Below are 223,997 nucleotides of genomic sequence, written 5' to 3' on the forward strand. Positions count from 1 at the left end.
AAGCCGCCGAGCAGAGCGACCGGCACGCAGCCCTGGTCCACTTCGTCACACAGGTCAGGGCTGACGAGGTCGATGTACTGCGGCAGGCACTCGCCGCCGTGGATCCCGCGGTGCGCCTGGTATCCAGGCGCACCGCGTAATCGCTAGAAATCGTCGGGCACACCCGGAGCGATGGGCCAGCCGAAGGCGACAGCGGCGCAGTGCACCGAACCCGGGGTGAGCTCACGAACGGATCCTGCATTCGCCAGCGCCTGCAGGCCAACCCCGCCGAGGTATACGGCGCCGAGATCACGTACCGACATGGCGATATCCGCCGGCGCCGTGGTGCTTTCGCATTCGGCGCCATCAGGTCCGCCACGTAGCTGCCACCGGCCGGTGTTCCACGGACAGAACTCATCGGCGATGTCCAGCACCACGTCGACCGGAGCGGCGTAGCGGCGCAAACCCAGGGCCCGAGGCAGATCCACCAGGCGTACGTAGATGCCGTCCCTGACCTGGCAGGCGAGCGCGCGCCGGTCGGCCACCAGGCCGAGGAGCGGCTCATCGACTGCGGCACCGTCGTATGCGACGGTCCTGATCAGATCCATATCCAGGAGATGGCGCCAAATCTCCGTGTACGCATGGGGATTGGTGGCCACCACTTCTTGGATCCGGATCTCGCTGTCGGGCTGCCCGCGGTCGCTCCAGTTGACCTTGGGCCGGTAGATGGCGAATCCGCTGGCGGTACCGTCGGCCTCGTGGTGCAGGAGGAAGCGAAGCTTGCCGAACTCCTTGCGCCGCACCTCGTTGTCGTGGATCCAGTTGTCCCACCACGGACCCGGCCGCTCCATCAGACCGGGCCGCTGTGCGATCGCTCGCTGGTGAATCTCGGGGCCGCTGGCCAGCAACGTCTCGGCGTCGACGTGCGTCACCGAGCCGTCGCCTCGCTGGACGTCCGCGCGGAATCCCAGTTCACGCACATTGCCGGAGAGCTCCGCGACCGGTACCGCCATGCCGTAACCGAAGCGCCCATAGATGCTGGCCTCAGATGCGTACAGCATGGCCAGCGCCTCGGTTCCGCGGTCTCGGATGTCCTCGAGTTGGTGGCGCATCATGGCGGTGAGCAGGCCGCGGCGTCGATGGCTGGACGACACCGTGACGGCAGTGACGGCAGCCACCGCCGTGGTCGCCCCACCGGGTAGCACCACCTGCTTCCCGAAAGCCCCTGCGGTGGACACCCAACGGGTGCCGTCGTGGAAACCGAACATGCGGTCGTACTCGGTGAAGGCGCGCATCAGGTCGATCTCGTCCTGCTGCGGATCCTGCAAGAACACGCCGTACGACGTAGCCATGAACGCATCGAAATCATCGCTGTCGCTGACACAGCGCAGCGTCAAATCAGTCATGTACCAACGGATATCACGGCGCCCCCGCTGAAGTCATCTGATTATTCGGGGCGGACGAAAAGCCAACACCAGCAATGGTTTCGGTCATGCGGCCGGAGCAGATAGCCTGTCGCCGAGCGTCATTCGCGTGCGGCACAGTGCACTGTCAGGCGTCGCCGGCACGTAGCCGGTCACAGCCGCGGTGAGCGGCCTGGTGATTGCCTGCTCGGCGCGTCTGGCACACACCACGACGACCAGCGGCCACGCCAGTTCGGTCACCGCGGTGAGCCGTTCGGCCAAGCCGAGAAAGACGCCGTGCCTGGCCTCGTAATAGACCCACAGCACGAGGACGCACAGCACCAGCGTCGCGGTCAGAGCACAGCGCGGACGACACACCAGCGGGGTTGCCGCCGCGCTGCTCATACCCAGAATCGGCACCAGCGCCAATGCGATGAGGCCACCCCCGGCCGCCAGCAGATGGGTACTTTCGTTGGCGCTCACCGTGACCGGAAAGGCGGCGACGGCAAGCCCGCAGCACCCGGCAATCGCCAGCGCGATGCGGGCGGACAGTCGCACCACGCGCAGTCCCATCGCGGTCGCGATCTGACAGGCCGCACTCAACACGAACCCAGCCGTCATGATCCCTTGACCACTGCCTCGTCCCGCGAGAACGCTCAACGTTTCCGACAGCGGGTCATAACTCGTCGTCAGGACGGCCCTGGCAAGAATCGCGGCCCCCACCAACACCACTGGCGCCGCCGCGGCAGTCACCAATGTCCACCCGGCCGTCCGGCATCCTTGCTCAATCACCACGAGAACGACTCGGCACTCGGTTGTACCGGCGCCACAGCCCGAGCCATGACACCAAAACGGCTGCGACCACGATGATTTCGGCCACGGCTCCCCACCCGTGCGGATACAGCACGCCCGCGACGTGGTGGTCGATGAAGCCGGCGCGTGGCAACGGTGACAGGCCCGCGCCGTCGCGGGCCCACCGCTCGATCGTGGTCAGCGGGCACTCGACGACACCGGTGAGAATGATGACGGTCCAGCCGACGATGAGCGCGTGCGCCCAGATCGTCACGGGCCACCGCCACGCCAGGAACCCGCCACCGATGAGGTAGCCGAGAAAGGCGAAATGTGCGGCAACCGCCGCTACTGCGATCGCGGAATACGGCATCGTCCCGGCCTCTTCGAACTGGCGTAGCTGCTGGGGCATGGATACCCGAGGTTGGAACCGGCAAACCGCCACAGCGCACCCGCGCAGCTGACCGTGCGCCCGCCGTCAACCGCGTGCGCTACCTACCCGATCGGGTAGGTAGCGACCTGTCCATGCGCACATTGGTCCCGGCGGCGGCACGCCGTAGGCTGGGCGTGTTACCTGGATCACAGGATGAGGGATGGGTCTGGTGAGACTCGATGTGATGGCGCCCGCGCAGATCGCGGCCACGACGGCGGCGACGGCTGTGCCGACGCGGCTGTTGAAGTTCCATGCCCCTGAGATCGTGTTCGGCATCGACTCGATGGCGGAGGCCGCGCACGCCGCCGTCCGCCTGGGCGGGCTGCGGCCCATGCTCGTCACCGACCCCGGCCTGATCGAGGCCGGCTGGGTGGCCGAGCTGGTCGGGCACCTACGTGCCCAGTGCGTCGAGGCACACGTGTGGAGCGCTCTGACCCCGAACCCCAAGGACCACGAGGTGACCGCCGGCCACGAGTTCTACCGGTCGCACGGCTGCGATGTGCTCATCGCGTTGGGCGGCGGCTCGGTGATCGACGCCGCCAAAGGCATCGCGATCCTGGCGGCCAATGGCGGCCACATCCTCGACTACGCCGGCGTCGACAAGGCGACCGCGCCGATTCCGCCCTTGGTGGTGCTGCCGTCCACGTCGGGCACCGGCGCCGACGTCTCTCAGTTCTGCATCGTCACCGACACGACCCACAACACCAAGATCACCATTTTGGGGCGCGCCCTCGTCCCGGACATCACCGTCATCGACCCCCGACTGCTCACCACCATGCCCGAATGGCTCAATGCGGCAACGGGTCTGGATGCGCTGACGCACGGCATCGAGGCTTTCGTGTCGCTCGGGCACAACCAGCTGACCGACCACCACGCACTGCGGTCGGTCGTGATGGTCACCGAAAACCTGGTCACCACTATCGAACGGCCGCAGGACATGCCGGCGCGGGTGCTGATGGCCCAGGCCGCGTTGGAAGCGGGTCTCGCGTTCACCAACGCCATCCTGGGCGCCGCGCACGCCATGAGCCATCAGGTCGGCGGGCTCCTCGACTTGCCGCATGGCGTCATCAACGGCGTGCTGCTCCCCCACGTGGTGCGGTTCAACGCCGAGGCCGACCCGGCCCCCTTCGCCACCATCGCGACCTGCCTCGGGATCGCCGACAAGCGCGCTCCGGAGCTGGAATCGGCACTGGCACTTGCCGATCGACTCCAAGAGCTGGCCCGCCAGGTCGGCGTGCCGCGCGGGCTGGCAGAGCTCGGAGTACGCGACGCCGACGTTCCGGTGTTGGCACACAACGCCCTTCAGGACGCCTGCCTGACCACCAACCCGCGCCCCATCGACGATGCGCAGCTGCGCGCGCTGTTCCGGGCCGCGCTATGACGACCCTGCCCGGCAACCCGGTGGTGCCGCGCCGCGCGGCCGTGCCGGATCTGGACCAGCTCACGGGTGTGCGGTCCGGTAAAGGCACGTTCTATCCCGAGTTCCGGGTGGCCGCGCAACGCACTGAACGGGTGGTCGCAGCGCTCGACGCCATCTCGCGCGCTCTGGTGCAGACCGTCAACGGCCCCGAGAATCTGGTGCGGGCCGTCGCCGAGGCAGCCCGTACCCATCTCGGTGCCGAATGGGTGCTGTTGGCGCTCGCCGACGGCGCCCTGCCGGAGGCGCGGCCACGTCACCTCATCCTCGACGCCGACGGGCACGCATACTCGTTCGAGGGCCTGTCGGGTACCAAACATCCGGTACCGCACCTCCCGGACGCGGTCCTGAACCGGCTCAACGACGTCCTGCGCGGTCAGCTTGCCCAGTTCCGCGTGCCCGTCATCGAAAGCCACCATTCGCACGTGCCGATCGAACTCGACGGCGGGGTCGTCGGGGCGTTCGCGGCGTGGACGCCGCCGCACCGGCTGCTCGACGGTATCGACGAGGCGGTGATGCGCATCCTGGCCAGTCAGACCGCGGTGGCGCTACAGAACTGCGAACTGTTCCAGCGCTCGCAAACGCTGCTGGCCCAATCCGAGGCCCGCAATGCGCAGCTGCTGGCGACGCAACGCGAACTCGGTGCGGCACAACGCCACCAGGTACTGGACTCCGAGCGGCACCGCATCGCACGCGAGCTGCACGACAGCGTCACGCAGACCGTCCTGTCGGCGGGCATGCAGATCGAGGTGTGCCGAAGTGAGGTCGAATCACGCTCGGGTCCAACAGGTCTGGCCGAACGACTGGACACCGCCAAAGCGTTGACCCGATCGGCGATCGACCAATTGAGGTCGGCCATCTACGCGCTCAACCATTCCTCCGACGCTGACCGATCCAGCCTCCCCGAGCTCCTCGAACAGCTTGCCACCGTGCACATGCCGAAAGACCTGCGGGTGACACTGCGGGTCGACGGCGATGTCGCCGAACTACCCAGCGCCGTCGAACGGAGCCTGCTTCGCATCGCCGGTGAGGCCCTGTTCAACACCGCGATGCACGGCCGCGCCTCACGGGCCATCGTGCGCTTGAGCTATCGCGCCACCGGGGTCACCCTGTCGGTGTCCGACGACGGCATCGGTGACCCCGACAAACTCCGGCTCAGGCTCCAGCTGGCCGATGTCGCGGACCTGGACGGGCACCACCGCGGGCTGGCGAACATGCTGGCGCGGTGCCGCGAATACGGCGGCACCTTCACCGTCGGCCGGTCTCGCATCGGCGGCGTGCGGGTTGTCGCCACCATCCCACGGGACCCAGAAGAAGCTCCGCGCGAAGGAGTCGTGCCATGACCGTAGGAACCAGCACCGGGACCATCCGCCTTGCGCTGGTGGACGACCACGCCATCCTCCGCCAGGGCCTGCGGTCATTATTGGAACGCGAGGACGATCTCGTGGTCGTCGGCGAGGCCTCCAGCGAGCCCGAAGCCGTGGCCATGGTCGCGGCGACGCTGCCCGATGTGGTGCTGGTCGACCTCAAACTGTCAGCGGGTTCGGATTTCGAGGGACTGTCCTTGTGCACCAAGCTTTCTGGTGCCCACCCGGACCTCGGCCTGCTCGTGCTGACCACGTTCCTCGATGAGGACCTCGTGGTGCGTGCGGTGCATGCCGGTGCCCGCGGCTACGTGGTCAAGGATGTCGACACCACAGAACTGGTGCGGGCGATCCGGGCCATCTCCGCCGGGCAGAGCGCATTCGACTCGCGCAGCGCGGCCGCGGTGGTCCGCTCACTCAGTGGACGCGGCGATCAACGCGACAAGCTCACCGACCGCGAGATCGAAGTGCTGCGGCTGCTCGCCGCGGGCCTGTCCAACCACAAGATCGGTGAGCAGCTGTACATCTCGGCGACCACCGCCAAGTTCCACGTCAGCAACATCATGCGCAAGCTCGACGTCAGCCGCCGCGCCGAGGCCGTGTACGCGGCCAGTAAACGCGGACTGATCTAGGCCGACGATAAATCGTCGGCCTAGATCAGCTGGGCGGTTTCCGCTATGTGCCGCTAGGCATTCCGGTAGTCGATGACGATGCGGCCGTCGATCTGTCCGTGTTCCATCCGCTCGAAGACATCGTTGATGTCATCGAGGCGCGCGCTGGTGACGGTTGGCTTGATCAGGCCGCGTGCGTAGAAGTCCAGCGCCTCGGCCATGTCTTGCCGCGTTCCGACGATCGACCCCCGGATGGTGAGTCCCTTGAGCACGATGTCGAAGATCGGTGCCGGGAAGTCGCCCGGCGGAAGTCCGTTGAACACGATGGTGCCACCGCGACGGGCGAGGCCAATTGCCTGACCGAACGCCTGCGGGTGCACGGCGGTGACCAGGACACCGTGCACTCCGCCGGTGGCCTGCTGCACCGACTCGACGACGTCGGCGGTACGGGCATTGATGGCGACCTCGGCGCCGAGGCGGGTGGCGAGTGCGAGTTTGGCGTCGTCGACATCGATGGCCACGACACGCAGACCCATCGCGCGGGCGTATTGCACTGCGATATGTCCCAGTCCGCCGATGCCCGAGATCGCCACCCACTGGCCGGGCCGGGTGTCGGTGACCTTGAGACCCTTGTAGACGGTGACGCCGGCGCACAGGATCGGCGCGATCTCCAGCGGGTCCGCGCCGGCCGGGATCCTCGCAGCGTAGTCCGCATTGACCAGCATGTAGGTACCGAAGCTGCCGTTGACGGAATATCCACCGTTGCGCTGACTTTCGCACAGGGTCTCCCAGCCCGTCCGGCAGTATTCGCACCGGCCACACGCCGACCACAGCCAGGCGTTACCGACCTTGTCGCCGACGGCCAGGTCGACCACGCCCTCGCCGAGCGCTACGACCGTGCCGTAGCCCTCATGCCCCGGCACGAACGGCGGCTGCGGCTTGACCGGCCAATCACCATGCGCGGCATGCAGATCCGTGTGACAGACGCCGGACGTCTCGAGCTTGACCAGGGCTTCGCCGTAACCCGGTGTCGGCAGTTGCATGTCGTGCACCTGCAGCGGCATGCCGAAGTCGGTGACGACGGCGGCCCGCATGGTGTCGGTGTGTCCCGCCACGGTTTCAGTGGCCAGTGTCTGTGTCATTGATTCGCTCCATTCGTGAGATTTGGTCCAGGAAAATGTCTTTGAGGTTCGCGGTGGCGTAAAGCTGATAGCACACAACGCTATTGCCGGCGACGTGGCCGGCGCATGCCCCGATCGGTCCGAGTACCGGACCCGCCCGGGTGGTTCCGGTACTACCCATTCGGACAGGGCCGTCGGGCGATGACCGCCCGGACCGAGGGAACCGTTGCGCAAAGGCGCCACCCTGGCGTCACTCACCCGCCATGATGAGTGCCGTAACCAGACATTGCGAAGGTGGATCACGTGGCAACGAGCGAACATCCGAAGGGCACAAGCGCGGACACCAAGCCCGAACGCCGCGGCGTCATGCAGTCCCTCACGGCCCTGTGTGTCCGCTACGTCGAACGCCTGATGCCCGACCCGTACCTGTTCGCCGTCATCCTGACTGTTCTGGTCGCCGGGATGGTCGCCCTCCTGGTGCACGGCGCCACCCCCAGCGGCATGCTCAAGGCCTGGTACAGCGGCGTGTGGGGTTCGCAGAACATCTTCACGTTCGCCTTCCAGATGGTGCTGATCCTCGTGACCGGTTACACGCTCGCCGAGGCGCCCGTTCTGAAGCGGGCCATCGTCCACATCGCCGGCAAGCCGAACAACCAGGTGCAGGGCGCGCTGCTGTGTTTCACCGTCAGCGCCGTGCTGTCCCTGCTGAACTGGGGACTGGGACTGGTCTCCGGTGCACTGGTCGCCCGGCAGGTCGCAAAACGCTTCGCCGACGCGCATTTCGGGTACCTGATCGCGGCCGCGTTCATGGGGTTCATCGTCTGGACGCAAGGACTGTCGTCATCGATCGCCCTGGCCAACACCGACAGCAGCAGTCCCATCAACGTGATCCACAAGCTCACCGGCATGACTGTTCCGTTGAGCCAGACCATCTTCCAGCCGTACAGCTGGCTGTCGGCGATCGCGGTGCTGGCACTGCTCGCGCTCGCGGTCTGGCGCATGGCTCCGACGCAGCGTCTGGCGCCCGACCCCGCGGTGTTCGAAGACGAAAACCAGCCGGACAGCGGAGCTGCGACAGGATTGCCGGCTCAGCCGGCGTCCGGCAAGAAGACCTTCGCCGAATGGCTCGAGAACCTCTGGATCCTCAACGTCCTCGTATTCGCCGCCGGCATGGCCTATTTCGTGATGAGCGGGTTCGCCCTGAACATCTCGTCGATGATCATGCTGTTCACGATCACCAGCGCCTTGCTGCACCGCACGCCGATCCGCTTCATCCGCGCGTTCACCGGCGCCGCCAAAGTGTCCGGCCCGCTGCTACTGCAGTACCCGCTGTACGGCGGCCTGGTCGGGCTCCTCGGTTATCAGGCGACAAAGGCGGATAAGCCGCTGCAGACGCTGCTGGCCGAGGCGCTCGTCAACGGCGCGACCGAACACACGCTGCCGTTCCTGACGTTCATCGGCTCATTGATCATCAGTCTGTTCGTCCCGTCGGGCGGCGGGCACTGGGCGGTGCAGGGCCCCATCGCGGTCGACTCGGCGCTGGCCATCGGTCAGCGGTCGCCGGAGTATCTGGGACTGATCTCCATGGCGGTCGCCGTCGGCGAAGGCGTCGCCAACATGATTCAGCCGTTCTGGCTGCTGCCCCTGCTGGTCATCGCAAAACTGAACGTCCGCCAGGTCATGGGCTTCACCGTCGTCGCATTCCTGATCGGTGTGGTGGTGTTGGGCGCCACGACACTCATCGCGCCGTACGTGCTCTGACGGCCAACACGCCGCGCGGGCGGTGAGAAGAATGGGCCGCGCTTTTGGTGCCGGAAACAAAACTTCGACCGATTGGTCCCGGCATCTTCCGCCACCGCGTTGTGATGGATAACAATCGGCACGTGCCGTCCCCGTCCGAGCTGCCGCCGATCCCGGCGGACGCACCGTTGCGGAAGGTGATCGAGGACCGGATCGACGAGATCGCCACGACGCTTCTCCATGAGGCCGTCGAGTCCATCGAATGGCTCACACCCATGCCGATCGAACATTTCGACGGCGAGGTCACGCCGTACATCATCGGCGGGTTTCTGTACGGGCTCGACCTGATCACCGAAGGACGCCGGGTGACCCGTGCCGAGGCGGCGACGTTCGTCCTGCCGGTCGCGGAGCGACATGCCGAGGACGGTATCCCGTTGCCGTTCCTGTTCACCGCGCTGCATGCCGGCATCCGGAAACTGTGGGAGATTGTGCTCGAGTCGGCCTCCGAGGGCGACTCGGAAACGATCGCCGCACTGGGCATGTACCTCGCCGACCTCACCGGGACCATCAGCGTGCTGATGACCGAGGTCTACCAGGACTCCGATTTCGTCCTCCGAGCCACCACGCGCCGGCAGCTGAGCGCCCTGTGCGCCCACCTCGTCGACGGCGAGCCCGGCAGCGACATCATCGCCAAGCAAATCGGTGTCAAGCTCAGCGACCGCTATGACGTGTTGGCGATCCGGGTGGACGGCGACGAACCGCGCACCACCCATGAGACGTTGGCCGCGCGCCGACGGTTACGGCTCGCCAACCAAGTGTTCTACGGGCGCGGCGCCGGCGAAATCCTCAACACGTTCGATGGACACACGGGCGTGATCTTGCTGCCCGCACAGGTCGTGGAACCACGGGACGACACCGTCATGGCCGCACACCTGGGCGCCCTGATCGACGCGCTCAGCGAGCGACTCGAGGTCGCGATCTATGCCGCATACCATCCCGGCGCCACGCTGGCGGCCATTCCGGCCGCGGCTGCGGAGTCCGCCGAAATCACCTGCCTGGCAAGACAACTGAACAGAGAGCCGGGTATCTACCAACTGTCCGATGTCCTTTTCGAGTACCAGTCGACGCGTCCCGGGCCCGCCCGTGACCTGCTCGCGCGGCACATCGCGCCGCTGCGCGACCACCCGGGGTTACTCCAGGCGCTCCGATCGCATCTGCAGCACGGCGCCGACCGGAAGGCCGCGGCGGCAGAGCTTTTCATCCATCCGAACACCCTGACCTACCGCCTACGGCGCATTCAGGAGATCACCGGCTATGACCCCACCGACCCCTACCAGTCCCGATTGCTGGCCGCGGCCATGACCGTCCACACCATCGACCAGGCAGGTGCGCCAGTCGACGACATAGATCCGGGCAATCCCGGCTAGCTCGAGCAGCCTCGGTCATCGAACGCGAGTTTTTCGTATCCCTACGGCACGAGATGTGAATCCAGTGGTGAACTATCAAGAGTTGCTGTCCGACGAAATTCGCAGCGCCGCACGGCAGTTGCGGCATGCGGCCACGCAGAGCACCTGCCCGATCGAGCGCATCCTGTCGTACACCGCGACGATGATCGACTACGTCTACCCGGTAGAGCGGTGCGGACGAGCCTCAGCGCTGGCGGCCGTCTGGCTCGAGCGTTCCGGACGCCACGCCGACCAGAACGATGCGCTCGTCGACGAATTGATCGAGCCGTTGCGTGACGCGATCCGCGTCGGGTGCCGGAGCGGGGAGATGTCGTCACAGTGTCCTGACGACGATGCGCAGTCGATCTTTCATCTGGTCACGGGCATGATCATCACCCAGGCGGCCCTCGGCAGGCGCGCCTCTCCGGAGTACCTCAAGGAGACGACGAGAACCGCGGTTGCGCACGCCCTCAAATTCGCCGCGCCATGAGCACCTAAGCGGACTGCTCCTGCGCCCCGTTCCGGGCGAACGCCGACTCGATGAACTGCGTCACCTCGCGAAGCGCACGGGCCGCTTCCGGGACGATCGAGGCCGCGGCCTGGAAGACGTGGACCTGGTCCCGCCACACCTGCAGTTGGTGCGGCACACCGGCCTTCGTCAGCGCAACGGCCAACTCCTCGGCGTCGGGGTTGAGAAGTTCGGTCGAGCTCACCTGGATCAACGACGGCGGCAGCCCACTCAGATCCGCATCGAGCAGGCGATGTTCGTCGGCTGGCGGGCTGTGCCGCATGACGAATTGATGGAACGCGCGGGCGAAGGCCTTCGAGAACAGCACATCGGTCGATCCTGACGGCGCATCGATCTTGGCCTGCACGTCGAAGTCGGCCAGCGGTGCCATCGAGACGATCGCGCCGGGCATCGGCAGTCCACGCCGGGCCGCGAAGATCGCCGTGATGAACACCAGGTAGGCACCGGCCGAGTCGCCGATGAATGCGATGTTCTCCGGCGCGACACCGCGCCCGAGGGCGAATCGGTAAGCATCGATGCAGTCCTCGATACCGTCGGCGATGGTGTGCTGGGGCAGCTTGCGGTAGTCCACCGCCACGACCTCGCTCTGCAGCGACGCGGCAATCCGCGAAATCATCTGGCGGTGCAGGTGACGGCCACCGACGAGAAAGGCGCCGCCGTGCAGGTACACCACGTAGCGGTCCCCGCGTATCGCCGCCGGCCGGGTTGTCTCGGCGGAACAGCGCGCAAGGCTCACGGGCTTTCTGCTGGTACCCGCGACCGACCGCAGCACTCGACCCACGTGATCGACTGCCCGGTACGGCCAGGGCAGGCCGGGCGCCATCGCCCAGACCGTCAACACCGGTTTGACCGAGGCCTTCAACGCCAGCGCGAGGAGGCGCGACTGGATGCTGCCGCCCTCGAACTCGACGCGACGGGAGTCACCCCGGTCCAGCGGAATCAGAATCTCGGGTGCGGCAACCACGTTGTAGCCCTCCTGTATCAACGAGCCCCGTGCGGTGGCTGCGGCAGCGCCGATGCTGCCCCGTTGTCCGAACCAGTATCGACGCCCGGGTGGCCACCGTCTCTACACCGAGGGCAGAAGTATCAGACCCGGCGTTTGTGACGAGTCACAAACGCCGAGGTAGCTGCGGTCCGCACCACTATCCTTGCGCCCCAGGTGTTCTCGCTGCGGCTCGGCAGCTCATTCGTATTCGACCGGCAGTGCCCCACGTTCGACGGCACTGAGCAGCCCCGCGTGGTCGGCCTCGGTTTGATCGGCGTAACGCCGGGCGAATCCGGCCAGCGCTTCGCTCACGCGGCCGGAATGGCCGAGATAACCGGCGATCATCGAGGCCCCACTGGTTCTGGCATGCCCCTTCGCCAGCAGTTGACCGACCACGCTGGCGTAGCCCGTCAGCATCTTGGCATCCAACTCGTCAAGAGGTATGCGGCCCTTCATGTTTCGCAGCTGTCGCACATAGAACTGGCGGCCGTCCACCGTGGTCCAGCCCAGCAGCGGGTCACTGACCGTCTGCAGACACTGCTGGTATTCGACGACGCGTTGCCCCTGGTGGGCATGTAACGGCGACTCACCATGGACGTAGCGCGCCAGGACGGATCGCCGGGCCTGCTTGAGCTGCAAGAAGATGACGTCCTTGGGCGACGAGCCCTCCAGCAGCGCCACGTAGGCGCGCAACCCGACACTGCCGACCCCGACGACCTTCTGCGCCACGTCCAAGAGCGTGTAGCCACCGACCAGTCGGCGCCAGTACAGCGGCAGGGTCTCGAGATAGTCGTCCATCGCTTTGGTCAGCAGCTTCTCTTCCAGCGCCGGTAGCGGGGTGATCAAGGGCGGTTCATCGACGATCTTTCGCACCCCATCGACCTCATGGGTGAAGCGCGGCAGCGCGCGATCACCGGTACGGCGTCGTGCCCGCTTCGCCGAGCGGGTGACGAGCCGCTCCAGCGGCCCGTCGGCTTCGGTGGTCAGGCGATCGACGCTGAGCCTGTTGAAGGCCCTGACGAGCAGCGGCAGATCAGCGAGCCGCCTGACCTCCTTCTGGTAGGCCGTGACGCACGCTTGCACGGCGTCGCCACAGGCGCTTTCCGAGGCGTCGTTCTCCCGTCCGGCCACCCAGATGCTCGCCACCAACCTCCGCAGGTCCCATTCCCAGCCGCCCGGGTGCGCTTCGTCGAAGTCATTAAGGTCGATGACCAGGTCCCGTTCGGGTGAGGCGTAGAACCCGAAGTTGCCCAGATGCGCGTCGCCGCAGACCACCGGCATGATTCCGGTCGTCGGCAGTCGCGAGACGTCACAGGCCATGACGACCGCGGCGCCGCGCAGGAAGCCATACGGCGACGCCGCCATCCGCCCGACCCTGATCGGGATGAGCCGCTCGATCCGCCCCTCATGACTGGCCTTGATCAGATCGACCGGGTCGGGTCGCCCCGCACCATCCGGCCACCTCGACAATGTCCGCCGCGGCACCTTCTTACGCAACGCCTTCCCCAACGCGTACCGCTCGTCGCGCGTGGCCGGCGTTCGCAGCAACGACCGGTACGTCTCGGTCTCGGTGCCGGTCACGACGGTGTGCCGGTCGGGAATCGTCGTGTCGGCAAGTGGCGGCGGGTCGTTCACCATCGGCGTATACCCGTTGATGCGCAGGTCAAGCATGGCAGGGACTTGCGGAGCCGCCAATTGGGCCTAGTGTCGTCTTGTGCCTCATTTGCGCGCTGCGCGGGCCGGAGAACGGGCCCTGGAACTGGCCCGATTACGCACCCGGCTCCTTGCCGGCCGGCCGGTCACCGCCGAGGATCTCGAGCTGGCCGGGCGGCGGGCGCAGCAGTCTCGGCAGTGGGCGCTGGAAGCTTGCCTGCGGGCAGCTGAACGTCACGAAGCGGCGGCGAGTGCGCATGACCGGGCCGCCCGTGTGCACGAGAACCTTCGTTCCGAAGGTCACGATGCGGCGGCCCATCAGGTGGCCGCCGAGGACCACCGATGCGCGGCGCGCCTGGATCGGGACGCCGCGCTGCAGGATCGCCGCCGGGCTGCCGAACTCGCCGTCGTCGAATTGCCTGCAACGTAGGTGCCGCCGCTCGTGAACACGCCGATCGCGCTGGGAATCATCAACGCGCAGCCCCACGGGACGGCGACCCAGAACGGCCAGAAGTAACCGGCGCCGGTGGCGAGCCAGATGGCGAGGCACAGCAGGTTCACCGCGACCCACGGCATCCACATGATGACGACCCATGCCGGAATCGACTGCTTCCGTTGTTGTTTCGGTTCCCCCCGCGCATCGGATCGCGGTAGGTCCGAAACGATGTCGGCGAGGTCGCCGCGGGTTTCGGCCCGGTAGAGCCGCTGCAGACGGGTGTCGTACTCCGTCAGGGTCAGCCGGCCCTCGGCAACGGCGCGGCTGAGTCGGTGAGAAACCGTTTCGCGGTCGGCATCGCCGACCCGGATGTGCGTGTCGAGCGCGCCGGGCGCGGCACTGCGGTGCGACGGCTCGGGAAACGGGAGGTTCTCATGGTGGTCCACGGTGCAACTCCATTCGCCATAACGGTGTTATGGACATTCATAACACCGTTATGGACTGATGGCAAGGACCTTCCGCGGTGCTTCATCGTGCCGACGCCGACGAGGAAGCAGTCGGACAGGTCGACGCCGGCGGCGTAGTACATGTCGACGCAGCGGCGATAATCGTCAGGCGTCCAGCCCTGCAGAACCGGGACGTAGGGCACATCCCAGTCGGGGCCGGGCCAGAGGTCCTGCAATTCTTGGAAGTTGTCGATGGTGCGGCGCTGGTGTTCACGCACGCTCAGTCCGGTGCGGGCGATCTGTTCGGGCTCGCACATCCAGTCGCCGGGCGAGGCCCATTGGAGGTTGCCGATCTCCTGGTCGTAGCGCCAGACCGCGGCGTTGTAGTCGCGGGCGGTGGTGCGCCATTGCCCGTACATCGATAGTTCGGTGAATCCGCCGGAGTCCAGCGCCCATCCGGTGAGCGCACGCGGGAAGCTCTTGCGGGGTGCCAGGCGGCGGTGGGAGATGAACAGCGGGACGTTGGCTTGGCCGAGCCAGCGCACCTCGCTGGTTCCGAGATAGAAGTACTTCATGGCGGCGGTCCTTCGTTTCTGCGGTGGCTGGGCTGTGGGGTCGGCGCCCGGTGGGGGGTGGGGGGAGCACCCCACCGGGTGGCTTCTCAGGCGGTGGGTTGGAGCGTTTCGCCGGTGACGGTTTCGACGACCAGACCCACCAGGTCACGGGCGGCTGGCGGCGTGACGGCGTTCCCTGCCAGCCGCACCTGCTCGCGCCTGGTGCCGACCATCCGGTAGCCGGTCGGGAAGTCCATCGCGGCGGTGATCTCGCGGGGCTCCAGCATCCGGAAGTAGACATCGTTGATGTCGCGCGCGTACCGTCGACACCATGACCCAGGCACCTGCCTCACCTCCGCTGCACATGCAGCGTGTCGACTTCGACCCCATCCCCACCCTCGGCGAGATCCGCGAGAACGAGGGGGTGCGCACCGTCATCAACGCCTTCGGCATGCCGGTGTACCTGGTGACCCGCCACGACGACATCAAGACGGTGCTCTCCGATCCGGAACGGTTCTCCAACGAGCGCCCGCCAGGGTTCTTCGTCCCCGGGGCACCCGAGATGTCCGAGGAAGAGCAACGCGCAGCCCAGTCCGGCAACCTGCTGGGCCTGGACCCACCCAGGCACACCCGGTTACGCCGCATGCTCACCGGCGAATTCACCGGCCGCCGGATGAAGCGCCTGGAGCCGCGGATCACCGACATCGTGACCCAGCATCTGGACGCCATGGAAAAAGCCGGTCCACCGAGTGATCTCGTGACCGATTTCGCTTTACCCATCCCGTCACTGGTGATCTGCGAGTTGCTGGGCGTGCCGTATGACGACCGCGACGATTTCCAGCACCGCACCAGCCGCCAGCTCGACCTGTCGATCCCGATCGAGGAACGCTTCGAACTCCAGCGCGCCGGGCGTGCTTACATGCACGCACTGGTGGGCGGCGCACGGCGTTCCCCCGGCGACGACATGCTCGGAATGCTGGTGCGCGAGCACGGGTCCGAGCTCACCGATGACGAGCTGGTGGGCATCTGCAACCTGCTACTGGTGGCCGGCCATGAGACAACCTCCAACATGCTCAGCCTCGGCACCTTGGCGTTGCTGCAGCACCCGGATCAGCTGGCCCTGGTGCGTGATGACCCCGATGCGGTGAGTCCGGCGGTGGAGGAGCTGCTGCGCTGGCTGTCGATCGTGCACTCCGGCATCCCCCGCATCACCACCAGCGAGGTGGAGATCGCCGGGGTGCAGATTCCCGCGCACCAGCTGGTGGTCGTCTCGCTACCGTCGGGCAACCGCGATCCGAGTTTCATCGACAATCCGGAGGTGTTCGACGTCCGCCGCGGCGCCATGGGGCATCTGGCGTTCGGCCACGGCGTCCATCACTGCCTGGGCGCACCGCTGGCCCGGATGGAGATGAAGATCGCGTTTCCGGCTCTGTTGCAACGCTTTCCGACCCTGCGCCTCGACGAACCTTTCGACGACGTGGCGTTCCGCTCTTTCCACTTCATCTATGGGCTGCAGTCGCTGCAGGTGGCCTGGTGAGGGTACAGGCCGACCGCGACGTCTGCATCGGCGCCGGGGTCTGTGTGATGAACAGCGAGGCGGTCTTCGACCAGGACGACGACGGCATCGTGGTGCTGCTGGTCGATGACGTGCCCTCGGCCGAGCAGGACAACGCACGGAAAGCCGTGCAGCTCTGCCCCTCCGGAGCGCTGAGCGTCGTCGAGTGAACGAGCGTTGACACTGCACCCACCGCGAAGAAGTGTGAGTAGAGATCGCGCTGGTCGCAGTGTGAACGAGGTCCGCCGGGTCAATCGCCGTCGCGGTGCAGGTCGATCAGCCCGGCCTTGCTCAGCGCGAGCACGCTGACGATCAGCACCCAGACCGGGAACGCGAGCGTCAGCCAGACCGACACGTCACTGGCCACCAACAGCGTCAGCGCCACCACATAGGTGAAGATCACCAGCCCCCGCGACACCAGGCCGGTCTTGAGCCAGATGGTGGCCAGCGACATCATGAACACCGCTGCCATTCGCAGGGCGTAGGTCTTCGACAGCGCGATCAGCAGTCAGCAGCCCACTGCCCAGGAAGACCGAGGCATGCCGCCGCCAGGCCAGCGCCGAGATCGACGTGATCCTGTCCACCATCCAGCGCCACGACCCCGACATCCCACTCCACGCGTACGGCTTGAAGCTTTCGGGCCTCAAGCGCTACGGCCACAGAGTCCTCAGCGCCGACTCAATGGCGTGGAGTTGGGCAGCGCGAATGAGCGAGCCGCTTCCCGGGCACACGCACGCCGCGTGCAACAACTGCCTGCCCTACGCCCTGGCCTGGCGCGAACGCGTCCTGGACATCACGCCCTCCGGACAGATGAGCCTGTTCGACGCCGCCTGAACCACCACCGAATCGGAAGGAACCCTCCCATGACCATCCCGCCTGCGACCGCCGCCAACGCGGCCGATGAACCCGCACGGCACACCCGAGAGAACGACACGAGCAGTGTCAAGCTGGCAGCATTCGTCGCCAAAGGCGACGTACTCGCCGACGGGCGGGTCGTCCGGCGCCGCTGGAGTATGCCAGTCCCGGATGCCACGTACTCGACAGATTTGAGCTTCACCGACGGCACTCACCAGTGGTATGACCACGGCGCGACTGTCACGGTGGTGGACCACATCAACGAGTGGCGCATCCGATAATTGCCGATCCACCACCGTCGCCTCCGCGCCGCGAACCGCTGTCACTCGCACAACTCCGATGACCCCCTGCCGGTGACTCTCACCATGCAAACGCCGACGGGTGCAGAGTCTGACCCTGCACCCGTCGAATGCTTGAAACCCGTTCCCGGTCACCACAACCGTGGCTGACCTCCGAGCATGGCCGCCTCCACTGCGGCCGAGTCCCACCCTGACCGCACCGCCTCCCGCAGCGCCAGCGCACGCTCGCGTCGGGCCCGCAGACCCGCGCCCCGCGCGATCACGCGCGGCCGGCCACCGCCGCGGCCCCGCGCCGCCATCTGTTCCATGTTCTCCTGCTGGGTGCCCGCGGTCACGTGCGCACGCACCCCGGCCGCGATCTCCTCGGCGCCCACCACTCGCACACACAGGGTGACGTCGCATTCGTGCAGTGCCCGCACATCCCCCTGTAGCGGTTGCCCCGCCCGTGCGACCGCCAGCGCATAGCGCGGCGGCCGCACCATCATCACGTGCCGCCAGCCGCCACGCCGCAATGCGAAGCGCCCGTACCCATCTGATCCGATGGCGCCCGTCCATAGCCAGCAGTCCTGTCGCTCCGGACCACGCACCACGTGTGCGAAGAACCGTGCGATCTCACTGCCATGACGTATCGGGTCGACCACCAAGTCGCGGCCCTGTCGCCGCCGACTGGGGGTACTCACGCGACTGCCCGTCAGGCGCTCAGCGCCTCGGTCGCCGGATCATCCACCGCCGCGACCCCCTCACTCATCTGCGCCGCTTCGCTGAGCGACGCCGGGGTATCGGCGCCCCCATTGGGGACCGTCGCCGAATTCTCGGCGTGCGCGTCCTGCGGTGTCTGTTCGCCGGCGTCGTGCTGCTCAGTGTCGGCCAGGCGCAACAGTTCTCGCACCTGCGTCTGCGTCTGACCACTCTGTGCGGCGATGCTGGCGATTGTTTCGCCGTTGGTGCGCATCACCTGTGCTGCCGCGCCGGCCGTCCGCCGAATCGTCGTCGCCTTCTCCTGCGCGCTCTGCCGGATCCGCTCCAGCCGTTCGTTCAACTCACTTTCGATCCGGGCGATCTGTTCCTCGGCCCTGGTCCGCGCCGCCGCCTCATCTTTAGCTGCGGACTGCTCGGCGTGCTCCAGCTTGTCCAGCTCGTCGAGGAACTCCTTGAGCGATTGCACGATCGCGCGCTCCCGCGCCTCCCTCTCAGCATTCGCGCGACGCCGCGCCTCCAAAGCCCGTTGCAGATTCCCTGATTTCGTCGTTGCTTTGCGGGGTGGTGCGCGACGGATTGGGCAGGTACGAGGACAAGTTCTTTTGATCCGACGAAGGGATCGGCAACGACGACCCTGAAGACGAGCCGGTCGGCCGAAGAGCACGCCGATTGCCACTCCCCTTCGCAATCAATGTGCGGCACAATCGGATCGAAAACTGGCCGGCAGTGAGACGGCTCCGACGCGGCACCGGTCCCGCAAAATCGGCGCATATACGTACCCCCGTCCTGACGCGCCGAAACATGTTATTTGCCACACCGACGAACAGGCTGTGTCCTACTAGGTTTGGTGCAGCGGGCAGCAGAAGCGCCGATAGTATTTGGACTGTCGGCTCACGCGTGTGAGCCCCTCGGAGGTGACAATGACAGGCCAGCCAGTCCAGGGAAGCGGCAACCCTGCCGCGGCGAGCTGCGCGGTCGAACAGAGCCAGATCGGCGCGGTCAGCGTGGTCGCGGTATCGGGGACGGTGGACATGCTCACCGCTCCGCAGCTCGAATCCGCACTGAGCCCGGCGGCTGTCGGCACAGCCCAGGCGGTCGTCGTCGACTTGAGCGCCGTCGACTTCCTGGCCTCGGCCGGGATGGGCGTGCTCGTGGCGGCGCACGCCGACCTGGCGCCGGCGGTCAGGCTCGTCATCGTCGCCGACAGCCCCACCACCAGCCGCCCGCTCAAGCTGGTCGGCATCGCCGACCTGATCGAGCTGTTCGCCACGCGAGACGAGGCCCTCGCGGCTGTCACCGCCTAGTGCGGTCGTTGTCAATCGGAAGGTAGGTCGAGCAGGTCGCTATGACGGAGCCGGACCAGTCGAGCAGCGGGGCACGTTTCAGTAAAACGGACGTGGTGGCCATCCCCGAACATGCCGCATCCGTCCGTCAGGAGTTCTCGACCTGGTTGACGGGCCACATCGCAGTGGACCGCGTCAAAGCCAGCGACATCGTGCTCGCCGTCAACGAGGCATTGGCCAACGCCGTCGAGGCCGCGTATGCCGATGCCCCCGCTCCCGGCGTCATGCATGTTCGTGCCGACTTCGACCGCGTGTCAGGGCGGCTGACCGTGACCGTGACCGACGAGGGCACGTGGCGCCCCGCCCCCGCACAGCTCGCGAACTCTGCCCGCGGACGCGGAATTCCGTTGATGCAGGCGCTGACGGATCATGCGTCGATCGAACCGACCGATGCCGGTACGGAGGTGCGCCTGCAATGGGACGTCATCGACGCCGTGCCCGCCGGCGGCGGGTGACCCGCACCTACTGCGGCAGCCGCACCACCTGCACGAAGAACTCGTCGATCTCCCGCACCGCCTTCATGAACTGATCGAGGTCGACCGGCTTGGTCACGTAGGCGTTCGCGTGCAGTTTGTAGCTGCGCAGGATGTCCTCCTCTGCCGAGGACGTGGTCAGGACGACGACCGGGATGTGACACAGATCGGCGTCGGACTTGATCGCCTCCAGCAACTCCCGGCCGTCGTACTTCGGCAGATTCAAGTCGAGCAGGATGAGGTCCGGGGTCGGGGCGTCGGCATGGACACCGCGGCGGTAGAGGAAATCCAGACCTTCTTGACCATCGCGAGCGACATGCAGAGTGTTCTTGATCTTGTTGTCCGCGAACGCTTCACGGGTGATCAGTTCGTCCCCCGGATCGTCCTCGACCAACAGGATGTCGACGACTCGGCCGGCTGACGACGCATTCATGGGTGACTTCCTTCCGGCTGCTCTGACGCGATGACGTTCGGTTCGGTGATCGGGGTGGCCGGCAAGGTGAACACGAACCGCGTGCCATCGGTGTACGACGTGTCGATCCCGATGGTGCCGCCGTGATGTTCGACGATCTTCTTGCACAGTGCCAAGCCGATGCCGGTGCCGCTGTAGGCGTCGCGCCCGTGCAAGCGCTGAAATATGACGAACACCTTGTCCACGAACTCCTCGGCGATCCCGATACCGTTGTCCGTCACCGTGAATACCCAGTTGTCGGCGTTCTCACCCGTTCCCATTGTGCAGTCGATCACGATCCGCGGCGTTTGGCCCTCGCGCCGGAACTTCACCGCGTTACCGATCAGGTTCTGCCACAGCATCGTGAACAAGGTGGGGTCGCCGTCGACGCGCGGCAGGCCGGCGGGCGGCAGCACCACCTCGGCCTCCGACTCGGCGATCGAGGTCGCGAGGTTCTGCATGGCCGACGCGACAGCCTCGCCCAGATCGACCTCGGTGTTCCTGGCGTTCAGCCGGCCGACACGGGAGAAGGTGAGCAGGTCGTTGATCAGCACCTGCATGCGCTTGGCGCCGTCGACCGCGAAGTTGATGTACTCGACGCCGCGCTCGTCGAGCTGATCGCCGTACCGCTTCTCCAGCAGCTGGCAGAACGACGCCACCTTGCGCAGCGGCTCCTGCAGATCGTGCGACGCGACGTAGGCGAACTGTTCGAGTTCGGCGTTGGATCGGCGCAATTCCTCGGCTTGCTCGTCGAGCGCCACGCGGGCGAACTGAGATGCCTCGAGCTCCTCGACGATGCGCTGCCGCATCTCCTCGACATCGACGGCGATCGCGCGAATGTCAGTGGGCCCCTGGGGAACTATGCGCTCATCGAAGTTTCCCTGCGTGATCCGGCGGCATGCTGCGGCGAGTGCGCCCAGCGGGCGGGTGACCGAGCTGCGCACCAGCATGGCCAGCACCACCGCCATGACGACGAAGGCGCCGACCATGGTGGCCAGCACCCGGTCGCGCCATTGGCGTATCGACGCCAGCCGAGCGGTGTCGGCATCGCGCGCCTGTTCCAGGTGCTGGTTCTGGGCATCGAAGAGCGTGCGGAGGTTGTCGAACTCTTTCTTGCCGTCCTCGTTGGTACGGCTGTCGACGACGGCGGGATGTCCTACGACGACACTCGCGATCAACGGCCGCGCATAGGTGGTGCGCCAGGTACCAGCGGCTCGTTCGATGGCATCGAGGTCGGCGATCAGGGCGTCGCGACCTGCCAACAATGTTCTGATTTTCTGTGCCGCAGCGGTTTCAGCGCGTTGTCCGTCCTCATACGGCGCCAGGAACTGGCTGTCGGCGGCGCTCGCATAACCACGGACCGCGGTCTCTTGATCACGCAGTCCGGCCTGTAATCGGTAGGCGGCCACGCGCGCCGGCTGCAGATGCTCGATCAGTTCGCTCGACACCGTGTCGGTCCGGTTCATCAGGAGCGCACCGCCGACGGCACCCGAGAGCACCACCACACCCATCGCGGACAGAACCAGGTTCTGCCAGCCCTGCACCGTCAACTTCATCGAACCGAGCGCTCCACTCGAATGACGGCGATGTCGTCGGTGAGACCGCCGAAGGGCTCGGCCCGGGTTTCCACCTCACTGATCAGCGCCTTGACGAACTCGGTGCCGGGCAGGCGCGCCAGTGAGCGGGCCGCCGCGAGCAGTCCGTCCTCGCCGAGACGTTCACCCCCGTCGCCTGCCGACCCCTCGAAAAGCCCGTCCGTCAACAGCATCAAGCCGTCGCCCGGCCGCAACTGCAACCGGTTGACCGGCCATTCCCTGGCGCCGAGGCCCAGTGCCGGGCCGGCGGTCGGTTCGAGCCAGTCGACGGTGCCCGTCCCGTGCATGAGCAAGCCGGGATGACCTGCCCGCACCACGTCGAACTGCCCCGTATCCGGTGCCAGTGCCACACTCAGCAGGGTCGCGAACGTGCCCCGGCTCGGCCGCTCGGTGGTCAGGATGCGGTCGAGCTGACGCATCCGCTCATTACCGCGCAGGCCGGCGAAAGTCAGTGCGCGCCAACCGATTCGCAGTGCCACGCCCAACGCGGCCTCATCGGGCCCGTGGCCGGCCACGTCACCGATCATGACGTGCACGGTGCGGTCCGGGGTCTGCACGACGTCGTAGAAGTCACCGCCGATCAGCGCATCACGCCGGCTCGGCAGCGACTGTGTGACGATCTCGACGCCGGGATCGTCCGCGAGCAGTGGCGACGGCAGCAGGCCCCGCTCGAGTCGGGCATTCTCCTGGGCGCGCAGTCGACTGGCTTGCAGGTCGACGGCGGTGAACTCGGCACGCTTGCGTTCGATCGCATACAGGACCGCACGGCGCAGCGTCTCCGGATCGACGCGGCCCTTCACCAGGTAGTCCTGCGCACCCGACGCCATGGCAGAAACACCGAAATGCTCGTCGTTCAGACCGGTGAGAACGACGATCGGCAATCCCGGTGCCAGGGCGCTCAAACGGTCGAGAGCGTCGACACCGCCGGCATCGGGCAGGTGCAGGTCCAGCAGCACACAGTCCGGACGGATCGTTTCCAGCGCGGCCGCCGCCTGGGTCAATGTGGACGACCAGTGGAAGTCGATGTCGATCGCAGCATCGGCGATCAGCTCCTCGACCAGTAGGGCATCTCCCCGATCGTCCTCGACCAGCAGCAGCGACAGCGGTCGGTCTCCCGCAGGCCCCGATTTCGGGGTAGTGGAGCGGTTCATCCGCGGCTCCGCCGGCATGGACAAGTGGTCACATCCTTCACCAAGGGGCCACCTACCTCGTGCTGACCATCTCGTTTCACTGGTGCTTACCGTCGCGGACGTTACCAGTTGGTCCACACCGTGCTGGGCCATTGACGCGCAGCACGCCGGCCCGCTACTCCAGCTTCTCCCGAAGCTGCGCCAGGGTTTTCGCCAGCAACCGCGAGACGTGCATCTGGGAGATACCCACCTTGGCGGCGATCTGAGACTGCGTCATCGATTCGAAGAATCGCAGCACCAGCACAGTGCGCTCGCGCTCGGGCAGTTCCTCCAGAAGCGGCCGGAGCGCCTCGCGATACTCGACCTTCTCCAGGCCGGGGTCGACGTCGCCGAGCGTCTCCGCGAGAGACGGGCGCTCGTCACTGCCGCTGCCCGCGGTCCCGTCGATCGAGGTGGTCTTGTACGAACTCCCGGCCATCAGGCCATCGAGGACCTCATCGCGATCGATGCCCAACTCGGTGGCCAGTTCCGACGCGGTGGGTGCGCGCCCGAGGCGTTGCGACATCTCGGCGCTGGCCGTGCCGATCTGCAAGTGCAGCTCTTTCATCCGCCGCGGGACTTTCACCGACCAGCTGTTGTCACGGAAGTGGCGGCGCACCTCCCCCATGATCGTGGGGACCGCGAACGAGGCGAAGTCCGAGCCCATCTCGACGTCGAAACGCTTCACCGCGTTGATGAGGCCGATGCGCGCGACCTGCAGCAGATCATCGCGCGCCTCACCCTTGCCCTCGAAGCGCCGCGCGATGTGGTCGGCCAGCGGCAGGCAGCGCTCGATGATCGCGTCCCGCTGCGCGATGTGGTCAGCTGAGTCCTCGGTTGTTCCCTGGAGCTGACGGAACATCTCGAGAACGTCCGCATACTCCGCCGTCACCGCTGCAGACTCACTCGTCTCGAAGTCAACGAAACACCCAGCACCTGGGTGCCGTCGATAGCCTGCTCGTCAGCGAACGTCGACACCTCGTCGGCCAGCGAGCTGAGCACGTGCCAGCTGAAGCTGTCCGGCTTCACGACAGCGTCGCCGCGATTGTCGTCGGCCACACAAGTCGCCGAAGCACGAATCACCACAGCATCATTCGCCGGATCGACGACGACCCTCAGGCTCGACCCCGGCACCGCGGCCCGGATGAGACCGGTACAGGCTTCATCGACCGCCAGCCGGATATCGGCCATGGCGTCCAGATCGAAATCTTCGAAGGCCGCGACCGCTGCCACCAGCGTCCGCAGGACCGCCAGGCTCTCCGGAGACGCCGCAACGATCAACTCAACAGACCGGTCACTGGACGCCAAGCTGCCCTGCCCCACTGCCTCAACCACGTATTTCCTCCAGCGTCCCTGTGCAGGCCCACTCACGTCGCACTCTGTGTACCCATTGTCCATGGCTGCTCAAACAAACGTGCATCGCCCGCCACCACCCGCTGTCGGCGGGGGCAACACCCGAAGGTGGGCGACGGTGTCAGCACGCCTCGCGGTCTGCGCAGCCGTCCGATTCAACCTGTGCCGCAGCTTGTTTCGCCTATCCTCCGCGAGTCGCGATCGACGGGGTGACCGCATCGGCACGCGGCCGCCTAGTACCAGTAGCGGCGGCCACCGACCGGCCGTGCGGTCGCCCCCAGCAGCCAAAAAACCGCACCCACCACCAGCACGACAACGCCGGCCACCCACAAGGGGTAGATGTTGAAGATCAGCCCAAGAGCAAGCAGTACAGCTCCGACCAGAATCATGGTGCCTCTTTCCGTTGTGGGCAGCGCACACGTCGTCGTGGTGCCTGCCCGTCTGACCTTGCCGGTCAGCGGCAGTCCTTCCGTACCCATGCGCGTCAGCTGCCCAAACATTTCGGCACCCACCCACGGAATGCCCTGTGGGGCACGCACATCCGTGTGGCGCAGATCGCAATACTCGCCGTTTGACGGGCACCAGAGCTGGGAATTCTCGGCAGGCGTGGGGAACGGTTCTCCGTGCGATCATCCGATCCGTGAGCGGAAGGGTAGCCATGAGCGAGGACAAGAACACCGGTCCTGAAGAAGCCGTCCGGGGCGTCGTGGAAGGCGTCAAGGGCAAGGCCAAGGAAGTCATCGGCACCGTCACCGGCCGTGACGACCTGGTCCGCGAAGGCCAGGCCCAGCAGGACAAGGCCGATGCGCAGCGCGACGCCGCGAAGAAGGAAGCCGAGGCGGACGCCGCACGCGCGGGCGCCAAGGCCGCCGAGGCCCGGGAGCGAGCCGAGCAGCAGAACTAGCACGCAGTGCGACACGGCCCAGTCCAGCGGCATGCTGGACTGGGCCGCTCGCGTGTGTGCGCGTTCTTCCGGAAAACCTTTGCGGCGAAGGGCCTTTCGATACCCGGGGTGCGGCGTTGCCCACACGTCCCCGGCCGCACCAGCTGCGTGTTTGCGGCTCGAATGGACTGGGTAACTGTGAAGTCAGCTGACGCACTCGCGTTGCCCGACTCGAAGGAATCAGGGATGACAATCGAACTGATGGCGGCGCCACGAAGTGCGGATGAGACGGCGGTCATTGTCGAGCCCACGCCAGACGAGGCCGCGGCACTCGGCGTAGCGGTTCACCTGCCGGTATTGCTCGTGGGCCTGCGCTGGCTGTTCGACACCGAGCAGCCGGCGGGCGCGGTCCAGTGCCCCGCGGGGGACAGCCTGCCGTCGGTGGGCGGACGCGCTTTCCGGTTCATTCCCGCCGACCGCGACGGCCGGGCTGCGCTGGGCATCGCGGTGACCACCGGCATTGCCGGTGACGCGATCGGCGGCCATGAAGCGGCCGATTTCATCGATCTGCTCGAGGGCATGGGCGAAGAGGTGCTCGCCATCAATTCCGTCGCGGCGGGTGCGTTCTACTTGCTGACCCTGGCACGACCCGCGCATCCGGCCTTGCGGAGCGCCGTCGTTCGTTACCGCGCTCAGCACCGCGCCGACTCAACCGCCTCACCATTCGGACCGGCGCAGCATCCCGCTGACGCCGGCCGCCGCGTGAGTGCATCGGACCTGCAGCGGCAGTTGGCCACCGCGGCCGCCGCGCAGGCCAGCGAGCCACTGCCCAGCGATGTCGGCGGCGTGCAGTGGATGGACCGCTTCGGTTTCCCGACGACCTCCACTGTCGCCGGCACCGAGCTGTCTCTGGCCATGCAGGTCTAGAGACGAGCCGGTCGCTGTCAGCCCCGCGGCAGCCGGACCACCTGAACAAAGAAATCGTCGATCTGGCGTACCGCACTCAAGAACTGCTCGAGATCGACCGGCTTGGTCACGTAGGCGTTCGCATGCAGCTTGTAGCTGCGCAAGATGTCTTCCTGCGCCGACGATGTGGTGAGCACGACGATGGGAATGTCGCACAGTTCGATATCCGACTTGACCTTCTCGAGCAACTGCCGCCCGTCGTACTTGGGCAGATTCAAGTCGAGCAGGATCAGGTCCGGCCGGGGCGCACCCTCGTGGGCACCGCGTCGATAGAGAAAGTCCAGGCCTTCCTCGCCGTCGTGGGCGACATGCAGAACATTCTTGATCTTGTTGTCCGCAAAGGCTTCCCGGGTGATCAACTGGTCGCCCGGATCGTCCTCGATCAACAGAATGTCGATCGGCCTGCTGTCGCGCGGCACGGTCACGTGTACACCTTCCCCACCTATACGTAGATGACGTTCGATCCATGGTCCGGCCGCGCCGGGAATGTGAGTACACGGCGGGTTCGGCGTTCCATCTAACGGCGCCAACCGGCAGTCACCTGCCATTGGCACACATCCCCGACCACAATCAGTTTACATTGTAAACAGGGGAGCTGCCCGCGGGGCTCCGGTCAGCCGCCGGCTCAGGACCGCGGCAAATTCGATTCGAGCCGATCCAACAGCGCTTCGAGCGCTTCTTCGAACTCGGCGTCGCCATAGTCCTCCGACAACAAGGGTTGCAGTCGCTGCAGCTGCGGATAGTCCGAAAGTTTGGCCTTCGGGCGGTCGGCTTCTTCGAGGATCGCCTCGGCGGGACTCAGCTGCGCGCCGCGGGCCGACACCTCCAGCAGGAGCTGCCCGACCAGGAATGTGGTGTACGCCCGATATGCCGCGACTGCGGCGGCATCGTCGAACCCATACGACAGCAGGGTATCGAGGAAGCTCTCCATCCAGCGCATGCTGCGCAGCGGCGGGCGCACCCACGGTGCCTCCGGCGCCTGCGTGGCCACCAGCGGGAAGAGTTCGGGATGCTGCAGCGCGATCTGACGCACCCCGTGCGCAAGCCGGATCAAATAGTCCTGCCAGCCGTCTTCCTGCCGGCGGGCCGCCAACTGCTCGGCGTACAAGCGGTCGACGACGTGGTCGACCACGCCGGTCAGCAGATCTCCCCTGCCGTGTACATAGCGGTACAGGGCCATCGCCTCCACACCGCACGCCGCGCCCAACCGGCGCATGGTGAGCTTCTCCAGCCCATGCTGGTCGATGAACTCGATCGCGGTGTCCAGGATGACCTCGCGGGACAACGACGCGGAGTGGCCATCGCGCGTGCCGTCGGCGGGCGCGGCATCGGAGTCGCCCGCCGCTGGGGAGACTCCAGAGTCATTGGCTCCCGACAACGTGCCTCCCAGTACTGGACGATTCCGGGCCCAACGCTAGTCGCTGCAGGCACCGAAATGACGGAGCGTCACCGCGGGCAGCGTGCTCGGCTTCAGGAAACGGTACGGAACACAGTCAGGGCACGGCCTTCCACCATGACGGTGGCCTCCGCGTCCAGCGGAGTGGCCTCGGCCTCCACGGTGGCCAGACCGCTGGCGGTGTCGAGCACCAGTTGCCATTTCGCACCGAATTGTTGTGGCGGCAGCGTGAATTCGATGGCGTCGTGGTGCGCGTTGAAACACAGGACGAACGAGTCGTCGACGACCCGCTGCCCACGCTCATCCAGGTCCGGTATGCCCTGCCCGTTGAGGTACACCGCGACGGACTTGCCGAAGGCGGTGTTCCAGTCGTCGTCGGTCATCTCCGAGCCACTCGGGGTGAAGAAGGCGACGTCCGGGACGTCCTGCGAGCCCCGGGCGCGCACCGGCCGTCCGGTGAAGAAGCGCCGACGCCGGAAAACCGGGTGCGCGGTGAGGATTGCGGCGACGCCGCCGAGGAACGCGGTCAACACGGTGTCCGCCGATTCCCAGTCGACCCAGGTGATTTCGTTGTCCTGGCAGTAGCCGTTGTTGTTTCCGCCCTGCGTGCGGCCCAGTTCGTCGCCGTGCGAGATCATGGGCACGCCCTGGCTCAGCAGCGTCGTGGCCAGAAAATTGCGCTGCTGGCGTCGACGCAATGCATCGATGTCGGCATCGTCGGTCGGGCCTTCCACACCGCAGTTCCAGGATCGGTTGTTCGATTCGCCATCGGCGTTGTCGTCACCGTTGGCCTCGTTGTGTTTCTCGTTGTAGGACACCAGGTCCCGCAGCGTGAAGCCGTCATGGGCCGTCACGAAATTGATCGAGGCGACCGGCCGGCGCGAGGTGTGCTCGTAGAGGTCCGCCGACCCCGTGAGCCGTGAAGCGAACTCGCCGAGCGTGGACTCCTCACCACGCCAGAAGTCGCGCACGGCGTCGCGGTACTTACCGTTCCATTCCGTCCACTGCGGCGGGAAGTTCCCGACCTGATAGCCCCCGGGCCCGACATCCCACGGTTCGGCGATCAGCTTGACCTGGCTGATGACCGGATCCTGCTGGACCATCTCGAAGAACGTCGAGAGCCGGTCGACGTCGTAGAACTCCCGCGCCAGGGTCGATGCCAGATCGAACCGGAAGCCATCGACATGCATCTCGGTCACCCAGTACCGCAACGAATCCATGATGAGCTGCAGCGCGTGCGGATGACCGGCATTGAGACTGTTTCCCGTGCCCGTGTAGTCCATGTAGAACTTCGGTTCCCCGTCGACCAGCTGGTAGTACGCGGCGTTGTCGATCCCACGGAAAGACAGCGTCGGACCCAGATGGTTGCCTTCCGCGGTGTGGTTGTAGACCACATCGAGAATCACCTCGATATCCGCCTGGTGCAGGTCACGCACCATGGCCTTGAACTCCTGCACCTGCCCTCCGGGCGTCGCCCCTGACGTGTACTTGGGGTCCGGCGCGAAGAACCCGATGGTGTTGTACCCCCAGTAATTCGACAGTCCCTTGTCGATCAGTACGGAGTCGTTGGCGAAGTGGTGCACCGGCATCAGCTCGACAGCCGTGATACCGAAGCTCTTCAGATGCTCGATTATCGCGGGATGCGCGACGCCCGCGTAGGTGCCGCGGTCACGTTCGGGCACATCGGGGTGAAGCTGCGTCAGCCCCTTCACGTGGGTCTCGTAGATCACCGAATCGGCGTACGCGCGCTGCGGCGGCCGGTCGGTCCCCCAGTCGAAGTATGGGTTGATCACCACCGACTTCGGCATGCGGGCGGCGGAGTCATCGTCGTTGCGGCTGTCCTCGTCGCCGAAGTTGTACCCGAAGAGACTTTGGTCCCAACGGAATTCGCCGTCGATCGCCTTGGCGTAGGGATCGATCAGCAGCTTGTTCGGGTTGCAGCGCTGCCCCGCCGCCGGATCGTACGGCCCGTGGACCCGATAGCCGTAGTGCTGTCCGGGTACGACATCGGGGAGGAATCCGTGCCAGATGAATCCGTCGACTTCGGGCAGCACCACCCGCGTTTCCGTGCCGTCGTCGTCGAACAAGCAGAGCTCCACACGCTCTGCGGCCTCACTGAAGAGGGCGAAGTTCGTTCCGACACCGTCATACGTCGCGCCGAGTGGGTACGCCTTGCCCGGCCATACCTCGGTACGGCGGTTGTCCTCCGAGTCGGCGGACCGTGTCATGTGCTCTCCTCGAACGAGAGGGCTTGGGATGGGAGGGATAGCCCGGATCAGCGCCATCCAATCATCGCGACAGTCGGATTGCACGGTTGGTTTGACCGTCCAGCGACATGGGTACCTGTAACCCGCCGGCATTGACGAACACGTCAACGCCCTGAGCGAGGAGCGCAACACATGATCATCTTGGGCATTATCTTGCTTGTTCTGGGATACGCCTTGGCAGTACCGATTCTCGAGACCATCGGTGCGATCCTGGTCGTGATCGGTGCGGTCCTGTGGATCCTGGGCGCCGTCGGGCGGCCGGTCGCGGGACGCAAGGTGTGGTTCTAGCCAGGCCGTAATCAGGCCTGTACACCACGGGCATTGTGGTGACGCGTGCCGGCCCCGACGCCAGGGACCAATCCAGCGGCAACACGAAACACGTTGAGACGGTGGACGATGCCGGCCAACCGGCGCACCACGACATGGTGGCGCAGCCGCACGGCACAGACGACGAACCGATCGCCGCCGCAGAAGCTGTTGCGGCGGAGATGAAAACCGACGCCCGTCCCCACGGGGAACTCGGCCGGCGTTTCGACCGGCACTCGCCCTTCTTCGTGGGGATGACGGCGGCGGCAGGCGTAGCCGTCACGTACGGCGCCGTGCACATGCTGGTCGCCGCGCAGTCGGTGCTGGTGCTGATCGGCGTCGCCTTCTTCCTGGCGTTGGGGCTGGAACCCGCGGTGTCGTGGTTCGTCAACCACCATCTGCCGCGCTGGCTCGCCACCACAACCGTTTTCGTCATCTTTCTCGCGCTGATGGCGGCGTTCGTCGCAGCGGCCATTCCTCCGCTGTCGCAGCAAGCCACCCAGCTGATCCATCAGGCGCCGCACTACATTCAGCAGGCCCAGAGCCACTCGTCCACCATCGGAAAGCTCAACGACCGCTTCCACATTCAACAGCGGATCACCGACACGATGAACGGGTCGGGCGGCTCGATACTCAACGAGATCGTGACCGCCAGCTCGGCGGTGTTCGCCGCGTTGGCGGACATGCTCATCGTCATCGTGCTCACGGTGTACTTCCTGATCGACTTTCCGCGCATCCGCGCAACCCTGTATCGCCTTGTCCCCCAGACCCGTCGACCTCGGGCGATCCTCATCGGCGACGACGTCTTCGCCAAGGTCGGCGCCTACGTACTGGGCAATGTGGCGATATCGGCGATCGCCGCCGTGGCCACCGCGGTGTGGCTGACGGCCTTCGACGTGCCGTACCCGCTGCTGCTCGGCATCTTCGTCGGACTGTTCGATCTGGTTCCGGTCGTGGGCTCGACCATCGCCGGAGTCGTGGTGGCAGCGGTGGCCCTCACCGTCTCCTTGCCCGTATGTCTCTCTACCGCAATATTTTTCGTCGTCTTCAGAGCGCTCGAGGACTACCTGCTGGTTCCCCGCATCATCGGCCATGCCGTCAAAGTGCCCGCACTGGTCACCGTGGTAGCGGTCCTCATCGGCGGCGCGTTGCTCGGCATCGTCGGCGCTTTGGTGGCCATCCCGGTCGCTGCCGCCGTGCAGCTGATCGCGCGCGAGGTGCTGTTCCCGCGCCTCGATGGCACCTGAGCACCGGCCACTCGGCGCTCACACTGCGCGCCCGATGTCCGCCAGGTCACAGCATCGGGGCGTTTGGAGTCGAGGCAGATCGGAAATCCCTCAAACAGGGCGCGGACCAGGGATACCGCACCTGACGCAAATCCATCCATGAGTATTGGAAGGGAAAGACATGACCGACAAGCAGAACACCGGACCCGAAGAAGCCGTGCGTGGCGTGGTGGAAGGTGTGAAGGGCAAGGCGAAGGAAGTCATCGGCACCGTGACCGGCCGCGACGACGTCGTGCGCGAGGGTCAGGCCCAGCAGGACAAGGCCGATGCCCAGCGCGACGCCGCGAAGAAGGAAGCCGAGGCGGACGCCGCACGGGCGGGCGCCAAGAGCGCGGAGCAGCGACAGGAAGCTGAGCAGCGCCGCTGACTCACAGATCGGCCCAGCCGGGGTTCACCCCGGCTGGGCCGATCGCTGTGTACATATTCATGTTCCGCTACAGCCGGGTGGTTTCCCGGTCTCCTGGCTGAACCATCGCGCGACGATTTCCATGGAGCACCGGTTGTACTTGTTCTCCAGCTGGTGGCCCAGCGATCTCTTCGACCGCTCAGACAGCGTCCAGCCGAGCGGGGCTTCGACACCGGGCTGTGCGACGGGATAGAAATCGACGACATTCGGCAACACCCAGTCAGGCCGTGCGGCTGCGGGCGCCGTGTCACCACCGCATCGACCCGGCGGGAAGAACTTCTCGAAATCCAGAGCAGCGGCCTGCCTGGCGTGCTCAGCGATGCCTACTACCCCGGGAATGTGCTTGCCGCCAGTGGATTACGCCGCCTTCCGGTGATCGCGATCATCCTGATCAGTGCCACGGCAACGTCATTGACCGATGACCAGTCCACCTACCACTCTGTCCGATTGAAGGATGCGGCGGCCGGCAACCGGGTGACGATCGATGCGGCGCTCGATCAGTGGGGCCGGCGGCAAACAGAGGTGACGACTGCCCGGCCGGCCGGGTCCGAGCCGATTCCGCTGGTGTTCGTCGCCTCTGCCGGAGGCGGTATCCGGGCTGCCTACTGGACGACGATCGTGCTGAATTGCCTTGTCAAGAACCAGGATAACGCCGGTTGGAAACCGATCGGCATGGACATGAACAACGTCTGCACCCACCGGATGTCGATGGATTCGGTCTTCCTGGCCAGCGGAATTTCGGGCGGAAGTCTCGGCCTTGCGGTGACCAAGGCGTTCAAGGACGCTCCCGCTGTTCCGTGGTCGGAGCCCCTCGGAAAGGACTTCCTCGGGCCGACGGTGGCCGGCGTCGCCTTCCGCGATCTACCCAATGCCTTTGTGCGCCTTCGCGCGACCGGCCAGGACAGCGCGGCCGTATTGGAGAAATCGTGGGAGAAATCGGTTCGCGATGCAAAAGGCGATCTCGAGTCCGGATTCTTGGCCACGGCGTGGTCGACGCCTGATCGACTCGACTTCCCACTCTTGGCGCTCAGCGGCACCTCGGTGACGGACGGCTGCCGGGTGACGGTGTCGGCGCTCAAGTTGGCCGACGCGGACGCCGCCTCGCACGACTGCTTGTCGCTCGATCGCGTGGTGACGCCGATTCAGGGCGCCCACGCTCAACTGCAAACGTTGGCTGCCACAAAGGACGCGTTCGACAGCACGTGCCCGGCGGACGGCTGCCTGCACTTTCTGAAGTGCGGTTTCTTTTGTGAACGGCGGGACCGGCGGGCGTTGTTCGCTCATGATTTCTTCTCCAAATAGTTGAGAACGTGCGTTCTCTACTCGACTCGACTACCATAGGGAACGAACGTTCTCAACGTCAAGGATGGATTCGATGCCCGCGCCGATCAGCGAAGAACAGAAGTCCCGCGACCGCGAGGTGCTGCTGGACGCCGCAGAGGCACTCTTCTACGAGCGTGGCATCCAAGCCGTCGGCATGGACGACATCCGCGCCGCAGCCGGGATCGCGCTGAAGCGCATCTACGGGCTTTTCGCGACCAAGGAGGAACTCGTCGTCGCGGTACTGCAACGTCGCGACCTTCGCTGGCGCGGCAACCTGGCCACGTACGTGGAACAGCACGAGGATCCACGAGAACGGGTTCTGGCGGTCTTCGACTGGCTGGGACAGTGGTTCGCCGAGCCCGATTTCCGCGGCTGCGCCTGGATCAACGCCTACGGCGAACTGGGCGCCACTTCCCCCGCGGTCCTGACCGAGGTGCGCGCACACAAGCGGGCATTCCACGACCAGATCGCCGGGTGGGTCGCCGCCGCCACCGAGGCGCCGGCGGAACCCTTGTGCCTGTTGACCGAAGGCGCGATCGTGACCGCCGCCATCACCGGAGACACCGGCGCAGCGCGGCGTGCCCGGGAGGCGGGCAAGTCCCTCATGGGATGACGGCGGCCGGCCTCAGAACGGTCGGCTGTTCGCCTGCCATTTGGCGGATTCCGGTCGCGGACCGAAGCGCTCGACATAGCGGTCGTGCATCTGCGACTGCTTCTGCCGCAGGACTTCGTCGATCAGGTTGGGGTCGAGGCCGTGCTGGCTCAGACGGTAACGACGCCACACCTTATTGAGGACGAACGCCATCACGAGCGCCCAGAAGTAGATCGGCAGTGTCATTTCCGAGTGCACGTACACCGACGCCGGCAGCAACCACAGCGGCGCCAGTACGAAGACCGGCGGGATGGCGTACCGGATCATGTGCCGACGCACGGCGCCGTCGTCGGTGAGGTCCCGACGAACCCAGTCCCGCAGGTGGTCCGGTAGGCGTCGCCCGTAGGCGTAGGTGATGCGCTGCCAGAACGTCGGACTGTCGGCGGCCATGACGACTCCTTTGACTGATCAGATCGACGAGCACCATGTTCTTCGTACCCTAATAATTAGGACACTATCAATTAGCACGCTATTCCAATACCCGAAGGAGCGTGATGCACGCCGCAGCGGTGCGCGACGACGGCGATCGGATCAGCTCACCATCGAGGTGGGCGCAAAATGTTAGGACCCTAATTGCGTAATAAGCTGAGCAACATGCCCGCTGCCTCGGAAGACGTCGACCCCCTGGCCCTGGAGCGGCAGGTCTGCTTCGCACTGGCCATCACCAACCGTGCGGTACTCGCGATCTACCGGCCGCTGCTGGAACCACTCGGGCTGACGCATCCGCAGTACCTGGTGCTGTTGGCGTTGTGGGACAACGCGAAAGCCAAGCAGGACCCGCTGACCGTCAAGCAGATCGCCGCGCTGCTGCAGATGGATTCGGCCACCGTGTCGCCGATGCTCAAACGCCTCGAGACGCTCGAGCTGATCAGCCGCACGCGCAGCGCCACCGACGAACGCACCACGCACATCACGCTGACGCCGAGGGGCGTCGCGCTACGTCGCCGTGCCCTGAAAATTCCGCCCGCGGTGGTCGAACAACTCGGTGTCGACCTCGACGAGCTGGAACGCCTTCACACAGTGCTGACCAGGATCAACGCCGCCGCTGTTGCCGCGGGCACGCTGAGCACGTAACTTCAGCCGCCGCTCAGTCGAGCAGGGCGCCGATGGCACTCTCCCGCAGCTGGGCCAGTAGCGCGCCGGGGCCCTCGAAGACCTCGGCCATTCCGGCAGCACACAATTCATCGCTGCCCACTCCGCCGGTGAGAAGACCGATGGCGGTCACGCCCGCGCGCGCACATGCTTGCGCGTCCCAGACCGCGTCACCCACAAATACCGCCTGCTCCCGGCCGACACCGGCCTTGTCGAGTGCCACCTTGATGATGTCGGGCTCGGGTTTGGCCGTATCGACGTCGCCGGACATGGTGACCGCCGAGACCACGTCGTCACAGTCGAGGACCCCACGCGTCAGTTCGAGCTCGTCCTCGGGTGCCGAGGTGGCCAGAACCACCTGCAGGCCCAGGTCCGCCACCTTGTGCAGGAGCTCGCGCGCGCCCGGCAACGGCCGCAGCAATCCGGCCGCCTGATGGTAGTAGCGACTGTGCAGTTGCTTGAGGCGCCGGCCGACCGCGTCGGACACATCGGGGCTCAGGTCATGGATCAGTGACGACCCGTCCATGCCGATGCACCGGTGCACGCGCCATGCCTCGACCGGCAGGCCCTCGTCGGCAAACGCGCGCAGCCACGCGTGTACGTGTAGGTAGTTCGAATCGACCAATGTGCCGTCGACGTCGAACAGAACCGCTGAGTGTTGCGCCATACCCACGCGGGTACCCCCGATCGGGGCCACCTACGCCACGTTTCGCCGGATCACCGACCGACCACGAAATGCCTTGGTGGTCGTGCGGTTACGCCTGACTAGTTGAGCCCAGAGGCCTGGGCGGTCGACTGGGCCGGCTTGGCCGCGCCGCCCCCGAGTCGGCCCACCACGTAGTCGGCGGCCTGGTCTGTGAGTCCGCGTGCCGGGTACGCACCGTGGGCACCCTGATCGCCGCCGGTCGGCGAGCACACCGGATCCTCGGGGATGCAGATGTCATCGGTCTTGCCGGCGTAGCGCGGGCCGACGGTGATCGGCGGCGCGCCCGTGTAGATCATCTGCAGGAATCCGCTGGACGGCTTCCCGAACAGGACGACGGCGGCCACGTGGTCGGACGTCGACGCCGGCATCGGCCCGGTCAGGCCCGGCGGCAGCGTGAAGCCCTTCGGCACGGTGTCCTCGGTGATGTACGCGGCAACCGCCGCACCCTGCGAGTAGCCACCGAGCACGACCTTGGTGTTCGGGCACGCGTTCGCCGTGGCCATGACCTTGTTTCGCGCGTCGATCACGCCGTCGGCGGCGGTGGCGAAATCAAGAGACGCCGGATAATTGACCGCGTACGCGTCCACCGACTTCCCCGGCGCCTTGGCACGAAGCGCATCTACGAACGCCTGCCCGACGCCACCGACACCTGCCGGCTCAAAGGTGCCGCGGGCGAACACCACCTGAACGTCCGGGCACGCCTCCGCGGCGGCGCTGCCGGCCCCGGCGATGCCCGCGGCAACGCCCCCACTCGTCAAGAACACTGCCGAAACGGCAGTAACCAACCATCGATCATTTCGGTTCATCTAGACCGCCCCAACTCGACCTGAAACCCGTAACGGGGCAATGGCCCCGCTTCTCCCAATTCCTGTCTACCCCATCCAGCACAGTCGAATCCTCCGCCGGCCAGTGATTCACGCCACGTGACCGAGCTCGCCGCGGCGAAATCGGCTGCCGCGAAGCGGGACTCACTGGATCGGGCGGGCGGAATTTCGTGACCATGGTCTGCTCTCAGCGCACCGGCATCAGACGGACGTCAGGTCGGATTCGCGTGGGACCGGCTTCGGCCAGGGCTGCGGAATCGGGCGCTGACGAACGCGCTGCGGCCACCAGAACCAGCGTCCGAGCAGGCTGGCGATCGACGGTGTCATCAGTGACCGCACCACGAGGGTGTCGAACAGCAGACCCAGGCCGATGGTCGTACCGACCTGACCGATGATGATCAGCTTGCTCACCGACATCGACATCATGGTGAAGGCGAACACCAGGCCCGCCGAGGTCACCACCGATCCGGTGCCCACCATGGCGCGGATGATGCCGGTGTTCAGACCGGCGTGGATCTCCTCCTTGATGCGGGAGACCAGCAGCAGGTTGTAGTCGGCGCCGACGGCCAGCAGCACGATGACCGACATCGGTAGCACCATCCAGTGCAACGGAATACCCACGATGTGCTGCCACAGCAGTACCGACAGGCCGAAGGCCGACGCCAGGCTGAGTACCACGGTGCCGACGATCACCGCCGACGCGACGACCGCACGCGTGAGCACCAACATGATGATGAAGATCAGGATCAGCGCCGCGGCCGCGACGATCATCAGGTCGTAATCGGCACCGATCTGCATGTCGTTGTACATGGCCGCGCTGCCACCGAGATAGATCGAGGAGCCCTCGAGCGGCGTGCCCTTGATCGCGTCGGCCGCAGCGACCTTGAGCGGCTCGATGCGCGAGGTGCCCTCCTGCGTCAACGGGTTGCCCTGGTGAATGATGGTGAACCGCACCGCATGTCCGTCGGGCGACATGAACAGCTTGAGCCCGCGCTGGAAATCTGCAGTCTCAAAGGCTTCCGGCGGAAGGTAGAACGAATCGTCGTTCTTGGCCGCGTCGAACGCTTCGCTCATCGCGGTGCCGGTCTTCTGCATCGCGATGGTCTGGTCCTGCTGGGCCTTCTGCATCTGGTACTGGTTCAGCAGCACCTGCTTCTGATGCTTCATCGACGCGATCTGCTTGGGCATCGTCGCGACCATCTTGGGCATGAGGTCGGCCATGCGCTGCATGTCGGGAACGATGGCCTGGAAGTCATCGGACATCAGGCTGATGCCGTCGATGCTCTCGAAGACCGACCGCATGGACCAGCACACCGGGATATCGAAGCAGTGCGGTTCCCAGTAGAAGTAGTTGCGCATGGGCCGGAAGAAATCGTCGAAGTCCGACAGGTGATCTCGCGTATCACCCATGTCATCCGACGTGGTCTTCATCTTGTCGGCCATGCGCTGCGACACCGCGGCCAGATCTTTCTGGACGCTCATCATCTCGGTCATGGCGTCGATGCTGTTCTGCAGATCGTCGGCCTGCGAGAGCAGATTGTTCAGATTGGTCTGCGTGTAGTCGTTGTTCATGAGCTGCGTGGAGCCGCTCTGTCCGACCGTGTACGGGATCGTCGAGTGCTTGATCGGGTCACCGTCAGGTCGGGTGATGGTCTGCACCTGGGCAATACCGTGCACGTTCTTGAGCGCCTTGGCGATCTTGTCGATCACCAGGAAGTCCGCCGGGTTCCGCAGGTCGTGATCGGACTCGACCATCATCAGATCCGGGTTCATCTTCGCCTGCGAAAAGTGCCGGAACGCAGCGTCATAGCCGACGTTGGCGGGGATGTCCTTCGGCAGGTAGATCCGGTCGTCGTAGATGGTGTGGTAGCCCGGCAGCGCGATCAGGCCGACCAGTGCCGCCACCACGGCGCCGACCAGGATGGCGCCGGGCCAGCGCACCGTCGCGGTGCCGACCCGATGCCAGCCGGCGGTTCTCGTGTTCTTTCGGGGTTCGAGAACGCGCCGGAAGCGGGTTGCGACTGCGATCACTGCGGGCCCCAGGGTCAGCGCCATCGCGACCACCATCACCATGCCGATGGCCAGCGGGAAGCCCATGGTCTGGAAGTACGGCAACCGGGTGAAGTGCAGGCACAAGGTGGCGCCGGCAATGGTCAGGCCCGAGGCCAGCACCACGTGCGCGGTGCCGTGAAACATGGTGTAGTAGGCCGATTCTCGGTCTTCTCCGGCCCGCCGGGCTTCCTGATAACGCCCGATCAGGAAGATGACGTAATCCGTCGCGGCGGCGATCGCCAGCGTCACCAGCAGGTTTGTGGCGAAGGTGGTCAGTCCAAAAACGTTGTGGTAGCCCAGGAATGCCACCAGACCGCGCGCCCCGGAGAGTTCGAGCACCACCATCACCAGCACGAGCAGGGTCGCGATGACGGATCGGTAGACCAAGAGCAGCATGACCGCGATGACGCCGAAGGTGACCAGTTCGATCATCTCCATGCTCTTGTCACCGACGACGTTCTGATCGGTGCTGGTCGCCGCGGGACCGGTCACATAGGCCTTCACCCCTGGCGGAGCGGGGCTTTCGGTGGCGATGTGGCGCACCGCGGCGACCGACTCGTTGGCCAGCGTCTCACCCTGGTCGCCGGCGATGTACACCTGAACGTAGGCGGCCTTGCCGTCGCGGCTCTGGGCACCCTTGGCGGTCAGCGTGTCGCCCCAGAAGTCCTGGACGTGCTGCACGTGGGTGGTATCAGCGCGCAGGTCACTGACCATCTTGTCGTAGAACGCGTGCGCGTCGGCTCCCAGCGGGTTTTCGCCTTCGAGCACGATCATCACCGAACTGCTGGTGGTGTATTCGTCAAACACCTTGCCGACACTTTTGGTGGCGATCATCGAGGGCGCGTCATTCGGGCTCATGGACACCGCGCGCAGCTTGCCGACTTCCTCGAGCTGCGGGACGACGGTGTTCAGCGCGGCGATGACCCCGATCCACGCCAGGATGATCAGCACCGCGAACCGGCGGAGGAACCGCGGTATCCCCTTGTGCCCCTTGGCTTCTACCGCCGGGATGGCGTCGGTCTGGGCCTCGTCGGCCGGCGCGCTCATGCGGCCTTCACAAAGCAGAAGGTTTCGGCGTTCATACCGGTGGCGGTCCTCTCTTCTTTGACCACGTCATCGACACTGACCCGGCAGCTGATGCTGTTGCCGTCGCCCTGGGCCAGGATGTTGGGCTGCACCGAAGGCAGGGTGGTCTGCAGGACCAACGTCCACGGCAACGACACCCCCGCGGCACGCTGCGGCTTGCCTTCGAGGTCCATGTAGTTGATGGTGGCCGTGCTACCCGTCCCGTAGATCTCGTACTTGACGAACTTGGGGTTGAAGTCCTCGGCGTTGTCCGAACTCTTCTCGGTGATCACAACCGGGTTCGAACCGAACACCTGGCGCACATTCGACACGATCACCACGCCGCCGGCGACCGCGACGATCACCAACAGCGGAAGCCATGCCCGTCGAAACACTCTTGTCATCGCTGCCTTCTCCAGAAGTTGTCGACCGCGCGGTCGTCGGGCATGCGGAGGCGCGCCACCGTTGGCGGGCCCCCGGACATCTAGCTAGGTAACCTAACGGAAAAAGTGGATAGAGTCCATCCATTTAAATCTCGTCTTCGTTACAACCAGGCCCAGGCCCGGCGCATTCCCGTCATGCGCACAGAAATGTGGATTTCACCTAAATATGTTGCACAGCAATGTATTCAGCGACAATTACTCAGCTATTGGAGGCGAAATCCCAGACTTGCATGTTGCCGGCGGGGTAGCTCAGGCACACGTCGGTGGCCTTGGCGACCACACCCTTGTTGTTGAAGAACACCTTGGCCCAGTTGCCCCAGTGCGTGGCCACCTGTTCGTAATACACGTTGGTGGCGGTGTCCTCGGAGTACTGCCGGCGGGCTGCCGGGTCCAGCGAGAAGAACCAGTGGATGCGGTCCTCGGCCATCTGCTGGATGTCGACCGGCCGGTTGTTCCGGTCGATCATGTAGCGCTGGTAGTAGACCGGACTGGTGTCACGTACCGCCTGCAGGTACTGCTCGGCATCGCAGGTGGTGTTGATGATCCGGCGCGGGATCGGGTAGTCGTCGGTCGCATCAGCGCCAGCCGGAACCGCCACCGACAGAGAGGTTGCGAGGCCGAGCGTCATGGCGGCCAAGCCGATACGGAGCGATCGCCGCGTCATGCGCGGTCTCCTGCTTGCGACTGATGTGCGGCGTCTTCCAGTACCGAGCGCTTATCAGGGCAATAGAAATCTATTGCGGCACTGAGGAATTGCCAGTTCTGCTGGGTGGCGTTCTGCCGCGACAAATTGGTTGCGACGAACTTGGCCGACTGATAGGCGTCGTGGTCGACGTTGTTGTCCAACCGCTGGCAGGCAATCTTCCCCAGCCAGGCGTTGTAGTCCTTCGGTCCATAAATCCCGTAGGTGTGCAACTGATTGGCGAAGTCCGTATCGGGATCGGCGTGCGCAGGCCCGGAGCCGGAAACCGCCGCGACGATTCCGATAGCGGCGGCGGCCAACGCAGGTACGGCCCGGTGATGTCGTGTCATGCTGCGCGCCCTCCGATCGCGGATCACCACAGTCGTCAGCCGATCGCAGTGCTCGGCATGAAACTATTCCGGTAAGTGGATGGAGTCAATCCACTTACCTGAATCGTGTCCCGGATTACACTGCGGGGGTGATGACCCGCCCGACCACAGATCGACCATTGCGCAAGGACGCCGTGCGCAATCGTCAGCGCGTGATCGACGCGGCTCGCGACCTGTTCGCGACACAGGGCCTGAGCGCAACGCTCAATGACGTGGCGCACCACGGCGGGATCGGCGTCGGCACGGTATATCGCCGATTCCCCACCAAGGACGAGTTGATCGAGGCCATCTTCGAGGACGCGATCGACGAGATCGCCGCATTGGCCGATTCAGGATTGGAATTCGACGACTCCTGGGCGGGATTCACCTGGTTCGTCGAACAGATGGGCCGGCAGACGGCCACCGATCGTGGCCTGCGGGACATCCTCTACGGCAAGGGCGGCGGCGGCAACCGGGTGGATGCGGCACGCACCCGCCTGGTGCCGAAACTCGCGAAACTTGTTGAGCGCGCTCAAAAAGACGGCTATCTGCGACCGGGCATCACCGAAAGCGACATGCCGATCCTGGGGCTGCTGGCCGGCACCGTCAGCGAATTCGCCGGGCACGTCGACGCCGACCTGTGGCGACGGTACGTGGCGATATTCCTCGATGGACTGCGCGCTCGCGATGGACAGGACAAGCTGCCGGTCGAGGCCCTCGACGAGGACCAGGCGGCGATCGCCATGACCACCTCACCACCGGGGTCCTGCTTCGGCAAGCAGTAGCGGCCCACGGCGCAGGAGAGGGCTCGCCCGCTCGCCCGCCTTCGTCTTACCCAGCTGTACTGGCGACAAACACCAATGTCGTTGGCAGCGTTGATAACCCAACGCATCTGTCGGTACGTGAGATGGCTTCAGGCTCGGCTGCCGTCCGTTGCCGCGACAGTTTTTGGTCGTTCCCCCACGGCGTCGATGCTCTTGAGGTTGTATTCGTATGGGGCAGCGTTGCTGTCGTCCAGTGGCTTCTGCGCGATCGAGGTGAGCGGTGCCCGACGGAGTCAGCGGCGAGCCGGCAGCGGCGGCGCACGGCGCCCGGTCGTGGGAGGTCGCCGCGGTGCTGGCCGGCGGCTACGCGCAGACGATCGGTAGGTTCCAGTACTTCCTCGCGGACCAACGGTGGGTGTGGTCCGATGAGGTCGCGCGCATGCACGGCTACGAACCCGGACAGGTTGAACCGCCCCGGGTTTGATGCACACCTTCTTTCGAGGGAAGGTAATTCGCATCATGCCGAAGAAGTACGACGAGGAGTTCAAGGCCCGGGCGGTGCGGTTGGTCGCTGACCATGCCGACGAATACGACACCCGCACGGCCTGCATCACTGCGGTCGCCAAGCGGTTGGGAGTTTCGTACGAATCGCTGCGACGATGGGTCGCCCAGGGCGAGGTCGATGCCGGGGATCGTGCCGGGGTGCCCAGCGATACCGCACGGGAGTTGCGCGAGCTCAAACGCAAGAACAAGGAGCTTGAGGAAACGATCGAAATCCTCAAGGCGGCAACAAGTTTCTTCGCGCGGGAGAGCGACCCGCGACGCCGCTGATCTGTGCGTTCATCGCCGAGCATCGTGCTCGGTTCGGGGTCGCTTCGATCTGCCGCGTGCTGTCCGAGCATGGCTGCCAGATCGCCCCGAGAACCTTCTACGCCTGGCTCACCAGGCCCCCGTCCGCGCGGGCCTTGTGGGACACCGTGATCACGCAGGTGCTGGCCGGCTACTACGAACCTGACCGGGCGGGCCGGCGTAAACCGGAGTCGTTGTACGGCGCGGTCAAGATGTGGGCTCACCTGCAGCGCCAGGGCATCGAAGTGGCCCGTTGCACCGTCGAACGGTTGATGCGGGCCAACGGGTGGCGTGGGGTCACCCGGCGCAAGAGGGTCCGCACCACCATCGCTGACCCGGCGGCCGGGCGGGCACCGGACTTGGTGGACCGCCAGTTCCGCGTACCGGCACCCAACAAACTGCTGGTGGCCGATTTCACCTACGTCCGATTGTCGTCAGGAGTGTTCGTTTACACCGCGTTCGCCATCGACGCGTACGCCGGGCGGATCGTGGGCTGGACCTGCTCGGCCGGCAAGAGCGATGCATTCGTTCGGCGGGCGATCCGCCACGCCGCCGAACTCCGGCGTCGTGAAGGTAATCCGTTGTCCGGCAGAACTATTCACCACTCCGATGCGGGGTCTCAATACACGTCGGTGAAGTTCGGGGAAACCCTCGCACTATCGGGGTTGGTGGCATCGATCGGATCGGTCGGCGACGCCTACGATAACGCTCTGGCCGAAACCACGATCGGGCTCTACAAGCACGAAGCCATCCGCGATGACTCCCCGTTCCGGCATGGCCCGCTGCACCGGCTGACCGACGTGGAACTGCTCACCGCCGACTGGGTGAACTGGTACAACACCGACCGGCTCATGCATCGCCTGGGCCGCATCCCACCCGTCGAGTACGAGGCCGTCTACTACGCTACGAACACAGCCCAATCCGCGGCTGCACACCCATAAACCGGTGTGCATCAAACTCGGGGCGGTTCACGGTGCTTGGCGAAGCCTTCGGGGCCGGGCACGAAGATGTCGACGCCACCGTCGCCTTGACTAGGTCGGACGCGAACGGCGTTGGGGAAGTCGCTGCAGATGAACATGCCAACGACGGCTTCGATGTCGTCGCCTTCATGGCGAGTCCATTCAACTCGCGCCATGGACTACACCCTCTTCCAGACTGCGGGAGCGGCGCCGTCTGTGCCGAGCGCCAACGCCTGAGACTCACTCAACCACCCTGCGGCCGTGTGCTGGCGCCGACACCCCGAACTTCTGATCCCACACTGGAGGCGCGTTGCGGGCGCGGCGGTTCGGCCAGCTGGCACCCCCATCGAATGCCGACGTCCGGAGCTGTAGCAGCTGGGTCCGTCTTCCAAAGAGGCGCTCGATGCTATGGCGCGGTCGGCCTAGTGTCAGCTCATGCCGTCGTCGCGGGCTGCCCGAAGTCCTCAGCGTGTTCAGCCTAAAAAGGAGCCCCGGCAGTCATCATTCATCGGTCGGCGTGGCCTACCGGAGACGGTTGGTTAGCATTGCTGGACATTCTCAAATCCGTGTCACTTGAGACATCGGAGTGACATCGATTTTGAGAATGTGACATCACGTTTGAGAACGGACAACCGCCTGTCCGTTCTCATATAGCTTGTCACATCCCAGGCCGCTGAGCTGGGAAGACCGAGACGTTCTCGTTTGATGTCACGCTCGCTTTTCTCAATTTTGTCACTTTTCGCATCCGCTCCGCCGGCAGCGCTGTCACCGGAAGCGGTTCCGCTGCGCCGGCCTAAACGGCACGCTCGGCGTCGATGTAGACAACCGCCAGGTCCACACATCGCGTTGTCGAAGTTTCGTCACTTTCAAACTCGCGGCGGTTCACTGGATGGCAGATCTGTTCAAGTTCGATGCGTCGTGTGTAGAGGTCACGTCCGAGGACTTGTTCGGCGTTCTTACGTGGCGGTATAGGTGAGGGTCAGACACGTGCAGGTCGGGTGACCTCACGCTATGGCTGGGGCTAGTCCGCGCGGGAGCCTGTCATGGCAGCCCGCCAACGACGGCCGAAGGAAGCAGAAAGATGACCTCACCCGCGACGACGCGAACGGCGCGCCCTGACTCTCTCACCCTCGATGAGGCGCTGGAGCGCGCGCGTTCGATCGGCCAGCAGGTTCTAGCTGAGGCTCCCGATACTGAACGAAAATCTCGTCACTCCGAAGCACTGCACGCGCAGTTCCTCGACGCTGGTTTCTACCATCTCCTGCGCCCGAAAACTTGGGGCGGCTATGAGTTCACTCTCCCTGACTTTCTGAGGGTCATGCGCGAGATTGCGTATGCCGACATGGCGACCGCCTGGTGTCTGACACTTGCTTCCGGACACAATCTGCAAGTCGCCTCTTACTGGAGTGAGAAGGCACAGCGGCAGCTTTTCGCGGGCGATTATTTTGCTGCGCCGATGACGAGCGCACCCTCAGGCACCCTCACCCGGGTCGACGGCGGCTTTCTGGTCGACGGCGTGCACCGATACGCCTCCGGTGTGCCTTACGCGACGCATTTCAGTGGGCACGCCTTCCACGATGACCGACCCGGCGTCGTCTCGAACTTCATCGCTCCGCGCGGCACGTACGAAGTGCTCGATGATTGGGGAGAGCAATTGTCAATACCTGTGGATCGGGGTGTTTCAGGCGACCTCCGTTTCGGTGTGTTGATCGCCGTCTGACGGTGGTGTCGGTGGGGTGATGTCGGTGGGTCGTTCGAGCAGTTTGCCTTTGTGGAAGACCGCTCCGGCGCGGACGAGGGCGACCAGATGTGGGGCGTTGACGGCCCGCCAGCGGGCTTGGGCGGCGTCGATCAGCTTGTAGGCCATGGCCAATCCAGCGGCCCGTGATCCCGGACCCTTGGTGACCTTCGTTCTCAAACGCACTGTGGCGAAGGTGGATTCGATCGGATTCGTGGTACGCAGATGGGTCCAGTGCTCGGCGGGGTAGTGGTAGAACTCCAGCAGGACATCGAGGTCGTCGACGATCTTGGCGACCACTTTCGGGTACTTCGCGCCGAAGGCAACCGCGAAGGCCTTGACCGCGACCTGAGCTTTGTCGATGTCTTCGGCGTTGTAGATGTCCTTGATCGCCGCCAGCGCGGCCGGATGCGCTGACTTCGGCAGCCCGGCCAGGACGTTGGCCTGCTTGTGGAACCAGCAGCGCTGCTCTCGGGTCTTCGGGAATACCTCCCGCACCGCCTTCCAGAACCCGAGCGCGCCATCGCCGACGGCCAGCACTGGGGCGGTCATGCCGCGGCGTTTGCAGTCGCGCAGCAGATCCGCCCACGACTCGCATGACTCCCGATAGCCGTCGGTGATCGCCACGAGTTCTTTGCGGCCGTCAGCGCGCACGCCGAGCATCACCAGCAGGCACAGCTTCTCCTGGTCCAGGCGGACCTTGAGGTGAATGCCGTCGACCCACAGGTAGACGTAGTCGCTGCCGGACAGGTCCCGGGCAGCGAACGTACGGGCTTCGTCTTGCCACTGCGCGGTCAGACGGGTGATCGTGGTGGCCGACAACCCGGCACCCGAGCCGAGGAACTGCTCGAGTGCGGGCCCGAAGTCGCTGGTCGATAGGCCGTGCAGATACAGCAGCGGCAGCACCTCACTCATCTGCGGGGACTTGCGTGCCCAGGCCGGCAAAATCGCCGAGGAAAACCGCTGCCGCTCACCAGAATCGGGGTCGACACGGCGATCGTTGACCCGCGGCGCCTTCACCTGCACGGCACCGGCCGCGGTCAGCACCTCACGCGGCTGGTGATAGCCGTTGCGGACCACCAGTCGGTGACCGTTCTCGTCACGCTGATCAGCGAATGCGGCGACGTACGCGGCGACCTCGGCCTGCAGGGCAGCGGCCAACATCTGCCGGGCTCCGTCGCGGACGATCTCGTCCAACAACGACCGGCCGGCCTCGCCGCCGTTGGCCTCCTCGGCATCGTGAACTACGGTGAGCATGGGCGTACCTTCCCAACCAGCGCGCCAACGCCGGTCTTGATCGAATACCTGATTCCGTGATGATCATCCTCGGGAAGGTGCGCCCACTTTCAGGCCACCTCCTCGGGCCTCATCCACAGGTATTGATCATTGCTCATAACGATTGGGGAGGCACCCTCGGGCTAAGGGGTAGCGGTTCAAACTCGGTGAAGTTCGAGCGCGCCTTCATCCCCGAAGAGTTTGTGCTCGAAGGGGTCAGTCAACTCTCGATCGATCCGGCCACCCAGGCCCCCGGCCGGGCGCTGCACGCTAACCCGATGTATGGGGCGCCGGGTATCGGGTTCTTCTCTCTCGAACTGAATTCGCTCGCCCTCGGCGCGGCCCTCGCTCTGTTTGACGAATACGACGCTCAGATGACGGTGCGCAAGACCGTGAACGCTCCCTTCGTCCTGCGTGTGGACGACACCTTCTTCCAGTGGCGCTACGGACGAGCTCGGGCGAAACTCGATGCCTCGCTCGCGAGTATGGACTTCGCGGGAGCGTTGTTTGACCGCACCATCGCTGACTCGGTGTCAACTCCTTACTCACGAGCGTCGGACGTCCACGTTGCCCTCGTCGCACATGAATCCGCACGACTGCTCTGGGACGCCGTCAGCGATTTTCTCTTCAAGTCGATCGGTTCGAGTGCCGTCGTTCAGGGCACTCGCACTGAACGCATCTGGCGAGACCTCAGTCAATGGTGGGGTCACCTCAACACCCAACTTGCCGATCCCACCGCCGCCATGTACGCCGCGGAACATTTCGCCGGCGCGCGAGCGGAGTCATGATGACGCCCGCTGAGTCCGTGTCCGCACCGAGTGAACTGACGAAACCGGTTGCGCCACATGAGTTCGTGACGGCGATGAATTGTTTCACCTCGGGGGGTGGCCGTCGTGACTTCCCGTGATGACGGGCAGCCGGTCGGGGCCACCGTCGCGGCCATTGCCCCGATCGCTTCTGACCCTGCCACGGTCATGGTGTCGCTGTCGTCGACGTCCCGCACCGCGCTGGCCATCTTGCGTACCCGCACGTTCGCGATCAACATTCTCGATGAGGACGCTGCAGCGGTCGCTGGTCGATTCGCCACCCGCGATGCAGACAGGTTCGCGGGACTCAAGTTCGCTGACGATGTCCTTGGAAACCCGGTCCTGGCGGGCCGCGTCGCGGCACTCAGCTGCCGCATCGTGGACGCGATCCCCGCCGGATCACATTGGGAGTTTCGCGCCAGCGTGGTTGGTGTAGACACCGTCGACGGTAACCCCTTGGCCTACTACCGCGGCAACTTCGCACACCTTCGGACCGAAGCCGACCGTTCGGTTCTCGACACGGTTCGCGCACGGGTCCTCGCGCTCCGCACCGACTCGGCGCACGTACTTGACCCGGACGAACTCGCACGCGATCTCGGCGCATCACGTGGCACGATCCTGCGTGCCCTGTCAGCACTGAAATCGGAAGGACTCACCGAACGGGTCGACGGGGTGCACAGCGTGGCCGCCGTTCCAGACGAGGTGGTCGACGACGCTTATCAAGCGAAACTTGTGATCGAACTCGGCGTGGCCGCCCAGATCATCGGCCGCATCACCGACAACGACGTCGCAACATTGCGTGCCCTTCTGCAGCCGATCCGTCGTGCAGGTCCTGGCGGCTCGGCGGAGAGCATCCCGGACCTAGTCAGCGCTTTGCATGACTGCGCAGAGGTATTCGTCGGGCTTGCGGGGTCCGAGTCACTGCTGCGAGCGTACCGTTCACTTGGGTTGCCGGGCATCGACCGCCGAACGATCACCGCGGCGATCTTCGCCAACATCTCCCCAACGGGTGGCTTTGAAGAGGTGGTCGAGGGACTCGAACGCCGCGACCTCACCGCCGTCATCACCGCCCTGCGTTCGCAGCGGCGCTCCCCCGCCTTCGTGCGTGACGCAACAGCTGAAAGAGCGTTGAGATGACGAAGCTTGCCTTCAGCTACCGTGCGCTGCCCGTCCAGGTCTACTTCGGACGTGAGTCCGCCGCTGACAACGTTCGCCGTGCCGTCGACGACCACCATGCTCGCCGCATCCTGGTCGTCGCCTCGTCGTCACAGACCGCCAATGTCGAGCGTCTGACCGCGCAATTCGGTGACCGCGTAGCTGGTCGATTCGCCGGAGTCGTCGAGCACGTTCCGGCGGCTACAGCCACTGAAGCGGTCGAGGCCGCGACGTATGCACACGCCGACCTCGTCCTCTCCATCGGAGGCGGATCGAGCACGGGTACGGCCAAGGTCATTGCCCTGGAAACGGGTCTTCCTATCGTGGCTGTGCCGACGACGCTCGCTGGATCGGAGATGACTGACACCTGGGGTATCACGACAGATGGACGCAAACAGACCGGACGGCATCCGGCAGTGCTTCCGCGCGCGGTGGTCTACGACCCGGTGCTTCTAACCTCACTTCCGCCGGCCTTGGCAGTCACATCGGCGTTCAACGCCATGGCCCACTGCATCGAGGCCTATTGGGGCACCGCGGCAAACCCGGTCAGTTCGGTACTGGCGAGTGAGGGCGTACGGCACCTCGCCGATGGCCTCCGCGCTCTTCAAAGAGGCGAGCAGGATGCGCTCGACGAACTCCAGTACGGCAGCTTCCTTGCTGGGCTGGTGTTCGCACAGGCGGGCTCGGGTCTCCACCACAAGATCTGCCACGCGCTCGGTGGTGAGTTCGACCTTCCCCACGCGGCGACCCACACAGTCATCCTGCCGGAGGTTCTGCGATTCACCGCACCGAGCGTTCCGCAAGCTGCTGCAGCGATCGCTGAGGCGCTCGGAGCCGTCGATGCGGTGGACGGTCTTGATGCGCTGATCGTTCAGACCAAGGCACCGCGCAGCCTGTGCGACGTCGGCCTGAATCCAGACCAGATCACCACCGCCGTCGAGGCCATAGCCGGGCGCCTCCCGATCGACCACCCGCGGCCAGTCACACGCGCCGGCCTGATGCAGATTCTCGCGGCCGCCTCCGAGCGAAGGGACCCCATGGATGAGTGACAACGCTGAGGTGTCCCCGGTGAATGTGTCGAGGGAGACCGAACTGACCGAGAGGGTGGTCGCCAGCTTCGCAAACAGCCCGAACACTCGTCTCAGAGTGGTCATGTCCTCGCTCGTGCGACACCTACACGGCTTCATCCGCGAAATTCGCCTAAGCCAGACCGAATGGGACACCGCGATCGCTTTCCTGACGCGCACCGGTCACATCACCGATGAGCACCGGCAGGAATTTATCCTCCTGTCCGACGTGCTGGGTGCCTCAATGATGACGGTCGCCGTCAACTCGCCCCCTCACTCGGATGTCAGCGGTCACGTATTTCCCCAGGTTTGAGGGGTTGTCCGTCACGTAATTCCCCACCCTGGCTGTCACGTAATTCCCCACCCTGGGCGGTGTGTCTGCCTGGTGTGGGCCTCGTTTACCGGTTCGCTCTGCATCCATCTGATGGTGGATGGAAGGGCGCTGATGGCGAGGAGAAGTATCGTGATGCTCGATTTGGTCGAGTTGTTCACCCACTGGCACGCGGGCCGTTCGCAGGTCCAGTTATCGGAGTCGCTGGGCATTGACCGCAAGACCGTCCGCAAATATTTGGCTCCGGCGGTCGCGGCGGGTATCGGCCCGGGTACGGAGCCGCTGACCGCGCCACAGTGGTCGGAGCTGATCGGCGGGTGGTTCCCGGAACTGTCCGATCCTGCGGCGCGGGCGCTGACCTGGCCGCTGATCGAACCGCACCGGGACCAGATCAAGACCTGGCTCGATGCCGATGTCACGATCGCCACGATCGCTCAGCGGTTGCGGGACGAGCATGCGGTAGCGGTGTCGGAGTCCTCGGTTCGGCGTTGGATCGCAACACATTTCGCGGAAGAGGTGGCACGAGCGAAGGTGACCGTGCCGCGCGGGCCGGTCGAGCCGGGCAGTGAAGCGCAGATCGACTACGGTCGCCTGGGCATGTGGTTCGATCCCGCGGTGGGCCGCCGGGTGGCGGTGTGGGCGTTCGTGATGGTGTTGGCGTGTTCGCGGCACCTGTTCGTGCGCCCGGTGATCCGGATGGACCAAACCACCTGGTGCGCTTGCCATGTCGCGGCGTTCGAGTTCTTCGGCGGGGTCCCGGCCCGGTTGGTGTGTGACAACCTCAAGACCGGGGTGGACAAACCCGACCTGTATGACCCGAAGATCAACCGCGCCTATGCCGAGCTGGCCACCCACTACGGCACCCTGATCGACCCGGCGCGGGCGTTCAAACCCAAAGACAAACCCCGCGTCGAACGGCCCATGCAATACATCCGGGATTCGTTCTGGCGCGGCCGCCAGTTCGACGGGCTGCCCGCGATGCAAACCGACGCCCAGCGCTGGAGCATCGAGGTGGCCGGGGCGAGGTCGTGTCGGGCACTGGAGGGCGCGCCGCCGTTGCGGGTGTTTGAAGCGATCGAAGCCAGCGCGTTGATCGGGTTGCCGCCCAGAGTATTTGAACTGTCCACCTGGTCGATCGGCACCGTCGGCACCGACGCGCACCTCAAGGTCGGCAAGGCGTTGTACTCGGTGCCGTGGCGGCTGATCGGGCAACGCCTGCATGCCCGCACCGCCGGCGACGTGGTACAGGTCTTTCACGCCGATGCGGTGGTGGCCATCCACGTGCGCCGCCCATCGGGGCGCTCGACCGACTTCGCCCATTACCCGCCGGAGAAGGTCGCGTTCGCGATGAAAACCCCGACCTGGTGCCGGCGCACCGCCGAACTGGTCGGCCCGGCCTGCGTCGCGGTGATCGCCGCGTTCATGGCCGACAACGCCATCCACCATCTGCGCGCCGCGCAAGGAGTGCTCGGGCTGCGCGACAAACACGGCTGCGACCGGTTGGAGGCCGCGTGCGCCCGCGCCATCGCCGTCGGTGACCCGTCCTACCGCACCATCAAAGGCATCCTGGCCGCCGGCACCGAACACGCCGGCGACGAACCGCCCGCCAGCACCGGCGCGGCGGGGGCGTTTCTGCGTGGCCCCGACCAGTTCGGCACCGATACCGGCATCATCGCCTGATCGTCACCAATTCCACACTGCTGCAACATAATCAACCTTCAAAGGAAGCCCACCATGTCTATCTGTGATCCGGCGCTACGCACCGCGCTGCGCACCCTGAAACTGTCCGGCATGCTCGACACCCTCGATGCCCGGCTCGCCCAAACCCGCGACGGCGGCCTCGGCCACCTCGAATTCCTGCAAGCCCTCTGTCAAGACGAGATCGCCCGCCGCGAATCCGCCGCTCTCACACGGCGATTGCGCCGCGCCAAGTTCGAAGAACAGGCCACCTTCGAAGACTTCGACTTCACCGCCAACCCGAAACTGCCCGCCGCGATGCTGCGCGACCTGGCCGCCCTGCGCTGGCTCGACGCCGGCGAATCAGTCATCCTCTACGGCCCCGTCGGCGTCGGCAAAACCCATGTGGCACAAGCACTCGGACATCACGTAGCCCGCCGCGGCGGGGACATCCGCTTCGTCAAATGCGCCCGCATGCTCGCCGACCTTGCCGGCGGACACGCCGACCGCACCATCGGCCAGCGCATGCGCGAGTACACCCGGCCCCTGGTACTGATCGTCGATGACTTCGCGATGCGTGAGCACACCACCACCCAATCCGACGATCTCTACGATCTGGTCTCCGACCGGGCCATCGCTGGCAAACCCCTCATCCTGACCAGCAACCGCGCCCCCAAAGACTGGTACCCGCTGTTCCCCAACCCCGTCGTGGCCGAATCCCTACTCGACCGACTGATCAACACCAGCCACCAAGTCCTCATGGACGGACCCAGCTACCGACCCCGGAAACGACCCGGCCGCACCACCACCTAGACAACGCCCGCCCCGACCGGTAAGACCAACACGAGGCCCACACCTGGGGAATTACGTGACAGCAACCCCTGGGGAATTACGTGACCGACGACACTCGGAGGCAACCGAGTCGACCGTGTTCGGACCGTTCTTCGTTGACGACGCTCCGACGATCATGAACGGTGACGACATCGGGCAGGGGATGGTCGGACGACCCTGCCACTTGCGCGGCACGGTGCGTTCGACCAATGGCGATCTCATTGCAGGCGCTCGCGTCGAAGTGTGGGCCGCCGACGACGACGGCTTCTACGACGTGCAGTACGAGGGTGCCCGGCTCGCCGGCCGCGCCCGGCTACACACCGACCTGGCCGGACATTTCGACTACTGGACAGTGCAACCCGCTGCCTACCCGATCCCGCACGACGGCCCGGTCGGACAGCTTCTCGCGGCGGCTGGACGCTCACCCATGCGCCCGGCTCACATCCACTTCATGGTGAGCGCACCCGGCTACCACACGCTGATCACCCACATATTCGTAGAGGGTGACGAATGGCTCGGTCACGACACCGTATTCGGCGTCAAAGAGTCCCTGATCGTCCCCTTCACCGTTCACGAGCCGGGTACGGGTCCCCGCGGGAAGCTACTGCGCGAGACCTGGAGCTCGACATCCTTCGACATCTCGCTCGCACCTGTATCCGACGACCCGGTCAACTGACCGCCGCCCGAGAAAGCACATCCCATGGCACCGACAACACGCCTGCGCGACCACGCCTGCCTCATCGTGCACGGACCTGACCAAGCCGGGCTCGTCGCTGCAGTCACGGCGCTCATCACCCGCAACAAGGGCAACATCGTCTCACTCGATCAGTACTCATCAGACCCGGAAGGCGGCGACTTCTTCCAGCGGGTGGTATTCCATCGCAGCGATCTGCAAGCAGCGATCGCGGATATCGAATCCGACCTGGCGACCAGCCTCGAACCCTACGGGATGAAGTGGCTGCTGACCGACCAGTCAAGGCCAAAGCGCATGGCAGTTCTCGCATCGAGGTCCGATCACTGCCTGCTCGACCTGCTGTGGCGTCACCGGCGCGGCGAGCTGCCGGTGACGGTTCCGATGGTGATCTCCAATCACACGGATGTGGCCAGCGATGTTCGCTCCTTCGGCATCCCCTTTTTCCATGTGCCCTCACAAGGGCCGGACAAGTCAGAAGCCGAGGCAAGGATCATGGAGTGTTGACCGTCTCTCTGGATGGCTATCACGGGGTGGCCATTCGTCATTGATCTTGCCGATGTGATCGGTGGCGTGGCCCGCCGGCTTGAGCTTGGTGGTGTGCACCATCAGTGTGATGAGGAACTGATGGGTGCGCGGCACCCCGCCGAAGTCTTGGCGGGCTCGCAGGGTGCCGCGCTGTAGTGCACGGAGGCACTGATGGTGACGGTAGAGGCTGATCTGGTCTGCGTCGAGTCCCGGTTGGCAGCTGGCCAGATCAGCTGCCCGGCGTGCTCGCAGGGTGTTCTTGGCGGCTGGGGATTCGCCCGCACTCGCCGTGTCGTCGGTCTGGCCGGTGCGGTTCGGCCGCGGCGGGCGCGGTGCCGGTCGTGTCTGGTGACCCATGTGTTGTTGCCGGTCACGGTGTTGCTGCGTAGGGCTTATGCGGCACAGGTGATTTGGGAGTCTTTGTCGCTGCGCGGCCACGGGCAGGGGTATCGGCAGATCGCTGAGCAGTTGCGGGTTCCGGCGGCCACGGTCCGCGGCTGGCTACGTCGGGCCGGCGGGCGACTTGAGGCGGTTCGGGCGCGGTTCCTCATGGTGGCGGTTCGAGTCGGGATCGATGTGACGATTCCCGACGAGCGGAGCAGTCCCTGGGGTGACGTGGTGGCGGCGGTCAACGCCGCGGCGGCGGCGATCCGGCAGCGGTTCGGACCGGCCGGATTGGTGGGCGCGGTGACGCCTGGCGTGTTCCCTGTGAATGAGTCCAGCGTGTTTTAGAGTCCCGTGGCCCGGTTTCGGGCCGAGAAGGGACGATGAGATACATGGCTGGACGCAAGGGGCATTCCGCGGAGGACATCGTGCGCAAGTTGCGCCGCGCGGACGAGTTGGCTGCCGAGGGCAAGACTGGCGAGGAGATCGCCGCCGAGCTGGGCGTATCGCCGGCGACGTTGTACAACTGGCGCCGCGCCTACGGCGGGATGGACACCGACGCCGCCCGCGAGCTCAAGGAGCTGCGCGAGCAGAACGCCCGCCTCAAGCGGCTGTTGGCCGAGGCTGAGCTGGAGAAGGACGCGTTGCGGGAGGTTGCGAAGGGAAAATTCTGAGCCCAGCTGCCAAGCGCCGCGCCGTGGACATGCTCAAGGACACCTTGAGCATGTCGGAACGGTTGGCGTGCAAGGCCGTTGGGCTGGCCCGCTCCACTTACAGAAACCTGCCGATGGCGCTGACCCCGTCCGATCCGGACGCCGATATGCGGGTTTGGTTGCGCTCGTACGCCACCAAACACCCGTGTCATGGGTTCCGGCGTGCCTGGGCGGCGTTGCGGTACGACGAGCGCCGTGAGGTGAACAAGAAGAAGATCCACCGGCTTTGGCGCGAGGAAGGTCTGCAGGTGAAGGTCACCTCGCCGCGCAAGCGGTCGGGGGTGTCATCGTGCCCACCGGAGGTCATCGCGGATGCGCCGAAGGTGGTGTGGGCCATCGATTTTCAGTTCGACTCCACCGTCGACGGCAAGGCCATCAAGATCGCGTCGATGCTTGACGAGCACACCCGTGAGTCGCTGCTGAACATCGTCGAGCGGTCGATCACCGCGCAGCGACTGGTGGCCGAGTTGGAGAAGGTGTTCGCCGCGGCCGGCGGGCCGCCGATGGTGTTGCGGATGGACAACGGCCCTGAGTTCATTTCGGCTGCGCTGCAACAGTTTTGCGACGGCAAGGTCGGGTTGTCCTACATCCCGCCGGGCACGCCGTGGAACAACGGCTACATCGAATCGTTCAACAACCGACTACGCAAGGAGTGCCTCAACCGCAATCACTGGAACACCCTGATGGAGGCCCGAGTGGTGATCGGGGACTTCAAGGCTGACCACAACCTGCGGCACCGGCACTCGGCGCTGGGCTACCGAACACCCGCCGAGTACGCTGCCGTCTGTACGTGCAGTCACACCCCGATGGCCTGCGAAATCAACTGAATCTGGATCAACAAACCCGAATCTAATTCCGGGTGGACTCAGAATCGGGGACTCGCCATGTCGGGGCTGCCCGTGGTGGGGTTGTCGAACCCGACTCCGCCAGCGAACTCTAGTTCACACACTAATGGCTAGAAAAAGTGATGGTCATGATCGCTACGACAGGGTGCGGATCCCCGCCTTCGGCCGTCCGGTACTCCCGATTGAACTGGTAGTCGATCCGAACCTTTGATGAAGCCTCATAGTGGCGCGTCTTGGACCAGCCCACGTCTTGTGGGTCGCCCGCCTTGCCTTTGAGGATGCAACACGCCCCCACCGACGGAGGCTTGTCCGGCGTCATGGCCAGGTAATCCCACAATTCTTGCGCCTGCTTGATCCCAACGACGTCCGCCAGCCGTGTGTACTTCTCGTAGTACTGCCGGTGCACAAGGACTCGAAATGCTGGTGCGTCGCTTGGCTTGCCGCCCGGACGTTGCGCCGGACGGCTCGGCTGATAGGCACTATTCGCCATGTGGCCGCGGTGCATCGACATAGTCGGTCGGACCGTGATCGGCCACCAGCACGGCTCTGCGCAACGGGTCCTCCAGTTGTCTTGCAGTGACACGCCAGGCATTGAGCATCTCGTCGAGGACGCCGGTGGACTCATCAGACAGGGATGCAATCAACACTTGAGACAGCTCTTCGGCAAACTCGCGTAGATCGTCTGCGTCAAACGGGCGAAGCCATGCGAGTTCCCCGAGGTCCACCACCGATGGTGCGGTTTCGCGTGCGAGCAGTTCTTGCAGTCTCAGCAGCCGGCCAGACCACGCAGCGAGGCTTTCCAATGATTCCACGCGCTGCTCACGCAGCATTACAAAGGGTGTTCCATCGGCGTCTCGGACATGGGCGGCACCCTCTTCTCGCGCAGTACGAAAGAACTCTGTCCGCTTTGTTGCCAGATCGCTGAGTTGGAAGATCGTTGATTTGGACATACTTTCCCACCTCAGGGTCGTGTAAGATCGTGAATACGATCCTACACATGATCTTGCGCAGAAGCTAACAAGATTCTGAGACTTCAGGAGATGCACGTGCCCGAGGATGAGCTTGCACTCGGCGATGACGCCGCGCGGACACTAGACCTGGAGCTCGACCTCGGCGGCGTCGTCCGGGCACTGCGGGGCGCGCTGTCTGAACTGGACATCGAAGACCTCGGGGCGGACCTTCCCCAACGCAAGAACATCCTGACCTTCGTTGCCCAGATCAACGATGCGGGGTTGGACGGCGAGGCTTTCGTTCGATACGGCTGCACACATGACATTGCTGTTCCACTGTCTCTCGCACTCGCCATTGATGTGTGGGAGGACGGCCCGTCGCCCATAGGGAAGCAGTGGATCGATGCCCTCGGGATTGGCAGCACGCTGGCGACTCGGCGCCAGCCGGAAAGAACCACTGCCATCGGAGAACTCACCGCTGCCGCGTTCCACTTCGTCTGCGACTGGGTCTACCACGCGCCGTTTGCAGACATCGTGACGCTCAACGCACCCTCGCGCGCAACTCAACGCGCCATCGCCGAGAACCGCCCTCCTTCAGAGGATCTCACCGCTGACTACAGGTGGATCGCAGATCGCCTCAGCGCGGAGTCTTTAGACGGCTGGGGCCTGCCCTCCCTCGTGCGGGAGTACAAGTGGCTGCGCGGGCACGGCGCAACGCTGCCCTTACCCGAGGGTGTGCGCGCCGAAACTCCGACGACACCCGAGGCTGTGGCGATGGAACTCGCGGATCGGAACGTTCTTCAGGAGCAACCGATGTCCACGCTGGCGCCGATGACTCACCAGGTACAGAACCAGGCCAGAGCCTTCCTTCACGCCCGGCGCCACACGGAAGCTGCCGCCCTGTTCGAGTTCATGTGCGAGCAGGGATGGCTCCCAGAAGCACTGTGCTACAACAACCGCGGCTTCTGCCTAACCCCCGTAGACCCGCGCCGCGGGCTGCGCTTCCTACAGCGCGCGGCGCGGATGGGATTTTCCGACGCGGCCATCAATGTCTACAACCAAATGTGCTGCATGATGGCGCTCGACGATCCGGCCGGGCTGCTCGATACCGCAGAACGCTACTGGTGCGATCAATTCGAGCACACACCGATCGCAGCCCATCTGTGGACCAGGTCCGGCCGCGAATGGGCGCTCATTCGCACACCGGACGCACGCGAGGCGCTGGCAACACTCGCGTTGCAGATCGCGACACGCGAGATGTGGCTCGACAGGGTTCAACGATGGGAAGAGCGGCTCGACAAGCTGCGCCGCGGCGAGTACTTCCGGTGAACCGCGCCCACCGCTGCCTGGCGAGGCGGTTCGCTGATGACGCCCAAACCGCACCAGTGTGATGTTCATCACACTGGTGTCGATATCGCTGAACGAGGCGCCTGAACAGTAGAGGGCCAAAAATTCACGGCCTCGCTCTACAACCAACAGGAGGCTTCCATGTCGGACCGCGACGAAGACGAGACACCCGCAGCTATTTCGGCTCTACCTGCCACCAGGCCTCTCGCCAGCCCGCCCACGCCGACTGTTCCCGGTCCGTTGTCGGCCGCGGCGGCGCGTCTGGCTGCCGCAGCGCTTCAAGCCGGCAACAGTTCTGCGATCAGTGACATCGCAAGGTCCCTGACGACGGCACTTAACCAGCCTGCGCTGACGCCCACGGTCGACTGGCAACGTCAATTCCTGCCCGCCATCGATCACACCACATTCGATGCGCTGCGGCAGTTCAACGGCGGTGCTGCAGTGTCGTCGGTCACGTAATTCCCCAGGGGTTGCTGTCACGTAATTCCCCAGGTGTGGGCCTCGTGTTGGTCTTACCGGTCGGGGCGGGCGTTGTCTAGGTGGTGGTGCGGCCGGGTCGTTTCCGGGGTCGGTAGCTGGGTCCGTCCATGAGGACTTGGTGGCTGGTGTTGATCAGTCGGTCGAGTAGGGATTCGGCCACGACGGGGTTGGGGAACAGCGGGTACCAGTCTTTGGGGGCGCGGTTGCTGGTCAGGATGAGGGGTTTGCCAGCGATGGCCCGGTCGGAGACCAGATCGTAGAGATCGTCGGATTGGGTGGTGGTGTGCTCACGCATCGCGAAGTCATCGACGATCAGTACCAGGGGCCGGGTGTACTCGCGCATGCGCTGGCCGATGGTGCGGTCGGCGTGTCCGCCGGCAAGGTCGGCGAGCATGCGGGCGCATTTGACGAAGCGGATGTCCCCGCCGCGGCGGGCTACGTGATGTCCGAGTGCTTGTGCCACATGGGTTTTGCCGACGCCGACGGGGCCGTAGAGGATGACTGATTCGCCGGCGTCGAGCCAGCGCAGGGCGGCCAGGTCGCGCAGCATCGCGGCGGGCAGTTTCGGGTTGGCGGTGAAGTCGAAGTCTTCGAAGGTGGCCTGTTCTTCGAACTTGGCGCGGCGCAATCGCCGTGTGAGAGCGGCGGATTCGCGGCGGGCGATCTCGTCTTGACAGAGGGCTTGCAGGAATTCGAGGTGGCCGAGGCCGCCGTCGCGGGTTTGGGCGAGCCGGGCATCGAGGGTGTCGAGCATGCCGGACAGTTTCAGGGTGCGCAGCGCGGTGCGTAGCGCCGGATCACAGATAGACATGGTGGGCTTCCTTTGAAGGTTGATTATGTTGCAGCAGTGTGGAATTGGTGACGATCAGGCGATGATGCCGGTATCGGTGCCGAACTGGTCGGGGCCACGCAGAAACGCCCCCGCCGCGCCGGTGCTGGCGGGCGGTTCGTCGCCGGCGTGTTCGGTGCCGGCGGCCAGGATGCCTTTGATGGTGCGGTAGGACGGGTCACCGACGGCGATGGCGCGGGCGCACGCGGCCTCCAACCGGTCGCAGCCGTGTTTGTCGCGCAGCCCGAGCACTCCTTGCGCGGCGCGCAGATGGTGGATGGCGTTGTCGGCCATGAACGCGGCGATCACCGCGACGCAGGCCGGGCCGACCAGTTCGGCGGTGCGCCGGCACCAGGTCGGGGTTTTCATCGCGAACGCGACCTTCTCCGGCGGGTAATGGGCGAAGTCGGTCGAGCGCCCCGATGGGCGGCGCACGTGGATGGCCACCACCGCATCGGCGTGAAAGACCTGTACCACGTCGCCGGCGGTGCGGGCATGCAGGCGTTGCCCGATCAGCCGCCACGGCACCGAGTACAACGCCTTGCCGACCTTGAGGTGCGCGTCGGTGCCGACGGTGCCGATCGACCAGGTGGACAGTTCAAATACTCTGGGCGGCAACCCGATCAACGCGCTGGCTTCGATCGCTTCAAACACCCGCAACGGCGGCGCGCCCTCCAGTGCCCGACACGACCTCGCCCCGGCCACCTCGATGCTCCAGCGCTGGGCGTCGGTTTGCATCGCGGGCAGCCCGTCGAACTGGCGGCCGCGCCAGAACGAATCCCGGATGTATTGCATGGGCCGTTCGACGCGGGGTTTGTCTTTGGGTTTGAACGCCCGCGCCGGGTCGATCAGGGTGCCGTAGTGGGTGGCCAGCTCGGCATAGGCGCGGTTGATCTTCGGGTCATACAGGTCGGGTTTGTCCACCCCGGTCTTGAGGTTGTCACACACCAACCGGGCCGGGACCCCGCCGAAGAACTCGAACGCCGCGACATGGCAAGCGCACCAGGTGGTTTGGTCCATCCGGATCACCGGGCGCACGAACAGGTGCCGCGAACACGCCAACACCATCACGAACGCCCACACCGCCACCCGGCGGCCCACCGCGGGATCGAACCACATGCCCAGGCGACCGTAGTCGATCTGCGCTTCACTGCCCGGCTCGACCGGCCCGCGCGGCACGGTCACCTTCGCTCGTGCCACCTCTTCCGCGAAATGTGTTGCGATCCAACGCCGAACCGAGGACTCCGACACCGCTACCGCATGCTCGTCCCGCAACCGCTGAGCGATCGTGGCGATCGTGACATCGGCATCGAGCCAGGTCTTGATCTGGTCCCGGTGCGGTTCGATCAGCGGCCAGGTCAGCGCCCGCGCCGCAGGATCGGACAGTTCCGGGAACCACCCGCCGATCAGCTCCGACCACTGTGGCGCGGTCAGCGGCTCCGTACCCGGGCCGATACCCGCCGCGACCGCCGGAGCCAAATATTTGCGGACGGTCTTGCGGTCAATGCCCAGCGACTCCGATAACTGGACCTGCGAACGGCCCGCGTGCCAGTGGGTGAACAACTCGACCAAATCGAGCATCACGATACTTCTCCTCGCCATCAGCGCCCTTCCATCCACCATCAGATGGATGCAGAGCGAACCGGTAAACGAGGCCCACACCAGGCAGACACACCGCCCAGGGTGGGGAATTACGTGACAGCCAGGGTGGGGAATTACGTGACGGACAACCCCTCAAACCTGGGGAAATACGTGACCGCTGACAGCAGGCATTGCGGCGCGCACGCACCACCTGCTAGGTCCAACCGCGCCGGCTGCCGGAAGCCTTGGACACAGTGCCGCCGCTCTCCGGGGCATTTCCGGCGCTGATGCTGCTGGAACGTTCACGGACGCCCTCCGCGCGGTCAAGGACATCACAGGCCGAGACCAACAGAATGCGGCGCGCACCTTCGCCCGTGCGGTCGATACATTCCGAAGTCATCAACGCGGCCCAATGAACGAGATTCCCGGCAGCCATCTGGCTCACGTGACCCGCCCGTGGTCGCAGAACATTCTCGGTGCAAGGGGGCTTCGCCCCGACTACAGCCAGCAGGTTCGTGGCCTCGCCGGCGCCGGATCGGGCAGCATTGCCCGCTGGCTTGATACCTCAGTCCCCCGTGTCAATATGAGGGCCTGGTCCCATGTCGTCGACGCCGCCTCAGCTGTCAGCACCATGCGTGATTCCGTGCGCGCCGCTACTCGCGCGATCCTCGACGCCCACGCGAGCATGCACGACACCCTGAGCCTTGCCTCCCGCACCATGTTGGATGCCAGCAGGGCCTACCACGGGATCAACGACCTCATCGCACCGGCGTTGCTGGGCATGCAAGCCACAGTCAACGAAATCCATCGCCTGACGCCAATCATGGGATCGGCGATCGCCATGCAGCACTCGGCGGCCGCGGCGTGGTCTGCCCGCGTCGCCGACCTGATGCAGGGCTGGTCCGTGCTGTCCGGTTTGGGTCACCACTTGGCCGGACGAGCACTCCATCTGGCCATCCGCACTCGCGACGCCCTCATCAACAACACCGATCGCAAGGCAGTACGTCAGGCCGTCATCGACTTCACGCGCTACATCCTCGGGTACACGAAGTGGCCTTCGGAGGCGCGGATAGAGGCGGTCATCTCAGCGCTGCTCGACGACTCCTGGCTGCCTACCTCCGCGACCTCCAGTGCCGCGGTCTACAACCCCCGCGACCAATTGCGAGATCTGACCCGGTATCAGCACGGCTTGTGGTTGCCGCTCACCGAAACCAAGCGCCGCGGTCGGCTGATTGCCTCACTGGAGGAACCCGACCACGTCGAGTCCGGGGGCGACGGTCCGGCCTGTCCGATGGACCGCTTGCAAGCATCCGAGTACACCTCGGAGCGGCAGCTCATCACCAATCCCGTCCTCAAACGGATCATGGATGCGCTGACCCCCATCGAGAGAGAAATCGTGTGGGCCCGGCACCACGACGGCGCCCGCACGTGGGCTGACGCCGCCACGATGTGTGGCCGCCCCGCCAGCGAAGGCGAAACCGTCCGCCGCAAGCTGCTCAAACTCAAGAATGCTGAGCTGCAACGCCGTTCGGCCTGAGCACGCTTCGCGGAGCCACCCTCAACTGTCCACATCCGCAACCGCGGACTGCGGGCCCCTGAAGTAACTCACAACACAAAGGAGAACACCATCATGGCTAGAAGCCGAAGCAGTGTCACCGGACGGTACGTACGCCAATCCACCGCAGCGCGTAACCCGCGGACCACTGTCACCGAAGGTGGCAGTGGACGTAACCACAGTTCCGGTACCCATCACCGCAGCGCGATCACCGGGCGTTACGTCACGCCCGCCACCGCCGCACGCCATCCCCGCACCACTGTCACCGAACGCGGTTAGCGCCGGGCGCGAACACGCCGAGACCGCGGTTGTCTCGGCGTGTTCGTACCCAGAACCGAGTCAGCGTATTGGAGCGGCAGCGGTATGCGTACCTCCCGCTGACAATCATTGTCAAGCAATGGATTTACCGCGTAGCGGACGTGGAAATATTCGCACGGCATACTCGGTTGACGAATCGGCCGCCCCCCATCCAGCTGCGGAGGCCGCACCAGCAGCGTCATCGGGGCTCTCGCCGAGTGCGGTGAGAATTTCTATTGCGAATTGTTCTGCGGCTCCGCGGCTTGGTTGCAAGCTTGCGCCGAAGTAGCTTCCGCTGCTGACCTTTTGGAATTCAACAACGTAGAGTGTAAAAGCGGTCAGCGCTTCGAGTGCCGAGTGGGCCGACCGCGCTGCCTCTGCGAGTAGATCGTTCGTGGCGGTGGCATCCATCGGCCTGTTAGCAACGACGAAATGCCCGCCGTTGCGGCCTGTGCGCGCCTCGACCAGCCCGTCGGCAATCAGCGGTGCGTACACCGCCCTTGCATGCTGGGGGCCTGCAGTCGCACTGAACCATTCCCGGCTTAGTTCATCAAGAGTCGGCAGGCGATCCCCGATCGAGTAGCGCCCACCAATGATGGAGTTTCGGATCTTCGACGTCGCGACGTCGACTTGAGACAGCGGCATAGCGAACACCTCTTCAAGATCAGGGTGAGTAGCCCACCTGAATCGCAGGGCCACTGCCAGATATTATCTGTAAAACATATCGCATAATTTGTGCCAACGCTATACCGCGCCTACGCTCGCTGAGGTCGGGTCTGCGGTTGTCGTCGACGGTGTGCGGGGGCAGATGGGTGCGGATCGTGTCAATGATGAACTGCGCGCGTTCAGACACCGCAGATCCGTAGCCGGCGTCATCGACAGTGCCGGTGGCGATGTGCACTCCCACCTTTAGCTCACGGGTCTGGTAGGTCGCGGTGCCGTCGGGTTCGGTTCCGGCCACCTGTTGGATGTACCTGCCGGTCGGCGGATAGTCGATCACGATGTCCCATTGGCCATGGCGTTCTCGGAACGAAAAGCTGTGCCCATCAACGTCTCCGGTCCAGCATTCGGGGGCGAAACCGCCGTGGCTGTGAATCGCTACCCCCCGTTGTGAGTTCGGCCAGTCCGCGAGGTCGGTGTCCGGGCCGTCTTCTGTGTCCGCGATTTGCTGGCCTCCTAGTGCGTGCCAAAACGCGTCGGAAGCTGCGTGCCATCGTGGTCGGCTCTCGCCGGTGCTCCCCGCCGTCATCCTCAAAATCGTCGCCGTTCACAGTCGCCGCGTGGCATGTCGCGGTCAGCATGTCGCCGGCTTTTCCAGTGACATGTCCGCGAACCGGCTGGCGACGCGATCTCGCCCAGCAGCTATGCCGCAGCACGATATAGGAAATCCGTCCCCCTCCCGAGACAATTCTTGGCGCGGGCCAAACGATTTCTATCAGTTCAAGTAGCACTTCGAGAGGTGGCCCCCTGGCCCCGAGGGCGACCTCTACGGTGTCGGAGCTCCGACTATGACCTCCAGCGGGTGCGTCAGGGCGCATGACGCTGGGCCCGACGTGTGAGCACGGTCATCGCAGGAAAGTAACCCCGGCTGCGAGTCACTGCTGAGCAGGAGAGGCACACCCGCCGGGGAATACCAGATCAGGATACTGGCAGATCGCTTTTGGCGGCGGCGGCAGGTTTTGGCCATTTCGGCCGCAACGGTCATCCGTGGATATTTGGCCACGGCTACCATTCGGGCATGCCGGTTGACCCCTTGGTGACACTGACTCAACTCGCAACCATGGAAACGACGCCGGGGACCGGTCGAGCCTGGCAGCGCAGCGTCGCAGCGTTCGAAGACGAACTGGCTGAAAGGCTTACGGAACGATTCGAGGGAGTGCGGCTCCCGGTCGGTGGTCCCGACGGCGGGGCAGATATTGCGCTCGTAAAAGGTGACGGCGCTGTGCTGGCAGTCGACGTCAAGGCGATTCAGTACGGGGGCGGGTTTTCGAAACTTCTCCGAAATCGGATGCAGGAGCTGCTCGCCACTTCGGTGACGATGCGGCGGGAGTTTCCTTTTAGTGGCGCCCTTCTCGGGATTATCGGCATCGTTAGCCCGCCGAGTAGCAAGTGGAGTGACGCCATAGAGGGCTCGGCCACCACGCCCCTAGGCCGTCTCGTCGGCATGACCCAGCAGATTCTTCTGCGGGATTCAGATGGCGTCGGTTTTGATCATGTCGCGATCGGGTTGGCCGCTGAAGACGGAGAATGGCTCGTACTAGATCCGGAGAACGAGCGGAGAGCCGTCCCGGCATTTTCTGCGGTGATGGACGAAATTGCCGCGGCATCCTCCGGTTTGAGTGAGCGGCAAGGCGATCTTCTGCCACGGCGTAGACGGAGTGGCTCGACCCGAATTCTCCTAGTCGGAGACGAATGGTCATCTTCGCACGGGGGCCTGTCAACGGTTAACCGAGAGCTTGCTGTTGCGCTCGCCGCTCGCGGTGCCGACGTCACTGTCGACGTTCCTGCCGCAAGTTCCGATGACCGAGATGCCGCATCCGGCGTCAACGTCAACCTCGTGAGCCCTTTGCCCGTGCCCGGCCTGACGCCCCGTGAACTTCTTTGCACCCGCCCGGTCACGGTACCCGCAGACTACTACCCCGATGTCGTCATCGGTCACGGCAGAGTCTTGGGCCCGCACGCCGAGGCCCTACGCGGGCAGTTCTACCCGAACGCTAAGCGGGTCCACATCGTTCACACCGATGCAGAGTCACTCGAGGCGGCCAAGGAGACCCCCGGCGGCCCGTCGCGGATGTCGCTGTCCGACGATCGGCGTGAGCTTGAGACCGAGCTGGCAATTACCGCAGATCTTGTGGTCGGAGTGGGGCCTCTGCTGACCGGCGCAATCGAACACTCGATGCGTGGACGCGGCCGACCGATGCCCAAAGTCATTGAGCTGACGCCCGGTTTGCGAGACTGGGGCGAAGTCATCGATCCTGAGGACCCGCCGCAACGTAACCAGGTGCTGGTCCTCGCCCGCGCCGAAGACCCGGTGTCGAAAGGCCTAGACATCGCCGCCCTCGCTGTCGTTGAAGCATCGACGCTGCTCGGTACCTCGCCGAGCGTTCGTCCAACGCTCGTTGTCCGCGGCGTGCCTGCGGGTGAGGAAGCCGACAAAGTGAAGTACTACCTAGTGTCCTGCGCCGTAAATTAGTTGATTAATTGTAGAATTGGCGGGTGGGAACCAGGGGTAGGCCGGTAGTCGAGTTGGTGTTGACCGACGACGAACGTGAGACGTTGCAGCGGTGGGCCCGTCGATCGAAGTCCTCGCAGGCGTTGGCCCAACGTTGTCGGATCGTGTTGGGTTGCGCGGCAGGGAAATCCAACAAGGAAGTCGCCGCTGATGAAGGTGTGTGGCCGCAAACGGTCGGCAAATGGCGTGGACGGTTCCTGGAGGCGCGACTGGAGGGTCTGGCCGATGAGCCGCGTCCTGGTGCGCCGCGCAAGATCACCGACGAGGCGGTCGAGCAGCTGATCGTGGCCACGTTGGAGCGTCAACCCAAAGGCGCCACGCACTGGTCGCGGTCTTCGATGGCGGCTGAGACCGGGTTGTCGAAGTCAACGGTCGGACGGATCTGGAAGTCGTTCGGCCTCAAGCCGCATCAGGTGGACACCTTCAAGATCAGCAACGACCCGCAGTTCGTCGACAAGGTCCGTGACGTCGTGGGGTTGTATCTGGACCCGCCGGAGAAGGCACTGGTGCTCTGCGTCGATGAAAAATCGCAGATCCAGGCCTTGGATCGCAGCGCGCCGGTGCTGCCGATGATGCCCGGCATGCCCGAGCGCCGCACCCATGACTACGTGCGGCACGGAATCACCACCTTGTTCGCCGCCCTGGATGTGGCCACCGGCGAGGTCTACGGCTCGATTCACCGCCGGCACCGCGCGATCGAGTTCAAGAAGTTCTTGACCAAGTTGGACAACACCGTGCCCGCTGACCTGGACGTCCATCTGATCTGCGACAACTACTCGACGCACAAATCGCCGACAGTAACCAAATGGCTTGCCGCCCATCCCCGATTCCACATGCACTTCACCCCGACCTACTCGTCGTGGCTCAACCAGGTCGAGCGGTGGTTCGGGTTACTCACCGACCAGAAACTGCGCCGCGGCGTTCACCGCTCAATTCAGGCCCTCGAGAAGGACATTCGCGAGTGGATCGCAGACTGGAACGACAACCCCCGCCCGTTCAACTGGACCAAGACCGCCGACGAGATCTTCGAACGACTCGGTTCATATCTTCAACGAATTCCCGGCGCAGGACACTAGAAAGCGTTGCACAGCCGGCGGTTCGTTTCGTCTTGCGGCCCTACAGCGACGACGAGAGCAGCATTCGCGCAGACTTGTGGCAGTCTCGGGTGGTTCTCATGCCTTCTCGCCACGAGGGTTTCGGCTTGGCCGCCCTTGAGGCCATCGCTGCAGGTGTCCCGGTGCTGATCAGTGAAGAATCGGGTTTAGCTCGACTACTTGAGCGGGACTTGGGCGAAGAATTCGCCGAAATGATTCTCCCCACTCAGGGTGACGCGAGCCGCGTCGCGGCAACTTGGGGCGCGGCACTCGCAGAGCGGCTGAAGGATCCGACCGCGGCGTTCCGGCGGGCCCACGCTTTGCGCGACCGTCTGTCGGCAATCATCTCCTGGGACAAGGCAGCTGACGCACTGCTGGAAGCCCTCGGCTGACCGGCAGGGTGACCTGGGCCCACCGGTGGTTCAGTCAGTCACACCGCGAATTGCGTAGAGCTATCAGTCAAATTCCAGAAGACCGTACTCGCGGACAAGGGATCGATTGGGCTCTCTCAATATCTCGATATCGTCCTGCAGCGACCCGATCGCACGAGTCTTTTCCACGAGTTGCTGCGCGAGTTCGGCCACCTGGCTTCGAAGCTCGATGACAGCCGGATGGTGGTCCCCTATGTGGGGGCCAAGGGACGGCTCCGCAGCCCCTAGACGCCGCTCTAGCCCGGATTTTGCGTGGTAATTGGTGTGGGTTCGGTGTGATGCCGAGTTGTGTTGTTGGGTAGTGGTTTTCGTGTGGTGGCGTAGAGGTGCTGTCCCGTGTCGCCGGGTGGGGCGGGCTTTCCTGGGGCCTGTGGGTCCTTCATCGTTGATGGGTCCGATGGGGTGGGGTGTTATCCGAAGGCGGTGCGGACGCGGTGCCAGGCGGCGGCGATCGCCGCCGCCCAGCGCCAGGTGGCATCGATGCGTAGCCGCAGTTGGCGGGCGCCGCGGGTGATACGGGCGGCCACGTGCAGGACCCGGTAGCGGAACGTGGTGATCTCGACGCGGGCCAGAGCGCGATCGCTGGCGAACCCGATGAGGCGGGTCCAGGTGACCAGGTCAGCGGCGGCCAGGACGATTTCGAGCCAGGCAGCATTGGCCCAGAAGGAGTGGCAGGGCAGGTTACGCAGCCCGGTGGCTTTGAGTTCGCGGATACGGTCCTCGACGCGGGCGTGCTGGCGGTGCCGTAGTTCCAGACCGGCGACCTGACCGGGTACGACACCCGGTGGTGTGTCGGTGATGAACGCGGTGACCCGCATGCCGTCGGCGTCGGTGAACCGCAACTGCGCGCCGGGGTGGGGGCGTTCTTTACGCAGGATCAGCCGGGTCCCTTCGGGCCAGGAGGCCAGGTTGACCAGGTCGGTGGCTTCAGCGACCCACGCGCCGTCGCGGATCCCGCCGTCGGTGTCGATCGCTGGATACCAGCAATCGCCGAGGTTGAGGGTGTCCACGGCGTCCTGGACGCGGGTATCGACGGGGTACCCGAAGGAGAACCCGGCCCCGGCGGCCCGGCACGCTGCGGCGAATTTGTGGGTGGATCCGGCGGTATCGCAGCGCACCAACACCTTCGGGGCCTCGGGGTTGTCGGGATCGTCGGGGTTGGGCCGCCACGCCGCTGGCAGCGATGCCAAAGCCTGGTGCAGGACGATGATGTGGTCGGAGGCGGTGTTGGAGCCGGCGTTACCGTTGCGCAGCAACCCGGCCAGGGCTTCGCCGCCGGCGATGTCGGGGCGGTCCAGAAACGCCAGCAGCGGGTGCAGCCCGAACGTTTTCTTCCAGGTCGGCGCAGCCCCGGCCTTGTTGTCGGAGTGATCGATCACCAGCGTGGCATCGATGTCGATATGCAGCCAGCCGCCGGTGGTGGGGGCGGCTCCGACAGCCCAGGCCGCTGCCCGCGCCGCGGCTCGGGCTGCGCGCACCCCGGGTAGATGCGCGGCATCGATCCGCTCATCGATCAGCCGCCACATGGTGGTCGTTGAGGCCTTGGCCCCCAGGACGTGCTCCCGGTCACCGCACAGCTGACCGACCGCGTCGATGCAGTCCGCGCCGTCGGCGACCGCGGCCGCCAGATCAGCGAACACCTCCCCAGGCGCATACACCCACGGGCCGCGGTAGGTGTCGGCCAACGCGGCCGTGACCTGCGCCGATAAGCCGGTCCGGTCGGCAAGCTCACGCAGCATGCCCATCCCGGCATGCGACACAACGCCATGGCCGTCGGCGGAAACTTTCACCGGCGATGCCGCCGCGATATTCTTCACCTGCGAAGTGCCTTCCCGTCAGGGTTTTTGAACCGTAGAGAAGTCCAATTATTCCTTGCAGGACAGGCACTTTCGCTTATCTACACACCCCCACAGTCAACATTCCACGAAAAATCCGGGCTAGCACGGTGACTTGGCGTTGCAAACTTTGGTTTTGATGCTTTACGGACGCGAGCTCGGTACGCAGGCTGTCCACCGTGATTCGATCGGCTGGAGTACGCTGCCGACCGATTGCCGCCGAAGACAAGTGAAAGTGGTTGCAGCACAAAATACTAACCAATCGAGACGCTTCGCAGACCTTCCGTTGCAGCAGAAGACTACTTAGCAGACCTTTGCATTTCAAATGTCGAATTCGACATCATTCGACATTTCGTAATGCAATTCGACACGGAGAAATGCAACCTACACCCACTTTCAACATATAGCGCACCCCGGGGCTTGTGGCAAGACCCCCTTTATGGTCCAGAATCGCTGGGCTGCAACGTAACTGCAGCTTGATCGTCTTGAGGGGGACGCATGACAGACACCGACGTGATCATCGTGGGCGCGGGACCGACGGGCCTGACGCTCGCCACGGAACTCTGTCTGACCGGGGGCCTTGCCCCCATGTAGTGGACACGGGATTTGTGGTTACGCGGCTACTGGCAGCGTAGCCGGTGTTAGGGTCCTTTCGTAGGTCGCAGGGCTGGAATAGCGGCACCGGGAGTGCCGTCGTTTGGTGTTGTAGCGAGCCAGCCAGCGGAACACTTCGCGGCGGCAGGTAGCAGCGTCGGGCCAGTGGCTGCGGTCCTGCAGGATCTCGCGTTTGAGGGCGGCGTTGAACGATTCGGCCAGCGCGTTATCGGCACTTGACCCGACGCCACCCATAGACTGGGTGACCTCCAAGTCACGGCAGAGGTTCGCGAAATCCCTTGAGGTGTACTGACTTCCGTGATCTGTGTGGAACACTGCACCGGTCAGGGAGCCGCGCAGCGCCGCAGCGGCTTTGAGGGCATCTTCGACCAGTTCGGTGCGCATGTGCTCGGCGATCGCCCACCCCGCCACCCGTCCGGAGAAGCAGTCGATCACGGTCGCCAGATACAGATTCGAACCGCTTGCCAATGGCAGGTAGGTGATGTCGCCGACGTACTTGACGTTGGGTGCCGCGGCGGTGAAGTCCCGGTTGAGCAGGTCCGGGACTTTCTGTTTGGCCGGATCCGGCGTGGTGGTCTTCACCCGTCGCCGGCGGCGGTAGCCGGCGATCCCGGCACTGCGCATGACCCGGGCCACCCGCTTGTGGTTGACCCGCTCACCGTCGGGTGCACCGTCGTTGAGTTCAGCGGTGATCCGCGGCGCCCCGTAGGTGTTGTCCTCATCGTGCACGGTGCGGATACGCGCGGCCAGCGCCTTGTCAGCGGCCTGGCGGGCGGCGCGTCCGTCGGCAGCGGCCAACCAGGCGTAGAACGATGAACGCGCAACCTCGACGACTGCGCACAGCCACTTCACCTCGAAGGTGTGCAGGTGGTCGGCGACGAACTGGAAGCGGCTCACCAGTTCGTCTCCCCGGCGAAATACTTGGCCGCCGACCGCAGAATGTCACGCTCGGTAGACAACCGAGCCTCCGTGGCGCGTAACGCCTTGTTCTCGGCCCGTAGCCGGGCCAGCTCCTGCTCTGGGGTCTCAACGCCGGGGCTCGGCTGTGCTGCTGCGGTGGGGTTGCGGTGCCTGATCGGCACCCCGGCGGCTTTGCACCACGCTGAGAGCGTCACACCGGAGATGCCGAGTTCGTCGGCGATCTGCGTGATCGTGGCGCCCTCGGTGTCTCGGTACAGCGCTACCGCGTCCCGTTTGAACTCGTCAGGGTAATTTTTCCTTGCCATCGTGGTGGATCATCTCGCTTCCCCCGCCAACCTTGCGGGATTCAGCGTGTCCAACACACGGGGTCAAGTCCCCCGGGGTCAAACCGCTTGTCCTGGAGCGGCTCACCGACATCCGCGAGGTCGCCAAAGCCGGCGGCATCGGCGGCCAGATTCTGAACCTGCTGCGCTACCGGAAACTGGGTGACCTGCTCAACGACGCGGCCGGCGAACCCGTCACCGCCAAACTTCCGTTCGGCGGCATCCACGTCGACCTCACCCAGCTGGACGAATCGCCGATGCAGGTGCAGCGACTCCCCCAGCCCCGGCTCGAAGCGCTCTTGCAGAACTACGCACAAGACCTCGGCGTCGAGGTCCGGCGCGCGGCCACGAGGTCGTCGGCCTGCAGCAGGACGACGACGCCGCACACCTCGACGTTCAGGGTCCGGAGGGCCCCTACCGCATCACCGCGCGCTACGTCGTGGGCTGCGACGGCGTCCGCAGCCGCGTGCGCGACCTGGCCGGCATCGGCTTCCCGGGCATCGTCTATCCCGAGATCCACCGCATGGCCACGGTGACGTGGCCGCCCGAGATCACCCTGCGTGAGGACGGCGACTACGACGTGCCGGGCTACGGCCGTTTACCGTGGGGCTACAGCCAGACCGAAGGCGGCGTCTTCGCCATCGCGTCGTCGGAGCCCGGGTGGCTGGGCCTCTACACCAGCGAGGCTCCGGACCACGATTACGACGATGACGACCCGATGACGCTCGATGAATTCGGTGCCAGTGTCCGTCGCGTACTCGGCGTGGATTTTCCGCTCGGCGAGCCAAAGCGGTTGACCCGCTTCACCTATGCCGCCCGGCACACCGAACGCTACGTGGCGGGACGCGTACTGCTGGCCGGTGACACCGCGCACCAGATTCCGACGGGCGGCGTCGCGGTCTCGGCCGGGATGCTCGACGGGGTGAACCTCGCCTGGAAACTGGCCGCGACGCTGCAGGGCTGGGCACCGCCGGGGCTACTGGAGACCTACCACTCCGAACGGCACCTCGCCGGCGAGCGCCTGTTGTTGCATTCTCAGGCCCAGGTGGCGCTGCGGCGGGGCCACGATCCGGCCGACGAGGCCCTGCGAAAAGTGTTCAGTGAGTTGGTCTCCGATGCGTCGGCACTCGCGCGCGTCGGCGCGATGATCACGGCGTCCGACGTCCGGTACCCGATGCCCGGCGCGCAGCCGCACGCGCTGGCCGGGACGTTCGCAGCGCACCTGCCCGACGACGTCGTGGCAGCCCTGCGCGCGGCGCGCCCCGTCTTCGTCGGGCCGTCCGAACTGTGCGATGTCGCGGCGCCGTGGGCAGACCGCGTCAACGTCATCGTCAGCAGCCAAGCCGAGGCCCTGCTGATCCGCCCGGACGCGCACATCGCGTGGGCCGGCGCCTCGGATGCGGGGCTGCGTGAGGCGCTGACGTATTGGTTCGGCGATCCGCGATGAGTATTCGGGCTCGCAGCGGTCTATCCAATGAACGCAACCTTCAGGAGGCAACATGACCGAGCAGACCGCCCTGCCGCCGGTGGTCGACCAGGACACCTGGCGGGCCGCTCTCGACGACCTGCGCCGCCGCGAGAAAGCCGCGACGCGCGAACTCGACACCATCGCCGCGCAACGGCGCAAGCTGCCGATGGTCGAGCTGCCCGAATACACCTTGATCGGCGAGGACGGTCCGGTCCGCCTGGCCGACATCTTCGACGGCCGGTCACAGCTGATCGTCTACAACCACATGTGGACCAACGGCGCCGAGTGGCAGTGCTCGGGCTGCACCGGTTACACCTCGCAGTTCACGCGTCTGGATTTCCTGTCCAACTACGACGCCCGGTTCGTCATCGTCACCAACGGGCCCATCGAGGAGGCCCTGGCCTACAAGGCCAAAGTGGGGAACAAGATGGACTGGTACTCGTCGTCGGAGAGCAGCTTCGGCTCGGACATGGGCGCCCCGCCCGGCGCGGGTTTCGCCGTCAATGTGTTTCTGCGACATGGCGATACGGTGTACCGCACCTGGCACACCGATGGCCGCGGCTGCGAACAGCTGGGCCACAGTTTCGCGTTGATCGACGTTCTGCCCTACGGCCGCCAGGAGCAGTGGCAGGATTCGCCCGAAGGCTGGCCGCAGTCGCCGACGTACTCCAAATGGACCAGTTCACAGGACATTGCCCGCGCATACGGATCGAACGCAGAGAACGGACAGAACCGATGACCAGTAACTCGACGACCCAGGAACGCTTCGTCGCCACCCGAACCATCGCCGCGCCGCCCGCGGCGGTCTTCTCCGTGCTGGCCAACCCGGCCCGGCACAAGGACACCGAACCGGGCGACTGGGTCCGCGACGCCGTCGACACCGCGCCGATCACCGGTGCCGGCCAGGTCTTCGCGATGAACATGTACCTGGACCAGGCCGGCGGAGACTACGTCACCTACAACCTGGTGACGGAGTTCGAGCCCGACCAGACTGTCGCCTGGTCGACCGGCAGTCTGGACGAATCGGGACAGCACGTCCCGGGCGGTTGGTGGTGGCGCTACGACCTGGCCCCGAACGGTGACGGCACGGACGTCACCCTGACCTACGACTGGGCCGGAACACCGCAGGCCTTCCGTGACCAGATCGGCGGTATGCCGCCGTTCCCGATCGGCTTCATCGAGGAGTCGCTGGCCGCGCTCGACCGGGCGGTGACGAGCTAGCCGGCCCGGGACGCCCTCGAGACACTCCAGCACCCGCCATCAGCGCCAATCCGCCATCAGGCAGGCGGGTGGCGGTGGACAATGTGCCGGTACTCACCAACCGTGAGTAACCATTCGCCGGTGGTGTCCACCGGGAAGGGGGTCCACATGACGGCACCCGGTTGGTATGACGATCCGCACGACCGTAACGCGCTGCGTTACTGGGACGGTCGGCAATGGACGCCACAGCAGCAACGAAAGGCTGCCGCTCCGCCGCCACCTCCGCCGCCGCCACCTCCTCGTCCGCAGCCGAACTACGGTGCGCCTCTCCCGCCACCGGGCCCGGGCGCGCCGCCACCCGGCTACGGCACTCCGACTCCTCCGGTTCCGGCGGGCTACGGTCAACCGCTTCAGTCGCCGGATCAAGCGGGCTTCGGCGGCCAGATGGCAAGTGCGGGTTCACAACCGGCATCGCAAGCCAGCGCCGCCGCCAAGAACTTCGCCGCGAACCTGTCGGTTCCGGGCTGGCTGATCTACGGTGGCTGCCTCGCCGCCGTCATCGGCGTTTTCCTGCCATGGGTGACGGTCAGCGCCAACGTCATCATTCAGGTCTCGGTGAACGTCAGCCCATCCCAGCGTCCCGCATTGATGATCTTCCTGCTGGCCGTCATCGTCGTCACCGCAGGGCTGGCCTGGACGGTGCTGTCGGCGGCCCCCGCGGTACCCGCTGGGCGACTCACCGGACTCGCCGCGAGCGCAGGTGGTCTCATTCTCGGCATCCTGCTCGGCATCTACTGGTACTTCAGCGGCGCCTCGGAAATCAGTGATCAGCTCGGCGGTTCCGGTTCCGACCTGTCGAGCCTGGTGAGTGTGTCGTTGAACTTCGGGTTCATTCTGTACACCGCCGGTGTCGCAGTCGTCATCGCCGGCGTCGTCATGCTCTGGAGAAAGCGCCCTTCTGCATCGCCGCCGATGCAGCCACCGATTCAGTCCTACTAACGCGAAAATTCACCTCGCAGCCATACTGCCGAATCCCGCACGATTTGTACCGTCAGCTATCCCACGTATGCTTGCTCCATCGGCGGTACTTCGTCGTATGGCTGATCAATGCCATGCCGTCGCCGATTCGAAGAAGATTCTGACCGATTCGCGGTCAAGGCAGGAGCGTCGTGATGACGCCGCAAGTACATTGCACAACCCAGACAGAACTCCCATCGCCCAAGCAAATTCCCCGATTGCGGCTGAAGCCGGAGGCTCGCCGCAGCGGATTCGTGGATGGGGCGTGGTGGCCGCACACCAGTAACCTCAGTGCTGAACTACCCGACTTGTTGGCAGCGCTGTCCGTCCGCCTCGGACAGATCGACCGAGTGCTGTACAACGTCGACGACTGGTCGCAGACCCCGTCCAGACTCGCCACCGGCGGGCGACGGATCCATCTCGACGGATACCGGCGCCAGCCCGTCAACACTGTCGAGGTGATCGGCTTCAACCGCGGCAGGATCGTGCTACTGGCGGTACCCGCCACCACCTATCCGGCCGAAGCGCGTTCCGCACTCATGAATGCGGCGAGCCCCAACGACCGGTCGACAGCGGTGAACATCCTGCTGACCGCGCAGCACGCGGACTGATCTGAGCATCGCGGACATCTTTGGCGCGAGAGACGGCGTTATGCCGTTTCACTCCAAGGGTTTTCCCGTAATCCTCTGCCGCCGAGCGGCCGTCAGAATCTCCTCCACCGTGTCCAACATGGCAACGTCGCCGCGGCGCGGCTCAACCGGCAGACCGGCCGCACGTCGCAGCACCATACCGGCCAGAGGACCGTTGGTCGCACTGGGCACGATGAGCAGATTCGCAGTGCCATCACGACCGCCAACGGTGATGATGTGTTGAGGTTTGGTGCGCCAGTCCCGCCAGTTGAGGCTCGGCGGATTGTTGAGTGGCGACCAGTTGAGGCCGACTTCGACAACCTTGCCCAACTGATCATCCAGAGCCGCGACCAAGCCGCCCAGTTCATCGGCGAGTGCTGACGAATACGGCCACCACGCACCGTCGATCCGACGACCGAGGTCGCCTGCCAGGCAGAGCCGGATGGGTCTGCCTTGTTGTCGTCGCTGCTGGAGATATGCCATCAGGTCACCACGAAACGGGGAAGCATGCCGGTGCGCCATCTCATGGAGATTCCTCAATCCGATGCCGCGACCTGCCCGTCCGCCAGAATGGCGAGCGGCATCCACGCGGCTCCGTCCCTAACGCTACGCCGCATTCGTAACTACAGCGCCCATCGACGTGCCGCCGAGCGATCGGGTCCTCAGTCGGTGTACTCCGCAGTTCCGTCTTCGAGCACCAGCCGGGCGTTGCTGCCGTCGGCCCCGGCAGCCTCGGTGCGGAACACCGCGTGTCCGGGCTGGGTGCGCCAGACCGAGGTCGTCAACGTCTCACCGGGGAACACCGGTGAGGTGAAACGCGCGCCGACGGCCTTGATCTTCGAGGCGTCGCCGCCGCCGAGCTCGGCCAGTAGAACGCGGCCGGCGACGCCGTAGGTGCACAGGCCGTGCAGGATCGGCTTCGGGAAACCGGCCAGGGTCTGCGCGAACCACGGGTCACTGTGCAGCGGATTCCGATCGCCGGAAAGCCGGTAGATCAGCGGCTGGTCCTCGGTGGTGGGTAGCGCGACGACGGCGTCGGCCGGGCGATCCGGGATCTCCGGAGCCGCCGCCCGCTCCCCTGGCTGTCCGCCGAAGCCACCCTCACCGCGGATCACCGCGGTCGACCAGGATTCGGCAATCACGTTTCCGCTGTCGTCGGTGGCGGTGCCCTTGAACGTCAAGATGGCGTTCTTGCCCTCACCCTTGTCCTGGATGTCGACCACCTCGGAGCTGACGTTGAATCGGCCCGACGGTGGCAGCGGCGCGTGCAGCCGAATCTGCTGACTGCCGTGCAGCAGCTTGCCGAAATTGAAGCTGCCGACCTCTCCGACGGCGCCCCAGGCCGGGCAGCAGATCACCGCGTAGGTGGGCAGCACCTGCTGGTCGATGCCATGGCTGTTCTCCGTGGTGAACGCCAAATCCTTGGTGCCGCAACCCACTCCGAGTGCGTAGAGCAGGGTGTCGCGTTCGGTCCACTCGAAGGGCTGCGGTGCAGTCTTGGCTCCGATGGCATTGGGGTTGATCGGCATTCGGTGGTTCTCCCTCAGAAGTCGGTGTGACAGATTCGGACCCTAGCCGCTATTGACCTTGGCCCGCGAGAGGTTCACGATGACTCGCATGCGATATGTCGTTACCGGCGGTACCGGGTTTATTGGCCGCCGCGTCGTCAGCCGGATTCTGGCTCTGCACGACGAAGCCGAAGTGTTCGTTCTCGTTCGCCGGGCCTCGTTGGCCCGCTTCGAAGAACTGGCCGCGGAATGGGGTGACCGGGCCAAACCCCTGGTCGGCGACCTCACCTCCGCGGGTCTGGGCCTGGCTGACCTAGCCGATCTGGGTCCGATCGATCACGTGGTGCACTGCGCCGCGATCTATGACATGACCGTCGACGCCGCCACCCAGCAGGCCGCCAATGTCGAAGGCACCCGCGCGGTGATCGAGCTGACGCGTGGTCTCGGTGCGACGTTGCACCACGTGTCGTCGATCGCGGTGGCCGGCAATTACCGGGGGATCTTCACGGAGGACGACTTCGACGTCTCGCAGGAGCTGCCGACGCCGTACCACCAGACCAAGTTCGAAGCTGAGCAACTGGTGCGCGCCACCCCGGGGCTCCGGCACCGGATCTACCGGCCCGCCGTCGTGGTCGGCGACTCCCGTACCGGCGAGATGGACAAGGTCGACGGGCCGTATTACTTCTTCGGGGTGCTGTCGCGACTGGCCGCGCTGCCGAAGTTCACGCCGATGATGGTGCCCGATACCGGCCGCACCAACATCGTGCCGGTGGACTACGTCGTGGACGCGCTGGTGGCACTGATGCATCTCGAGGGGCGAGACGGCCAGGCGTTCCATCTCACGTCTCCGAATCCCATCGGGCTCAAGGACATCTACCGCGGTGTCGCACAGGAAGCGGGGCTCCCGCCACTGCGTGGCACGCTGCCGAAGGCCACGGCGGCGCCGGTGCTCAAGGCCACCGGCCGGGCCAGGGTCCTGCGCAACATGGCGGCCACCCAGTTGGGTATCCCGGGTGAGGTGCTCGACGTCGTCGACCTGGCGCCGTCGTTCGCCTCGGAGAAAACCGTTGCCGCGCTGCAGGGCACCGGCATCGTCCTACCCGAATTCGCTTCGTACGCACCGAAACTCTGGCGGTACTGGGCCGAGCATCTGGATCCCGACCGGGCCCGCCGGGATGATCCGCGCGGTCCGCTGGTCGGCCGCAACGTGATCATCACGGGCGCTTCGAGCGGCATCGGCCGGGCCTCGGCCATCGCCGTCGCCGAGCGCGGCGGGCGAGTGTTCGCCTTGGCCCGCAGCGCCGAGGCGCTCGATGAGCTGGTGGCGGAGATTCGTCAATTCGGCGGCGAGGCCTACGCTTTCACGTGCGATGTGGCTGACGGCGGGTCGGTGGAGCACACCGTCAAGGACATCCTGGGCCAGTTCGATCACGTCGACTATCTGGTGAACAATGCCGGCCGCTCGATCCGTCGTTCGGTGGTCAACTCGACCGACCGCTTCCACGACTATGAGCGCGTCATGGCGGTCAACTACTTTGGCGCGGTCCGGATGACGCTGGCGCTGCTGCCACACTGGCGCGAACGCCGGTTCGGCCACGTGGTCAACGTGTCGAGCGCCGGGGTGCAGGCCAACAGCCCGAAGTACAGCGCCTATCTGCCGAGCAAGGCGGCGCTGGACGCGTTCTCGGAAGTGGTTGGCACCGAGACCCTTTCGGACCACATCACGTTCACCAACATTCACATGCCGTTGGTCGAGACTCCGATGATCGCGCCATCGAAGCGGCTTAATCCCGTGCCGCCGATCACCGCCGAACACGCGGCGGCGATGGTGGTGCGCGGTCTGGTCGAGAAGCCGGCCCGGATCGATACCCCGATGGGCACGCTGGGCGATCTCGGAAACTACTTCACGCCCAAGCTGTCTCGCCGCGTGCTGCACCAGTTGTACCTCGGCTACCCGGATTCGGCGGCGGCCCGCGGTGTCACCGAAACCCCGCCGCCGGTTGATCGTCCGGAACGCCCACGCAACCCGCGCCGGCCTAAACGGCCTCTCGCGGCCGGCAAGGTCCGGGTGCCGCGGCCCGTCAAGACCGCGGTGCGCCTGCTCCCCGGCGTGCACTGGTAGACACCGCGCACAGATAGAAAACGACACCTGGTCCCAGCCATAGGGCTCGGACCAGGTGTCGCGGTAGCGGGGTCAGATCAATTCGTATGCCGGATCGCGGTGCAGCGTCGAGTCGATACCCTCTTCCTCCTCCTCTGCCGAGATACGCAGCCCCATCATCTTCTTGATCACGAGGGCGATCACGAGGGCCACCGTGAACGAGTAGACCAGGACCGCGCCCGCGGCGACGGCCTGCTTGAGCAGCAGGTCTGCGCCGCCGCCATAGAGGAGTCCGTTGACGCCGTTGGGCATTCCCGAACTGGCGAAGAAGCCGATCAGCAAGGTCCCGACGATGCCGCCGACGAGGTGGACGCCGACCACGTCGGTCGAGTCGTCGTAGCCGAACTTGTGCTTGAGGCCGATGGCGAACGGGCAGAGCACCGCCGGGATGAAGCCGACGAAGATGGCGCCGACCGGCGTGACCGCACCACACGCGGGAGTGATGGCGACCAGACCGGTGATCGCGCCGGAGGCGGCGCCGATACCGGTCGCATGACCGTCCTTGAATTTCTCCACCAGGAGCCAGCCCAGCGTGGCGGCGCACGTCGCGACAAATGACGTCACCATGACGATGGCAGCCGGCTTACCTGCGGACAGCGCCGAGCCGCCGTTGAACGCGTACCAGCCGGCCCACAGCAGCCCCGCGCCGAGCAAGGTGAGCGGCACGTTGTGAGGCTTACGTGAAGACCACGTCGCCGACCTGCCGAGCACCAGCGCGACCGCGAGCGCGGCCGCGCCCGCGTTGATGTGGACGGCCGTGCCACCGGCGAAGTCGATGGCATGCAACTTGTTGGCGATCCAGCCGCCCTTGGCGTCACTCGTGACGACCCCGTCGACCGCGAAAACCCAATGGACGACGGGGAAATAGACCAGGACCGCCCACGCCGTTGCGAAGGTCATCCAGGCGGCGAACTTCATCCGGTCCGCCGCGGCGCCCGAGACGATCGCAACGGTCAGGGCCGCGAAGAGCGCCTGAAACAGCGCGAACAAACTGACCGGCAGCGCGTTGATGGTGGTCATCGGGTCCAGGAGGTTCTTCATCCCCGCGAACTCGGTGAAGCTCCCGACGAATCCACCGTAGGAAGTACCGAACGTCATGGAGAAACCGAACACCGTGCTCGTCGGCGATGAGAACGTCGACGCCCTGAGCGCCAACACGGCCATGCACCAAGCGCTCGGCGTCGACGTCGAACTCATCGACACCGATACCTTGCAGAAGCTGTGGCCGATGCTCGAGACCTCCGATGTGGCGCTGGCCTCCTACGAACCACGGGGCGGATTCGCCGACGCGACGCAACTGGCACTGCACTTCGGGCAGGCTGCCCGCGCGGCGGGCGCCCGAATTCGGCAGAACACGCCCGTCGCCCGCGTCGTGACCGCAGGCGACAAGGTCACCGGCGTCATGCTGGACAACGGTGATCTCATCGACGCTGATCTGGTGATCGTGGCCAACGGCTGGTGGTCGGCAAAGTTGTTGGCCGCCATGGGTATCGACTTCCCGATCGAGGCGTACCGGTCGGAGCTGCTGATCGTGGACGCCGGCGAACCGCTGCCCGATCTCCCGGTGATCTCCGACCTGATCAGCCTGCAGTACTGCCGTGTCGAAGGCTCCGGCCAGTTCCTGGTCGGCAACAGCGACCACGCGGACTTCCAGAAGAAGTTCGTCGACCCGGACAATTACTCGAATGTCGCGGCCGAGGCATCGGTCCTGGCCTACGGCGAGAAGGTGATGCACCGGTTCCCCGGCTTCCCTGAGCCGGCGGTGACCCACACCTACGCCGGCGTGTATGACGTTCCGCCGGACTGGAATCCGGTGATCGCCCCGATCGGCGGAGTCGACGGATTGATCCTGGCGGCCGGCTTCGCCGGACATGGATTCAAGATCAGTCCCGCCGTCGGCGAGCTGGTGGCGGACCTGGTCTTCGAGGGCGACAGCACCGACCCCGACATCCCGGCCACGGACTTCCGGCTGGAACGGTTCGCCGAAGGCCAGCCACTCAACAGTCTGCACCCGTACGTCGGTGCGGGCGAGATGCGCTGACCACACTCCATTCCGAATTTGCTTTGCCAGAAGGATTTTCATGACTGACACCGTGACGTCGCTGCTTGCCGAGATCGCCGGCACCGGCGTCGACAACCAGCGCGGCGGCTACACCCGGCCGGTCTATTCGACTGCCGAGCTCGATCTGCGGTCGTGGTTCGTCGCGCACGCGCAACAGCGTGGCCTGGACATCGAGACCGACCGCAACGGCATCATCTGGGCCTGGTCGGGCGGAATCGGTGAGGACGCCGTCGTGACCGGCAGCCATCTGGACTCCGTCCCGGGAGGCGGTGCCTACGACGGACCGCTCGGGGTGGCGTCGGCCTTGGTCGCCTTCGATCTGCTGGCCGCCCGTGGCGTCGGCGGGCGCCGGGCCATCGCGGTGTTCCCCGAAGAGGAGGGCTCCCGGTTCGGGGTCGCGTGCCTGGGCTCACGGCTGCTCACCGGGGCGATCGACCCATACCGGGCCCGGTCACTCACCGACAGCAGCGGCACCACCTTCGCCGAGGCAAGTCGTTGCGCCGGAATCGATCCGGCGCATCTGGGACCCGACCCGGAAACGCTCGGGCGGATCAGGACGTTCGTCGAACTCCACGTCGAGCAGGGCCGCGGGCTGATCGATCTGGGCAGGCCGGTGGCAGTCGCGTCGTCCATCCTCGGCCACGGCCGGTGGCGGCTGTCGTTCACCGGCGAGGGCAACCACGCCGGCACCACGCTCATGACGGACCGCTCCGACCCCATGGTGGCCGCCGCCCGGTTGATCACTGCCGTCCAGGCACAGGCGCGGGCCATCAGCGGCGCTCGTGCCACGGTCGGCAGGATCGTCCCGGTGCCCGGCGGCACCAACGTCATCGCCTCTCGCGTGGACCTCTGGCTCGACGTACGTCATCCCGAAGACGCGGTGACCAAGTACCTGGTGCACGAGATCGCGGAGGCGGCCAACGCGGCGGCCGTCGGCGAAGGATGCGGTGTCACCATGACGGAGGAGTCATTCAGCGCCACAGTCGATTTCGATTCTGAGCTCCGGGACCGCCTGAGCGGTGCACTCGAAGACGCCCCGGTGCTGGGAACCGGCGCCGGCCACGACGCCGGCGTGTTGAAGGACCATGTCAGCACCGCAATGTTGTTCGTGCGCAACCCAACCGGCGTCTCCCACGCCCCGTCCGAAGCCGTGGAGGACGCCGACGCCGAAGCCGGCGCCGTCGCGCTGGCCGACAGCATGCAGCACCTCATCGAGTCACAGTCGGCGCGGACCGATCCCGACGCGCGTCGTCTACTGACAGTGGACGTTGATGCGTTACGGTTGACGGGTGGAGAACGACGAAACGCTACTTCGCAATGCGGGCACCACCCGTAACCGACGGCCCGAGGACAAGGTCGAAGAACTCGAGCTCGAGGTGGCCATCGCGCGCAATGTTCGTCAGCTGCGCCAGAATTCGGGTCTGTCCGTCGGCGAGATGGCGGCCCGCATCGGCATCTCCAAGGCCATGCTCTCCAAGGTCGAGAACGCCCAGACGTCCTGCTCGCTGAGCACTCTCGCGCTGCTCTCCAAGGGTTTCGACGTTCCGGTGACGTACCTGTTCCGCGGCGCCGACACCGAACGGCCGGCGTCGTTCGTCAAAGCCGGCAAGGGCACCCCGATCGTCCGCAGCGGTTCACAGGCCGGCCACGAGTACGAACTACTGGGCGGGTTGCGCGGCGAGCACAAGCGCCTGGAATGTCTGATGGTCACGCTCAACGAGGACAGCGAGGTCTACCCGCTTTTCCAGCATCCCGGGACCGAGTTCATCTACATGCTCGACGGCGTCATGGACTATGGCCATGGTCATTCCGAGTATCGGCTCGAGCCCGGCGACTCCCTGCAGTTCGACGGCGAGGGCGTCCACGGGCCCACCCGGCTGATCCGGTTGCCGATCCGTTTTGTGTCGGTCATCGCATTCCCCGACGGCGCGATCTAGATAACAGGCCCAGAGCCGGCGATCGGAATGCCCGTTCCTCCGCGGCCCCTTAGGGTTGGCGACATGACAGGGGGCCTACTTCCCGCCGGCCGGGCCAGGGTGCAGCCTGTTTTTGCTGACGTCGATACCGGCGTCGACGACGCGATGGCGCTGGTCTACCTGTTGGCCAGTGCCGACGCCGAGTTGGTGGGCATCGCGTCGACCGCGGGCAACGTCCCGGTGGACCAGGTGTGCGTCAACAACCTGGGGTTGCTGCAGCTGTGCGGGGTCGGCCCGATCCCGGTGTCCCGGGGCTCGAGTGTTCCGCTCGTCGCACCGCTGCGCACCGCCGAGGACACCCATGGCCCGCGCGGGCTCGGGTACGCCGAACTGCCCGAGCCGCGCGCCGAGTCAGAGACCGGCGGCGTGCTCACCGAGTACGACGCCGCCGAGGCGTGGATCCAGGCGGCCCGCGAATACCCGGGCGAGCTGATCGGTCTGGTTACCGGTCCGCTGACCAACTTCGCGCTGGCGCTACGCCTGGAACCGTCACTACCCCGGCTGCTACGCCGGTTGGTGATCATGGGCGGCGCCTTCGACTACCGGGGCAACACCACACCGGTCTCCGAGTGGAACATCAGCGTCGACCCCGAGGCCGCGGCCGAGGTGTTCGCGGTCTGGGGCGCGGCGTGGGGTCTGGAGGACGCCGGCCACCTGCCAATCATCCTGGGGATCAACCTGACCGAGAACATTGCGATGACGCCGTCGCTGCTGAGCCGGCTGGCCACCGCGGCAGGTGGACCGTCGTCGCCGATGAGCGTGCTGGACCATCGCGGCACGCGGTCGACGTCGTCCAGCCCGCTGATCCGTGTCCTGGAAGACGCCATGCGGTTCTACTTCGAATTCCATTTCGACCAGGGCGAGGGCTACCTGGCGCACCTGCACGATCCGCTTGCGGCGGCCGTCGCCCTGGACCCGGACATCGTCCGGTACCAGCAGGCGACGGTCGACGTGGAACTGCTGGGCACATTGACGCGCGGCATGACGGTGGCCGACTGGCGCGGACACTGGGGCCGCCACCCCAATGCCCACATCGGCGTCGAGGTCGACCCGGTGGCGTTCTTCGATCGGTTCATCGAGCGCGTCGGGGCCTTCGCGTCCAAGCTGTGACGCCGGCCGGCCGCTCACGACTCCCCGCGAGCTGGGGGCACCTCCCGCTTGCGGGGGAACGCAAAACTGTCGAATTCGTGCGGATAACAACAGTTTTGCGTCTGCTCGCGAGACAGTCAGGACCAGTCGTTGCCGTGGCGATCAGTCGTCGGTGACGGTGATCTTGACGTCGATGTTGCCGCGGGTGGCGTTGGAGTACGGGCAGACCTGGTGGGCCTTGTCGGCCAGTTCCTGCGCGGCGTCGTGGTCCAGGTTGGGCAGGGTGATCTCGAGCTCGACCGCCAGGCCGAACCCACCGTTGTCCAGCTGACCGAGCGAAACCCGTGCTCCCACAGACGAATCGGTGACGTCGGCCTTGGCCTCGCGGGCGACGAGCCGCAGCGCCGAGTGGTAGCAGGCGGCGTAGCCGATGGCGAACAGCTGCTCGGGGTTGGTGCCGTTGCCGCTGCCACCCATCTCCTTCGGGATGGCCAGGTCCAGGTCGAGCTTGCCGTCCGAGGTGCGGCCGTGGCCGTCGCGACCTTCGCCGGTGGCCAGTGGGCTTGACCCTGTTTGGTGGACACAGGGTCAGGCGGCTTGTGCCGTCTGATTGATCCGGTTTTCAAACTCGACGGGGCTGATCATGCCCAGTGCGCTGTGACGCCGGCGGCGGTTGTAGACCCGCTCGATCCAGTCACCGACGGCGAGCCTAGCGGCAGCTTTCGTCGGCCACAACCGCCGGTCGTAAAACTCGACTTTCAGTGTCGCCCATAATGATTCAGTCGCAGCGTTATCCCAGCACACCCCGGTACGGCCCACCGACCGCAGCAGGTTGTTCTCCCGGGCGAACCGAGCCAGCTGCGCCGAGGTGTACTGACAGCCCCGATCGGCATGGAAAATCACCTTCTCCGGCAACGGGCCACGCAACGCGATCGCCATCGTCAACGCCGACTCGACAACATCGGTATGCAGGGTATCGGCGATCGCCCAACCGATCACCCGCCGCGAATGCCCGTCCCGTACCGCCGCCAGATACAACCAGCCTTCCCCAGTCCGCAGATAGGTGATGTCGCTGGTCCACACCGCGTTGAGCACACCGGTATCGAAACGACGTTTGACCAGGTCCGGGATCGCTTCGGCATCCGGGTCCGCCACGGTGGTCGGCGGACCGAAAGTGCGCGGACTGATCCCGAACAAACCTTGGCGGCGCAGTGATGCCGCCACCGTCTTGCACGAGACCACCCAGCCATCCTCCCGTAGATCGGCCAGGATGCGCGGTGCGCCGTTCACCCCGTCGGAGTCGGCATGAAACCCCGCAACTGCGGTGTCGAGGCGCTTACGGCGCTGCTGGGCCGGCGTAGGACCGGCAGCGTCGGCCACACGCCACTTGTAGAACCCCGACCGCGATACCACCAGCAGTCGGCACATCCGCACAATGCTGAAGTTCGCCTTCTCCGCCTCGATGATCCGGTAAGCATCTACCGGTTCTGTTCGGAGGCGAAGAAGGCTGCCGCTTTTTTTAAAAACTCACGGTCCAAACGCAATTCAGCGTTCTCCTTGCGCAGCCGCTCCAACTCGGCGCGCTCATCAACATCAAGCACCCCGCCAGTATCCCCGGCCGACTCGCGGGCCTGGCGCACCCACCGACCCAACAACTGCTCACCCAGATTCATCTCCGCGGCCACATGCGCGATCGGACGTCCCGTCTCGATCACCAGGCGGGCAGCCTGCTCCCGAAACTCCGGGGTGTACTTCTTACGCTTGCCCGCCATACGGACATCCTTCCCGCAGGACCAGCAGTCCCACCAGTTAGGTGTCCACCATCAGGGGTCAAGCCCACCAGGGCTTCAGCGGTGTAGAGCGTCTTCATGTCGATCTCCTTGTGGTGGTTGGTGCACGGTGACGCGGGATGCGTCGGTAAATCACTGCGATGCGGTGAGCGCATCGGTCAATCGGCGGATCGCATCGCGCAGGTCCGCGGCTTCCTGCTCGGTGATGCCACTTCGAGCACCCAGCTGTTGAGGAATGCACTGGGCGTTGGCTTCGAGCTTGCGCCCGGCCGGGGTGAGGCTCACCTCGACCTGACGCTCGTCCTGCTGCGACCGTTCACGACGGATGAATCCGTTGGCCTCCAGCCGTTTCAGTAGCGGTGAGAGGGTCCCCGAATCCAACTGCAGCCGCTCACCCAGCCGCCCGACCGTGGCCCGATCCTCTTCCCACAGGACCAGCAGCACCAGGTACTGCGGGTAGGTGAGGTTCAGCTCGGACAGGATCGGCCGGTAGGCCGCCGTCATCGCCCGCGACGCCGAGTACAAGGCGAAGCAGAGCTGGCGGTCCAAGGTGAGTGCGTCCACGTGCTGAACTGTAGCCAACAATTCAATTGTGCACAATCATTATTTTCGGGCGCACCCTGACGCGCTGTGCCATGCTCGACACATGGACTGGTGCCCTGACCAGGACGCGTTGCGCGGCACGGTCGCGGTGGTTGCCGGCGCCACGCGCGGCGGCGGCCGCGGCATCGCCGCCGGGCTCGGCGAGGCGGGAGCGACGGTCATCTGCACCGGCCGCAGCAGCCGCGACAGCGGCATCGCATCTGACTACGACCGGCCGGAGACCATCGAGGAAACCGCCGAGCTGGTCACGCGCCTCGGCGGTGTCGGCGTCGCCATACCCGTCGACCACCTCGACCCGGATCAGGTCCAGCGCCTGGCCGACCGGCTGCGCGGTGAGTACGGCAGCATCGACGTCCTGGTGAACGACATCTGGGGCGCGGAGAAGCTCAAAGGCGCACCGCCCGAATGGAACACACCCATCTGGGACCACGACCTGGACCGCGGACTGCGCATCATGCGCCTCGGCATCGAGACGCACCTGATCACGTCGCACCACCTGCTGCCGCTGCTCATCGAGAAGCCGGGCGGCCTGCTGGTCGAAGTCACCGACGGCACAACGGAATACAACGCCGACCAGTACCGCATCTCGGTTTTCTACGACCTGGTGAAAGTCGCCGTCAACCGGCTGGCGTTCTCGCAGGGGCACGAACTCGCCGACCACGGCAGCACGGCGGTGGCCATCACCCCGGGCTGGCTCCGCTCGGAAATGATGCTCGACAACTGGGGCGTCACGGCCAACACCTGGCGCGACGCACTGGCGCAGAACCGGCCTGGCGGATTGCCAACCGCGCCAGCGGCCTTCGCATCGTCGGAATCGCCGCGCTACCTCGGCCGAGCCGTGGCGGCTCTCGCCGCCGACTTGGACAAGACCCGGTGGAACCAGCGCTCGGTAACCTCGGCAGATCTGGCCCGCACATACGGATTCACCGACGTCGACGGCAGCAGGCCCGACAGCTGGAATATGTGATTCCGCGTAATCCGCACTCCGGCAGTGCCATCCTTGACCCATGCGTAAACGACGCGACAACGCGCACCGGGTATCCCGCGGGTGCGCCGTGGTCGCGTCGATGTCACTGCTTGCGGCGTGCACTCAGACGGCCGTCAATGACGCGCCACCCACGTCGTCGATCGAAACCACCAAGCTGCCGACGCCGACGCATCAAACGACACATGCGCTGACGACCACGACGACGACCACGGTGGCGGGCTACACCCAGCCATCGAGCACCAGTGGGCCCATTCCCACGTCAACGACATTCACCAGCTCACTGGCGCCGCCGACGTCCATAACGCCGACCGGGCCCAGCATAGCGACTACCGTCCCCACCGGCAGCCTGCCGATCACCACGATCATTCAACAGCCCGCGAATAGATGACGACAACCGACGAACGAACCATGTCGCCACATCTGCAATCGTGGCTGGGCGTGGTTGGTATTGTCGCAGCACCGCTTTCGGCAATCACGGCACTTTTCTACTACTTCGGCCGCGTCTCCACGAACGCACAGATGACGTATCTCGGCTTGTCGCCCGACCTCGTCGGCTTCACGACAAACGACTACGTCGCACAGAGCGCCAACGTGTTGTACTTCGTGGCGTTGTGGTCGCTGGTTGTATGTGCAGCCGTTTTGGCCTTTTGCCTTGGGTTCCGCAGTTTGGTCCGGCGGGGTCGACATCAGGTCGCGCTACGACGGGTGGCGCTGACTGTGCTCATCCTCGGCATCGGTGCGCTTCTGCGCGGGGTCCACGGCGTGTGGTCACCTGCCTCCTACGACAACGATAGGCAGTGGCAGACACCTGCCGCACTCGCCATTGGCGCCGCGCTGTTGCTTCTCGGTGAGTGGCTACGACGCGCGTGCGACGACCCAACGCAATCTGCCCTCCCGCCAACCCGAGTGGGCCAGGCAATCTTCGGTATCAACGCGGTCGTATTGATCCTCGCCATATTCGCAAGCACCAATGCGTTCGCGGCGAAAGCGGGGACAGTTGAAGGGATCAACGCCGTCGCGCGACTGTGGTCGACGAACAGCACCGTCATCCTTGACACCCCGGACCAGCTGGAGCTGCCCAGCGAATTGATCAAGGTACGGACACTCCCCGGCCGGGATGCCCAACAACAGCCAACGTACCGCTACGAGTGTTTTCGGCCGGTTGCGGTTCGAGGCGATCGCTGGGTGCTCATGCCGGCAGGCTGGAAGCGGGAGTTCGGGTTCACGGTGATCGTGACCGCCGATGCGTCACACCGGATCATGCTGCGCAATATCAAGGATACGGGACCTGATATCGGCGACGGGCCGAATGTCCGCGATTACTGGCCGTGCCCGGAATTCGTGAAGACAGTCAAAGGCGACGACATCGTCACTCAGCTCTTGTCCTTCGAGGATGTCAAACGCGTGGCCCAGGTTCCCGCATTCCCTGTGACGAACGAGTATGTGCAACGTCCGCAACGTGATTCGGCGCCCCGTGCCCCGTCGTGCGCCGAAGCGGTGAACCCGACGGCCTACGAGCCCGGCCGCGACAGCGGATTCCTGCGACGGTCCGGCCGTGAGATGGTCGACCCGGCGTCGCAGACCCGAATGGACGAAAGCGTCATCGAATTCGCGACTCCGCGCCAGGCGTCCGCATACTTCGAGCCGATCCGATCGCAATGGGATGCCTGCAAGAAATCAACTATTACCGTTGGCACCCAACGTATTACCGTCGGCGACCTCTCGGAGGACCACCACGTCTGGACCTTGGTGGTCAAGACGTCCAACGAACCCGGTGGACAATGCGCACGAGCTTCCGCGGCGATATCCAACGTCGTCTCGGACGTGGTGGCGTGCGGACCGAAGGCGTCCGAACGGGCGACCGCCGTCGCCACCGCCATCCGCGACCGCTTCCCCAAGGAGTGACCGACTACGGGTGCCGCCATGGGAATGGCGAATCCGAACGCATCCGGAACGACCGGAAGTACTCGAACATGCCGACGAACATCACCGCGGTGAAGATATGCCACAGCGCGTGGCCCTGAAGGACCGACGTGTGACTGTAGAGGCATTCGTAGTAGTGACCATCATGCTGCGCCAGTAGGTTTTTGGTTCCGTCGGTGTACTTGAAGACCAGCGCCAGCAATCCCGTGGCAACGGTGACACCCAGCGCCCACCACATATTCCCCTCCGCCACCGGCTCGATGCCTTTCCGGGTCTTGCGCGCCAACGCAGCCCACACCATCCCGCCGATGATGATCACGACCAATGCGGGAGTGAATACATCGGAATCGAAGACGATGACATCTGTCCGGAGGAACCCTGTCACCAAGCCGATGACGCCTGCGGCGATCATCACTAGCCACGACTGCCACTCGTCGTCCGACCAATTCATGAGCTCGATCAACGCGTACGCGATGATGGCCAGCAGCACGGCGTAGACGCCGACGATGTCCAGCGACTTGCCGAGGCCCGTCAGCGTGCCGTGGAACCAGGCGCTGCAGATGGCCAGGAAGCACAAATAGCAGCCGATGAACCGGCCTGGCATCGACTTGTTGAAGAACAGAATCATCAACCCGGCAGCCAAATAGGCGAAGTTGGACCAGAAGTTGGCGATCTGCAGAAAGAAGGCCGTCTTGTCGACTGCCTCGCACTGCTCGTGGCGATAGCCGTTGACGGCATCTGATGTGACATTCGACCAGGGCGAGTCGGAGGCGATCGAACCGAGCAGGGCAATGCCGGCCACCACAAGAATGCAGCCACCGCAGATGATCAACCAACTCCAGCGCCGCATCAGACTCATTGGTGCTTGCGGCTTTTCACTCATGTGCGCCTCCTCACGCGACAGATCTGATGGCCTTGACCACCGAGGGAATCGAGCCGATCAACAGGATGCTGCCCCAGATGATCGCGATGACCGCGAAGACGATGGCGGCGAGGTCGTCGGTGATGCTCACCAGGATGACCGGCACCAAACCGTGCAGGAAGCTGAGGATCACGCCGCACACCAAGGACGTGAGCAGCATGAGCACCAGGCCCTTGTTCTGCAGAAATCGCTGGTGCGCCAACAACAACAGCACGCAGACGACAATCTTGAGGAACATCAGCAGGCCGTTCAGCATCGAGGCGTCACCCGTGGGAAAGAACCCCCATACCGCGAGATAGGCCAGCGTGCCGAACGGCGGACTCATGAAAAGCGCGATCATCACCAACAATTCGACGAACGCGATGATCGCCATGACGATCGCCCCGAGGATCAACAGAATTGACCCGATGATCGTCACAATGCCCTGCACTCGGCCGTGAATGCGCTCGGGCACGATCAGCGAGACGCCCATCAGACCGAGCGTGTACAGCAGAATCCCGTCGACCAGCGCCAGGTACGGGATGCCCCGGCCGGGTGGCTCGACAACACCTGAGCTACTGGGCATCTCGTCGAGATCCAGTTTCCCGGCCTGCACCAGGAATTCCGCACCGGCGCCGTGCCCACCGGTGATCAACGGTGACCCCAGTTCGATCAACACGATCAGCGCGCAGGCGATCAGCGCGAGGACGAACAGCGGCGTGCGTAGCTTGTCCACGGTGTCACCCGCCGATACGAAGTTTGCAGCTGAGGCAGCTCAGCGAAATCACCGCGCCGTCCTTCCCGACGGCCACGTTGACGTCCTTGCCGGCGGTGAGTTCCTTGCTGACCGTGCGAGGGGGCCCGCCCTTCGGATCCGGCAGCGGTGCCGAGACTTCAACGGAGCCTTGGGTTGCGGCCAGCCGGACGGTCCTGAGCCCGTCACCGCCGGCCGGAACCTTCAGCTTGCAGCCGGCTTGGACGACGAGTACCCCACCGGGCTTCAGGCAGTCCGCGCTGAGGTCGCGGAGCGGGACCTCGCTCTGCCCCGACGCACTCTTCATCAGGCGTCCGAGGAGCCCGCCGGGCGCGGCACTCGCGTCGCCATCTCGTTGCTGCGTACCAACCGCCACGAAGGCGACGAAAAGCACGACGACAGCGATCAATACGGCGATGAAGCCCTTCTTGCCCATGGCGGCACCGCTCAGTGACCGGGTCCAACAGGAACCGTGAAGGGGGGCATGAAGGTGGGCACGATGACGTCGGTGACTCTCAACCAGCACCACTTGGGGGGATTGATGCCCTTACAGACATCGGTCGTGCCACCAGATCCCGTCGACACGTAGAGAATGACCTTGCTCCCCTTGGGGACTGGCCCTTGATTCGGCGCGGTTTTGTAGACGTGATTCGCCGGCTGAGAGCTCGCGCCCTGGTCGAAGCCCGGAACCAGACCCGCTTTCTGAAGCCGGTCCACCGCGTCGTCGACTTTCATACCAACGAGACCCGCCGGTATCGGCACCATGTCGGCGCCAGATGAGACGTTGATGGTGACCGTCGAATCCTTCTTCGCGCTGGCGCCGGCCGCCGGATCCTGGCTGATCACATTGCCGTTCGCCACGGCGTCGCTGGGCTGCTGTGCCGCTTTCGGAACCAGCCCGTTGTCCTTGAGCATCTGCTCGGCCTGTGCCTGGGGTTTGCCGACGACGTCGGGTACCTCCACCCCACTGCGTCGCATCATCAACGCTGTCACCACGCCGATGATGACCAACAGCAGCACCCCGCCGGCGATCAGTGCCCACAACCAGTCCTTGGATTTCGGCTTCTCCGGCGGCGGCTTGATCTCGAAGGCGACCCGGTTGGAGGTGACCGAATCCTCCTCTGGCGCGACATCTGCCGAGTAGACCCGGCCGGCCAGCCAGTGCGATCCGGCGGGTGCCTTCTCGCCGGGCTTCACCGTCGCGGTGAACTGTTTGGAGCCGCCGTGCGGTATCAGCTGCTGGGGCTCGGCGACGGTGAACCACGATGCCTGGGCCTGCTCGCTGCCGACGATGTCGACGGTGGCACGGGTGTCGACCGGGCCGGGGTTGGTGACGGTGAACACCACCTCGGCCTGCCCGTCGGCGAGTTCGACGCGCTCGGTGGCCGGACTGATCTGCCATGCGGTCATCGTGTTGCCTCCGTGAGCTGTAGGTCCGCGGTCATCGCCGCGGGTTTCTCATGGTTGACGATGTGCTGCACCACACCGGCATACGCAGTGGCGTCCGCCGGTATTCGTACAGTGAAATGGAACGGCTGATCGGGCGTCTCGATTATCTCGAAACCGGCTACCCCCGTGGCAATTTCCAGGAACTGGCGGAGGCCGTCACTGGTGCCGCGCAGCTGGGCGAGCGTTGCCGCTTCGGCGATGAGATTGCGCATCTGGGCCGGCGGGATGAGCAGGGTGTCCGTCGCGCCCGGACGGCGCACACCGACAAGGTAATCCAGCGTCACCCACCGGGCGAGAAAGGAGAGGAAGTCTTCCCGGGCGGTGTACGGGGAGAACTGCGCGCCGAAATCCCCGATCAGTTCCTCATCGGGCGCCTGTAGCGCCTCCATGGCGTCGAGCAGGGCGGCCAGGACGGTCCCCTCGAACGCCGCGTCCTGGTACGCCGACGGCAACAATCGCTTAATCGCTGGGCTGCGCATAGCTTCCCACCACGGTGATGTTGTGTTCTCCCGAGCAGAGCAGCCAGGTATCGGGGATGGTCACCTCATCGGTGCTGATCCGATTGGCCGCAGGCGTCCAGCGGCCCGCGACACCGTTGCGGTACACACCTTTTGGGCCTCCCACGATGACGGTGCCCGCCTTGGCATCGGCACTCTGCACCGCTTCGAAGCGGGCGCGCTGCTCGGGCCGCAGTGGCAGCCCACTGCTCGCGTCCGGCGCCAGCCAGGACGGGTTCTGGGCCGCTCCGTCGAGCATCAGCACACCGGCGCTCTGCGTCGCCGCCAGCGCCCGGCTGCCGTCCAGCGCAATGTCCCAGCAGGTGCCACCGGCCCATCCGGCGCTCAGCGTTTCCCACCGCAGATCGGCTTCGAAGAGCCGCGCGCGCAGGCACCCGGTCCCGACACCGCCTTGTTCCGACTCGCCGATGCCGACCCACACCACGGTCGCGGGTCCACTGATCTGCATGGTCAAACAGCGACTGTCGATACCCGGAACGGGACCGACCTGACCGAACGAGCCGGCCCGTCCGCCCTCGACCGAGAGATAGATGCCCTGCTTGGCCTGCGCGGCCACCATCACCGCCCACTTGCCCTGCTCGGAGATGGCGGTCTCGACCGCGTAGAGCGCCCGATCCTGTTCTGCGGGTTCGAAGATCACCAGGTCGGGCGCGGGCGGCTCGGCAAGCAGCTTGAGTTCGTAGAGTCCGCCGTCGGTGGCCAGCAGCAGCGCGGCGACGGTGTCCCGCTCGATCCAGGCGATGTCATTGACCGTAGGGCCGAGCTCTTCGATCATCCGCCAGGTCTCACCGAGATCGTCCGACAGGTACACCCGGGAGCCGCCGGTGTCGGCCCGTCGGGTGGCCAGCGCCAGGGTTCCGGTGCGCTCGACCATGCCCGCGCGCACCGCACGGGGCGCCGGCACGATCGTCATCACTTCCTCTCCCGGGAACCGCCAGATGCTCTCCCAGCCCTTGCCGTCGTTGACCGACCGGAACAGGACTTCGCCCGACCCGCAGTACCACGTGTTGTCCTGGTAGGGGTCCGCCACCGTGCCGCGAATCTGACCGTCGGGGGCCTCGCCGATGACGAACCGCAACTCGTCGACGTAGCGGACACCCGGCTCGGAACCTTCCAGCAGTTGATACACCGTCGATGCCCGCAGAGACTCACCGAACTGCCACCCGGTGGTGTTCTCGGCAGACGCCAAGGGACTGATCACCCGGTTGAGCCGTTCGTGCACCCGGTCTCGCACCGCGGCCGCGTCCTCTTCGGGACGCACCACGATGCGCCCTTCGACCGAAACCTCTTTGTATTTCGCCCAACTGGTGTCGCATGTCGTGCCGATCATGCCGCGGTTGCTCAGGTCGGTGGCGGTGCGCACGCGGGCTTCTTCCACTTCATGCGCCAGCATGGTGGCCAGGCTCAATCTGCCGCCGGGCCGGTCCTGCACCGAAACCTGTGGTACCAGAACCACTTCGATCGAGCCACGCTGCGCAAACGGCCGGACGTCGACGCGGGTGAAGGCACGGGCACGGGCGACCCCGGTGGAACTGATGGTGGCCAGCACTTCGTAGTCCCGCGCTGTCACCGCACGTTTCAGGGAGAAGAACTCGTACGGCCCGCGCTCCAGTGCCGCGCCGACCTCCTCGAGGTCCGAACCGCCTTGTGCCGGCGACACGTTGGTCACGGTGACACCGTTGATACGCGGTTCGATGGCCGTCAGTTGGCCGGCGGCGACGTTGCCGCCGACTCCCCCGCCAGTCCGGTACCACAATCTGATTTCCGCGCCGGCGGCCGGGACGACCGCCCCGGAGACGCTGGGGGCGAAGATGACGGCGCCCGTCGACCGGTCCACGAGGTATGCCCGGTCCTGTGCCCCGACGTCGGCGAAACTGTCGACGGATTCCCAGATCTCGAACTCGTGGCCCCCGTATTCGCGAGCCGCACGCCGCTCGTCGCGGTCACCGACGACCTGAACACCCAAAACCATCGACAGCGGCTCCGTTGTCGCCACGATGGGCGCGTGCGCGGCGGTGAAACGCTGACCGGCGCGGCCCGTTCCGGTGCCCACCAACTCACCGTTGATGATGGTGCAGTGGTGGCCGCGGGCGACCGACGAATCCTGCCCGGCCGGGATCACGACGGCATCAGGGACGACGAAGACCGTCTGCGACAGTGCGCCGGCGCCGGTAGTCACCCGGGTGCCAGGCGGGATGGTGATTGTCGGTTTCTCCGAATCGGTTTCGCGACTGTCCCGCGCGAAGGTCAGTTCCACCCACGCGGCGCTGGGCGGCCGGCGGGAGAGCCCGATCAGGTTGAGGAAGGTCAGGTAGGACTTCTCTGGCAACCGGTTGAGCCGGTAGATCATCACCTCGGTCAGGTGCGCGAAGACCTCGATCAGCGCCATGCCCGGGTCGTTGACGCTCATGTCCGTCCACGCCGGGCAGGCGTTGCGCGCCCGTTCGCGGGCCTCGAGCACCAGGTCGACGAAGGTGCGGTCGTCCAGATTGGGCACGGGGAATGTCACGGCGAACCTCCCCCCAGGTCCAGCGGATACACGAGCGTCTCGGCGCTCAGTGTCGCGCGAATGCGGTAGGTCAGCGTGATGTTGAGCCGGGAGGCGCTCTCGGGGTCCACCTCGGCATCGACATCGATGATGGAAACCCGTGGCTCCCAGCGGTGTACCGCCTGCCTGACATAGTGGATGGCCAGCCCGGCGGTGGTCTGATCGTTGTTGGCGAACAGCAGCCGGTGCAGATACGAGCCGTAGTCGGGGCGCATCAGCCGATCCCCGGGCACCGTCGACAGCAGCAACATCAGGGCCTGCCGGATGGCGCCCGCACCGTCGACCATGGCCACCTGACCGGTCGGCGTGGTCGACAAACCGGTCGGGCCGTAGGCGTCCAGGCCCGCCCCAGTGAAACGAAAAGCGTTGTAATCGGCCGTCATACGTCGGCCCTCACAAACATCTGCTTGGGGTCCTCGACGGTGTAGTGCACCATGCCGGGCGGGGTGCCGTCGGTCAACCCGTCGAGGGTGGCGAGCACCACCGCGTGGCCGTCGATGCGAATCCAGGTGCTGTAGCCGACCGCGACCTTCAGCGTCTTGCCGCATTTCTTGATGGTGGGTCCGCTGTTCGGGCACCAGTCGATATCGCGGCCCTCAGGGTCGTTGTCGACGAGCACGGGAACGTCGATGGTGACCCAATCCTGTTGATTGACATTCTGGATCACGCCCTTGTGATCGCATTTGATAACCGAGTCCAGCGTGATCCACTCCGCCATCACTCCTCCCGCATGAATTCGACGGCTTTGGCCTTGATGGTGATGGTCTTGCCGGGCGCGGTGATGTCCAGATCCGTCTCGGCGTGCAACGTGACCTTGCCCGGCGCCAGGCTCAGCGTGCTGCCACCCCGGTTCGCGACGGTGATCATGTGGGCACCGTCGTCGACGACGATCCGCTGCCCGTCATCGGTGTGCAGCGACCACCGCTTGACCTTGCCGCCGTCCACCCCGGCATCGGGCGGCTTCTCGCCGCCGTACAGCCCGCCGAGCACCACACCCCCGACCGGGCCGTGGGACAGTGCGACCAGCACGGTGTCGCCGACGTCCGGCAGCACCACCAGGCCACGCTTCTTCCCCGCGCCCGCGCACAGCACGGCCAGCCAGCCCACGTCCGGATCGCCGTACGCCGGCAGGCAAACCTGCACGCGCCCAAGTCCTTCCGGATCGGCGACGTCGGTCACCGTGCCAAGGGTGATGGCCGTCGACGGCCGCGCGACCGGCAGCGCTTTCGGTTCGGTGCTCAGCGCGGTGTGGAAACCGGTTGCGTCGACGGTGTGGATCGCCTCGGTGAGCACGTAGCTGCCCGTAAAGTCCGCGGCCACGCCGCTGACCTCGACGCACACCCCGGCCCGCAAGGCGGCGTCACCCGCCGCGGTGCCCCGCAACGTCACCGTCGACGCTGCCCGCACATCGAGTTCGGCCTGCGCCCGCGCTGCGACCTCGGCAGCGGAGGCGCCCTGCTGGTCCAGGAGCATCAGCTTGCCGTCCAGACCGAGAGCGCCCAGGCCGGGCTCGGTCTGGACCACCGCTCCGCCCCGCGGGCTGTCCACCTCTTCGCGAAACAACTTCGCGCTCTGCCGATCCCAACCGAAGGCGGTGAAGCCCTGGGCCGACCGATCCAGGTTCGCCTCGACGGTGGCCTCGAAAAGGGTCCGGCCGAGTTCGAGCGGCACACAGTCATCGCCTCCCCGTAAGGTGCAGAGCCGCAAGTCATCTCCCGTCAGCACCGGGTAGAGACCGGCGCTGGAACAGACTTCGCGGAGCAGCTCGAAATCGGTCTGGCTGTACTGCACGATGCGCTGGAACTCCGGACCGGGTTCGTCAGCCGACACGCTGATGCCGTCCGGACCGCACAACTTCTCGGCCAGCTCGACTGCCGTGACATCCGAAAAGTACCGCAGCTGTTGACGTTTGCGCAGCAGGTGCAGCTTGTCATAGCCGCGGACCCGGATCTGCGTCGCGCCATCGGGACCGTGCACCAACGCGCTCGCGGTGATCTGGCCTTCGAACAACGGTGTCTGGTCGCCCTCCAACCGTGCTGCCAACGCGGCACCGAGCGGGAAGGTGCTCAATTCCATCCCGCTGCCCCGCACCACCGCGTAGGCCAGTTCAGCCTGCGCCGGCAGACCGAGACGCGTTGCGACCCTGGCCGATACGATGCGCGCGGTGAGGTCGGCGGGTACCGGCGACCCGTCCACGGTGACCGCGAGCGCGGCGGTGCTGGTCAGCATCATTGACTCGGACCGCCTTGCGCACCGGCGAGTTCCGTCGGGATGGAAAGCACTTCGCCGGGGTTGATGCGCAGCGGGTTGTCGATGTCGTTGTGCTGGGCCAGGCGGCGCCACAGGAACGGATTGCCCAGCGCGTCGGTGGCCAACAGGTCGAATCGGACCCCGGTGTACTCCGGGTCGGCATTGCCCTCACCGACCGCCTGCACGGCGTCCTGGACGCCGACGGATCCCGATTCCTGCTGCACACCAACGGCATCGGCAGATGCGCGCGCGAGTTCGTCTTCGTAGGACAGTGCCGCCTCGGCCGCGGACTGCGCCACCCGCACCATCTTCATCCGGAGCCACGACCGGCGCGGCCTGCCGTCGACACCGAAGGCGTCGAATCGTTCGGCGAGCGCGGTGATGATGCACGGGATGTTCCAGCTCTTGCACCAGACCAGCCGGACCAGCGGCGGGCGGCAGTTACCCAGTTCCTCGTCCGAGTTCTCGGCCAGCATGCGCAGCTTGTTGGTCAGCGCGCGCACGTCAGTCGGCCGGTTCTGCTCGTCGACAAAGTCGACATCGAAGAGCAGGTCGAGGGTCAGCTCGGTACGGCCGCCGCCTGTGAACTGCAACGGATCATCGGCCAGGCCGGTCCCCGTGAGCTGCCCCGATGCGGTGCCGCGGGCCCGCACCCCGGCCAGCCGCGTCATCGTGACGGACTCGGGGTTCAGCATGCAGTCGATGCGCTCCCCGGTCTTGTCGACCAGGAATGCCACGCGCTCCATCACCAGCCTCGCTGTTCATCGTCCAGGCGCGTGACATCGTGACTGCTGAACGTCGATGATGCCGGCTCCCAGAGCATCTCGTCATCGGGCAGCTCGGGCCACCGGTCGTCATCACGGCGCTCGTCCAGCCAGACCGATGCCGCAGACCTCTCCTCGGGAGCGGGAAACTCCGGTTGCTCACCGGACGTGCGCGCGGCGCGCTCGAACGACGGCCACTGCTGCCGAGTCGGGTTGCCCTGGGGCTCGAACGCCGGCGCGGTCACGAAAGACCCTGGTGTGACCGGCCATTGCGCCGTCAACCGCGGCGGTGATAGCGGCCGTCGCTCGTCACCATCTGAAACAGGCTGGTTACCAACCGTTCTGGGAGGCGAGGTGTCGAAGCCGACGGCCAGCGGCGGTCGGGTCCGGGCCACGGGCGCGCTGGGCTCCGGGTACTCCGCTGGCCGGTGCTCGGCGACCGGTGCAGCCATGCGCACCGTGGGCATCCGTCTGACGGGCCTGCGCCGGATCAGGCGGAGTCGCCGACGCAGTCTCCTGACGATGGCCGTGAATTGTGGTGCCGGCGGCGACGGAGCCGCCGGCAGTGGGGCCGCGAGGTTCGGTGTCGGCTGCCGGCGCGGCGACACGCCGCCGGCGTGAATACCGCCACCGGTCAACAACTCCGGGGCACGCTCACGCACCACGGCGAACCAGTGTTCGTTGCCCGCCGCGGCGGCAGGTAGCGGTTCGAGCGGCGGCTCAAGCACCGGCACGGGTGCTCCCGTTCCGGGCTGGACGGCGTCGGCAAGGTACCGGAACACCCGCGCCAGAAAGCTACGCAGACGACGCGCCGGAGCCATTGTTGGTGACCCTCTGAATGCCCTCGTGTGCGATGACCAACGTCTCGATGGCCAACTCGTGGCTCATGGCGTCGAGCACCGCACCGTGCCACTCGGAGGCCCACGCGTTGGCCAGCGTCCACCGCATGACTTCCCCGGTACCCGCCGGGTCGCGCAAGACGATCTGTACGAGACGCCGGTCGACCTGACCGGATACGGCCAGCATCAGCCAATCCCACAGCTCTGTCGACGACGTGAGTCCGGCCCGGAGCACCACGGGCGAGTACACGGCGCGCCCCGGCACCATCCGGACGACCTGGCTCAGTCCCGCTTCGCGGTACGAGATGCGTTCGATCTTCACACCGAGGCCGCTGACTTCCGTGAAGTGGCCGCTGGCCACCTTGTCGATGATCAATTCGAAGTTGTACGACCGGTGCGGGTCCACCCAGTTGCCCGGTTGTGCTGCTGGTGCGGTCATTTCAGCCACCTACCATTTCGATCTCGGTTCCTCCGCTCCACTGGCTTATCTGGAAGACCACGAACTCGGCCGGCTTGACCGGTGCGACACCGACGAGCGCGGTGACCCGCCCGGCGTTGCGTTCCTCGACCGGGTTGGTCTCCTCGTCGCACTTGACGAAGAACGCTTCTTGCGGGGTCCGGCCGAACAGGGCGCCATCCCGCCACACTCGGGTGAGGAATTCGCTGACCGATGTGCTGATCGACGTCCACAACTTGTATTCGTTCGGTTCGAAGACAATCCACGTCGTGCTTTGCGCGATTGATTCCTTCAGCATGTTGAACAGCCGGCGCACGTTCAGATAGATGAACGGATCGCCCATGGGCGCGACGGTGCGGGCACCCCACACCCGAATTCCTTCGGCACCGAACTTGCGGATGCAATTCACGCCCGCAGGGTTGAGGTTCGCCTGTTCACCCCGGGTCACCAGGTAGGTGAGGTCGAGGGCACCGACGATCGGCTCGTTCGCGGGGGCCTTGTGCACACCGCGGTTGGCATCGACGCGCGCCCACACGCCGGCCATGTGACCACTGGGCGCCGTCGGGACATTCTGTTGGGAGAGCGTGTCGTACGCGACGATCCACGGGAAGTAGACCGCGCCGTAGGTGGACGGCCGCGGCCGCAATCCATTCGCGTCCGGGCCGGCCGCATGCGCGGGCGGCGGAGCGTCTCCTTCGGCTCCGTCCTCGGGTTTGTCGGGCTTGTCCGGTCTGCCGGGGCCGCGCGGCGACCCGAGGGTGCCGACCGTGATGAGACTCCCGATGTCGTCGACGTCGGCGGGCGCATCGAGGATGGCGACCCGGTCCTCCAGCCGCTCGCAATGTCCCAGCAGCGCCTCGTAGCTCTGCACGCCGACGTATCCCGGTGCCGCGACGATCGCGACTTCGTCGACCGCTTCGAGCAATTGCAGTCCACTGCGCCGGGCACCGCCGCCTTCGATGGCCTGGCCTTCGGGATGGTTGACGATGTAGCAGCGTCCGCCGCCGTTGGCGAAGAAGCCCCACACCGCCCGGGACAACGCGGTGCCTTGCGGCCGTGGGACGTTCGCGAAGTTCCGCACGAACTCGGTCCAGCTGTTCACCGCCTTGGCTTCGCCCAGCAGCGCCCCGGCATCGGGAGCTTGGCCGACGAACGCGGCGGTGCTGGTGCCGACCGCCTGGATGGGGCGTGCGCCACTGGGCACTTCCTGCACGTAGACGCCGGGCGCCCCAATTGAACTCGTCATGGTTGGCCTCCTTCTGATGCGGGTTTCGGGATGAGGTTGATGCGCAGTTCTTCGGTGACGATCGGGACCTGCGGGGTGGGCCGGGCGATCACGACGGGCATGTCGAACAGCAGCGCGATCCGCGGCGCGCACCCCAACGCGAGCCAGGTCTCGGGGCTGAGCGGCGTCAGGTCGACAGCCGGGTCACCGGCTTCGGTCGCGGCGACAAGGGCTTTGCCGAGCATGACGGCATTGCCGGTCACCAGATGACGGACTCGAAGGCGCAGCGGCTCCAGCGCGCGGTGGGTCCGCAACTCCCGCTCTGACTGCAGCTCAAGCGGCCAGACGCTCAGCCCGTCATCCGGCGTCTTGGGCGGTGCGATCTGGACCGCATCACCCGATATGTCCTTGAGCCACGCCACCACTTTCGAGGTGGCTGCGGCGAGCGGTCCGTCAGCCTGCCCGTTGGAAGAGGTCATGACGCGGGGCAATCGGGAAGCAGCACTGCACAACTGATGTAGGCCCCGGTCAGATCACTCATGGCGATTCCCCTCGGATCAGTTAGTGCATGTTTGATACGTGATCACTACGCCCACCATCGGCGCACCTACCAAAGACTGCCGCGCCGCTACAAACTGATTCCCAACCGTGCGAGTTTAGAATCGAATGGCGATTCGCTGCGGGTTTTCTGTGAAATGCAACTATTCGTAAACCCCCTCTACATACCACCGCCGCTGCCGATAGCAGAGCAACAGCGCACGGCTCTCCCCGTCGCCCCCGAGCAGCACCTGAGCCCGTGCGGTGCGCCCCTTCCCCCGTTCCGGGTCCCACCAGCGTTCGTCGACCGACCACGGCCCCGCCCACCAGCGCAACACCCCGCGATAACCCGACCCCGTCAGACCCGCGGGATCAGCGGAGAACATGCCGCGGTCCGTCACCCGAACCGAATTACCCTGTACATCAACGAGTTCCACTGGATCATCCAGCAGGACCACCGGGGCCGGCTCCGGCAGCCGTCCCGGCCAGGGCTGCGCCGGATCGCATCGCGGCACCACCTCGTCCCCCAGCGGGGTCAGCGTGATGCGCTCGGCCGGTCCCCGTCCACCACTGAGTACCGGCACCTGCACCGCCTCCGGCCCCAGCAGACCTTGCACCCGGACCAGCGCCCGCCGGGCCCGCATCCGGTCGTCGTCGCCGGAGGATCCCCACAACGGCAACTGCAGCGCCGCAGCCGAGACCACCTCGACCGGATGCAGGCGCAGCACCGTGATGGGCGCGGTGGGCCCGGCCCCGCCCAGCCCCCGCCTGGTCAACCAGCCGTCCAGCTGCCACCGCACCCGGTCCGCGGTGGCGTCCTCGGTCAGCGGCTCGGCACACCGCCAAACCCGTTGCAATTCTTCGCCATTGGCAGTCACCGCATCGATGGCCAGCCGGGTGCACCCCACCCCGGCGGACTCCAGGCTGCGGTGCAACCGGCCCGCCAACGAACGCCCGGCGAACGCCGCCGCGTCCACCCGGTCGATGGGCGGATCGCAGTCCATCACGGCATCGAGGTCCGACGGTGCCTCCGGCCCGGCCGGCCGGCGGGCCGGCTCACCTCGGGCGAACCGGTGCGCGACCACCGCATCGGTCCCGAACCTGGACGCCACGTCGGTCCGGGACAGTGTGGCGAACTGCCCGATGGTCCGAATACCCATGCGCCACAACAAGTCCGACAGTTCTTCCCGGCCCTCACCAGACAGGCTCGGTTCGGTGGCCAACTGCCGGATGGACAATTCGGCGAGAAATTCCGCATCCGCACCTGGCGTGAGGATGCGTCCCGCCCGGGCCGCGAAGACCGCGGTGGGCAACTGGTCGGCGATGCCCACCTGGCATTCGACCCCGGCCGTACCCACCGCGTCGACCAATCGCTCGGCGGCGGTCTGCTCCGACCCGAAATACCGGGCCGCGCCACGCACCGGCAATACCAGCAGCCCCGGCCGCAGGACCTCCGCCCGCGGCACGACCTCGTCGACCGCGGCCGTCACGCCCTCGAAGTGACGGGCGTCGCGCGCCGGATCGGCTGTGACGACGTGCAATTGGGGGCAGCGGGCCTGCGCCTCCCTGCGCCGCAAACCCCTCCGCACCCCTGCCGCTCGGGCCGACGCCGAACAGGCCGCCACCCGGTTCGCCAGAGTGACCGCCACCGGCTCGGTCACCGACAGCCCGGCCGCCACTGCCGCAGCCACCGCGGGCCAGTCCATGCACCAGATGGCCAGTACCCGGGACATCTCAGCCACCCACCGCTCGCAGCGGGCGCATCGAGCGGCCCCGGGCCCGCGTGTCCAACCGCACCCGGCCGATCCGTCCGCACCCGGGCGCCGGGTCCCCGGCACCCGCGCCGACCACCTCGTACCCGCGGACCCTGGCCTCCAACCGGGCCGTCGCCCCGGGCCAGTCGCCGTCGGTGACCAGCAGGGTGCACTCGCGCTGCCGGGCCCGAGATGCCACGACCCGGGCCCGGCCAGCCGGAACAGACTTGCCGCCCAGGCCGAGCAGGACCAGGTCGAGCCCGTCCATGAGCACCGCGGCCACCTCCACCGGGTCCGGTCCCGGATCCGGGATCAGCGCGATGCGTTCCAGGTCGGCTCCCATCTCCACGGCGGCCAGCAGCCCGACCTTGGGCTGACCGACGATGGCCGCATACCCACCGGACGCCGTCACCGCAGCCACCATCCGCAACGGCAACGACCGGGCCCCCGAGAGCACTGCGACGGTGCCACGGGGCAACATGTCAGGCAGCAGCTCAGACTGGAAATCCTCAGGCTCCAGCAAACTTTGGACAACCTTCGGGGCCGGCTCCGGCCGCCCCCGGTCCCGACCCCGCAAACCCGCCGGACCGGACATCTCGGCAATCTTGCGCCGGAGCTGTTCCAGCTGGTCAGCACGGTCAATCCGACCATCCGCCAGGCTGGTCACAGCCGCCACAAAAACACCTCCTGCACCATCAGTCACCGTTTGTATTCGAATATTTGTTCGATATCGTGAGTAAACACCCAGCCACCGACACGGTCAAGCCGCGAGGCGCGTGCCGCCCCATCTGCCGCCGGCGCGTCGAGGCGGTACGCTCGAATCTGGAACCGATCTGAAGTTCCGCCCCCAGAACTCATCACCGGGTCTGGTGGACCACCGCCCGCCGAAGGGACACCGACATGGGCTCACACCGCCTGGTCCACCGCGTCACAGCCGCCGCCGGCGGCACCGCGCTCATCGCGATGATCGGCCTCACCGCCGGCTGCGGCGAGGAGAAGAAAGCCCCCGAGACGCCCTCGTCGACGACCACCACGACCACGACGACCACCACCCACGAGGTGACGCCGACCGAAAAGTCGCTCAGCCCGAACGGCGGCGGCAACCTGTTCACCCCGTCGGTCACCGCTAACCCGGCGCCCACTGCCACCCCGGGTACGCACCGCAACTGACACTCGGCCCCGGTAACTCAAGGGCTCAACAGAATCCGGGTTAGCGCTACCGTTGCTACATGCCACCGACTCGCACACCGTCAAAGCGATGGCTGTCGGCGCTGGTTCTTGCCGTCGCCCTGGCGCTGATCTTCAACCTTCCCGTCCCGGGCAGGTTGATACCAGGGGCAGACCAACCGTCAGGCACCATCGACGGGCCCTTCGCGTCGCTGCTGGCCTCCTCGACGGATCTCGGACTCGCACATCAGCAGCGGGTCCGGCTCACCGCCATGCTCGATGCCAACGATCGGCCCGACGCGCTGATCAATTGGGCTGATGTGCAACGACTTTCGGTCCAGTGGCGCCCCGGCGACAACTGGGCCGTCATCGAAGGCGAACCCGGCCACATGGGCACCGCCTTCGGCGTCGAGGTGCACGACTACCGCAGCCGGCGCGGGCAGGAGTTCTACGCCGCGCCGCAACAACCCCGGGTCCCTACCGAATTGCACGGCACGGTCACCGAATTGGGCCGAATCCTCAGCTACACACCGCATCATGAATCCACCCCGCCGCCCCGGCCGCTGGGTGTGACCGAACGCGGGCTGACCCCGAGCCACCTGCTCAGCGCCTATCACGCCGACAAACTGGCCACGGCCGGCTACACCGGTAAGGGCACCACGGTGGTGGTCTTCGCCTTCAACGGTTACGACCAGGCGGACCTGGACCAGTTCTCCACCACCTTCGGCCTGCCCACATTCACCCCGACCCTGGTCGGCGGAACGCCCGGCGACGAGCGGGGCGAGACCACCATGGACCTCGAGGTCATCCATGCCATCGCACCCGATGCTCGACTGGTCGTCGTCAACGCCCGCCCCACGGTCACCGGCGACGGCGCCTACCTCAAGATCGGCGAGATGTTCGAGCAGACCGACCGGGACTTTCCCGGCGCGGTCTGGAGCCTGTCGATCGGCTGGGGTTGCGACAAGCTAACCACCGCGGCCGACCTCGCACCCGTCCGGGCCGGGTTGGCCACCGCGGAATCCCACGGCACCACGGCCTTTGACGCCAGCGGCGACCTGGCCGGACTCGAATGCAAAGGCGGCGACGACTGGGATTCCCCGCCCGGCCCCAGCGACATCGGCCTGGATTCGGTGGCGTCACTGCCCGAGATGACCAACGTCGGCGGCAGCACCCTGTCCACCGACGCCGACGGTCAATGGCTGGACGAACAGGCGTGGTTCAACGTCCCGCTCTCCCAGGGCACCGGCGGCGGGGTTTCGGCACTGTTCGACCAACCGCGCTGGCAAGCGACGGCAGCGGCCCGGGTCGACCCGAAGCGCAGCGCCGGGAAGCGCATGACGCCGGACATCTCGGCTGTCGCCGACCCCTACACCGGAGTGAAAATCGTTGTGGACAAAGAGGTTGTCGTCGGTGGCGGTACCTCACAGGCCGCTCCGATCTGGGCCGGGCTGACCGCCATCATGAATCAGCACCTCATCGCGAACGGGGGGCGGCTCATCGGCGACCTCAACCCGTTGCTGTACCGCATCGCCACCGGCGCCCCACGCCCGGCGTTCCGCGATGTCACCTTGGGCGGCAACGCGATTGACACCGCAGGCCCCGGTTACGACCTGGTCAGTGGCCTCGGTACCCCGAATCTGGAGAACCTGGTGGCAGACCTGGCGCTGTTGCAGAAAGTGACGCAATGAGCACACAGCTCGAAGACCGGCCGATGATGGAGTGCGAGGTCTGCCAGCTGGATGTCCCAGCCGGCGAGTACTGCGGGCTGTGCGGGGCACCGCTGAGCCAACACAGCCACGACGGGCCGCACTGGTTGCGGGCCCGGTCGTTCAGCGCCGCACCCGGCCAGCATCTGCTCCGGCTGTCGATCACCAGCTCGCTGTTCCCGCACCTTTCCCCGCGGTCGCGCACGTCGTTCATGCTCGGGCTCGTCGCCCTGGTGCTCGCATTGGTCGCCACCGCGATGCTCCGCCTGCCCGGCGCACTGGTCGCGGTCGCCGTCCTCGGGCTGCCCGTCATCTTCGGGATCTATCTGCGGGAATCCGAATTCAACCAGGACGCGCCTCGCGGCAACCTGTGGCTGACGGCCGGCCTCGCTGTCGCCCTCGGCGTCGGCTGGGCACTGCTCACCGGCGCTGCCGCCGCGAGGACCTATGGCATCCCGCTCGGCGCGGGCATCGCGGCAGCCCGCATGCTGCGCACCGGCGTGGGTGTCACGCTCGGTGGACTCCTGCTGATGCAGGTACCCGCGCTGGTGATCCGCCTGGTCCGGCCAGGCCATCGAGAAGCCCTGCACGGCTATGCGATTGGCGCCCATGCCGCCATCTACTTCACGGCGGCGGCGACCCTGACCCGGCTGGCCCCCCAGTTCGGCACGGGCATGGTCAACCGGGACCGCCCGCTCCTGGGCCTGTTGGTCGAGGCCGGGATCCGCGGGCTGGCAACGCCCATCATCGCCGCCACCGTCGGCGGTCTGATCGGTGCGGCGCTGTGGTTCACCCGGCCGCCGAACAAGGCACACCAGCATCGCGGCTATGTCCGGCTGACGCTGACCCTGATCGCGGTGGTCGTCGCGGTGGTCTATGCCCTGCTCGGCCTGATCGACGCGGTGCAGCTGCCCCAGTTGGTCCAGCTGGCAATGTATTTCGCGCTCACCATGATCGCGCTGCTGGCGTTGCGCGTCGGGCTGCACCTGGCACTCCTGCACGAGGCGCACGACGACTACAACATGGACGAGCCGCTGCTGTGTACCCAGTGCGGCCACGTGGTGCCCGACGCGCCGTTCTGCGCGGCCTGCGGTGCCGCCACCCGCGCCTCGTCCCGGGCCGCACGGCACGGCCAGCGCACCGACCGCCCGGCACCCGCCGACAGCATGTCCGTCGGCCTCCTGCCCGGCTATTCGCTGCATGCCCCGGCCTACGCAACAACGCCGACCAGGACCACGAAACGCGTTCAGGTGGCCCTGGTCTTCGCCCTCGCCGCCGTGGTGGTGGCCGCGCTCCTCGTCGGGGTGTCCAGTCTCCTGGAGAAACCGGCCGTGCGGTACGTGTGCCCGCCGGAATGCGGCCATCCGCCCATGGGCCAACCGGTCACCATCAACCCCCGGTTCACCGCACCCGACGGCTCGTTCAGTGTCGCCTACCCGGCGGCCGGATCGGCGTACGACGTCACCAAGGACGACCATGGCGTGCTGGCGAAACTGCTCGCCGGTGACGGCGGGATGCTGCAGTTGTTCAGCCGGCCCGCGACCGGACGCCAGCCGAAAGACATTGCAGCCGAACTGGTCTCGTCGACCTACCCGGACGCCAAGACCGCGTACGAGGTTCCGAACGCCATGGTCGGCTACCAGTCGGGCTACGGCATCGTCGCCGACTGGTATCCGCAGGGCGCGAGCCGCCAATACACCCGGATGCGGCTGCTGGTGCTCGTCGCCGTCAAGAACGACCTGGCCCTCATCGCCGCGGCGTCAGGTCCCTACCACCGGTTCGGCCCGGACTTCGGCTCCGGGAAACCGTCCGCCGTCGGCCTGCAACTGGCCCTGGACATGGGCCAGTACGTCAACAGCTTCGCGTGGCGGGGCGACCCGGCGCGCTAGCTCACTCCCACTCGATGGTGCCCGGCGGCTTGCTGGTGATGTCCAGCACCACGCGGTTGACCTCCGGCACCTCGTTGGTGATCCGGGTCGAAATGCGTTCCAGCACTTCGTAAGGCACGCGGGTCCAGTCGGCGGTCATGGCGTCCTCGCTGGACACCGGACGCAGCACGATCGGATGGCCGTAGGTGCGTCCGTCGCCCTGCACGCCGACCGAGCGCACATCAGCGAGCAGCACCACGGGGCACTGCCAGATGCTCTGGTCCTGACCGGCCGCGGTGAGCTCCTCGCGGGCGATCGAGTCGGCGCGGCGCAGCGTGTCCAAGCGGGGACCCGTCACCTCGCCGACGATCCGGATACCGAGACCGGGACCCGGGAAGGGCTGGCGCCCAACGATTTCCTCGGGCAAGCCCAGCTCGCGGCCGACGGCCCGCACCTCGTCCTTGAACAGCAGCCGCAGCGGCTCGACGAGTTTGAACTTCAGGTCCTCGGGCAGACCGCCGACGTTGTGGTGGCTCTTGATGTTGGCGGTGCCGGTGCCGCCGCCCGATTCGACGACGTCCGGGTACAGCGTGCCCTGCACCAGGTACTCGACCTCGGACTCGCTCGAGCCCAAGGTGTCGCGCACCGCGCCCTCGAAGGCCCGGATGAACTCGCGGCCGATGATCTTGCGCTTGCCCTCGGGATTGGTCACCCCGGACAGTGCGTCGAGGAAGCGGTCGGCCTCGTCGACGGTGACGAGCTTGGCGCCGGTCGCGGCGACGAAGTCGCGCTCGACCTGCTCACGCTCACCCGCGCGCAGCAGGCCGTGGTCGACGAACACACACGTCAGCCGGTCACCGATGGCGCGCTGCACCAGCGCCGCCGCCACCGCAGAGTCGACGCCGCCGGACAGGCCGCAGATGGCCTGGCCGTCACCGATCTGCTCGCGCACCTGCTCGACCAGTTGGTCGGCGATGTTGGCCGCGGTCCAGGTCGCGCCGATGCCGGCGAAGTCGTGCAGGAACCGGCTGAGCACCTGCTGGCCGTGCGGCGAGTGCATCACCTCGGGGTGGTACTGGACGCCGGCCAGCTTGCGGGCCCGGTCCTCGAACGCGGCGACCGGGGCGCCGGGGCTGCTGGCCACGACGTCGAAACCGGCGGGCGCCGCGGTGACGGCGTCACCGTGGCTCATCCACACCGGCTGCGTGGCGGGCAGGCCCGAATGCAGCTCTCCGCCGGCGACTTTCAGCTCGGTCCGGCCGTATTCACTGGTGCCGGTGTGCGCGACGGTGCCGCCGAGCGCCTGGGCCATGGCCTGGAACCCGTAGCAGATGCCGAACACCGGGACGCCGAGATCGAAGATCCCCGCGTCCAGTTGCGGAGCGCCGTCGTCGTAGACGCTGGACGGACCGCCGGACAGCACAATGGCCTGCGGATTCTTGGCCTTGATGTCCTCGACCGTCGCGGTGTGCGGCAGCACCTCGGAGAACACCCGAGCCTCGCGGACCCGGCGGGCGATCAGCTGCGCGTACTGCGCACCGAAGTCGATGACCAGAACGGGCTGTGAAGCTGGTGTTTGCACCCGCCCAGTCTAGTGGTGGGCTGCCGGGGGCTCTGCCAGCCGCTCGGCTGCCGCGCCCACGGCGGCGCGGACGTCGTCGTCGCTCATCTCACCGAGCCCCAGCGCCGGCCGCAGGAATGGCCCGAGCAGTCGCCAGCCCAGTTGCAGCGCGATGATGTTGCCCACCGCGAACCGGGCCTGGTTCGCGTCGGCGTACCGGGGCAGAAATTCGTCGAGCAGCCGCGCCATGTTAGGAAACGTGGTCTGCAACTCCCCGACCGGGTAGCCGTCGAGCGCGGCCCGGGCGATCACCCGGAGCTGCCGGTCCAGCGCCGCATCGATCACCTCGGCCGGCGCATCGGCGTCGATCAACTCCTTGAGGCGTTGTCCCAGATGGTCCAGCACCGCGCCGACCAGCTTCTCCTTGGAGCCGAGGTGCCGGAACACCAGTCCGTGGTTGACGTTCGACTTGGCGGCGATGTCCCGGATCGACGTGGCCGCGGGACCGCGCGCGGCGAACAGCTCCGATGCGGCCTCGAGGACTGCCGCGACGACTTCGTCCCGGCCCACTGGCACACCTGTAGTCATGTGGCTACACTAGCGGCCATGCACTGTAGTCAACTGACTACAGTGCGCGTCTTTCGAAAGGCTTCCGATGAACATCACCAAACTGACCAGCAAGATCGGCGCCGTCATCGACGGCGTGCGACTGGGCGGCGACCTGTCCCCCGAGACCGTCGCCGAGATTCGCGCCGCGCTGCTGGACCACAAGGTCATCTTCTTCCGCGGTCAGAACCACCTCGACGACGCGCAACAGCAGGCGTTCGGGGAACTGATGGGTGATCTCGTCGGCCATCACTCGATGAAGCGCGCCGACGCACCGAAGATCACCCCGATCGACTCCGAGTACGGCAAGGCCAACCGCTGGCACACCGACGTGACGTTCATGCCCGACTACCCCTCGGCGTCGGTGCTACGGGCCGTCACCCTGCCGACCTACGGCGGTTCCACGCTGTGGGCCTCCACCGTGGCGGCCTACGACGGGCTGCCCGCGCCGCTCAAGGCATTGGTGGAGAACCTGCGGGCCGTGCACTCCAACCGGTTCGACTACCTCAAGGACGTCACCGTGGACACGACGCACCTGACCGACGAGCAGAAGGGCTACCAGGCCGAATTCCAGAAGCCCGACTTCCGCACCGAGCACCCCGTGGTGCGGGTCCACCCGGAAACCGGCGAGCGCGCGCTGGTCGCCGGACAGTTCGTCCGCGGCTTCGTCGGGCTGGACAGCTACGAGTCGGCCGCCTTGCTGGAACTGCTGCAGCGCCGAATCACCTTGACGGAGAACACAGTTCGCTGGGACTGGCAGCCCGGCGACGTCGCGATGTGGGACAACCGGGCCACCCAGCACCGCGCCGTCGACGACTACGACGGCCAGCACCGGCTGATGCACCGCGTCACGCTGACCGGCGACGTCCCGGTCGACGTGCACGGAGAACCCAGCCGCGTGATCAGCGCGGCGTAGCGTCAACGAATAAGCGAGCCGAAAAGCGGGAAAGGACACAGCAGGACAATCCCCGACCGAAAGAGCGACCATGCTGGGTCTCCCCAAAGCCGTGCACGCCTGCCTGTTCGACCTCGACGGCGTCCTGACCGACACCGCGAGCGTGCACAAGAAGGCCTGGAAGGCGATGTTCGACGACTATCTGCGGCACCGCGCCGAACGTGACGGCGAACCGTTCGTCGCGTTCGACAGCCACGACGACTACCTGCGGTACGTGGACGGCAAGCCGCGCCAGGACGGCGTCCGCTCGTTTCTACGCAGCCGTGGCATCGACCTCCCCGACGGCAACCCGGACGACCCGCCGGACGCCGAGACCGTCGCCGGCCTGGGCAACCGCAAGAACGAGATGTTCCAAAAGGTGCTGCACGACGACGGTATCGAAGCGTTCAGCGGGTCCCGGCGATACCTGGAGGCCGTCGCCGCCGCCGGGCTCGGCATCGCGGTCGTGTCGTCGAGCGCCAACACCCGTCAGGTACTCGACGTCACCGGGCTGTCCCACTTCGTGCAGCAGCGCGTCGACGGCCTGACGCTGCGGGACGAGCACATCGCGGGCAAACCGGCACCGGACTCATTCCTGCGGGCGGCGCAATTGCTGGGAGTCGAACCGGCGGCGGCCGCCGTCTTCGAAGACGCGTTGGCCGGTGTCGCGGCGGGCCGAAACGGCCACTTCGGATACGTCGTCGGAGTGGACAGGGCCGATCAGGCCGCGCAGCTACGCGACAGCGGCGCGGACGTCGTCGTCAGTGACCTGGCCGAGCTGCTGTAGGCCGACGATGATCACCCAGGAATCATTTCCGGTCGAGCCCTGGCAGGTGCGCGAGTCGCAGCTGGACCTGGACCTGTTGGCGCAGTCGGAGTCGGTGTTCGCGTTGTCCAACGGGCACATCGGCTTTCGCGGCAATCTCGATGAAGGGGAACCGCACGGCCTGCCCGGCACCTATCTCAACTCGTTCTACGAGACCCGGCCATTGCCTTATGCCGAAAGTGGATTCGGCTACCCCCAGGGTGGCGAGACCATCGTCGACGTCACCAACGGCAAGATCATCCGCCTGCTGGTCGACGACGAACCCTTCGACGTCCGGTACGGCGAACTCATCGACCACGAGAGAATTCTGGATCTGCGCGCCGGAACCCTCTCGCGCACAGTGCATTGGCGGTCACCGGCGGGAAAGCAGGTGCGGGTCAAGTCGACTCGGCTGGTCTCACTGGCCCAGCGGAGCGTCGCGGCCATCGAGTACACCGTCGAGGCCATCGATGAATTCGCCCGTGTCACAGTGCAATCGGAGTTGGTCGCCAATGAGGATCAGCCGAAAACCTCATCGGATCCGCGCGTTGCGGCGGCCCTCGCCAATCCGCTGCAGGCGATACACCACGAACACAACCAACACAGCGGGCTGCTGATCCACCAGACCAAGCGCAGTGGCCTGATGATGGCCGCCGCGATGGACCACGAGATCGAGGTTCCGGGCCGTGTCGAGGTGAGCACCGACGCCCGCCCAGATCTGGCGCGCACCACCGTGATCTGCGGGCTGCGACCGGGCCAGCAACTGCGCATCTTGAAGTATCTGGCCTACGGCTGGTCGAGCCTGAGGTCGCGTCCCGCGCTGCGCGACCAGGTCGCCGGCGCGCTGGCCGGCGCGCACTACAGCGGCTGGCAGGGACAGCTGGATCTGCAGCGCGCCTATCTCGACGACTTCTGGGACAGTGCCGACGTCGAGGTCGACGGTGACCCGGACTGCCAGCAGGCCGTGCGGTTCGGGCTGTTCCACGTGCTGCAGGCCAGTGCCCGCGCGGAATGCCGCGGCATCGCCGGCAAGGGGCTGACCGGAACCGGCTACGACGGTCACGCCTTCTGGGACACCGAGGGTTTCGTCCTCCCCGTGCTGACCTACACGAAACCGCATACCGTCGCAGACGCCCTGAGGTGGCGCGCCTCTACACTGGAATTGGCGAAAAGCCGTGCGGCCGAACTGGGTTTGCGGGGCGCGAGCTTCCCGTGGCGCACCATATCCGGACCCGAATGCTCGGCGTACTGGCCGGCCGGCACCGCGGCGTGGCACGTCAACGCCGACATCGCGATGGCGTTCGAGCGCTACCGCAACGCCACCGGTGACCAATCCCTGGAAGTCGACTGCGGCCTGACCGTACTGGTGGAGACGGCGCGATTGTGGATGTCGTTGGGACACCATGACCGCCACGGTGTCTGGCACCTCGACGGCGTCACCGGTCCCGACGAGTACACCGCAATGGTGCGTGACAACGTCTTCACCAATCTGATGGCGGCACACAACCTGCGCGTCGCCGCCGACGCGTGTACGCGGCACCCCGACAACGCCTATGCCATGGGCGTGACCAACGAGGAGACAGCCGCGTGGCGTGATGCCGCGGCCGCTGCGCACATCCCGTACGACGAGGAGCTCGCGGTGCACCCGCAGTGCGAGGGCTTCACCACCTTTGCGGAATGGAAGTTCACGCCCGACACCGCCTATCCCCTGTTTCTGAACCACCCATACGTGCGGCTGTATCCGGCGCAGGTGATCAAGCAGGCCGACCTGGTGCTGGCCATGCAGTGGCAGGGCCACGCCTTCACCGCCCAGCAGAAGGCACACAACGTCGACTACTACGAGCGGCGCACGGTCCGGGACTCGTCGCTGTCGGCGTGCACGCAGGCGGTGATGTGCGCCGAGGTCGGTCACCTCGAACTGGCGCACGACTATGCCTACGAAGCGGCCTTGATCGACCTACGCGATCTGCACCACAACACCCGCGACGGACTGCACATGGCGTCCCTCGCGGGTGCCTGGATCGCTCTGGTCGCCGGTTTCGGTGGTCTACGCGACGACGAAGGCTTCCTCGCACTCGACCCGCAGCTGCCGGACAGTCTGTCCCGGCTCCGATTTCGGTTGCGGTGGCGGGAATTTCGGGTCACCGTCGATGCGACGCACAGCGAGGTGACGTACACCCTGCGCGACGGACCCGACTCCACCCTGGTGATCCGGCACGCCGGCGACGAACTCACGCTGAGTACCCGCGAGCCGACCGTCGTCGACGTCAAGCCGCGGCAGTCGATACTGCCCCCGCCGCCGCAACCACCGGGCCGCGCGCCCACACACCGGCGGTTCAACTCGGCCTGACCCCAGGGATTTGTGCACGATTTTCCGCGCTGACCGCGGAAAATCGTGCACAAATCCCTACTAGACCGGGGTGATCGGCAGCCGGCGCAGCGCGCCCGGGGCGTCGGCCGGGACGACGGGACGGTCCGGTGCGATCGGTTCGATCCGGCGGTAGGGCTCACCCTGGGCCGGCCGCGCGTCGTCCTGTCCCTTGTTCGGCCACAATGACGCCGCGCGCTCGGCCTGCGCCGCGATCGAAAGTGACGGATTCACACCGAGATTCGCCGAGATCGCGGCACCGTCGGTGACGAACAGCGTCGGGTAGTTGTAGACGCGGTGGTAGGGGTCGATGACGCCCGTCTGGGCGCTGTCACCGATCGCCGCGCCGCCCAGGAAGTGGGCCGTCAGCGGGATATTGAACAGCTCGCCCCAGGTGCCGCCGGCGATACCGCCGACCTTCTCGGCCATCCGTCGGGTCGCCTCGTTGCCGACCGGGATCCAGGTCGGGTTGGGCTCGCCGTGGCCCTGCTTGGACGACATGATCCGGATACCACCGGGCCCACGCTTGGTGAACGTGGTGATCGAGTTGTCGAGGTGCTGCATGACCAGTGCGATCACGGTGCGCTCGCTCCACCGCTGCGGGTTGAGCAGGCGGATCAGCTCACGCGGGTCCTCACCGGCCTGGTTGAGGAACTGCTTCCACCGCGGCACGTCGGTGCCCTGCGGGCCGGCGCCGTCCGTCATCAGCGTCTGCAGCATGCCCATGGCGTTGGAGCCCTTGCCGTACCGGACGGGTTCGATGTGGGTGTCCGGGGTCGGGTGGATCGACGACGTGATGGCCACACCGTGCGTCAGGTCCATGTCCGTGGGCACTTCGCGGGTCTGGGCACCCACGATGGACTCGGAGTTGGTGCGGGTCAGCACGCCCAGCTTGTCCGACAGCTTGGTCAGCTTGCCGGTGTCGCGCACCTTGAACAGCAGCTTCTGGGTGTTGTACGTACCGGCCGCGACGATGAGGTACTTGGCCGTGAAAGTCCGCTTGCCGCGGCGCACCCGGCCGTTGGTCCGGCGGGTCGCCACCTCCCACAGCCCGTCGCCGCGCTGCTGGAAGCTGGTGACCGTGGTCAGCGGATGTACTTGCGCCCCAGCCTTTTCCGCCAGGCCGAGGTAGTTCTTCACCAAGGTGTTCTTGGCGCCGTGGCGGCAGCCGGTCATGCACTCACCGCACTCGATGCAGCCGGTGCGCGCCGGGCCGGCCCCGCCGAAGTACGGGTCGGGCACGGTCTTGCCCGGGGTCTTCTCGCCGTCCGGTCCGAAGAACACCCCGACGGGCGTCGCGACGAAGGTGTCGGCGCAGCCCATGTCCTCGGCGACCTCTTTGATGATCTTGTCCGCGTCGGTGAACGTCGGGTTCTTGACCACACCGAGCATGCGCTGCGCCTGCTCGTAGTGCGGCATCAGTTCGGCGCGCCAGTCGGTGATGTTCTTCCACTGCGGATCGTTGAAGAACGGGTCCGGCGGGATGTAGAGGGTGTTGGCGTAGTTCAACGAACCACCGCCGACACCCGCGCCGGCCAGGATCATCACGTTGCGGAGCAGGTGGATCCGCTGGATGCCATACATGCCGAACTTGGGTGCCCACAAGAACTTTCGCAGGTCCCATGAAGTCTTTGCGAAGTCGGCGTCGGAATACCGGGGGCCGGCTTCCAACACTCCAACGCGGTAACCCTTCTCGGTGAGCCGGAGAGCGCTGACGCTGCCTCCGAAACCCGAGCCGATGATCAAGACGTCGTAGTCAGGCTCCATGGCAGAAGTATGGACCTACCGCTCGGTAACCAGCTACCAAGGTAAACCTAACTTGCTACCGCCGGTACTAGGAACCGACGGTGAGGCCGACCTTCTGGAACTCCTTGAGGTCGCAGTACCCAGCCTTGGCCATCGACCGGCGCAGACCACCGACCAGGTTGACCGAACCGAACGGATCGTCGGACGGGCCGTTGAGAACCTGATCGAGCGACGGCCGCTCGCCCAGCGCGACCTGCAGCAGCGCGCCGCGCGGCAGCGACGGGTGCGCCGCGGCGGCCGGCCAGAACCAGCCGTCACCAGGCGCCTCTGCCGCAGCGGCCAACGGGGTGCCCAGCACCACCGCGTCGGCGCCGCACGCGATGGCCTTGGCCAGGTCGCCCGAGGTGTGGATGTCACCGTCGGCCAGCACGTGCACGTAGCGCCCGCCGGTCTCGTCGAGGTATTCGCGCCGCGCGGCGGCGGCGTCGGCGATCGCGGTGGCCATCGGCACGCTGATGCCCAGGACCTCGTCGCTGGTGGTGGCGCCGTAGGTGGAGCCGTAGCCGACGATGACGCCGGCCGCACCGGTACGCATGAGGTGCAGCGCGGTGCGGTGATCCTGCACGCCGCCGGCGACCACCGGCACGTCCAGCTCGGAGATGAAGGTCTTCAGGTTGAGCGGTTCACCGTCCTGCGCCACCCGCTCGGCCGAGATGATGGTGCCCTGGATGACCAGCAGGTCGATCCCGGCCGCGACCAGCGTCGGCGTCAGGGCCTGGGCGTTCTGCGGGCTGACTCGCACCGCGGTGGTGACGCCCGCTTCACGCACGCGCGCGACGGCGGCGCCGAGCAGCTCCGGATCCAGCGGCGCCGCGTGAAGCTGCTGGAGCAGCCGGACCGCCGCCGACGGATCGTCTTCCTTGGCCGCGAGCTCGACCACCTGCGCGAGCTTGTCCTCGACATCGCGGTGCCGGCCGATCAGGCCCTCACCGTTGAGCACACCCAGGCCGCCGAGGCGGCCCATCTCGATGGCGAACTCGGGTGACACCAACGAGTCGGTCGGGTGCGCCAGGACCGGAATCTCGAACCGGTAGGCGTCCAGCTGCCAGGCCGTGGAAACGTCCTGGCTGGAGCGGGTGCGCCGAGACGGCACGATGTTGATGTCGTCGAGTTCGTAGGTACGACGAGCGGTCCGGCCCATGCCGATTTCAACCATGTCACGCATGTGTGTTGACTTCCCTGTCAGATGGCGCGTGTCAGTTAGCGCGACGAATAGTTCGGTGCTTCGACGGTCATCGTGATGTCGTGCGGGTGGCTTTCCTTCAAGCCGGCCGCGGTGATCTGCACGAACTGCGCCTGCTGCAGTTGCTCGATGGTGGCCGAACCGGTGTAGCCCATGGCGGCCCGCAGACCGCCGGTGAGCTGGTGAATGACGGTGGACAGCGGGCCGCGGAACGGCACCCGGCCCTCGATGCCCTCGGGCACCAGCTTGTCCTCGGACAGCACGTCGTCCTGGAAGTAGCGGTCCTTGGAGTAGGACTTGCCCTGCCCACGACCCTGCATGGCGCCGAGCGATCCCATGCCGCGGTAGCTCTTGAACTGCTTGCCGTTGACGAAGATCAGCTCGCCCGGCGACTCGGCGGTACCGGCCAGCAGCGAACCGAGCATGGCCGTCGAGGCACCGGCGGCCAGCGCCTTGGCGATGTCGCCGGAGTACTGCAGACCGCCATCGGCGATGACCGGGACGCCGTAGGGGCGGCACGCGGCGGTCGCCTCGAGGATCGCGGTGATCTGCGGGGCGCCGACACCGGCGATCACGCGGGTGGTGCAGATGGAGCCGGGCCCGACGCCCACCTTGACGGCGTCCGCGCCGGCCTCGCACAACGCGGCGGCGGCGGACCGGGTGGCGACGTTTCCGCCCACGACCTCGATCTTCTCGCCGACGGCCTTCTTGAGGCGGGCCACCATGTCCAGCACACCGCGGTTGTGGGCGTGCGCGGTGTCGACGATCAGCACGTCGACACCCGCGTCGGCCAGCGTCATGGCGCGGGTCCAGGCGTCGTCACCGACACCGACAGCGGCACCGACCAGGAGACGGCCGTCGCTGTCCTTGGTGGCCAGCGGGAACTGCTCGGTCTTGACGAAGTCCTTGACGGTGATCAGCCCGGTCAGCTTGCCGTGGCCGTCGACGATGGGGAGCTTCTCGATCTTGTGCCGGCGCAGCAGTCCCAGCGCGGCCTCGGCCGAGACGCCTTCCTGGGCGGTGATCAACGGCGCCTTGGTCATCACCTCGGCGACGGCCTTGTCCTGGTCGACCTCGAAGCGCATGTCGCGGTTGGTGATGATGCCGACGAGCTGCCCGGCCGTGTCCACGACGGGCAGGCCCGAGATGCGGAACCGGGCGCACATGGCGTCGACCTCGGCCAGCGTGTTGCTCGGCGAGCAGGTGACCGGGTCGGTGACCATGCCGGCCTCGGACCGCTTGACGGTCTCGACCTGCGCGGCCTGCTCGCTGAGCGGCAGGTTGCGGTGCAGCACGCCCATACCGCCGGCGCGGGCCATCGCGATGGCCATCCGCGACTCGGTCACGGTGTCCATGGCCGAGCTGACCAGCGGCACGCGCAGCCGGATGTTGCGCGTCAACTGGCTCGACGTATCGGCGGTGGCCGGGATGATGTCGGACGCCGCGGGCAGCAGGAGGACGTCGTCGAAGGTCAGCCCGAGCATCGCAACCTTGGTCGGATCGTCACCTCCGGTCGGCACCGGAACGGAGATGGGAACGCTGCTTTCAGCGATCGACATGGGTGGGGCCTCCAGGGCAGACACAGTCGTGGAACTAAAAAGCCATCCTATCGGCCCAGACTGTGTGCAATGAACCCCACTATGTGACGGCTCGCCGGGGTAACGGCTGGCGCATCGTCGGGGGTGATAAGTAGGGTGGACCTGTGCGTGACCACCTGCCGCCGGGCTTGCCACCCGACCCGTTCGCCGACGATCCCATGGACCCGTCGGCCGTTCTGGATGCGCTGGAGCCCGGACAACCCCTGGACCCGCAGGAACGCATGGCTGTCGAAGCCGATCTCGCCGATCTGGCAGTGTACGAAACACTGTTGGCGCACAAGGGCATTCGCGGCCTCGTCGTCTGTTGCGACGAATGTCAGCAAGACCATTACCACGACTGGGACATGCTGCGGGCGAACCTGCTGCAGCTGCTGGTCGACGGCACCGTCCGCCCGCACGAGCCGGCCTACGACCCCGAGCCTGATGCCTACGTGACGTGGGACTACTGCCGCGGGTACGCCGATGCGTCGCTCAACGAGGCGACCTCCGAGCACGACGGCTACCGCTGATTTTTTCTGTTGACGTGCCAGATATCACGTCTCGCGGGTTGATCTTGCGCTGAGGGCGAAATCTGGCGAGTAGGCAGCGCCGTGGTTGCAGAGCCAACAGCCGAGTTGCGTTGACCCTGCACACAGGGCCCCAAAAGCCGAGTAGGCACCGCCCTAGTTACAGACTCAACAGCCGAGTTGCGTTGGCCCTGCGCCCAGGGCGCAAAAGGCCGAGTAGGCAGCGCCCTAGTTACAGACTCAACGGCCGAGTTGCATTGACCCTGCACTCAGGGCCCAAAAGGCCGAGTAGGCGGCGCCGTGGTTGCAGAGCCAACAGCCGAGTTGCGCTGACCCTGCACTCACGGCGCCAAAAGCCGCGTAGGCAGGGCCACCATTACAGACTCAACAGCCAAACCGGCTGCCGCATCACGTCAGTGCTGCCCGTGTCCCGATCCCGATCCTGATCCCGAACCCGACGGCGCCTGCGTCGTCGTCACGACTGACCGCTCCCGTGTCGGCTCCGGCTGCGCTTCCTTGGTCGTCGGCGCCGCGGTCGGCTGCACTGCCGGGACTGTCGGGGCCGGTGTGGTCACCGAGGGCACTGTGACAGTCGGGGCGACGGTCGTGACCGTCTGCGCCGGCGCCGGGTTCTGCGTCGACGGCGCGACGGTGGCCGGCTGGGTGGCCGTCGCGGTCGGCGGGTTCGTGACGGCGGGTTCGCTCGACGGCACGGTGATGGACGACGTCCCGGTCGCTGTCGCGGTCGACGGCACCGTGGACGGCGCGGACGTGGCCGTCGACACCGAGGACGACGATGTCGACGTCACGGTCGAGCTGCTCGGCGACGACGAACTCGCCGTCTCGGTCGCAGACGTCGCGCTCGACGAGGTAGGCGAGCCGGACGTGGTCGTCGGCTCCGAGGTCGAGGTCGGCGCACTGGTCGACGTCGTGGACGTGTCGGCCGAGGTGGACGTCGTGGACGACGAGGTGGTCGCCGACGTGCCGGATGACGAGGACGACGACGTCGTCTCGACCGCCGGGACCGGCAACAGGGTCAGCGGAGACGACGGCAGGACCGGCATCGGCTCTCCCGGTGGGGGCAGCGTCGCCGCCGGGTCCTGCTCAACCACCTTGTAGGTCAACGCATTCCACTGCTGGATGAGCTGTTGCTTGTGCTCCGGCGTGTCGACGCTCTGCACGGTCGGGCTGAGCGCCTGCAGCTTCTCCTGCGCCTGCTGCCACTGGCCGTTGTCGATCAGCTGCTGCACCTGTTGCATCTCGGTCTGCGCAGCCAGCATCACCTGGTCGTCACGGCTGGCCTTGTCGGTGCCGAACATCGCGGTGTGCAGGCCGTACAGCGAGGAGTTCGGCCCAGCGGCGTAGATCGCGGTGCCGAAGCCACCGAGGCACAGCAGCGCGGCGGCAACCGAGCCGACGATCGTCAGGGATGTCCGAGATTCCTTGCGGTGCAACCCGTTCTGCAGTGCGGCGACGGCGTCGCGGGCCGTGACGGGCGTCGTCACCGCGGGTTCGCGGATGCTGTCGCGCCAGTCTGCGAGCAGGAACGCCAGCTCGGCTTCCGTGGAATCCGTCGAGTACGCGTGCTGGTCGGCCGCGAGCGCGTCGAAGAATCGGTCGACGCGTCGAATCTCGTTGAGCGAGGGGTCGCCGCCGCCCGGCGACCATTGTCCGGAGTCAGGCATGGCCGCGCTCCGTCGAACCGATCTCGGTCTTCAAGCGCGCCAACGCGCGGTGCTGAGCGACGCGGACCGCGCCGGCGGTGCTGCCGACGGCCTCAGCGGTCTCCTCGGCGCTCATGCCGACGACGACACGCAGGATCAGGATTTCACGCTGTTTCTCGGGCAGCACCGACAGCAGGCGGTTCATCCGGGCCGCCGAGTCGGCGTCGATGGCCATCTGCTCCGGGCCCAGCTCGGTCGAGGGGCGGTCCGGCAGATCGTCGGTGGCTTCAGCCCGGTTGCGGCCGGCGGCACGATGCGCGTCAGCAACCTTGTGAGCGGCAATGCCGTACACGAAAGCCAGGAACGGCCGTCCCTGGTCCTTGTACCGCGGCAGCGCCGTGATCACAGCTAAACACACCTCCTGAGCCACATCGTCTGCGGAAACACCCTGTCGTGCACCGACCCCGAATCGCGCACGGCAGTACCGAACGACGATCGGGCGGATGGTTTCCAACACCTTGCGGAGCGCGTCGCGATTGCCGGCAACTGCATCAGCAACGACAGCATCGAGACCATCTCCCGAAAATGTCATCGTGTGCGCAATCTCCAGCGTTACGGACGAGGCAGTGCCGTGGTTGGTATGTCAGGACAACAGTAATGACTGCTGCAGGCGGTCAGATTCATCCCGCCCATCGCCCGCCGCGGTCGCACACGGTGGCGGCTGCCACGTCGCGGACCTGCGCCATCGCTTCTGGACTGTGTCCGGCGCTCCCGATATCGCTCAACAAGCAGCCCAATGCCCAGGTCAGCGGCACCAACCCGAAATGCTGGGTCCGCTCCAGAGCGGCGTCGGCGACGCGGCGGGACTCGTCGAACCGGCCGGCGCTGCACAGCGCCGCCGAGTACACGACGTCGGTTTTCACGGCGTGGCGTGGCGAGCCGAGGTCACCGACGAGCGCACGGGCACGTTCGGCATGAGCGACCGAGTCCGCGCCACGACCACTGACCATGGCCAACTCGGCGCTCACCCACTCCAGCCGGACCCGCTGGCGCGGCACCCCACTCTTGTCGGTGTCGACCGCGGCGCGCTCGAGCAACCGCTGTGCCACCGCGAACCGGCCGATCCCGAGCGCATCAGCGGCCAGGCCGACGAGGGCGTCGGCGCGTGCCTCGGCGGCGTCGGGCCGGTGGGCGACCAAAGCCCATGCGCGCCCGTCGGCAACCCGGGCCAGGCGATGCCAACCGAGCTGCCGGAGAAACGAGGCGCGGGTGCTCTGCGCCAGCGACAGCAACGGACCGCGACCGCGCCGCGCCACGTCATCGAGATCGGCTGTGGCGGCGGCGTATCGACCCTGACCGCCTGCAGCGACGGCGCGCAGCCACAGTTCGTCGGCCGAGTGCGCCGCCGGTAGTGGCCAGCACGGCAGGTCGTTGCCAAATGCGGCGTCGTGCAGCTGGACTGCTGGCGGGTCGGCAGCGCCCGTCCTGGTACCGGTTGCGGTCATCGAGTCAGCACGGTATCAATGCCGCCGCGCAAGTTGGTCTCCGTCTCTCGCCGTGCGAGTTCGGCAGCTTTCGTTAATAATTAATGCTGGCCGTGTTAACAACTTGTCAACGACTTCCAATTCCGCCACATATCGACAGACATGGCGAACTGGCGCGAACTGCCGAAACAGGTATCACCGGACTATTTCGCCACCACTCGTTTCGTTTCCAAAGCATCGCGCAGATGAACGTGATGTAAATTGTTGACCTGCGCTTATGGGGTTTCGCACAGAGCGTGGCTATTGACGGAATTTGCCGAATCCTTCTACTTTGTGTGCACGAGTTGTCATCGGCGACAAGTTCTCGGGTCATTTGCAGATCAACGCGTATCCACAGATTTCCGAATGGACGCGCGGGGAGGAGTCATTCCCAATGCCACAGCCGCAGCAGCTTCCCGGACCCAACGCCGATATGTGGGATTGGCAGATGCACGGCACTTGCCGGGGCGTCGACTCCGCGGTGTTCTTTCATCCCGATGGCGAGCGCGGTCGCGCTCGGGCGCAACGCGAAATGCGCGCCAAGGAAATGTGCCGGGCCTGCCCGGTGATCACCCAGTGCAGGTCGCATGCCCTGGCCGTCGGCGAGCCCTACGGCATCTGGGGCGGACTCAGCGAAGGTGAGCGCGAACTGTTGCTGAAGCGGGGCATCCGCCGCGCGTCGTAGCCGTCAGTCCGGCTCACCGTACTCATCGAACCAGTAGGCAAGTTTCCCCCGACGGCTCACCGCGCGCAGTCTGCGCTCGGTGGCCTCGCGGGTGGTGCTGGTGCTGACGATCAGCAGTTCATCACCGGCTTCCAGACGAGTGTCGGGCTGGGGCACGAAGGTATTGCCCTTGCGGATGATCAGGGTGATCACGCTCGGATCGGGCAGCCGCAGTTCCAGCACCGTCACGTTGTGCAGCCGTGACTGCGGTAGCACCGTGAGCGTCAGCAGCTCCGCGTCGAGCACGTCGAGAGGCGCCGCTTCCACCTGAATCTCGCGGGTGACATCCCGACGGATCAGCCCCAGCCGGTGCGCGATCGGCTTCAGACTCGGGCCCTGCACGAGCGTGAACACCACCACCAGCACGAACACGATGTTCAGTAGTCGCTGACTGTCCGGCACCCCCGTGACGATCGGGTAGGTCGCCAGCACGATCGGCACGGCACCGCGCAGTCCGGCCCAAGACAGGAATGCCTGCTCCCGCCACGGCACCCGGAAGCCGATCAGCGACAACACCACCGACAGTGGCCGGGCCAACAGCAGCAGAACCAGGCCGATGACGACGGCCGGCACCAGATCGTCACCGAGCTGGCTGGGCGTGACCAGCAGACCGAGCAGGACGAACAGCCCGATCTGGGCCAGCCAACCCAGTCCCTCGGCGAACGACCGGGTGGCGGCGCGGTGCGGTAGACCGGAATTCGCGAGTACCAGGCCGGTCAGGTAGGCCGCGAGGAACCCACTGGCATGCGTGACCCCACACGCCGCGAAGGCCACCGTGCCCAACCCGAACGTGGCCAGCGGATACAGGCCCGAGGCCGGCAACGCGATCCGGCGCAGCGTGACGGCACCGAGGTAGCCGCACAGCAGACCGATCGCCGCGCCGACCGCCAGCTCGTAGGCCAGGTCGACCAGCCCGTGCACCGGATCGAAGGCCAGCGGAACCATGCTGAACATCAGGACGAGGATGACGGCGGGGGCGTCATTGAGACCGGATTCGGCTTCCAGGAGGCCCGCCAGCCGCCGGGGCAGCGGCAGCACCCGCAGCACGGAGAAGACCGCGGCCGCGTCGGTCGACGAGACGATGGCGCCCAGCAGCAGTGCCAGCTGCCAGTCCATTCCCAACAGCAGATGCGCACCGGCCGCCGTGACGGCCGTGCTGACGGCCACGCCGAGGGTGGCCATCACCGCGGCCGGCGCCAAACTCTTGCGGACGTCGCTGAACTTGGTGGTCAGACCACCCTCGATGAGGATGATCGCCAGCGCCGCGGTCCCCAGATCCCGCACCAGGGCGACGTCGTCGAACCGCAGCCCGATGCCGTCTTCGCCGACCAGCACGCCGAGGCCGAGGAACAGCAGCAGACTCGGCAGGCCGACGCGGGTCGCAAGTCGCGTAGCCACGATGCTCGCCAACAGCACCAGCGCCCCGACGAGCAGCACCCGGTTCAGCTGCTCCAGCGTCATCGATCCCCCATTCCGGTGTGCGGCCGAAGCAAATGTATCCATGTATCTGGGAACTCGCTGCGGGCGGCGGTAGGCGACAATGACTGCGTGAGCACCCGGGGCATGCGCGTGGCGATCGCCGGCGCCGGCGCGGTCGGCCGGTCGGTGGCACAGGAACTCGTCGCGAACGGGCACAAGGTGCTCCTGATCGAGCGCGACATCCACAAGTACGAGCCGCACACGGTCCCTGAGGCGGACTGGCTGTGGGCCGATGCCTGCGAGGTGGCCTCGCTCGAGGAATGCGGCGTCGAGATGTGCGACGTCGTGATCGCCGCGACAGGTGATGACAAGGCCAACCTCGCGATGGCGCTATTGGCGAAAACCGAGTTCAGCGTGCCGCGCGTCGTCGCGCGCGTGAACAACGTCGCCAATGAGTGGTTGTTCACCGAGGACTGGGGTGTGGACGTCGCGGTGTCGACGCCGCACGCGATGGCCGCCGGGGTCGAGGGTGCCATCGACGTCGGCCACCTGGTGCGGCTGATGGGATTACGTCAGGGGCATGCCAACCTGACGAAGTTCACGCTGCCACCGGACAGCCCGCTGATCGGGCGCACCATCGGGGAGATGACCCTGCCGCCGAACACGTTGTTGGTGACGGTGCAGCGCGGCAGCAGGATCATCGTGCCCAAATCCGGGGACCGCTTCGAGGACGGCGACGAATTGCTTTTCGTCGCAGACGAATCCGTCGACGGCGATATCCGCGACCTCATCCACGGCGCTTAGAGCGCGTAGCAGTACCTGCTCGTCGGCACTGAGTCGAGGTTGGTGTGGGCGCCGAAGCGCATCACGCTCTCGACCATGAGCGTCATGCGCCGCTGCAGTTCCGCATCGTCTCCCCCGCTGCCGTAGAACGCGTGCACATCCGTCATCGCCGCCATGTGGAACAGTTCCTCGACGACCGCGTCGACCCGCTCGCTGCCGTGCACCGTCCGCAGCACGCGGTTCTGCACATAACCGAACGTGTCCTGGGTGTCGATGGCGACGCTGGTGTGCTGCCCCTGCCAGATCTGGAGCCAGTCGGCCGGATCGAGATCCGCCGGGATGCGCAAGAGGCCGATCTGCGCCAGTGCCGTTGTGCGAACCCCGTTTTCCACGACAGGCGGCACCAGCCGCACCGTCTCTTCGACCTCCCAGCCCGCACTGCGCTCGGCGACCCCGGCCAGCACGCCCGAGATGGCGTCGGGGTCGGTATCGGCAGCGGTCCATACGCTGACCACCGCGGGCACTGGGCCGTCGAAGGTGGTGATGCGCAGCATCGCCGGCGCGACGTCGGCGTCGTCGACGTTGACCTGTAGCCGGGTGGCGCCGGCCGCTCGCAGTTGCTCGTGCAACTGCGGTGCCCGCAGGGTGGTGTCCAGACCGGCGCCCCACAGGGCGTAGATCAGCTTCACGGCGTCAGCCATGCTTGGCGGCCATCGGCTCGGCCTGCATGACACCGCCGGCCTGGAGCCACTCGCCGACGGCCCGCGGTGCGTCGCGCACCGGGTTGTAGACGTCCTCCTCCGAGGAGAACAGGTTGTCGCCGGCGTAGACGAGACGGGTGATGTTGGGGAAGCCGAAGACCTTGCCCGGCTCGGTCGGATGGTCGAGGGCGTTGATGATCTCGGTGACGATCGCGCCGTTCTCCTCGTCGATCGCGACCCAGGTGTGCGGAAATCGCATGTGCGGGAACGGCTTCATGACACCGACGATCCATTCACGGACGGCCTCGCGGCCGTGCATCTCGCCGTACGCATGCTCGATGTAATGGACGTCCTCGGTGAACAGATCAGCGAAGGGGCCCCAGTCCCCCGTGCTCGAACAGACCTCGACGACCTTGGTGTAGTGGTCGAGCGCAGCCATCAGCTCGTCCCGGGTGAATCGTGGCATGTGCAGACCCTCCAAGATGACTAGAATCAATTTCAGTTTTGGGACTCTACCCAACAACTAGAATTCGCTCCAGACCCAAAAAGGAGCTGCCCCGTGGCACGAATCGCCGAACCACGCCCGGCCGCCGAGCCGAGTTCCGCCGTGCAGCAGCAGCGTCGGGACGCGATCCTGCAGGCCACCGCGGCGCTGGCGGCCGAGAAGCCGGCCGACCAGGTGCAGATGAATGAGGTCGCGCGCGCGGCCGGGGTCGCGCTCGGCACGCTGTACCGCTACTTCCCGTCCAAGACGCACTTGTTCGTCGGCCTCATGGCCGACCGGGTCGACCGCATGCAGGACGGCATCCACCGCCGCAAGGCCCCGGCCGGCACCGCGGCCGACCGCGTGTTCGACGTCCTGTCGCGCGCGACCCGTCCGATGCTGCGCCAACCCCACCTGACCGCAGCCATGCTCAATTCGCTGAACACCGCCGACGCGACGGCCGTCGCCGAGGTAGGCCACATCGACCGCCAGGTCCGCAGCATGCTGCTGACCATCTGCGGTGTGGACGATCCAGGGCCACAAGATATTTCGTTGATGCGACTCGTCCAGCACACCTGGCACGGCATCCTGCAGTCCAGCCTCAACGGGCGAATCTCCGCCGACGAGACCGAAGACGAAATTCAGCTGGCGTGCCGGTTGATCCTGGCCCCGCTGTCCGAGGCCGCCCGTTAGCCTTGTCGTCATGACGACACCACAGCCCGAAGGCACCGTCACCGTCGCCGAGAGCGGCGCGGGGACCTACACGCAGGAGATCATCGCCGGCGGGCACCGGTTGATCGCCGACGAACCACGCCCGTTCGGCGACGACGCGGGGCCGTCACCCTACGACCTCCTGCTGTCCGCCCTGGGCGCCTGCACCTCGATGACGGTGCGGATGTACGCCGACAAGAAGGGCTGGCCGCTGGAGCAGGTCCGGGTGTCGTTGCGGCACGCGAAGATTCACGCGAAGGACTGCGCCGACTGCGAAACCGACCACGGCCTGATCGACCACATGGACCGCGAGATCGAATTGATCGGCGACCTCGACGACGAGCAGCGCGAGAAGCTACTGGCCATCGCCGAGCGCTGCCCCGTGCACCGGACGCTGACCTCGTCCGTGCACGTCTCCACGTCGCTGCGGCCGGTCAGCTCGCTGCCTGCGTGATGATTTCGTCGACTTCGGCCGCCCGGACAACCATCTCGGCGTGGGCCTTGTCGAGCGCTTCAGCCTGATCCTCGTCGGCCTTCATCATCCCCTCGATGTCGAAGCCGGCCATGTCCAGCACGCCCATGTCCGCGAACGCCTTCTGCACCTTGGGACCCCACAGCCCAATGTCCTTGACAATCGGCACGATTCGGCTGAACAGATGCGACCGGAACTGGCTCAGCATGGGCGCCGGCTCGACCCAGTCGATACACGCCTGCACGTCGAGGCCCAGCGCCTCGTAGACCTCGTCGCCCCGTAGCCGGTCCCGCATGAGGTAGCAGGCCTCCACGACGAATTCTTCGCGCTCGTTGCGCTCGGCGTCACTGATCTGGGAGTAGTAGTCCTTCAACGAGATTCGGCCGAAGGCGACGTGCCGGGCTTCGTCCTGCATGACGTAGGCCAGCACCTGTTTGGCCAACGAGTTGGGCGCGGCCAGGTCGCGCTGCACCCCGAACGCGGCGAGCGCGAGACCCTCGATGAGCACCTGCATGCCGAGATAGGGCATGTCCCAGCGGGAGTCGCGCAGGGTGTCCTCGAGCAACACGGACAGGTTCTTGTTGACGGGGTAGACGACGCCGACCTTCTCCTGCAGGAACCGCGAGAACGTCTCGACGTGCCGAGCCTCATCCATCGTCTGGGTGGCGGCGTAGAACTTCGCATCCAGATCGGGCACGACCTCGACGATCTTCGCCGCGCACACCATGGCGCCCTGCTCACCGTGCAGGAACTGCGAGAACTGCCAGGCCTGCGAATGCTGGCGCATCTCGGCGCGCCGTTTCTCATCGGCCGATTCCCACATCGGGCTGCCGAACAGCGGATGGAACTCGTCAGGCAGGCCGATGGGGTTCATCGGATCGACGTCCTGCGACCAGTCGATACGCGACTGGGCATCCCACTGCTTGTCCTTGCCCTTCTGATACAGGGACAGCAGGCGGCCGCGGCCGTCGTCGTATTCCCAGGTGAAGCGCGCGTCGCCGCCGCTCGGCACATCCCAGGAATAGGGCGAGGGCACCGTCGTGTACTTGTCCTTGGTAGTCATCAACGGCCGCCTCTCTGCGCGCATATGTCCGGGACGGAAATATGACCTGTATCACAGTGCGCTGCGGACGGCCGAGCCGTCAACCACTCAGCCCAAGTCGTAACTCTCACGCGCGACGCGGATGAAGTGCCCGGTGGCAGTGTCGGTGCAGGTGACCCCGGACAGATCGCTGGTGCAGGTGATCGCACCTTGAGTGAAGGTCTGGCCGTAGTCGAGCGTCTTGAGGTTCGAGGCGGTGAAGTTGCTCGCGCCTTCGTAGCATCCGAGCTTTCCGGGATTGCCCTTGCTGACGTAGAACTGCAGACCGCCAAAGCGGAAATTACAGGCCCGGCCGTAGGGACCCATCGTGGATGCCGGCTGCACCCAGGCATGTTCCCGCACTTCGCAATTCACGCCAGTGCCGTCGGAATAGACATCACACACGATGTTCCCCGAGGGAGTCACGAACTCGTGGTTGGCGGGCACCGGGCCGCCACCGCCACAGGCGTTCGCCACGGCGGCGAGCGGCAATGCTGCGGTGGCCGCGACCGAGAGCGCCGCGATCAGAATGGTCTTCATGGCCACAGCGTGGTGTGCGGGCCTTGGCGGATTCTTGGCGCGCAGGCCGCCACGTCAGTTGGGCGGGCGCTTCTCGATGAACGCCAGCACGCCTTCGAGCGCGCTCGGGTCCATCATGTTGCAGGCCATGGTCGCGCCGGCATCCGCATACGCGGCGTCGATGCCGACTTCGATCTGGCGGTAGAACAGCGACTTGCCCATCGCGACGGCGACGGCGGGCTTGGCGACAATGCTCGCGACCACCGCCTCGACCTCGTCGTCGAGCGCCTCCGGCGCCGCCACCCTGTTGACCAACCCCAACACCTTGGCTTCATCCGCCGAGATGAATTCGCCGGTGACGAGCATCTCGAAGGCGGCCTTCCGCGGGACGTTGCGGGACACTGCGACTCCCGGTGTGGCACAGAACAATCCGACGTTGATGCCGCTGACGGCGAAGCGCGCGTCGTGGCTCGCCACCGCGAGGTCGCACATCGCGACGAGCTGACAGCCGGCGGCGGTCGCCAGCCCATGCACCCGCGCGATCACCGGGACCGGCAACCGCTGGATCGCCATCATCACCGCGGTGCACTGGGCGAACAGTCCCTGGTAGTACTCGAGCGACGGCTCCGCGCGCATTTCTTTTAGGTCGTGGCCGGCGCAGAAAGCCTTGCCGGATGCCCCCAGTACGACGACCCGCACCGTCGCATCGTCGGCGATGGCGGAGAAGGCCTCCCCCAGTTCGGTGAGCATGGCCTCGGAGAGCGCGTTGAAGGCCTGCGGACGGTTCAGCGTCAGTGTGACGACGCCACGGTCGTCGCGGTCACGGCGCAGCAGCGGTTCGCTCATCAGCGGGCGCCCTCCAAGAAGTACGTCGTCATCGGCCCCTTGCCCTTGACCTCGACCACCTGCGGGTCGCTGAATGCGTAGCGGTGCGCGAGCAGCGAGTGCGTGGATGCGGACACCTGGATGCGGTGCGGGCGGCCGCTGGACTCCATGCGGCTCGCCGTGTTCACGGTGTCGCCCCACAGGTCGTAGATGAACTTGCGCTGCCCGATCACGCCCGCGACCACCGGACCCGACGAGATACCTATCCGCATCGAGATCGGACTCGGCCAGCTCGACGACAGGCCGGTGACGGTGCGTTGCATCTCGAGTGCCAACTCGGCCATCGACGCGGCGTGGTCGTCATCGGGGTTGGGCAGGCCGGCAACCGCCATGTAGGCATCACCGACCGTCTTGATCTTCTCGATGCCGCGCCGATCGCAGAGCTCGTCGAAGGCGCGGAACATCGTGTCCAACAGCTGCACCAGCTCCTCAGGAGTCAGCGTCTCGGACAGTGGCGTGAAGCCCACGATGTCGGAGAACAACACGCTGACGCTGGGCGCCGAGTCGGCGATGGTCAATGCGCCGTCTCGGAGCCGGTCCGCGATGGTTGCCGGCAGCACGTTGTAGAGGATTTCCTCGGTCCGGGCCCGCTCCTGTTCGACTTCACGCTGCCGGAGGAAGTCGATACGCCGCAGCCGCTCGAGCGCGTAGGCGATCAGCACGCTGATCGCGGACAGTCCCCCGATTTGGGGCACCATCGTGCCGAGCTCGTCCAGGCTGCCCCGGGCAGCCGGCAGTTCCAGACACACAGCGACGAACACCACGGTGTTGGCCAGCGCGGCGTGCATGCGCAACCGCAGTAGACCGACGGCGCCCAGCAGCGTGACGGTGGCCGAGGTCATCAGGTACTGGGTCGGGAAATCGCCGACGCGGGCCAGCACCGGTACGAGCAGCACCTGGATGACCGTCAGCTGTACGACGGCGGCGACCTGTAGACGGTCCTGAAGCGTCCGACTCCGGCGGATCGCCACGATGCCCAGCAGGAAGATGCCGATGGTAACCGCGCGGACGATCAGGGCGCCCGGGACGAACCCGCGCAGGACCAGGAAGTCCACGGCCGCATACACGACGGTGAACAGGATGCCGACCACTTGCGCGAAGGTCGCCGCCCGCAGCCCGTTCGCGTCGTCGTGCGCCCGGAATTCGCGCTCGGAGTCGGCGTCGTCGAACTCCAGCATCCACTTGCGCATATGAAGCTGGGCATGAGTGTGCTGCACCCAGCACCGCACCGCTTGCGCATCCACAGGCCGAAAATAGCGGAGACCCGCGACGTCGAGGCCGCTATTCGACGATGTCCCCGCGGTATTGCTCGAAAAGCGCCAGGAATTCAGCTCTTTCGGTCTCGGCCACGCCATTCTTGATCAGCGCGGCGTCGGCGTGTTTCATGTTGGCGTCCCATTCGGCATCGGAGATCGCCAGTCCCGCATGGGAGGTCAGCATGTCACGCCCGATGTAATGGCACGGCCCGCCGGTGAGCTCGCACATCTGATCAATGAGCAGCTGCCGGGCCCGCAGGTGGGAATCCGTGCTGCGGCCGGAGCCGAAACGCGCGAATGCCGGGTCGGCACGCAACAGGGCGAACATGTCGTCGATGATCGCCGCGATCACGTCGTAGCCACCCAGCCGCCGATAGAGCGATGGCGTCGTCTCGGTCATCGTGTCCTCCTCGCCGACCAAGCATCTCGCCGGCCGCGAGGGATGTGCGGCGAATCGCAGATATTCCCCGCACAGCATTGTCGGTCGTCACAAAAGACTTGATTCTGCCAACCGTGGATCAAATCCTGCCGATAGGAATGGTAGTGCCGCACTACCGGTTTCAACGATCAGAGCACCACAACAACCGAAAAAGGGGTTCAAAATGAAGAAGTTCGGCTTTGCCACTCTGATCGCATCGAGCATGACCGCCGCCGTCCTGGGCCTGGCCGTCCCTGCGCAGGCCACCACCGGAACCCCGATCGGTCCCCACTACAGCGTCGACAACCACGACAACACCAACACCAGCAACGGCTTCTACGACCAGGCGTTCTGACCGCCCGACCAAGGACCCCCGATCCGCACGGATCGGGGGTCCTTCATATTGTGAGCCGATGGCGGTCAGGCGTATCGACATCGGCGGCACCACCCTGCAGGCGACTGAAGACGACGGCATGGTCGTCGCCCGCGGCATCCCCTATGCCCGCGCCGACCGGTTCGCCGCCCCGGAACTGATCACAGTCGGCGCGGAAATGCTCGACACAATCGAGCGTGGGCCCGCGTGTCCTCAACTGCCATCCCGTCTGCAGGGCGTCACGGGCGCCGTCGTCGACGGCCTGACCAAGAGTGAGCAGTGCCAAGTGCTCACCGTCACCGCAGCGGCGGATGCCGAAAGTCTGCCGGTGATGGTGTGGTTTCACGGCGGGGCCTACGTGTCGGGTTGTGGCGAATCCCCGAAGTACGATCCGCTGGCGCTGGTGGCCGAGGGGCAGGTCGTCGTGGTGACGGTCACCTACCGGCTCGGCATCTTCGGGTACCTGAACATCCACGACCCGGAGACGCAGAACCTCGGCCTGCGTGACCAGATCTGCGCGTTGCAATGGGTCCGCGACAACATCTCGGCGTTCGGCGGCGATCCACACCGCGTCACGGTGTTCGGCCAATCAGCCGGCGGCGATTCCGTCATGTCACTGATGTTGTGCCCGGAAGCAGCGGGACTTTTCACACGCGCGATCCTGCAGAGCGCTCCACTGGGCCTGCCGCGCGAGCGCTCCTCGATGGCCGCCGCGATGCGCACCGCGGCGCTGGCGGCGTTGAAGGACACGCCGGCCTTGGACGCCGACATCGACCAGCTGCTCGAGGCACAGCTTGCCGCGCTGGCCGCCGCCCAGTCGTTCGGCCGGCTCGGCATGATGGCCTTCGCGCCGATTCTCGGTCACGCACCGCTGGTTTCCGCCGAACAACTCGAGTCTCAGATCGCCGCTGCGGCAGCGCATGTCGAGATCCTGGTCGGCTACACGCGCGACGACGGCGCGCCTTTTGTGTCGATGGATCCGCGCGGTGCCCGCGTCCAGCGTCTCGGTCCGCTCGGTGCCGCGCTCGCGAAGCTGATCGGGCGCAACCTGACCCGCACCGAATTCGGCAGGCCCGCAACCGATCTCGCGCGCACCTGGGAGCGCGCGGGCGGACGGTCGGCTACCTTCCGCATCGACTGGGCACCACCGCGAGCGCCACTGGGCGCATGCCATTGCATCGAGCTTCCGCTGCTCCTGGGCGCGGTGGGCGCATGGCAGGATGCACCGATGCTCGGCCCCGAGCCACGCACCGTCGACGAAGACCTCGGGCGTCAGATGCGTTCGGTCTGGGCGGGTTTCGCGCATGACGGTGTCGCCGCCCTCGGGCAGAGACAACTCGTCTTCGGGTAAACGAGAGCACCCCCGGCCCAACAGGACCGGGGGTGTTTCGTTGGAACTACTTAGTGGGCGTGACCGTGGTGGCCGTGCCCGTGATCGGCTTCCTCGGCCGGCTTGTCCACGACGGCCGTCTCGGTCGTCAGGATCATCCGGGCCACCGAAGCGGCGTTGAGCACCGCGGACCGGGTCACCTTGGCGGGGTCGACGACACCGTCGGCCAGCAGGTCACCGTAGGTCAGGGTGGCGGCGTTGAAGCCGTGGCCGGCGGGCAGCTCCGAGACCTTGTTCACCACAACGGGGCCGTCGAGGCCGGCGTTGGTGGCGATCCAGTACAGCGGGGCCGACAGCGCCGAGGAGAAGACCTCGAGGCCGATCAGCTCGTCGCCGCTCAGCGAGCCACGCAGGCCGTCCAGGGCGGTGCGAGCCTGGACCAGAGCGGCGCCACCACCGGTGACGATGCCCTCTTCCACCGCAGCCTTGGCGGCGGCGACGGCGTCCTCGACGGCTTCCTTGCGCTTCTTCAGGTCGGTCTCGGTGGCAGCGCCGACCTTGATGACGGCCACGCCGCCGGCCAGCTTGGCGAGGCGCTCTTCGAGCTTCTCGCGGTCCCAATCCGAGTCCGAGGCCTCGATCTCGCTGCGCAGCTGCGCCTTGCGGCCGTCGATGGCATCGGCAGTGCCGCCGCCGTCGACGATCACGGTGCTGTCCTTGCTGACCACGACGCGGCGGGCGGTGCCCAGCACATCGAGGCCGGCCTCGCGCAGCGTCAGGCCCACGTCGGGGTTGACGACCTGGCCACCGGTGACGACGGCGAGGTCCTCCAGGAACGCCTTGCGGCGGTCACCGAAGAACGGCGCCTTGACCGCGACGGCCTTGAGGGTCTTGCGGATGGCGTTGACGACCAGCGTCGAAAGAGCCTCACCCTCGATGTCCTCGGCGACGATCAGCAGCGGCTTGCCGGCCTGGGCGACCTTCTCCAGCAGCGGCAGGAGGTCGGGCAGCGAGCTGATCTTGTCGCGGTGCAGCAGCACCAGCGCGTCCTCGAGGACGGCTTCCTGGGCGTCGAAGTCGGTGACGAAGTAACGCCGACAGGAAGCCCTTGTCGAAGCCGACGCCCTCGGTGACCTCGAGCTCGGTGTTCAGGGTCGAGGACTCCTCGACGGTGACGACACCGTCGGCACCGACGCGGGTCATGGCCTCGCCGACCAGCTCGCCGATCAGTTCATCGCGCGACGAAACGGTCGCGACCTGGGCGATGGCGGTCTTGTCGGACACCGGCTTGGCCGCGGCCAGCAGGGCCTCGGACACCGCGTCGGCGGCCTTCGAGATACCCGCGCCGAGCGCGATCGGGTTGGCACCGGCAGCGACGTTGCGCAGACCGGCCTTCACGATGGCCTGGGCCAGCACCGTGGCGGTGGTGGTGCCGTCGCCGGCGACGTCGTTGGTCTTGGTCGCGACGGACTTGACCAGCTGGGCACCCAGGTTCTCGAACGGGTCTTCCAGGTCGATGTCGCGGGCGATGGTGACGCCGTCGTTGGTGACCTGCGGGCCACCGAAGGCCTTGGCCAGCACGACGTTCCGGCCGCGCGGGCCGATCGTGACGCGGACCGCGTCGGCGAGCTTGTCGACACCGGCTTCCATGGCCCGGCGCGCAGCTTCGTTGAATTCAATCTGCTTGCTCATAAGAGCCTTTCGCTGATACGCATACCGCCCCGGACATCACCCGCACATGCGGGGACGACCGGGGCGGGACACGAATGCTTACTTGGAGACGACAGCCAGCACGTCGCGGGCCGAGAGGATCAGGTACTCCTCGCCGTTGTACTTGATCTCGGTGCCGCCGTACTTGCTGTAGATGACGGTGTCGCCCTCGGCAACGTCCAGGGGGATCCGCTTCTCGCCGTCCTCATCCCAGCGGCCGGGGCCAACTGCGACGACGGTGCCTTCCTGCGGCTTTTCCTTGGCGGTGTCAGGGATGACCAGACCGGAAGCGGTCGTGGTCTCGGCCTCGTTGGCCTGAACGAGGATCTTGTCCTCGAGTGGCTTGATGTTGACTGCCACGATGGAAGCCCTCCACTTGGTTGGTATGTCGATCCAGGGCCAATCCCCGGATGCCAGGTTGTTCGGCAAGCGTCCTGACCACACACCGTCGTCGCGGGTGCCGGAGCGCGGTTGGTCGCGTGCCACCTAGCACTCTATACACGCGAGTGCTAGCGCTCAAGGGTGGGGCAGTGCCGGATTCGACGAACTCGCTGTGAGCGGAAACCGCAGGCTACTCAGCCGCCTGCGACGTGTTGACCAGGAGCAGGTTGGACGTCGCCCGGTGGGTGATGGTGTTGGCCGTCGACCCGAGGACCCGGGCGAGGCCCGTCATGCCACGGTTCCCGATCACGAGAAGGTCGTAATCGGCAGCTGCGAGCACGTCCGCCGGGTCGCCGATCAGCGCTTGCCGCTCCAGCGAGCCGGCGATTCCCAGCCGGCTTGCGACCGCGTTCAGGGTCTCCTCGGCCGCCGCGGTGTCGCTGGCAACAGTGACCAGGATCGGCCGGGCCCCGACTGCGGCCGCCAGGTCGTAGCCGGCCCGGACCGCACGCTCCGACGTGTCGGAGCCGTCGGTGGCCAGGGCCATCGTCTGTACCGCCGCCACCGGCTTGCGCACGAACAGCACGTCGACCGGGCTGTGGTGCGACAGTTCGTTCGAGGTACTCCCCCACAAGCGACTGGCGGTTTGACCGAGGCCTGCCGCACCGACGACGATCAGCGGCCGCTCCGACTGCGCGGCAGCGTCGACCAGGGCGTCGAACGCGCTGCCCTTCACGGGAACCTTGTCGATCGTCGTGACGCCCAACGCGGTGAGATCGACGTCGGCGCCCTCGGCCGTCAGATCCGCCCACGGCTGTTCCCGTCCACCCGGAACCGAGACGCTGGGCTTCCATGCGGTGACGACGGTGACCGGCACACCGAGGGCAGCGGCCACCACACCGGCGACGGTGACCGCGTCGGTCGCTTCGTCGGACCCGTCGGTGCCGACGACGATTCGGGAGTAGGACGTCATGGCGGTCCCTTCGATCGGGGTGTCAGGCACCGAAGACCAGGATGTGGACGGCGCCGACGAGGATGCCCAGGAGTCCACCGTGGGCGTACAGCAGCCAGGCGTCCTGCTCGATGGCCGAGTACAGCATCTCGCCGAACTTGTCGGGCGGCAGCGCCCGGAACTTCTCGGTCGCGAACGTCTCGATCTTCTTCGCTTGCGTCTTGTTGAAACCAGGGTCGTAGAGGACGCTGGGCGCGAAATCGACCAGCTTGTCGCCGGCGCCGCGTTGCAGCCCTTCGACATCGACAACACCGAATGAGTTGCGGGCGACGACCAGGTACGGCCCCAGGATGCGCTCGGCCTCTTCGCCCACCGCGGACTGGATCAGCGCCCGGGTCTTGTCCGCGCTGGCACCGTTGAGCAGTTCGTGCGCGAAGTTCTTGACCGTCAGGACCTGTAGCGACAGCATCGTGGCAAGCTCGTGGGCGGCCTGGTGCTGCCGCTTCGCGAAAAGTCCTTGCTTCCAGAGGTATTTGTAGCGGGGCTGCGGCTCGCCGGGTTCGAACACCACCTTGATCGCGATGATGTTGACGATGATGCCGATCACCGCGGCCCCGCCGAGCACCCACAGCCAGGCCGGCAGGAAGTGCAGGATCGAGTCGAGGAATCCCGGCAGGTGGATGGCGAAACCGCCATGTGCCGCAGCGTGTTCGCGCGCCTCATCGCTGGAGTAGTAGATCAGCGACAGCCACAGTGCCAGCAGGACACCGAACGGAAAGCCCAGTGCGCCGATGCGCACCATGAAGCGGAGTTCGGGCACCGCCATGCCTTTGATGATGTCCCGCAACACTTCTGGGTTCCGGCGCAGGAAGTTGACGGTCATCAGCTTGACGTTGAGCAGCTGATCGATGTTCTCGCCGATCTTGGCGAAGGCCCGCTTGGAAATGGTCGGCAACTCGGCGTCGACGGTCTGCAGCACCTCGTCCTTCAGCGGCTGTGGGAGCGACCGCCACATCTGCGGATGCCGGGCCTCGATGATCTCGGTGGTCAGCCGGCCGATGTCCGGTCGTGCCGCCACCGCAATGGCTTTGGCGAGTTTGTCGGGATTGAGTTGTGCGTAGAAGTCCGAAATCTTGCCGATCCGGGCTATGGACGTATCGACGATGAGACTGGCCATCTTCTCGGCACGACACGGAATGAATCCCTGGAAACCCAGAATTCCGTTGGGCGCGAAGGTGGGCAGAATCTGGACCTTGCGGGGCAGAAAGGGAAATATCCGTTTCAGGCCCGGCACATAGAAGCCGGTGAACCGCACGGGCGCGAACAACATGATGACGCCGGTCCAGTTGGTGATCAAGCCGGCGATCGCGCTGAAGATCGGCACGCTGATGATGTCGACGATGAATTTCGATTGTCCGGTGAGCTCCTCCCAATCAAGAAAGGGCCCGGCGGCGAGCGTTGTCATGGCATATCCCTGGGCTTGTCGGGGTCGGGTTCAGTGCTTGTGGTGCGCGGCGGGATCAGGTGGGCCTTTCCCGATGATCTTGTCGCCGCGCTCATCGGTGGCCCAACCACCGGCGTTGTAACCGTCGGTGTCGATGCATACTTCGCAGAACTGTTTGCCGAAGTCCGACAGATAGATGCTGCGGTACACACTGATCGTCTTGGGCATCACCTCGGTCACCTCGAGTGCCCGCGGCTGCACCTCGAGCAGTGCATAGCGCCGGTAGTCCGCCACTGGCTCAGACGAAAAACGCACCAGGCCAAGGCGGTTGAGGTTGGCCAGATAGCGTTGGTCCGCCTCGGGCCACCGGCAGCCGGCCATGTCCGCGATCATGTTCACGCCACTGACGAGCCGCTCCGAGCCGACCTGGAACATCGTCTTCGTCCGGATGTCGATGGACGGCTGGGTGCCCGCGACGGCCAGGAAGCGCAGCATCCGAACTTCATCCGGCGCAAGCTCATTGAGGATCTGGCTGAATGCCGGATGCCGGTGCGCCTGTTTACGTGTCGGCTTCTGCGACTTGGCAATCAGCTCGTCGCCCCAGTGGCGCAGATCAGCGTCGCTGTCGTGCTTCGCGTCCTTCTTGTCACCGTCGCCGTGTTCGGACTTCTTCTTGACGGTATCGCCGGAGCCACCCATCACCCGGCGTACCGGTGTGACGGCGACGCCGATGACGGCGGCGGGATTGAGCGCAGACTCCGCGGCGCGCTTCAGGCCGCCGAAGATTCCCGGATTCTCGACCGGCAATTCGTCCGGTGCGACGACGGGCAGGACAGCGGTTGCGGCAGTGGCATTTTCGTCGCCATCGTCAATATCCTCGCCGTCATCGGCCACTTCCGCCGGCGACGAGATCGCTACCGGCGTCGGGGTGGTCTCGCGTCCGGGCAGCCGGCTCAGAATATTGACGACCTTCAGCAGATCGCCGGCGGCAGCCCGGGTCGATTGCACGGCCGCCGCGATGTCGCGCGCCGTGTCGATGCCGAGCTTGGTGAGCGGATCAACCAAGGCGCCCAAGGGATTACCGCTCGGCTGTTGACCGCGATCGTCGGAGGGCGAGGTGCCACGAGCTTTGTCGGATTTTGGATCGTCGCCCATAATTCGCCTCCGTCAGACTGTGCGAGTAATTATCCAAAGGACCGGCTCGCGGACATGCGTTTCGCGCTGATCCAAAAACTACTGACGGCAACGCAAGCGAACTACGTCGCAAACAGCCAAAGTTCGTCCCGCGCCCGAGGCGCGTGTTGTCGACGGTCCACAAATGACCCCGTCGCGGCGAATAGTCAGTTCAGAACGGCCTGGCCGAACCAATGGCACAACAGCAATGCGACCTCGACCTCGATGCGATCGTCGACAATCGGCGTGCCCCGGCGACTGATCGCCCGGTTCACCCGGTATTTGATCGAATTCGAATGCAGATGCATTTCGTCGGCAGCGGCCTTGAAACTCGACCCGGTCCGCAGGAACACGCGCAATGTTTCGCGAAGCCGTTCGTCGTTCTCGGTGTCACTCGCGAGCGGGCCCAGGATTTCGGCCACCCAGGCGCCGACCGACCCGACGTTGTCGCCGAGCAGCGTCGCGACGGGCAGCCCGGGATCGCTCGCCGCGGTGATGCGCCGTTCTACCGAGCCCGACACGACCGCGACCGCGCGGGCGTCCACCGCCTGCTCGTGCGAACGCCGGAACCCTTCGATGCCGGGCAACGGATTGCCCAGCGCGATCCATGGCGAATCCTTTTGCGTCGCCGCGAATTCGCGGATCCGGTCCGACGCGCCCTCGGCGCCCTGCGCCGACAGCGGCAGCCAGACCCACGCGGTGAGATGGTCGACCGACAGGAACAGCGGCGGCTCATGGGTGCCGAGCGATGTGGCGAGGTGGTTGGCGAAACGCTCCATGCGGACGAGCTCGTCGCCGCCGTGGTCATCGGGGTACCACAGCGCCAGCGCCAGGTGCACGCGCCGCAGCGGGTAACGGATTTCCTCGGTGAGCTCGTCGACGTCGCCGCCGGCCGCGGTGAGAATCGCGCGAACCCGCTGGGCCCGCATGCTGTTCCGGTTCTCGACCCAGCGGTCGTACTCCTGCTGGTAGGTGATGAGGACCTGCTGCGAAATCCAGTCGATGTAACCGAACGCGACGGTCTGGAAGTACTTGAAAACGTCGAGGCCCCAGCGCGGATCCAGGTCCGAGTCCGCGATCTCATCGAGCACGAAGTTCATGACTTCCTGGTGACCCAGCCGGTAGGCGCGCACCACCGCATTTGCCGGAACGCCGCGTTGCGCCATCCGCCTGGCGTGTTCGAGCGACTCCGTCGGCGGCACGACGTCCTCGATCGGGATCCGGTGGCGGATCGAGGCGAAGACGGTCTCGACATTGGCGGCGACGGTGTGCGCCTGCAATTCGAGCAGTTGGGCATCCTCGCTGAGCTCGGCAATCTCGGTCAGGAGGATCTTCTGGATCGACTGCGTGATGTCGTTCAGCTTGCCGTCGAGCGCGCCGATCACCTCGGCTGCGCGCGCGACGACGGCCCCTTCGTCGACGCGTCTTCCCGGCATGACAAGACCGTAGATCACGAGGCGCCGAAGTTGCCGCAAATCGGGCTTTGTCGCCGCACGACAACGACGCTCCGCAAACGCCCTGAGAGTTGGTCGTCCCGAGACGTCGATCACGGCGGCCGCGATGAATAGCTTTCGTAGACATCAGACCAACGAGGAGGGCAACGTGACTACTGCCGCCGCAACCGAAGTGGACCTCGCCGCCGTCGACCTCGCCGACCCCGCGGTGTGGGACGACGGTCCGCCGTACGAGCTGTTCGCCCGAATGCAACGTGAAGACCCCGTGCACTACAGCCCCCAGCGCAACGTCCCCGGCGAAGGCGGCTTCTGGTCCATCACCCGCTTCGACGACGTCCGCACCGTCAGCCGCGACCACCGCACGTTCTCGTCCGAGAAGCGCGGCATCTTCAACGTCGACGACATCGGTGTGCCGCTGGATGTCCAGCGGCTGCAGCTGATTTCGATGGACCCGCCCCGGCACGACCGGCTCAAGGCCCTCGTCATCAAGGCCTTCACACCCGAACGTGTCGCGGCCCACGAAGACGCCATCAAGCAGATCATCAACGACGTCCTCGACAGCGTGGCCGACCGCGAGAGCTTCGACCTGGTCCGCGACATCGCCCGGCCGGTGCCGGCCCGGGTGATCGGCTCGATGCTCGGGACACCCGCCGAGGACGACGAGCGCCTCGTCTACTGGACCAACGTGTTCAGCGCGTTCGAAGACCCGGAAATCCGCTCGCAGTGGGATGACGCCGGCGCCATCGTCGGAGAGATCATCACCTACCTGGGCGAGCAGATGGCTCAGCGCCGGGACAACCCGCGCGACGACCTGATCACCGCGGTCATGAACGCCGAAGTGGATGGCGAGAAGCTCACCGAACTCGAGATGGCCACGTTCTTCACCCTGCTCATGACGGCCGGCAACGACTCGACGCGCGCCACGTACAGCGCGACGATGCTGGCCCTGATGCAGAACCCGGACCAGCTGATCCTGCTGCAGGAGAACCCGGAGCTGCTGGAGCCCACCGTCGAGGAGGGCTTGCGCTACGCCCCTGCCTTCGCCTTCATGGGCCGGGCCGCGACGACGGACTTCGAGCTGCACGGCAAGCAGATCAAGGAGGGCGACCGGCTGCTGCTGTGGTATCTGGCGTCCAACCGGGACGAGACCGTCTTCGAGAATCCGCACGAGTTCGACATCACCCGCGAGGAGTTGGCGGACAAGCACCAGGCCTTCGGTGGCCGCGGCAAGCACTTCTGCCTGGGCGCCAACCTGGCGCGGCTGGAACTGAAGCTGTGGATTCAGGAGACCGCCCGCCGGTTCCCCGACCTCGCGCTCGACGGTGATCCCACTCGCGTGCGGGCGCTGTTCCTGAACCAGTACAAGTCGATCCCCGTCCGCCGCACGGCAATGCGCCGCTCGGACGAAGAACAGAGGGCACTGTGAGTAACGCTGCATACCGGGAAGTCGAGGTCGACCTCGAGGTGCGCCGGCGCGAGCAATCCGCGGACGGTGTCGTCACGCTGACGCTCGCCGACCCCTCCGGCGCGGACCTGCCCGAGTGGACCCCCGGCGCTCACATCGACCTGGTCCTGTCGCCGTCGCTGACGCGGCAGTACTCGCTGTGCGGCAGCACGGCCAGCCGCACCGAGTGGCAGGTGGGCATCCTGCTCGACCCGAACAGCCGCGGCGGCTCGCAGTACGTCCACGACAAGCTGCACGAAGGCACCACGGTCCGGGTGCGCGGGCCGCGCAACCACTTCGCGCTCGTGAACTCACCGCGCTACCAGTTCGTCGCGGGCGGTATCGGCATCACGCCGATGCTCCCGATGATCGAGGCCGCCGAGGCCACCGGCGCCGACTGGCAGTTGATCTACGGCGGCAGCTCCCGCTCTTCGATGGCGTATCTCGATGCACTGAAACGCTTCGGCGACCGCGTGACAATCTGTGCGCGCGACGAGCATGACGATGCGTTCCGGACGAAGCTGGCGGCGGTGCTCGCGGCGCCGCAGGACAACACGCTGGTCTACTGCTGCGGCCCCGAAGGACTGCTGGACGCCGTCGAGAAGGGCTGCCAAGCGTGGCCCGGCGGCAGCCTGCACCTCGAGCGCTTCTCGGCGAAGACCATCGAGGAGCCGGCCGACGCCCTCGACACGTTCGAGATCGAATGCCAGCGTTCCGGCATCACGCTGACCGTGCCGTCGGACAAGACGATCTACGACGTCGCCGAAGAAGCCGGCCTGGACGTGCTGGGGTCGTGCATGGAAGGCGTCTGCGGCACCTGTGAATGCGAAATCATCGCCGGCATCGGCGATCACCGCGACTCCGTGTTGAACGACGCGGAGAAGGCGGAGAACAAAACCATCATGATCTGCGTCTCGCGCTCCCGGTCCGAAAGGCTGGTGCTCGACCTATGAGAACCAACTACCCGTTCAACTGCTGGTATGTGGCCGCGCTCAGCGATGAGGTCGGCGCGGGACTGCTCGCCCGGCGGCTGCTGGACAAGCACGTGGTCCTGTACCGCCGCGCGTCCGGCGAAGTGGTCGCCCTGGAGGACCGCTGCGTCCACCGTGCCTATCCCTTGTCGGAGGGCCGGCTCGACGGCGACCGCGTGGTCTGCGGCTATCACGGCTTCAGTTACGAGCCCGACGGCTGCCTGGCCGACGTGCCGTCGCAGGAGAACGTGCCGCCCGGCGCCCGGGTGGCGGCGTACCCCGTCGTCGAGACCGCGCCGTTCATCTGGATCTGGCTCGGTGAGCCGCGCGCCGCCGCCCTGCGCCCGCCGCCGCGCGTGCCCTGGTACCTCGACGGGTCCGGCTGGACCAGCACCACCGAGGTGCTGCGCGTCGAGGCGAATTATCTACTGCTGCACGAGCATTACCTCGATCTGACCGATGTGTTCGTGACGCACCCCGAGGTCGTGCCGCCGGATATCCAGCAGCTGCCGCCGCTCAACGAGGTCGAGATCTCCGAACGTTCGGTGGCCTACACCCGGTCGACTCCCCCGAGCCGGCTGGCGCCGTGGGAGTCGGCGATCACCGGACTGCCGGAAGAGTCGGTGGCCACCCGGCGCGAAGAGGGCACTTTTGTCTCGCCCGCGCTGCACACGCAGCACTACGCCATCGAGCTCGAAGACAGCGAGTCGTACGGGCTCTTGCGAATTCACGGCTTCACTCCGGAATCGCCGGGCTCGACGCATGTCTTCCTGCAGATGGCCCGCAACTACGCCGGCGCCGAGGACAGTGTCACCGAGTATCTGCGGATCATGTTCCACGAGTGGGCCGTTCGCGATGCCGCCATCCTGGAGACGATTCAGCGGCGGCTCGACGAACCCGGCGCCCGCCGACGCGACATCAACGTCAAGGCTGACCGGGCCGCCATTCGGGCGCGACGTATCGCCATGGACATGGTCGACGACGAAACCAGCCGTTTCACTGCCAACTGAGGAGAAGTGCATGTCCAACACCGACTATGACGTGATCGTCGTCGGGTCCGGATTCGGGGGCAGCGTGACGGCGTTGCGGCTGACCGAGAAGGGCTACCGCGTCGGCGTTTTGGAGGCCGGCCGCCGGTTCACCGACGACCAGTTCCCGAAAACCAGTTGGGACGTCCGGAAATTCGTGTGGGCGCCCAAGCTGGGCTGCTACGGCGTACAGCGCATCCACATGCTGCGGGACGTCGTCATCCTGGCCGGGGCGGGCGTCGGCGGCGGGTCGCTGAACTACGCCAATACCCTCTACAAGCCACCCGCGACGTTCTTCAACGACCCGCAGTGGGCCCACATCACGGACTGGTCCGACGAGCTGTCGCCGTTCTACGACCAGGCCAGGCGCATGCTCGGAGTGGTGATCAACCCCAGCATGACCCCGGCCGACGAGATCATGAAAGCGGTCGCCGAGGACATGGGCGTGGGCGACACGTTCGTCCAGACGCCGGTCGGCGTGTTCTTCGGACCACCCGGCCAGACGGTCCGGGACCCGTTCTTCGGTGGCGTCGGACCGGACCGCACAGGGTGCATCGAATGCGGCAGCTGCATGACGGGCTGCCGCTACGGCGCCAAGAACACGCTGCTGAAGAACTACCTCGGGCTGGCCGAGAGCGCCGGTGCCACAGTGCATCCGCTGACGACGGTCGACTCCGTGCGGCAGAGTCCCAGCGGCATCTGGGAGATCGACACCGTGCGCACCGGCCGGACCCTGCGTAAGAACCGCCGGACCTTCACGGCGCGGCACGTCGTCCTGGCGGCCGGTACCTGGGGCACCCAGAACCTGCTGCACAAGATGAAGGACAGCGGCACCCTGCCACAGCTGTCGGACCGCCTCGGTGTGCTCACCCGCACCAACTCCGAATCCATCGTCGGCGCAATGAAATACAAGGTCGACCCGGCGCTGGACCTGACCCGCGGCGTGGCCATCACATCGTCGTTCCATCCAACAAGCGACACCCACATCGAGTCGGTGCGCTACGGCAAGGGCTCCAACGCGATGGGCCTGCTGCAGACCCTGATGACCGACGGCGGCGGCCGGTGGCCACGCTGGCTGAAGGCACTCGGCCTGGCCGTGAAGCATCCGCGCGCACTGCTGCGCGTGCTGACGGTCGGCAATTGGAGTGAGCGCACGGTGATTTCGCTGGTGATGCAGAACCTGGACAACTCGATCACCACGTTCACCAAGCGCGGACTGCGCGGCCGGCACCTGTCGAGCAAGCAGGGGCACGGCCGGCCCAACCCGACGTGGATCCCAGCCGGCAACGACGCGACCCGGCGGGTCGCCGAGAAGATCGACGGCGTGACGGCCGGCACCTGGGGCGAGCTGTTCAATATCCCGATGACGGCGCACTTCCTCGGCGGTTGCGCCATCGGCTCGGATGCCTCCAACGCGGTCATCGACCCGTACCACCGGGTCTACGGCTACCCGACGCTGAGTGTCGTCGACGGATCGGCGGTTTCAGCGAACCTGGGCGTGAACCCGTCGCTGACCATCACTGCCCAGGCCGAGCGTGCGGCCGCGATGTGGCCCAACAAGGGCGAGGAAGACCTGCGCCCCGCGCAGGGGCTGCCCTACCGCCGGGTGGACGCTGTCGCTCCGGTCAAACCGGTTGTGCCGGAAGGCGCTCCGGGGGCGCTGCGACTCCCCATCATCCCGCTCTCCCCGGCCGCCAATGACGCCTGACGGCTACAGCGCGATGTTCAGGTGGTCGGATACGTTGCCGACCATCTGAACATCCACGACGCGTTCGGTGAAGTACCAGCCGGCGTCGTCGCGCGCGAACGTATCGGCGTACCGGCCCACCACGATGGGTTGCAGCGGCACCGTATCGGTCTGCTGCACCACGCAGAACGTCGACCGGGCGCGGGCGGTATCGCCCTCGAGTTCGACGATCGGGTTGAGCACCAGATGCCGGGTGCGCGGGGTGTTCCCGTGATCGGGGAAACGGCGGGTGGTGCGGGCGAAGGTGTTGGCGATCATGTTCCGCCCCTCGACGCTGCCGGAAGTCGGTCCGCCGAACCGGCTGCGTGCCAACAGCTCTCCCACCTCGTCGAAGTCCCCGGCGTCGATCAACTCGGCGTACCGGTACAGCAGCTCGGTGACGGCCAGTTTGTCCGCCAGATGCTGCACGCTCACGCGATCTGTCCCTTCACCACCGGCAGCCCTGGGTCGCTCGGCACGTCGAGACGCGACGGCTTGGCGCCCGCCGCGATCAGGTGCGCGGCGAACGAGGCGATCATGGCCCCGTTGTCGGTACACAGTCGCGGCCGCGGCACCCGCAGGGTCAAACCCGCCTCGGCACAACGTTCTTCAGCCAGCTCGCGCAGCCGCGAGTTGGCGGCCACTCCCCCGGCGATCAGCAGCGTCGACACACCGAGGTCGGTGGCCGCGCGAACGGCCTTGCGGGTCAATACATCCGCGACAGCCTCCTGGAAACCGGCCGCCACATCGGCGTGCGACGCGTCCGGGTGTTTCTCCATGTGACGGGCGACCGCGGTCTTGAGTCCGGAAAAGCTGAAGGCGTACGGGTCATCTCGCGGCCCGGTCATGCCGCGCGGGAACACGATGGCGTCCCGGTCGCCGGCGCGGGCCAGCTCGTCGAGTACCCGGCCGCCCGGATAGCCGAGGCCGAGCAGCCGCGCCACCTTGTCGTATGCCTCGCCCGCCGCGTCGTCGACGGTGCTGCCGAGCTCCTCGATGGGCTCACCCAGCGATCGGACGTGCAGCAGATGCGTGTGGCCACCCGACACCAGCAGGCCGACGCTCTCGGGCAGCGGGCCGTGGTCGTAGACGTCGGCGGCCAGGTGTCCGCCGAGGTGGTTGACGCCGTAGAACTGTACACCCCACGCCGCCGAATAGGCCTTGGCCGCAGCCACACCCACCAACAGCGCCCCGGCCAGACCGGGTCCGATGGTCGCCGCCACGACGTCGGGCCGCTCGATGCCGGCGGTCGCCAGGGCTCGACTCATGATGGGGCCCAACGACTCCAGGTGTGCGCGCGAGGCGATCTCGGGAACCACGCCGCCGTACCGGGTGTGCTCGTCGACGCTGGAGGCGACCTCGTCGGCCAGCAAGGTCACCGTGCCGTCGTCCGCCAAATCGCAGATGCCGACGCCTGTTTCGTCACAGGAACTTTCGATTGCCAAGATGACTGTCATGTGACTTGGTTGCTCCTCACGTCCGCGCCGCCTGACTCGCTGCTCACACCCGCGTCCCGCCGCATGGTGTACGCGTCCGCGCCACTGATCCGGTAATACCGCTTGCGCACACCCATCTTCACGAACCCGACGCTTTCGTAGAGGCCGATCGCCGGCTCATTGTCGGTGCGCACCTCCAGAAAGACGGTGCCGCCGTCGGCGATGGTCAACAGCCGGTCCAGCAGCTGGCGGCCGATGCCCTTCCCCTGGTACGCCGGATCGACACCGATGGTGTGCACCTCGTACTCGAACGGCGGTTTGCGGCCCAACCGGCTGATGCCGGCATACCCCACCAGCAGCTTGCCGTCCCGCGCGGCAACGTAGTGGTTGTGCGCCGAGTCGAGCTCACGGATGAAGGCGACGGCCGGCCACGGGTCGTCGCCGGGGAACAGGATCGCTTCCAGTTCGCCGCACCGGTCGGCATCGCCGACCGTCAGGGACCCGTACTCGATGGTCACGAGAGTCCCCGCTCGGCAAGCGTTTTCGCGTCGGGGCGGCGCAGGTACAGCGGCACCAGCGCGGCGGGCGGCTGGTCCCAGTCGGCGGCGGTCACGAGTCCGGCCACCGTGGGGTACTCGACCCCGAGCGACGGCAACGGGAACAGCGCGGCCTGCGCGGCGGGGCCGGCCACCGATCCGGAGCCGGGCTCGACGTCCGCCGCGGCACTGACGGCCGGTCCGTCGACTCGCACGCCGTCGCGGTACCGCGCCCAGTACACCTCCCGGCGCCGGGCATCGGTGACCACCAACAGTTCTCCCGTGGTCACCGGGGCGATCGCATCCAGGCTGCACACTCCGTACACCGGGATGCCGAGCGCCTGTCCATAGGCTGCCGCGGTGGCCATCCCGACGCGCAGCCCGGTGAACGGGCCCGGCCCGCAGCCGACGACCACCGCTTCCAGGTCGGCGAACGTGATACCGGCATCGGCAACGGCGGCAATCACATTGGGGGTCAACTGCTCGGCGTGCGCACGGGCATCGACGGTGATCCGTTCGGCCAGCACCTCGACACCGGCCGCGGTGCGCCGTGCGACGCCTGCCGTGACGGCCGGGGTGGCGGTATCGATGGCGAGAATCATCCACGGCTCCAATGCCAGACAGCGGTACGGGTGTCGTCGTCGGCTCGCTCCAACCGGATGTCCAGATGGCTGGCCGACAGTCGCTCGGCCAGACCCTCACCCCACTCGACGACCACCACGGCGTCATCGAGATCGGTGTCGAGGTCGAGCGAATCGAGTTCTCCGAGCAGGTCGGTGCTGCCGGAGTCGAGCAGCCGGTACATGTCGACATGCACCATGGCGGGGTATCCCGCGCGACGGGCAGGATGCACTCGGGCCAGCACGTACGACGGCGACGTCACCGCGCCGTCGACGTCCATGCCCTGCGCAATTCCCTTGGCCAGCATGGTTTTCCCGGCACCCAGCGGACCCGTGAGCACCACGACGTCACCGACGCGCAGCTCGGCGCCGAACCGGGCGCCGAGGGCCATGGTGTCGGCCTCGGTCGGCAGGTGCACGGTGCCGTGCGAATCATCCATTGCGCTTGGCCTTTCCACGCAGATGCCGGGTCAGCGCCACCAGCCGTGACGGCGTGGCGTGCTCGACGAAGCGCTCCAGCGCCTCGTTGATCAGTTCAGGTTGCTCCATGTGCACCATGTGCCCGGCCCCTTCGACGATCACCAGTTCGGATTTCGGCAGCTGCCGGGCCATCGCCTCGGACTTCGCCAGCGGGGTGAGCAGATCGTGGTCGCCGCAGGCGATCAGGGTGGGCACGTGCTGCAGCACCGGCAGCGCGCCGGCCTCGTCGTGGGTTTCGAGTGCGTGCAGGAACTCGACGGTCGTGCGGATCGACGTGTTGTGCGTCATCTTCTCGACGTACCGCGCCACCGACGGGCTGACCGCGTCATCACCGAACGACGCGGCCTTGAGCACGGGGCCGATGACGGCCTTCGCCGCACCACGGCCGGCACTGACCGCTCCGGGCGCGAACCGCACCGCGACTTTCGCCGCCTCGAGCGCCGGATTCTGTAGCACCTCACCCAGCGGCGAACGGGTAACCCCTTGCGCCGCAGAGGCGAGGATCGCCACGCCGCACACCCGGGCCGGATAGTTGTGCGGGAACTGCCGGGCATGGGACAGCACCGTCATGCCGCCCATCGAGTGACCGACCAGCACCACGGGACCACGCGGCGCCATCACCCGCATCACCGATTCGAGGTCCTGCCCCAGTTGCGGGACGGTGTAGGAGTCGGTCGGCCCTGCCGAGGAGCGGCCGTGACCGCGCTGGTCGTAGAACACCATGCGGACCTGGTCGCCCCACCGCTCGGCCAGCCGGGCGCGCTGAAAATGGAAGGAGCCCATGCTGTTACAGAAACCGTGCGCGAAGAGCACCGTCAACCGGGCGTCTTTCGGGCCGACCTCGCGTACTGCCAGCGGCACCCCGTCGGTGGCGGTCACCACGTAGCCGCGGTCGGCGTCGAGCGTGGTGAAATCCTCACCCGCGTAAGGGTCCTCACCACGACGGCGGCGCAACGAGCGGGCGACGCTGACCCCGGCGACCGACCCGACGGCAGTGAGACCGGCCATGCCCGCCAGCCACCGGGCATTCTTGTTGTCGCTCATGGACGTCAGCCCGTCAACTCGCGATAGGTCCGGGAAATCCTGCCCCGCGGGCTGGTCACGACCTCGTAGTTGATGGTGCCCAGCAGTTCGGCCCAGTCCTGCGCCGTCGGTTCACCGGCGGTACCCGAGCCGAACAGCACCGCCTCGTCCCCCACCGTGACGCCGGCACCGTCAGGGCCGAGGTCAACGACGAACTGATCCATACAGATTCGGCCGATGTTGCGGTATCGGGCGCCGTTGATGCTGACGTCGATGCGTCCGCTCAGGCCGCGGAACACCCCGTCGGCATAGCCGAGCGGGATCAGCCCGACAGTGGTGTCGCGGTCGGCGATCCACGTGTGTCCGTACGACACACCGTCGCCGGCTTTGATCGAACGCACCGCGGCGACAGGACATTTCAGCGTCATGACGGGTCGCAGGCCGAAATCCCCGAGCGCCGGGATGGGCGACTGCCCGTAGACCGCGATGCCCGGCCGCACCACATCGAAATGCAGATCGGGCCGCGTCAGCGTCGCGGGCGAGTTGGCCAGGTGCGCGACTTCGAAGTGCACGCCGGCAGCCGCCGCCTGCTTGCGCGCCGCGGTGAGGCGGGCGGCCTGCGTGTCGTTCATCGGGTGCTGCGGGTCGTCGCCGCACGCGAGGTGGCTCATGATGCCGCGAGGGCGGACCGCACCGTCGGCGGCGGCCCGGGCGATGGCGTCGAGCAGGGCCGGGTATTCGGCGGGGCTGACGCCGTTGCGGCTGAGGCCGGTGTCGACCTTGACGGTCAGGGTGGCAGGCGCGCCGCTGCGGCGCACGCCGTCGAGCACATCGTCGAACTGACGCACCGACGCCACCGCCACCTGCACCTCGGCGGCCAGCGCGGGCGCGAAGTCGGTACCGGGCAGGTTCAGCCAGGACAACACCGGCGCCGTGATGCCGGCCTGCCGCAGCGCCAGCGCCTCGGTGATGTTGGTGACGCCCAGCTCGGCGGCCCCGGCCGCCAGAGCGGCACGCGCCACCTGCGGCGCACCGTGCCCGTAACCGTCGGCCTTGACCACCGCCATCACCGCGGCGCTACCTGCGCGTTCCCGCAGAAGCCGGACGTTATGCGCAATTGCGCCCAGGTCGATGACGGCCTGGGCAGCAGGTTGGGGATCGGGCGAACTCATATCGCCTCCGATTCTCCCAGACGCCCGCTGGTCCGCGTCGAGCCTGAGCTTGTGCACCGCAATTTCCGGAGATCTGGAACACAAGCTCAGGTTCGTCCGCTAGTGGGCGAACGGCTGCACGTCGTCGAACTGGCCCTTCGGTTTGAGCTCGTCGAGGCTGTTCAGGACGGTGATCAGGTCGTCTCGCAAGGCGCGGGCCAGGTCCGCCGAGAAGCCCTCGCGTACCACCACCCGCAGTACTGCGATGTCCGTCGCACCCTCGGGCATGGTGTACGCCGGCACCTGCCAGCCGTAGGCGCGCAGCGCGTGCGACACGTCGAACTCGGTGTAGGGCCGCTTGCCCTTCAGCCGGCACGCGAGCACCGGGATGGCCGAGCCGTCGGTGATCACCTCGAAGTGCTCGCTCTTGCGCAGCTCGTCACCGATCCAGCGGGCGGTGTCCGACAGGCAGTGCATGATCTGCGCGTAGCCGGCCCGGCCGAGGCGCAGAAAGTTGTAGTACTGACCCACCACCTGATTGCCCGGCCGGGAGAAGTTCAGCGTGAACGTCGGCATGTCGCCACCCAGGTAATTGACCCGGAAGACGAGGTCCTCGGGCAAGTGCTCCTTGCTGCGCCAGACGACGAAGCCGATGCCGGGGTACGTCAGCCCGTACTTGTGGCCGCTGACGTTGATCGACACCACCCGCGGCAACCGGAAGTCCCACTCCAGATGCGGGTGCAGGAACGGCACCACGAAACCGCCGCTGGCCGCGTCGACGTGCACGGGGATGTCCAGGCCCTTGTCCTGTGCGAGTTGATCGAGCGCTTCGCAGATCTCGGCGATGGGCTCGAGCTCACCGGTGAACGTGGTGCCGAGGATGCCGACGACGCCGATGGTGTCCTCGTCGACGTTGGCGAGCACCTGTTCGGGGGTGATGACGTAACGGCCCTCGGCCATCGGCAGGTACCGCGGCTCGACGTCGAAGTAGCGGCAGAACTTCTCCCACACCACCTGGACGTTGGAGCCCATCACCAGGTTGGGGGTGCGTCCCTTCCAATCGCCTACCTTCTCACGCCACCGCCATTTGAGGGCCAGACCGGCAAGCATCACCGCCTCGCTGGAACCGATGGTGGACACCCCGCACGCCGACGACGGGTCGTCGTCGCGCAGGTCGTCGGCGTGGAACAGGTCAGCCACCATGGACACCGTCCGGGCCTCGATCGCCGCGGTGGCCGGGTATTCGTCCTTGTCGATCATGTTCTTGTCGAACGTCTCGGCCATCAGCTTCTCGGCCTCGGGATCCATCCACGTGGTGACGAACGTGGCGAGGTTCAGGCGCGAGCTGCCGTCGAGCATCAACTCGTCGTGGATGAAGCGGTAGGCCGCCTGCGGGTCCATCGGGTCGTCCGGCAGCCGCAGCGATGGAACCGGTGCCGTGGAGAGCCTGCCGGTGTAAGCGGGGCTCATGACCGATGCACGAACATGCTTGTGCGACACAAAAATTCCCTTCCTAGAGCGATGCGATGGCAGCCCGGACATGGGCCAAGATGCGGTGCGCCGACGTCGGCGCGGGACGAGGGCCGGGATCGTGCGCGGCGAGATCGGCGGCACGCGCGTGGACGAACGCCGCCATCGCCGCAGCCTCGCCCGGTGCGATACCCGACGCCAGCAGCGCACCGATGATGCCGGACAGCACATCGCCGGATCCGGCTGTGGCAGCCCAGGATTGGCCGGCCGGGTTGAGGTACGTGGGGCCGTCCGGCTCGGCGATGATGGTGACGTTGCCTTTCAGGAGGACAGTGGCATTGACGCGGTCGGCCAGTCCACGGGCGGCCGCCACCCGGTCGGAGCCTGGCGGATGTCCTGCGAGCCGGGCGAATTCACCGGCATGCGGTGTCAGCACGGTGGGTGCCGTGCGGTCCGCGACGAGGTCGAGATCAGCGGCCAGGAGCGTGAGGGCGTCGGCGTCGACGATCACCGGGAGGTCTGTGTCCAAGGCGAAGCGCAGTGCCTCCTCGCCGACGGTGTCGGTGCCGAGGCCTGGGCCGACCACCCACGCCTGGACCCGCCCGGCGGTAGTCACATCCGGCGCCGCAACGACTTCCGGCCAGTGCGACACCACCTCGGCGTGGGCGGAACCGGCGTAACGGACCATGCCGGAGGTCGCGGCGACGGCGGCGCCGGTGCTCAGGATCGCCGCGCCGGGATAGGTCGCCGACCCGGCGAGCACGCCCTTGACGCCCTGGCTGTACTTGTCGTCCGACGGGTGCGGCACCGGCCAACGGGCGCGGACGTCGTGCGCTTCGAATCCGAGGAACGTCGGCTGCGGCAGGTCCAGTCCGATGTCGATCAGTTCGACGCGGCCGCAGTCGGCCAGTCCGTGAACGGGTTTGAGGCCACCGAAGGTGACGGTCAGCGCGGCCTGCACGTGGGGGCCGTCGGTGGCGCCGGTCTGGACGTCGATACCGCTGGGCAGGTCGACGGCGACGACGGGCGCGGTGTTGGCCGCGAAGACGGCGGCGGCATTGGGCCGCAGCGGCCCGGTGGCACCGATGCCGACGACGCCGTCGAGCACCAAATCCGTTGCTTCGGGGATGGTTTCGACGATTCTGCCGCCGGCTGCGCGGAAGGCTTCGAGCGCTTCGGCGTGTGTGCGGTCCGGGTTCAGCAGCACGGCCGTGGCGCCGGCTCCGCGCCGGCGCAGAAAGGTGGCGGCCCAGAGCGCGTCGCCGCCGTTGTCCCCGGAGCCGACGACCGCGCAGACCCGGCGGCCCGCGACCCCACCGGTGCGGGACTTGAGTTCGGCGGCGATGGCCGTCGCCAAGCCATAGGCCGCCCGGCGCATCAACACGCCATCGGGCAGGGAAGCCAACAGCGGCGCCTCGGCCGCGCGAATCTGCTCGGCGGTGTAGTAGTGCCGCATAGCTCCGAAGGTTACGCACATCCGCCCGGCAGGGGTTGGCATGTGCGTCAAATTCGAGCTTCGAGTGAGCGTTTGTGTGCGAACTTCTGTCGATTCTTCGCCCACGAGCTCACGTCCCGCGCGACTACCATCCCGCCATGACCTACGGCTATCCGCCGCCCACGCCAGCCAGGCCCCCGCTTTCAAGCGGCGACCTGGCAGCGTCGATCAGCGCGCTGGTGCTCACCTACGTCGGCGGCGGTGTGGCCGCGTTCTTCGCAGTGTTCGCGCTCGCGTTCACCGACTACTGCCCGCCGGCGACCTGTCACATCGACGCCGGGATCAATGCCATGGCAGCGGGTTTCATCGCGGCGGCGCTGGTGGCCTTGGCCGGCACGGTCGTGACCGTCATCCGGCTGGTGAAGCGCCTGCGCGCCTGGCCTTTTGCCGTCGGCACGCTGGGGTTGTGTGCGGTCCTGTGCGTCGGCGCCATCGGTGGCTACATCGCCGCCGTCGGCGGCTGAGGCTCAGACGAGCACAGCGCTGGGCTCCACCGTCACCTTGATGGCTTCGCCGTTCTGGACGATGCCGAACGCGTCGAGGACCTCGTCGAGCGCGATGTGCCGCGTGATCAAGTCCTTCACCGGCACCTGACCGGTCGAGATGTAGTGCAGCGCACGCTTGTTGTGCTCGGGCGCGGATCCGTTGGCGCCGTGGATGTGCAACTGCCGGTAGTGCACGACGTTGGAATCGCAGGTGATCGTCGGGTTGGTCTTGGGCAGGCCGCCGAAGAACGAGATGCGGCCGTTGCGCGCGGCCATCGCGATGGCCTGTTCCTGGGTGATGTTGGCGGCAGTTGCGGTGATCACCACATCGGCGCCACGTCCACCCGTCAGCTCCAGAACCCGTGCCACCACATCGGTATCGGCTGCGTTGATCACCTCATCGGGGTGCACCGCGTCGGCGGACATCTTCAGCCGGGCGTCGTTGACGTCGACGAGATACACCGGCCCGCAGTCGTGCACGCCGCGCGCGATGCGGATGTGCATGCATCCGATGGGGCCGGCACCGAACACGACGACGGTGTCGCCCGGCTCGATGCCGAGTAGATCCTGGGCGTTGATGGCGCAGGCGAACGGTTCTGCCGCCGATGCCTCGTCGTAACCGACATTGTCCGGAATCCGGTTCAGCCCATCGACTTTGAGCACCTGTCGGGGCACGATCATGTACTCGGCGAACCCGCCGTCGTACTGGTAACCCATGGACGTCTGGTTCTGGCACACCGCCATCCAGCCCTTGGCGCATTCGTGGCACTCGCCGCACGGCACGGCGGCGATGACCTGCACGCGGTCGCCCGGCGCCCAGGCGGTGCCGTACGTGGCATTCACCTCGGCTCCGACCTCGACGATGTCGCCGGCGATCTCGTGCCCGATGGTCCGCGGCGGGGTCAGGTTCTGATGCCCGTTGTGCAGGATTTTCACATCGGTGCCGCACGTCGAACAGTTGCGCACCCGGATCTTGATCTCGTCGGGCCCGCACACGGGTTCGGGCACGTCTTCGAGCCGGACGTCCTCGGGTGCGTAGTAGCGCAGCGCTTTCATGGGCTTCCTTCCGATTGTCCGGCCTGGCCGGCGGGTGTGGCGTGGTTCACGTTGTGGCCACTCTAACCGCAATTCGGGCAGAAATACAAACATTTCCCTGCCCACTTTTGCCCATTTGCTTGCCAACATGCCCATTTGTGGGCTTTACTCGTAACACACGGTGATGTGACGGGCATCACCCTCACAGTCAGCCAGGCGGAGGTCCAGCACAGTGACTGCAACGACGGAAACACCCCAGCGCGTCAGCCTGCGCGTCCGGGTACAGCAGCTCGGCACCGCGCTGTCGAACATGGTCATGCCGAACATCGGCGCCTTCATCGCGTGGGGCCTGATCACCGCACTGTTCATCAAGACCGGCTGGCTGCCCAGCCTCTTCCACTCGCTGCAGAACCCCGACGGTTGGGTGGCCCACATCGGCGGCTGGGGAGCCTTCGAAAAGGGCGGCATCGTCGGGCCGATGATCACCTACCTGCTTCCGATCCTCATCGGATCCACGGGCGGCAGAATGGTCTACGGAACCCGCGGTGCCGTCGTCGGCGCCATCACCACCATGGGAGTGGTTGCCGGATCGGATGTTCCGATGTTCATGGGCGCGATGATCATGGGGCCATTGGGCGGCTGGGTCATCAAGAAGCTGGATGCGTTGTGGGACGGGAAGATCCGCCCCGGCTTCGAAATGCTGGTGAACAATTTCTCGGCCGGCATCGCCGGCCTGGTGATGGCCGTCATCGGGTTCTTCGGTGTCGGCCCGGTGGTGTCGGCCTTCACCCGCGGCGCCGGCCACGGCGTCGACTTCCTCGTCGGACACGATCTGCTGCCACTGACGTCGATCTTCATCGAACCCGCCAAGGTGCTCTTCCTCAACAACGCCATCAACCACGGCGTGCTCACCCCGCTGGGCACCACCCAGGCGCTCGCCACCGGCAAGTCCGTCCTGTTCCTACTGGAGGCCAACCCCGGCCCCGGCCTGGGAATCCTGTTGGCGTTCATGGTGTTCGGCCGCGGCGCCGCCAAGGCATCGGCACCGGGCGCCGCGATCATCCAGTTCCTCGGCGGCATCCATGAGATCTACTTCCCGTACGTACTCATGAAGCCGAAGCTGATCGCCGCCACCATCCTCGGCGGAATGACGGGCGTCTTCATCAATGTGCTGTTCGGCTCCGGCCTGCGCGCGCCCGCCGCACCCGGTTCGATCATCGCCGTCTACGCCCAGACCGCGACCGGCAGCTACCTCGGCGTCACACTGTCGGTTCTCGGGGCGGCGGCCGTCTCGTTCGCGGTCGCGGCCGTACTGCTCAAGACCGACCGCGCCACCGATGAGCCTGATCTGGCCGCGGCCACAGCCGAAATGGAGGCACTCAAGGGGAAGCGGTCCAGCGTCGCCGCGGTACTGACCGGCGGTTCGACCGCGCCCATCTCCAACATCGTGTTCGCCTGCGATGCGGGCATGGGTTCGTCGGCGATGGGTGCGTCGGTGCTGCGCAAGAAGATCCGGGACGCCGGAATCACCGGTGTGACGGTGGTCAACCAGGCGATCTCCAATCTCACCGATACCTACGGCCTGACTGTCACCCATCGTGATCTCACCGAGCGAGCCCGGCAGAAGACTCCGTCGGCGCTTCACGTCTCGGTCGACGACTTCATGAACTCGCCCCGCTACGACGAGATCGTCGAACTGCTGGGACGCACCAACGGCGCCGCCCCCTCGGACGAATCCGCTACGACCCCAACCGAACCCGCCGCTGCCGACGATGTGCTGTCACTCGACTCGATCGTGCTGGCCGGCTCGGCCACCACCGCCGAGGCCGCCATCACCGAGGCGGGCAACCTGCTGGTCTCCGCACAGGCCGTCGACGCCGCGTATGTCGACGCCATGCACGAGCGCGAGAAATCAGTTTCGACGTACATGGGCAACGGCCTGGCGATCCCGCACGGCACCAACGACGCCAAGGGCGCGATCCGCCATTCCGGCATCTCGTTCGTCCGCTATCCCGAACCCATCGATTGGAACGGCAAGCCCACCGAGTTCGTGGTGGGCATCGCCGGCGCCGGCAAGGACCACATGGCGCTTCTCACCCGCATCGCGCACGTGTTCCTGGACAAGGACGAAGTCGAACGGTTGCGCCGGGCCAGCACTCCCGAGGAGGTTCGGGCGGTGCTGAGCGAAAGCCGGTAGGCGACGACCGCAAGAATGTCATCCGTGGATTCCGACAGCCGTCAGCGCCGCATCGTCGAGTTCGCCCGCACCCGCGGGCGGGTCGAGGTGCTGGCGCTGGCCGAAGAACTGAACGTGGCGTCGGAGACCATCCGCCGCGATCTGAAGGTGCTGGCCGGGCGGCGCATGCTCAAACGGGTCCACGGCGGTGCCATCCCGCTGGAGACGGCAGCGTTCGAATCGACGGTCGAGTACCGCAGCCAGGTCGACCTGGCCCAGAAACACCGGATCGCCGCCGCGGCCGCGGATCTGCTGCACGGAGCTGAAACCGTTTACCTGGATGAGGGTTTCACCCCGCGCCTGATCGCCGAACGGCTCGCCGACCAGGAGCTGACAGTGGTGACGTCGTCGCTACTGGCCGCCGAGGCGCTGGCCCACAGCGAGACTGTGACGGTTATGTTGCTCGGCGGACGGATGCGCGGACGGACCCTGGCCACGGTGGACAACTGGGCCGTGGATCGACTGCGCAGCCTGGTCATCGACGTCGCCTACCTCGGCACCAACGGCATCACGCCCGAGCACGGGCTGACCACCCCGGACCCCGCCGTCGCCGCGGTCAAGCAGACAGCGGTGTCTGTCGCGACGCGCCGCATCCTCGTCGCCGCCGATTCCAAATTCGGCGAGACCAGCTTCTGCCGGTTCGCCGAGGTATCCGACTTCGAGACGATCGTCACCGGGACAGAACTGCCGGCCGCGGAGGCGGCACGCTACGAAGCCCTGGGGCCATCGATGGTGCGCGCCTGAGCATCACGACGGGGTCATCTCGGTCGTTGGCGTGTGGTGGAAGCGACGTGGGCGACGCAGTCGGTGCTGGACCGCCACCACCCGAGCCCTGTGGGCAGAACCGTCTCCGCCAAGGTCGTCTGAAGTGTCACCGATGTCCTGATACATCAGAAATTTCGAACGTCCACCCCTTGCTATTCGAACGTTTGTTCGATACGGTGTGTTATGGGAATCGCACCGGATCTCAACCCACTCCTCGATCACTTGCGCGGCGTGGTCGTCCCCGAGAACATGTCGGGCGAAGACGCTGTCAACCTCGTGCGGGTGCTGCTGCTGATCCGGGGCGTGGTTGACCATCTCGCCGCGACGGTGACCGGGGTGCTGGACCGGTTGGGCGTGGCGGCATCGCAGGGCCGGCCGCCGCGCGAGCTGCTGATGTCGCTGGGGTGTGCACCCTCGGTGGCCGAACGGCTGATCCGGGTCGGTGCCGCGCTACCGTCGCTGCCAACCCTGGCGGCGCATGCCGGCGACGGGGCGATCTCCGGTGAGCATGTCGACGCGATCGTCAAGGGCATCAACCACATACAGGCCCGCGCACCCGGACCGGTCGACGAGGAGGCTCGCTTCGTCCAGTTGGCCGACCTGCTGGGGCAGTTCTTCTCCGGCGCGACGCCGGCTGAGATCGGTAATCGGGCGCGGCGGCTCGGCAACCGGCACGCCGCGGCTGAAGGTGGGCTGCCCGCGGCCGAAGACCGGTCGATCAACACCGTCGAGCACCGGGTCACCTCCGACGGGCGGGTGCAGGTCCGCGCGGACCTGGACGCCGAAGTCGGCGCCAAATACATCGCCGCGATGGAAGAGCACTCGGCGCCGCGACCCGAACCCGACGGAACCCCCGATATCCGCACGGCGGGGCGGCGGCGCGCCGATGCCCTGGAGGCGGTGCTGGACATCGCCGCCCGCGGCGGCGACACCGCCAGCGCGCCGCGCACCCAGCTGCTGCTGTCGGTGCCCGCCGACACCCCCGAGCTGGCCACGCTGGAATTCATCGGGTCGATCAGCACCATGACCCTGGACCGACTCACCTGCGATACCACCGTCACCACCATGATCGTCGACGGCGAACAGGTACCCCTGGACATGGGGCGGGAGAAACGGCTGTTCCCGCCCCATCTACGCAAAGCGCTCTATCACCGCGACCAGTGCTGCATCAAATGCGGCGCACCCCCGGGACGCACGCACGCCCACCACATCGTGCACTGGACCCACCACGGCGAAACATCACTGAGCAACGGGTGTCTGCTCTGCCCGGCCTGCCACGCCAACGTCCACCACGACGGCTGGGACGTCGTCATGGGAATGGACAAACACCCCTGGCTCATCCCACCGGCGACCGTCGACCCGGACCGAAAACCCATCCCCGCCTACAACCGCCGCACCATGCGACTCGACAACGCCGCATAACCGCCGCAGATACGTACTCAAACCTGCTGTGCACCTTGACAACTCAACAGTGAACACGCATCGCGGGCCTGCCGCTTCAGCGGCGGAGTGGCAGGCCCGCGCACCGGCTGAACGCAGGGAACCTGCCACCGCCGCGGTGTCCGGCTCAGTAGCGGGCGCGCGACCCGGCGTCGGATCCTGTTGGCCGCCTGGGCGATCCACCACGGGAGTGTTGGATTGAAACATCCATCCCCCGGAAGACGCTGCTGATCGGAGCGTCCAGTAACACCGCGATGCCGCGCCGCTCGTGGGTGGATCGCCGGCAGTTCACCGCGATGTCCGAACCGCGTCGGGCATCGACGGCAGGTAGCTGATGGCGTTGCCGCCGCCACGCTTGGCGACGAACATCGCCTCGTCCGCGCGGGCGACCAGATCGCCGAGCAGTTCCGCGTGGTCGCACCCCGATTCGGCGAAGTGGGTAATCGCCGCGGCGGTGATCCCGATGCTCGCCGTGATCGGCGCGTGGTCGCCGCGGCCGCACAGCGCGACCCGGATCCGGTCGGCCACAGATGCCCAGTCCCCCGGGTGCAGGACGTCGACGACGACGAACTCCTCGCCCCCGACTCGCGCCACCAGCGCGCCGCCGTGCACTGCGGACTCCAGCCGGTGGGCGCAGCGCACCAGCACCTCGTCGCCGACACCATGGCCGAAGCGGTCATTGACCACCTTGAACCGGTCGAGGTCGATCACGATGACCACGACGTCGGCCGTGCGCTTGCGGTGGCCACGCAGCAGGTCGTCGATGTGGAGATTGAGACCGCGGCGGTTCAGCAATCCGGTCAGCGGGTCGTTGGAGGCCTCGTTGGCTTCATTGCGCAGCACCCAGATGCCGAAGTGGGCAGCTATCGGCGCCACTGCGAGCGCCCCGCCGGACAACAACTTCACGAACGCCAGCACCGGATCGCCGCCGCCGATCATCGCGATCTCGACGGACATCGCCGCGATCGACGACACCGCCCAACAACTGTGTACGGCAAGGGCTTTCGGACCGTCGAAGAAGATGATGTAGAACGACACCAGCAGCAGCGCACTCAGCCCGAACATGCCGGACAGCACCTTCTGGTTGAGCAGGGTGACCACGGTGACGCCGACGTCGACGTTGACGATGAACGCGCGCGAGAGCCGGTACGACGGCCACGGCCGCAGCCACCACACCCAACTCCACACGTACATCGCCGTGATGAACACGACCGACACAGCCCGGACCGCCACACCTGCGGGCTGGTCGACGGACCATTGGGCGATCATCACGATCAAACCGACCATGCCGACGCCGAGCCCGACGAGGAACTGGATCAGCCCGGTCAGCGACCGCTTGGCGAAGTACTCGACCTGCGCCGCGTAGTCGGTCGGCGTGTGCCACCATTCGCGGACCAATCGGACCGTCGCGTGGCGCGCAGCAGCATCCAGCAACAATCCACGGCCCTCACGACGAACACCTTCGACTGACACTCACCCGCATTCAACCGCTTTCCGCAGCTAATATTTCAGCTGAAAGTATGGACACGGTTGACCTGCGATTTCCCATGCTAGGGCATAGGCATCGTTCATGCCAGCGAACGAGTCGACGCAGAGTTACTCGACGGTGACCGACTTCGCCAGGTTCCGCGGCTTGTCCACGTCATATCCGCGCTCGCGGGCCACCGACGCAGCGAACACCTGCAGCGGGATGGTCGACAGCAGGGGCTGGAACAGCGTCGAGGTCGTCGGCAGCTCGAAGATGTAGTCCGCGTACGGGCGCACCGTCTCGTCGCCTTCCTCGGCGATGACGATGGTGACCGCCCCACGGGCCTGAATCTCGCGGATATTGCTCAGCAGCTTGGCGTGCAGCATCGACGAGCCCTTGGGCGACGGCATCACCACGATCACCGGCAGATCGTCGTCGATCAGTGCGATGGGTCCGTGCTTGAGCTCACCGGCGGCAAAGCCCTCGGCGTGCATGTACGCCAGCTCCTTGAGCTTGAGCGCACCCTCGAGGGCCACCGGATAGCCGACGTGCCGACCGAGGAACAGGATGGTCGGCGACTGCGCGAATTGCCGGCCCAGATCGGCGATCGGGTCGAGCCGCTCGAGCACCTGCTCGACCAACGCCGGCATCGCCTCCAGCTCGCGGTACTCGCGGGCGACCTCGTCCGGGTACTTGGTGCCGCGCGCCTGCGCCAGCGCCAGGCCCACCAGGTAGTTGGCGGCCACCTGAGCCAGGAACGTCTTGGTCGCGGCGACGCCGATCTCCGGCCCGGCCCGCGTGTAGAGCACGGCGTCGGCCTCGCGCGGAATCTGCGAACCGTTGGTGTTGCAGATCGCCAGCACCTTGGCCTTCTGGCCCTTGGCGTGCCGGACGGCCTCCAGGGTGTCGGCGGTCTCGCCGGACTGCGAGATGGCGATCACCAGCGTGCTGCGGTCCAGCACCGGGTCGCGGTAGCGGAACTCGCTGGCCAACTCGACCTCGACCGGCAGCCGCGTCCAGTGCTCGATGGCGTACTTGGCGAGCAGGCCGGAGTGGTACGCGGTACCGCAGGCGACGATGAAGACCTTGTCGACGTCGCGCAGCTCCTGGTCCGACAGCCGCTGCTCGTCGAGCACGATCTTGCCGTCGACGAAGTGACCGAGGAGCGTGTCGGAGACAGCAGTGGGCTGCTCGGCGATCTCCTTGTACATGAAGTAGTCGTAGCCACCCTTTTCGGCGGCGGACAGGTCCCAGTCGATGTGGAACGGGCGCGCGCGGTCGGACGCGTCGTTGCCGTCGAAATCCAGCACCTGGTAGCCGTCGGCGGTGATCACCACGGCCTGGTCCTGTCCGAGTTCGACGGCGTCGCGCGTGTACTCGATGAAGGCCGCGACATCGGAGCCGATGAACATCTCGCCGTCGCCGACCCCGACCACCAGCGGGGTGGAGCGACGGGCCGCGATGATGGTGCCCGGCTCGTCTGCGTTGGAGAACACCAGCGTGAAGTGGCCCTCCAGCCGGCGCAGCACCGCCAGCACCGATGCGACGAAGTCGCCGGCAGTCGGCCCGTTCCGGTAGGCCTGCGCCACGAGGTGGACGGCGACCTCGGAATCGGTGTCGCTCTGGAACTCGACGCCGGCGGCCTCCAGCTCGGTACGCAGACCGGCGAAGTTCTCGATGATGCCGTTGTGGACCACCGCGAGCTTGCCGCTGGCATCGCTGTGCGGATGCGCGTTGCGGTCGGTGGGACGCCCATGGGTCGCCCAGCGGGTGTGCCCCATGCCTGCGGTGCCCTGGAGCTCGGCGGCATCGGTTTCGGCCAGCGCCTCTTCAAGATTGGCCAGTCGGCCGGCGCGCCGCCGGATGGTCAGGCCGCCGTGGCCGTCGGCCAAGGCGAGACCAGCGGAGTCATAACCGCGGTATTCCATCCGTCGCAGCGCGTCGACCACGATGTCGCGGGCCGGCCGTTGCCCGACATAGCCGACGATTCCACACATGGTTATCCAGGGTAGTGCAGCCGCCCGGGTACCGGACCGTGCATGCGTGGCGCATAAACCGGGGGCACTGCGCTAACGTCATCGCGTGGCCAAGACGAAGAAGCTCTTCGGCGCCCTGACGCGCCGCGGCCCGCACCGCGTTCTGCGTGGTGACCTGGGTTTTGCCGGCCTGCCGGGCACCGTCTACACCCCCGAGTCGGGGCTGAATCTGCCCGGCGTGGCTTTCGGCCACGACTGGTTGCAGGGTGTCGGACGTTACAACGGCACGCTCGAGCATCTGGCGTCGTGGGGCATCGTCGCGGCCGCGCCCAACACCGAGACCGGCATCGCGCCGTCGGTGCTGAACCTGGCGTTCGACCTGGGCACCACCCTCGACATCATCACCGGAGTCCGGCTGGGGCCCGGCAAGATCAGCGTGCACCCCACCAAGCTGGGCCTGGTCGGGCACGGTTTCGGGGCATCGGCCGCGATCTTCACCGCCGCCGGCCTGGGCTCGTCGGCCAACCCGCCGAAGGCGGTGGCCGCAGTGTTCCCGACCGCCAGCAAGCCCGACGCCGATCAGCCCGCAGCCGGTCTGCGGGTGCCCGGCCTGATCCTCAACGCGCCAGGCGCCGAGCTGACCATCCAGTCCAACGCCACCGAACTGGCGACCGCGTGGCGGACGGCGACGGTGCGCACCGTCGCCAAGGCCGAGCCGGGCGGGCTGACCGAGGGCTTCCGCCTGTCCAAGCTGGTCGGGATGCCCGGCGCGGATCGTCGCACCCAGAAGACGGTGCGCGCCCTGCTGACCGGTTACCTGCTGTTCCAGCTGACCGGCGACAAGACCTACAAGGATTTCGCCGACGCCGACGTGGTACTGCCCAGGACCGCCCTCGCTGGTCCAGCCGCCGAGGCTTTCGAAGCACCGGCGCTGGAGGACAAGGTCGTTGCCCTGCTGAAGGGCTGAGAACGTGGGCACGCAGCGGAGCCCTCGCAGCCAACCCGAGCGATGACGTTTTGCCGCTGACGTCCGGGGTACCTGCGTCAGCGTGTTGGAGACCGTCACCGCCCCGTTTCAATGGGTGGCCGCTGTGCGGCATCGCCGGGTGTTCCACCCGCGCGGCGTATTGGCATGGGGCTCGATCGAGCGGGTGGCAGCACCCGGCGTAGGCCTACCGATCGAGTCCGCCTCCGATGTGCTGGTGCGGCTTTCGAAGGGAATCGGCACACCGGGAGCGCTGCCCGACGTGATCGGGCTGGCGTTTCGGCTGCCGGCGGGTGACTCGGAGACGGCATCGGCGGCACCGCCCTGGGACGTGCTGTTGGCGTCGGCGGGCCGCGGACGGCTCAGCCGCGTCGGCGTCCGGCCGGTCGTTCGATGGCCGGGCCAGCCGATGTCCAGTGTCATGCCACTGCGGTACCAGGGCACCAACTGGTGGCTGCGCGCGCAGATCCTGAGCCATGTCGACGGCGCCGGAGTGTCGCTGGACAGCATCCGCAGCGCCCTGCACGACGGGCCGATGACCGTCGCCATCGACCAGGCCCCGGGCTTCGCATCGTTTCGCCCGTTGGCCAGGCTGACGATCAAAGACGTTGTGCCGCACGATGAAATAGCTGACACCGACTTCGACCCGGTGCTGCACACCGCACCCGGCGTGCAGTTGGCGCCGCACTGGCTGTCGAACCTACGGATGCAGGCGTATCGACGCAGCCGCAAAGGGCGGCACCCCGACAGCGCATGACCCAGATCCGGACCGAAGAGGAGAAACCGTATGGACGCCTTGGCATTTCTGCGACGTGAACACGAGAGCGTGCTGGGCATGTTCGAAGTGCTCGACGGAGCTCCCCGCGGGACCGGCGCTCAGCAGAGCGGCCTGGCGACGATGGTCGAAAACTTGGTGATCGCCGAATCACAGCACGAGGCAATCGAAGAGCAGTTGTTCTGGCCGGCGGTCCGGGACGCGCTCGATGACGGTGACGAACTCGCCGATCACGCCATCTCTCAGGAAGAGGCCGGGAAGAAGCTGCTGCAGCAATTGGCGGACGGCGCGCCCGGCGAAGCGGAATATCATGCGGCACTTGACGAATTCATCAAGGCCGGCCGCGAGCACATCGCCTACGAGCAAGACGTCGTGTGGCCGAGGCTGTCCGCCGCGGTGAGCGACGAACGCTTGGAAAAGCTGGGCCACGAGCTCGAAGCAGCCAAGAAGATGGCGGCCACCCGGCCGCATCCAGATACCCCGTCGAGTTCCGCGGTACAGAAAACGGTGGGTGTGGCGGCCGCCGTGGTCGACCACGTTCGGGACGCGGTGAGTGGACGAGACCGACAGAATCCGCCCGACCCACCTACCTCGTGATTGTCTTACGGCCGCGGCCACCGGCGTTCGCCGGTGGCAGCGGACCGCTGGATCAGGTTGTGGCGGTGTGCTGTTCGTGGGTGAACGGCTTGTCGCAGTGCACCGCGGGTTCTCCACTGGGATTGTTCTTGGCCCCGGTGTTCTTCTGCAGGGACGTGCCCAGCCAGTCTTTCGTGGGCGACTTCACGTAGTTCCACGACATACCTTCGGGCCACGGACCCTGACCTTCGTTCCACGGTCCGCGGACGTCGCCCTGACCGTTGGACATGTTGAACGCGAGGGTCTGGAAACGCTCGTCACCGGCCAGGGTGCCCGGCGGGAAGTTGACCGGCAGCTCGTTCAGGGCGGCGGTGAACTGCTGGAAATGGGTGACCTCGCGCGTCATCAGGAACGTGAGCGTGTCCTGCACCCCCGGATCGTCGGTGAACTGCTTGAGGTATTCGTAGACGATCTTGGCCCTCGACTCGGCGGCGAGATTGCTGCGCAGGTCGACCGACGGATCACCGTTCGCGTTGACATACGACCCCGACCACGGAATCGCGGCCGCATTGCTGACGTCCGGGCCGCCGCCGGTCAGCACGCAGTACAGCGGATTCATCGCGACCTGGTGAATGGCCTGGTCGCGGCCATCCGGACTGGCGACCGTCGCCATCCAGTCGCAGCGCTCGTTGGCCTGCTTGAGATCGTCATTGAAGCCGTCCAGCAGCATCGTGATCATGGCACCGACCATCTCGAGATGGCTCAGTTCCTCGGTGGCGATGTCCATGAACAGGTCGTACATTTTCGGGTTCTTCTCGCGCAGTACGAATGCCTGGGTGAAGTACTGCATCGCCGCTTTGAGTTCCCCGTTCGCGCCGCCGAACTGCTCCTGCAGCAGCGTCGCAAAGCGCGGATCGGGTTGATCGACGCGTACCTCGAATTGCAAATCCTTGTGATGAGTGAACATTCACGCTCCCTTGGGCTGGTAGTGATCTACCGCAACCGCGTACCCCCTGCCGGCCCGGCGAAACAGCATCCAGCCCGACGGCTTCACTCCCCCACATTCGGTAGTTCGTCGGCCGCGATCTCGCATGGCGTCTTGGTGGTCGGATCGGTTTGCTCCGCAACCGGTTCCACCGGCGGCGTGGTGGGCGCCGGGTCGGCTACAGGTTGGCCGGGTACCGGCTGCTGAGGCGGTAGCACCGGGGCGTCGACGGGGCCGGGCTCGGCGTCATCGGACTCAGCGGTCTCCCCCGAGGTGTCCTCCTCGCCGGCGGCATCGCTCTTGGCGGCGTCCTCCTCGTCGGCCTCCTCTGCGTCGCTGTCGTCCGGCTCGTCATCGGCATCGCCATCCGCCGCGTCGTCCGGCTCGTGGTCGGTATCGGTGCCATCGGCGCCGAGCCCGAGGTCGTCTCCCAGACCGTCCCTGACGTTGTCGAGACCGCCCAGTCCCGATACGCCGGGCGCCAAACCCGCCATGGAACCCAGCGCTCCCCCGATGGCATCGGTCAGCTGCCGGCCCAAACCGCCGATACCCGAACCGAATCCGAGGTCTCCGGACGGCCCGGTTGCCGCCGGGGTTGCTGCGGCAGCGCCGAGCGCCGGTTCGGGACCTCCGGGCGCAGGGGTCGACGGTGCCGGAGCGGATTCGGCAGAAACGAGCGGGGTCGACGGCGCGGCAACAGGTTCGGCCGGCACCGGCGGAGCCGCAGGTGCGGACGGCGCCGTCGGCGCCCACCCCGCCGCGGTTCCCAACGTCGCGAAGGGCGCAGCCGCCGCGGCCTGATATGCCGGCGCGGCCGGCCACGCCGGTGCGGGCGAAGCCTGAGGCGCCCAATCGGGCGTCAGCACGACGGGCACCGCGAACGACACCCCTGCCGGGGTGACCGCCGCGATGGCCGAATCGTACGCCGCCGCAACGGCATCGGAGGCGTCCTGCAGCGCAGGCAGCAGGTCCCCCGACACCGCACGAAGGACGAAGGGCTTGACCTGCTGATCGACGATCTCGCTGGCGGCCGACAGGTCGCCGGCCCGGGCGAGGACGGCGCGGGCCGCTGCGCTCCACTGGTCTCGGTGTCCGGCAGTCTGCGCGTCGGCCCGCAACACCGCGTCGACCTTGGCGTCGACGGCGCGCCACAACGCGTCCCGCAGCATCGTCAGTGCCTGCGCGCTCCGCTGCAGATGCGCGACCACATCCTCGGCCGCCACCGTCAGGGTGCGCAGAAACCCGCCGGCAGCGTCCCCACCCGCACCCGACCACTGTGCCGTCAGGTCCCGATATCCGTTGCCCTGCAACCGCACTGCATCCTGCGCCACCACCACCGCAGCGTCAAGCGAGCGGGCGTCCGCGGCCAGCGCGTCGAGGTTCAGCCCAGTCTCGGCGTAATACAACTCCGCCAACGGCCCTGGAGACGGCGAGCCCAACACCTGGCATGCCGTCACGTACTCGTCGAGGACCGTCACCGCGCCGTCGCCTTCGGAGAGCCGCCCGGCCACATCGAACGCAGCCGCCATCATCAGACCAACCGGCCGGCGAGGTCGGTGTCCGCGTCCTCGTAGCGCCCTGACGAAACCCGTAGTGCCGCTGCGGCTTCCGTCGACGCTGACGCCCATGCCCGAAGCTGCCCGGCCGACTGGTCCAGCGCGGCGCGCAAGGCGGCCGCGCGGGCAGCATGATCACGCCCGCCGCAGAACCCGTCGAAGTACCAGCGCAACAACGGCGCGACCGCGGTGCCGAGCATGTCGGCTACCGATTCGCACCGCTGCGCGACATCCCGCACTGCCGAGAGGTCTATCCGAGCGACGTCACGTTCTCCCATACCTTGCTATGACGCGCGGCGCGGCCGTTCGGTTCCATCGAAGCTGAAAATGTCCTGTGTCCACCCGCCAGAACAACCTTCCTGGACGGCTGTCGGCACTAGGGCGTGTCTGATAAATGGGGTAGCCAAAGGGTGACTGCCCGTAGGACTGCCGCGGCACGGTAGACGATGGCCAGCTTGTCGTAGCGGGTGGCCAGTCCGCGCCATTGCTTGACGTCGTTGAAGTTGAGTTCAACGACGTTGCGGCCCCATCGCCGCGGACGCGACGGTGTCGCGGTTCCAATTGCTTTCCGATGCCTCCAAGTCTCGGCCACCACACCCGAAACTTTTATCAGACACGCCCTAGCCTTCAACCTGATCCAGCGCGAGACGTAATGAGCGCCGTCGCCGCACAGTGCCATGCGAGCCGCGCTGATGGCCGTGCCATTCCAAGTACCTCGAGGTACGAGGAGACCTCCATGGGCGGCCTTAAGTCACGTGCCCGGCGAACTAGTGTCCTGCGCCTGGAATCCGTTGATTAATTATAGAATTGGTCTGTGGCGGGTAGGGGCAGACCGGTAGTTGCGCTGGTATTGACCGACGACGAACGTGAGACGTTACAGCGCTGGGCGCGCAGAGCCAAGTCGTCGCAGGCGTTGGCACAGCGGTCGCGGATCGTATTGGGTTGCGCGGCAGGTAAATCCAACAAAGAGGTCGCCGCTGACGAGGGCGTGTGGCCGCAAACGGTCAGTAAATGGCGTCGGCGGTTCCGCCAGGCCCGCATCGACGGGCTGAGCGACGAACCCCGTCCGGGCGGTCCCCGCACCATCGCCGACGAGCAGATCGAAGCGGTGCTGGTGGCGACGTTGGAGCGCACCCCGGCGGACGCGACGCACTGGTCGCGGACGTCGATGGCCAAAGAATCGGGTCTGTCCAAGTCCACGGTGGGGCGGATCTGGAAGGCATTCGGGCTCAAGCCCCACCTGGTGGACACCTTCAAAATCAGCAACGATCCCCAGTTCATCGACAAGGTCCGCGACGTTGTGGGGTTGTACCTGGACCCGCCGGAGAAGGCCCTGGTGCTCTGCGTCGACGAGAAATCGCAGATCCAGGCCCTCGATCGCAGCGCCCCGGTGCTGCCGATGATGCCTGGGATGCCCGAGCGGCGCACCCACGACTACGTGCGCCACGGCATCACCACCTTGTTCGCGGCGCTGGATGTGGCCACCGGCGAGGTCTACGGATCGATCCACCGCCGGCACCGCACCGTCGAGTTCAAGAAGTTCCTCACCAAACTCGACCAGCAGATTCCCGCAGAGCTGGATGTCCATTTGATCTGCGACAACTACACCACCCACAAATCACCGGTCGTCGCGAAATGGCTTGCTGCGCACCCGCGATTCCAGATGCACTTCACCCCGACCTATTCATCGTGGCTTAACCAGGTGGAGCGGTGGTTCGGGCTACTGACCGACAAGAAACTACGCCGTGGCACACACCGATCGATTCAGGCCTTAGAGAAAGACATCCGCGACTGGATCGCCACCTGGAACGAAAATCCACGCCCATTCACATGGACCAAAACCGCCGACGACATCCTTGAACGCCTCAACTCATATATTCAACGGATTCCAGGCGCAGGACACTAGGTCTGCGCCGGTTAGACACGGTCCGCCCACCCGGTAAAGTCTACGGCCGCAACCCTTAGGGCTGCTCGCTGACGGATTCGGCGACGCGGAACGCGACGGTCCTCGCCGTGATTTCATCTGGGGCCTCCACCATGACCCGGACCACCTGTTCGGTTCCGGAGGGGCGCAACAGGATTCGGCCGGTGTCGCCGAGTTCGGCCTCGGCCGCGGCGACCGCGGTCTGCACCGCCGGCGCCTGGGCCACCGTGGCCTTGTCGGCCACCTCGACGTTGATCAGCACCTGCGGCAACGTCTTCATCGGCGCGCACAGCGCGGCCAACGACTGCCCCGTCTGCGCCATGCGCGACATCAGCCGCAGGCCGGTGACGATGCCGTCGCCCGTGGTGCCTAGCTCGGGCATCACGATGTGACCGGACTGCTCGCCGCCGAGGGCGAACCGGCCCGCGCGCAGTTCCTCCAGCACGTACCGGTCGCCGACACCCGTGGTGCGCACCTCGATGCCGGCTTCGCGCATCGCCAGGTGCAGACCGAGGTTGCTCATCACGGTTGCCACCAATGTGTTCGACACCAGCTCGCCGGCGTCGCGCATGGCCAGCGCCAGCACCACCATGATCGCGTCGCCGTCGACGAGGGCGCCCGACGCGTCGACGGCCAGACAGCGGTCGGCGTCGCCGTCGTGGGCCAGACCCAGGTCGGCCCCGTGGTCGATGACGGCCTGCTGCAGCTGCGCCATGTGCGTCGAGCCGCAGCCGTCGTTGATGTTGAGGCCCGTCGGCTCGGCGTTGATCGCGATGACCGTCGCGCCCGCGGCCCGGTACGCCAGCGATGCGGCCGTGGAGGCGGCGCCGTTCGCGCAGTCGACGACCACGGTCAGCCCGGCCAGCGGCGCAACCGCGGCCTTGGCGGCGTGGGTGAGGTAGCGGTCGAGCGCGTCAGGTGCGTCGAGAATCCGTCCGATGCCGGCGCCCGTCGGCCGGGTGCCCGGGCCCGCGGCGACCAGCTCGGCGATGCGGTCCTCGGTGTCGTCGTCGAGCTTGTGCCCGCCGGTACCGAAAATCTTGATGCCGTTGTCCGGCATGGGGTTGTGCGAGGCGGAGATCATCACGCCGAGCTGGGCGTCATACGAGGCGGTCAGATACGCCACCGCGGGGGTCGGCAGCACGCCGACCCGCAGCACGTCGACGCCCTCGCTCGTGATGCCGGCCATGACCGCGGCCTCCAGCATCTCGCCGCTTGCCCGGGGATCTCGTCCGACGACCGCGACGCAACGGCCGGCTCCGGAAGTCGAGCAGAGCCGACGGGCGGCAGCTGAACCCAGCGCCAACGCCAACTCCGCGGTCAGATCACGGTTTGCGACGCCACGGACGCCATCGGTGCCGAACAGCCGACTCATGAACCTTCTTTCGTCCTTCAGGTACCCCATGAAACGCCGAAGGCGGGCGTGTCCAGACTGCGACACGCCCGCCCACGAGCAGAAACGATCAGCGCTTGCTGTACTGAGGCGCCTTGCGGGCCTTCTTGAGGCCGTACTTCTTGCGCTCGATGGCACGCGGGTCACGGGTCAGGAACCCGGCCTTCTTGAGTGCCGGACGATCCTCGGGCTGAACCAGGATCAGCGCACGGGCGATGGCCAGACGCAGCGCGCCGGCCTGACCCGAGGGGCCGCCACCGTCGAGGTGGGCGTAGATGTCCACCGTGTCGACGCGGTCGACGGTCACCAGCGGGGCCTTGATCAGCTGCTGGTGCACCTTGTTCGGGAAGTAGTCCTCCAGGCTGCGGCCGTCCAGGTTGAACTTGCCGGTGCCGGGCACCAGGCGAACGCGGACGACGGCCTCCTTGCGGCGGCCAACGGTCTGGATGGGACGGTCGATGTAGACGGGCTCGCGGGGGGCCGACTCTTCGGCCGCGTCGAACTCGGTCACCTCGGCCACTTCAGTCACGTCAACTTCAGTCACTGGGCCACCTGCTTGATCTCGAACGGAATCGGCTGCTGCGCGGCGTGCGGATGATCAGGACCCGCGTACACCTTGAGCTTCTTCTGCACCTGGCGCGACAGCTTGTTGTGCGGGAGCATGCCGACGATCGCGTTCTCAACGGTGCGGGTCGGGTGCTTCACCAGCTGTTCGCCGATGGAGCGCTTGCTCAGACCGCCCGGGAAACCCGAGTGACGGTAAGCAAACTTGTCGGTGAGCTTCTTGCCCGACAGGGCAATCTTCTCGGCGTTGATGATGATGACGAAGTCACCCTCATCGGAGTTGGGCGTGAACGTCGGCTTGTGCTTGCCGCGGAGCAGCTTGGCTGCTTCCACGGCGAGCCGGCCGAGCACCACGTCTTGGGCGTCGATGACGTACCACTTACGCGTGGTGTCACCCGCCTTCGGCGTGAATGTAGGCACAGCTATACCTCTTCTTCTCGGGTTGAGTCCCGGTGCTATCCGGGTGCCGGTCAAGTACGCGACCTGCGATTTCCCGGCGACCGACGGTGACCCGGGAAGCATTGGCCTGACGGCCTGCAGCGCACCAACGTGGGAGCTTACCCGGGTGCGTCACCGCAGGTCAAAACGCGGAGCAGGTCAGTGGACCCGGTCCTGCTGGTCGGGCACGACGCTGCCGTCCGACCGGTGCAACGGCCCCTTGGCGCCCGACGGCTCGATGTGGCCCTTGGTCGCGCACGCATACGTCTCGGCCTGCTTCTTGGGGTCGATGAACATCGGGTTGACCAGCCAGTTGCCGCCCGCGTCGTCGTAGGCCGTGCACATCAGCTCGGTCTTGTTTCGGTTGAGCACCAGTCGCAGCGCGGTGGCGTCGGTCAGGAACGTGACGTCGGTGTCGGAGTCACCGGCGGCGAAGGCAGCGCGCTTGGGCTCGGGCTGCCGGGTGAAGGCGGCGGGACCGGTCACCCCGAACACCTCTTCGTTGACCCGGCAGCGCTTGCCCTCGATGTAGGTGATGGCGGGCTCACCGCCGCACGGCACCAGACGCGACGTCAGCACATCGCCGTCGTGCTCGGTCCGCACGCCCATCACGTGGTCGGCCGGGATGTCGAGTTCCTCGGCCCACACCCGGGCCACCGGCTCGGCCGACGCCGAGATGATCCGCACGTCGAAACCGTTGGCGTGCAAGGTTTCCACGAGGTCGCGCATCTGCGGGTAGTAGCGCACCCAGCCGGTCTGCATGGCGCTGCCGACCTTCTGCTCGGTGCCCGCCGGGGCGTCGAGGTTCTCCTTGCGGGCCGTCTTCGCGAACTCGACCACGTCGGCTTCGCGCCATCCGGCCTGCAGCTGCGCGGCCCAGGCGTACGCCGGTTCCATGCGGCGGGCGTTGAACCCGGCGAATGCCGGCTCCCCGGCTTTCGTCTCCGCCTCGGTGTAGACCGACACGAGTTCGTCGGCGCACGCGGCGTCGGTGTCGGTCGGCATCGGCTGACCCGGCCTGGCCGCGGCACAGGCGCGGGTCAGGGCCGCGACGGCCTGCGGCGTCAGGAACGTGCTGGTGGACGCCCAGTTGCCATCGGCAGGCGCCCGCAGCTTGCCGTTGCGCACCATCCAGAAGAACGTGGCGTCGCCGATGTCGTTCTTGACGATGGTGTTGTCCCAGTCGAACAACGCCAGGGGCGCACCCGCACTCACCGAGCCGGCGGCGCCGCAGGTGCCCAGCTTGGTGAGCATGGCGTCGATCCGGTCGCGGTTGTCGCCGTACCAGCCAGAGTTCTGGGCGAGCGTCCGGCACGACGGCTTGGCGGGGGCCGGCGATTGCGCGGCCGGAGTGCTGTCGTGGCTGCTGCAGCCGGACATGGCGAGGAGGCCGACCAGCGCAGCGGCGGAGGCCAGTCGGTTGATGCGGGGCACTTTTCTCCTGTGTGGTCAGGTGAGCTCGGCGGCGCTGGGCGCTTCCAGGGAGGTGTCGCGGGAGGTGTCCTTGAGGTCGACGCCGGACCGGCCCAGCGCGCGGGCACCCGACACCAACCCCGCCGCGACCGTCGCGGCCTCGGCGTAGCCGAGCCCCTCGGGCGGGTGGATGTTAGAGATGCAGTTGCGGTCTGCGTCGGTACGCCCCGGCATCGGCAGATGCGTCAGGTAGATGCCCAGGCTGTCGGCCACCGACAGGCCCGGCCGCTCCCCGATGATCACCAGCAGCGTGCGCACTTTCGCCGCCGCGCCGACGTGGTCGCCGAGCGCCACGCGGGCCTGCGTGGCGATCACCGGCGGCGCCAGCGTGTACTGGTCGCCCAGCCGCGCCACGAGCTCGGCGAGCAGCGCCGGACCATGCTTGGCCAGGGCGTAGGGCGAGAGCCCGTCGGCCAGCACGAAGCCGATGTCGGCCGGGGTTTCCGGGACGTCCATGGGCGTGGCCGGGAGCCGGCCCAAGTCGGGGCGGCGCAGGTATTCGCTGCGGGACTCGGCCTGGCTGCGCACCACCGCCGGTTCGCCGATCCCGATCTCCCGGACGCGGGTCGCGAGGGACTCGACGTCAAGGGGCTCGTGCACGGCGTCGCGGGCGGCAGCGTGCGCCGCGGCCAGTTCGAGGACTTCCCGGGTGGGCAGCGCATTGCCGGCGCGGCCCAGTCCGATGCGGGCCTGCGTGGTCTTGCGGAGCTCGTCCCAGAACTCTTGAATGGCAAGATCTTCGGTCATCGTCATCCCGCCGCGGTGAGCGCCCGCAGCGCCGAGCGCTGCAGATCGAACTTGGTCAGCTTGCCGGCGTCGTCGGTCATGCCGACCTTCTTGAGCCAGGCGTCGAACTCCGGAGCCGGCTTCAGCCCGAGCGTCCGGCGGACCGCGACGACGTCGTGGAACGACAGGCTCTGGTAGCCGAGCATGACGTCGTCGGCGCCGGGCACCGTGATGACGAAGGCGCAACCCGCCGCGGCCAGCAGCGTGAGCAGCGTGTCCATGTCGTTCTGGTCGGCTTCGGCGTGGTTGGTGTAGCAGACGTCGACGCCCATCGGCAGGCCGAGCAGCTTGCCGCAGAAGTGGTCCTCGAGCCCGGCCCGGATGATCTGCCGGCCGTCGTACAGGTACTCCGGACCGATGAAGCCGACGACGGTGTTGACCAGCAGCGGGTCCAGGGCGCGGGCGACACCGTAGGCCCGGGTTTCGAGCGTCTGCTGGTCGACGGGCCGGCCGCCGGTACCGAGGTGGGCGCCCGAGCTGAGCGCCGAGCCCTGACCGGTTTCCAGGTACATGACGTTGTTGCCGACGGTGCCGCGGTTCAGGGACCGGCCGGCCTCGTTGCCTTCGCGCAGCAGCGCCATGTCGACACCGAAGGCCTTGTTGGCGCCTTCGGTGCCCGCCACCGACTGGAACACCAGGTCCACCGGGGCGCCGGCCTCGATGAGGCCGATCGTGGTGGTGATGTGCGACAGCACGCACGACTGCGCCGGGATGTCGTAGCGGCTGCGAATGTTGTCGAGCAGGTGCAGCAGGTCGGCGGTGGCCTGCGGCGAGTCGGTGGCCGGGTTGATGCCGATGACGGCGTCGCCGCACCCCATCAGGAGTCCGTCGAGCACGGCGGCGGCGATGCCGCGCGGATCGTCGGTCGGGTGGTTGGGCTGCAGCCGGGTGGCCAGGGTGCCCGGCAACCCGATGGTGCTGCGGAAGGCCGCGTGCACCTGGGTGGCCGCGGTGACGGCGATCAGGTCCTGGTTCCGCATGATCTTGGAGACCGCTGCCGCCATCTCCGGCGTGATGCCGGGGGCGACGGCCGCGATCTTGGCGGCGGCGTCGTCGCCGGCCACCGCGTCCAGCAGCCAGTCCCGGAAATCTCCCACCGTCAGGTGGGAGATTTCCGAAAACGCTTGCTGGTCATGGGAATCGATGATGAGGCGGGTGACCTCGTCGGTCTCGTACGGCACCACCGCTTCATTGAGGAAGGTGTCCAGCGGAAGCTCGGCCAGTGCCCACGCCGCGGCAGCCCGCTCGGCGTCGTTGTGGGCCGCGCACCCGGCGAGTTCATCACCGGAACGCAGCGGCGTGGCCTTGGCCATCAAATCCACAAGCCCGTCGAAGGTGTGGTTCACCCCCGAAATCCGCTGGTGGTACTTCATTTCAGCTCGTCCTCGGCTTCTGCGAGCATCGCGAACTCTTCATCAGGAGAGTTTGCCACCAAACGGTGCCGGCTGTAGACCGCGAAGTAGAGCATGAAGGCTGCGAACACCGCCAGACACAGGCCCACGGCGAACGGATCGACCAGGAAGGTGGCGATGACCGCGATGACGGCGATGACGAGCGCGAAGCCGGTTGTCACGATGCCGCCCGGGGTGCGGTACGGGCGCGGCATGTTCGGCTCGCGGCGGCGCAGCACGATGTGGCTGACCATCATCAGGACGTAGCTCACGGCCGCACCGAAGACCGCCATGTTCAGCAGCAGGTCGCCCTTGCCGGTCAGCGACAGCAGGAAGCCGATGACGCCGGGGACGATGAGCGCCAGTGTCGGCGCCTTGCGGGAGTTGGTCACCGACAGCTGGGTCGGCAGGTAGCCCGCCCGGGACAGGGCGAAGAGCTGACGCGAGTAGGCGTAGATGATCGAGAAGAAGCTCGCGATCAGTCCGGCCAGGCCGATGTAGTTGACCAGCTTGGCGCCGACGCCCGAACCGAGCGCCTCGACGAGCGGGTTGCCCGAGGCCGACATCTGTTGCGCGCCACCGACACCCGTGGTGAGCACCAGCACGACGGCGCAGGTGACCAGCAGGACCGTCATCGCCGCGATGATGCCGCGCGGCACGTTCTTCTCCGGGTTCGCGGTTTCCTCGGCGGCCAGCGGCACGCCTTCGATCGCCAGGAAGAACCAGATGGCGAACGGGATGGCGGCCCAGATGCCGAGGTAGCCGTGCGGCAGGATCGCCGAAGCCCCGGCCGCGTTGACGTCGACCGCAATGGTGGTCAGGTTGGAGACGTCGAACTGCCCGAAGGCACAGACCGCGAAGATCACCAGACCCAGCAGCGCGATGGCGGTGATCACGAACATCACCTTGAGCGCCTCACCGACACCGGACAGGTGGATGCCGATGAAGAACGCGTAGGCCGCCAGATACACCCACCAGCCGTTGTGAATCCCGAAGAGCCCCAACGATTCCACGTAGGCGCCGATGAACGTCGCGATGGCGGCGGGGGCGATCGAGTACTCGATGAGGATCGCGGTGCCGGTGGCGAAACCGCCCCACGGGCCCAGGGCACGACGGGCGAAGGTGTAACCGCCGCCGGCGGCCGGCAGCGCCGAGGACAGCTCGGCCATGCCCAGCACCAGGGCCAGGTACATGCCGGCGATGATCACGGCGGCGATGGCGAGGCCACCGAAACCACCGTGTGCCAGACCGAAATTCCAGCCGGAGTAGTCCCCGGACACCACGTAGCTGACGCCGAGTCCGGCGAGCAGCAGCCAGCCGGCCGTGCCCTTCTTCAGCTGACGTTTCGCGAGGTATTCGTTGCTCTCGACGTGCTCTTCGACACCGCGAGCGGAGTGCTCACTGGGTGGGTTGGTGATGGACACTGCGAACTCCTGAAAGAGGGATGGCGGATGCCGAATTGGCCTGCCCCCCAGGAGTCTTCTGGTGCCGGCCTTGATCATTGTGTCGCCGAACGCTTTTGGAAAGCGTCGACCGAGAAAGGAAGCGAGCGCCCGCGCATTCGGGGGGTACGCGGGCGCTCGCGGTTCGTGGGAGCTACGCGCTTCGTTTCCTTGCGCGCTCGCTCATCAGAGTGCTCGTTTCCTCGCGCGAGCGCTCGTCAGAAGAACCCCTGGGCCTTCGTCGAGTACGAGACGAGCAGGTTCTTCGTCTGCTGGTAGTGGTCCAGCATCATCTTGTGGTTCTCGCGGCCGATTCCGGACTGCTTGTAACCGCCGAACGCGGCGTGCGCGGGGTACATGTGGTAGCAGTTGGTCCACACGCGGCCGGCCTTGATGTCGCGGCCCGCCCGGTAGGCGACGTTGCCGTTGCGCGACCACACGCCGGCGCCGAGGCCGTACAGGGTGTTGTTGGCGATCGAGATGGCGTCGTCGTAGTCCTTGAACGACGTCACCGACAGCACCGGCCCGAAGATCTCCTCCTGGAAGATGCGCATGCCGTTGTGGCCGGAGAACACCGTCGGCGTCACGTAGTAGCCGCCGTTGAGGTCGCCACCCAGCTCGGCCCGCTCGCCACCGGTGATCAGCTGTGCCCCTTCGGACTTGCCGATCTCGATGTAGGACAGGATCTTCTCCAGCTGGTCGTTGGAGGCCTGCGCGCCGATCATGGTCTCGGTGTCCAGCGGGTCGCCCTGGCGGACGGCCTTGGTGCGGATGGCGGCCAGCGCCAGGAACTCGTCGAAGATGTCGGCCTGGATCAGGCTGCGCGACGGGCAGGTGCAGACCTCGCCCTGGTTCAGCGCGAACATGGTGAAGCCTTCGAGCGCCTTGTCCTGGAAGTCGTCGTTGGCGGCCATGATGTCGTTGAAGAAGATGTTCGGGCTCTTGCCACCCAGCTCCAGGGTGACCGGGATCAGGTTCTGGCTGGCGTACTGCATGATCAGCCGGCCCGTGGTGGTCTCACCGGTGAAGGCGATCTTGGCGATGCGGTTGCTCGACGCGAGCGGCTTGCCGGCCTCGACGCCAAAACCGTTGACCACGTTGACAACACCCGCCGGCAGCAGGTCGCCGATGAGCGAGAACAGGTACATGATCGACGCCGGGGTCTGCTCGGCGGGCTTGAGCACGATCGCGTTGCCGGCAGCCAGCGCGGGGGCCAGCTTCCAGACGGCCATCAGGATCGGGAAGTTCCAGGGGATGATCTGGCCGACGACGCCGAGCGGCTCATGGAAGTGGTAGGCGACGGTGTCGTCGTCGATCTCGGAGATCGAGCCTTCCTGGGCCCGCAGCACGCCCGCGAAGTAGCGGAAGTGATCGACGGCCAACGGGATGTCGGCGTTCAGGGTCTCGCGGACCGGCTTGCCGTTGTCCCAGGACTCGGCGACGGCGATGGCCTCGAGGTTCTGCTCCATGCGGTCGGCGATGAGGTTGAGCACCCGGGCGCGGGCGGCCGGCGAGGTCTTGCCCCAGGCCGGCGCGGCGGCGTGCGCGGCGTCCAGCGCCTTCTCGATGTCGGATTCGTCCGAGCGGGCAATCTCGATGAACACCTCACCCGTGACCGGGGTACGGTTCTCGAAGTAGCGACCGGCAGCGGGTGCCACCCACTCGCCGCCGATGAAGTTGTCGTAGCGGGCCGGGTAGGTCATCACCGAACCCTCGGCACCGGGACGCGCGTAAACAGTCATGGGTTCACTCCTCCAGTGGGTGACAAAACACAGATGTGCTGCTGGTCACTAACGGTACGCAGAAGTGGGTTGCAACACAGTTGCATCGTTGAACGCGATGGAACCGGAGCCCGTCAGCCGAGGTCGGCGTCCAATCCCGCCAGGTGCCCGACCGCCTGCGCCCGCACCACCGCGTCCGCCGACGGGTGGTTGCGCAGTAACTGCCAGCCGTGCCGGTCGTCGCGGCCGTCGGGCAGCGCCAGCCACCGGCGCAACAGGCCAACATGTCCGGCCGCGGACGCCGACAGCACCGCGGTCCGCAGGCTCTCCCCCAGCTCGGTGCGCAACCGGGCGATCGCCGGCGACACCGACTGCGGCAGCAGCGCACCCGAGTAGTGGGACAGCGCGGCGTCGACATCACCGCGGTGCAGCGCGGCGAAGACATCGGCGACGTCACTGTCGATCGGGGTGAGCAGCCGGTAGGGCCGCGACGCCACGTACTGGGCGCCGATGACCCGGCGCAGGCGGGACATCTCGACGCGGATGGTGACCGAGTCAAGATCGTTGTCGTCCAACAACATTGCGAGATGGTCGGCGCTCAGACCCTCGGGATGACGGCTCAGCAGAACCAGGATGTCGGCGTGCCGGCCGCTCAGGGTGTGCTGGCGCGGTTGTCCGTCGTCGCCGGTGGCGACCCAGCGCGGACGGTCACCGCCCAGCACCGTCAGGCGAGCCATGGTCACCGGACTCGGCGTGGGCTGCAGCAGCCGCTGCAGCGCCAGGTGGTTCTCGATGGCCATCACCGTCGCGCGCACCAGGCCCAGGGTCTGGGCCGAGGCAATCTGGCTGTCACCGGTGAGGTCGACGCAGCCGATGAGCTCGCCCGTCGTCGGGTCGTGCACCGGCACCGCCGTGCAGGTCCAGGGCTGCACCAGGCGGGCGAAGTGTTCCGAGCCGTGGATCTGCAGTTCCCGGTCCAGCGCCAGCGCGGTGCCCGGAGCGTTGGTGCCGGCGCTGCGCTCGCTCCAGTTGGCGCCGGCCACGAAGTTCATGGCCTCGCCCCGGCTCAGGGCCGTCTTGTCGCCCTCGACCCACAGCAGGGTGCCGTCGGCGGCGGCCACCGCCACCATGACACCGCTGTCCTTGGCGTCCTCGACCAGCAGTTTCCGGATCACCGGCAAGGCGGCCGCGATGGGTTGTTCGGCGCGCAGCTGGTCCAGGGTCTTGGGCACGACGGGCGTGAACTGCGCACCGCCGAGGTCGGGGTCCACGCCCGTGGCCAGGCTGCGGCGCCAGCTGTCGGCGATGACGGGACGGACGGCCGCGGGGTCCAGGTGCTGGGCGTCGATCTCGCCGGTGACGAACCGCTGGTGTACCGCGCGCAGCGTCGAGCCGGCCGGCGACCCCTCGGTGCGGCTGGTTCCCACGACACTCACACTCCTCGCAGGTCGGATACACACCTGCGTGGCCGCCAGGGTAGTCGACCTGGGTGTTCTAAGACACAAGTTGGGCCCTGCGCGCGGCATGACTGTGTGGTCCCGCCCCCGGCTCTCCTCCGGGGGCGGGACCACACAGGGCTTGTGGTGAGGCTAGAAGACCCAGTCGCCCGCCGCGCGCCGGTCGGTCGCGGCGATGTCATCGGCGCCGTCGCGGACGGCGTTGCCGAGGCTGTGCAGGATGTCGTTGAGGGCGGCCGCCGACTGGTTCCAGCGGGCCTGTTCGGCCTGGAACGCCTCGGCCGCCTCCCGGGTCCAGGTCTGCTGCAGTGGCGCGACCAGGTGCCGGAGCTCTTCCAGCGACGTGTTCATCCGTGCCGAGGTGGCATGGATTTGTTGGCGGACGGTGAACTCGATCTCGCCGAAGTGGTACGACAGTGCCGGTTGCATATGCCTTGTCCCGTCAGATCGCGTGGCCGGTGGCGCCGATGCGCTGGGCATGGTCGTCAGCGGCCTGGCTCAGCACCGCCGCGTTGGCCCGGATGGTCTCGGCGATACGTTGCAGTGACGCATGCAGTTTCATCGATTCGCCGTTCCACCGGCTCACCACGTCCTGGAATCTGGTCGCCGCGGCGCCGCCCCATACCGTCGGCGGGATGGCGGTCATCTGACCGATGAAATTGCCGAGCATGGCCCGAATCTCCTCGTTGCGGACCTCGACCTTGCCGGCGATGCCCGTCATCAGATCGAAATCGGTAGTCAGAGCGCCACTTTCCGGAGCTGTCATGATTTCCTCTCCATTGGTTTGATTGTTCAGACGTTTGCCGACGGCGTTCGGTTCCATTGCCGCCCAGGTTTTTTCAATCGGTCCGGCGCGCGGAGCGGATCGCGGTGTCGCAGGCCGCTTGGACGGCTGCGCCCTGGCACCCCACGGCGATCCGGACCGGGCCGTCAAGCAGCACCGACCAGTCGACGGTCCGCGCGCCGCGCACCTCGCGATACCGCACGGCCGCGCGTCCGGCACTAACCGCGGCCTCCTGGAAATCCAGGATGATCCCTCTGGGCAGCTTCGCCGACGCCTCCCGCAGCGCCCGCGCCGCCACCTCGAGCGTCTGCTCCTGGGGCACCACCGACTGGGTGAGGTGGATGATCTGCCCGCGGTCATCGGGCGAAATGATCTGCAGCCGAGCCGAACCCGCGCCGGCAACCGCCCGATCAACCGTCCAGCGCGCCGGGACCTGTACCGCCACCCGGCCCTCCACGAGCCAGGAAAATTCCGGGTCGGTGGCAGCGGCGACCGCAGGCGCCGGGCCGTCACGGGTGGACAGGCCCAGTCCCCCGGCACCGAGGACGGCGACGGCCGCCGCGAAGCCGATCGCGATGTGTGCCCGCGCCAGACGTGGTCGGGCCGTGGTCGGTGGCGGGTGCGTGTCGGCGTCTGTGCGCAGGTCGTCGCAGCTGAGAATCTCGGCCGGGACACCCTGATCCTGCAGCAGCGCTTGGATTTCGGCGGCCAGGGGTGCGCCATCGGGGACGCCGATGGGCGCATCGATCACCACCCGGGTGTCCCACGTGGTGCGCGCGATGACGGCCTCGGCGGTGGCGCTGTCGGTGCGTCGTACGACCGACGCGGCCGATCCCGGACGGGAGATCGTCACGAGCTCCTCCCCCAGTTCGACGACCGCGCAATCGGGTTCACCGCCGGCCGCCCGGAGTGCGTCGGTTCTCCGCGCTATGACAACGTGGGAAACGCGGCTGGGGACCGCGGCCCGAACCCGCTCGATCCGCGACGGCGACCACCAGGTCGGGCACACCACCGTGACGGCCGATGCGGTACCTGTCGCCGCGGTCATGGCATCGCGCCAGATGCGTTCGGCGGGAACGACTGTGGCATCGAGCACACCCAGCGGCTCGTCGATGCACTCCAGGGCCGACGCGACCAGGTCAGCGTCGATATCCGCCGGCCCGATGATGGTCGTCGGGCCCACCACCACGACTGTCACGGTGGTTCGGTCCAGCCGATCTGGACCAGCTGATCGGTTTGGCCACGGCGCACGACGACGGCCCGGCCAGGAGGCAGCGTCATCGGCCGCGCGGCGCCGAGCAGCGGCCCTTCATCCGGGCTGGTGCTCATGATGATGCCCGTCGCGCCCAGGTCGCGCATGCGCGACAGGAGCGGGTCGAACATGGCGCGTGCGGCACCGCCGGAGCGGCGGGCGACCACGACGTGGAGCCCGATGTCCGAGGCGTGCGGCAGCAGGTCGAGCAAAGGGTTCAGCGGATTCCCCGCGGCACCCACGACCAGGTCGTAATCGTCGACCACGACCTGGATTTCGGGACCGGACCACCAGGAGCGGTCGCGCAACTGCTGCTGCGTGACACCGGGTCCCGGCAGCCTCGCGGTGAGCAGGGTCAGCGCAGCGGCGAGTTCGGCAGCGGTCGTCACGGCCGACATCGCGTAGCCGCACAGGTACGGCGGTTCCACCACCCCCAACAGTGACCGCCGGTAGTCGACGATCAGCAGCTGCGCCCGAGCGGGATCGGTCTGTCCGGTGATCGCGCGGCACAGCGTCCGCAGCGCCGACGTCTTGCCACAGCCCGTGTCGCCCAACAGGATCAGGTACGGATCGGCGCCCATGTCCAGCGCGAACGGTTGCAGGTCCTCTTCAGAGACGCCGATGACGTACCGCGGCGGTCGTTCCGTGGTGGCCGGTAGCTCGGCGTAATCGACGCGCTGCGGCAACAATTCGATCTGGGGCGCGGGCTCTTGATCGGTGAGCGTCACGTCGAGCTGCGGCCGCGCGACCACGAACTCCTTACCGTCTTTGGTGAGGCCCCGGCCAGGAGGACAGGTGGCCAGCAGATGGGCACGGCGGCGGTCCATCTCGGACTCTGCCGGATCACCCAGCCGCAATTCGATCCGGGTGCCCAGGTGGTCTTTCAGCATCGGCCGCAGTTCCGCCCACCGATTCGCGGTCAGGACCACGTGGACCCCGACCGACAGGCCTTGCGCCGACAGCGCGGTGATGGGGTCCTCCAGTGCGTCGAATTCGCGACGCAGCGTGGCCCAGCCGTCGACCGCCAGGACGACCTCACCGTAATTGTCCGGAAAACGGGCCTCGGGCCCGTGCTGCTGCCGAAAGTCCTGGCGCCGGCGGCACACCGATAACAGCTGGGACACGATGCGCCGCAATAACTCCGGCTCGTTCCGACCGGCGACGGTGCCGACGTGCGGGTGCTGTCGCAACGCCGTCAGCGCACCGTCGCCCAGATCGAGGCCGTAGACGCTGAGGCCGTCGGCAGGCGCGGTCACAGCGAGGCCCAGTAGCAACGTCTGCAGCGCAACGGATTTCCCCGAGCGCGGGCCGCCCACGATGGCCACGTGCCCGCCGGACCCACTGAGGTCGGCAACGAGCGGCTCGCGGCGCTGCTGAAACGGGTTGTCCACTAATCCGATCGGGACCCGCAGCGGACCGCCTTCGCTGCCGGCCGCCAGCAGCTCGGACAACGCGGGCGAATTCGTGAGGGGCGGCAGCCAGACCGGATGAGCGCGCGCACCGCGACCGGTCAGCCGGCGCAAGGTCGTGTCCATCAGCGTCGGCCCGGCCGGCGGGTCAGGCGTGACCACCGGGGCCTCGACGGTGAACAGGCGCGGAACCGGGCGTTCGTCGTGGCTCTGTGGGACCGGCCCCGAGACGAATGCAGTGTGAAATCGCACCAGCTTTCCGTCTGCGGTGCGCAGCAACCCCGCACCCGGCGTTCCGGGCAGCTCGTGTGCGTCGGTGACCCCGATGACGGCCCGCGACTCCGCCGCCGAGAACGTCTTGAGGCAGACCCGGTACGAGAGGTGGGTGTCCAGTCCGCGCAGGCGACCCTCGTCGAGACGCTGGCTGGCCAGCAGGAGATGAACGCCCAGTGATCGACCGAGGCGGCCGATGGCGACGAACAGCTCCGCGAAATCCGGATGCTGGCTGAGCAATTCGGAGAACTCATCGACCACGATGAACAGGGCAGGCAGCGGTGGCAGGTCGGCGCCCGCCGCGCGTGCCCGCCGGTGGTCGCCGATTCCGGACAGGTTCCCGGCCGCCCGCAACAGTCCTTGGCGCCGTGTCAGCTCGCCGGCGAGGGCGTCGTGCATCCGGGCGACCAGATGTGCTTCCTGCGCCAAGTTGGTGATGACGGCCGCGACGTGGTTGGCCTGTTCGAAGCCGAGAAACGTTGCACCGCCTTTGAAGTCGACGAGGATCAGATTGAGCTCGTCCGGCGAGTGGGTGCTGATCAGACCCAGGGTCAGGGTGCGCAGGAACTCGGATTTGCCGGAACCTGTTGCGCCGATGCACAAGCCGTGCGGACCCATGCCGTGCTCGGCCGGTTCCTTGAGGTCGAGCTCGACCGTCGCACCGGTGTCGTCGGTACCGATCGGCACCCGCAGCCGATGCCGGGCCGGACGAATCGGCCACCCGTCCCCCGCCACGTCCACGCCGACGAACGTCGTCCGATCATGGTGTCGGCGTGCGTTGTCCGCACCGACGGCCAGGCGGTAGCGCGCCACACGTCGTCCGCAGGTCTCTGCTTGTGCGGCCGTGAGCACGTCGGCGGTCGAGCAGGGCGGAAGCGTCGACGCCGTACCCGGCGCGCCGAGCACCAGCAGTGTCACCGCGTCGGTGTCCACGAAGACGGCGGCCGCCGGACTGTCGACCAGCACCACCAGATGACACCCGGCGATGGCAGTGACGGCACCGAGGTCCGTAAACCGCAGCGGCTGCCCGCTGAGCACGCCCGAGCGATAGTGGTGCGGTAGCCATTTCAGCCAGTCCCACTCGGCCGATCCGGCGACCGCGGCGATCTTCAGCTGGTCGGGTCCATGCCACATAGCCAGCTGGCACGCCATGGCGCGCGCCTGTCCCCGTGGATCATCGCCGCCGACGTCGATCCGCCGCAGCCGATTGACGACGACCGTCACCGGGACATCGGGCACGGTCGCGGCGGTTCGTAGCAGCCGATCGAGTGCCGAGGCGGTCAGCGGATCCGTCGTCCCGTCGCCGGTGGCGGGTACCGGAACGAGTCTGGTGTTGAGTGGGCGTTCCCCGATCCCGACGCGGATTTCGGTGAAATCGTCGTCGTTCCAACGGCGTTGCCACATCCGTTCGGAGCCGGCGAGCGTCCACAGCGTGTCAGGCGGCGGGTGGTTCTGATGTAGTACCCGATGCTGCTCGGCTGCGGTTCGCTCCGCGCACTCACCGATCGCGTCGAGATACACCAGGTACTCACGCCGATCTGCGTCGATCTCACCTGCCCGGCGCGCACCGCGCGACCCGAGGACAGTGCTGCCGACCAGCGACAGCACCATCATCGCCGGAAACAGTAGGAACATCGGATTCCGGCCGGTGGCCGAACCCGAACGGAAGTAGAACACCATCATGCCGGCCATCGCCAACAGCATGAGCACGGGTGCGACTCGGGTGACGACGTTGCCCGACGACAATCGCGGCACCTGTGGTGGTGTCCGGACCTCGATGTCTTCCGCATCCACTGGGACTACGGGAGATCGTGCGACTCTGGTGAATTCCATCGAACTATCAGACGTACCCCGACACCGTTCGGTTCCATCGATTTTCGTGTCGGGTAGGGACCCGATTCGCGGTTACGGTGAGATCGGCATGTCGATCCGGGGGGCGCGATGTCTGAAGCAGTGTGTCGGCTATCCGTACGGACCGACAGTGAACGCACCAGCGACACCACCGATCTGGTGCTGCCTGCGGGCGCCGCGGTGGACGCGTTGCTCCCTGACATCGTGGCGCTGGCACATGCGCGCGCGCCGGAAGGCGTGAGTTGGCACCTGAGCCGGGCTGCCGGGGATCCGATCGACGGGTCATTATCGTTGCGGCAAAACGGAGTTCACGACGGTGACATCCTGGAGCTGCGGCGAAGCACGGTGCCGGAGTTCGGCACGCTCCGGAGGCACACGGCGACCATGGCCGCCGACCAGGCGCCTCGCGATGCCACCGGCCATCTGGTCGGGCCCGTGCTCTGTCTGTGGGCGGTGACCGCCGCGTCCGTGCTGCTGCTCTGGTCTGCTGCGCGCGGCGACCACTTCACGGCAGCCACTGTCGGTTGCGGTGGTGCGCTGGCTGCAGTGGCGATGTCATGGCGGTCCGGCCGGGCGGCGTGGCCGGCCGCCGCCGTCGTGCTCGCTTTCGCGGCGGGTTTCTCGGCCGTACCGGGTGGCCCGGCGGCGCCCAACGTCCTGCTCGGATCGGCGACGGCGTTCGCGGTGGCCCTCGTTCTGCTACGGATCGGTGTGCTTCCCGTATCCGTTGCGGCCGTGGCCTTTACGATGCCGACAATGGTGGCGACCGTTGCGGCGAGCATGTGGTCGGTGGCGCTGGCCAGTACCGGGGTGGCCACCACCGTGGCGGCATTTGTGGTGCTGTCGGCCGCGCCGCGGTGCGCTGTCACCGTCGCGGGACTCACGCCGCGCTCGGCGACGGTCACCGACGGCGATCCGCAACGGATCGAGCTGGCGCAGCGGGTGCTCACGGCGATGGTCGTGGGCGCGGCCGCTGCCGCGGCGGCCGGCGCCGTCGTGGTTGCAATGGGCGCCGTCCATGAGTCCCGGACCTCGACGGTGGTGTTCATCTGGGTGGCGACGGCCGCGATTGCGCTGCGGGCACCGTCCTATCGGCATCCGGCACGGCGGTGGGCGGTCATGGTCGCGGGAATGGTCTGTACCACTGCGGCTTTGGTCGTCACCGCGATGGCATTCCCCGGCTGGGCCGCCTGGCTCGGCGGCGGCGTCATCGCGGTGGTGCTGGGCGCTCAGCGGATCGGACGGGTGAGTGCCACGGTGGGCCGAGGCTTTGTACATCTCGAATACGTGGCACTGGTCGCCGTGCCGGCATGCGCACTCTGGACCGCAGATGTTTTCCGCCTGGCGCGTGGCCTGTGAGCGCCCTGCGACGGGTCATCGCTGTCGCCTTGACGATCACCATCGCGTCGGCCGCTCCGTGCGCACATGCCATCGCGCCGAAACCGGTTGATCACAGCCAACTTCCCGGACCCGCGGCCCCGGCGCCGCCCGGTAGGACCGAACAATCGGACCGGTGTGCGACGGCGAAGCCGGCTGATGCCCGTCCCGCAGACCAACCCGACATGCTCAATCTTGCTGCGGTGTGGCCGCTTTCCCGCGGCAGCGGACAGCTGGTGGCAGTGATCGACACCGGCGTGGCCCGGCACCGACTGCTCCCCCGCCTGGTCGCCGGCGGTGACTACGTCTCGTCCGGGGACGGTACGCAGGACTGCGACGGCCACGGTACGGCGATCGCCGGACTGATCGGCGCCGTTGCCCCGGACAACGGGACCTTCAGCGGTGCGGCACCCGACGCCACGATCCTGGCGATTCGACAGTCCAGCAACAAGTTCCGGCTGACCGACGATCATGAGATATCAGGGGTGGGTGATGTCGAGACGCTCGCCCGTGCGGTGCGCTCGGCCGCCGACGCGGGCGCCACTGTCATCAACATCTCGTCGGTCGCCTGCATGCCCGCCGCGGACCCGCTCGACGACCGGTCGTTGGGCGCCGCCCTGGCCTATGCGGTCGATGTCCGCAATGTCGTGGTCGTCGCGGCGGCGGGCAACGCCAGCGGTGACTGCGCGGGGCAGAACCCGCTGTCCGATCCCAAACGGCCGGGCACGCCGGACTGGGACACGGTGCACACCGTCGTCAGCCCGGGCTGGTACGACGACTACGTGCTCACCGTCGGATCGGTCAGCCCGAACGGGACGCCGTCGCCATTCAGCCTGGCCGGACCCTGGGTCGACGTCGCCGCGCCCGGCGAGTCGGTGGTGTCACTGAGCGCGCAGGGCGACGGACTGGTCGACAGCCGGCCCGACGGGCGCCCGCTGTCGGGCAGCAGCTACGCCGCACCCGTCGTCAGTGGTGTTGTCGCACTGGTGCGTTCGCGACTGCCACAATTGTCGGCCCGCCAGGTGATGGCCCGTATCGAAGACACCGCGCGCCATCCGGCCGACGGCTGGAACCCCCAGATCGGCCGCGGCGTGGTCGACCCGTTGGCCGCGGTCAGCGGCGGTGTGCCGACACCCGCCCCGGCGCGGGTGTCGACCGGGCAGAGTGCGCCGGCGTCCGGCTCCGATCATCGGCCGTCGCGGCGCATCGCCTTCCTCGGCACCGCAATCTGCATCGCGGTGGCGGCTGTCGCCGCGACCGGGCGGCGCCGGTCACCGCGATAGGCAACCGAAGGTCATTGCGTGTGCAGGTCGGCGAAAACAGATTCAGATGGCGTCCGTCCGCCCCCACCTTGACGCCCCTACCTACTAGTAGGTAGGCTAGCTTGCGTGGCACGAGCTCCGTCGACAGCAGACGAAATCCTTACTCACGCAGAAAGACTCATCATCGCCGGCGGCTACAACGGCTTCAGCTACGCCGACATCGCGAACGAAATCGGCATCCGCAAGCCGAGCATTCACCACCACTTCCCCACCAAGGCCGATCTTGTCCGGACCCTGGTGAGCCGTTACCGGCAGGAGGCCCTCGCCGGAATCGCCGAGATAGAACGCCACGTCGGCGATCCCATCGGCATGCTGCGTAGCTACGTCGATTACTGGCGCGCCTGCATCGCGGACGCGAGCCATCCATTTTGCGTCTGCGCCCTCCTGGCCGGCGAACTACCTTCCCTCCCGGAGCAAGTCGCCGACGAGGTGACCGCTCACTTTCGCGCACTGTCGGCGTGGCTGACGTCGGTTCTCGAGCGGGGCGCCGAGCAGCAACTGATTCGAATCGAGACAAGTCCCGGCGTCGACGCCGAGGTGTTCATGGCCACCGTGCACGGGGCGATGCTGTCCGCCCGCGCCTACGGCGATGCCGCAACGTTCGCCACCGTCGTAACCCCTCTGGTCAACCGACTCGACGCGATGGGCTCCACTCCGACGGCAACTGCGTGAACACCACGGCGGCAGCACCAATGACGAACAAGTCGTCGAAGTGAGCAATGCGGCGCACCCGCCGAAACCGATTCGTCGCGGCGATCGAAATCATTGAGAGGAAACCCATCATGTCAATCCACCAAGCAAGCCCGTCCGAGACCGACCGTGAGCAGTGGTTGAAGGTCTACTACTTCGTTCGCGCAGCCTTCTCCTTCGCCTGGGTAGCTGGCGCGCTGACGCTCGCCCAGCACAGCCTTCCGCTGGCCTCGGGGTGGCTCATCCTCTATCCGCTGTGGGACGCCGCCGCGAATTTCTGGGATGCCGCGCGAAGCGGTGGACTGGCGCAAAACCGCAGCCAGTTGATCAACGTTGCGGTCAGTCTGATCGTCACCGTCGTGGCTGCCTACGCCCTGTTCGCGGGTACGACGTGGGTACTCGCGGTCTTCGGCGCGTGGGCCACCCTTGCCGGGTTGCTGCAACTCATCACCGCCATTCGACGTTGGAAGGTCGGCGCGCAGTGGGCGATGGTCCTCAGCGGCGGCCAGTCGGCGCTTGTCGGGGGCCTGTTCATCACCCAGGCTCACACGCCGACCATCGAGTCGGTCAAGACCCTTGCCGGATACGCGGCGATGGGCGCGATCTACTTTCTCATTTCAGCGGTCTGGCTGACGGTGAAGGCCAAGCGCACCAAGGCAATAGGTGTCCCGCACGACGGGGACGCACGCACCGCGAAGCTCAGTCGACGGTCACGGGGCTAGCGGATCGAACGTCGTTGTCGCCGTGGCCAATTCGGACATGACATCGCCGACATCTTTGCGGCGTCGCCAGGCCCGACGCTGCCGCATGGCCCCGTTGCCCTGCTCGGCGATGCGGGCCAACTCGTCGCGGGCCATGTCATAGTCACCCAGCGCTTCGAGGGCCGGGCGGAGGTTCTCGATGAATCCGGCGAGCAGAACCCGGGCCGGCGCCATCGAGCAGTCGCCCGCCAAGTCGATCGCCTCGCCGTCGAGCCCGTCATGCGCCGCCTTCCAGTGCGCGGCGCGCAGCGTCCAATCAGCAAGGCGTGGTATCGGTTTCCCACGTTCCTTCGCGTCCAGCGCCGTCATCACCGCGGCCCGGATGAGCGTGGCCAGTAACACGGTCTCGGCCACTGTTGCCGGCACATCGGCCACGCGCACCTCGACGGTCGGGAAATTGGCAGACGGCCGCACATCCCAATAGAGCATGCCGTCGTCGAGCACCGCACCGGCCCGCGTCAGGGTGTTGGTGACGGCGTCGTAGTCCTCGACCGAGTCGAAGTATGGTGGCGGTCCGGCGCTCGGCCAGCGGGTCCACAGCACGCCCCGGAAGCTGGCGTAACCGCTGTCGGTGTTGCGGTAGATCGCGGAGTTCGCGCTCAGCGCGAGGAGCGGGTGCAGATAGGGCCGAAGCCGGTTACTGACGTCGACAGCCGCCGCCCGACTGGGCACCTCGACGTGCACGTGACACCCGCAGATGCCCTGTTCATGAGCGATCATGCCGAACCGATCGGCGATGCGGGCATACCGCTCTTTGGTTGTCACCGGGAACGCGTGCGGCACCGTCGGCGGTAGCGCGACGGCCAGCAGCCGCGCCCGCTGCGCTTCCGCCGACTCGGTGGCGACGCGACGCAGCCGGGTCAGTTCCGCACGCAGATCGCCGCTAGTGGTCATCACCGCGGTGGTGGTCTCGACCTGGCACCTGGTCAACTCGAGCTGTAGGTCGACACCGCGCGCGGCCGCATATTCCGCGACCGCCTGGTTGCGCGGTAGGGGCGCACCGTCACGGTGATCGACGAGGAGAAACTCCTCCTCCACCCCGAAAGTCGGCACGTCGGTCATGGCACCCGGAATGCCCCCGAGGCCACCATGGCAAACCTGCCGCGTCGCTACGGCGACAGGCCGTCGCGCAGCACCTCGGCCGCCGCCACACTCAATTCGGGCCCGCCCGGCAACCGGGCCAGCAGCGGCCACGGTGCGGGCAGCGGCGCACCCTCCACCCCGAGATACTTCGCCGTCTCGGCATCGTGGATGCCGTACCGCACGCCACTGTCCGTCACCAGGTACAGCGGTCCGGTCACCGATCCACCGGTCACCCCGGTGGCGTGCACGTACGCATACCGGCCCGGCGGTAATGCCACGGCATCGATGTTCGGACCGTCGCCGTCCTCCTGCGCCAGCGCCACCGCGGCCGCATCCGGTTTCCCTTGCACGACAACGGTATCCGCACGATCGCCGTCGGCCCGCCACCGTGCGCAGACCGGGGCCTCGCTCGGCAGTGGCGGGCTCGCCTGGTCCGGAAACGTCGACACCGCAAGGTCATGGACAGCGGGAATGCCGGCGATGGCCGCCGGCGGCACGGTGCGAAGGTCACCGTCGGCCACTCCATGGGTGAACCGGATGACATCGGCCGCCACGTCGCCGACGCGCTGCAGACCGCCGCCGAGGACCACGTGATGTTCGGGAGCGTCGGCGCGGCTCACCCGCAGCACCTGCCCGACAACGAAGCCGCCCGGCCCCGTCCTGCCGAGCCCCGGAATCGACGGCGCGGTGATCGCGGGCAGCTCGGGCAGCAGGTCGAGAAATGATCGCGACACCGGCCGGGGCGTCACGCCGTCGAGCCGCAGCGCCCGGACCACCGCGAGGTCACGCAGGTCCACCGCGGCGCGCTTGCCGCCGTACAGCAGATACGTGGCGGCCAGGTGCTCACCCGCCGCCGTCGCCAAGATGGGCCGCGCACCGTCAGGTCCGATCGTGTCCGTACCGGCGATCATTACCGTCGTTCCGTTGTCACACACCTGCCACGACGTCGCCGCGAGCGGCCGGCCCAATTGTGCTGGTGCACCCGGGATTCCGACGAGCGGGCCGCGCGGTGCGCCCGCGATCGCCTCGGCGTCGACCGCTACCGGGTTGGCTGCGGAGTTGGCGACGAGCCGCGCGGACGCGAGATTCAGGGCGGGATGCCACGTCGACCCGACCCGCACGTACAGCGCGCCGGTGTCCCGGACCATGACGATGGGCGCGTCTCCCAGCCGGCCCGCCGGTGAGGCGATCGCGATCACCGCGCATACTGCCACCGCCAGCAGTGCGGCGAGCCAGCCCGCCGCGTACGAAATCGATTGCGCGCGAATGGGTTCGTCGACCATCGCCGCGTCGCCACGCACCAGTGCGTGGATCAGCCGCCGCGTCTGAAAGCGCCGGCCGCTGGCCTCCAGTTGCGCGCCCTGCCCCCGAGCCATGTCCATCCCCCGGCTAGCAGCCTAACCGCGGGCAGACGCATGCCCCGACACCAATTCTCGCCAGGGATTTGTGCACGATTTTCCGCGCCAACCGCGGAAAATCGTGCACAAATCCCTAGGAGACGTCGACCCAGTCCAGGGTGCGGCCGACGGCCTTCTGCCAGCCGGCGTATCCGGCGGCGCGCTGGCCGTCGTCCCACGACGGTGCCCAGCGCTTGTGCTCCAGCCAGTTGGCGCGCAGCTCGTCAGGGTTCGACCAGAACCCCACACCGAGCCCGGCGGCATACGCCGCGCCGAGCGCAGTGGTCTCGGCGACAACGGGTTTCACCACTTCGACGCCCAGCACGTCGGCCTGGATCTGCATGCACAGTTCGTTGGCGGTGATGCCGCCGTCGACCTTGAGTACTTCGAGGTGCACGCCGGAGTCCGCGGCCATGGCGTCGACGACGTCGCGGCTCTGGTAGCAGATGGCCTCGAGGGTGGCCCGGGCGATATGGGCGTTGGTGTTGAACCGCGACAGCCCGACGATCGCGCCGCGCGCATCCGAACGCCAGTACGGCGCAAAGAGTCCCGAGAACGCCGGCACGAAGTAGACGCCGCCGTTGTCCTCCACCTGGCGAGCCAGCGTCTCACTGTCGGAGGCACCGGCGATGATGCCCAGCTGGTCCCGCAGCCACTGCACGGCCGACCCGGTGACGGCGATCGAACCCTCCAGCGCGTAAACGGGTTTCGCGTCACCGAAGCGGTAACACACAGTCGTCAGCAGGCCGTGCTCCGAGCGCACGATCTTCTCACCGGTGTTGAGGAGCAGGAAATTACCTGTGCCGTAGGTGTTCTTGGCCTCGCCCGCCGACAGACACACCTGCCCGACCATGGCGGCCTGCTGGTCGCCGAGGATGCCGGTGACCGGTACCGGCGCGCCGAGAGGGCCGTCGGCCGCCGTCAGGCCGTAGGGCTCCGACACCGACGACGACGCGATGGTCGGCAGCATCTGGCGTGGAATCCCGAAGAACGACAACAGTTCGTCGTCCCAGTCGAGGGTCTCGAGGTTCATCAGCATGGTGCGGCTGGCGTTGGTGACGTCGGTGACGTGCACGCCGCCGCGCGTGCCGCCGGTCAGGTTCCACAGCACCCAGGTGTCGCACGTTCCGAAGATCGCGTCACCGCGTTCGGCGGCTTCCCGCACGCCGTCGACGTTCTCGAGGATCCACTGGATCTTGCCGCCGGAGAAGTAGGTCGCCGGCGGCAGGCCGGCCTTGCGGCGGATGACGTCGCCGTGGCCGTCGTGTTCCAGGGCCGAGGCGATGCGGTCGGTGCGGGTGTCCTGCCACACGATCGCGTGGTAGTACGGGCGCCCGGTGTGCTTGTTCCACACCATGGTCGTCTCACGCTGGTTGGTGATACCGAGCGCGACCAGATCGGACGCCGACAGCCGGGTCTTGTTCAGCGCGGTCTGCAGCACCGAGCCGGTGCGCTCCCAGATCTCGACGGGATTGTGCTCGACCCACCCGGCCCGCGGCAGGATCTGCTCGTGCTCGAGCTGGTGGCGTCCGACCTCGCGACCTGAGTGATCGAAGATCATCGCCCGGGTGCTGGTGGTGCCCTGGTCGATGGCCGCCACGAATTCGGCCAATGGCCCGTCCTTCCGCTCAAACGCTGCATCCGCTGTCGGACATCACGGTAGGAGACGCGGGCCTGTCACGCGATGCATTGCGGCAACCGGCGCGGGCGCGTCGGACGCCGAATGTCAGTTCTCGCGGGCGCGGCGTTCGCGGTACGCCGCGACGTGCTGGCGGTTCCCGCAGTTCCCGGTGTCGCAGAAGATGCGGGATCGGTTGCGCGACATGTCGATCAGCACCGCGGTGCAGTCCGACGCCGCACACGTCTTGAGCCGGCGCAGTTCACCGGCGCGGATCAGGTCGGCCAGGGCCATCGCCATCTCGGCGCCCATGCGCTGGGCGAGCGGGTCCTGGTCGGCCGCCAGGTGCAGGTGCCATTCCGGCATCTCGGGGTGTCGCGTCAGCCAGGGGTTGGCGCGGGTGTCACTGAGCAGGGCGTTGACCTGGCCTACCACCGCCTCCTCGTCGTCCGCCGCGGCCCACAGCAACCCGAGCCGTTCGCGCAGGGCCTGCACCGCGGTCAACTCCGCGGTGTCCCGGTCGCGCCGGCCCGTCCAGCCGAAGTCGTTCAGATACCCGTCGAGGGCCGCCAGATCGGCCAGTTGGTCACCGTCGACCCGGTCGCTGTTGATCAACACACACGCCGCGCGCAGCGTGAGCTCCGTGTCATGACTGAAATTCATTTGACTCGTTACACCCGCCCTCCGTAGCGTCATGACCAATCCCAACTTCACTCATTACATCATCGGAGGTGGCCCGTGACTTTGTCGAACGGCACCGCGGCCGGCCACTTCCGGACCGGCATGATCTTCGCCGTCGCATCCGCCTTCACCTTCGGGATGGCGGGCGGCCTGGGCAAGTCCCTGATCGAAGCGGGCTGGAGCCCCACCGCCGCGGTGGTCGCCCGACTGACCGGCGGCGCGCTCATCATGGCCGTCGTCGCGACCATCCTGCGCCGGGGCTGGGTACGCGAAGCCCTGAGCCACAAAGGGACGGTCATCGCCTACGGCGCCATCCCGATCGCGGGCGCCCAGCTGTGCTACTTCAACGCCGTCACGTACCTGCCGGTCGGCGTGGCGCTACTGCTCGAGTACGCCGCGCCCCTGCTGGTCGTCGGCTGGGTGTGGGCCACGACCCGGCGCCGGCCCAGCACCCTCACGCTCGCCGGCGTCGCGATCGCCATCGCCGGCATCACGCTGGTGCTCGGCCTGGTCGGGCCTGGCAGCCACACCGCAGCCCAGATCAGCCTGGCCGGCATCGCTTGGGGCATGGGCGCCGCGGTCTGCGCCGCCTGCTACTTCGTCATGTCGGACAAGGCCAGCGCGGACGGCACCGGCCTGCACTCCGTCACCCTGGCCACCGGCGGCCTGATCGTCGGCGCCGCGGCGGTGGCACTGCTGGGTGTGTCGGGCGTCATGCCGCTCACCTTCACCAGCCACACCACCACGCTGGCCGGCCTGTCGACGTCCTGGCTGGTCCCCGTCATCGCCCTGGCCATCGTGCCGACCGCGCTGGCCTACACCTTCGGCATCATGGGCATCGCCCGCCTGCAGCCCCGGTTCGCCTCACTGGTCGGCCTGTCCGAGGTGATGTTCGCCGTCCTGGCGGCCTGGGCACTGCTGGGTGAGGCCATCACCGGCATCCAATTGCTGGGTGGCGCGGTGGTGCTGGCCGGCCTGGCGCTTGCCCGCCAGGGCGACCGCGGCGAAGCGACCTGGCATGACGATTGGCCCGACAGTCCGGAGGGTTTGCCAGCAGGTCAAACAATTGGCCGTAGCTGAGCCCCATATGTGAAGATGGCCCGCGTGACCTTGCTCAGCATGTCGGTCCGAGTGGCCGCAATCGCCGCCACCGTCATCTCCGGAACCGCGCTGCTGCCGTCGGCACCCGCCCAGGCGGACCCCTGCCCGAACATCGAGGTGATCTTCGCCCGCGGCACGCACGACGACCCCGGCATGGGCCGCGTCGGCTCGGTCCTGGTCGACGCCATCCAGCCGCTCGTCGGCAACCGCACCGTCACCGGCTACGCCGTCGAGTACCCGGCGTCCTATGACTTCCTCACCGCGCAGGACGGCGCGACGGACGCGCAGAACCGCATCGCGACCATGGCGCAGCAGTGCCCCAGCACCAAGATCGTGCTCGGTGGCTACTCGCAGGGCGCCGCGGTGGTCGACATGCTGGCCGGCGTTCCGCCGCTCGGTGACCGGATCGGCGATGTCGGCTCGGCACCTCCGCTGCCCACCGAACTCGCGAACCGGGTCGCGGCTGCCGCCGTATTCGGTAACCCGTCGGCCAAGTTCAGCCATCCGCTGGACTCCATCGGCCTGTTCTCGAACCGCTCGGTGGACCTGTGCCTGTGGGGCGACCCGATCTGCTCGCGTGGCCGAAACCCGTTCGCGCACTCGCGCTATGAGTCGTCCGAGTACATCGGGCAGGCCGCGCAGTTCATCGCATCCCGCGTCTGACCGGCGGCGGACCGGCTGTCGCGGGAGCACATCGGGAGTCGCGGTTAGGATTCGGTGTGATCATCAGTGCTCTGCGCCGGGCCTTCGCCGGCACCGCAACCACCGTCGTCATGGCCGGCATCACTGTGCTGACGCCACCGTCCCTGGGTGCCATCGGCACCGCCGCCGCGGCCAACTGCCCCGACATCGAGGTGACGTTCGCCCGCGGCACGTCCGAAGATCCGGGCCTGGGCCGCGTCGGCGGCGCGTTCGTCAACCAGCTGCGCAACAAGGTCGGCGGCCGCTCGGTGGGCGCCTACGCCGTCGTCTACCCGGCGTCATACGACTTCCTGGCCGCCGCTGACGGCGCCAACGACGCCAGCGCCCACATCCAGTGGATGGCCGAGAACTGCCCGGGCACCCGGCAGGTGCTCGGCGGCTACTCGCAGGGCGCCGCGGTGATGGACGTCATCGGCGCCATCCCGGTTCCGGGCATCGGCTTCAACAACCCGCTGCCGCCCGAGGCCGCCGGCCACGTCGCGGCGATCGCGGTGTTCGGCAACCCGTCCGCCAAGCTGGGCCTGCCTCTGACGGCGAGCCCGGTATGGGGCGGCAAGGTCATCGATCTGTGCAACGCGGGGGATCCGATCTGCCAGACCGACGGTCAGAGCGTGCCGGCGCACAAGAGCTATGCGGGTGGCCCGACCAACGAAGCGGCCAATTTCGTCGCCGGATTGTTGTAAGGCTGGCATCTTTTCTCGACGAGACCGTCAATTCGTCGGGATACCATCGGATTTGTGATTGGCCGCCGGACGCTGTGTGTGCTGATCACCATTCTGACTGTCGGCACCATCCCAATGTCCGTGCTACTGACGGACATTGGGATGGCCAACGCCGCTGCCACATGTGCGCCCGCCGAGGTCGTGTTCGCGCGCGGCCGGATGGAACCGCCCGGTCCCGGACAGGTCGGCGCCGCCTTCGTCACCGCGCTGCGTCAGCTCCGCGGCCCGAATATCGGTCTGTACCCGGTGAATTACCCCGCGGACACCCAGGTCGACGTGGGCGCCAACGACATGAGCCGGCGCGTGCAATGGCTCGCCCGTAACTGCCCGGCGACCAAGATCGTGCTCGGCGGTTACTCATTGGGCGCCGCCGCCACCGATCTGGTTATCGCGGTACCGATTTCGGCCTTCACCTTCAACAGCCCCCTGCCCCGCGGCGCCGATCAGCACATCGCGGCCGTCGCACTCTTCGGAAATGGCGCCAACTGGGCCCTGCCCATCACCGCGCTGAGCCCGACGTATCAGAATCGGACCATCGATCTCTGCCATTCCGACGACCCGGTCTGCAACCCGAGCAGCCCCTACAAATGGCGTTCCGAATGGCAGGATCACCTCGCGCCGGGCTACATCAAGTCCGGCATGGTGAACCAGGCCGCGAAGTTCGTGGCTGCGCGTCTGTGACGCGCCGCTAGACTCCAGCCATGACCCCCCGCTCCGTCATGACGTCCGTCCGGTCTGCCGTCGCCCTGGCCGGCGCGGCAGCGTCGGTTGCCACCGGCCTGGTGGCCGCGACGGCCGTGGCCCCTGCAGCTGTCATCGGCGTCGCAGCGGCGGACCCGTGCCCGCAGGCGGAGGTGATCTTCGCGCGCGGCCGCAACGAGCGACCGGGCGTCGGCCGAGTGGGAGGCGCATTCGTCGATGCGCTGCGCGCCAAGACACCACTGAACGTCGGGGTCTACGCGGTGAACTACCCCGCCAACGTCGAAATCGCCCAGGGCGCCAACGACATCAGCTCGCGCATTCAGGACATGGCCGCACGATGCCCCGACACCCGGTTGATCATCGGCGGTTACTCGCTGGGTGCCGCTTCGGCAGCCGTGGCATTGTCCTCCGACGGCAAGGGATTCGGGTTCAACCGGCCGCTGCCGCCCGGCATGGACACCCACATCGCGGCCGTCGCACTGTTCGGCAACGTCACCCACCGCATGGGTGGCTCCAACATCGGCCCGGCCTATCTCGATCGCACCATCGACCAGTGCAACGGCGCCGATCCCGTGTGCATGGCCGGACTTCCGCAAACCATCACCCAGCTGCAGGGCGACTGGCAGAACCACCTGCAGGACGGCTACATCGGGTCCGGCATGGTCGATCAGGCCGCCGACTTCGTCGCCGCCCGCCTGGCCCCGCCCCCACCGCCGGCCCCGTGAGCTCAGTCGAGTGTACGTAAATCCCGGGTGACGACGATCCGCGACGCCAGCTGATCGTCGGGCGGGTAATCCACCGACACCAGGGTCAGGCCCCGCGCCGGGGCGGCTGCGTACTCGCTCGACCGGCTGTCGGCCGCCAAAAGGCCTGCGATCCAACCAGGTTCGCGACGGCCCTCCCCCACGGCGAGCAACGCGCCGACCAGCGACCGCACCATGTTCCAGCAGAAGGCATCGGCCGTCACGTGGGCGGTGACCAGATCACCCGAGCGCTGCCAGTCGAGCCGCTGCAGATCCCGGATGGTCGTCGCACCCTCCCGGAATCGGCAGAACGCGGCAAAATCCTGCAGCCCCAACAACTCCCGCGATGCGGCCGTCATCGCCTCCAGATCGAGCGGCCGCGACCACGGCGTGATGAAGCGCGCCTGCTGCGGCTCGACACCGTACGGCGCCAACGACAACCGGTACTCGTAGTGCCGCCGCAGCGCGGAGAACCGCGCGTCGAATCCCGGTGCGGCCCGAACGATCTGGCGGACCCGCACATCGGCAGGCAGGAAGCGTGCGAGCCGGCGCACCAGCGGCAGGAACTCCGGATCGCCGGGGCGGGGCGTGCGCGGATAGACGAATCTCAGTGCGACAGAAGGCACATCGACATGCGCGACCTGACCGGTGGCATGCACGCCGGTATCGGTCCGGCCGGCGGTGACCAGGCGCACCGGCTCCCGGAACACCGTCGACAGCGTCTCCTCGATGACACCCGCGACGGTGCGCTGCCCGGCCTGCGGTGCCCAACCGGCGAATTCGGTGCCGTCGTACGAAATATCCAGCCGTAAACGAACGTGCCCGCCATCGGATTCGATGGCGGGCACGTCGTTCACAGCGTGATCAGGACTTGGCCTCATCCTCGGTCGCCTCAGCCTCGGCCTCAGCGGTCTGAGCGTCGGCGATGCCCTCGTCGGCAGCCTCGACCTCGGCAACCTCGACAGCGGCTTCCTCAGCAGGAGCCTCGGCCTCGGCAGCCTTCGCCTGAGCGGCGGCCGCACGACGGGCGCGGTCGGCCTCGGAGACGACGGTCTTCTCCCGAACCAGCTCGATCACGGCCATGGGGGCGTTGTCGCCCTTGCGGTTCTCGACCTTGATGATGCGGGTGTAGCCGCCCTCGCGGTCCGCGAAATGCGGTGCGATCTCGGCGAACAGGGTGTGCACCACGTCCTTGTCGCGGATCTTCTTCATCACCTCGCGCCGGTTGTGCAGCGCGCCCTTCTTGGCGTGGGTGATGAGCTTCTCGGCGTACGGACGCAACGCCCGGGCCTTGGCATCAGTGGTCTTGATGCGGCCGTGCTCGAACAGCGAGGTGGCCAGGTTGGCCAGGATCGCGGCCTGGTGTGACGACGACCCGCCGAGGCGAGCACCCTTAGTGGGTTTGGGCATTGCAACTTCTCCTAATTGGGGCCGGCCCCCGTATCAGGTAGGGCCGGGACGGAATCTCTTCTTTAGAGCTGTTCGGTTTCGGCGTAGTCCTGGTCGGCGTCCAGGTCATAGCTGGCATCGCTGTTCCAGGTGCCGGTGGCCACGTCGTAGCCGGCGACCTGCGACGGGTCGAACGTGGCGGGGCTGTCCTTGAGCGACAGACCCAGCTGGTGCAGCTTGATCTTGACCTCGTCGATGGACTTCTGGCCGAAGTTACGGATGTCCAGCAGGTCCGACTCGGTACGCGAGACCAGCTCGCCGACGGTGTGCACACCCTCGCGCTTGAGGCAGTTGTACGACCGCACGGTCAGCTCCAGGTCGTCGATCGGCAGCGCGAACGAGGCGATGTGGTCTGCCTCGGCCGGCGACGGGCCGATCTCGATGCCTTCGGCCTCGACATTGAGCTCACGGGCCAGACCGAACAGCTCGACCAGCGTCTTGCCGGCCGAAGCCAGGGCGTCGCGCGGGGCGATCGAGTTCTTGGTCTCGACATCCAGGATCAGCTTGTCGAAGTCGGTGCGCTGCTCGACGCGGGTGGCCTCCACCTTGTAGGTGACCTTCAGCACCGGCGAGTAGATCGAGTCGACCGGGATACGGCCGATCTCGGCACCCGAAGCCTTGTTCTGCACGGCCGGGACGTAACCGCGGCCGCGCTCGACGACGAGCTCGACCTCCAGCTTGCCCTTGTCGTTCAGGGTGGCGATGTGCATGTCCGGGTTGTGGACCGTCACACCGGCCGGGGGCACGATGTCACCGGCCGTGACGGCACCCGGGCCCTGCTTGCGCAGGTACATGGTGACCGGCTCGTCCTCTTCCGAGGAGACGACCAGGCCCTTGAGGTTCAGGATGATGTCGGTGACGTCTTCCTTGACCCCGGGGACGGTGGTGAACTCGTGCAGGACACCGTCGATCCGGATGCTGGTGACCGCTGCGCCCGGGATGGACGACAGCAGCGTGCGCCGCAGCGAGTTGCCGAGGGTGTAACCGAAGCCCGGCTCCAGCGGCTCGATGGTGAACCGCGACCGGTTCTCGGCCAGCACGTCCTCGGACAGGGTGGGTCGCTGAGAGATCAGCATTTTTCTATCTCCTTCTCGGCACCCGCTATTTGATGCCGGTTGGTTGGTGCCCGCCCGGGATTGGGCGGGCCACCAGGACTCGAATTACTTCGAGTAGAACTCTACGATCAGCTGCTCGGTGAGCGGCACGACGATCTGGGCGCGCTCGGGCAGCTGGTGCACGAGGATGCGCTGACGCTCGCCGACGACCTGCAGCCACGACGGGACCGGACGGTCACCGGCGACCTCGCGAGCGATCTGGAACGGCAGGGTGTTCAGCGACTTCGGCTTGATGTCGATGATGTCGTACTGCGACACCCGGTAGCTCGGGATGTTCACCTTGACACCGTTGACGGTGAAGTGACCGTGGCTGACCAGCTGACGGGCCATGCGGCGGGTACGGGCCAGGCCGGCGCGGTACACGACGTTGTCCAGACGGCTTTCGAGGATCTGCAGCAGGTTCTCACCGGTCTTGCCAGCCTTGCGGTTGGCTTCCTCGTAGTACTTGCGGAACTGCTTCTCCATGACGCCGTAGGTGAAGCGAGCCTTCTGCTTCTCCTGCAGCTGGGTGCGGTATTCGCTCTCCTTGATCCGCGCGCGGCCGTGCTGGCCGGGCGGGTAGGGGCGCTTTTCGAACGACTGATCGTCACCGACGAGGTCGACGCCGAGGCGGCGCGACTTGCGGGTGGCGGGTCCGGTATAACGAGCCATTTTTCAAATCCTCCCTAGACCCGGCGCCGCTTGGGCGGACGGCAGCCGTTGTGCGGCTGCGGGGTGACGTCGGAAATCGCGCCAACCTCGAGGCCGGCGGCCTGCAGCGAACGGATCGCGGTCTCGCGGCCCGAACCCGGGCCCTTCACGAAGACGTCGACCTTCTTGACACCGTGCTCCTGCGCCTTGCGGGCAGCGTTCTCGGCGGCGAGCTGCGCGGCGAACGGGGTGCTCTTGCGCGAACCCTTGAAGCCGACGTGACCCGACGAGGCCCAGGCGATGACGTTGCCCTGGGGATCGGTGATCGAGACGATGGTGTTGTTGAACGTGCTCTTGATGTGAGCGGCGCCGTGCGGGACGTTCTTCTTTTCCCGGCGACGAGTGGGCTTGCCGCGCTTAGAGGAGGCTTGCCCTGCCTTTTTAGTGGGTGCCATTCGACTTACCTGGCCTTCTTCTTGCCGGCGATGGTGCGCTTCGGGCCCTTGCGGGTACGCGCGTTGGTCTTGGTGCGCTGGCCACGCACGGGCAGGCCACGACGGTGGCGCAGGCCCTGGTAGCAACCGATCTCGATCTTGCGACGGATGTCGGCCTGCACCTCGCGGCGCAGGTCACCCTCGACCTTGAGGTTGCCTTCGATGTAGTCGCGCAGCTGGGTCACCTGGTCATCGGTGAGGTCCTTGGTGCGCAGGTCCCGGTCGATGCCGGTGGCAGACAGGATTTCCTGGCTGCGGGTACGGCCGATGCCGTAGATGTAGGTCAGCGCGATCTCCATGCGCTTGTCACGCGGGAGATCAACGCCCATGAGGCGTGCCATCAGGCAGTGTTCCTTTTCGTTGCGGAGGTCTGATCCCAGTCCGTTCCCCGTCTTTTTCGGGGTCCGGCCTCCGTGCCGGACGTGGTTGAGGGCCGTCTGCCCTCAGTGGTACTGGGAGGTCTGCATTCAGTTTTGGGTGCTGCTTGAGCTGGTGCTCAGCCCTGCCGCTGCTTGTGCCGCGGGTCAGAGCAGATCACCATGACCCGGCCGTGGCGGCGGATCACCCTGCACTTGTCGCAGATCGGCTTGACGCTCGGGTTCACCTTCACGACTTAGCGATCCTTTTCTCGGTTCTGAATTGGTGGTGCTCGGGCGTTACTTGTAGCGGTACACGATGCGGCCACGGGACAGGTCGTACGGAGAGAGTTCCACTACGACACGGTCCTCCGGCAGGATGCGGATGTAGTGCTGCCGCATCTTGCCGCTGATGTGGGCGAGCACCTTGTGACCGTTCTCCAGCTCAATGCGGAACATCGCATTGGGCAGGGGCTCGATCACGCGACCCTCGACCTCGATGGCGCCGTCTTTCTTGGCCATACTCTTTGGTAATCCTCTGGTTCTTCGGTTTCGTATCTCATACGCCCGTGCTCGGCGCAGAGCCCACCCCGGCTACAAGAACGTGGACTTAATGCCAGGAAATTCCGGGGAACTTCAAAACAGAGCACGCAAAGAGCCGGCGCAGAAGCTGCACCGTTGGTCCACGATACCCGCTCGGACCCCAGGTACCAAAATCCGCGAGGCACCCCGGCAGACCCTAGGCGGGCGCATCGTCTTCGCAAGTCAGGGCGCATAATGAACAACGATGACTGGACCCGCTTCCCCGGCTCGCAATCCGGTGATTCTCACCGTGGACGACGATCCCGCAGTGTGCCGGGCCGTCGCCCGCGACCTGCGCAAACACTATGGCGAGCGCTACCGGATCGTACGCGCCGAATCCGGACAGGACGCGCTGGTAGCGATCAACGAGCTGCAGCTACGGGGCGACACCGTGGCGATGTTCATCGCCGACTACCAGATGCCGGAGATGAACGGCATCGACTTCCTGGAACTGGCCATGGACGTGTTTCCGCTGGCCCGCCGCGTGCTGCTGACCGCGTACGCGGACACCCACGCCGCGATCAACGCCATCAACCTGGTCGACCTGGACCACTATCTGCTCAAGCCCTGGGACCCGCCCGAGGAGAAGCTGTACCCGATCATCGACGGCCTGCTGGAGGCCTGGCACGAGGTCGGCGACCGCGCCGTCCCGCACACCAAGGTGATCGGCCACCGGTGGAATCCCCGCTCGTGGGAGGTCCGCCAGTTCCTGGCCCGCAACCAGCACTACTACCGGGCATACGCGTCGGACGAGCCCAAGGGCAAGCAGCTGCTGACTGCCGCCGGCCTCGACGGGCTGGAGCTGCCGGTGGTGATCTCCGAGCAGGGCGAGACGCTGGTCCAGCCGACCGATGCCCAGCTGGCTGCGATGCTCGGCCTGGCCACCACCCCGTCGCTGGAGATGTACGACCTGGCCGTCATCGGCGGCGGACCGGCCGGTCTGGCGGCCGCGGTGTACGGCGCGTCCGAGGGGCTGCGCACGGTGCTGATCGAGCGCACCACCACCGGCGGACAGGCGGGCCGCAGCTCGCGGATCGAGAACTACCTGGGCTTCGAGACCGGAATCTCCGGCGCTGAGCTCACCACCTCGGCGCGGCGGCAGGCCGAGCGCTTCGCGGCCGAGGTCATCACCACCCGTGAGGTCGTCGAACTGGATGTCTCGTCGCTGGTCAGTAAGACGCTGACCTTCGACGACGGCCGGAGCATCACCGCACGGTCGGTCATCCTGGCCACCGGCGTCGACTACCGGCATCTGCAGGTCGCCGGGTGCTGGGAGGACCCCGAGTCCGATGGAAACAGCTCCGCACCCAACTACATCGGCAACGGCGTCTTCTACGGTGCGTCGGTGTCGCAGGCCTCCGAATGCGCGGGCGAGGACGTCTACATCGTCGGCGGCGCGAACTCCGCCGGCCAGGCCGCGATGTTCATGTCGCAGCAGGCCAAGTCGGTGACGCTGCTGGTACGCGGCAAGTCGCTCGAGGCGTCGATGTCCTACTACCTGATCCAGCAGATCGAGAACACCCCGAACATCAGCGTCCGGACCTGCACCGAGGTGGTCGACACCTGCGGCGAGGACGGGCACCTGACCGGGCTGTGGCTCGTCAACAACGCCACCGGCGAGCGCGAGCACGTCGAGTCCACGCGCCTGTGCTGTTTCATCGGTGCCACCCCGCGCACCCAGTGGCTGGAGAACGCCGGCATCGCCCGCGACGACCACGGCTTCATCCTCACCGGCCCGGATCTCAAGGACGTCTGCGGCTGGAACCTGGACCGGCCGCCGCACCACTTGGAAACAAGTGTGCCCGGTGTGTTTGTTGCAGGAGATATCCGCGCTGAATCGGCCAAACGGGTCGCAGCCGCGGTTGGCGAAGGCTCGATGGCAGTAATGCTGGTGCACCGGTATCTGGCCGAGACGTAGGAGGAGACCGGTATGGGCGAAACGTGCGCGCGAAGTGAACTGAAAACGCTGTTCCTTTTCGAGGCGTTGACCGACGAGCAGCTGGACACGCTGTGCGCCAACGGTCACATCGCGACGTTCGAGCCCGGCCCGGTCTGCACCGAAGGCGAACCGGCCACCTGCTTCTACGTCATGCTCGACGGCGAGCTGGTGATGTCGATGAAGTCGGGCGGCATCGACATCGAGACCAACCGCACCTCGATGCGCGGCGTGTACTGCGGCGCCTGGTCCGCGTACATCCCCGACGAGCAGCCGGTCTACGAGGCGTCGGTGCGGGTGACCAAGCCGTCGCGGTTCTTCGTCCTGGACGCCAACGCCTACGCCGACTTCATGCGCAAGGAATTCCCGATGGCGGTGCACCTGCTGGAGGGCCACAAGGTCGGCGGCCGCCGCGGGCGGCAGATCGTCGGCCAGCGCGAGAAGCTCCTCGCCCTGGGCCAGCTGTCGGCCGGCCTGACCCATCAGCTGAACAACCCGGCTGCCGCGACCGCGCGCGCCGTCGCCGACCTGCACGACCGCATCGGCAAGATGCGGCACAAGCTGGCCATGCTGGCCGACGGTCAGGTCAGCCCGCAGTCGCTGCGAGTACTGGTCGGCATTCAGGAAGGCATCGCCGAGCAGGTGGCCAAGGCCAGGACGCAGGAGCTGTCGGCCATCGAGGCCTCCGATCGCGAAGACGCGATCGGCGAATGGCTCGAGGACCACGACATCGCATCCGCCTGGGACTACGCCCCCACGTTCGTCGACGCCGGCCTGGATGTTGCTTGGCTGGAAGGCATTTCGTCGTCGCTCGGATGCGCCGATGCGTCCGCGACGCTGCAGGGCGCGCTGGGCTGGCTGAAGTACACCATCGACACCGAGCTGCTGATGTGTGAGATTTCCGAAGCGAGCAAACGGATTGCGACGCTGCTGGCCGGCGCCAAGCAGTACTCCCAGATGGACCGTGCCCCATACCAGAACGCCAACGTACATGAGTTGTTGCGCAGCACCCTGATGATGTTCGGTGACCGCATCGGCAAGGACGGCACCACGTGCGTCAAGGTGGTCAAGGAATACGACCCGGCACTGCCCGAATTGCAGTGCTACCCAGCCGATCTGAACCAGGTATGGACGAACATCATCGACAACGCACTGCAGGCCATGAAGGGCTGCGGCGTGCTGACGATCCGCACCAAGCGCGTCAGCGACGACACCGTCCGGATCGAGATCAACGACAACGGCCCGGGCATTCCGCCCGACGTCATCGAGCGCATCTTCACCCCGTTCTTCACGACCAAGCCCTTCGGCGAGGGCACCGGACTGGGGCTCGACCTGGCGTGGCGCATCATCTGCGAGAAGCACCACGGCAACATCTACGTCGAATCCAAACCGGGCGACACCACGTTCATCGTCACGTTGCCCGTGCACGCGCCGGCGCCGGAAGAGTTCCCGGCCGTGGCAGCGGGATAGTTCAACTCACCGCGCGCCGAACGGAATAGCCGCCCGCGCCCCAGAGTTGCCGCAAAGGTGACCAAACCAGACCTTGGGCAGTACGGCGTATTCGGGCGCGGCGCAACGCCGCAACAGGCAGCAGAAATCGAAGCGCTGGGCTACGGCGCGATCTGGGTCGGGGGATCCCCGACCGCGGAACTGGACTGGGTCGAGCCACTGCTCGGCGCGACGGAGCGGCTGAAGGTCGCGACCGGCATCGTCAACATCTGGACGGCGGCCGCCGGACCGGTGGCCGAGTCGTTCCACCGCATCAACTCCGCCTATCCGGGCCGCTTCCTGCTGGGCATCGGCGTCGGTCACCGCGAGGCCATCGCCGAATACAAGAAGCCGCTCGACGCACTCACCGAATACCTCGACAAGCTCGACGAGTACGGCGTGCCGAAGGAGCACCGCGTCGTGGCCGCACTCGGCCCGCAGGTGCTCAAGCTCTCGGCTCGGCGCAGCGCCGGCGCCCACCCCTACCTGACCACCCCGGAGCACACCGCCCAAGCGCGTGAGTTGATCGGGCCGGACGCGTTCCTGGCGCCCGAGCACAAGGCGATCCTGACGACCGACGCGGACAAGGCGCGCGCGGTCGGGCGCCAGGCCCTGGAGATTTACCTCAATCTGAACAATTACCTCAACAGCTGGAAGCGGTTGGGATTCAATGACTCTGACGTCGCCAAGCCTGGCAGTGACGAGCTCGTCGATGCCGTGGTGGCGTACGGCACCGTCGACGCGATCGCCGCCCGGCTCAAGCAGCACCTCGACGCCGGCGCCGACCACGTACCGGTTCAGGTGCTGACGTCGCCCGAGAAACTGGTACCCGCACTGACCGAACTCGCCGGCCCGCTGGGCCTGCGGTAACTGGAAGGATCGCGCATGAGCAAGCTGGATCTGGGCCGCGTCGGGGTGTGGACGTTCGGCGCCCCCACGCCCGAGCAGGCCGCCGAGATCGAGAAGTTGGGGTACGGCGCGGTGTGGCCGGGCGGCTCCCCCGCCGGCGACCTGGCGTTCGTCGAGCCGATCCTGGCCGCGACGGAGAAATTGCAGGTGGCCACCGGCATCGTCAACGTGTGGACGGCCCCGGCCGGGCAGGTCGCCGAGTCGTACCACCGGATCGAGGCGGCCTACCCGGGACGGTTCGTGCTGGGCGTCGGCATCGGCCACCCCGAGCACACCAAGGAGTACCGCAAGCCCTACGACGTCCTCGTCGAGTACCTGGACGAGCTGGACGCCGCGGGCGTTCCGGTCGCGCGCCGGGTGGTCGCGGCCCTCGGCCCGAAGGTGTTGCGGCTGGCGGCCGACCGCAGCGCCGGTGCGCACCCGTACCTCACCACCCCTGAGCACACGGCAGAAGCGCGCCAGCTCATCGGGCCGGACGCGTTCCTGGCACCCGAGCACAAGGTCGTGCTGACCGACGGTTCGGCCGAGGCCACCGCGGAGGCACGGGCCATCGGCCGGCAGACCGTCGACTTCTACCTGAATCTCAGTAACTACCTGAACAATTGGCGCCGGCTCGGCTTCTCCGAAGACGACATCGCCAAGCCGGGCAGCGACGCGTTGATCGACGCGGTGGTCGCGCACGGAACACCCGATGCCATCGCCGCACGGCTCACCGAGCATCTCGACGCCGGCGCCGATCACGTGACCGTCCAGGTGCTGGGCGGCTGGGACAAGCTGGTGCCGACGCTGACGGCGCTGGCGGATCCGCTCGGCTTACGCGGATAGCCTGGCGCTCAGCGCTTTTGGCCTTGACCGTCCTGCTGGTCGTGGTGCTGCCAGATGCGGCGCAGCCAGTCCCAGTGCGGCCGGCGCTGCGTCGGCTTCGGGGCCTCGGCGGCGGGCGGCGCGGCAACCGGCTGCGGCGGCACGACGGCCTTCGGCGGGACGACGACCGGCGCGCTCACCACGCCGGCCACCGGCGCCGGTGCCGGTGCCGGACCTGCCAGATGATTGGCGGTCGGCATCGGGGCCGCGGCCGGCGCGACGTACGGAGTCGACCGCGTGTGGTCGACGACGGCCGGCGGAGTCGACGGCTCATCGCTGCCGCCGAGCAGGATCGCGCCGAGCGCGGCAGCGACGGTGACCCCGCCGAACACCACCGCGACGAGCGCGCCCCGTGTGCTTTTCGGTGGCCGCGTCGACGCGAGCGGTGCGGCGGGAATCAGGTTCGGCGCCAAAGGTTCTTCGGCGTCTCCCGACTCGGCCAGCGACCAGGCCAGCGCCCCGAACGGCATCGTCGGGAGCCCGTGGAGGCTGCCACTGGCCGGGTCGGATGAGTACTCCAGGTTCGGCAATGTGGCGGTCATGGCAGTGGACATGGCGTGCTCCTGTGTCGTTCTCGCGGTCCCGGATGGGCGGCTCTCACAGGTAGGAGTCGCGCGGTACCCACGACGGGACAACTTTTGGCGGGCTTTGCTTTCCGGCTCGAAATCGGCCGGGCTAGTAGATGATTGGGCCCTGCGTCGTCGTCACCGGCGCCGGCTCGATCGGCCCCACGGGGCCAGGGGGCAGCGGGCGCGGCGGCTTGTGCGTCGTCGTCGGCGGCGGGGTGGGCGACGGCGACGGCTCGGTGATCACGGGCGGCTGTTTGCTCGGCGGCGACGGTTCTTCACTGACGACGGGCGGCCGCGGACGTCGCGGCGGTGGCACCGGCCGTGTTGACGGCGGCGGCGTCACGACCGGCGCGGCCGGCGGCAGCGGCACCGGCGACTGCTGCGGCGGCGGGACCGCCCGTGGCGGAAGGACCGTCGTCGGCTCGATAGGCGCGGTGACGACGGCGGTCGGGCTGGGCGGCGGCGGGGGCGCGACGGTCGTGGTCACCGGGTTCTCCGGCGTCGTGCTCGGTGGCGGGGTGACGGAGGTGGTGACGCCTTTCGGGGCGACCGGGGCGTTGGTTTCGTACCGCCAGGCGATGGTCAGCGCCAGCACGATCAGTGGAATGCCCATCAGCAGCGACATCGTCAGCATCACGCGGCCATTCGGCTGCCTGGTGGCCGGTTCCGCGGCGAGCCCGTCGGCCGCGGCGAACTGCTCGGTCGGCGCATCCGGCAGCGCACTCTGTGCGGCGGTGGGTGCGCTGTCCAGATCGGCGGACGCCGAGGTCAGCTGAATCCGATTCAGTGTGCGGTCGCGCAGCCAGGTCGGCGCGGGGATGAACAGCGGCGTGCCGCCGAGCAGCGCGACCGGGTTGACCATCCGGCGACGGTCCTGATCGCACGTCAGGCAACTTTCGATGTGACGGGCGATCCGCTTGCGCATCAGGATGGTGAAAGTCCCGTCCCACCCGGCGAGGATCGCGCCCAACTCCGCACAGCTGTTACCACTCTGTCCGCGTCGGGCGACCAACAGCGCGCCCAGCGAGCGTTCCATGGTGTCGCGCAACCGCTGCATGATCTTCTTGGCGCTGGCGGTACTGACGCCGAGCGCCTCGGCAAGTTCGGGCCCCTCCAGTCCGTGGCGGTAACCCAGCTCCAGCACCGCACGGTCGCGGTCGGACAACCCGCCGGCCGCTTCGGCGACCAGTTTGGCCAGTTCGTTGCGGGCTGCCAGCGTGTCGGGCCCGGCGTCCCCGGACGCCTCGTCGGGCAGTTCTTCTGACGGTTCTTCGCGGCGCCGCTGCCGGATCCGGCGCAGCGCCTCGTTCCTGGCAATCGCGTACAGCCAGGGGCGCAGCTTGTCGGGTTCCCGCAACTTGTCCAAAGCTGTTGCGGCAGTGCAGAACACGTCCTGGACGCAGTCCGCGGCAGCATCGCGGTCCCGGACCATGCCGACGCAGAAGTCGTGGAGCCGGTCGGCGTAGCGGTCATAAATACCGGCAAATGCCATGCGGTCTCCGGAGAGCGCGGCGCCGACCAAGTCGGCGTCGCTGACAATGTCCCAATCTGGCACTGCGGTCATGAGACGGGCTCCCGTACCGGATCGATCGCCGGTATGCACTGATGCTAATCCGGCGAAGGCGAGATGGTTTGCCGAATCAACGAGCATCGGCGTTGGCTTCATTGAGGAGAACGAGAGCAGCCCGGACCCGGTTCAACACCGGACCCGGCTGCGTCTCGAATCCGCGCAGGCGGGGTGCCATCACGGCCAGTCAGTGCTTCTTGTGGTCGGAGTGCTTCCAGTCCCAGTCGTACCAGTGCCAGTAGTAGTGGCAGTGCTCCCAGTCCCACCAGGCCCACGAGCAGTAGTCGTGGCCCCAGGTCTGCGGAGCAGGGATGGACGGCTGTGCCTGTGCGGTGCCCGCCGTCAGGCCCATGCCGGCCAGGGCCATGCTGCCGGACAGCAGCGCTGCCGCGGCAGCCCGCTTCGCAAGAGACTGCCGCTTGGCAGGGGTGTTGTTGGTCATTTCGCGCTCCTTGTTCGGTGTTGCAGACGCCCCGTGCGGGCTCTGTCATAGGTAGGAGCGCGACCCCCGGACGCCGGGGACACTTTTTTCGGAAGAATCCGAATTGCCACGAAAAAACTTGTCAGACTCTGCTGCCGGCAGTGCTCATACCAGCATGAGCAACCATTCACCCACCCCGTGGAACCCCGACACCGACAACACCATCGCGGCTGACGCCATAGACGCCGGCCCGCGTTCGGCGACCTTCTCCCGGCTCGCGTACAGCGACCAACTCGACATACCCGATGCGCCGGAGGACGAACTCACCGTCGCCGTCGGCACCGACGACGGCCGCTGGGCCCGGCGCCGCGTGGCGCTTGCCCTGGGCGGTGCGGCCAGTGTGATCGTGGCGTCGGCCGCCGTGGCGTTCACCGCGATCAGTTCACTCGACGCGGGGACCTCTGTGGCGGCCGCCGGCGGCTCGACTGCCGTTCCCGCGGCCGCGCCCGCCGTTCTGGTGCAACCGCCGTCGGCGCTTCCGGCACCCTCTGCCCCGCAGGCGGCACCGGCCGCTCCGGTGGTTCCCGACCACGTGCCGGCGGCCGTGCCCCAGCGACCGGCCGCACCGGTCGTCACCGCGGCACCCGCGGCCGCACCCGCCCCGGAAGTCGCACCACCGGCTGCCGCCCCCGAGGTGGTCCCGGCACCGCCGCTACAACCGATGCCCACGTTCCCGCCGATCATCATCAATCTGCCGGCGCCGCCGGCGGCACCGCCCAAGGAACCGCCCACCAAGCCTGAACCGCCGGCGCTGAAGGGCCCGCTCGCCATTCCGAGCCCCGGAAAGACCCCGCCCGTCAACCCGAATCTGCCTCTAGATGCCGGCTGACATCACCAGACCCACAAGCCCGCCACGGTGGTTACCGTGGCGGGCTTTTCATTGACCCTGTACCCAGTGCGCAGTTGTCCGAGAGGCACACGCCCCCACGTCAGGATCAACGGCCCAACGCACCCAAGCCGCGTCGACCCTGCAACCAAGGCGCACTTCTGCGCGAGGCACACGCCCTCACGTCAGAGTCAACGGCTCAACGCCGGCCGCCGGAACCCGCATCGCCGGTGGGAGGCGGCGGCGCTTCGAACGACGGCGGCGCAACCGACATCGGTGGACGCGTCACCGGGCCGGGCCTGCCGGCCGTGTGATCCGGTGGCGACGGCTGCGGTGCCGGCATCGGTTCGGCAGCCGGGGAATCCTGCTGGGGCTGCGGTTGCTGACTCGGCACCACCACCACCGGCGGTGCGACCGATTTGGTCGAAATCCCAGGCACCAGCATCCCTGGCGCGCTGGGCGGCGCGGAAAGCGGCGTCGTCGCGGGTGTATCCAAGGGCGCCGTGATGCCGCTGTCGACCGGTTCCCGGCCGTGGCGGGCCGGCCCGGTCAGCGTCCAGACCAGACCCGCAACCAGCAGCAGCGCGCAGGCGGCCAGGCTGATCGGCAGAGCCAGCCGGCGGCGTCGTTCCTCCGCGGGCGCGGTACCGACGCCGGGGTCGGCGCCGGCACCGGGGTCGGCGCCTGCACCAGGGTCGGCGCCTGCACCGGCGTCGGCGCCATCGACCAGATCGGTTGTCCAACAGACCAACTGAATGTCCGCAAGCGTGGTGTCCCGGAGCTCCTTCGGGGCCGGGATGAAGGGCATGGCGCCCAGTAGCGCCGCCGGACTCACCCGGCGGCCTCGTTCGGATTCGCACTCGGGACACGACTCGATGTGCCGGGCGATGCGTTTGCGCATCAACACCGTCATCGTTCCGTCCCAACCATCGAGCACCGCGGCAAGACCCGGGCATCGTGCCGGGTCCTGCTGGGTCTGCCGGGCCACCAGCAACGCACCGAGCGAGCGGCCGACCATCTCCCGGGCGCGATGGGTCAGGGTGTTGGCGGTGGCCGGGCTGACGCCGAGTGCCTTGCCGAGTTCCGGTCCGTCGAGCCCGTGGCGGTAGCTCAGTTCGATGACCTCGCGGTCACGGTCCGAGAGGCCACCGCAGGCCTCGCGGATCAGCTGGGCCAGGTCGACCTGCTCGGCCAGGGCGTCCGGACCGGCCTCGGCCGACGCGCCGTCGAGGTATTCGTCGTCGGCCGGCTGTTCGAGCTTGCGGCGCTGAATGTGCCGCAAGGCCTGGGAGCGCGACACCGCGTACAACCACGGCCGCAGCTTCTCGGGCTGGCGGAGCTTCGACAGCCCGGTCGCCGCGGTACAGAACGCCTCATGGACGCAGTCGGCAGCGGCGTCGCTGTCCCGGACCATGCGCACGACGAAGTCGTTGAGCCGGTCCGCGTAGCGGTCATAGATCGCGGCGAACGCCGCGCGGTCGCCCGAGGCGGCCGCGCGGGCGAGTTCCCCGTCGGGTGCTTCGTCCCAATCGATAAGCGCGCTCATCGGCGGGGTTCTCCCCCCATCAGTAGTAGTAGGCCGGGTAGAAGCCGGTGTCGCCGTTGTCGCAGTTGACGTTGATGTCCCAGAACCGGTTGAGCGGAATGCCCGGCACGAAGAAGCCCGCCTCTCCGGCGGAGTTCTGGTAGGCCCGCGTGGTGAACCAGTCGGAGGTGTAGGTGCACCAGGTGCCCCCGCTGCCGCCGCTCCAACCGATCCAGATGCCGCCGTAGTGCGGCACCGGATTCACTCCCAATGGGTTCGCGTGCGCGGTTCCAGCGCCCGCCAGAGCTACCGGTACTGCCGCTGCCGCAGCAATTCCAGCAACGAACTTTTTCAGCTTGGTAGCCATTGTGCTCCGCCTCTCCTTCGCTCGGCCCGGTTGGCCTCGCTTGTATGTAGGAGCATCTCGCCGTATCAATCCTGACAAGTTTTTCCGGATTTGGTCAGGCATCCGCAAAGAAGTCGCAACCCGGGCAACTACCCCGGAGCAACCAGCGCGGGCAAAGGCCCCAGGTGTCATGCCGGCAACCCCTTGCCAACACCGGGCCGCAATTACTAGGATATGCAAGTATCCCGGCGCGTGAGGCCGAGAATCCCGAACTCTCCATAACTTTGGACGGACGTCATGACCACCCAGATTCCGCACTTCATCAACGGCCGGCGCACCACCGGCGAATCGACCCGCACCGCAGACGTGCTCAACCCCAGCACCGGCCAGACCCAGGCCCAGGTGCTCCTGGCCTCGGCCGACGACGTCGACGCCGCGGTGGCGGGTGCCGTTGTCGCGCAACGGGAATGGGCTTCGTGGAACCCGCAGCGCCGGTCGCGCGTGCTGATGAAGTTCATCGACCTGGTGAACCAGAACAAGGACGAGTTGGCTCGCCTGCTCTCGCTGGAACACGGCAAGACATTCGAGGACTCGCTTGGCGACATCCAGCGCGGCGTCGAGGTCATCGAGTTCGCCGTCGGCATCCCGCACCTGATGAAGGGTGAGTTCACCGAGGGCGCCGGATCCGGCATCGACGTCTACTCGATGCGGCAGCCCCTGGGCGTCGTCGCCGGCATCACGCCGTTCAACTTCCCCGCGATGATCCCGCTATGGAAGGCCGGACCCGCGCTGGCCTGTGGCAACGCCATCATCATCAAGCCGTCCGAGCGCGACCCCTCGGTGCCGCTGCGCCTCGCCGAGCTGTTCATCGAGGCCGGTCTGCCGGCCGGTGTCCTGCAGGTGGTCAACGGTGACAAGGAGGCCGTCGACGCCATCCTGGCGCACCCCGACATCAAGGCCGTCGGCTTCGTCGGCAGCACCGACATCGCGCAGTACATCTACTCGAACGCCGCCGCCAACGGCAAGCGTGCGCAGTGCTTCGGCGGCGCCAAGAACCACATGATCGTGATGCCCGACGCCGACCTGGATCAGGCCGTCGACGCCCTGATCGGTGCCGGCTACGGCAGCGCCGGCGAGCGGTGCATGGCCATCAGCGTCGCCGTCCCCGTCGGCGAGGAGACCGCAAACCGCTTGCGCAACAAGCTCGTCGAGCGCGTCAACCAACTGCGGGTGGGCCACAGCCTGGACCCGAAGGCCGACTACGGCCCCCTGGTCACCGGCGCGGCGCTGGAGCGCGTGCGGGGCTACATCGCCCAGGGCGTGGACGCCGGCGCCGAGCTCGTGGTCGACGGCCGCGAACGCGCCAGCGACGACCTCACGTTCGACGATGCCGACCTGTCGGGTGGCTTCTTCCTCGGCCCCACCCTGTTCGACCACGTCACCCCGGACATGTCGATCTACACCGACGAGATCTTCGGCCCCGTCCTGGTTATCGTCCGCGCCCACGACTACGAGGAGGCGCTGCGCCTGCCGTCGGAGCACGAGTACGGCAACGGCGTCGCGGTGTTCACCCGCGACGGCGACACCGCCCGTGACTTCGTCTCGCGCGTACAGGTCGGCATGGTCGGCGTCAACGTGCCGATTCCGGTTCCGGTGTCCTACCACAGCTTTGGCGGCTGGAAGCGGTCCGGCTTCGGCGACCTCAACCAGTACGGGACGGCGTCGATCCAGTTCTACACCAAGGTCAAGACCGTCACCGAGCGCTGGCCGTCGGGCATCAAGGACGGGGCCGAGTTCTCGATCCCGACCTTCAAGTAAGGGCCTGCGTTGAGCATCGACCTCTTCGGACTCGACGACGACGAACGCGTGATCGCCGAAACAGCGGCCGCGTTCGCCGAAAAACGGCTGGCCCCAAACGCTTTGGCGTGGGATGCCGACGACCACTTCCCCACCGACGTCTTGCGGGAAGCGGCCGAGCTGGGCATGGCGGCCATCTACTGCAATGACGACGTTGGCGGCAGTGGACTCCGCAGGTTGGACGGCGTGCGCATCTTCGAGCAGCTCGCCACCGCCGATCCGACCATCGCGGCGTTCCTGTCGATCCACAACATGTGCGCGTGGATGGTGGACAGCTTCGGCACCCCGGAGCAGCGCAAGACGTGGCTGCCCAAGCTGGCCTCGATGGAGGCCATCGCCAGCTACTGCCTCACCGAACCGGGCGCCGGCAGCGACGCGGCGGCCTTGCGCACCAAGGCCGTTCGTGACGGTGACCACTACGTGCTCGACGGGGTCAAGCAGTTCATCTCGGGCGCGGGCGTCTCGGACGTCTACGTCGTGATGGCCCGCACCGGGGCCGACGGACCGCGTGGCATCTCGGCCTTCATCGTCGAAAAGGACACGCCGGGACTGAGTTTCGGCGCCAACGAGGAGAAGATGGGCTGGCACGCCCAGCCCACAGCCCAGGTGATCCTGGAAGGTGTGCGGGTGCCCGCCGAAGCCATGCTCGGCGGCTCGGACGGCGAGGGCACAGGCTTCTCCATCGCGATGAACGGCCTCAACGGGGGCCGCATCAACATCGCCGCCTGCTCCCTGGGCGGTGCGCAGGCCGCCTACGACAAGGCGCTCGGCTATCTGGCGTCGCGTGAGGCCTTCGGCGGGGCCCTGATCGACGAGCCGACCATCCGGTTCGCCCTCGCGGACATGGCGACCGCCTTGGAAACCTCGCGAAACATGTTGTGGCGGGCGGCAATCGCACTCGACACCAACAATCCGCGCAAGGTCGAACTGTGCGCCATGGCCAAGCTCCACGTGACCGAGGCCTGCTACACGGTGGCCGACCAGGCATTGCAGCTGCACGGCGGCTACGGCTATCTGCGCGAGTACGGGCTGGAAAAAATCGTCCGCGATCTCCGGGTGCACCGCATCCTGGAGGGGACGAACGAGATCATGCGCGTGGTCATCGGTCGGGCGGCCTCGACCGCCGCACGCAACTGAGCGATTTGTGCACGAAAATCCGCGGCGAGCGCGGGAAATCGTGCACAAATCGCGGAGAACTAGGGAGGACACACTGATGGCGACGATCGCATTTCTCGGGCTGGGCCACATGGGCGGGCCGATGGCGGCCAACCTCATCGCGGCCGGGCACACCGTGCACGGCTTCGACCCGGTCCCGGCCGCGGCGCAGGCCGCGCGGGAACACGGCGCGACGACCTTCGACAGCGGCCCCGAGGCAGTGGCCGGTGCCGACGTCGTCATCACCATGCTGCCCAACGGCGATCTGGTGAAGAGCTGCTACGCCGACGTCCTGCCCGCCGCGGCCCCCGGCACCTTGTTCATCGATTCGTCCACCATCTCGGTCGACGACGCCCGCGAGGTGCACCGTCTGGCCGGCGAGCACGGCTTCGCCCAACTGGACGCGCCGGTGTCGGGCGGCGTGAAAGGCGCGACGGCCGGCACGCTGGCGTTCATGGTCGGCGGCGAGCCCGAGGCCTTCGAACGCGGCCGCGCGGTGCTCGAGCCCATGGCCGGCAAGATCATCCACTGCGGCGACTCGGGGGCCGGCCAGGCCGCCAAGGTGTGCAACAACATGGTGCTCGCCGTCCAGCAGATCGCGATCGGTGAGGCATTCGTCCTCGCCGAGCACCTCGGCCTGGACAAGCAGTCGCTGTTCGACGTGATCACCGGCGCGACCGGCAACTGCTGGGCCGTGCAGGTGAACTGCCCCGTCCCCGGACCGGTCCCCACGTCTCCGGCCAACAACGATTTCCAGCCCGGTTTCGCCACTGCCCTCATGAATAAGGACCTCGGTCTGGCGATGGCTGCGGTGCGCTCGACGGGGTCGTCCGCACCCCTCGGCAGCCATGCCGCGGACATCTACGCAAAGTTTGCCGCCGAGCATCCCGATCTCGACTTCAGCGCGGTGATCAATCTGCTGCGTCAATGACGTCACCTCATCATCACCGCACGTCACAGTGGTATTCGTTAGTTAACTGTGACATCGCGCGCATTAGGGCATAGGATGCGTGGGTCGCACAGGGAGGATTCGCGCCGCATGACTTTCAAACTTTTCGCCCGGGGGGCAACGGTCTCCGCAACGGCGGTTGCTGTTGCGCTCTGCGGAGCCGGTGTCGCGTTCGCGTCGCCTGACCCCGTGAGCCCTGACAACCAGGATTCGTCGCAACAGCAGGCCAGCAAGAACAACGAGTCGGCCACCACTCCTTCGGGTGACGTGGGCACGGCCAACAGCAAGACCGTCGCCAACTCGACCTCGAGCTCGACGGCGGGCCACACCGGCAAGACGGCGCGCAACAACGACAACGGCCTCGACTGGGGCGACGACTGGAGCCTGGGCGGCTTCCCGCCCATCAACCTGTCGAGCATGCAGCCGCCCGAGGCGACCGTCGCCATCCCGCTGTCTCTCGGTCTGCCCGGCCTGAGCCTGCCCAGCCTGGTGGTCGACGCCGGCCTCGGTGGCCTGGTCACCGGACTCGCGGGTCTGGCCCTCGGCAATCTGGCGGTGCCCGCCAGCGCCACCCTCGCAGGCGCTCAGACCGTGGCGCCGGTCGCGACCGCCGCCACCTTCGGCACCATGTCCGCCGTCGGCGACATCGCCAAGGTCTCCTCCGTGGCCGCCGCCGCCCCGGCCATCGCTGCTCCGGCGCTCGCGGCGCCGGCCGCGGCCGCACCGAGCCTCGGTGGTCTGCCGGCGCTGGGTCTGCCGGCCATCGGCGTACCGGCCATCGTTTCGCTCGGCGCGCTGGCCGCACCCAAGCTGCCCCCTATCGGCCTGCCGCAGATGCCCCCCATCGGCATGCCGCAGATGCCGGACTTCACCAAGCTGGCGGCGCCGCAGATGCCTGATCTGACCAAGCTGCCATCCCCGAAGATCGGCCTGCCGCAGCTTCCGCCGCCGCCGCCCATCGGCCTGCCGCAACTGCCGCCGCCTCCGGCGATCGGCATGCCGCAACTTCCGCCGCCGCCGATCGGTTTGCCATCCATCGGGCTGCCGTCCATCGGCTTGCCGAGCATCGGTCTGCCGCACCTCTGATCGACCAAAGCGAGGCGGGCCATCGGCCCGCCTCGACAACTCAAAAGCTGTGAAGAACTGGTGGTCAGCCCTGGGCTGACCACCAGTTCTTGTGTAGGCGCTCGCATCCGGCGGCCAGCAGGCCGTCGTACTCTGCGCGCACCTGGACCGCCCCGGGGAATTCGTGGCCGGCCGAGTAGCCGGTGGTGACCACCAGCGTCGCCAGCTTGGCGGCCCGTGCCGCGCGGAAACCGCGGGCACCGCCCGCCACCGCCAGCGCGCTCTCCGGTCCCAGCCCCAACTCCCACAGGGCGTGGCCGTGCAGATCCGGTTCCCGGGTCGGACGCGGCAGATCATCGGGCGTCACGATGGTCTCGGCGATGCCGTCGCCCAGCAGCTGACGGACCAGCGGCTCGACCCAGGACCGGCTCCCGGTGCTGACGACAGCCACCGCCACCCCGGCGCCGAACAAGCCGGCCGCCAGGTCGGCGAGGCCGTCGCGCGGGCTGACGTCACCGTCGAGGACCGACGTCTCGAAAAGGTCGGTCTTGGTGCGGTACACGTGGGCGGCGATCTCGTTGCTGACCCGTCCGTATCCGCGCCGGCGCAGTGCCGAGGCGACGCGACGCTGTTCGTCGGCGATGCGGACAAGCCGGCCATATTCGGCCACCGACCAGGAGATATCCAGCCCGTGCTCGGCGAAGGCGGCGTTGAACGCCACGCGGTGTGCGTCGCGCTCGACGTCGGCCAGCGCACCGTCCAGGTCGAAGATCACCGCGCGCAGCGGGTCGATCACGGCATGGGCCGGGCGTGCCACATCCCACCAGAACGTGCGCTCCACACAACTCACCGACATGGGTACAAGGGTGTCCCACGTCACATGTGCGGGGCCTCCCCCCAACGGGGGATTGGACGGGCGAGATTCGGGATGAACATTCCCGATGGTCCACAGCCGGTCCTCCCGACCAGCGCGGAATCGCCGCTCTAAGGTGATGCCATGAGCACCAGCGAGAAGCCGAAGGCGGATCGCGCATGACCGCCGAGCCCGAAGCCGGCGCCGCTGCGCCGGTACGGCTGATCCTGGTCGACGACCACGAAATGGTCATCGAGGGACTCAAGGCCATGCTGGCCGCGTTCAGCGACCGGGTGCGGGTGGTCGGCCAGGCCGTCGGGGCCGAACGCGCCGCCGCGGTGGTCGACGAGCTGCAGCCCGACATCGTTCTGTGCGACGTGCGGATGCAGGGCGCCAGCGGCCTGGACCTGTGCCGTGAACTGCGCGAACGTGCCCCGGACCGCAAGGTGGTCATGCTGTCGGTGTACGACGACGAGCAGTACCTGTACCAGGCGCTGCGGGTCGGGGCGGCGGGCTATCTGCTCAAGAGCATCAGCAGCGACGACCTGGTCCGTCAGCTCGAGTTGGTGCACGGCGGGGCGACGGCCATCGACCCGAGTATGGCCGCCCGGGCCGCCGATACCGCCGCCCGAATGCAGCGCGACGAGTTCTGGCCCGGCGCCCGGCAGGGCCTGACGCAGCGCGAGAGCGAAATCCTGTCGTTCGTCGTCGACGGACTGTCCAACCGCGGTATCGCGACCCGGCTGGTGATCGGCGAGGAGACCGTCAAGAGTCACCTGCGGTCCATCTACCGCAAGCTCGACGTCAGTGACCGGGCCGGCGCCGTGGCCACCGCGCTGCGGGAGGGCATCTACCGATGACGCCGCGCAATGAGGTGCTGACCGCCGACCGCGAGCTGGCCCTGCTGCGCGAGCTGATTCAGGCCGCCTCGAGCGGACCCGGCGTCGAGCCGCTGGCCGCGGCGGCCGCCCGGATGATCACCGCGGCCACCGGCACCGACGTCTGCTTCGTCCACGTGCTCGACGACACCGAACGCTCGCTGACATTGACGGGCGCCACCCCGCCGTTCGACCAGGAGGTCGGCAAAATCCGGCTGCCGCTGGGCGAGGGCGTCTCCGGGTGGGTGGCCAGCAATCGCGAGCCCGTCGTGATCCGCCACGACAAGGAATCCGATCCGCGCTACCGGCCGTTCGAATCGCTGCGCGGCAGTGACTTCGCGTCCATGGTGTCGGTGCCGATGGAGACCGACCCGGGCGGACTGGTCGGCGTGCTCAACGTGCACACCGTCGAGCGCCGGGAATTCACCGCCCGCGACGTGGAGCTGCTGCTGGTCATCGGCCGGCTGATCGCCGGGGCCATGCACCAGGCCCGGTTGCACCGCCAGCTCGTCGCCCGCGAACGTGCCCATGAGAACTTCGTCGAGCAGGTCATCGAGGCCCAGGAGATCGAGCGCCGCCGGCTGGCCGGCGATATCCACGACGGTATCTCGCAGCGGCTGGTGACGCTGTCGTACCGGCTCGACGCGGCGAGCCGGGCGGTCGGGACCGACACCGCCGTCGCGGCCGAGCAGCTGACGCTGGCCCGGGAGCTGGTGGACCTGACGCTCGGCGAGGCCCGCGCCGCCATCGGGAACCTGCGCCCGCCGGTCCTCGACGATCTGGGGCTGGCCGGCGGGCTGGCCAGCCTCGCGCGCTCCATCGGTCAGCTCGACGTCGACGTGGAGCTGACCGACGTCCGCTTGCCCGACCACATCGAGCTGGCGCTGTACCGCATCGCGCAGGAGTGCCTGCAGAACGTCGTGAAGCACGCCCACGCCAGCAATGCGCTGCTGAAGTTCACGGCCGACGCGGAGCACGCCCGGCTCGAGATCATCGACAACGGCATCGGTTTCGACACGTTCGAGCGCCCGCTGGGCGCCGACGAGACGGGTGGCTACGGGTTGTTGTCGATGGCCGAGCGCGCCGAGATCGTCGGCGGCCGGCTGAATATCCGGTCCCGGCCCGGCTCGGGCACCATCGTCACCGCCACCATCCCGCTGCCATCGACGACTTGATGACAACGGCCTGACGTTGCTAGAAATCATCCGTCATGTATCTCGCGGCTGATTTGGCAAATTTTGACAATGCCCGAGGAATACCGAACCATCGTGGTTGACATGGGAGTGTAGGTGCGCACAGGCAACACAAATGCGGTCATCGGTGCTGCTGCAGTCATCTTCGCTGCATTCGCCTATCTGGTGATCTTCGGTGACCATGGCACGTTGGCGGCACGTCTCACCAACGACATCGGGCTGACGGTCTTCAGCAGCCTTGCCTGCCTCGCCGCGGTGGCCGCCTACCGGGCCAACCGAGGCCGGCGACAGCGCGCCTGGCTGGCACTCGCGATCGGGATGGCGGGCTGGGTCGCCGGCAACCTGATCCTGCTCTATCACCACGCCGTGCTCGGTTCGCCGCCCGCGTTTCCGTCGGTGGCCGATGCCGCGTTCCTGCTGCTGCCCTGCTCTGTGGTGGTCGCGTCCGCCGGGAAGGTTCGGCCCGACCGCATGTCGGCACTGCGCCCCGTGCTGGACGGCGTCATCATCGCCTCCGCGCTGTTCCTCGTGTGCTGGGTGCTGATCCTGGAGGAGCTGTTCGCATCCACGCATTCCAGCTGGCTGGCGACCGCGGTGTCGGTCGCGTTCCCGATCTCGGACGTCGTCATGATCACGCTGGCGGTGTTGACGGTCAGTTCGACGGTACCGGGCAAACGCCAGGCCATCGTCCTGGTG

The 223,997-nt window shown here is 66.7% G+C and carries 227 protein-coding genes and 6 pseudogenes (2 of these 233 cut by a window edge); 104 read left to right on the plus strand and 129 right to left on the minus strand.

From position 1 onward, the window contains the following. On the plus strand, positions 1-140 hold the 3' portion of the coding sequence (locus ACJEIK_RS21430; RefSeq protein WP_133428128.1) for a BlaI/MecI/CopY family transcriptional regulator. 265 nt of this gene lie to the left of the window's left edge; the window shows 140 of its 405 coding nt (coding positions 266-405); the start codon falls outside the window, past its left edge; the stop codon is at positions 138-140. A gap of 3 nt (positions 141-143) precedes the next feature. Here the strand turns inward: ACJEIK_RS21430 and ACJEIK_RS21435 are convergent, their stop codons facing one another. The 3 genes from ACJEIK_RS21435 to ACJEIK_RS21445 all read right to left on the minus strand — a co-directional run bounded on the left by ACJEIK_RS21435 (position 144) and on the right by ACJEIK_RS21445 (position 2,583). Continuing rightward, positions 144-1,385, minus strand: a complete 1,242-nt coding sequence (locus ACJEIK_RS21435) for a GNAT family N-acetyltransferase (protein ID WP_133428127.1) — start codon at positions 1,383-1,385, stop codon at positions 144-146. 84 nt (positions 1,386-1,469) lie between these two features. Beyond that, the gene (locus ACJEIK_RS21440) at positions 1,470-2,177 is read right to left on the minus strand and encodes a DUF998 domain-containing protein (RefSeq protein WP_409430252.1); all 708 of its coding nucleotides are present in this window, start codon (positions 2,175-2,177) and stop codon (positions 1,470-1,472) included. After that, on the minus strand, positions 2,167-2,583 hold the full coding sequence (locus ACJEIK_RS21445; RefSeq protein WP_237163051.1) for a DUF2784 domain-containing protein: 417 nt from the start codon (positions 2,581-2,583) through the stop codon (positions 2,167-2,169). The genes ACJEIK_RS21440 and ACJEIK_RS21445 overlap by 11 nt, the downstream gene beginning before the upstream one ends. A 205-nt stretch (positions 2,584-2,788) precedes the next feature. On the opposite strand from ACJEIK_RS21445, the gene ACJEIK_RS21450 reads away from it, so the two are divergent. From ACJEIK_RS21450 to ACJEIK_RS21460, 3 genes are read left to right on the plus strand one after another with little or no spacing between them, the layout of a single operon-like run. Then, complete coding sequence (locus tag ACJEIK_RS21450; protein WP_061007035.1) at positions 2,789-3,985, plus strand: iron-containing alcohol dehydrogenase; 1,197 nt, start codon at positions 2,789-2,791, stop codon at positions 3,983-3,985. Next, positions 3,982-5,364: a MadS family sensor histidine kinase gene (locus ACJEIK_RS21455; protein ID WP_064860858.1), complete on the plus strand. Its 1,383-nt coding sequence runs from the start codon at positions 3,982-3,984 to the stop codon at positions 5,362-5,364. The genes ACJEIK_RS21450 and ACJEIK_RS21455 overlap by 4 nt, the downstream gene beginning before the upstream one ends. After that, positions 5,361-6,017 (plus strand): MadR family response regulator transcription factor, encoded by a 657-nt coding sequence (locus ACJEIK_RS21460; protein ID WP_064860859.1) that lies wholly within the window; start codon positions 5,361-5,363, stop codon positions 6,015-6,017. Before ACJEIK_RS21455 ends, ACJEIK_RS21460 begins: the two co-directional genes overlap by 4 nt. Before the next feature lie 53 nt (positions 6,018-6,070). Here the strand turns inward: ACJEIK_RS21460 and adhP are convergent, their stop codons facing one another. After that, positions 6,071-7,138 (minus strand): alcohol dehydrogenase AdhP, encoded by a 1,068-nt coding sequence (adhP, locus tag ACJEIK_RS21465; RefSeq protein ID WP_064860860.1) that lies wholly within the window; start codon positions 7,136-7,138, stop codon positions 6,071-6,073. Between the two features lie 345 nt (positions 7,139-7,483). Between adhP and ACJEIK_RS21470 the strand changes: the two genes are divergently transcribed. The 3 genes from ACJEIK_RS21470 (at position 7,484) to ACJEIK_RS21480 (ending at position 10,792) form a co-directional block, all read left to right on the plus strand. Next, on the plus strand, positions 7,484-8,878 hold the full coding sequence (locus ACJEIK_RS21470) for a TIGR00366 family protein (protein WP_409431738.1): 1,395 nt from the start codon (positions 7,484-7,486) through the stop codon (positions 8,876-8,878). Positions 8,879-9,000: 122 nt separating this feature from the next. Further along, positions 9,001-10,284, plus strand: a complete 1,284-nt coding sequence (locus ACJEIK_RS21475; RefSeq protein WP_409430253.1) for a PucR family transcriptional regulator — start codon at positions 9,001-9,003, stop codon at positions 10,282-10,284. 55 nt (positions 10,285-10,339) lie between these two features. Continuing rightward, a complete protein-coding gene (locus ACJEIK_RS21480) occupies positions 10,340-10,792 on the plus strand; it encodes a hypothetical protein (protein ID WP_406802510.1) in 453 nt (150 codons plus the stop codon). 4 nt (positions 10,793-10,796) lie between these two features. Here ACJEIK_RS21480 and ACJEIK_RS21485 read toward each other — a convergent pair whose 3' ends face one another. Together ACJEIK_RS21485 and ACJEIK_RS21490 are read right to left on the minus strand one after the other, a co-directional pair. Next, on the minus strand, positions 10,797-11,795 hold the full coding sequence (locus tag ACJEIK_RS21485; RefSeq protein WP_406802509.1) for an alpha/beta hydrolase: 999 nt from the start codon (positions 11,793-11,795) through the stop codon (positions 10,797-10,799). A gap of 219 nt (positions 11,796-12,014) precedes the next feature. Continuing rightward, positions 12,015-13,454 (minus strand): DUF2252 domain-containing protein, encoded by a 1,440-nt coding sequence (locus ACJEIK_RS21490; protein WP_406802530.1) that lies wholly within the window; start codon positions 13,452-13,454, stop codon positions 12,015-12,017. 76 nt (positions 13,455-13,530) lie between these two features. Here ACJEIK_RS21490 and ACJEIK_RS21495 point away from each other — a divergent pair, with 76 nt between their 5' ends. After that, positions 13,531-13,899 (plus strand): hypothetical protein, encoded by a 369-nt coding sequence (locus ACJEIK_RS21495; RefSeq protein WP_409431792.1) that lies wholly within the window; start codon positions 13,531-13,533, stop codon positions 13,897-13,899. Here ACJEIK_RS21495 and ACJEIK_RS21500 read toward each other — a convergent pair. The 3 genes from ACJEIK_RS21500 to ACJEIK_RS21510 all read right to left on the minus strand — a co-directional run bounded on the left by ACJEIK_RS21500 (position 13,788) and on the right by ACJEIK_RS21510 (position 15,249). Continuing rightward, positions 13,788-14,276 carry a DUF1707 domain-containing protein gene (locus tag ACJEIK_RS21500; RefSeq protein WP_409431739.1) on the minus strand — a complete coding sequence of 163 codons (489 nt, stop codon included), beginning with the start codon at positions 14,274-14,276 and terminating at the stop codon, positions 13,788-13,790. The two genes, ACJEIK_RS21495 and ACJEIK_RS21500, sit on opposite strands and share 112 nt — an antisense overlap. After that, entirely contained in the window at positions 14,204-14,926 is a 723-nt protein-coding gene (locus tag ACJEIK_RS21505; protein ID WP_406802508.1) for a hypothetical protein, read from the minus strand. The genes ACJEIK_RS21500 and ACJEIK_RS21505 overlap by 73 nt, the downstream gene beginning before the upstream one ends. 86 nt (positions 14,927-15,012) lie before the next feature. Beyond that, positions 15,013-15,249, minus strand: coding sequence for a hypothetical protein (locus ACJEIK_RS21510; RefSeq protein WP_406802507.1), 237 nt, complete (start codon positions 15,247-15,249; stop codon positions 15,013-15,015). Between ACJEIK_RS21510 and ACJEIK_RS21515 the strand changes: the two genes are divergently transcribed. Continuing rightward, positions 15,237-16,442 carry a cytochrome P450 gene (locus ACJEIK_RS21515; RefSeq protein ID WP_029372483.1) on the plus strand — a complete coding sequence of 402 codons (1,206 nt, stop codon included), beginning with the start codon at positions 15,237-15,239 and terminating at the stop codon, positions 16,440-16,442. The two genes, ACJEIK_RS21510 and ACJEIK_RS21515, sit on opposite strands and share 13 nt — an antisense overlap. Further along, positions 16,439-16,630: a ferredoxin gene (locus ACJEIK_RS21520; protein WP_024447868.1), complete on the plus strand. Its 192-nt coding sequence runs from the start codon at positions 16,439-16,441 to the stop codon at positions 16,628-16,630. Before ACJEIK_RS21515 ends, ACJEIK_RS21520 begins: the two co-directional genes overlap by 4 nt. 80 nt (positions 16,631-16,710) lie before the next feature. Here ACJEIK_RS21520 and ACJEIK_RS21525 read toward each other — a convergent pair. Continuing rightward, a pseudogene (locus tag ACJEIK_RS21525) lies at positions 16,711-16,968 on the minus strand (hypothetical protein); the annotation flags it as partial. Between the two features lie 197 nt (positions 16,969-17,165). Between ACJEIK_RS21525 and ACJEIK_RS21530 the strand changes: the two are divergent. Both ACJEIK_RS21530 and ACJEIK_RS21535 read left to right on the plus strand, forming a co-directional pair. Then, positions 17,166-17,294 (plus strand): hypothetical protein, encoded by a 129-nt coding sequence (locus ACJEIK_RS21530; RefSeq protein ID WP_409430254.1) that lies wholly within the window; start codon positions 17,166-17,168, stop codon positions 17,292-17,294. A 29-nt stretch (positions 17,295-17,323) separates the two neighbouring features. Next, complete coding sequence (locus tag ACJEIK_RS21535; RefSeq protein ID WP_024447880.1) at positions 17,324-17,596, plus strand: hypothetical protein; 273 nt, start codon at positions 17,324-17,326, stop codon at positions 17,594-17,596. 149 nt (positions 17,597-17,745) lie between these two features. Here ACJEIK_RS21535 and ACJEIK_RS21540 read toward each other — a convergent pair whose 3' ends face one another. Next, positions 17,746-18,294 carry a hypothetical protein gene (locus ACJEIK_RS21540; protein ID WP_409430255.1) on the minus strand — a complete coding sequence of 183 codons (549 nt, stop codon included), beginning with the start codon at positions 18,292-18,294 and terminating at the stop codon, positions 17,746-17,748. Between the two features lie 11 nt (positions 18,295-18,305). Beyond that, a complete protein-coding gene (locus tag ACJEIK_RS21545) occupies positions 18,306-18,833 on the minus strand; it encodes a hypothetical protein (RefSeq protein ID WP_024447882.1) in 528 nt (175 codons plus the stop codon). Between the two features lie 400 nt (positions 18,834-19,233). Between ACJEIK_RS21545 and ACJEIK_RS21550 the strand changes: the two genes are divergently transcribed. Next, positions 19,234-19,617 carry an STAS domain-containing protein gene (locus ACJEIK_RS21550; protein ID WP_061007041.1) on the plus strand — a complete coding sequence of 128 codons (384 nt, stop codon included), beginning with the start codon at positions 19,234-19,236 and terminating at the stop codon, positions 19,615-19,617. A 41-nt stretch (positions 19,618-19,658) separates the two neighbouring features. Next, positions 19,659-20,111, plus strand: coding sequence for an ATP-binding protein (locus ACJEIK_RS21555; protein WP_061007042.1), 453 nt, complete (start codon positions 19,659-19,661; stop codon positions 20,109-20,111). 7 nt (positions 20,112-20,118) lie between these two features. Here ACJEIK_RS21555 and ACJEIK_RS21560 read toward each other — a convergent pair whose 3' ends face one another. From ACJEIK_RS21560 to ACJEIK_RS21585, 6 genes are all read right to left on the minus strand, one after another. Beyond that, positions 20,119-20,562: a response regulator gene (locus ACJEIK_RS21560; RefSeq protein ID WP_061007043.1), complete on the minus strand. Its 444-nt coding sequence runs from the start codon at positions 20,560-20,562 to the stop codon at positions 20,119-20,121. Continuing rightward, positions 20,559-22,136 (minus strand): sensor histidine kinase, encoded by a 1,578-nt coding sequence (locus ACJEIK_RS21565; RefSeq protein WP_409430256.1) that lies wholly within the window; start codon positions 22,134-22,136, stop codon positions 20,559-20,561. The genes ACJEIK_RS21560 and ACJEIK_RS21565 overlap by 4 nt, the downstream gene beginning before the upstream one ends. Next, positions 22,133-23,326 carry a PP2C family protein-serine/threonine phosphatase gene (locus ACJEIK_RS21570; protein WP_409430257.1) on the minus strand — a complete coding sequence of 398 codons (1,194 nt, stop codon included), beginning with the start codon at positions 23,324-23,326 and terminating at the stop codon, positions 22,133-22,135. Before ACJEIK_RS21570 ends, ACJEIK_RS21565 begins: the two co-directional genes overlap by 4 nt. Before the next feature lie 154 nt (positions 23,327-23,480). Then, the gene (locus ACJEIK_RS21575) at positions 23,481-24,206 is read right to left on the minus strand and encodes a SigB/SigF/SigG family RNA polymerase sigma factor (RefSeq protein WP_237163052.1); all 726 of its coding nucleotides are present in this window, start codon (positions 24,204-24,206) and stop codon (positions 23,481-23,483) included. A 26-nt stretch (positions 24,207-24,232) separates the two neighbouring features. Next, complete coding sequence (locus ACJEIK_RS21580) at positions 24,233-24,652, minus strand: ATP-binding protein (RefSeq protein WP_135355486.1); 420 nt, start codon at positions 24,650-24,652, stop codon at positions 24,233-24,235. 278 nt (positions 24,653-24,930) lie between these two features. Further along, positions 24,931-25,176: a hypothetical protein gene (locus ACJEIK_RS21585; RefSeq protein ID WP_133428121.1), complete on the minus strand. Its 246-nt coding sequence runs from the start codon at positions 25,174-25,176 to the stop codon at positions 24,931-24,933. 179 nt (positions 25,177-25,355) lie between these two features. On the opposite strand from ACJEIK_RS21585, the gene ACJEIK_RS21590 reads away from it, so the two are divergent. Together ACJEIK_RS21590 and ACJEIK_RS21595 are read left to right on the plus strand one after the other, a co-directional pair. Further along, positions 25,356-25,601 carry a CsbD family protein gene (locus tag ACJEIK_RS21590; RefSeq protein ID WP_061007048.1) on the plus strand — a complete coding sequence of 82 codons (246 nt, stop codon included), beginning with the start codon at positions 25,356-25,358 and terminating at the stop codon, positions 25,599-25,601. A 225-nt stretch (positions 25,602-25,826) separates the two neighbouring features. Next, on the plus strand, positions 25,827-26,507 hold the full coding sequence (locus ACJEIK_RS21595; RefSeq protein ID WP_409430258.1) for a hypothetical protein: 681 nt from the start codon (positions 25,827-25,829) through the stop codon (positions 26,505-26,507). A 17-nt stretch (positions 26,508-26,524) separates the two neighbouring features. Here ACJEIK_RS21595 and ACJEIK_RS21600 read toward each other — a convergent pair whose 3' ends face one another. The 3 genes from ACJEIK_RS21600 to glgX form a co-directional block, all read right to left on the minus strand. After that, a complete protein-coding gene (locus tag ACJEIK_RS21600) occupies positions 26,525-26,971 on the minus strand; it encodes a response regulator (protein WP_135355437.1) in 447 nt (148 codons plus the stop codon). A gap of 200 nt (positions 26,972-27,171) precedes the next feature. After that, positions 27,172-27,924: a TetR/AcrR family transcriptional regulator gene (locus tag ACJEIK_RS21605; RefSeq protein ID WP_371824478.1), complete on the minus strand. Its 753-nt coding sequence runs from the start codon at positions 27,922-27,924 to the stop codon at positions 27,172-27,174. A gap of 92 nt (positions 27,925-28,016) precedes the next feature. Beyond that, positions 28,017-30,170: a glycogen debranching protein GlgX gene (glgX, locus tag ACJEIK_RS21610; RefSeq protein WP_133428118.1), complete on the minus strand. Its 2,154-nt coding sequence runs from the start codon at positions 30,168-30,170 to the stop codon at positions 28,017-28,019. A 461-nt stretch (positions 30,171-30,631) separates the two neighbouring features. Here glgX and ACJEIK_RS21615 point away from each other — a divergent pair, with 461 nt between their 5' ends. The 4 genes from ACJEIK_RS21615 (at position 30,632) to ACJEIK_RS21630 (ending at position 34,143) form a co-directional block, all read left to right on the plus strand. Beyond that, positions 30,632-31,762, plus strand: a complete 1,131-nt coding sequence (locus ACJEIK_RS21615) for an AI-2E family transporter (protein WP_205848920.1) — start codon at positions 30,632-30,634, stop codon at positions 31,760-31,762. A gap of 160 nt (positions 31,763-31,922) precedes the next feature. Further along, complete coding sequence (locus ACJEIK_RS21620) at positions 31,923-32,168, plus strand: CsbD family protein (protein ID WP_061007053.1); 246 nt, start codon at positions 31,923-31,925, stop codon at positions 32,166-32,168. Between the two features lie 153 nt (positions 32,169-32,321). Beyond that, positions 32,322-33,509, plus strand: a complete 1,188-nt coding sequence (locus tag ACJEIK_RS21625) for a hypothetical protein (RefSeq protein WP_409430259.1) — start codon at positions 32,322-32,324, stop codon at positions 33,507-33,509. A 73-nt stretch (positions 33,510-33,582) separates the two neighbouring features. Then, on the plus strand, positions 33,583-34,143 hold the full coding sequence (locus ACJEIK_RS21630; protein WP_409430260.1) for a TetR/AcrR family transcriptional regulator: 561 nt from the start codon (positions 33,583-33,585) through the stop codon (positions 34,141-34,143). 12 nt (positions 34,144-34,155) lie between these two features. Here ACJEIK_RS21630 and ACJEIK_RS21635 read toward each other — a convergent pair whose 3' ends face one another. Further along, on the minus strand, positions 34,156-34,572 hold the full coding sequence (locus ACJEIK_RS21635; RefSeq protein WP_409430261.1) for a DUF5313 domain-containing protein: 417 nt from the start codon (positions 34,570-34,572) through the stop codon (positions 34,156-34,158). 204 nt (positions 34,573-34,776) lie between these two features. Between ACJEIK_RS21635 and ACJEIK_RS21640 the strand changes: the two genes are divergently transcribed. Next, positions 34,777-35,256 carry a MarR family winged helix-turn-helix transcriptional regulator gene (locus tag ACJEIK_RS21640; protein WP_267323841.1) on the plus strand — a complete coding sequence of 160 codons (480 nt, stop codon included), beginning with the start codon at positions 34,777-34,779 and terminating at the stop codon, positions 35,254-35,256. A 13-nt stretch (positions 35,257-35,269) separates the two neighbouring features. Here the strand turns inward: ACJEIK_RS21640 and ACJEIK_RS21645 are convergent, their stop codons facing one another. The 6 genes from ACJEIK_RS21645 to ACJEIK_RS21670 form a co-directional block, all read right to left on the minus strand. After that, positions 35,270-35,941, minus strand: a complete 672-nt coding sequence (locus ACJEIK_RS21645; protein ID WP_267323842.1) for an HAD family hydrolase — start codon at positions 35,939-35,941, stop codon at positions 35,270-35,272. 98 nt (positions 35,942-36,039) lie between these two features. Further along, positions 36,040-36,786 carry a cutinase family protein gene (locus ACJEIK_RS21650; protein ID WP_409430262.1) on the minus strand — a complete coding sequence of 249 codons (747 nt, stop codon included), beginning with the start codon at positions 36,784-36,786 and terminating at the stop codon, positions 36,040-36,042. Positions 36,787-37,005: 219 nt separating this feature from the next. After that, entirely contained in the window at positions 37,006-39,903 is a 2,898-nt protein-coding gene (locus ACJEIK_RS21655) for an RND family transporter (RefSeq protein ID WP_060999956.1), read from the minus strand. Next, the gene (locus tag ACJEIK_RS21660) at positions 39,900-40,325 is read right to left on the minus strand and encodes an MmpS family transport accessory protein (protein WP_060999959.1); all 426 of its coding nucleotides are present in this window, start codon (positions 40,323-40,325) and stop codon (positions 39,900-39,902) included. Before ACJEIK_RS21660 ends, ACJEIK_RS21655 begins: the two co-directional genes overlap by 4 nt. A 238-nt stretch (positions 40,326-40,563) precedes the next feature. Next, entirely contained in the window at positions 40,564-41,028 is a 465-nt protein-coding gene (locus tag ACJEIK_RS21665) for a DUF5078 domain-containing protein (RefSeq protein WP_060999962.1), read from the minus strand. Beyond that, the gene (locus ACJEIK_RS21670) at positions 41,025-41,396 is read right to left on the minus strand and encodes a DUF732 domain-containing protein (RefSeq protein WP_133428112.1); all 372 of its coding nucleotides are present in this window, start codon (positions 41,394-41,396) and stop codon (positions 41,025-41,027) included. The genes ACJEIK_RS21665 and ACJEIK_RS21670 overlap by 4 nt, the downstream gene beginning before the upstream one ends. A 131-nt stretch (positions 41,397-41,527) precedes the next feature. Here ACJEIK_RS21670 and ACJEIK_RS21675 point away from each other — a divergent pair, with 131 nt between their 5' ends. The 3 genes and pseudogenes from ACJEIK_RS21675 to ACJEIK_RS21685 all read left to right on the plus strand — a co-directional run bounded on the left by ACJEIK_RS21675 (position 41,528) and on the right by ACJEIK_RS21685 (position 43,968). After that, positions 41,528-42,199, plus strand: coding sequence for a TetR/AcrR family transcriptional regulator (locus ACJEIK_RS21675; RefSeq protein WP_133428143.1), 672 nt, complete (start codon positions 41,528-41,530; stop codon positions 42,197-42,199). Between the two features lie 259 nt (positions 42,200-42,458). Next, a pseudogene (locus ACJEIK_RS21680) lies at positions 42,459-42,650 on the plus strand (antitermination regulator); the annotation flags it as partial. Between the two features lie 47 nt (positions 42,651-42,697). Continuing rightward, a protein-coding gene (locus ACJEIK_RS21685) for an IS3 family transposase (RefSeq protein ID WP_135356434.1) occupies positions 42,698-43,968 on the plus strand; the annotation gives its coding sequence in 2 pieces (ribosomal slippage) (positions 42,698-42,971 and positions 42,971-43,968; 1,272 coding nt in all). An 11-nt stretch (positions 43,969-43,979) separates the two neighbouring features. Here ACJEIK_RS21685 and ACJEIK_RS21690 read toward each other — a convergent pair. Beyond that, positions 43,980-44,162, minus strand: coding sequence for a hypothetical protein (locus ACJEIK_RS21690; RefSeq protein WP_409430263.1), 183 nt, complete (start codon positions 44,160-44,162; stop codon positions 43,980-43,982). Between the two features lie 905 nt (positions 44,163-45,067). Between ACJEIK_RS21690 and ACJEIK_RS21695 the strand changes: the two genes are divergently transcribed. Continuing rightward, positions 45,068-45,706, plus strand: coding sequence for an acyl-CoA dehydrogenase family protein (locus ACJEIK_RS21695; RefSeq protein ID WP_409430264.1), 639 nt, complete (start codon positions 45,068-45,070; stop codon positions 45,704-45,706). On the opposite strand, the gene ACJEIK_RS21700 is transcribed toward ACJEIK_RS21695, so the two are convergent. Continuing rightward, on the minus strand, positions 45,668-46,981 hold the full coding sequence (locus ACJEIK_RS21700; RefSeq protein ID WP_409430265.1) for an IS256 family transposase: 1,314 nt from the start codon (positions 46,979-46,981) through the stop codon (positions 45,668-45,670). The two genes, ACJEIK_RS21695 and ACJEIK_RS21700, sit on opposite strands and share 39 nt — an antisense overlap. Before the next feature lie 185 nt (positions 46,982-47,166). Here ACJEIK_RS21700 and ACJEIK_RS21705 point away from each other — a divergent pair, with 185 nt between their 5' ends. From ACJEIK_RS21705 to ACJEIK_RS21755, 11 genes are all read left to right on the plus strand, one after another. Beyond that, positions 47,167-47,787 carry a hypothetical protein gene (locus ACJEIK_RS21705; RefSeq protein WP_409430266.1) on the plus strand — a complete coding sequence of 207 codons (621 nt, stop codon included), beginning with the start codon at positions 47,167-47,169 and terminating at the stop codon, positions 47,785-47,787. A gap of 105 nt (positions 47,788-47,892) precedes the next feature. Then, positions 47,893-48,942, plus strand: a complete 1,050-nt coding sequence (locus ACJEIK_RS21710; RefSeq protein WP_157923462.1) for a flavin reductase — start codon at positions 47,893-47,895, stop codon at positions 48,940-48,942. Then, positions 48,939-50,009 (plus strand): maleylacetate reductase, encoded by a 1,071-nt coding sequence (locus tag ACJEIK_RS21715; protein WP_055119118.1) that lies wholly within the window; start codon positions 48,939-48,941, stop codon positions 50,007-50,009. Before ACJEIK_RS21710 ends, ACJEIK_RS21715 begins: the two co-directional genes overlap by 4 nt. Further along, a complete protein-coding gene (locus tag ACJEIK_RS21720; RefSeq protein ID WP_409430267.1) occupies positions 50,002-50,340 on the plus strand; it encodes a dioxygenase in 339 nt (112 codons plus the stop codon). The genes ACJEIK_RS21715 and ACJEIK_RS21720 overlap by 8 nt, the downstream gene beginning before the upstream one ends. Before the next feature lie 153 nt (positions 50,341-50,493). Beyond that, positions 50,494-52,038 carry an IS21 family transposase gene (istA, locus tag ACJEIK_RS21725; RefSeq protein ID WP_109558051.1) on the plus strand — a complete coding sequence of 515 codons (1,545 nt, stop codon included), beginning with the start codon at positions 50,494-50,496 and terminating at the stop codon, positions 52,036-52,038. A 54-nt stretch (positions 52,039-52,092) separates the two neighbouring features. Beyond that, positions 52,093-52,848: an IS21-like element helper ATPase IstB gene (gene istB, locus ACJEIK_RS21730; RefSeq protein ID WP_074360265.1), complete on the plus strand. Its 756-nt coding sequence runs from the start codon at positions 52,093-52,095 to the stop codon at positions 52,846-52,848. 115 nt (positions 52,849-52,963) lie between these two features. Further along, the gene (locus ACJEIK_RS21735; RefSeq protein WP_409430268.1) at positions 52,964-53,542 is read left to right on the plus strand and encodes a hypothetical protein; all 579 of its coding nucleotides are present in this window, start codon (positions 52,964-52,966) and stop codon (positions 53,540-53,542) included. A 24-nt stretch (positions 53,543-53,566) separates the two neighbouring features. Continuing rightward, entirely contained in the window at positions 53,567-54,064 is a 498-nt protein-coding gene (locus tag ACJEIK_RS21740) for an ACT domain-containing protein (RefSeq protein ID WP_409430269.1), read from the plus strand. 12 nt (positions 54,065-54,076) lie between these two features. After that, on the plus strand, positions 54,077-54,241 hold the full coding sequence (locus tag ACJEIK_RS21745; RefSeq protein ID WP_160109707.1) for a hypothetical protein: 165 nt from the start codon (positions 54,077-54,079) through the stop codon (positions 54,239-54,241). A gap of 15 nt (positions 54,242-54,256) precedes the next feature. Then, positions 54,257-54,817, plus strand: coding sequence for a helix-turn-helix domain-containing protein (locus ACJEIK_RS21750; RefSeq protein ID WP_409430270.1), 561 nt, complete (start codon positions 54,257-54,259; stop codon positions 54,815-54,817). A gap of 44 nt (positions 54,818-54,861) precedes the next feature. Beyond that, positions 54,862-56,009, plus strand: a protein-coding gene (locus ACJEIK_RS21755; protein WP_110783817.1) for an IS3 family transposase whose coding sequence is annotated in 2 segments (ribosomal slippage) — positions 54,862-55,129 and positions 55,129-56,009 — 1,149 coding nt in all. Because the reading frame shifts where the segments join, the coding sequence is not laid out codon by codon here. A gap of 121 nt (positions 56,010-56,130) precedes the next feature. On the opposite strand, the gene ACJEIK_RS21760 is transcribed toward ACJEIK_RS21755, so the two are convergent. Together ACJEIK_RS21760 and ACJEIK_RS21765 are read right to left on the minus strand one after the other, a co-directional pair. Further along, entirely contained in the window at positions 56,131-56,517 is a 387-nt protein-coding gene (locus ACJEIK_RS21760; RefSeq protein WP_409430271.1) for a hypothetical protein, read from the minus strand. Further along, positions 56,507-56,977 (minus strand): hypothetical protein, encoded by a 471-nt coding sequence (locus ACJEIK_RS21765; RefSeq protein WP_409430272.1) that lies wholly within the window; start codon positions 56,975-56,977, stop codon positions 56,507-56,509. The genes ACJEIK_RS21760 and ACJEIK_RS21765 overlap by 11 nt, the downstream gene beginning before the upstream one ends. Positions 56,978-57,073: 96 nt before the next feature. Here ACJEIK_RS21765 and ACJEIK_RS21770 point away from each other — a divergent pair, with 96 nt between their 5' ends. Continuing rightward, positions 57,074-58,306 carry a hypothetical protein gene (locus ACJEIK_RS21770; protein ID WP_409430273.1) on the plus strand — a complete coding sequence of 411 codons (1,233 nt, stop codon included), beginning with the start codon at positions 57,074-57,076 and terminating at the stop codon, positions 58,304-58,306. A gap of 159 nt (positions 58,307-58,465) precedes the next feature. Next, complete coding sequence (locus tag ACJEIK_RS21775; RefSeq protein ID WP_409430274.1) at positions 58,466-58,783, plus strand: hypothetical protein; 318 nt, start codon at positions 58,466-58,468, stop codon at positions 58,781-58,783. Positions 58,784-58,859: 76 nt separating this feature from the next. Here the strand turns inward: ACJEIK_RS21775 and istB (ACJEIK_RS21780) are convergent, their stop codons facing one another. Both istB (ACJEIK_RS21780) and istA (ACJEIK_RS21785) read right to left on the minus strand, forming a co-directional pair. Then, a complete protein-coding gene (gene istB, locus ACJEIK_RS21780; protein WP_074360265.1) occupies positions 58,860-59,615 on the minus strand; it encodes an IS21-like element helper ATPase IstB in 756 nt (251 codons plus the stop codon). Between the two features lie 54 nt (positions 59,616-59,669). Continuing rightward, positions 59,670-61,214, minus strand: coding sequence for an IS21 family transposase (gene istA / locus ACJEIK_RS21785; RefSeq protein WP_109558051.1), 1,545 nt, complete (start codon positions 61,212-61,214; stop codon positions 59,670-59,672). A 412-nt stretch (positions 61,215-61,626) separates the two neighbouring features. On the opposite strand from istA (ACJEIK_RS21785), the gene ACJEIK_RS21790 reads away from it, so the two are divergent. Beyond that, complete coding sequence (locus ACJEIK_RS21790) at positions 61,627-62,751, plus strand: histidine kinase (protein ID WP_409430275.1); 1,125 nt, start codon at positions 61,627-61,629, stop codon at positions 62,749-62,751. A 93-nt stretch (positions 62,752-62,844) separates the two neighbouring features. Next, on the plus strand, positions 62,845-63,048 hold the full coding sequence (locus ACJEIK_RS21795) for a hypothetical protein (protein ID WP_409430276.1): 204 nt from the start codon (positions 62,845-62,847) through the stop codon (positions 63,046-63,048). A gap of 111 nt (positions 63,049-63,159) precedes the next feature. Here ACJEIK_RS21795 and ACJEIK_RS21800 read toward each other — a convergent pair whose 3' ends face one another. After that, the gene (locus ACJEIK_RS21800) at positions 63,160-63,765 is read right to left on the minus strand and encodes a transcriptional regulator (protein ID WP_409430277.1); all 606 of its coding nucleotides are present in this window, start codon (positions 63,763-63,765) and stop codon (positions 63,160-63,162) included. After that, the gene (locus ACJEIK_RS21805; RefSeq protein WP_409430278.1) at positions 63,731-64,315 is read right to left on the minus strand and encodes a hypothetical protein; all 585 of its coding nucleotides are present in this window, start codon (positions 64,313-64,315) and stop codon (positions 63,731-63,733) included. Before ACJEIK_RS21805 ends, ACJEIK_RS21800 begins: the two co-directional genes overlap by 35 nt. 489 nt (positions 64,316-64,804) lie before the next feature. Here ACJEIK_RS21805 and ACJEIK_RS21810 point away from each other — a divergent pair, with 489 nt between their 5' ends. The 3 genes from ACJEIK_RS21810 to ACJEIK_RS21820 are packed head-to-tail and all read left to right on the plus strand — an operon-like array spanning position 64,805 to position 67,784. Continuing rightward, positions 64,805-66,259, plus strand: a complete 1,455-nt coding sequence (locus ACJEIK_RS21810) for a glycosyltransferase family 4 protein (RefSeq protein WP_409430279.1) — start codon at positions 64,805-64,807, stop codon at positions 66,257-66,259. Between the two features lie 23 nt (positions 66,260-66,282). After that, positions 66,283-67,374 (plus strand): IS630 family transposase, encoded by a 1,092-nt coding sequence (locus ACJEIK_RS21815; protein WP_036429724.1) that lies wholly within the window; start codon positions 66,283-66,285, stop codon positions 67,372-67,374. Then, positions 67,260-67,784 carry a glycosyltransferase gene (locus tag ACJEIK_RS21820; protein ID WP_409430280.1) on the plus strand — a complete coding sequence of 175 codons (525 nt, stop codon included), beginning with the start codon at positions 67,260-67,262 and terminating at the stop codon, positions 67,782-67,784. Before ACJEIK_RS21815 ends, ACJEIK_RS21820 begins: the two co-directional genes overlap by 115 nt. Before the next feature lie 449 nt (positions 67,785-68,233). On the opposite strand, the gene ACJEIK_RS21825 is transcribed toward ACJEIK_RS21820, so the two are convergent. Beyond that, positions 68,234-69,640 carry an IS1380 family transposase gene (locus ACJEIK_RS21825; RefSeq protein ID WP_016341434.1) on the minus strand — a complete coding sequence of 469 codons (1,407 nt, stop codon included), beginning with the start codon at positions 69,638-69,640 and terminating at the stop codon, positions 68,234-68,236. Between the two features lie 516 nt (positions 69,641-70,156). Between ACJEIK_RS21825 and ACJEIK_RS21830 the strand changes: the two genes are divergently transcribed. Then, entirely contained in the window at positions 70,157-70,252 is a 96-nt protein-coding gene (locus ACJEIK_RS21830) for an FAD-dependent monooxygenase (protein WP_409430281.1), read from the plus strand. 18 nt (positions 70,253-70,270) lie between these two features. Here ACJEIK_RS21830 and ACJEIK_RS21835 read toward each other — a convergent pair. Continuing rightward, positions 70,271-71,499, minus strand: a protein-coding gene (locus ACJEIK_RS21835; protein WP_109557065.1) for an IS3 family transposase whose coding sequence is annotated in 2 segments (ribosomal slippage) — positions 70,271-71,187 and positions 71,187-71,499 — 1,230 coding nt in all. Because the reading frame shifts where the segments join, the coding sequence is not laid out codon by codon here. Between the two features lie 32 nt (positions 71,500-71,531). Between ACJEIK_RS21835 and ACJEIK_RS21840 the strand changes: the two are divergent. The 7 genes and pseudogenes from ACJEIK_RS21840 to ACJEIK_RS21870 all read left to right on the plus strand — a co-directional run. Next, positions 71,532-72,484, plus strand: a pseudogene (locus tag ACJEIK_RS21840) (FAD-dependent monooxygenase); the annotation flags it as partial. Between the two features lie 207 nt (positions 72,485-72,691). Further along, complete coding sequence (locus ACJEIK_RS21845; protein ID WP_409431740.1) at positions 72,692-72,964, plus strand: hypothetical protein; 273 nt, start codon at positions 72,692-72,694, stop codon at positions 72,962-72,964. Positions 72,965-73,016: 52 nt separating this feature from the next. Beyond that, positions 73,017-73,724, plus strand: a complete 708-nt coding sequence (locus ACJEIK_RS21850; protein ID WP_409430282.1) for a DUF899 family protein — start codon at positions 73,017-73,019, stop codon at positions 73,722-73,724. Next, the gene (locus ACJEIK_RS21855; RefSeq protein ID WP_133427581.1) at positions 73,721-74,206 is read left to right on the plus strand and encodes an SRPBCC family protein; all 486 of its coding nucleotides are present in this window, start codon (positions 73,721-73,723) and stop codon (positions 74,204-74,206) included. The genes ACJEIK_RS21850 and ACJEIK_RS21855 overlap by 4 nt, the downstream gene beginning before the upstream one ends. Before the next feature lie 147 nt (positions 74,207-74,353). Further along, positions 74,354-74,449, plus strand: a pseudogene (locus ACJEIK_RS21860) (DUF2510 domain-containing protein); the annotation flags it as partial. 180 nt (positions 74,450-74,629) lie between these two features. Continuing rightward, the gene (locus tag ACJEIK_RS21865; RefSeq protein WP_409431793.1) at positions 74,630-75,184 is read left to right on the plus strand and encodes a hypothetical protein; all 555 of its coding nucleotides are present in this window, start codon (positions 74,630-74,632) and stop codon (positions 75,182-75,184) included. Positions 75,185-75,420: 236 nt separating this feature from the next. Continuing rightward, entirely contained in the window at positions 75,421-75,813 is a 393-nt protein-coding gene (locus ACJEIK_RS21870) for a DUF5994 family protein (RefSeq protein WP_409430283.1), read from the plus strand. 48 nt (positions 75,814-75,861) lie between these two features. Here the strand turns inward: ACJEIK_RS21870 and ACJEIK_RS21875 are convergent, their stop codons facing one another. Then, positions 75,862-76,353: a DUF5994 family protein gene (locus ACJEIK_RS21875; RefSeq protein WP_237162994.1), complete on the minus strand. Its 492-nt coding sequence runs from the start codon at positions 76,351-76,353 to the stop codon at positions 75,862-75,864. Between the two features lie 140 nt (positions 76,354-76,493). Further along, positions 76,494-77,360, minus strand: coding sequence for a MaoC family dehydratase (locus ACJEIK_RS21880; protein ID WP_133427585.1), 867 nt, complete (start codon positions 77,358-77,360; stop codon positions 76,494-76,496). 88 nt (positions 77,361-77,448) lie between these two features. Between ACJEIK_RS21880 and ACJEIK_RS21885 the strand changes: the two genes are divergently transcribed. Then, on the plus strand, positions 77,449-79,461 hold the full coding sequence (locus ACJEIK_RS21885) for an SDR family oxidoreductase (protein ID WP_409430284.1): 2,013 nt from the start codon (positions 77,449-77,451) through the stop codon (positions 79,459-79,461). Between the two features lie 72 nt (positions 79,462-79,533). Here the strand turns inward: ACJEIK_RS21885 and ACJEIK_RS21890 are convergent. Then, positions 79,534-80,613, minus strand: a pseudogene (locus ACJEIK_RS21890) (ammonium transporter); the annotation flags it as partial. On the opposite strand from ACJEIK_RS21890, the gene ACJEIK_RS21895 reads away from it, so the two are divergent. From ACJEIK_RS21895 to ACJEIK_RS21910, 4 genes are all read left to right on the plus strand, one after another. Next, a complete protein-coding gene (locus ACJEIK_RS21895; RefSeq protein WP_237162996.1) occupies positions 80,597-81,541 on the plus strand; it encodes an FAD-binding oxidoreductase in 945 nt (314 codons plus the stop codon). The pseudogene ACJEIK_RS21890 and the gene ACJEIK_RS21895 overlap by 17 nt on opposite strands. Before the next feature lie 40 nt (positions 81,542-81,581). Continuing rightward, on the plus strand, positions 81,582-82,898 hold the full coding sequence (locus ACJEIK_RS21900; RefSeq protein WP_133427587.1) for an allantoate amidohydrolase: 1,317 nt from the start codon (positions 81,582-81,584) through the stop codon (positions 82,896-82,898). Continuing rightward, positions 82,852-83,499 (plus strand): XRE family transcriptional regulator, encoded by a 648-nt coding sequence (locus tag ACJEIK_RS21905; RefSeq protein ID WP_133427588.1) that lies wholly within the window; start codon positions 82,852-82,854, stop codon positions 83,497-83,499. Before ACJEIK_RS21900 ends, ACJEIK_RS21905 begins: the two co-directional genes overlap by 47 nt. Before the next feature lie 63 nt (positions 83,500-83,562). After that, entirely contained in the window at positions 83,563-84,648 is a 1,086-nt protein-coding gene (locus ACJEIK_RS21910) for a nucleoside hydrolase (RefSeq protein WP_409430285.1), read from the plus strand. Between the two features lie 141 nt (positions 84,649-84,789). Here the strand turns inward: ACJEIK_RS21910 and ACJEIK_RS21915 are convergent, their stop codons facing one another. From ACJEIK_RS21915 to ACJEIK_RS21925, 3 genes are all read right to left on the minus strand, one after another. Next, the gene (locus ACJEIK_RS21915) at positions 84,790-85,185 is read right to left on the minus strand and encodes an organic hydroperoxide resistance protein (protein ID WP_409431741.1); all 396 of its coding nucleotides are present in this window, start codon (positions 85,183-85,185) and stop codon (positions 84,790-84,792) included. A gap of 30 nt (positions 85,186-85,215) precedes the next feature. Beyond that, positions 85,216-86,399, minus strand: a protein-coding gene (locus tag ACJEIK_RS21920; protein ID WP_212806691.1) for an IS3 family transposase whose coding sequence is annotated in 2 segments (ribosomal slippage) — positions 85,216-86,147 and positions 86,147-86,399 — 1,185 coding nt in all. Because the reading frame shifts where the segments join, the coding sequence is not laid out codon by codon here. 150 nt (positions 86,400-86,549) lie between these two features. Next, positions 86,550-86,981, minus strand: a complete 432-nt coding sequence (locus ACJEIK_RS21925) for a MarR family winged helix-turn-helix transcriptional regulator (protein WP_409430286.1) — start codon at positions 86,979-86,981, stop codon at positions 86,550-86,552. An 82-nt stretch (positions 86,982-87,063) separates the two neighbouring features. Here ACJEIK_RS21925 and ACJEIK_RS21930 point away from each other — a divergent pair, with 82 nt between their 5' ends. Further along, positions 87,064-87,987 (plus strand): SDR family oxidoreductase, encoded by a 924-nt coding sequence (locus ACJEIK_RS21930; RefSeq protein WP_133427591.1) that lies wholly within the window; start codon positions 87,064-87,066, stop codon positions 87,985-87,987. A 240-nt stretch (positions 87,988-88,227) separates the two neighbouring features. Here ACJEIK_RS21930 and ACJEIK_RS21935 read toward each other — a convergent pair whose 3' ends face one another. Beyond that, complete coding sequence (locus ACJEIK_RS21935) at positions 88,228-88,374, minus strand: hypothetical protein (RefSeq protein ID WP_409430287.1); 147 nt, start codon at positions 88,372-88,374, stop codon at positions 88,228-88,230. An 18-nt stretch (positions 88,375-88,392) separates the two neighbouring features. Between ACJEIK_RS21935 and ACJEIK_RS21940 the strand changes: the two genes are divergently transcribed. Then, positions 88,393-89,913 (plus strand): sensor domain-containing protein, encoded by a 1,521-nt coding sequence (locus ACJEIK_RS21940; RefSeq protein ID WP_133427593.1) that lies wholly within the window; start codon positions 88,393-88,395, stop codon positions 89,911-89,913. A gap of 4 nt (positions 89,914-89,917) precedes the next feature. Here the strand turns inward: ACJEIK_RS21940 and ACJEIK_RS21945 are convergent, their stop codons facing one another. From ACJEIK_RS21945 to ACJEIK_RS22020, 16 genes are all read right to left on the minus strand, one after another. Beyond that, positions 89,918-90,814, minus strand: coding sequence for a ceramidase domain-containing protein (locus tag ACJEIK_RS21945; protein WP_133427594.1), 897 nt, complete (start codon positions 90,812-90,814; stop codon positions 89,918-89,920). 10 nt (positions 90,815-90,824) lie between these two features. Further along, positions 90,825-91,568 carry a hypothetical protein gene (locus ACJEIK_RS21950; protein WP_133427595.1) on the minus strand — a complete coding sequence of 248 codons (744 nt, stop codon included), beginning with the start codon at positions 91,566-91,568 and terminating at the stop codon, positions 90,825-90,827. A gap of 4 nt (positions 91,569-91,572) precedes the next feature. Beyond that, positions 91,573-92,022, minus strand: coding sequence for a hypothetical protein (locus ACJEIK_RS21955; protein WP_133427596.1), 450 nt, complete (start codon positions 92,020-92,022; stop codon positions 91,573-91,575). 11 nt (positions 92,023-92,033) lie between these two features. Then, the gene (locus ACJEIK_RS21960; RefSeq protein WP_133427597.1) at positions 92,034-92,996 is read right to left on the minus strand and encodes a PASTA domain-containing protein; all 963 of its coding nucleotides are present in this window, start codon (positions 92,994-92,996) and stop codon (positions 92,034-92,036) included. Then, the gene (locus tag ACJEIK_RS21965; protein ID WP_133427599.1) at positions 92,993-93,514 is read right to left on the minus strand and encodes a phage tail protein; all 522 of its coding nucleotides are present in this window, start codon (positions 93,512-93,514) and stop codon (positions 92,993-92,995) included. The genes ACJEIK_RS21960 and ACJEIK_RS21965 overlap by 4 nt, the downstream gene beginning before the upstream one ends. Then, positions 93,495-96,062 (minus strand): baseplate J/gp47 family protein, encoded by a 2,568-nt coding sequence (locus ACJEIK_RS21970; RefSeq protein WP_409430288.1) that lies wholly within the window; start codon positions 96,060-96,062, stop codon positions 93,495-93,497. The genes ACJEIK_RS21965 and ACJEIK_RS21970 overlap by 20 nt, the downstream gene beginning before the upstream one ends. Then, a complete protein-coding gene (locus ACJEIK_RS21975; RefSeq protein ID WP_133427601.1) occupies positions 96,059-96,484 on the minus strand; it encodes a GPW/gp25 family protein in 426 nt (141 codons plus the stop codon). The genes ACJEIK_RS21970 and ACJEIK_RS21975 overlap by 4 nt, the downstream gene beginning before the upstream one ends. Beyond that, the gene (locus tag ACJEIK_RS21980) at positions 96,481-96,819 is read right to left on the minus strand and encodes a hypothetical protein (protein WP_133427602.1); all 339 of its coding nucleotides are present in this window, start codon (positions 96,817-96,819) and stop codon (positions 96,481-96,483) included. The genes ACJEIK_RS21975 and ACJEIK_RS21980 overlap by 4 nt, the downstream gene beginning before the upstream one ends. After that, positions 96,819-98,333 (minus strand): phage baseplate assembly protein V, encoded by a 1,515-nt coding sequence (locus ACJEIK_RS21985; RefSeq protein WP_133427604.1) that lies wholly within the window; start codon positions 98,331-98,333, stop codon positions 96,819-96,821. The genes ACJEIK_RS21980 and ACJEIK_RS21985 overlap by 1 nt, the downstream gene beginning before the upstream one ends. Then, a complete protein-coding gene (locus tag ACJEIK_RS21990) occupies positions 98,330-99,097 on the minus strand; it encodes a hypothetical protein (protein WP_133427605.1) in 768 nt (255 codons plus the stop codon). Before ACJEIK_RS21990 ends, ACJEIK_RS21985 begins: the two co-directional genes overlap by 4 nt. Continuing rightward, complete coding sequence (locus ACJEIK_RS21995; RefSeq protein ID WP_409430289.1) at positions 99,097-99,936, minus strand: hypothetical protein; 840 nt, start codon at positions 99,934-99,936, stop codon at positions 99,097-99,099. Before ACJEIK_RS21995 ends, ACJEIK_RS21990 begins: the two co-directional genes overlap by 1 nt. Further along, positions 99,911-100,393: a phage tail protein gene (locus tag ACJEIK_RS22000; RefSeq protein ID WP_073697607.1), complete on the minus strand. Its 483-nt coding sequence runs from the start codon at positions 100,391-100,393 to the stop codon at positions 99,911-99,913. Before ACJEIK_RS22000 ends, ACJEIK_RS21995 begins: the two co-directional genes overlap by 26 nt. 1 nt (position 100,394) lies before the next feature. Beyond that, positions 100,395-101,657, minus strand: coding sequence for a phage tail sheath subtilisin-like domain-containing protein (locus ACJEIK_RS22005; protein ID WP_133427608.1), 1,263 nt, complete (start codon positions 101,655-101,657; stop codon positions 100,395-100,397). Further along, entirely contained in the window at positions 101,654-102,115 is a 462-nt protein-coding gene (locus tag ACJEIK_RS22010) for a hypothetical protein (RefSeq protein WP_133427609.1), read from the minus strand. Before ACJEIK_RS22010 ends, ACJEIK_RS22005 begins: the two co-directional genes overlap by 4 nt. A 222-nt stretch (positions 102,116-102,337) precedes the next feature. Then, entirely contained in the window at positions 102,338-103,906 is a 1,569-nt protein-coding gene (locus ACJEIK_RS22015; protein WP_409430290.1) for a DNA polymerase Y family protein, read from the minus strand. Between the two features lies 1 nt (position 103,907). Continuing rightward, a complete protein-coding gene (locus ACJEIK_RS22020; RefSeq protein WP_409430291.1) occupies positions 103,908-104,603 on the minus strand; it encodes a hypothetical protein in 696 nt (231 codons plus the stop codon). Between the two features lie 224 nt (positions 104,604-104,827). Between ACJEIK_RS22020 and ACJEIK_RS22025 the strand changes: the two genes are divergently transcribed. The 3 genes from ACJEIK_RS22025 to ACJEIK_RS22035 are packed head-to-tail and all read left to right on the plus strand — an operon-like array spanning position 104,828 to position 108,692. Then, positions 104,828-105,097: a hypothetical protein gene (locus tag ACJEIK_RS22025; protein ID WP_135357356.1), complete on the plus strand. Its 270-nt coding sequence runs from the start codon at positions 104,828-104,830 to the stop codon at positions 105,095-105,097. A gap of 59 nt (positions 105,098-105,156) precedes the next feature. Continuing rightward, positions 105,157-106,785 carry a protease pro-enzyme activation domain-containing protein gene (locus ACJEIK_RS22030; RefSeq protein ID WP_135357357.1) on the plus strand — a complete coding sequence of 543 codons (1,629 nt, stop codon included), beginning with the start codon at positions 105,157-105,159 and terminating at the stop codon, positions 106,783-106,785. Then, complete coding sequence (locus ACJEIK_RS22035) at positions 106,782-108,692, plus strand: zinc ribbon domain-containing protein (RefSeq protein WP_409430292.1); 1,911 nt, start codon at positions 106,782-106,784, stop codon at positions 108,690-108,692. Before ACJEIK_RS22030 ends, ACJEIK_RS22035 begins: the two co-directional genes overlap by 4 nt. 1 nt (position 108,693) lies before the next feature. Here ACJEIK_RS22035 and guaA read toward each other — a convergent pair whose 3' ends face one another. Both guaA and ACJEIK_RS22045 read right to left on the minus strand, forming a co-directional pair. Then, the gene (gene guaA, locus ACJEIK_RS22040; protein ID WP_133427617.1) at positions 108,694-110,253 is read right to left on the minus strand and encodes a glutamine-hydrolyzing GMP synthase; all 1,560 of its coding nucleotides are present in this window, start codon (positions 110,251-110,253) and stop codon (positions 108,694-108,696) included. 9 nt (positions 110,254-110,262) lie between these two features. Next, positions 110,263-110,820, minus strand: coding sequence for a TetR/AcrR family transcriptional regulator (locus tag ACJEIK_RS22045; protein ID WP_166428124.1), 558 nt, complete (start codon positions 110,818-110,820; stop codon positions 110,263-110,265). Between the two features lie 67 nt (positions 110,821-110,887). On the opposite strand from ACJEIK_RS22045, the gene ACJEIK_RS22050 reads away from it, so the two are divergent. The 3 genes from ACJEIK_RS22050 to ACJEIK_RS22060 all read left to right on the plus strand — a co-directional run bounded on the left by ACJEIK_RS22050 (position 110,888) and on the right by ACJEIK_RS22060 (position 114,927). Next, complete coding sequence (locus ACJEIK_RS22050; protein ID WP_061001653.1) at positions 110,888-111,754, plus strand: TauD/TfdA family dioxygenase; 867 nt, start codon at positions 110,888-110,890, stop codon at positions 111,752-111,754. Positions 111,755-111,824: 70 nt separating this feature from the next. After that, a complete protein-coding gene (locus ACJEIK_RS22055; RefSeq protein WP_133427618.1) occupies positions 111,825-112,559 on the plus strand; it encodes a beta-phosphoglucomutase family hydrolase in 735 nt (244 codons plus the stop codon). 7 nt (positions 112,560-112,566) lie between these two features. Further along, entirely contained in the window at positions 112,567-114,927 is a 2,361-nt protein-coding gene (locus ACJEIK_RS22060) for a glycoside hydrolase family 65 protein (RefSeq protein WP_409430293.1), read from the plus strand. 60 nt (positions 114,928-114,987) lie between these two features. On the opposite strand, the gene ACJEIK_RS22065 is transcribed toward ACJEIK_RS22060, so the two are convergent. The 3 genes from ACJEIK_RS22065 to guaB form a co-directional block, all read right to left on the minus strand. Further along, a complete protein-coding gene (locus ACJEIK_RS22065) occupies positions 114,988-116,712 on the minus strand; it encodes a GMC family oxidoreductase (protein ID WP_061001650.1) in 1,725 nt (574 codons plus the stop codon). A gap of 67 nt (positions 116,713-116,779) precedes the next feature. Next, positions 116,780-117,907, minus strand: coding sequence for a GuaB3 family IMP dehydrogenase-related protein (locus ACJEIK_RS22070; protein WP_409431742.1), 1,128 nt, complete (start codon positions 117,905-117,907; stop codon positions 116,780-116,782). A gap of 44 nt (positions 117,908-117,951) precedes the next feature. After that, positions 117,952-119,493, minus strand: coding sequence for an IMP dehydrogenase (guaB, locus tag ACJEIK_RS22075; RefSeq protein WP_061001648.1), 1,542 nt, complete (start codon positions 119,491-119,493; stop codon positions 117,952-117,954). A 143-nt stretch (positions 119,494-119,636) separates the two neighbouring features. Here guaB and ACJEIK_RS22080 point away from each other — a divergent pair, with 143 nt between their 5' ends. Beyond that, positions 119,637-120,041: a DUF5319 domain-containing protein gene (locus ACJEIK_RS22080; RefSeq protein WP_020102483.1), complete on the plus strand. Its 405-nt coding sequence runs from the start codon at positions 119,637-119,639 to the stop codon at positions 120,039-120,041. Positions 120,042-120,451: 410 nt separating this feature from the next. Here ACJEIK_RS22080 and ACJEIK_RS22085 read toward each other — a convergent pair whose 3' ends face one another. From ACJEIK_RS22085 to ACJEIK_RS22095, 3 genes are all read right to left on the minus strand, one after another. After that, positions 120,452-121,723, minus strand: coding sequence for an anti-sigma-D factor RsdA (locus ACJEIK_RS22085; RefSeq protein WP_409430294.1), 1,272 nt, complete (start codon positions 121,721-121,723; stop codon positions 120,452-120,454). Beyond that, the gene (locus ACJEIK_RS22090) at positions 121,716-122,294 is read right to left on the minus strand and encodes a sigma-70 family RNA polymerase sigma factor (RefSeq protein ID WP_135357757.1); all 579 of its coding nucleotides are present in this window, start codon (positions 122,292-122,294) and stop codon (positions 121,716-121,718) included. The genes ACJEIK_RS22085 and ACJEIK_RS22090 overlap by 8 nt, the downstream gene beginning before the upstream one ends. Positions 122,295-122,382: 88 nt before the next feature. Beyond that, positions 122,383-123,207, minus strand: a complete 825-nt coding sequence (locus ACJEIK_RS22095; protein WP_409430295.1) for a hypothetical protein — start codon at positions 123,205-123,207, stop codon at positions 122,383-122,385. A 412-nt stretch (positions 123,208-123,619) separates the two neighbouring features. On the opposite strand from ACJEIK_RS22095, the gene ACJEIK_RS22100 reads away from it, so the two are divergent. Next, complete coding sequence (locus ACJEIK_RS22100; RefSeq protein WP_043396841.1) at positions 123,620-123,910, plus strand: WhiB family transcriptional regulator; 291 nt, start codon at positions 123,620-123,622, stop codon at positions 123,908-123,910. A 3-nt stretch (positions 123,911-123,913) separates the two neighbouring features. On the opposite strand, the gene ACJEIK_RS22105 is transcribed toward ACJEIK_RS22100, so the two are convergent. After that, positions 123,914-125,410 carry a potassium/proton antiporter gene (locus ACJEIK_RS22105; RefSeq protein WP_267323870.1) on the minus strand — a complete coding sequence of 499 codons (1,497 nt, stop codon included), beginning with the start codon at positions 125,408-125,410 and terminating at the stop codon, positions 123,914-123,916. Between the two features lie 102 nt (positions 125,411-125,512). Here ACJEIK_RS22105 and ACJEIK_RS22110 point away from each other — a divergent pair, with 102 nt between their 5' ends. After that, positions 125,513-126,172: a potassium channel family protein gene (locus ACJEIK_RS22110; RefSeq protein WP_409431743.1), complete on the plus strand. Its 660-nt coding sequence runs from the start codon at positions 125,513-125,515 to the stop codon at positions 126,170-126,172. On the opposite strand, the gene ACJEIK_RS22115 is transcribed toward ACJEIK_RS22110, so the two are convergent. Both ACJEIK_RS22115 and ACJEIK_RS22120 read right to left on the minus strand, forming a co-directional pair. Next, positions 126,169-126,852 carry a hypothetical protein gene (locus ACJEIK_RS22115; RefSeq protein WP_409430296.1) on the minus strand — a complete coding sequence of 228 codons (684 nt, stop codon included), beginning with the start codon at positions 126,850-126,852 and terminating at the stop codon, positions 126,169-126,171. The two genes, ACJEIK_RS22110 and ACJEIK_RS22115, sit on opposite strands and share 4 nt — an antisense overlap. After that, entirely contained in the window at positions 126,845-127,318 is a 474-nt protein-coding gene (locus tag ACJEIK_RS22120; protein WP_409430297.1) for a nuclear transport factor 2 family protein, read from the minus strand. Before ACJEIK_RS22120 ends, ACJEIK_RS22115 begins: the two co-directional genes overlap by 8 nt. Before the next feature lie 93 nt (positions 127,319-127,411). On the opposite strand from ACJEIK_RS22120, the gene ACJEIK_RS22125 reads away from it, so the two are divergent. Both ACJEIK_RS22125 and ACJEIK_RS22130 read left to right on the plus strand, forming a co-directional pair. Then, positions 127,412-128,029, plus strand: coding sequence for a TetR family transcriptional regulator (locus tag ACJEIK_RS22125; protein WP_409430298.1), 618 nt, complete (start codon positions 127,412-127,414; stop codon positions 128,027-128,029). Positions 128,030-128,039: 10 nt separating this feature from the next. Beyond that, the gene (locus ACJEIK_RS22130; RefSeq protein ID WP_409430299.1) at positions 128,040-128,501 is read left to right on the plus strand and encodes an OsmC family protein; all 462 of its coding nucleotides are present in this window, start codon (positions 128,040-128,042) and stop codon (positions 128,499-128,501) included. Here the strand turns inward: ACJEIK_RS22130 and ACJEIK_RS22135 are convergent. The 5 genes from ACJEIK_RS22135 to ACJEIK_RS22155 form a co-directional block, all read right to left on the minus strand. After that, positions 128,482-129,582 carry a ferritin-like domain-containing protein gene (locus ACJEIK_RS22135; RefSeq protein WP_409430300.1) on the minus strand — a complete coding sequence of 367 codons (1,101 nt, stop codon included), beginning with the start codon at positions 129,580-129,582 and terminating at the stop codon, positions 128,482-128,484. The genes ACJEIK_RS22130 and ACJEIK_RS22135 overlap by 20 nt on opposite strands. Positions 129,583-129,669: 87 nt before the next feature. Further along, positions 129,670-130,146 (minus strand): hypothetical protein, encoded by a 477-nt coding sequence (locus ACJEIK_RS22140; RefSeq protein WP_409430301.1) that lies wholly within the window; start codon positions 130,144-130,146, stop codon positions 129,670-129,672. Positions 130,147-130,194: 48 nt separating this feature from the next. Further along, the gene (locus tag ACJEIK_RS22145; RefSeq protein ID WP_409430302.1) at positions 130,195-130,965 is read right to left on the minus strand and encodes an enoyl-CoA hydratase; all 771 of its coding nucleotides are present in this window, start codon (positions 130,963-130,965) and stop codon (positions 130,195-130,197) included. After that, entirely contained in the window at positions 130,965-132,248 is a 1,284-nt protein-coding gene (locus tag ACJEIK_RS22150; RefSeq protein WP_409430303.1) for an adenylate/guanylate cyclase domain-containing protein, read from the minus strand. The genes ACJEIK_RS22145 and ACJEIK_RS22150 overlap by 1 nt, the downstream gene beginning before the upstream one ends. Positions 132,249-132,285: 37 nt before the next feature. Beyond that, positions 132,286-132,660 (minus strand): group 1 truncated hemoglobin, encoded by a 375-nt coding sequence (locus tag ACJEIK_RS22155; RefSeq protein ID WP_061001662.1) that lies wholly within the window; start codon positions 132,658-132,660, stop codon positions 132,286-132,288. Between the two features lie 202 nt (positions 132,661-132,862). Between ACJEIK_RS22155 and ACJEIK_RS22160 the strand changes: the two genes are divergently transcribed. Together ACJEIK_RS22160 and ACJEIK_RS22165 are read left to right on the plus strand one after the other, a co-directional pair. Further along, positions 132,863-133,033: a hypothetical protein gene (locus ACJEIK_RS22160; protein WP_167838108.1), complete on the plus strand. Its 171-nt coding sequence runs from the start codon at positions 132,863-132,865 to the stop codon at positions 133,031-133,033. A gap of 58 nt (positions 133,034-133,091) precedes the next feature. Then, the gene (locus tag ACJEIK_RS22165; RefSeq protein WP_409430304.1) at positions 133,092-134,402 is read left to right on the plus strand and encodes a carboxylesterase family protein; all 1,311 of its coding nucleotides are present in this window, start codon (positions 133,092-133,094) and stop codon (positions 134,400-134,402) included. 50 nt (positions 134,403-134,452) lie between these two features. Here the strand turns inward: ACJEIK_RS22165 and groL are convergent. The 6 genes and pseudogenes from groL to ACJEIK_RS22195 form a co-directional block, all read right to left on the minus strand. Next, positions 134,453-136,073 (minus strand): annotated as a pseudogene (groL, locus tag ACJEIK_RS22170) (chaperonin GroEL). Positions 136,074-136,151: 78 nt separating this feature from the next. After that, positions 136,152-136,454: a co-chaperone GroES gene (gene groES, locus ACJEIK_RS22175; RefSeq protein WP_029367666.1), complete on the minus strand. Its 303-nt coding sequence runs from the start codon at positions 136,452-136,454 to the stop codon at positions 136,152-136,154. A 208-nt stretch (positions 136,455-136,662) separates the two neighbouring features. Beyond that, positions 136,663-137,475, minus strand: coding sequence for a universal stress protein (locus ACJEIK_RS22180; RefSeq protein WP_234785618.1), 813 nt, complete (start codon positions 137,473-137,475; stop codon positions 136,663-136,665). Beyond that, on the minus strand, positions 137,468-138,889 hold the full coding sequence (locus ACJEIK_RS22185) for a hypothetical protein (protein WP_409430305.1): 1,422 nt from the start codon (positions 138,887-138,889) through the stop codon (positions 137,468-137,470). Before ACJEIK_RS22185 ends, ACJEIK_RS22180 begins: the two co-directional genes overlap by 8 nt. Before the next feature lie 30 nt (positions 138,890-138,919). Then, complete coding sequence (locus ACJEIK_RS22190) at positions 138,920-140,023, minus strand: Abi-alpha family protein (RefSeq protein ID WP_409430306.1); 1,104 nt, start codon at positions 140,021-140,023, stop codon at positions 138,920-138,922. A 185-nt stretch (positions 140,024-140,208) separates the two neighbouring features. Then, positions 140,209-141,477 carry a PucR family transcriptional regulator gene (locus ACJEIK_RS22195; RefSeq protein ID WP_409430307.1) on the minus strand — a complete coding sequence of 423 codons (1,269 nt, stop codon included), beginning with the start codon at positions 141,475-141,477 and terminating at the stop codon, positions 140,209-140,211. A 166-nt stretch (positions 141,478-141,643) separates the two neighbouring features. Here ACJEIK_RS22195 and ACJEIK_RS22200 point away from each other — a divergent pair, with 166 nt between their 5' ends. From ACJEIK_RS22200 to ACJEIK_RS22215, 4 genes are read left to right on the plus strand one after another with little or no spacing between them, the layout of a single operon-like run. Continuing rightward, entirely contained in the window at positions 141,644-142,921 is a 1,278-nt protein-coding gene (locus ACJEIK_RS22200; protein WP_409430308.1) for a cytochrome P450, read from the plus strand. Next, positions 142,918-143,892 (plus strand): PDR/VanB family oxidoreductase, encoded by a 975-nt coding sequence (locus ACJEIK_RS22205; protein WP_064859879.1) that lies wholly within the window; start codon positions 142,918-142,920, stop codon positions 143,890-143,892. Before ACJEIK_RS22200 ends, ACJEIK_RS22205 begins: the two co-directional genes overlap by 4 nt. After that, a complete protein-coding gene (locus ACJEIK_RS22210; RefSeq protein WP_064859880.1) occupies positions 143,889-144,920 on the plus strand; it encodes an aromatic ring-hydroxylating dioxygenase subunit alpha in 1,032 nt (343 codons plus the stop codon). Before ACJEIK_RS22205 ends, ACJEIK_RS22210 begins: the two co-directional genes overlap by 4 nt. A gap of 10 nt (positions 144,921-144,930) precedes the next feature. Further along, positions 144,931-146,646 carry a GMC oxidoreductase gene (locus ACJEIK_RS22215; RefSeq protein ID WP_409430309.1) on the plus strand — a complete coding sequence of 572 codons (1,716 nt, stop codon included), beginning with the start codon at positions 144,931-144,933 and terminating at the stop codon, positions 146,644-146,646. A 3-nt stretch (positions 146,647-146,649) separates the two neighbouring features. Here the strand turns inward: ACJEIK_RS22215 and ACJEIK_RS22220 are convergent, their stop codons facing one another. The 9 genes from ACJEIK_RS22220 to ACJEIK_RS22260 form a co-directional block, all read right to left on the minus strand. Continuing rightward, the gene (locus tag ACJEIK_RS22220; RefSeq protein WP_409430310.1) at positions 146,650-147,099 is read right to left on the minus strand and encodes a nuclear transport factor 2 family protein; all 450 of its coding nucleotides are present in this window, start codon (positions 147,097-147,099) and stop codon (positions 146,650-146,652) included. Further along, a complete protein-coding gene (gene tsaD / locus ACJEIK_RS22225; RefSeq protein ID WP_409430311.1) occupies positions 147,096-148,121 on the minus strand; it encodes a tRNA (adenosine(37)-N6)-threonylcarbamoyltransferase complex transferase subunit TsaD in 1,026 nt (341 codons plus the stop codon). Before tsaD ends, ACJEIK_RS22220 begins: the two co-directional genes overlap by 4 nt. Continuing rightward, positions 148,118-148,618, minus strand: coding sequence for a ribosomal protein S18-alanine N-acetyltransferase (rimI, locus tag ACJEIK_RS22230; protein WP_409430312.1), 501 nt, complete (start codon positions 148,616-148,618; stop codon positions 148,118-148,120). The genes tsaD and rimI overlap by 4 nt, the downstream gene beginning before the upstream one ends. Continuing rightward, a complete protein-coding gene (tsaB, locus tag ACJEIK_RS22235; RefSeq protein ID WP_064859884.1) occupies positions 148,615-149,238 on the minus strand; it encodes a tRNA (adenosine(37)-N6)-threonylcarbamoyltransferase complex dimerization subunit type 1 TsaB in 624 nt (207 codons plus the stop codon). The genes rimI and tsaB overlap by 4 nt, the downstream gene beginning before the upstream one ends. Then, on the minus strand, positions 149,235-149,696 hold the full coding sequence (tsaE, locus tag ACJEIK_RS22240; protein WP_060999919.1) for a tRNA (adenosine(37)-N6)-threonylcarbamoyltransferase complex ATPase subunit type 1 TsaE: 462 nt from the start codon (positions 149,694-149,696) through the stop codon (positions 149,235-149,237). The genes tsaB and tsaE overlap by 4 nt, the downstream gene beginning before the upstream one ends. Continuing rightward, entirely contained in the window at positions 149,689-150,780 is a 1,092-nt protein-coding gene (locus ACJEIK_RS22245; protein WP_060999921.1) for an alpha/beta fold hydrolase, read from the minus strand. The genes tsaE and ACJEIK_RS22245 overlap by 8 nt, the downstream gene beginning before the upstream one ends. A 5-nt stretch (positions 150,781-150,785) precedes the next feature. After that, positions 150,786-151,931 carry an alanine racemase gene (alr, locus tag ACJEIK_RS22250; RefSeq protein ID WP_409430313.1) on the minus strand — a complete coding sequence of 382 codons (1,146 nt, stop codon included), beginning with the start codon at positions 151,929-151,931 and terminating at the stop codon, positions 150,786-150,788. A 99-nt stretch (positions 151,932-152,030) separates the two neighbouring features. Next, complete coding sequence (locus ACJEIK_RS22255; protein WP_409430314.1) at positions 152,031-153,452, minus strand: glutamate decarboxylase; 1,422 nt, start codon at positions 153,450-153,452, stop codon at positions 152,031-152,033. Further along, positions 153,424-154,836, minus strand: a complete 1,413-nt coding sequence (locus ACJEIK_RS22260) for an NAD(P)H-hydrate dehydratase (RefSeq protein WP_409430315.1) — start codon at positions 154,834-154,836, stop codon at positions 153,424-153,426. Before ACJEIK_RS22260 ends, ACJEIK_RS22255 begins: the two co-directional genes overlap by 29 nt. A gap of 137 nt (positions 154,837-154,973) precedes the next feature. Here ACJEIK_RS22260 and ACJEIK_RS22265 point away from each other — a divergent pair, with 137 nt between their 5' ends. After that, a complete protein-coding gene (locus ACJEIK_RS22265) occupies positions 154,974-155,339 on the plus strand; it encodes a hypothetical protein (protein WP_267323890.1) in 366 nt (121 codons plus the stop codon). Between the two features lie 3 nt (positions 155,340-155,342). On the opposite strand, the gene ACJEIK_RS22270 is transcribed toward ACJEIK_RS22265, so the two are convergent. After that, positions 155,343-156,416 carry a zinc-dependent dehydrogenase gene (locus ACJEIK_RS22270; protein WP_133427649.1) on the minus strand — a complete coding sequence of 358 codons (1,074 nt, stop codon included), beginning with the start codon at positions 156,414-156,416 and terminating at the stop codon, positions 155,343-155,345. A gap of 289 nt (positions 156,417-156,705) precedes the next feature. Between ACJEIK_RS22270 and ACJEIK_RS22275 the strand changes: the two genes are divergently transcribed. The 3 genes from ACJEIK_RS22275 to ACJEIK_RS22285 all read left to right on the plus strand — a co-directional run bounded on the left by ACJEIK_RS22275 (position 156,706) and on the right by ACJEIK_RS22285 (position 160,818). Continuing rightward, entirely contained in the window at positions 156,706-158,592 is a 1,887-nt protein-coding gene (locus tag ACJEIK_RS22275) for a PTS mannitol transporter subunit IICBA (RefSeq protein WP_237163003.1), read from the plus strand. A gap of 24 nt (positions 158,593-158,616) precedes the next feature. Beyond that, the gene (locus tag ACJEIK_RS22280; protein WP_267323891.1) at positions 158,617-159,375 is read left to right on the plus strand and encodes a DeoR/GlpR family DNA-binding transcription regulator; all 759 of its coding nucleotides are present in this window, start codon (positions 158,617-158,619) and stop codon (positions 159,373-159,375) included. A 204-nt stretch (positions 159,376-159,579) separates the two neighbouring features. Beyond that, positions 159,580-160,818: a DUF222 domain-containing protein gene (locus tag ACJEIK_RS22285; RefSeq protein ID WP_409430316.1), complete on the plus strand. Its 1,239-nt coding sequence runs from the start codon at positions 159,580-159,582 to the stop codon at positions 160,816-160,818. 306 nt (positions 160,819-161,124) lie between these two features. Here ACJEIK_RS22285 and ACJEIK_RS22290 read toward each other — a convergent pair whose 3' ends face one another. Further along, the gene (locus tag ACJEIK_RS22290) at positions 161,125-162,309 is read right to left on the minus strand and encodes a GGDEF domain-containing protein (protein ID WP_267323893.1); all 1,185 of its coding nucleotides are present in this window, start codon (positions 162,307-162,309) and stop codon (positions 161,125-161,127) included. A gap of 123 nt (positions 162,310-162,432) precedes the next feature. After that, positions 162,433-164,301, minus strand: coding sequence for a glutamine--fructose-6-phosphate transaminase (isomerizing) (glmS, locus tag ACJEIK_RS22295; RefSeq protein WP_267323894.1), 1,869 nt, complete (start codon positions 164,299-164,301; stop codon positions 162,433-162,435). Positions 164,302-164,386: 85 nt separating this feature from the next. On the opposite strand from glmS, the gene ACJEIK_RS22300 reads away from it, so the two are divergent. The 3 genes from ACJEIK_RS22300 to ACJEIK_RS22310 all read left to right on the plus strand — a co-directional run bounded on the left by ACJEIK_RS22300 (position 164,387) and on the right by ACJEIK_RS22310 (position 166,637). Beyond that, positions 164,387-165,247, plus strand: a complete 861-nt coding sequence (locus ACJEIK_RS22300) for a dienelactone hydrolase family protein (protein ID WP_267323895.1) — start codon at positions 164,387-164,389, stop codon at positions 165,245-165,247. A gap of 82 nt (positions 165,248-165,329) precedes the next feature. Beyond that, positions 165,330-166,022 carry a phosphodiesterase gene (locus ACJEIK_RS22305; protein WP_409430317.1) on the plus strand — a complete coding sequence of 231 codons (693 nt, stop codon included), beginning with the start codon at positions 165,330-165,332 and terminating at the stop codon, positions 166,020-166,022. Positions 166,023-166,052: 30 nt separating this feature from the next. Then, a complete protein-coding gene (locus ACJEIK_RS22310; protein ID WP_064859825.1) occupies positions 166,053-166,637 on the plus strand; it encodes a hemerythrin domain-containing protein in 585 nt (194 codons plus the stop codon). Positions 166,638-166,689: 52 nt separating this feature from the next. Here ACJEIK_RS22310 and ACJEIK_RS22315 read toward each other — a convergent pair whose 3' ends face one another. From ACJEIK_RS22315 to ACJEIK_RS22325, 3 genes are all read right to left on the minus strand, one after another. Further along, positions 166,690-167,583 (minus strand): manganese catalase family protein, encoded by an 894-nt coding sequence (locus ACJEIK_RS22315; protein WP_212806860.1) that lies wholly within the window; start codon positions 167,581-167,583, stop codon positions 166,690-166,692. Positions 167,584-167,666: 83 nt separating this feature from the next. Then, complete coding sequence (locus ACJEIK_RS22320) at positions 167,667-169,133, minus strand: hypothetical protein (RefSeq protein ID WP_064859823.1); 1,467 nt, start codon at positions 169,131-169,133, stop codon at positions 167,667-167,669. Beyond that, positions 169,133-169,435 (minus strand): type VII secretion target, encoded by a 303-nt coding sequence (locus ACJEIK_RS22325; protein WP_064859822.1) that lies wholly within the window; start codon positions 169,433-169,435, stop codon positions 169,133-169,135. The genes ACJEIK_RS22320 and ACJEIK_RS22325 overlap by 1 nt, the downstream gene beginning before the upstream one ends. A gap of 536 nt (positions 169,436-169,971) precedes the next feature. On the opposite strand from ACJEIK_RS22325, the gene ACJEIK_RS22330 reads away from it, so the two are divergent. Next, a complete protein-coding gene (locus ACJEIK_RS22330) occupies positions 169,972-171,063 on the plus strand; it encodes an IS630 family transposase (protein WP_267323897.1) in 1,092 nt (363 codons plus the stop codon). A 55-nt stretch (positions 171,064-171,118) separates the two neighbouring features. Here the strand turns inward: ACJEIK_RS22330 and glmM are convergent, their stop codons facing one another. The 13 genes from glmM to eccCb all read right to left on the minus strand — a co-directional run bounded on the left by glmM (position 171,119) and on the right by eccCb (position 187,297). Then, the gene (gene glmM, locus ACJEIK_RS22335; protein WP_110767471.1) at positions 171,119-172,456 is read right to left on the minus strand and encodes a phosphoglucosamine mutase; all 1,338 of its coding nucleotides are present in this window, start codon (positions 172,454-172,456) and stop codon (positions 171,119-171,121) included. 88 nt (positions 172,457-172,544) lie between these two features. Continuing rightward, on the minus strand, positions 172,545-172,985 hold the full coding sequence (gene rpsI / locus ACJEIK_RS22340; RefSeq protein WP_406775556.1) for a 30S ribosomal protein S9: 441 nt from the start codon (positions 172,983-172,985) through the stop codon (positions 172,545-172,547). A 29-nt stretch (positions 172,986-173,014) separates the two neighbouring features. Beyond that, positions 173,015-173,458, minus strand: coding sequence for a 50S ribosomal protein L13 (gene rplM, locus ACJEIK_RS22345; RefSeq protein WP_064859820.1), 444 nt, complete (start codon positions 173,456-173,458; stop codon positions 173,015-173,017). Between the two features lie 177 nt (positions 173,459-173,635). Beyond that, on the minus strand, positions 173,636-174,856 hold the full coding sequence (locus tag ACJEIK_RS22350) for an HAD family hydrolase (protein ID WP_064859831.1): 1,221 nt from the start codon (positions 174,854-174,856) through the stop codon (positions 173,636-173,638). A gap of 69 nt (positions 174,857-174,925) precedes the next feature. Beyond that, positions 174,926-175,702 carry an ethanolamine ammonia-lyase subunit EutC gene (gene eutC / locus ACJEIK_RS22355; RefSeq protein WP_064859819.1) on the minus strand — a complete coding sequence of 259 codons (777 nt, stop codon included), beginning with the start codon at positions 175,700-175,702 and terminating at the stop codon, positions 174,926-174,928. Next, complete coding sequence (locus ACJEIK_RS22360; protein WP_409430318.1) at positions 175,699-177,108, minus strand: ethanolamine ammonia-lyase subunit EutB; 1,410 nt, start codon at positions 177,106-177,108, stop codon at positions 175,699-175,701. Before ACJEIK_RS22360 ends, eutC begins: the two co-directional genes overlap by 4 nt. Further along, a complete protein-coding gene (gene eat / locus ACJEIK_RS22365; RefSeq protein ID WP_409430319.1) occupies positions 177,105-178,550 on the minus strand; it encodes an ethanolamine permease in 1,446 nt (481 codons plus the stop codon). The genes ACJEIK_RS22360 and eat overlap by 4 nt, the downstream gene beginning before the upstream one ends. A 236-nt stretch (positions 178,551-178,786) precedes the next feature. Next, on the minus strand, positions 178,787-180,310 hold the full coding sequence (gene adh / locus ACJEIK_RS22370) for an aldehyde dehydrogenase (RefSeq protein ID WP_020101488.1): 1,524 nt from the start codon (positions 180,308-180,310) through the stop codon (positions 178,787-178,789). 113 nt (positions 180,311-180,423) lie between these two features. Beyond that, positions 180,424-181,716, minus strand: coding sequence for a GAF domain-containing protein (locus ACJEIK_RS22375; RefSeq protein ID WP_020101487.1), 1,293 nt, complete (start codon positions 181,714-181,716; stop codon positions 180,424-180,426). A 162-nt stretch (positions 181,717-181,878) separates the two neighbouring features. Beyond that, a complete protein-coding gene (locus ACJEIK_RS22380) occupies positions 181,879-182,175 on the minus strand; it encodes a WXG100 family type VII secretion target (protein ID WP_020101486.1) in 297 nt (98 codons plus the stop codon). Positions 182,176-182,188: 13 nt separating this feature from the next. Continuing rightward, a complete protein-coding gene (locus ACJEIK_RS22385) occupies positions 182,189-182,512 on the minus strand; it encodes a WXG100 family type VII secretion target (protein ID WP_064859830.1) in 324 nt (107 codons plus the stop codon). A gap of 73 nt (positions 182,513-182,585) precedes the next feature. Next, positions 182,586-183,728: a type VII secretion-associated protein gene (locus ACJEIK_RS22390; RefSeq protein ID WP_064859814.1), complete on the minus strand. Its 1,143-nt coding sequence runs from the start codon at positions 183,726-183,728 to the stop codon at positions 182,586-182,588. Then, the gene (eccCb, locus tag ACJEIK_RS22395) at positions 183,725-187,297 is read right to left on the minus strand and encodes a type VII secretion protein EccCb (RefSeq protein WP_064859813.1); all 3,573 of its coding nucleotides are present in this window, start codon (positions 187,295-187,297) and stop codon (positions 183,725-183,727) included. The genes ACJEIK_RS22390 and eccCb overlap by 4 nt, the downstream gene beginning before the upstream one ends. A gap of 108 nt (positions 187,298-187,405) precedes the next feature. On the opposite strand from eccCb, the gene eccD reads away from it, so the two are divergent. The 4 genes from eccD (at position 187,406) to ACJEIK_RS22415 (ending at position 191,426) form a co-directional block, all read left to right on the plus strand. Continuing rightward, on the plus strand, positions 187,406-188,674 hold the full coding sequence (gene eccD, locus ACJEIK_RS22400; RefSeq protein ID WP_133425281.1) for a type VII secretion integral membrane protein EccD: 1,269 nt from the start codon (positions 187,406-187,408) through the stop codon (positions 188,672-188,674). Beyond that, positions 188,626-189,975: a type VII secretion-associated serine protease mycosin gene (gene mycP, locus ACJEIK_RS22405; protein ID WP_133425282.1), complete on the plus strand. Its 1,350-nt coding sequence runs from the start codon at positions 188,626-188,628 to the stop codon at positions 189,973-189,975. The genes eccD and mycP overlap by 49 nt, the downstream gene beginning before the upstream one ends. A 105-nt stretch (positions 189,976-190,080) precedes the next feature. Beyond that, positions 190,081-190,686: a TetR/AcrR family transcriptional regulator gene (locus ACJEIK_RS22410; RefSeq protein ID WP_133425283.1), complete on the plus strand. Its 606-nt coding sequence runs from the start codon at positions 190,081-190,083 to the stop codon at positions 190,684-190,686. A 47-nt stretch (positions 190,687-190,733) separates the two neighbouring features. Beyond that, positions 190,734-191,426, plus strand: coding sequence for a DUF308 domain-containing protein (locus tag ACJEIK_RS22415; RefSeq protein WP_244602407.1), 693 nt, complete (start codon positions 190,734-190,736; stop codon positions 191,424-191,426). Here ACJEIK_RS22415 and ACJEIK_RS22420 read toward each other — a convergent pair. From ACJEIK_RS22420 to ACJEIK_RS22435, 4 genes are all read right to left on the minus strand, one after another. Continuing rightward, a complete protein-coding gene (locus ACJEIK_RS22420) occupies positions 191,415-192,527 on the minus strand; it encodes a glutamate--cysteine ligase (RefSeq protein ID WP_064859999.1) in 1,113 nt (370 codons plus the stop codon). The two genes, ACJEIK_RS22415 and ACJEIK_RS22420, sit on opposite strands and share 12 nt — an antisense overlap. Positions 192,528-192,574: 47 nt before the next feature. Next, positions 192,575-193,924 (minus strand): type VII secretion protein EccB, encoded by a 1,350-nt coding sequence (gene eccB / locus ACJEIK_RS22425; protein WP_409430320.1) that lies wholly within the window; start codon positions 193,922-193,924, stop codon positions 192,575-192,577. Positions 193,925-194,039: 115 nt separating this feature from the next. After that, positions 194,040-195,506, minus strand: a complete 1,467-nt coding sequence (gene glpK / locus ACJEIK_RS22430) for a glycerol kinase GlpK (RefSeq protein WP_409431744.1) — start codon at positions 195,504-195,506, stop codon at positions 194,040-194,042. A gap of 165 nt (positions 195,507-195,671) precedes the next feature. Next, positions 195,672-196,226, minus strand: coding sequence for a CGNR zinc finger domain-containing protein (locus ACJEIK_RS22435; RefSeq protein WP_409430321.1), 555 nt, complete (start codon positions 196,224-196,226; stop codon positions 195,672-195,674). A gap of 120 nt (positions 196,227-196,346) precedes the next feature. Between ACJEIK_RS22435 and ACJEIK_RS22440 the strand changes: the two genes are divergently transcribed. The 5 genes from ACJEIK_RS22440 to ACJEIK_RS22460 all read left to right on the plus strand — a co-directional run bounded on the left by ACJEIK_RS22440 (position 196,347) and on the right by ACJEIK_RS22460 (position 200,196). Then, positions 196,347-197,324, plus strand: a complete 978-nt coding sequence (locus tag ACJEIK_RS22440; RefSeq protein ID WP_053856604.1) for a DMT family transporter — start codon at positions 196,347-196,349, stop codon at positions 197,322-197,324. A gap of 15 nt (positions 197,325-197,339) precedes the next feature. Then, the gene (locus ACJEIK_RS22445) at positions 197,340-198,008 is read left to right on the plus strand and encodes a cutinase family protein (RefSeq protein WP_082934629.1); all 669 of its coding nucleotides are present in this window, start codon (positions 197,340-197,342) and stop codon (positions 198,006-198,008) included. 110 nt (positions 198,009-198,118) lie between these two features. Further along, positions 198,119-198,730 (plus strand): cutinase family protein, encoded by a 612-nt coding sequence (locus ACJEIK_RS22450; protein ID WP_064858394.1) that lies wholly within the window; start codon positions 198,119-198,121, stop codon positions 198,728-198,730. 114 nt (positions 198,731-198,844) lie between these two features. Continuing rightward, a complete protein-coding gene (locus tag ACJEIK_RS22455) occupies positions 198,845-199,450 on the plus strand; it encodes a cutinase family protein (RefSeq protein ID WP_167838119.1) in 606 nt (201 codons plus the stop codon). 20 nt (positions 199,451-199,470) lie between these two features. Then, the gene (locus ACJEIK_RS22460; protein ID WP_409430322.1) at positions 199,471-200,196 is read left to right on the plus strand and encodes a cutinase family protein; all 726 of its coding nucleotides are present in this window, start codon (positions 199,471-199,473) and stop codon (positions 200,194-200,196) included. A gap of 2 nt (positions 200,197-200,198) precedes the next feature. Here ACJEIK_RS22460 and truA read toward each other — a convergent pair whose 3' ends face one another. The 8 genes from truA to infA all read right to left on the minus strand — a co-directional run bounded on the left by truA (position 200,199) and on the right by infA (position 204,780). Next, positions 200,199-201,095 carry a tRNA pseudouridine(38-40) synthase TruA gene (truA, locus tag ACJEIK_RS22465; protein ID WP_167838029.1) on the minus strand — a complete coding sequence of 299 codons (897 nt, stop codon included), beginning with the start codon at positions 201,093-201,095 and terminating at the stop codon, positions 200,199-200,201. Beyond that, on the minus strand, positions 201,079-201,624 hold the full coding sequence (rplQ, locus tag ACJEIK_RS22470; RefSeq protein WP_409430323.1) for a 50S ribosomal protein L17: 546 nt from the start codon (positions 201,622-201,624) through the stop codon (positions 201,079-201,081). The genes truA and rplQ overlap by 17 nt, the downstream gene beginning before the upstream one ends. A gap of 62 nt (positions 201,625-201,686) precedes the next feature. Then, a complete protein-coding gene (locus ACJEIK_RS22475) occupies positions 201,687-202,739 on the minus strand; it encodes a DNA-directed RNA polymerase subunit alpha (protein ID WP_020101463.1) in 1,053 nt (350 codons plus the stop codon). Between the two features lie 84 nt (positions 202,740-202,823). Continuing rightward, positions 202,824-203,429, minus strand: coding sequence for a 30S ribosomal protein S4 (gene rpsD, locus ACJEIK_RS22480; RefSeq protein WP_020101462.1), 606 nt, complete (start codon positions 203,427-203,429; stop codon positions 202,824-202,826). A gap of 14 nt (positions 203,430-203,443) precedes the next feature. Next, entirely contained in the window at positions 203,444-203,863 is a 420-nt protein-coding gene (gene rpsK, locus ACJEIK_RS22485; RefSeq protein WP_138250418.1) for a 30S ribosomal protein S11, read from the minus strand. A gap of 5 nt (positions 203,864-203,868) precedes the next feature. Then, positions 203,869-204,243 carry a 30S ribosomal protein S13 gene (gene rpsM, locus ACJEIK_RS22490; RefSeq protein WP_020101460.1) on the minus strand — a complete coding sequence of 125 codons (375 nt, stop codon included), beginning with the start codon at positions 204,241-204,243 and terminating at the stop codon, positions 203,869-203,871. Positions 204,244-204,398: 155 nt separating this feature from the next. Then, positions 204,399-204,512 (minus strand): 50S ribosomal protein L36, encoded by a 114-nt coding sequence (rpmJ, locus tag ACJEIK_RS22495; protein WP_003879483.1) that lies wholly within the window; start codon positions 204,510-204,512, stop codon positions 204,399-204,401. 46 nt (positions 204,513-204,558) lie between these two features. Then, positions 204,559-204,780: a translation initiation factor IF-1 gene (gene infA, locus ACJEIK_RS22500; RefSeq protein WP_003886926.1), complete on the minus strand. Its 222-nt coding sequence runs from the start codon at positions 204,778-204,780 to the stop codon at positions 204,559-204,561. A gap of 265 nt (positions 204,781-205,045) precedes the next feature. Here infA and ACJEIK_RS22505 point away from each other — a divergent pair, with 265 nt between their 5' ends. From ACJEIK_RS22505 to ACJEIK_RS22520, 4 genes are read left to right on the plus strand one after another with little or no spacing between them, the layout of a single operon-like run. Continuing rightward, entirely contained in the window at positions 205,046-206,758 is a 1,713-nt protein-coding gene (locus tag ACJEIK_RS22505; protein WP_409430324.1) for an FAD-dependent oxidoreductase, read from the plus strand. 12 nt (positions 206,759-206,770) lie between these two features. After that, entirely contained in the window at positions 206,771-208,246 is a 1,476-nt protein-coding gene (locus ACJEIK_RS22510) for an ATP-binding protein (protein ID WP_138250419.1), read from the plus strand. 57 nt (positions 208,247-208,303) lie between these two features. Continuing rightward, positions 208,304-209,134 carry an LLM class F420-dependent oxidoreductase gene (locus ACJEIK_RS22515; protein WP_409430325.1) on the plus strand — a complete coding sequence of 277 codons (831 nt, stop codon included), beginning with the start codon at positions 208,304-208,306 and terminating at the stop codon, positions 209,132-209,134. A gap of 15 nt (positions 209,135-209,149) precedes the next feature. Then, the gene (locus ACJEIK_RS22520; RefSeq protein ID WP_135356896.1) at positions 209,150-209,998 is read left to right on the plus strand and encodes an LLM class F420-dependent oxidoreductase; all 849 of its coding nucleotides are present in this window, start codon (positions 209,150-209,152) and stop codon (positions 209,996-209,998) included. 8 nt (positions 209,999-210,006) lie between these two features. Here the strand turns inward: ACJEIK_RS22520 and ACJEIK_RS22525 are convergent, their stop codons facing one another. The 3 genes from ACJEIK_RS22525 to ACJEIK_RS22535 form a co-directional block, all read right to left on the minus strand. After that, on the minus strand, positions 210,007-210,591 hold the full coding sequence (locus tag ACJEIK_RS22525) for a hypothetical protein (protein ID WP_167838027.1): 585 nt from the start codon (positions 210,589-210,591) through the stop codon (positions 210,007-210,009). A 121-nt stretch (positions 210,592-210,712) separates the two neighbouring features. After that, positions 210,713-212,170 carry an RNA polymerase sigma factor gene (locus tag ACJEIK_RS22530; RefSeq protein ID WP_209841205.1) on the minus strand — a complete coding sequence of 486 codons (1,458 nt, stop codon included), beginning with the start codon at positions 212,168-212,170 and terminating at the stop codon, positions 210,713-210,715. Between the two features lie 190 nt (positions 212,171-212,360). Further along, on the minus strand, positions 212,361-212,615 hold the full coding sequence (locus ACJEIK_RS22535) for a hypothetical protein (RefSeq protein WP_060998932.1): 255 nt from the start codon (positions 212,613-212,615) through the stop codon (positions 212,361-212,363). A gap of 154 nt (positions 212,616-212,769) precedes the next feature. On the opposite strand from ACJEIK_RS22535, the gene ACJEIK_RS22540 reads away from it, so the two are divergent. Further along, positions 212,770-213,483, plus strand: a complete 714-nt coding sequence (locus ACJEIK_RS22540; RefSeq protein ID WP_135356894.1) for a hypothetical protein — start codon at positions 212,770-212,772, stop codon at positions 213,481-213,483. Between the two features lie 196 nt (positions 213,484-213,679). Here the strand turns inward: ACJEIK_RS22540 and ACJEIK_RS22545 are convergent, their stop codons facing one another. Further along, positions 213,680-215,026: an RNA polymerase sigma factor gene (locus tag ACJEIK_RS22545; RefSeq protein WP_209841202.1), complete on the minus strand. Its 1,347-nt coding sequence runs from the start codon at positions 215,024-215,026 to the stop codon at positions 213,680-213,682. Between the two features lie 19 nt (positions 215,027-215,045). Beyond that, positions 215,046-215,372: a hypothetical protein gene (locus ACJEIK_RS22550; RefSeq protein ID WP_064981178.1), complete on the minus strand. Its 327-nt coding sequence runs from the start codon at positions 215,370-215,372 to the stop codon at positions 215,046-215,048. A 276-nt stretch (positions 215,373-215,648) separates the two neighbouring features. Between ACJEIK_RS22550 and ACJEIK_RS22555 the strand changes: the two genes are divergently transcribed. From ACJEIK_RS22555 to ACJEIK_RS22570, 4 genes are all read left to right on the plus strand, one after another. Beyond that, positions 215,649-217,169 carry a CoA-acylating methylmalonate-semialdehyde dehydrogenase gene (locus ACJEIK_RS22555; protein ID WP_064858365.1) on the plus strand — a complete coding sequence of 507 codons (1,521 nt, stop codon included), beginning with the start codon at positions 215,649-215,651 and terminating at the stop codon, positions 217,167-217,169. 15 nt (positions 217,170-217,184) lie between these two features. Further along, positions 217,185-218,345: an acyl-CoA dehydrogenase family protein gene (locus tag ACJEIK_RS22560; protein ID WP_064858397.1), complete on the plus strand. Its 1,161-nt coding sequence runs from the start codon at positions 217,185-217,187 to the stop codon at positions 218,343-218,345. Positions 218,346-218,421: 76 nt separating this feature from the next. Then, complete coding sequence (gene mmsB, locus ACJEIK_RS22565) at positions 218,422-219,294, plus strand: 3-hydroxyisobutyrate dehydrogenase (RefSeq protein WP_064858366.1); 873 nt, start codon at positions 218,422-218,424, stop codon at positions 219,292-219,294. Between the two features lie 207 nt (positions 219,295-219,501). Further along, complete coding sequence (locus ACJEIK_RS22570; protein WP_167838026.1) at positions 219,502-220,398, plus strand: hypothetical protein; 897 nt, start codon at positions 219,502-219,504, stop codon at positions 220,396-220,398. A gap of 64 nt (positions 220,399-220,462) precedes the next feature. Here the strand turns inward: ACJEIK_RS22570 and ACJEIK_RS22575 are convergent, their stop codons facing one another. Then, positions 220,463-221,233 carry an HAD family hydrolase gene (locus tag ACJEIK_RS22575; protein ID WP_073696983.1) on the minus strand — a complete coding sequence of 257 codons (771 nt, stop codon included), beginning with the start codon at positions 221,231-221,233 and terminating at the stop codon, positions 220,463-220,465. 176 nt (positions 221,234-221,409) lie between these two features. On the opposite strand from ACJEIK_RS22575, the gene ACJEIK_RS22580 reads away from it, so the two are divergent. From ACJEIK_RS22580 to ACJEIK_RS22590, 3 genes are all read left to right on the plus strand, one after another. Continuing rightward, entirely contained in the window at positions 221,410-222,090 is a 681-nt protein-coding gene (locus tag ACJEIK_RS22580) for a response regulator (RefSeq protein ID WP_020101448.1), read from the plus strand. Beyond that, positions 222,087-223,283 (plus strand): GAF domain-containing sensor histidine kinase, encoded by a 1,197-nt coding sequence (locus ACJEIK_RS22585; RefSeq protein ID WP_061001779.1) that lies wholly within the window; start codon positions 222,087-222,089, stop codon positions 223,281-223,283. The genes ACJEIK_RS22580 and ACJEIK_RS22585 overlap by 4 nt, the downstream gene beginning before the upstream one ends. Before the next feature lie 114 nt (positions 223,284-223,397). Then, positions 223,398-223,997: the 5' end (the start) of a putative bifunctional diguanylate cyclase/phosphodiesterase gene (locus ACJEIK_RS22590; protein ID WP_064858369.1), read on the plus strand. It continues 1,725 nt past the right edge of the window; only the first 600 of its 2,325 coding nucleotides appear in the window; the start codon lies at positions 223,398-223,400; the stop codon falls past the right edge of the window.

This window comes from Mycobacterium sp. SMC-16 (assembly GCF_046250085.1).
In the GTDB taxonomy this organism is placed as follows: Bacteria; Actinomycetota; Actinomycetes; order Mycobacteriales; family Mycobacteriaceae; genus Mycobacterium; species Mycobacterium phocaicum.

Bases quoted from the DNA above. Each gene is read 5' to 3' on its own strand.
- ACJEIK_RS21435 (WP_133428127.1), bottom strand. From the start codon at position 1,385: ATGACTGATTTGACGCTGCGCTGTGTCAGCGACAGCGATGATTTCGAT.
- ACJEIK_RS21445 (WP_237163051.1), bottom strand. From the start codon at position 2,583: ATGCCCCAGCAGCTACGCCAGTTCGAAGAGGCCGGGACGATGCCGTAT.
- ACJEIK_RS21450 (WP_061007035.1), top strand. From the start codon at position 2,789: ATGGCGCCCGCGCAGATCGCGGCCACGACGGCGGCGACGGCTGTGCCG.
- ACJEIK_RS21455 (WP_064860858.1), top strand. From the start codon at position 3,982: ATGACGACCCTGCCCGGCAACCCGGTGGTGCCGCGCCGCGCGGCCGTG.
- ACJEIK_RS21460 (WP_064860859.1), top strand. From the start codon at position 5,361: ATGACCGTAGGAACCAGCACCGGGACCATCCGCCTTGCGCTGGTGGAC.
- adhP (WP_064860860.1), bottom strand. From the start codon at position 7,138: ATGACACAGACACTGGCCACTGAAACCGTGGCGGGACACACCGACACC.
- ACJEIK_RS21470 (WP_409431738.1), top strand. From the start codon at position 7,484: ATGCAGTCCCTCACGGCCCTGTGTGTCCGCTACGTCGAACGCCTGATG.
- ACJEIK_RS21490 (WP_406802530.1), bottom strand. From the start codon at position 13,454: ATGGTGAACGACCCGCCGCCACTTGCCGACACGACGATTCCCGACCGG.
- ACJEIK_RS21505 (WP_406802508.1), bottom strand. From the start codon at position 14,926: ATGAAGTACTTCTATCTCGGAACCAGCGAGGTGCGCTGGCTCGGCCAA.
- ACJEIK_RS21515 (WP_029372483.1), top strand. From the start codon at position 15,237: ATGACCCAGGCACCTGCCTCACCTCCGCTGCACATGCAGCGTGTCGAC.
- ACJEIK_RS21530 (WP_409430254.1), top strand. From the start codon at position 17,166: ATGAGCGAGCCGCTTCCCGGGCACACGCACGCCGCGTGCAACAACTGC.
- ACJEIK_RS21535 (WP_024447880.1), top strand. From the start codon at position 17,324: ATGACCATCCCGCCTGCGACCGCCGCCAACGCGGCCGATGAACCCGCA.
- ACJEIK_RS21550 (WP_061007041.1), top strand. From the start codon at position 19,234: ATGACAGGCCAGCCAGTCCAGGGAAGCGGCAACCCTGCCGCGGCGAGC.
- ACJEIK_RS21555 (WP_061007042.1), top strand. From the start codon at position 19,659: ATGACGGAGCCGGACCAGTCGAGCAGCGGGGCACGTTTCAGTAAAACG.
- ACJEIK_RS21560 (WP_061007043.1), bottom strand. From the start codon at position 20,562: ATGAATGCGTCGTCAGCCGGCCGAGTCGTCGACATCCTGTTGGTCGAG.
- ACJEIK_RS21565 (WP_409430256.1), bottom strand. From the start codon at position 22,136: ATGAAGTTGACGGTGCAGGGCTGGCAGAACCTGGTTCTGTCCGCGATG.
- ACJEIK_RS21570 (WP_409430257.1), bottom strand. From the start codon at position 23,326: ATGAACCGCTCCACTACCCCGAAATCGGGGCCTGCGGGAGACCGACCG.
- ACJEIK_RS21575 (WP_237163052.1), bottom strand. From the start codon at position 24,206: ATGTTCCGTCAGCTCCAGGGAACAACCGAGGACTCAGCTGACCACATC.
- ACJEIK_RS21585 (WP_133428121.1), bottom strand. From the start codon at position 25,176: ATGGGTACGGAAGGACTGCCGCTGACCGGCAAGGTCAGACGGGCAGGC.
- ACJEIK_RS21590 (WP_061007048.1), top strand. From the start codon at position 25,356: ATGAGCGAGGACAAGAACACCGGTCCTGAAGAAGCCGTCCGGGGCGTC.
- ACJEIK_RS21595 (WP_409430258.1), top strand. From the start codon at position 25,827: ATGACAATCGAACTGATGGCGGCGCCACGAAGTGCGGATGAGACGGCG.
- glgX (WP_133428118.1), bottom strand. From the start codon at position 30,170: ATGACACGGTCCGCCGACTCGGAGGACAACCGCCGTACCGAGGTATGG.
- ACJEIK_RS21615 (WP_205848920.1), top strand. From the start codon at position 30,632: ATGGTGGCGCAGCCGCACGGCACAGACGACGAACCGATCGCCGCCGCA.
- ACJEIK_RS21620 (WP_061007053.1), top strand. From the start codon at position 31,923: ATGACCGACAAGCAGAACACCGGACCCGAAGAAGCCGTGCGTGGCGTG.
- ACJEIK_RS21630 (WP_409430260.1), top strand. From the start codon at position 33,583: ATGCCCGCGCCGATCAGCGAAGAACAGAAGTCCCGCGACCGCGAGGTG.
- ACJEIK_RS21635 (WP_409430261.1), bottom strand. From the start codon at position 34,572: ATGGCCGCCGACAGTCCGACGTTCTGGCAGCGCATCACCTACGCCTAC.
- ACJEIK_RS21640 (WP_267323841.1), top strand. From the start codon at position 34,777: ATGCCCGCTGCCTCGGAAGACGTCGACCCCCTGGCCCTGGAGCGGCAG.
- ACJEIK_RS21645 (WP_267323842.1), bottom strand. From the start codon at position 35,941: ATGGCGCAACACTCAGCGGTTCTGTTCGACGTCGACGGCACATTGGTC.
- ACJEIK_RS21650 (WP_409430262.1), bottom strand. From the start codon at position 36,786: ATGAACCGAAATGATCGATGGTTGGTTACTGCCGTTTCGGCAGTGTTC.
- ACJEIK_RS21655 (WP_060999956.1), bottom strand. From the start codon at position 39,903: ATGAGCGCGCCGGCCGACGAGGCCCAGACCGACGCCATCCCGGCGGTA.
- ACJEIK_RS21660 (WP_060999959.1), bottom strand. From the start codon at position 40,325: ATGACAAGAGTGTTTCGACGGGCATGGCTTCCGCTGTTGGTGATCGTC.
- ACJEIK_RS21665 (WP_060999962.1), bottom strand. From the start codon at position 41,028: ATGACGCGGCGATCGCTCCGTATCGGCTTGGCCGCCATGACGCTCGGC.
- ACJEIK_RS21670 (WP_133428112.1), bottom strand. From the start codon at position 41,396: ATGACACGACATCACCGGGCCGTACCTGCGTTGGCCGCCGCCGCTATC.
- ACJEIK_RS21675 (WP_133428143.1), top strand. From the start codon at position 41,528: ATGACCCGCCCGACCACAGATCGACCATTGCGCAAGGACGCCGTGCGC.
- ACJEIK_RS21690 (WP_409430263.1), bottom strand. From the start codon at position 44,162: ATGGCGCGAGTTGAATGGACTCGCCATGAAGGCGACGACATCGAAGCC.
- ACJEIK_RS21695 (WP_409430264.1), top strand. From the start codon at position 45,068: ATGACCTCACCCGCGACGACGCGAACGGCGCGCCCTGACTCTCTCACC.
- ACJEIK_RS21700 (WP_409430265.1), bottom strand. From the start codon at position 46,981: ATGCTCACCGTAGTTCACGATGCCGAGGAGGCCAACGGCGGCGAGGCC.
- ACJEIK_RS21715 (WP_055119118.1), top strand. From the start codon at position 48,939: ATGACGAAGCTTGCCTTCAGCTACCGTGCGCTGCCCGTCCAGGTCTAC.
- ACJEIK_RS21720 (WP_409430267.1), top strand. From the start codon at position 50,002: ATGAGTGACAACGCTGAGGTGTCCCCGGTGAATGTGTCGAGGGAGACC.
- istA (WP_109558051.1), top strand. From the start codon at position 50,494: ATGCTCGATTTGGTCGAGTTGTTCACCCACTGGCACGCGGGCCGTTCG.
- istB (WP_074360265.1), top strand. From the start codon at position 52,093: ATGTCTATCTGTGATCCGGCGCTACGCACCGCGCTGCGCACCCTGAAA.
- ACJEIK_RS21740 (WP_409430269.1), top strand. From the start codon at position 53,567: ATGGCACCGACAACACGCCTGCGCGACCACGCCTGCCTCATCGTGCAC.
- ACJEIK_RS21745 (WP_160109707.1), top strand. From the start codon at position 54,077: ATGGCTATCACGGGGTGGCCATTCGTCATTGATCTTGCCGATGTGATC.
- ACJEIK_RS21750 (WP_409430270.1), top strand. From the start codon at position 54,257: ATGGTGACGGTAGAGGCTGATCTGGTCTGCGTCGAGTCCCGGTTGGCA.
- ACJEIK_RS21760 (WP_409430271.1), bottom strand. From the start codon at position 56,517: ATGGCGAATAGTGCCTATCAGCCGAGCCGTCCGGCGCAACGTCCGGGC.
- ACJEIK_RS21765 (WP_409430272.1), bottom strand. From the start codon at position 56,977: ATGTCCAAATCAACGATCTTCCAACTCAGCGATCTGGCAACAAAGCGG.
- ACJEIK_RS21775 (WP_409430274.1), top strand. From the start codon at position 58,466: ATGTCGGACCGCGACGAAGACGAGACACCCGCAGCTATTTCGGCTCTA.
- istB (WP_074360265.1), bottom strand. From the start codon at position 59,615: ATGTCTATCTGTGATCCGGCGCTACGCACCGCGCTGCGCACCCTGAAA.
- istA (WP_109558051.1), bottom strand. From the start codon at position 61,214: ATGCTCGATTTGGTCGAGTTGTTCACCCACTGGCACGCGGGCCGTTCG.
- ACJEIK_RS21790 (WP_409430275.1), top strand. From the start codon at position 61,627: ATGAACGAGATTCCCGGCAGCCATCTGGCTCACGTGACCCGCCCGTGG.
- ACJEIK_RS21795 (WP_409430276.1), top strand. From the start codon at position 62,845: ATGGCTAGAAGCCGAAGCAGTGTCACCGGACGGTACGTACGCCAATCC.
- ACJEIK_RS21805 (WP_409430278.1), bottom strand. From the start codon at position 64,315: ATGACGGCGGGGAGCACCGGCGAGAGCCGACCACGATGGCACGCAGCT.
- ACJEIK_RS21810 (WP_409430279.1), top strand. From the start codon at position 64,805: ATGCCGGTTGACCCCTTGGTGACACTGACTCAACTCGCAACCATGGAA.
- ACJEIK_RS21830 (WP_409430281.1), top strand. From the start codon at position 70,157: ATGACAGACACCGACGTGATCATCGTGGGCGCGGGACCGACGGGCCTG.
- ACJEIK_RS21845 (WP_409431740.1), top strand. From the start codon at position 72,692: ATGCCCGGCGCGCAGCCGCACGCGCTGGCCGGGACGTTCGCAGCGCAC.
- ACJEIK_RS21850 (WP_409430282.1), top strand. From the start codon at position 73,017: ATGACCGAGCAGACCGCCCTGCCGCCGGTGGTCGACCAGGACACCTGG.
- ACJEIK_RS21855 (WP_133427581.1), top strand. From the start codon at position 73,721: ATGACCAGTAACTCGACGACCCAGGAACGCTTCGTCGCCACCCGAACC.
- ACJEIK_RS21865 (WP_409431793.1), top strand. From the start codon at position 74,630: ATGGCAAGTGCGGGTTCACAACCGGCATCGCAAGCCAGCGCCGCCGCC.
- ACJEIK_RS21875 (WP_237162994.1), bottom strand. From the start codon at position 76,353: ATGGCGCACCGGCATGCTTCCCCGTTTCGTGGTGACCTGATGGCATAT.
- ACJEIK_RS21880 (WP_133427585.1), bottom strand. From the start codon at position 77,360: ATGCCGATCAACCCCAATGCCATCGGAGCCAAGACTGCACCGCAGCCC.
- ACJEIK_RS21885 (WP_409430284.1), top strand. From the start codon at position 77,449: ATGCGATATGTCGTTACCGGCGGTACCGGGTTTATTGGCCGCCGCGTC.
- ACJEIK_RS21895 (WP_237162996.1), top strand. From the start codon at position 80,597: ATGGAGAAACCGAACACCGTGCTCGTCGGCGATGAGAACGTCGACGCC.
- ACJEIK_RS21900 (WP_133427587.1), top strand. From the start codon at position 81,582: ATGACTGACACCGTGACGTCGCTGCTTGCCGAGATCGCCGGCACCGGC.
- ACJEIK_RS21910 (WP_409430285.1), top strand. From the start codon at position 83,563: ATGACAGGGGGCCTACTTCCCGCCGGCCGGGCCAGGGTGCAGCCTGTT.
- ACJEIK_RS21930 (WP_133427591.1), top strand. From the start codon at position 87,064: ATGGACTGGTGCCCTGACCAGGACGCGTTGCGCGGCACGGTCGCGGTG.
- ACJEIK_RS21935 (WP_409430287.1), bottom strand. From the start codon at position 88,374: ATGATCGTGGTGATCGGCAGGCTGCCGGTGGGGACGGTAGTCGCTATG.
- ACJEIK_RS21940 (WP_133427593.1), top strand. From the start codon at position 88,393: ATGACGACAACCGACGAACGAACCATGTCGCCACATCTGCAATCGTGG.
- ACJEIK_RS21945 (WP_133427594.1), bottom strand. From the start codon at position 90,814: ATGAGTGAAAAGCCGCAAGCACCAATGAGTCTGATGCGGCGCTGGAGT.
- ACJEIK_RS21955 (WP_133427596.1), bottom strand. From the start codon at position 92,022: ATGGGCAAGAAGGGCTTCATCGCCGTATTGATCGCTGTCGTCGTGCTT.
- ACJEIK_RS21960 (WP_133427597.1), bottom strand. From the start codon at position 92,996: ATGACCGCATGGCAGATCAGTCCGGCCACCGAGCGCGTCGAACTCGCC.
- ACJEIK_RS21965 (WP_133427599.1), bottom strand. From the start codon at position 93,514: ATGCGCAGCCCAGCGATTAAGCGATTGTTGCCGTCGGCGTACCAGGAC.
- ACJEIK_RS21975 (WP_133427601.1), bottom strand. From the start codon at position 96,484: ATGACGGCCGATTACAACGCTTTTCGTTTCACTGGGGCGGGCCTGGAC.
- ACJEIK_RS21980 (WP_133427602.1), bottom strand. From the start codon at position 96,819: ATGGCGGAGTGGATCACGCTGGACTCGGTTATCAAATGCGATCACAAG.
- ACJEIK_RS21985 (WP_133427604.1), bottom strand. From the start codon at position 98,333: ATGATGCTGACCAGCACCGCCGCGCTCGCGGTCACCGTGGACGGGTCG.
- ACJEIK_RS21990 (WP_133427605.1), bottom strand. From the start codon at position 99,097: ATGGAGCGCGTGGCATTCCTGGTCGACAAGACCGGGGAGCGCATCGAC.
- ACJEIK_RS21995 (WP_409430289.1), bottom strand. From the start codon at position 99,936: ATGGCTCCGGCGCGTCGTCTGCGTAGCTTTCTGGCGCGGGTGTTCCGG.
- ACJEIK_RS22000 (WP_073697607.1), bottom strand. From the start codon at position 100,393: ATGACCGCACCAGCAGCACAACCGGGCAACTGGGTGGACCCGCACCGG.
- ACJEIK_RS22005 (WP_133427608.1), bottom strand. From the start codon at position 101,657: ATGACGAGTTCAATTGGGGCGCCCGGCGTCTACGTGCAGGAAGTGCCC.
- ACJEIK_RS22010 (WP_133427609.1), bottom strand. From the start codon at position 102,115: ATGACCTCTTCCAACGGGCAGGCTGACGGACCGCTCGCCGCAGCCACC.
- ACJEIK_RS22015 (WP_409430290.1), bottom strand. From the start codon at position 103,906: ATGTCCCGGGTACTGGCCATCTGGTGCATGGACTGGCCCGCGGTGGCT.
- ACJEIK_RS22025 (WP_135357356.1), top strand. From the start codon at position 104,828: ATGGGCTCACACCGCCTGGTCCACCGCGTCACAGCCGCCGCCGGCGGC.
- ACJEIK_RS22030 (WP_135357357.1), top strand. From the start codon at position 105,157: ATGCCACCGACTCGCACACCGTCAAAGCGATGGCTGTCGGCGCTGGTT.
- ACJEIK_RS22035 (WP_409430292.1), top strand. From the start codon at position 106,782: ATGAGCACACAGCTCGAAGACCGGCCGATGATGGAGTGCGAGGTCTGC.
- ACJEIK_RS22045 (WP_166428124.1), bottom strand. From the start codon at position 110,820: ATGACTACAGGTGTGCCAGTGGGCCGGGACGAAGTCGTCGCGGCAGTC.
- ACJEIK_RS22050 (WP_061001653.1), top strand. From the start codon at position 110,888: ATGAACATCACCAAACTGACCAGCAAGATCGGCGCCGTCATCGACGGC.
- ACJEIK_RS22055 (WP_133427618.1), top strand. From the start codon at position 111,825: ATGCTGGGTCTCCCCAAAGCCGTGCACGCCTGCCTGTTCGACCTCGAC.
- ACJEIK_RS22060 (WP_409430293.1), top strand. From the start codon at position 112,567: ATGATCACCCAGGAATCATTTCCGGTCGAGCCCTGGCAGGTGCGCGAG.
- ACJEIK_RS22065 (WP_061001650.1), bottom strand. From the start codon at position 116,712: ATGGAGCCTGACTACGACGTCTTGATCATCGGCTCGGGTTTCGGAGGC.
- ACJEIK_RS22070 (WP_409431742.1), bottom strand. From the start codon at position 117,907: ATGGTTGAAATCGGCATGGGCCGGACCGCTCGTCGTACCTACGAACTC.
- guaB (WP_061001648.1), bottom strand. From the start codon at position 119,493: ATGTCGATCGCTGAAAGCAGCGTTCCCATCTCCGTTCCGGTGCCGACC.
- ACJEIK_RS22085 (WP_409430294.1), bottom strand. From the start codon at position 121,723: ATGCCTGACTCCGGACAATGGTCGCCGGGCGGCGGCGACCCCTCGCTC.
- ACJEIK_RS22090 (WP_135357757.1), bottom strand. From the start codon at position 122,294: ATGACATTTTCGGGAGATGGTCTCGATGCTGTCGTTGCTGATGCAGTT.
- ACJEIK_RS22095 (WP_409430295.1), bottom strand. From the start codon at position 123,207: ATGACCGCAACCGGTACCAGGACGGGCGCTGCCGACCCGCCAGCAGTC.
- ACJEIK_RS22100 (WP_043396841.1), top strand. From the start codon at position 123,620: ATGCCACAGCCGCAGCAGCTTCCCGGACCCAACGCCGATATGTGGGAT.
- ACJEIK_RS22105 (WP_267323870.1), bottom strand. From the start codon at position 125,410: ATGACGCTGGAGCAGCTGAACCGGGTGCTGCTCGTCGGGGCGCTGGTG.
- ACJEIK_RS22110 (WP_409431743.1), top strand. From the start codon at position 125,513: ATGCGCGTGGCGATCGCCGGCGCCGGCGCGGTCGGCCGGTCGGTGGCA.
- ACJEIK_RS22115 (WP_409430296.1), bottom strand. From the start codon at position 126,852: ATGGCTGACGCCGTGAAGCTGATCTACGCCCTGTGGGGCGCCGGTCTG.
- ACJEIK_RS22120 (WP_409430297.1), bottom strand. From the start codon at position 127,318: ATGCCACGATTCACCCGGGACGAGCTGATGGCTGCGCTCGACCACTAC.
- ACJEIK_RS22130 (WP_409430299.1), top strand. From the start codon at position 128,040: ATGACGACACCACAGCCCGAAGGCACCGTCACCGTCGCCGAGAGCGGC.
- ACJEIK_RS22135 (WP_409430300.1), bottom strand. From the start codon at position 129,582: ATGACTACCAAGGACAAGTACACGACGGTGCCCTCGCCCTATTCCTGG.
- ACJEIK_RS22145 (WP_409430302.1), bottom strand. From the start codon at position 130,965: ATGAGCGAACCGCTGCTGCGCCGTGACCGCGACGACCGTGGCGTCGTC.
- ACJEIK_RS22155 (WP_061001662.1), bottom strand. From the start codon at position 132,660: ATGACCGAGACGACGCCATCGCTCTATCGGCGGCTGGGTGGCTACGAC.
- ACJEIK_RS22160 (WP_167838108.1), top strand. From the start codon at position 132,863: ATGAAGAAGTTCGGCTTTGCCACTCTGATCGCATCGAGCATGACCGCC.
- ACJEIK_RS22165 (WP_409430304.1), top strand. From the start codon at position 133,092: ATGGCGGTCAGGCGTATCGACATCGGCGGCACCACCCTGCAGGCGACT.
- ACJEIK_RS22185 (WP_409430305.1), bottom strand. From the start codon at position 138,889: ATGACAACGCTCGCCGCCGGGCCCTTTCTTGATTGGGAGGAGCTCACC.
- ACJEIK_RS22190 (WP_409430306.1), bottom strand. From the start codon at position 140,023: ATGGGCGACGATCCAAAATCCGACAAAGCTCGTGGCACCTCGCCCTCC.
- ACJEIK_RS22195 (WP_409430307.1), bottom strand. From the start codon at position 141,477: ATGCCGGGAAGACGCGTCGACGAAGGGGCCGTCGTCGCGCGCGCAGCC.
- ACJEIK_RS22210 (WP_064859880.1), top strand. From the start codon at position 143,889: ATGAGAACCAACTACCCGTTCAACTGCTGGTATGTGGCCGCGCTCAGC.
- ACJEIK_RS22215 (WP_409430309.1), top strand. From the start codon at position 144,931: ATGTCCAACACCGACTATGACGTGATCGTCGTCGGGTCCGGATTCGGG.
- tsaD (WP_409430311.1), bottom strand. From the start codon at position 148,121: ATGACAGTCATCTTGGCAATCGAAAGTTCCTGTGACGAAACAGGCGTC.
- tsaB (WP_064859884.1), bottom strand. From the start codon at position 149,238: ATGATTCTCGCCATCGATACCGCCACCCCGGCCGTCACGGCAGGCGTC.
- tsaE (WP_060999919.1), bottom strand. From the start codon at position 149,696: ATGGATGATTCGCACGGCACCGTGCACCTGCCGACCGAGGCCGACACC.
- ACJEIK_RS22245 (WP_060999921.1), bottom strand. From the start codon at position 150,780: ATGAGCGACAACAAGAATGCCCGGTGGCTGGCGGGCATGGCCGGTCTC.
- alr (WP_409430313.1), bottom strand. From the start codon at position 151,931: ATGAGTTCGCCCGATCCCCAACCTGCTGCCCAGGCCGTCATCGACCTG.
- ACJEIK_RS22255 (WP_409430314.1), bottom strand. From the start codon at position 153,452: ATGTCCGGGCTGCCATCGCATCGCTCTAGGAAGGGAATTTTTGTGTCG.
- ACJEIK_RS22260 (WP_409430315.1), bottom strand. From the start codon at position 154,836: ATGCGGCACTACTACACCGCCGAGCAGATTCGCGCGGCCGAGGCGCCG.
- ACJEIK_RS22265 (WP_267323890.1), top strand. From the start codon at position 154,974: ATGACCTACGGCTATCCGCCGCCCACGCCAGCCAGGCCCCCGCTTTCA.
- ACJEIK_RS22270 (WP_133427649.1), bottom strand. From the start codon at position 156,416: ATGAAAGCGCTGCGCTACTACGCACCCGAGGACGTCCGGCTCGAAGAC.
- ACJEIK_RS22275 (WP_237163003.1), top strand. From the start codon at position 156,706: ATGGTCATGCCGAACATCGGCGCCTTCATCGCGTGGGGCCTGATCACC.
- ACJEIK_RS22285 (WP_409430316.1), top strand. From the start codon at position 159,580: ATGGGAATCGCACCGGATCTCAACCCACTCCTCGATCACTTGCGCGGC.
- glmS (WP_267323894.1), bottom strand. From the start codon at position 164,301: ATGTGTGGAATCGTCGGCTATGTCGGGCAACGGCCGGCCCGCGACATC.
- ACJEIK_RS22310 (WP_064859825.1), top strand. From the start codon at position 166,053: ATGGACGCCTTGGCATTTCTGCGACGTGAACACGAGAGCGTGCTGGGC.
- ACJEIK_RS22315 (WP_212806860.1), bottom strand. From the start codon at position 167,583: ATGTTCACTCATCACAAGGATTTGCAATTCGAGGTACGCGTCGATCAA.
- ACJEIK_RS22320 (WP_064859823.1), bottom strand. From the start codon at position 169,133: ATGATGGCGGCTGCGTTCGATGTGGCCGGGCGGCTCTCCGAAGGCGAC.
- ACJEIK_RS22325 (WP_064859822.1), bottom strand. From the start codon at position 169,435: ATGGGAGAACGTGACGTCGCTCGGATAGACCTCTCGGCAGTGCGGGAT.
- glmM (WP_110767471.1), bottom strand. From the start codon at position 172,456: ATGAGTCGGCTGTTCGGCACCGATGGCGTCCGTGGCGTCGCAAACCGT.
- ACJEIK_RS22350 (WP_064859831.1), bottom strand. From the start codon at position 174,856: ATGTCCGGCTGCAGCAGCCACGACAGCACTCCGGCCGCGCAATCGCCG.
- eutC (WP_064859819.1), bottom strand. From the start codon at position 175,702: ATGACGATGACCGAAGATCTTGCCATTCAAGAGTTCTGGGACGAGCTC.
- ACJEIK_RS22360 (WP_409430318.1), bottom strand. From the start codon at position 177,108: ATGAAGTACCACCAGCGGATTTCGGGGGTGAACCACACCTTCGACGGG.
- adh (WP_020101488.1), bottom strand. From the start codon at position 180,310: ATGACTGTTTACGCGCGTCCCGGTGCCGAGGGTTCGGTGATGACCTAC.
- ACJEIK_RS22380 (WP_020101486.1), bottom strand. From the start codon at position 182,175: ATGCAACCGGCACTGTCGTACCACTTCGGCGAGATCGAGTTCACCGTC.
- ACJEIK_RS22385 (WP_064859830.1), bottom strand. From the start codon at position 182,512: ATGACAGCTCCGGAAAGTGGCGCTCTGACTACCGATTTCGATCTGATG.
- eccCb (WP_064859813.1), bottom strand. From the start codon at position 187,297: ATGGAATTCACCAGAGTCGCACGATCTCCCGTAGTCCCAGTGGATGCG.
- eccD (WP_133425281.1), top strand. From the start codon at position 187,406: ATGTCTGAAGCAGTGTGTCGGCTATCCGTACGGACCGACAGTGAACGC.
- mycP (WP_133425282.1), top strand. From the start codon at position 188,626: ATGCGCACTCTGGACCGCAGATGTTTTCCGCCTGGCGCGTGGCCTGTG.
- ACJEIK_RS22415 (WP_244602407.1), top strand. From the start codon at position 190,734: ATGCGGCGCACCCGCCGAAACCGATTCGTCGCGGCGATCGAAATCATT.
- ACJEIK_RS22420 (WP_064859999.1), bottom strand. From the start codon at position 192,527: ATGACCGACGTGCCGACTTTCGGGGTGGAGGAGGAGTTTCTCCTCGTC.
- eccB (WP_409430320.1), bottom strand. From the start codon at position 193,924: ATGGCTCGGGGGCAGGGCGCGCAACTGGAGGCCAGCGGCCGGCGCTTT.
- glpK (WP_409431744.1), bottom strand. From the start codon at position 195,506: ATGATCTTCGATCACTCAGGTCGCGAGGTCGGACGCCACCAGCTCGAG.
- ACJEIK_RS22435 (WP_409430321.1), bottom strand. From the start codon at position 196,226: ATGAATTTCAGTCATGACACGGAGCTCACGCTGCGCGCGGCGTGTGTG.
- ACJEIK_RS22440 (WP_053856604.1), top strand. From the start codon at position 196,347: ATGATCTTCGCCGTCGCATCCGCCTTCACCTTCGGGATGGCGGGCGGC.
- ACJEIK_RS22445 (WP_082934629.1), top strand. From the start codon at position 197,340: ATGGCCCGCGTGACCTTGCTCAGCATGTCGGTCCGAGTGGCCGCAATC.
- ACJEIK_RS22450 (WP_064858394.1), top strand. From the start codon at position 198,119: ATGGCCGGCATCACTGTGCTGACGCCACCGTCCCTGGGTGCCATCGGC.
- ACJEIK_RS22455 (WP_167838119.1), top strand. From the start codon at position 198,845: ATGTCCGTGCTACTGACGGACATTGGGATGGCCAACGCCGCTGCCACA.
- ACJEIK_RS22460 (WP_409430322.1), top strand. From the start codon at position 199,471: ATGACCCCCCGCTCCGTCATGACGTCCGTCCGGTCTGCCGTCGCCCTG.
- truA (WP_167838029.1), bottom strand. From the start codon at position 201,095: ATGAGGCCAAGTCCTGATCACGCTGTGAACGACGTGCCCGCCATCGAA.
- rplQ (WP_409430323.1), bottom strand. From the start codon at position 201,624: ATGCCCAAACCCACTAAGGGTGCTCGCCTCGGCGGGTCGTCGTCACAC.
- ACJEIK_RS22475 (WP_020101463.1), bottom strand. From the start codon at position 202,739: ATGCTGATCTCTCAGCGACCCACCCTGTCCGAGGACGTGCTGGCCGAG.
- rpsD (WP_020101462.1), bottom strand. From the start codon at position 203,429: ATGGCTCGTTATACCGGACCCGCCACCCGCAAGTCGCGCCGCCTCGGC.
- rpsK (WP_138250418.1), bottom strand. From the start codon at position 203,863: ATGGCACCCACTAAAAAGGCAGGGCAAGCCTCCTCTAAGCGCGGCAAG.
- rpsM (WP_020101460.1), bottom strand. From the start codon at position 204,243: ATGGCACGCCTCATGGGCGTTGATCTCCCGCGTGACAAGCGCATGGAG.
- infA (WP_003886926.1), bottom strand. From the start codon at position 204,780: ATGGCCAAGAAAGACGGCGCCATCGAGGTCGAGGGTCGCGTGATCGAG.
- ACJEIK_RS22505 (WP_409430324.1), top strand. From the start codon at position 205,046: ATGACTGGACCCGCTTCCCCGGCTCGCAATCCGGTGATTCTCACCGTG.
- ACJEIK_RS22510 (WP_138250419.1), top strand. From the start codon at position 206,771: ATGGGCGAAACGTGCGCGCGAAGTGAACTGAAAACGCTGTTCCTTTTC.
- ACJEIK_RS22520 (WP_135356896.1), top strand. From the start codon at position 209,150: ATGAGCAAGCTGGATCTGGGCCGCGTCGGGGTGTGGACGTTCGGCGCC.
- ACJEIK_RS22525 (WP_167838027.1), bottom strand. From the start codon at position 210,591: ATGTCCACTGCCATGACCGCCACATTGCCGAACCTGGAGTACTCATCC.
- ACJEIK_RS22530 (WP_209841205.1), bottom strand. From the start codon at position 212,170: ATGACCGCAGTGCCAGATTGGGACATTGTCAGCGACGCCGACTTGGTC.
- ACJEIK_RS22535 (WP_060998932.1), bottom strand. From the start codon at position 212,615: ATGACCAACAACACCCCTGCCAAGCGGCAGTCTCTTGCGAAGCGGGCT.
- ACJEIK_RS22540 (WP_135356894.1), top strand. From the start codon at position 212,770: ATGAGCAACCATTCACCCACCCCGTGGAACCCCGACACCGACAACACC.
- ACJEIK_RS22545 (WP_209841202.1), bottom strand. From the start codon at position 215,026: ATGAGCGCGCTTATCGATTGGGACGAAGCACCCGACGGGGAACTCGCC.
- ACJEIK_RS22550 (WP_064981178.1), bottom strand. From the start codon at position 215,372: ATGGCTACCAAGCTGAAAAAGTTCGTTGCTGGAATTGCTGCGGCAGCG.
- ACJEIK_RS22555 (WP_064858365.1), top strand. From the start codon at position 215,649: ATGACCACCCAGATTCCGCACTTCATCAACGGCCGGCGCACCACCGGC.
- mmsB (WP_064858366.1), top strand. From the start codon at position 218,422: ATGGCGACGATCGCATTTCTCGGGCTGGGCCACATGGGCGGGCCGATG.
- ACJEIK_RS22575 (WP_073696983.1), bottom strand. From the start codon at position 221,233: ATGTCGGTGAGTTGTGTGGAGCGCACGTTCTGGTGGGATGTGGCACGC.
- ACJEIK_RS22580 (WP_020101448.1), top strand. From the start codon at position 221,410: ATGACCGCCGAGCCCGAAGCCGGCGCCGCTGCGCCGGTACGGCTGATC.
- ACJEIK_RS22585 (WP_061001779.1), top strand. From the start codon at position 222,087: ATGACGCCGCGCAATGAGGTGCTGACCGCCGACCGCGAGCTGGCCCTG.